This window comes from Ningiella algicola (genome assembly GCF_028401415.2).
Lineage (GTDB): Bacteria > Pseudomonadota > Gammaproteobacteria > Enterobacterales > Alteromonadaceae > Glaciecola.
In genome coordinates, this window is sequence record NZ_CP171821.2 from 1,902,875 (window position 1) to 2,133,560 (window position 230,686).

Annotated in this window: 195 protein-coding genes, 6 pseudogenes and 1 riboswitch (2 of these 202 cut by a window edge); of the genes and pseudogenes, 88 read left to right on the forward strand and 113 right to left on the reverse strand. The window is 44.3% G+C overall.

Going from position 1 to position 230,686, the window contains the following annotated elements; genetic code table 11:
• From PN836_RS08325 to ruvX, 4 genes are all read left to right on the forward strand, one after another.
• Positions 1–465, forward strand: partial view of a 16S rRNA (uracil(1498)-N(3))-methyltransferase gene (locus tag PN836_RS08325; RefSeq protein WP_395344780.1) — the 3' portion only. Its footprint begins 264 nt before the window's first position; 465 of the gene's 729 nt are visible here — the last part of the coding sequence; its start codon lies beyond the left edge, outside the window; the stop codon is at positions 463–465.
• A 103-nt stretch (positions 466–568) separates the two neighbouring features.
• Positions 569–1,531 carry a glutathione synthase gene (gene gshB / locus PN836_RS08330; RefSeq protein WP_395344781.1) on the forward strand — a complete coding sequence of 321 codons (963 nt, stop codon included), beginning with the start codon at positions 569–571 and terminating at the stop codon, positions 1,529–1,531.
• Positions 1,532–1,543: 12 nt separating this feature from the next.
• The gene (locus PN836_RS08335; protein WP_395344782.1) at positions 1,544–2,119 is read left to right on the forward strand and encodes a YqgE/AlgH family protein; all 576 of its coding nucleotides are present in this window, start codon (positions 1,544–1,546) and stop codon (positions 2,117–2,119) included.
• A 23-nt stretch (positions 2,120–2,142) separates the two neighbouring features.
• Positions 2,143–2,568 (forward strand): Holliday junction resolvase RuvX, encoded by a 426-nt coding sequence (ruvX, locus tag PN836_RS08340; protein ID WP_395344783.1) that lies wholly within the window; start codon positions 2,143–2,145, stop codon positions 2,566–2,568.
• 61 nt (positions 2,569–2,629) lie between these two features.
• Here ruvX and PN836_RS08345 read toward each other — a convergent pair whose 3' ends face one another.
• Entirely contained in the window at positions 2,630–2,947 is a 318-nt protein-coding gene (locus PN836_RS08345; RefSeq protein WP_395344784.1) for a DUF2007 domain-containing protein, read from the reverse strand.
• Between the two features lie 293 nt (positions 2,948–3,240).
• Between PN836_RS08345 and PN836_RS08350 the strand changes: the two genes are divergently transcribed.
• Entirely contained in the window at positions 3,241–3,918 is a 678-nt protein-coding gene (locus PN836_RS08350; protein WP_395344785.1) for a hypothetical protein, read from the forward strand.
• 238 nt (positions 3,919–4,156) lie between these two features.
• Here PN836_RS08350 and PN836_RS08355 read toward each other — a convergent pair whose 3' ends face one another.
• Entirely contained in the window at positions 4,157–5,272 is a 1,116-nt protein-coding gene (locus PN836_RS08355) for a PilT/PilU family type 4a pilus ATPase (RefSeq protein WP_395345551.1), read from the reverse strand.
• Between the two features lie 26 nt (positions 5,273–5,298).
• Complete coding sequence (locus tag PN836_RS08360; protein WP_395345554.1) at positions 5,299–6,324, reverse strand: type IV pilus twitching motility protein PilT; 1,026 nt, start codon at positions 6,322–6,324, stop codon at positions 5,299–5,301.
• A 106-nt stretch (positions 6,325–6,430) separates the two neighbouring features.
• Between PN836_RS08360 and PN836_RS08365 the strand changes: the two genes are divergently transcribed.
• From PN836_RS08365 to PN836_RS08380, 4 genes are read left to right on the forward strand one after another with little or no spacing between them, the layout of a single operon-like run.
• Positions 6,431–7,156: a YggS family pyridoxal phosphate-dependent enzyme gene (locus PN836_RS08365; RefSeq protein ID WP_395344786.1), complete on the forward strand. Its 726-nt coding sequence runs from the start codon at positions 6,431–6,433 to the stop codon at positions 7,154–7,156.
• Entirely contained in the window at positions 7,146–7,967 is an 822-nt protein-coding gene (proC, locus tag PN836_RS08370; RefSeq protein WP_395344787.1) for a pyrroline-5-carboxylate reductase, read from the forward strand. The genes PN836_RS08365 and proC overlap by 11 nt, the downstream gene beginning before the upstream one ends.
• Positions 7,968–7,982: 15 nt before the next feature.
• Complete coding sequence (locus tag PN836_RS08375) at positions 7,983–8,528, forward strand: YggT family protein (RefSeq protein WP_395344788.1); 546 nt, start codon at positions 7,983–7,985, stop codon at positions 8,526–8,528.
• A 54-nt stretch (positions 8,529–8,582) separates the two neighbouring features.
• On the forward strand, positions 8,583–9,029 hold the full coding sequence (locus PN836_RS08380) for a DUF4426 domain-containing protein (protein WP_395344789.1): 447 nt from the start codon (positions 8,583–8,585) through the stop codon (positions 9,027–9,029).
• 5 nt (positions 9,030–9,034) lie between these two features.
• Here the strand turns inward: PN836_RS08380 and PN836_RS08385 are convergent, their stop codons facing one another.
• The gene (locus tag PN836_RS08385; RefSeq protein WP_395344790.1) at positions 9,035–9,667 is read right to left on the reverse strand and encodes a glutathione S-transferase family protein; all 633 of its coding nucleotides are present in this window, start codon (positions 9,665–9,667) and stop codon (positions 9,035–9,037) included.
• Between the two features lie 9 nt (positions 9,668–9,676).
• Complete coding sequence (gene yaaA, locus PN836_RS08390; protein WP_395344791.1) at positions 9,677–10,462, reverse strand: peroxide stress protein YaaA; 786 nt, start codon at positions 10,460–10,462, stop codon at positions 9,677–9,679.
• 237 nt (positions 10,463–10,699) lie between these two features.
• Here yaaA and tal point away from each other — a divergent pair, with 237 nt between their 5' ends.
• The 3 genes from tal to PN836_RS08405 all read left to right on the forward strand — a co-directional run bounded on the left by tal (position 10,700) and on the right by PN836_RS08405 (position 13,909).
• Positions 10,700–11,653 (forward strand): transaldolase, encoded by a 954-nt coding sequence (gene tal, locus PN836_RS08395; protein WP_395344792.1) that lies wholly within the window; start codon positions 10,700–10,702, stop codon positions 11,651–11,653.
• Between the two features lie 63 nt (positions 11,654–11,716).
• The gene (gene pgi / locus PN836_RS08400; RefSeq protein WP_395344793.1) at positions 11,717–13,357 is read left to right on the forward strand and encodes a glucose-6-phosphate isomerase; all 1,641 of its coding nucleotides are present in this window, start codon (positions 11,717–11,719) and stop codon (positions 13,355–13,357) included.
• Between the two features lie 375 nt (positions 13,358–13,732).
• On the forward strand, positions 13,733–13,909 hold the full coding sequence (locus PN836_RS08405) for a DUF3545 family protein (protein ID WP_395344794.1): 177 nt from the start codon (positions 13,733–13,735) through the stop codon (positions 13,907–13,909).
• Position 13,910: 1 nt separating this feature from the next.
• On the opposite strand, the gene ung is transcribed toward PN836_RS08405, so the two are convergent.
• The 5 genes from ung to PN836_RS08430 all read right to left on the reverse strand — a co-directional run bounded on the left by ung (position 13,911) and on the right by PN836_RS08430 (position 22,111).
• Positions 13,911–14,621 (reverse strand): uracil-DNA glycosylase, encoded by a 711-nt coding sequence (ung, locus tag PN836_RS08410; RefSeq protein WP_395344795.1) that lies wholly within the window; start codon positions 14,619–14,621, stop codon positions 13,911–13,913.
• A gap of 43 nt (positions 14,622–14,664) precedes the next feature.
• On the reverse strand, positions 14,665–15,948 hold the full coding sequence (gene thrC / locus PN836_RS08415; protein ID WP_395344796.1) for a threonine synthase: 1,284 nt from the start codon (positions 15,946–15,948) through the stop codon (positions 14,665–14,667).
• Positions 15,949–15,978: 30 nt separating this feature from the next.
• Positions 15,979–16,938, reverse strand: coding sequence for a homoserine kinase (gene thrB, locus PN836_RS08420; protein WP_395344797.1), 960 nt, complete (start codon positions 16,936–16,938; stop codon positions 15,979–15,981).
• Complete coding sequence (gene thrA / locus PN836_RS08425; RefSeq protein WP_395344798.1) at positions 16,938–19,403, reverse strand: bifunctional aspartate kinase/homoserine dehydrogenase I; 2,466 nt, start codon at positions 19,401–19,403, stop codon at positions 16,938–16,940. Before thrA ends, thrB begins: the two co-directional genes overlap by 1 nt.
• Positions 19,404–19,669: 266 nt before the next feature.
• Entirely contained in the window at positions 19,670–22,111 is a 2,442-nt protein-coding gene (locus tag PN836_RS08430; protein WP_395344799.1) for a methyl-accepting chemotaxis protein, read from the reverse strand.
• A gap of 198 nt (positions 22,112–22,309) precedes the next feature.
• Here PN836_RS08430 and PN836_RS08435 point away from each other — a divergent pair, with 198 nt between their 5' ends.
• Both PN836_RS08435 and aceK read left to right on the forward strand, forming a co-directional pair.
• Positions 22,310–23,557: an alginate lyase family protein gene (locus tag PN836_RS08435; RefSeq protein WP_395344800.1), complete on the forward strand. Its 1,248-nt coding sequence runs from the start codon at positions 22,310–22,312 to the stop codon at positions 23,555–23,557.
• 15 nt (positions 23,558–23,572) lie between these two features.
• Entirely contained in the window at positions 23,573–25,300 is a 1,728-nt protein-coding gene (aceK, locus tag PN836_RS08440; RefSeq protein WP_395344801.1) for a bifunctional isocitrate dehydrogenase kinase/phosphatase, read from the forward strand.
• 46 nt (positions 25,301–25,346) lie between these two features.
• Here the strand turns inward: aceK and PN836_RS08445 are convergent, their stop codons facing one another.
• Positions 25,347–25,733 carry an MAPEG family protein gene (locus tag PN836_RS08445; protein ID WP_395344802.1) on the reverse strand — a complete coding sequence of 129 codons (387 nt, stop codon included), beginning with the start codon at positions 25,731–25,733 and terminating at the stop codon, positions 25,347–25,349.
• A gap of 72 nt (positions 25,734–25,805) precedes the next feature.
• On the opposite strand from PN836_RS08445, the gene PN836_RS08450 reads away from it, so the two are divergent.
• Together PN836_RS08450 and PN836_RS08455 are read left to right on the forward strand one after the other, a co-directional pair.
• The gene (locus PN836_RS08450; protein ID WP_395344803.1) at positions 25,806–26,495 is read left to right on the forward strand and encodes a response regulator transcription factor; all 690 of its coding nucleotides are present in this window, start codon (positions 25,806–25,808) and stop codon (positions 26,493–26,495) included.
• Between the two features lie 3 nt (positions 26,496–26,498).
• Complete coding sequence (locus tag PN836_RS08455; RefSeq protein WP_395344804.1) at positions 26,499–27,884, forward strand: sensor histidine kinase; 1,386 nt, start codon at positions 26,499–26,501, stop codon at positions 27,882–27,884.
• A 15-nt stretch (positions 27,885–27,899) separates the two neighbouring features.
• On the opposite strand, the gene PN836_RS08460 is transcribed toward PN836_RS08455, so the two are convergent.
• Complete coding sequence (locus tag PN836_RS08460) at positions 27,900–28,523, reverse strand: DUF3833 domain-containing protein (protein ID WP_395344805.1); 624 nt, start codon at positions 28,521–28,523, stop codon at positions 27,900–27,902.
• Between the two features lie 118 nt (positions 28,524–28,641).
• Positions 28,642–29,154, reverse strand: a complete 513-nt coding sequence (locus PN836_RS08465; protein ID WP_395344806.1) for a chalcone isomerase family protein — start codon at positions 29,152–29,154, stop codon at positions 28,642–28,644.
• Positions 29,155–29,324: 170 nt separating this feature from the next.
• Between PN836_RS08465 and PN836_RS08470 the strand changes: the two genes are divergently transcribed.
• The 5 genes from PN836_RS08470 to PN836_RS08490 all read left to right on the forward strand — a co-directional run bounded on the left by PN836_RS08470 (position 29,325) and on the right by PN836_RS08490 (position 34,434).
• Positions 29,325–30,296: a 1-aminocyclopropane-1-carboxylate deaminase/D-cysteine desulfhydrase gene (locus PN836_RS08470; protein WP_415926395.1), complete on the forward strand. Its 972-nt coding sequence runs from the start codon at positions 29,325–29,327 to the stop codon at positions 30,294–30,296.
• Positions 30,297–30,375: 79 nt separating this feature from the next.
• Entirely contained in the window at positions 30,376–30,786 is a 411-nt protein-coding gene (locus PN836_RS08475; protein WP_395344808.1) for a hypothetical protein, read from the forward strand.
• Positions 30,787–30,884: 98 nt separating this feature from the next.
• On the forward strand, positions 30,885–32,087 hold the full coding sequence (locus PN836_RS08480; protein WP_395344809.1) for a saccharopine dehydrogenase family protein: 1,203 nt from the start codon (positions 30,885–30,887) through the stop codon (positions 32,085–32,087).
• Positions 32,088–32,131: 44 nt separating this feature from the next.
• A complete protein-coding gene (nspC, locus tag PN836_RS08485) occupies positions 32,132–33,274 on the forward strand; it encodes a carboxynorspermidine decarboxylase (RefSeq protein ID WP_395344810.1) in 1,143 nt (380 codons plus the stop codon).
• A 194-nt stretch (positions 33,275–33,468) separates the two neighbouring features.
• The gene (locus tag PN836_RS08490) at positions 33,469–34,434 is read left to right on the forward strand and encodes a hypothetical protein (protein ID WP_395344811.1); all 966 of its coding nucleotides are present in this window, start codon (positions 33,469–33,471) and stop codon (positions 34,432–34,434) included.
• Positions 34,435–34,541: 107 nt separating this feature from the next.
• Here PN836_RS08490 and PN836_RS08495 read toward each other — a convergent pair whose 3' ends face one another.
• From PN836_RS08495 to PN836_RS08505, 3 genes are all read right to left on the reverse strand, one after another.
• On the reverse strand, positions 34,542–35,420 hold the full coding sequence (locus PN836_RS08495; RefSeq protein WP_395344812.1) for a DUF72 domain-containing protein: 879 nt from the start codon (positions 35,418–35,420) through the stop codon (positions 34,542–34,544).
• Between the two features lie 139 nt (positions 35,421–35,559).
• Positions 35,560–38,640 carry a TonB-dependent receptor domain-containing protein gene (locus PN836_RS08500; RefSeq protein ID WP_395344813.1) on the reverse strand — a complete coding sequence of 1,027 codons (3,081 nt, stop codon included), beginning with the start codon at positions 38,638–38,640 and terminating at the stop codon, positions 35,560–35,562.
• A gap of 355 nt (positions 38,641–38,995) precedes the next feature.
• Positions 38,996–42,169, reverse strand: a complete 3,174-nt coding sequence (locus PN836_RS08505; RefSeq protein ID WP_395344814.1) for a TonB-dependent receptor — start codon at positions 42,167–42,169, stop codon at positions 38,996–38,998.
• 277 nt (positions 42,170–42,446) lie between these two features.
• Between PN836_RS08505 and udk the strand changes: the two genes are divergently transcribed.
• The 5 genes from udk to PN836_RS08530 all read left to right on the forward strand — a co-directional run bounded on the left by udk (position 42,447) and on the right by PN836_RS08530 (position 45,932).
• Positions 42,447–43,079, forward strand: a complete 633-nt coding sequence (udk, locus tag PN836_RS08510) for a uridine kinase (RefSeq protein WP_395344815.1) — start codon at positions 42,447–42,449, stop codon at positions 43,077–43,079.
• Complete coding sequence (locus tag PN836_RS08515) at positions 43,080–44,291, forward strand: NupC/NupG family nucleoside CNT transporter (protein WP_395344816.1); 1,212 nt, start codon at positions 43,080–43,082, stop codon at positions 44,289–44,291.
• Between the two features lie 65 nt (positions 44,292–44,356).
• Entirely contained in the window at positions 44,357–45,196 is an 840-nt protein-coding gene (locus tag PN836_RS08520; protein ID WP_395344817.1) for a 2OG-Fe(II) oxygenase family protein, read from the forward strand.
• Between the two features lie 108 nt (positions 45,197–45,304).
• On the forward strand, positions 45,305–45,547 hold the full coding sequence (locus PN836_RS08525) for a helix-turn-helix domain-containing protein (protein ID WP_395344818.1): 243 nt from the start codon (positions 45,305–45,307) through the stop codon (positions 45,545–45,547).
• Entirely contained in the window at positions 45,537–45,932 is a 396-nt protein-coding gene (locus tag PN836_RS08530; RefSeq protein ID WP_395344819.1) for a HipA N-terminal domain-containing protein, read from the forward strand. Before PN836_RS08525 ends, PN836_RS08530 begins: the two co-directional genes overlap by 11 nt.
• 150 nt (positions 45,933–46,082) lie before the next feature.
• Here the strand turns inward: PN836_RS08530 and PN836_RS08535 are convergent, their stop codons facing one another.
• The 6 genes from PN836_RS08535 to PN836_RS08560 form a co-directional block, all read right to left on the reverse strand.
• The gene (locus PN836_RS08535; RefSeq protein WP_395344820.1) at positions 46,083–47,507 is read right to left on the reverse strand and encodes a TonB-dependent receptor; all 1,425 of its coding nucleotides are present in this window, start codon (positions 47,505–47,507) and stop codon (positions 46,083–46,085) included.
• Between the two features lie 268 nt (positions 47,508–47,775).
• Positions 47,776–48,978, reverse strand: a complete 1,203-nt coding sequence (locus tag PN836_RS08540) for a tetratricopeptide repeat protein (RefSeq protein ID WP_395344821.1) — start codon at positions 48,976–48,978, stop codon at positions 47,776–47,778.
• Positions 48,979–48,998: 20 nt separating this feature from the next.
• Positions 48,999–49,688, reverse strand: coding sequence for an exonuclease domain-containing protein (locus PN836_RS08545; RefSeq protein ID WP_395344822.1), 690 nt, complete (start codon positions 49,686–49,688; stop codon positions 48,999–49,001).
• Positions 49,689–51,521, reverse strand: coding sequence for a DUF294 nucleotidyltransferase-like domain-containing protein (locus PN836_RS08550; RefSeq protein WP_395344823.1), 1,833 nt, complete (start codon positions 51,519–51,521; stop codon positions 49,689–49,691).
• Positions 51,522–51,983: 462 nt separating this feature from the next.
• Entirely contained in the window at positions 51,984–53,690 is a 1,707-nt protein-coding gene (locus tag PN836_RS08555) for a sodium:solute symporter family protein (RefSeq protein WP_395344824.1), read from the reverse strand.
• Between the two features lie 2 nt (positions 53,691–53,692).
• Positions 53,693–53,959 (reverse strand): DUF4212 domain-containing protein, encoded by a 267-nt coding sequence (locus PN836_RS08560; RefSeq protein ID WP_395344825.1) that lies wholly within the window; start codon positions 53,957–53,959, stop codon positions 53,693–53,695.
• A 256-nt stretch (positions 53,960–54,215) separates the two neighbouring features.
• Here PN836_RS08560 and PN836_RS08565 point away from each other — a divergent pair, with 256 nt between their 5' ends.
• Complete coding sequence (locus tag PN836_RS08565; RefSeq protein WP_395344826.1) at positions 54,216–57,680, forward strand: PAS domain-containing hybrid sensor histidine kinase/response regulator; 3,465 nt, start codon at positions 54,216–54,218, stop codon at positions 57,678–57,680.
• Here the strand turns inward: PN836_RS08565 and PN836_RS08570 are convergent.
• On the reverse strand, positions 57,677–58,330 hold the full coding sequence (locus PN836_RS08570) for a response regulator transcription factor (protein ID WP_395344827.1): 654 nt from the start codon (positions 58,328–58,330) through the stop codon (positions 57,677–57,679). The two genes, PN836_RS08565 and PN836_RS08570, sit on opposite strands and share 4 nt — an antisense overlap.
• 197 nt (positions 58,331–58,527) lie before the next feature.
• Entirely contained in the window at positions 58,528–60,471 is a 1,944-nt protein-coding gene (gene acs, locus PN836_RS08575) for an acetate--CoA ligase (protein ID WP_395344828.1), read from the reverse strand.
• 335 nt (positions 60,472–60,806) lie between these two features.
• Between acs and PN836_RS08580 the strand changes: the two genes are divergently transcribed.
• Positions 60,807–61,976, forward strand: a complete 1,170-nt coding sequence (locus PN836_RS08580) for a DcaP family trimeric outer membrane transporter (RefSeq protein WP_395345556.1) — start codon at positions 60,807–60,809, stop codon at positions 61,974–61,976.
• Between the two features lie 69 nt (positions 61,977–62,045).
• On the opposite strand, the gene PN836_RS08585 is transcribed toward PN836_RS08580, so the two are convergent.
• From PN836_RS08585 to PN836_RS08645, 13 genes and pseudogenes are all read right to left on the reverse strand, one after another.
• Positions 62,046–63,191, reverse strand: coding sequence for a Na/Pi symporter (locus PN836_RS08585; protein WP_395344829.1), 1,146 nt, complete (start codon positions 63,189–63,191; stop codon positions 62,046–62,048).
• Positions 63,192–63,290: 99 nt separating this feature from the next.
• Positions 63,291–64,343 carry an aldo/keto reductase gene (locus tag PN836_RS08590; RefSeq protein ID WP_395344830.1) on the reverse strand — a complete coding sequence of 351 codons (1,053 nt, stop codon included), beginning with the start codon at positions 64,341–64,343 and terminating at the stop codon, positions 63,291–63,293.
• 165 nt (positions 64,344–64,508) lie between these two features.
• Complete coding sequence (locus PN836_RS08595; protein ID WP_395345559.1) at positions 64,509–65,432, reverse strand: histone deacetylase family protein; 924 nt, start codon at positions 65,430–65,432, stop codon at positions 64,509–64,511.
• On the reverse strand, positions 65,426–67,288 hold the full coding sequence (locus PN836_RS08600) for a GNAT family N-acetyltransferase (protein ID WP_395344831.1): 1,863 nt from the start codon (positions 67,286–67,288) through the stop codon (positions 65,426–65,428). Before PN836_RS08600 ends, PN836_RS08595 begins: the two co-directional genes overlap by 7 nt.
• A gap of 324 nt (positions 67,289–67,612) precedes the next feature.
• Positions 67,613–68,401, reverse strand: coding sequence for a BPSS1780 family membrane protein (locus PN836_RS08605; protein ID WP_395344832.1), 789 nt, complete (start codon positions 68,399–68,401; stop codon positions 67,613–67,615).
• A gap of 128 nt (positions 68,402–68,529) precedes the next feature.
• Complete coding sequence (locus PN836_RS08610; RefSeq protein ID WP_395344833.1) at positions 68,530–70,368, reverse strand: amidohydrolase family protein; 1,839 nt, start codon at positions 70,366–70,368, stop codon at positions 68,530–68,532.
• A 17-nt stretch (positions 70,369–70,385) separates the two neighbouring features.
• Positions 70,386–71,141, reverse strand: coding sequence for an ABC transporter permease (locus tag PN836_RS08615; protein ID WP_395344834.1), 756 nt, complete (start codon positions 71,139–71,141; stop codon positions 70,386–70,388).
• Positions 71,138–72,058, reverse strand: a complete 921-nt coding sequence (locus PN836_RS08620) for an ABC transporter ATP-binding protein (protein WP_395344835.1) — start codon at positions 72,056–72,058, stop codon at positions 71,138–71,140. The genes PN836_RS08615 and PN836_RS08620 overlap by 4 nt, the downstream gene beginning before the upstream one ends.
• A gap of 125 nt (positions 72,059–72,183) precedes the next feature.
• Positions 72,184–72,771: a hypothetical protein gene (locus PN836_RS08625; RefSeq protein WP_395344836.1), complete on the reverse strand. Its 588-nt coding sequence runs from the start codon at positions 72,769–72,771 to the stop codon at positions 72,184–72,186.
• A gap of 90 nt (positions 72,772–72,861) precedes the next feature.
• Positions 72,862–74,373: a Fic family protein gene (locus PN836_RS08630; protein WP_395344837.1), complete on the reverse strand. Its 1,512-nt coding sequence runs from the start codon at positions 74,371–74,373 to the stop codon at positions 72,862–72,864.
• A gap of 135 nt (positions 74,374–74,508) precedes the next feature.
• Entirely contained in the window at positions 74,509–74,721 is a 213-nt protein-coding gene (locus PN836_RS08635) for a hypothetical protein (RefSeq protein ID WP_395344838.1), read from the reverse strand.
• A gap of 100 nt (positions 74,722–74,821) precedes the next feature.
• Positions 74,822–75,344 (reverse strand): annotated as a pseudogene (locus PN836_RS08640) (transposase); the annotation flags it as partial.
• On the reverse strand, positions 75,257–75,496 hold the full coding sequence (locus PN836_RS08645; RefSeq protein WP_395344839.1) for a hypothetical protein: 240 nt from the start codon (positions 75,494–75,496) through the stop codon (positions 75,257–75,259). The pseudogene PN836_RS08640 and the gene PN836_RS08645, both read right to left, overlap by 88 nt.
• A gap of 155 nt (positions 75,497–75,651) precedes the next feature.
• Here PN836_RS08645 and PN836_RS08650 point away from each other — a divergent pair, with 155 nt between their 5' ends.
• Positions 75,652–76,509 (forward strand): hypothetical protein, encoded by an 858-nt coding sequence (locus PN836_RS08650; protein ID WP_395344840.1) that lies wholly within the window; start codon positions 75,652–75,654, stop codon positions 76,507–76,509.
• Positions 76,510–76,816: 307 nt separating this feature from the next.
• On the opposite strand, the pseudogene PN836_RS08655 reads toward PN836_RS08650, so the two are convergent.
• Positions 76,817–77,104: pseudogene (locus PN836_RS08655) on the reverse strand (transposase zinc-binding domain-containing protein); the annotation flags it as partial.
• A 366-nt stretch (positions 77,105–77,470) separates the two neighbouring features.
• On the opposite strand from PN836_RS08655, the pseudogene PN836_RS08660 reads away from it, so the two are divergent.
• Positions 77,471–78,145: pseudogene (locus PN836_RS08660) on the forward strand (IS3 family transposase); the annotation flags it as partial.
• On the opposite strand, the gene PN836_RS08665 reads toward PN836_RS08660, so the two are convergent.
• From PN836_RS08665 to tnpA (PN836_RS08680), 4 genes are read right to left on the reverse strand one after another with little or no spacing between them, the layout of a single operon-like run.
• On the reverse strand, positions 78,145–78,480 hold the full coding sequence (locus PN836_RS08665) for a hypothetical protein (RefSeq protein ID WP_395338410.1): 336 nt from the start codon (positions 78,478–78,480) through the stop codon (positions 78,145–78,147). The pseudogene PN836_RS08660 and the gene PN836_RS08665 sit on opposite strands and share 1 nt — an antisense overlap.
• 7 nt (positions 78,481–78,487) lie before the next feature.
• Positions 78,488–80,071, reverse strand: coding sequence for an IS66 family transposase (gene tnpC, locus PN836_RS08670; RefSeq protein WP_395344841.1), 1,584 nt, complete (start codon positions 80,069–80,071; stop codon positions 78,488–78,490).
• 23 nt (positions 80,072–80,094) lie between these two features.
• Positions 80,095–80,430 (reverse strand): IS66 family insertion sequence element accessory protein TnpB, encoded by a 336-nt coding sequence (gene tnpB, locus PN836_RS08675; RefSeq protein WP_395338414.1) that lies wholly within the window; start codon positions 80,428–80,430, stop codon positions 80,095–80,097.
• Positions 80,430–80,702, reverse strand: coding sequence for an IS66 family insertion sequence element accessory protein TnpA (gene tnpA / locus PN836_RS08680; RefSeq protein WP_395341213.1), 273 nt, complete (start codon positions 80,700–80,702; stop codon positions 80,430–80,432). Before tnpA (PN836_RS08680) ends, tnpB (PN836_RS08675) begins: the two co-directional genes overlap by 1 nt.
• An 80-nt stretch (positions 80,703–80,782) precedes the next feature.
• On the opposite strand from tnpA (PN836_RS08680), the pseudogene PN836_RS08685 reads away from it, so the two are divergent.
• The 5 genes and pseudogenes from PN836_RS08685 to istB (PN836_RS08705) form a co-directional block, all read left to right on the forward strand.
• Positions 80,783–81,022, forward strand: a pseudogene (locus PN836_RS08685) (integrase core domain-containing protein); the annotation flags it as partial.
• Entirely contained in the window at positions 81,019–81,357 is a 339-nt protein-coding gene (locus PN836_RS08690) for a hypothetical protein (RefSeq protein WP_395344842.1), read from the forward strand. The pseudogene PN836_RS08685 and the gene PN836_RS08690, both read left to right, overlap by 4 nt.
• A gap of 196 nt (positions 81,358–81,553) precedes the next feature.
• A complete protein-coding gene (locus PN836_RS08695) occupies positions 81,554–83,167 on the forward strand; it encodes an AAA family ATPase (protein ID WP_395344843.1) in 1,614 nt (537 codons plus the stop codon).
• Between the two features lie 961 nt (positions 83,168–84,128).
• Positions 84,129–85,664 carry an IS21 family transposase gene (istA, locus tag PN836_RS08700; protein ID WP_395344844.1) on the forward strand — a complete coding sequence of 512 codons (1,536 nt, stop codon included), beginning with the start codon at positions 84,129–84,131 and terminating at the stop codon, positions 85,662–85,664.
• A gap of 8 nt (positions 85,665–85,672) precedes the next feature.
• Complete coding sequence (gene istB, locus PN836_RS08705) at positions 85,673–86,419, forward strand: IS21-like element helper ATPase IstB (protein ID WP_395344845.1); 747 nt, start codon at positions 85,673–85,675, stop codon at positions 86,417–86,419.
• Positions 86,420–86,499: 80 nt separating this feature from the next.
• Here the strand turns inward: istB (PN836_RS08705) and PN836_RS08710 are convergent.
• From PN836_RS08710 to PN836_RS08740, 7 genes and pseudogenes are all read right to left on the reverse strand, one after another.
• A pseudogene (locus tag PN836_RS08710) lies at positions 86,500–86,763 on the reverse strand (transposase zinc-binding domain-containing protein); the annotation flags it as partial.
• Between the two features lie 208 nt (positions 86,764–86,971).
• The gene (locus PN836_RS08715) at positions 86,972–88,306 is read right to left on the reverse strand and encodes a tetratricopeptide repeat protein (protein WP_395344846.1); all 1,335 of its coding nucleotides are present in this window, start codon (positions 88,304–88,306) and stop codon (positions 86,972–86,974) included.
• An 18-nt stretch (positions 88,307–88,324) separates the two neighbouring features.
• On the reverse strand, positions 88,325–88,933 hold the full coding sequence (locus PN836_RS08720; protein WP_395344847.1) for an energy transducer TonB: 609 nt from the start codon (positions 88,931–88,933) through the stop codon (positions 88,325–88,327).
• A 2-nt stretch (positions 88,934–88,935) separates the two neighbouring features.
• Positions 88,936–89,343, reverse strand: a complete 408-nt coding sequence (locus tag PN836_RS08725; RefSeq protein WP_395344848.1) for an ExbD/TolR family protein — start codon at positions 89,341–89,343, stop codon at positions 88,936–88,938.
• A 29-nt stretch (positions 89,344–89,372) separates the two neighbouring features.
• Entirely contained in the window at positions 89,373–89,903 is a 531-nt protein-coding gene (locus tag PN836_RS08730; protein ID WP_395344849.1) for a MotA/TolQ/ExbB proton channel family protein, read from the reverse strand.
• 12 nt (positions 89,904–89,915) lie between these two features.
• Positions 89,916–91,250 carry a MotA/TolQ/ExbB proton channel family protein gene (locus PN836_RS08735; protein ID WP_395345565.1) on the reverse strand — a complete coding sequence of 445 codons (1,335 nt, stop codon included), beginning with the start codon at positions 91,248–91,250 and terminating at the stop codon, positions 89,916–89,918.
• A 140-nt stretch (positions 91,251–91,390) separates the two neighbouring features.
• Positions 91,391–92,164, reverse strand: coding sequence for a DUF3450 domain-containing protein (locus PN836_RS08740; protein ID WP_395344850.1), 774 nt, complete (start codon positions 92,162–92,164; stop codon positions 91,391–91,393).
• A 323-nt stretch (positions 92,165–92,487) separates the two neighbouring features.
• Between PN836_RS08740 and PN836_RS08745 the strand changes: the two genes are divergently transcribed.
• From PN836_RS08745 to PN836_RS08755, 3 genes are all read left to right on the forward strand, one after another.
• The gene (locus tag PN836_RS08745) at positions 92,488–94,035 is read left to right on the forward strand and encodes a methyl-accepting chemotaxis protein (protein WP_395344851.1); all 1,548 of its coding nucleotides are present in this window, start codon (positions 92,488–92,490) and stop codon (positions 94,033–94,035) included.
• Between the two features lie 80 nt (positions 94,036–94,115).
• On the forward strand, positions 94,116–94,754 hold the full coding sequence (locus tag PN836_RS08750; protein ID WP_395344852.1) for a tRNA-uridine aminocarboxypropyltransferase: 639 nt from the start codon (positions 94,116–94,118) through the stop codon (positions 94,752–94,754).
• A gap of 30 nt (positions 94,755–94,784) precedes the next feature.
• On the forward strand, positions 94,785–96,017 hold the full coding sequence (locus tag PN836_RS08755) for a cellulase-like family protein (RefSeq protein WP_395344853.1): 1,233 nt from the start codon (positions 94,785–94,787) through the stop codon (positions 96,015–96,017).
• Between the two features lie 61 nt (positions 96,018–96,078).
• Here PN836_RS08755 and PN836_RS08760 read toward each other — a convergent pair whose 3' ends face one another.
• The 5 genes from PN836_RS08760 to phoB all read right to left on the reverse strand — a co-directional run bounded on the left by PN836_RS08760 (position 96,079) and on the right by phoB (position 106,387).
• Positions 96,079–98,835, reverse strand: a complete 2,757-nt coding sequence (locus tag PN836_RS08760; protein ID WP_395344854.1) for a TonB-dependent receptor domain-containing protein — start codon at positions 98,833–98,835, stop codon at positions 96,079–96,081.
• Between the two features lie 42 nt (positions 98,836–98,877).
• Positions 98,878–102,960 (reverse strand): hypothetical protein, encoded by a 4,083-nt coding sequence (locus PN836_RS08765; RefSeq protein WP_395344855.1) that lies wholly within the window; start codon positions 102,958–102,960, stop codon positions 98,878–98,880.
• A 133-nt stretch (positions 102,961–103,093) separates the two neighbouring features.
• On the reverse strand, positions 103,094–104,122 hold the full coding sequence (locus PN836_RS08770; RefSeq protein WP_395344856.1) for a phosphate ABC transporter substrate-binding protein: 1,029 nt from the start codon (positions 104,120–104,122) through the stop codon (positions 103,094–103,096).
• Positions 104,123–104,384: 262 nt separating this feature from the next.
• A complete protein-coding gene (phoR, locus tag PN836_RS08775) occupies positions 104,385–105,695 on the reverse strand; it encodes a phosphate regulon sensor histidine kinase PhoR (RefSeq protein WP_395344857.1) in 1,311 nt (436 codons plus the stop codon).
• Between the two features lie 2 nt (positions 105,696–105,697).
• On the reverse strand, positions 105,698–106,387 hold the full coding sequence (gene phoB / locus PN836_RS08780; protein ID WP_395344858.1) for a phosphate regulon transcriptional regulator PhoB: 690 nt from the start codon (positions 106,385–106,387) through the stop codon (positions 105,698–105,700).
• A gap of 394 nt (positions 106,388–106,781) precedes the next feature.
• Here phoB and rdgC point away from each other — a divergent pair, with 394 nt between their 5' ends.
• Positions 106,782–107,690: a recombination-associated protein RdgC gene (gene rdgC / locus PN836_RS08785; RefSeq protein WP_395344859.1), complete on the forward strand. Its 909-nt coding sequence runs from the start codon at positions 106,782–106,784 to the stop codon at positions 107,688–107,690.
• 68 nt (positions 107,691–107,758) lie between these two features.
• Here rdgC and PN836_RS08790 read toward each other — a convergent pair whose 3' ends face one another.
• From PN836_RS08790 to folB, 5 genes are all read right to left on the reverse strand, one after another.
• A complete protein-coding gene (locus tag PN836_RS08790; protein WP_395344860.1) occupies positions 107,759–108,592 on the reverse strand; it encodes an HDOD domain-containing protein in 834 nt (277 codons plus the stop codon).
• A gap of 209 nt (positions 108,593–108,801) precedes the next feature.
• Positions 108,802–109,167: a histidine triad nucleotide-binding protein gene (locus PN836_RS08795; RefSeq protein ID WP_395344861.1), complete on the reverse strand. Its 366-nt coding sequence runs from the start codon at positions 109,165–109,167 to the stop codon at positions 108,802–108,804.
• 53 nt (positions 109,168–109,220) lie between these two features.
• On the reverse strand, positions 109,221–110,021 hold the full coding sequence (locus tag PN836_RS08800; RefSeq protein ID WP_395344862.1) for an undecaprenyl-diphosphate phosphatase: 801 nt from the start codon (positions 110,019–110,021) through the stop codon (positions 109,221–109,223).
• 3 nt (positions 110,022–110,024) lie between these two features.
• Positions 110,025–110,531 carry a 2-amino-4-hydroxy-6-hydroxymethyldihydropteridine diphosphokinase gene (folK, locus tag PN836_RS08805; RefSeq protein ID WP_395344863.1) on the reverse strand — a complete coding sequence of 169 codons (507 nt, stop codon included), beginning with the start codon at positions 110,529–110,531 and terminating at the stop codon, positions 110,025–110,027.
• Positions 110,531–110,914 carry a dihydroneopterin aldolase gene (gene folB, locus PN836_RS08810; protein WP_395344864.1) on the reverse strand — a complete coding sequence of 128 codons (384 nt, stop codon included), beginning with the start codon at positions 110,912–110,914 and terminating at the stop codon, positions 110,531–110,533. The genes folK and folB overlap by 1 nt, the downstream gene beginning before the upstream one ends.
• 77 nt (positions 110,915–110,991) lie before the next feature.
• Between folB and plsY the strand changes: the two genes are divergently transcribed.
• Positions 110,992–111,603, forward strand: coding sequence for a glycerol-3-phosphate 1-O-acyltransferase PlsY (gene plsY / locus PN836_RS08815; RefSeq protein ID WP_395344865.1), 612 nt, complete (start codon positions 110,992–110,994; stop codon positions 111,601–111,603).
• A gap of 166 nt (positions 111,604–111,769) precedes the next feature.
• Positions 111,770–112,696, forward strand: coding sequence for a hypothetical protein (locus tag PN836_RS08820; RefSeq protein WP_395344866.1), 927 nt, complete (start codon positions 111,770–111,772; stop codon positions 112,694–112,696).
• Here PN836_RS08820 and PN836_RS08825 read toward each other — a convergent pair.
• The 6 genes from PN836_RS08825 to tsaD form a co-directional block, all read right to left on the reverse strand.
• Positions 112,693–114,147, reverse strand: a complete 1,455-nt coding sequence (locus PN836_RS08825; RefSeq protein WP_395344867.1) for an NAD(P)-binding protein — start codon at positions 114,145–114,147, stop codon at positions 112,693–112,695. The genes PN836_RS08820 and PN836_RS08825 overlap by 4 nt on opposite strands.
• Positions 114,148–114,256: 109 nt before the next feature.
• Positions 114,257–115,324: a pseudaminic acid synthase gene (pseI, locus tag PN836_RS08830; RefSeq protein ID WP_395344868.1), complete on the reverse strand. Its 1,068-nt coding sequence runs from the start codon at positions 115,322–115,324 to the stop codon at positions 114,257–114,259.
• A 29-nt stretch (positions 115,325–115,353) separates the two neighbouring features.
• Complete coding sequence (locus tag PN836_RS08835; protein ID WP_395344869.1) at positions 115,354–116,133, reverse strand: WbqC family protein; 780 nt, start codon at positions 116,131–116,133, stop codon at positions 115,354–115,356.
• Positions 116,134–116,141: 8 nt separating this feature from the next.
• Complete coding sequence (locus tag PN836_RS08840) at positions 116,142–116,777, reverse strand: class I SAM-dependent methyltransferase (RefSeq protein WP_395344870.1); 636 nt, start codon at positions 116,775–116,777, stop codon at positions 116,142–116,144.
• A 37-nt stretch (positions 116,778–116,814) separates the two neighbouring features.
• Positions 116,815–117,954, reverse strand: a complete 1,140-nt coding sequence (locus PN836_RS08845; RefSeq protein ID WP_395344871.1) for a hypothetical protein — start codon at positions 117,952–117,954, stop codon at positions 116,815–116,817.
• A 66-nt stretch (positions 117,955–118,020) separates the two neighbouring features.
• Positions 118,021–119,037: a tRNA (adenosine(37)-N6)-threonylcarbamoyltransferase complex transferase subunit TsaD gene (tsaD, locus tag PN836_RS08850; protein WP_395344872.1), complete on the reverse strand. Its 1,017-nt coding sequence runs from the start codon at positions 119,035–119,037 to the stop codon at positions 118,021–118,023.
• A gap of 406 nt (positions 119,038–119,443) precedes the next feature.
• Here tsaD and PN836_RS08855 point away from each other — a divergent pair, with 406 nt between their 5' ends.
• The 7 genes from PN836_RS08855 to PN836_RS08885 all read left to right on the forward strand — a co-directional run bounded on the left by PN836_RS08855 (position 119,444) and on the right by PN836_RS08885 (position 127,019).
• A complete protein-coding gene (locus PN836_RS08855) occupies positions 119,444–119,605 on the forward strand; it encodes a YqaE/Pmp3 family membrane protein (RefSeq protein WP_395344873.1) in 162 nt (53 codons plus the stop codon).
• A 112-nt stretch (positions 119,606–119,717) separates the two neighbouring features.
• Positions 119,718–120,857, forward strand: a complete 1,140-nt coding sequence (locus tag PN836_RS08860; protein WP_395344874.1) for a porin — start codon at positions 119,718–119,720, stop codon at positions 120,855–120,857.
• A 244-nt stretch (positions 120,858–121,101) separates the two neighbouring features.
• Positions 121,102–121,317 carry a 30S ribosomal protein S21 gene (gene rpsU / locus PN836_RS08865; protein ID WP_110430302.1) on the forward strand — a complete coding sequence of 72 codons (216 nt, stop codon included), beginning with the start codon at positions 121,102–121,104 and terminating at the stop codon, positions 121,315–121,317.
• Between the two features lie 102 nt (positions 121,318–121,419).
• Positions 121,420–121,863 carry a GatB/YqeY domain-containing protein gene (locus PN836_RS08870; RefSeq protein ID WP_395344875.1) on the forward strand — a complete coding sequence of 148 codons (444 nt, stop codon included), beginning with the start codon at positions 121,420–121,422 and terminating at the stop codon, positions 121,861–121,863.
• A gap of 16 nt (positions 121,864–121,879) precedes the next feature.
• Positions 121,880–123,667 (forward strand): DNA primase, encoded by a 1,788-nt coding sequence (dnaG, locus tag PN836_RS08875; RefSeq protein WP_395344876.1) that lies wholly within the window; start codon positions 121,880–121,882, stop codon positions 123,665–123,667.
• Between the two features lie 357 nt (positions 123,668–124,024).
• Positions 124,025–125,848, forward strand: coding sequence for an RNA polymerase sigma factor RpoD (rpoD, locus tag PN836_RS08880; protein ID WP_395345569.1), 1,824 nt, complete (start codon positions 124,025–124,027; stop codon positions 125,846–125,848).
• Positions 125,849–126,074: 226 nt separating this feature from the next.
• Positions 126,075–127,019 carry a substrate-binding periplasmic protein gene (locus PN836_RS08885; protein WP_395344877.1) on the forward strand — a complete coding sequence of 315 codons (945 nt, stop codon included), beginning with the start codon at positions 126,075–126,077 and terminating at the stop codon, positions 127,017–127,019.
• Positions 127,020–127,108: 89 nt separating this feature from the next.
• Here the strand turns inward: PN836_RS08885 and PN836_RS08890 are convergent, their stop codons facing one another.
• On the reverse strand, positions 127,109–130,243 hold the full coding sequence (locus tag PN836_RS08890) for an efflux RND transporter permease subunit (RefSeq protein WP_395344878.1): 3,135 nt from the start codon (positions 130,241–130,243) through the stop codon (positions 127,109–127,111).
• 40 nt (positions 130,244–130,283) lie between these two features.
• Positions 130,284–131,354: an efflux RND transporter periplasmic adaptor subunit gene (locus PN836_RS08895; RefSeq protein ID WP_395344879.1), complete on the reverse strand. Its 1,071-nt coding sequence runs from the start codon at positions 131,352–131,354 to the stop codon at positions 130,284–130,286.
• A 169-nt stretch (positions 131,355–131,523) separates the two neighbouring features.
• On the opposite strand from PN836_RS08895, the gene PN836_RS08900 reads away from it, so the two are divergent.
• From PN836_RS08900 to PN836_RS08910, 3 genes are all read left to right on the forward strand, one after another.
• Entirely contained in the window at positions 131,524–132,099 is a 576-nt protein-coding gene (locus tag PN836_RS08900; RefSeq protein ID WP_395344880.1) for a hypothetical protein, read from the forward strand.
• A 112-nt stretch (positions 132,100–132,211) separates the two neighbouring features.
• Positions 132,212–133,972: an acyl-CoA dehydrogenase family protein gene (locus PN836_RS08905; RefSeq protein ID WP_395344881.1), complete on the forward strand. Its 1,761-nt coding sequence runs from the start codon at positions 132,212–132,214 to the stop codon at positions 133,970–133,972.
• Entirely contained in the window at positions 133,965–134,882 is a 918-nt protein-coding gene (locus PN836_RS08910) for a M14 family metallopeptidase (RefSeq protein ID WP_395344882.1), read from the forward strand. Before PN836_RS08905 ends, PN836_RS08910 begins: the two co-directional genes overlap by 8 nt.
• On the opposite strand, the gene PN836_RS08915 is transcribed toward PN836_RS08910, so the two are convergent.
• Both PN836_RS08915 and PN836_RS08920 read right to left on the reverse strand, forming a co-directional pair.
• On the reverse strand, positions 134,879–135,424 hold the full coding sequence (locus PN836_RS08915) for a YgjV family protein (RefSeq protein ID WP_395344883.1): 546 nt from the start codon (positions 135,422–135,424) through the stop codon (positions 134,879–134,881). The two genes, PN836_RS08910 and PN836_RS08915, sit on opposite strands and share 4 nt — an antisense overlap.
• Entirely contained in the window at positions 135,421–135,936 is a 516-nt protein-coding gene (locus PN836_RS08920; protein WP_395344884.1) for a GNAT family N-acetyltransferase, read from the reverse strand. Before PN836_RS08920 ends, PN836_RS08915 begins: the two co-directional genes overlap by 4 nt.
• A 191-nt stretch (positions 135,937–136,127) precedes the next feature.
• Between PN836_RS08920 and PN836_RS08925 the strand changes: the two genes are divergently transcribed.
• Positions 136,128–137,054: a GGDEF domain-containing protein gene (locus PN836_RS08925; protein ID WP_395344885.1), complete on the forward strand. Its 927-nt coding sequence runs from the start codon at positions 136,128–136,130 to the stop codon at positions 137,052–137,054.
• A 25-nt stretch (positions 137,055–137,079) separates the two neighbouring features.
• Here the strand turns inward: PN836_RS08925 and PN836_RS08930 are convergent, their stop codons facing one another.
• Complete coding sequence (locus tag PN836_RS08930) at positions 137,080–137,637, reverse strand: DUF3016 domain-containing protein (RefSeq protein WP_395344886.1); 558 nt, start codon at positions 137,635–137,637, stop codon at positions 137,080–137,082.
• A gap of 810 nt (positions 137,638–138,447) precedes the next feature.
• Between PN836_RS08930 and ccoG the strand changes: the two genes are divergently transcribed.
• The 4 genes from ccoG to PN836_RS08950 all read left to right on the forward strand — a co-directional run bounded on the left by ccoG (position 138,448) and on the right by PN836_RS08950 (position 144,156).
• Positions 138,448–139,887 (forward strand): cytochrome c oxidase accessory protein CcoG, encoded by a 1,440-nt coding sequence (ccoG, locus tag PN836_RS08935; RefSeq protein ID WP_395344887.1) that lies wholly within the window; start codon positions 138,448–138,450, stop codon positions 139,885–139,887.
• Positions 139,880–140,866: a serine/threonine protein kinase gene (locus PN836_RS08940; RefSeq protein ID WP_395344888.1), complete on the forward strand. Its 987-nt coding sequence runs from the start codon at positions 139,880–139,882 to the stop codon at positions 140,864–140,866. The genes ccoG and PN836_RS08940 overlap by 8 nt, the downstream gene beginning before the upstream one ends.
• A 274-nt stretch (positions 140,867–141,140) precedes the next feature.
• Positions 141,141–141,381, forward strand: a riboswitch (cobalamin riboswitch).
• A 52-nt stretch (positions 141,382–141,433) separates the two neighbouring features.
• Positions 141,434–143,377 carry a TonB-dependent receptor plug domain-containing protein gene (locus PN836_RS08945; RefSeq protein ID WP_395344890.1) on the forward strand — a complete coding sequence of 648 codons (1,944 nt, stop codon included), beginning with the start codon at positions 141,434–141,436 and terminating at the stop codon, positions 143,375–143,377.
• Positions 143,378–143,502: 125 nt separating this feature from the next.
• Positions 143,503–144,156 carry a thiol:disulfide interchange protein DsbA/DsbL gene (locus PN836_RS08950; protein WP_395344892.1) on the forward strand — a complete coding sequence of 218 codons (654 nt, stop codon included), beginning with the start codon at positions 143,503–143,505 and terminating at the stop codon, positions 144,154–144,156.
• Between the two features lie 325 nt (positions 144,157–144,481).
• On the opposite strand, the gene PN836_RS08955 is transcribed toward PN836_RS08950, so the two are convergent.
• The gene (locus PN836_RS08955; protein WP_395344894.1) at positions 144,482–146,047 is read right to left on the reverse strand and encodes a SulP family inorganic anion transporter; all 1,566 of its coding nucleotides are present in this window, start codon (positions 146,045–146,047) and stop codon (positions 144,482–144,484) included.
• Positions 146,048–146,240: 193 nt separating this feature from the next.
• Here PN836_RS08955 and PN836_RS08960 point away from each other — a divergent pair, with 193 nt between their 5' ends.
• A complete protein-coding gene (locus tag PN836_RS08960) occupies positions 146,241–148,307 on the forward strand; it encodes a putative bifunctional diguanylate cyclase/phosphodiesterase (protein ID WP_395344896.1) in 2,067 nt (688 codons plus the stop codon).
• On the opposite strand, the gene PN836_RS08965 is transcribed toward PN836_RS08960, so the two are convergent.
• On the reverse strand, positions 148,302–148,622 hold the full coding sequence (locus tag PN836_RS08965; protein WP_395344898.1) for a BolA family protein: 321 nt from the start codon (positions 148,620–148,622) through the stop codon (positions 148,302–148,304). The two genes, PN836_RS08960 and PN836_RS08965, sit on opposite strands and share 6 nt — an antisense overlap.
• A 4-nt stretch (positions 148,623–148,626) precedes the next feature.
• Positions 148,627–149,265: an alpha-ketoglutarate-dependent dioxygenase AlkB family protein gene (locus PN836_RS08970; RefSeq protein WP_395344900.1), complete on the reverse strand. Its 639-nt coding sequence runs from the start codon at positions 149,263–149,265 to the stop codon at positions 148,627–148,629.
• Between the two features lie 115 nt (positions 149,266–149,380).
• Here PN836_RS08970 and PN836_RS08975 point away from each other — a divergent pair, with 115 nt between their 5' ends.
• Positions 149,381–150,538 carry a methyltransferase gene (locus PN836_RS08975; RefSeq protein WP_395344902.1) on the forward strand — a complete coding sequence of 386 codons (1,158 nt, stop codon included), beginning with the start codon at positions 149,381–149,383 and terminating at the stop codon, positions 150,536–150,538.
• Positions 150,539–150,547: 9 nt separating this feature from the next.
• Here the strand turns inward: PN836_RS08975 and PN836_RS08980 are convergent, their stop codons facing one another.
• The 11 genes from PN836_RS08980 to PN836_RS09030 all read right to left on the reverse strand — a co-directional run bounded on the left by PN836_RS08980 (position 150,548) and on the right by PN836_RS09030 (position 158,286).
• Positions 150,548–150,883 carry a hypothetical protein gene (locus tag PN836_RS08980; protein WP_395341776.1) on the reverse strand — a complete coding sequence of 112 codons (336 nt, stop codon included), beginning with the start codon at positions 150,881–150,883 and terminating at the stop codon, positions 150,548–150,550.
• 7 nt (positions 150,884–150,890) lie between these two features.
• Positions 150,891–152,474: an IS66 family transposase gene (gene tnpC, locus PN836_RS08985; protein WP_395341210.1), complete on the reverse strand. Its 1,584-nt coding sequence runs from the start codon at positions 152,472–152,474 to the stop codon at positions 150,891–150,893.
• A gap of 23 nt (positions 152,475–152,497) precedes the next feature.
• Positions 152,498–152,833 carry an IS66 family insertion sequence element accessory protein TnpB gene (gene tnpB, locus PN836_RS08990; RefSeq protein WP_395338414.1) on the reverse strand — a complete coding sequence of 112 codons (336 nt, stop codon included), beginning with the start codon at positions 152,831–152,833 and terminating at the stop codon, positions 152,498–152,500.
• The gene (gene tnpA, locus PN836_RS08995) at positions 152,833–153,105 is read right to left on the reverse strand and encodes an IS66 family insertion sequence element accessory protein TnpA (protein WP_395338416.1); all 273 of its coding nucleotides are present in this window, start codon (positions 153,103–153,105) and stop codon (positions 152,833–152,835) included. The genes tnpB (PN836_RS08990) and tnpA (PN836_RS08995) overlap by 1 nt, the downstream gene beginning before the upstream one ends.
• Positions 153,106–153,201: 96 nt before the next feature.
• Positions 153,202–153,657: a type II toxin-antitoxin system YhaV family toxin gene (locus tag PN836_RS09000; protein ID WP_395345572.1), complete on the reverse strand. Its 456-nt coding sequence runs from the start codon at positions 153,655–153,657 to the stop codon at positions 153,202–153,204.
• 20 nt (positions 153,658–153,677) lie between these two features.
• Positions 153,678–154,007 carry a type II toxin-antitoxin system PrlF family antitoxin gene (locus tag PN836_RS09005; protein ID WP_395344904.1) on the reverse strand — a complete coding sequence of 110 codons (330 nt, stop codon included), beginning with the start codon at positions 154,005–154,007 and terminating at the stop codon, positions 153,678–153,680.
• A gap of 66 nt (positions 154,008–154,073) precedes the next feature.
• On the reverse strand, positions 154,074–154,994 hold the full coding sequence (locus PN836_RS09010; protein WP_395344906.1) for a tyrosine-type recombinase/integrase: 921 nt from the start codon (positions 154,992–154,994) through the stop codon (positions 154,074–154,076).
• A gap of 16 nt (positions 154,995–155,010) precedes the next feature.
• On the reverse strand, positions 155,011–155,502 hold the full coding sequence (locus tag PN836_RS09015) for a hypothetical protein (RefSeq protein WP_395344908.1): 492 nt from the start codon (positions 155,500–155,502) through the stop codon (positions 155,011–155,013).
• Positions 155,486–156,250, reverse strand: a complete 765-nt coding sequence (istB, locus tag PN836_RS09020; protein ID WP_395344910.1) for an IS21-like element helper ATPase IstB — start codon at positions 156,248–156,250, stop codon at positions 155,486–155,488. Before istB (PN836_RS09020) ends, PN836_RS09015 begins: the two co-directional genes overlap by 17 nt.
• Positions 156,240–157,796, reverse strand: a complete 1,557-nt coding sequence (gene istA, locus PN836_RS09025) for an IS21 family transposase (RefSeq protein ID WP_395344912.1) — start codon at positions 157,794–157,796, stop codon at positions 156,240–156,242. Before istA (PN836_RS09025) ends, istB (PN836_RS09020) begins: the two co-directional genes overlap by 11 nt.
• A gap of 202 nt (positions 157,797–157,998) precedes the next feature.
• Complete coding sequence (locus tag PN836_RS09030) at positions 157,999–158,286, reverse strand: hypothetical protein (RefSeq protein WP_395344914.1); 288 nt, start codon at positions 158,284–158,286, stop codon at positions 157,999–158,001.
• Positions 158,287–158,470: 184 nt separating this feature from the next.
• On the opposite strand from PN836_RS09030, the gene PN836_RS09035 reads away from it, so the two are divergent.
• A complete protein-coding gene (locus PN836_RS09035) occupies positions 158,471–158,689 on the forward strand; it encodes a hypothetical protein (RefSeq protein WP_395344916.1) in 219 nt (72 codons plus the stop codon).
• A gap of 227 nt (positions 158,690–158,916) precedes the next feature.
• Here PN836_RS09035 and PN836_RS09040 read toward each other — a convergent pair whose 3' ends face one another.
• Positions 158,917–159,954, reverse strand: coding sequence for an IS110 family transposase (locus PN836_RS09040; protein WP_395339549.1), 1,038 nt, complete (start codon positions 159,952–159,954; stop codon positions 158,917–158,919).
• A gap of 90 nt (positions 159,955–160,044) precedes the next feature.
• Between PN836_RS09040 and PN836_RS09045 the strand changes: the two genes are divergently transcribed.
• Positions 160,045–160,893, forward strand: a complete 849-nt coding sequence (locus tag PN836_RS09045; protein WP_395344918.1) for a hypothetical protein — start codon at positions 160,045–160,047, stop codon at positions 160,891–160,893.
• Here PN836_RS09045 and PN836_RS09050 read toward each other — a convergent pair.
• From PN836_RS09050 to PN836_RS09060, 3 genes are read right to left on the reverse strand one after another with little or no spacing between them, the layout of a single operon-like run.
• Entirely contained in the window at positions 160,846–161,871 is a 1,026-nt protein-coding gene (locus PN836_RS09050) for a hypothetical protein (RefSeq protein WP_395344920.1), read from the reverse strand. The two genes, PN836_RS09045 and PN836_RS09050, sit on opposite strands and share 48 nt — an antisense overlap.
• A gap of 12 nt (positions 161,872–161,883) precedes the next feature.
• Positions 161,884–163,458, reverse strand: coding sequence for a hypothetical protein (locus tag PN836_RS09055; protein WP_395344922.1), 1,575 nt, complete (start codon positions 163,456–163,458; stop codon positions 161,884–161,886).
• Complete coding sequence (locus PN836_RS09060; RefSeq protein WP_395344924.1) at positions 163,379–163,855, reverse strand: hypothetical protein; 477 nt, start codon at positions 163,853–163,855, stop codon at positions 163,379–163,381. Before PN836_RS09060 ends, PN836_RS09055 begins: the two co-directional genes overlap by 80 nt.
• Before the next feature lie 549 nt (positions 163,856–164,404).
• Between PN836_RS09060 and PN836_RS09065 the strand changes: the two genes are divergently transcribed.
• The 3 genes from PN836_RS09065 to PN836_RS09075 all read left to right on the forward strand — a co-directional run bounded on the left by PN836_RS09065 (position 164,405) and on the right by PN836_RS09075 (position 167,903).
• Entirely contained in the window at positions 164,405–165,049 is a 645-nt protein-coding gene (locus PN836_RS09065; RefSeq protein WP_395344926.1) for a peptidylprolyl isomerase, read from the forward strand.
• A 141-nt stretch (positions 165,050–165,190) separates the two neighbouring features.
• Positions 165,191–165,742: a heme NO-binding domain-containing protein gene (locus tag PN836_RS09070; RefSeq protein WP_395344928.1), complete on the forward strand. Its 552-nt coding sequence runs from the start codon at positions 165,191–165,193 to the stop codon at positions 165,740–165,742.
• A 4-nt stretch (positions 165,743–165,746) separates the two neighbouring features.
• Positions 165,747–167,903 (forward strand): putative bifunctional diguanylate cyclase/phosphodiesterase, encoded by a 2,157-nt coding sequence (locus PN836_RS09075; protein ID WP_395344930.1) that lies wholly within the window; start codon positions 165,747–165,749, stop codon positions 167,901–167,903.
• Between the two features lie 34 nt (positions 167,904–167,937).
• Here the strand turns inward: PN836_RS09075 and PN836_RS09080 are convergent, their stop codons facing one another.
• Positions 167,938–168,741 (reverse strand): DUF6671 family protein, encoded by an 804-nt coding sequence (locus PN836_RS09080; RefSeq protein WP_395344932.1) that lies wholly within the window; start codon positions 168,739–168,741, stop codon positions 167,938–167,940.
• 247 nt (positions 168,742–168,988) lie between these two features.
• Here PN836_RS09080 and PN836_RS09085 point away from each other — a divergent pair, with 247 nt between their 5' ends.
• Both PN836_RS09085 and PN836_RS09090 read left to right on the forward strand, forming a co-directional pair.
• Complete coding sequence (locus PN836_RS09085) at positions 168,989–170,629, forward strand: acetolactate synthase large subunit (protein ID WP_395344934.1); 1,641 nt, start codon at positions 168,989–168,991, stop codon at positions 170,627–170,629.
• 9 nt (positions 170,630–170,638) lie between these two features.
• A complete protein-coding gene (locus tag PN836_RS09090; RefSeq protein ID WP_395344936.1) occupies positions 170,639–172,072 on the forward strand; it encodes an aldehyde dehydrogenase family protein in 1,434 nt (477 codons plus the stop codon).
• Positions 172,073–172,163: 91 nt separating this feature from the next.
• Here PN836_RS09090 and PN836_RS09095 read toward each other — a convergent pair whose 3' ends face one another.
• From PN836_RS09095 to efp, 3 genes are all read right to left on the reverse strand, one after another.
• Positions 172,164–172,886: an EAL domain-containing protein gene (locus PN836_RS09095; protein ID WP_395344938.1), complete on the reverse strand. Its 723-nt coding sequence runs from the start codon at positions 172,884–172,886 to the stop codon at positions 172,164–172,166.
• A 295-nt stretch (positions 172,887–173,181) separates the two neighbouring features.
• Positions 173,182–174,177, reverse strand: a complete 996-nt coding sequence (epmA, locus tag PN836_RS09100) for an EF-P lysine aminoacylase EpmA (protein WP_395344940.1) — start codon at positions 174,175–174,177, stop codon at positions 173,182–173,184.
• A gap of 51 nt (positions 174,178–174,228) precedes the next feature.
• Positions 174,229–174,798: an elongation factor P gene (efp, locus tag PN836_RS09105; RefSeq protein ID WP_395344942.1), complete on the reverse strand. Its 570-nt coding sequence runs from the start codon at positions 174,796–174,798 to the stop codon at positions 174,229–174,231.
• Between the two features lie 72 nt (positions 174,799–174,870).
• Here efp and epmB point away from each other — a divergent pair, with 72 nt between their 5' ends.
• Positions 174,871–175,887 carry an EF-P beta-lysylation protein EpmB gene (gene epmB / locus PN836_RS09110; protein WP_395344944.1) on the forward strand — a complete coding sequence of 339 codons (1,017 nt, stop codon included), beginning with the start codon at positions 174,871–174,873 and terminating at the stop codon, positions 175,885–175,887.
• 15 nt (positions 175,888–175,902) lie between these two features.
• On the opposite strand, the gene PN836_RS09115 is transcribed toward epmB, so the two are convergent.
• Positions 175,903–176,076: a hypothetical protein gene (locus PN836_RS09115; RefSeq protein ID WP_395344946.1), complete on the reverse strand. Its 174-nt coding sequence runs from the start codon at positions 176,074–176,076 to the stop codon at positions 175,903–175,905.
• 200 nt (positions 176,077–176,276) lie between these two features.
• Here PN836_RS09115 and PN836_RS09120 point away from each other — a divergent pair, with 200 nt between their 5' ends.
• The 3 genes from PN836_RS09120 (at position 176,277) to PN836_RS09130 (ending at position 177,722) form a co-directional block, all read left to right on the forward strand.
• On the forward strand, positions 176,277–176,633 hold the full coding sequence (locus PN836_RS09120; RefSeq protein WP_395344947.1) for a hypothetical protein: 357 nt from the start codon (positions 176,277–176,279) through the stop codon (positions 176,631–176,633).
• Positions 176,634–177,108: 475 nt separating this feature from the next.
• Positions 177,109–177,531, forward strand: coding sequence for a hypothetical protein (locus PN836_RS09125; RefSeq protein ID WP_395344949.1), 423 nt, complete (start codon positions 177,109–177,111; stop codon positions 177,529–177,531).
• Positions 177,528–177,722 carry a helix-turn-helix transcriptional regulator gene (locus tag PN836_RS09130; RefSeq protein ID WP_395344951.1) on the forward strand — a complete coding sequence of 65 codons (195 nt, stop codon included), beginning with the start codon at positions 177,528–177,530 and terminating at the stop codon, positions 177,720–177,722. Before PN836_RS09125 ends, PN836_RS09130 begins: the two co-directional genes overlap by 4 nt.
• Before the next feature lie 24 nt (positions 177,723–177,746).
• On the opposite strand, the gene PN836_RS09135 is transcribed toward PN836_RS09130, so the two are convergent.
• The 6 genes from PN836_RS09135 to nudF all read right to left on the reverse strand — a co-directional run bounded on the left by PN836_RS09135 (position 177,747) and on the right by nudF (position 183,939).
• Entirely contained in the window at positions 177,747–178,604 is an 858-nt protein-coding gene (locus tag PN836_RS09135; RefSeq protein WP_395344953.1) for a TraB/GumN family protein, read from the reverse strand.
• Between the two features lie 78 nt (positions 178,605–178,682).
• The gene (locus PN836_RS09140; RefSeq protein ID WP_395344955.1) at positions 178,683–179,945 is read right to left on the reverse strand and encodes a hypothetical protein; all 1,263 of its coding nucleotides are present in this window, start codon (positions 179,943–179,945) and stop codon (positions 178,683–178,685) included.
• 37 nt (positions 179,946–179,982) lie between these two features.
• Positions 179,983–181,884 (reverse strand): DNA topoisomerase IV subunit B, encoded by a 1,902-nt coding sequence (gene parE, locus PN836_RS09145; protein WP_395344957.1) that lies wholly within the window; start codon positions 181,882–181,884, stop codon positions 179,983–179,985.
• A gap of 356 nt (positions 181,885–182,240) precedes the next feature.
• The gene (locus PN836_RS09150; protein WP_395344959.1) at positions 182,241–182,837 is read right to left on the reverse strand and encodes a YqiA/YcfP family alpha/beta fold hydrolase; all 597 of its coding nucleotides are present in this window, start codon (positions 182,835–182,837) and stop codon (positions 182,241–182,243) included.
• A gap of 23 nt (positions 182,838–182,860) precedes the next feature.
• Positions 182,861–183,223 carry a DUF1249 domain-containing protein gene (locus PN836_RS09155; protein ID WP_395345574.1) on the reverse strand — a complete coding sequence of 121 codons (363 nt, stop codon included), beginning with the start codon at positions 183,221–183,223 and terminating at the stop codon, positions 182,861–182,863.
• Between the two features lie 98 nt (positions 183,224–183,321).
• Positions 183,322–183,939 carry an ADP-ribose diphosphatase gene (nudF, locus tag PN836_RS09160; RefSeq protein WP_395344961.1) on the reverse strand — a complete coding sequence of 206 codons (618 nt, stop codon included), beginning with the start codon at positions 183,937–183,939 and terminating at the stop codon, positions 183,322–183,324.
• 192 nt (positions 183,940–184,131) lie between these two features.
• Here nudF and tolC point away from each other — a divergent pair, with 192 nt between their 5' ends.
• A complete protein-coding gene (gene tolC, locus PN836_RS09165; protein WP_395344963.1) occupies positions 184,132–185,523 on the forward strand; it encodes an outer membrane channel protein TolC in 1,392 nt (463 codons plus the stop codon).
• Positions 185,524–185,585: 62 nt separating this feature from the next.
• Here tolC and PN836_RS09170 read toward each other — a convergent pair whose 3' ends face one another.
• Together PN836_RS09170 and prsT are read right to left on the reverse strand one after the other, a co-directional pair.
• Positions 185,586–186,404, reverse strand: a complete 819-nt coding sequence (locus tag PN836_RS09170; RefSeq protein WP_395344964.1) for an ion transporter — start codon at positions 186,402–186,404, stop codon at positions 185,586–185,588.
• Positions 186,405–186,527: 123 nt separating this feature from the next.
• Entirely contained in the window at positions 186,528–189,317 is a 2,790-nt protein-coding gene (gene prsT, locus PN836_RS09175) for an XrtA/PEP-CTERM system TPR-repeat protein PrsT (RefSeq protein WP_395344966.1), read from the reverse strand.
• 326 nt (positions 189,318–189,643) lie between these two features.
• On the opposite strand from prsT, the gene PN836_RS09180 reads away from it, so the two are divergent.
• The 3 genes from PN836_RS09180 to PN836_RS09190 all read left to right on the forward strand — a co-directional run bounded on the left by PN836_RS09180 (position 189,644) and on the right by PN836_RS09190 (position 194,012).
• Positions 189,644–191,377, forward strand: a complete 1,734-nt coding sequence (locus PN836_RS09180; RefSeq protein WP_395344968.1) for a DEAD/DEAH box helicase — start codon at positions 189,644–189,646, stop codon at positions 191,375–191,377.
• A 197-nt stretch (positions 191,378–191,574) separates the two neighbouring features.
• Complete coding sequence (gene cysG, locus PN836_RS09185) at positions 191,575–192,966, forward strand: siroheme synthase CysG (RefSeq protein ID WP_395344970.1); 1,392 nt, start codon at positions 191,575–191,577, stop codon at positions 192,964–192,966.
• 86 nt (positions 192,967–193,052) lie between these two features.
• Positions 193,053–194,012 carry a hypothetical protein gene (locus tag PN836_RS09190; protein ID WP_395344972.1) on the forward strand — a complete coding sequence of 320 codons (960 nt, stop codon included), beginning with the start codon at positions 193,053–193,055 and terminating at the stop codon, positions 194,010–194,012.
• Between the two features lie 76 nt (positions 194,013–194,088).
• Here the strand turns inward: PN836_RS09190 and PN836_RS09195 are convergent, their stop codons facing one another.
• The gene (locus PN836_RS09195; RefSeq protein WP_395344974.1) at positions 194,089–196,227 is read right to left on the reverse strand and encodes a TonB-dependent receptor family protein; all 2,139 of its coding nucleotides are present in this window, start codon (positions 196,225–196,227) and stop codon (positions 194,089–194,091) included.
• Positions 196,228–196,399: 172 nt separating this feature from the next.
• Here PN836_RS09195 and PN836_RS09200 point away from each other — a divergent pair, with 172 nt between their 5' ends.
• Positions 196,400–199,714 carry a S41 family peptidase gene (locus PN836_RS09200; protein WP_395344976.1) on the forward strand — a complete coding sequence of 1,105 codons (3,315 nt, stop codon included), beginning with the start codon at positions 196,400–196,402 and terminating at the stop codon, positions 199,712–199,714.
• Between the two features lie 114 nt (positions 199,715–199,828).
• Here the strand turns inward: PN836_RS09200 and PN836_RS09205 are convergent, their stop codons facing one another.
• Positions 199,829–200,500, reverse strand: coding sequence for a type 1 glutamine amidotransferase domain-containing protein (locus PN836_RS09205; RefSeq protein WP_395344978.1), 672 nt, complete (start codon positions 200,498–200,500; stop codon positions 199,829–199,831).
• Between the two features lie 322 nt (positions 200,501–200,822).
• On the opposite strand from PN836_RS09205, the gene PN836_RS09210 reads away from it, so the two are divergent.
• From PN836_RS09210 to PN836_RS09230, 5 genes and pseudogenes are all read left to right on the forward strand, one after another.
• Entirely contained in the window at positions 200,823–201,065 is a 243-nt protein-coding gene (locus tag PN836_RS09210) for an RNA recognition motif domain-containing protein (protein ID WP_395344980.1), read from the forward strand.
• Positions 201,055–201,252, forward strand: a pseudogene (locus PN836_RS09215) (VF530 family DNA-binding protein); the annotation flags it as partial. The gene PN836_RS09210 and the pseudogene PN836_RS09215, both read left to right, overlap by 11 nt.
• Before the next feature lie 220 nt (positions 201,253–201,472).
• Positions 201,473–203,269: a glycoside hydrolase family 9 protein gene (locus tag PN836_RS09220; RefSeq protein ID WP_395344982.1), complete on the forward strand. Its 1,797-nt coding sequence runs from the start codon at positions 201,473–201,475 to the stop codon at positions 203,267–203,269.
• Positions 203,270–204,245: 976 nt separating this feature from the next.
• Positions 204,246–204,881 (forward strand): hypothetical protein, encoded by a 636-nt coding sequence (locus PN836_RS09225; protein ID WP_395344984.1) that lies wholly within the window; start codon positions 204,246–204,248, stop codon positions 204,879–204,881.
• Between the two features lie 18 nt (positions 204,882–204,899).
• Complete coding sequence (locus PN836_RS09230) at positions 204,900–205,124, forward strand: hypothetical protein (protein WP_395344986.1); 225 nt, start codon at positions 204,900–204,902, stop codon at positions 205,122–205,124.
• Positions 205,125–205,141: 17 nt separating this feature from the next.
• On the opposite strand, the gene PN836_RS09235 is transcribed toward PN836_RS09230, so the two are convergent.
• Entirely contained in the window at positions 205,142–206,293 is a 1,152-nt protein-coding gene (locus PN836_RS09235; protein WP_395344988.1) for a sterol desaturase family protein, read from the reverse strand.
• A 274-nt stretch (positions 206,294–206,567) separates the two neighbouring features.
• Between PN836_RS09235 and PN836_RS09240 the strand changes: the two genes are divergently transcribed.
• A complete protein-coding gene (locus tag PN836_RS09240) occupies positions 206,568–207,263 on the forward strand; it encodes a hypothetical protein (protein ID WP_395344990.1) in 696 nt (231 codons plus the stop codon).
• Positions 207,264–207,317: 54 nt separating this feature from the next.
• Positions 207,318–208,307, forward strand: a complete 990-nt coding sequence (locus PN836_RS09245) for an OmpA family protein (protein ID WP_395344992.1) — start codon at positions 207,318–207,320, stop codon at positions 208,305–208,307.
• A gap of 42 nt (positions 208,308–208,349) precedes the next feature.
• Here PN836_RS09245 and PN836_RS09250 read toward each other — a convergent pair whose 3' ends face one another.
• Both PN836_RS09250 and PN836_RS09255 read right to left on the reverse strand, forming a co-directional pair.
• A complete protein-coding gene (locus PN836_RS09250; protein ID WP_395344994.1) occupies positions 208,350–210,116 on the reverse strand; it encodes an alpha/beta fold hydrolase in 1,767 nt (588 codons plus the stop codon).
• 176 nt (positions 210,117–210,292) lie between these two features.
• Positions 210,293–210,739, reverse strand: coding sequence for a hypothetical protein (locus PN836_RS09255; RefSeq protein ID WP_395344996.1), 447 nt, complete (start codon positions 210,737–210,739; stop codon positions 210,293–210,295).
• 179 nt (positions 210,740–210,918) lie between these two features.
• Between PN836_RS09255 and PN836_RS09260 the strand changes: the two genes are divergently transcribed.
• Positions 210,919–211,635 carry a hypothetical protein gene (locus PN836_RS09260; RefSeq protein WP_395344998.1) on the forward strand — a complete coding sequence of 239 codons (717 nt, stop codon included), beginning with the start codon at positions 210,919–210,921 and terminating at the stop codon, positions 211,633–211,635.
• On the opposite strand, the gene PN836_RS09265 is transcribed toward PN836_RS09260, so the two are convergent.
• From PN836_RS09265 to PN836_RS09280, 4 genes are all read right to left on the reverse strand, one after another.
• The gene (locus PN836_RS09265; protein ID WP_395345000.1) at positions 211,632–212,102 is read right to left on the reverse strand and encodes a CreA family protein; all 471 of its coding nucleotides are present in this window, start codon (positions 212,100–212,102) and stop codon (positions 211,632–211,634) included. The genes PN836_RS09260 and PN836_RS09265 overlap by 4 nt on opposite strands.
• A 116-nt stretch (positions 212,103–212,218) precedes the next feature.
• The gene (gene katG / locus PN836_RS09270; RefSeq protein WP_395345001.1) at positions 212,219–214,489 is read right to left on the reverse strand and encodes a catalase/peroxidase HPI; all 2,271 of its coding nucleotides are present in this window, start codon (positions 214,487–214,489) and stop codon (positions 212,219–212,221) included.
• A gap of 153 nt (positions 214,490–214,642) precedes the next feature.
• Complete coding sequence (locus PN836_RS09275) at positions 214,643–215,944, reverse strand: nitrate- and nitrite sensing domain-containing protein (RefSeq protein ID WP_395345003.1); 1,302 nt, start codon at positions 215,942–215,944, stop codon at positions 214,643–214,645.
• A 331-nt stretch (positions 215,945–216,275) separates the two neighbouring features.
• Positions 216,276–216,905: a TetR/AcrR family transcriptional regulator gene (locus tag PN836_RS09280; RefSeq protein ID WP_395345005.1), complete on the reverse strand. Its 630-nt coding sequence runs from the start codon at positions 216,903–216,905 to the stop codon at positions 216,276–216,278.
• Positions 216,906–217,072: 167 nt separating this feature from the next.
• On the opposite strand from PN836_RS09280, the gene PN836_RS09285 reads away from it, so the two are divergent.
• The 5 genes from PN836_RS09285 to PN836_RS09305 all read left to right on the forward strand — a co-directional run bounded on the left by PN836_RS09285 (position 217,073) and on the right by PN836_RS09305 (position 225,647).
• Complete coding sequence (locus tag PN836_RS09285) at positions 217,073–219,391, forward strand: TonB-dependent receptor (protein WP_395345007.1); 2,319 nt, start codon at positions 217,073–217,075, stop codon at positions 219,389–219,391.
• 14 nt (positions 219,392–219,405) lie between these two features.
• A complete protein-coding gene (locus tag PN836_RS09290) occupies positions 219,406–221,625 on the forward strand; it encodes an aminotransferase class III-fold pyridoxal phosphate-dependent enzyme (RefSeq protein WP_395345009.1) in 2,220 nt (739 codons plus the stop codon).
• Positions 221,626–221,642: 17 nt separating this feature from the next.
• The gene (locus PN836_RS09295) at positions 221,643–223,106 is read left to right on the forward strand and encodes a flavin-containing monooxygenase (protein WP_395345011.1); all 1,464 of its coding nucleotides are present in this window, start codon (positions 221,643–221,645) and stop codon (positions 223,104–223,106) included.
• A gap of 80 nt (positions 223,107–223,186) precedes the next feature.
• Positions 223,187–224,038 carry an alpha/beta fold hydrolase gene (locus tag PN836_RS09300; RefSeq protein ID WP_415926396.1) on the forward strand — a complete coding sequence of 284 codons (852 nt, stop codon included), beginning with the start codon at positions 223,187–223,189 and terminating at the stop codon, positions 224,036–224,038.
• Between the two features lie 4 nt (positions 224,039–224,042).
• On the forward strand, positions 224,043–225,647 hold the full coding sequence (locus tag PN836_RS09305) for a GMC family oxidoreductase (protein ID WP_395345015.1): 1,605 nt from the start codon (positions 224,043–224,045) through the stop codon (positions 225,645–225,647).
• A 113-nt stretch (positions 225,648–225,760) separates the two neighbouring features.
• Here PN836_RS09305 and PN836_RS09310 read toward each other — a convergent pair whose 3' ends face one another.
• From PN836_RS09310 to PN836_RS09320, 3 genes are read right to left on the reverse strand one after another with little or no spacing between them, the layout of a single operon-like run.
• Positions 225,761–227,314 carry an AMP-binding protein gene (locus PN836_RS09310; protein WP_395345017.1) on the reverse strand — a complete coding sequence of 518 codons (1,554 nt, stop codon included), beginning with the start codon at positions 227,312–227,314 and terminating at the stop codon, positions 225,761–225,763.
• Positions 227,315–227,325: 11 nt separating this feature from the next.
• Complete coding sequence (locus tag PN836_RS09315; protein ID WP_395345018.1) at positions 227,326–228,732, reverse strand: coniferyl aldehyde dehydrogenase; 1,407 nt, start codon at positions 228,730–228,732, stop codon at positions 227,326–227,328.
• Complete coding sequence (locus PN836_RS09320) at positions 228,732–229,970, reverse strand: aspartate aminotransferase family protein (RefSeq protein WP_395345019.1); 1,239 nt, start codon at positions 229,968–229,970, stop codon at positions 228,732–228,734. Before PN836_RS09320 ends, PN836_RS09315 begins: the two co-directional genes overlap by 1 nt.
• A gap of 149 nt (positions 229,971–230,119) precedes the next feature.
• Here PN836_RS09320 and PN836_RS09325 point away from each other — a divergent pair, with 149 nt between their 5' ends.
• Positions 230,120–230,686: the 5' portion of a phosphotransferase enzyme family protein gene (locus tag PN836_RS09325; protein WP_395345021.1), read on the forward strand. It continues 399 nt past the right edge of the window; only the first 567 of its 966 coding nucleotides appear in the window; its start codon is at positions 230,120–230,122; the stop codon falls past the right edge of the window.

Here is a 230,686-nt window from a genome sequence, read left to right on the forward strand (position 1 = left end):
GGCGATAGAATGGATTATGCGCTCCAAAAAGCCGTTGAGCTGGGAGTGACTCAAATTAGCCCCATCATCAGCGAACGATGCAGTGTTAAATTATCTGAACAGCGATGGCAAAAAAAACATGAGCAGTGGATGAAAATAATCATTTCTGCATGTGAGCAGTGCCAGCGTAATGTACTACCCGAACTACACCACCCAATACCTTTTAGCCAATTTATAGCAAAACAAACACCCATGCGTCGGCTCATTCTTGCACCGGGTAGTCAAAGATACTTATCGGGTATTGCGCGATGCGAACAAGGCTTTCAGTTGCTCGTTGGCCCTGAGGGCGGTTTTTCAGAGCAGGAAATCTACACCGCTGAACAAATTGGATACTCATCTGTCAATATGGGGCCAAGGATTCTGCGCACAGAAACCGCAGCTGCCGTAAGCATCGCGGTACTGCAGACGCTTCACGGTGATTTGTAGTGTAAAGGACTGATTTGCGCCTTGAAAAGCGTAAAGAATCGGGCTTGCATTTTCTAGCTTAAGCACCACAATATTGATACGACCTTTCAACATAAAGAAGCTAATGCATCACGCTGACACCGCATCAAAGACCCTCGCAGTGATCATGGATCCGATCGATACAATCAATACAAAAAAAGACACAAGCTTCGCGCTTATGCTCGAAGCACAGCGCCGCGGTTATGCGCTTCATTACATTCAACAAAAAGATATGAGCATCGACAATGGCATTGCGTATGCCGTGTCTCGGCAGATTGAAGTGCAAGATACAGCGGAAGATTATTATCAGCTTATTAGCGAAAAACGCGTCGAACTTGGCAAATTTGATGTCATTATAATGCGCAAAGACCCACCTTTTGATGCTGAGTATTTATATGCGACCCAAATATTGGAACTCGCTGAGCATCAAGGTGCATTAGTCGTTAATAAACCACAAGCCTTGCGCGATTTTAATGAAAAGCTTTTCACTGCCTTGTACCCGCAGTTTATTCCTGACACGCTTGTAACAACGCAGAAATCGGATTTCAAAGCCTTTCATGCCAAGCACAAAGACATTATTTGTAAACCACTAGACGGCATGGGCGGCACCTCCATTTTCAGGGTCAAAGAAGATGGTGTGAATCTGGGTGTTGTTGCAGAAGTGCTCACAGAAAACGGCGCTCGACATGCTATGGTACAGCGTTACATGCCTGAAATTATAGATGGCGATAAACGAATCCTCTTAATTGACGGTGAAGTAATCCCCTACTGCCTTGCAAGAATTGCCGCAAAAGACGAAACACGCGGAAATCTAGCCGCGGGTGGCACGGGTCGCGCACAGGACGTGAGTGAAGAAGATATGCAAGTCGCGCAAGCGATCGCTAAAGACATGCCTGACAGAGGTATTTTACTAGTAGGGTTGGACATGATTGGAAATAAAGTAACTGAAATTAACATCACCTCACCTACGTGTATTCGAGAAATCGAAGCCGCTTATCCCATTAATATTTGTGGCAAGCTATTTGACGCCATCGAAAGAAGGCTATAGGAAGCATACGCCATGGCAGACATCCCTCAAATCACGAGTTTGCAGAACCACTTTTTAATTGCCATGCCTGCATTAGATGACCAGTATTTCTCGCGCTCAGTGAGCTATATTCTGGAACACAACAAAGATGGCGCCATGGCGCTCGTTATCAATCAACCCTCAAAAATGAGCTTTAAAGAGTTGATGACTCACGCTGATGCAAACGCAGAAATAAGTGAGTCTTTACAAGAAAAAATCGTGGTTTGCGGCGGCCCCGTGCATCCTGACCGAGGTTTTGTTTTGCACTCTGCAAAAGGAGGTTTTACCTCAAGTCTAGAATTAAGCTCTGAGATCATGGTCACCACCTCCAAAGACATTTTGTCAGTCGTAGGTAAAAAGGATGGACCCGACAAGTCTATTGTAGCCTTAGGCTATGCTGGTTGGGGAGCAGGTCAACTAGAACAAGAAATTCAAGAGAATGCCTGGCTGACGATAGAAGCAGACCAAGAGATACTCTTTGATACCCCCATCCACAAAAAATGGCAGGCAGCGGTGAACAAACTCGGCGTTGACGTTTGGCAACTCACTCAGCAATCCGGTAATGCTTAGGTGTAAATAAACTGGATGAGTACATGAGCAGCCAAACAACACTCGCCTTTGATTTTGGCATGAAGAGCATTGGCGTGGCCGTCGGTCAAAGCATCACAGGAACCGCCTCACCTCTGGCGGCTCTTCGTGCACAAGATGGGATACCGGACTGGGATCTCATTGAGGAGCTCATCAAAGATTGGCAGGCTCAAACATGTGTGGTGGGTTTGCCGCTTAACATGGACGGCAGCGAGCAAGACATCACGGCTAACGCTAAAAAGTTCAGCCGGCGCTTAGCGCATAAATATAAGTTAGCGGTGCATTTGCATGACGAACGCTTAACTACGGTTGAAGCAAAAGCGCGTTTGTTTGAATTAGGTGGCTTTAAGAAGCTTGGGAAAGAAAAGGTGGATAGCGTGTCAGCTTGTCTAATATATGAAAGCTGGTTGCGCAGCGTCGATAGGCAATAAGAAAGCAATAAACGCGCTCTATAAAGACCCTAATTAAATTAACCACAAAGACTAATAACTACTAGCGCGCCGTCTGACACTGCCAACAAATTCTAAATTGCGGTTCATTCGATTCGTTACACCTTTGACATTGCCATTGAGAATCTGGCACATCCAAGGCTTTGGTATCTTCTTCCAAGATATTCAACAACTCCTTTGCTTTGGGCTCCCAATCAGCATCTAATAACCACACCTCAGGCAAGGCCTCATGATGGGGTATTTCGCCGCTAGCCCCCTGAATAAACTCATTCTTGATGGTGCAAGGAATACCCGCATCTTCAAGAATTGAATACACCTGTCTTACTTTGAATTGATTAAAGTCTTTATAGAAACGTTTCATACTGTCCTTAACTTCATTGCCAGTGCTCGTGACGCTTTTTTTGGAATCAAGGCCAATCGGCTTGCTTAATATAGACCGCAAAAACAGGGGTACTCATTCAAATGACCATAAAAAATCAGAAGCTAAGTAGACTGCCTTAGAAAGTTGTGAAGCGTCAGAAAGTTTTACACAATTAGTCTCAAAACTCAAAAAACACTTCTATCTTATTGATATATATTAATATCTAAACTTGGTGTCAAATTTGCTTACCAGGCACTTTCATACATTACAAAATTACATATTAGGAGCTGTATATGTTGAAGTATTTGGTAGCAGGTATGTTTGGCCTTTCTATTGCGTTTAGCAGCCAAGCGGCATTAGTTGAAGTGTTTTCTGAAGATTTCGAATCTAGCCTGGATGACTGGACGACCGTTGGAAATCAACCCATTCTCACCAGTGACGCGTTTGAGGGAGCGCAAAGCGTAAACACAGATCGAGGGTTTATATACAATGATTTCGCACTGCAAGCAGGTGATGTTATCTCAGTTTGGACGAAATTCTCTGGCGAAGGTAGATCGTACCTTGGGTTTGGAGCTACCGACGCAGGCACAAACTCTTTTGTATTATCTTCCAACACGCAAGATTACCGCTTTCAAGACAATCCCGATTTTGGCTTTACAGAGTTAAACATTACGACTTTTTCTGTACTCTTTGATACATGGTATCGCTTAGAAGTTGTCCTTGGAACGTCCGAAGTAGTTGGAAAGGTATATGATACCGATGGCACGACGCTCTTAGGTTCATTAACTCAGGATGTCGGAAGTCTGGGGGCGTTAGATGGCGGAATTTCACTTAGAACTTTTGGCGATAGCGCAAACGTTCTCGATTTATTGCAAGTGTTCAGAGATGATTCTATAGCAGTATCTTCGCCAGCGGGTATTTCAGTTTTTGCTGCGTTTTGCATAGCCTTAGTATTTCGCCGCAAAAGCTAGATTATAAGTCTGAAAGCTAAAAAGACCTGCTATTTGGCAGGTCTTTTTGCATCTGCCGCAGACATAATTCTCACAAACTATCCACCTCACCAATTCTCTTTAGGTTTGTCATTTCTAATCGATAGAAAACATCAAATATTTATCATCATTCATCCACTCGTAAGGATAAACCCAATAAGATCCTTTAGGCTCACCGCGAAATTTCAAACATTTGATCAAATCGCCTTTATTAAGCCTTCTAATCCAAATCAATCGATACGTTGCTTAATGAACCTAACGGACTGCCGAATGATTTACTGTCCAGTTTAATCATCAAACGCAAATCATTGGGTGAGTCGGCATGATGAAGCGCTTGTTCTTCATTGATTTTGCCCAACTTGTAAAGATCATATAGCGCCATATCAAAGGTTTGCATACCTAGCTCACGGCCCTTCATCATTGCTTCTTTTAGCGCGCCCATTTCATTGCGTTGAATCAAGTCAGAAATGAGTGGCGAGTTAAGCAAAATTTCGATAGCAGCCACACGGCCTTTTCCGTCAATAGTGGGCACTAACTGCTGAGCAACAATAGCACGAATATTTTGACTTAAATCGTATCGCAGTTTCGCGTGCAAGTCTTTTGGCGCTAGGTGCATGATACGTTCAATCGCTTGGTTAGCATTATTTGCGTGCAAGGTTGCTACACACAAATGCCCAGTATCGGCAAAAGACATCGCATATTCCATGGTCTCCATGGAACGAATCTCGCCAATGAGAATGACATCTGGCGCCTGACGCAGCGAACTTTTGAGCGCTTCATCAAACGAGAGTGTGTCAATACCTACTTCCCTTTGCGTCACAATACAATTGCGATGCGAATGCAAAAACTCGATGGGGTCTTCTATGGTGAGTATATGCCCATACGAGTTTTCATTACGGTGGCCAATTAAGGCTGCCAGTGACGTAGACTTACCCGTGCCGGTGCCGCCAACAAATAGTACTAGCCCCTTTTTCGACATAATAATGTCGTTCAAAATTGGAGGTAGCCCCAATGAACTCGCTTTTGGAATTTCAACGACAATACGACGCACCACCATGCCGGCCGCATCACGTTGCCAAAATGCGGAACAACGAAAACGCCCCACATCCATCAAACTAACTGCAAAGTTGCATTCTTTCTCATGTTTGAAGTCTTCAATTTGCTCTTCATTCATGGCCTGATGAACCAAAGATAAAGCATCTTCCTGACTCAAACGATGATCCGAAATCGGTTTTAGTTTGCCGTTAATTTTCACGCTAACTGGCATACCTGCTGTGACAAACAGGTCAGAAGCATCCATGTCTACCATGGCTTTTAAACAATCATCTAATGTCATCATTGGGAGTTCTCTTATCGCTTATGCTATTTGTCAGTTGAACGTGCAGCGGCGTCTTGCTGCGTAATTACACCTTGTGCCACTAGCTTTTGCAAACACTGATCCATGGTTTGCATGCCATGCGATTGCCCTGTTTGGATAACTGAGTACATCTGCGGCACTTTGTCTTCACGAATTAAGTTTCTGATAGCGGGGATCCCCAGCATGATTTCGTGGGCTGCAACACGGCCACCCCCGACTTTCTTCAACAGGGTTTGAGAGATAACCGCACGTAAAGACTCTGAAAGCATAGAACGGATCATGGACTTTTCCTCAGCAGGAAAAACATCAATTATTCTGTCAATCGTTTTAGGCGCAGAGTTGGTGTGCAAGGTACCAAATACCAAATGCCCGGTTTCAGCGGCTGAAATGGCAAGGCGAATCGTTTCCAAATCACGTAGCTCACCCACGAGTATTACATCGGGATCTTCACGTAGGGCGCTTCGCAAAGCATTGTTGAAGCTGTGTGTATCGCGGTGCACTTCGCGCTGGTTCAGCACGCAAAGCTTATTGTTGTGAACAAATTCGATGGGATCTTCAATGGTCAGAATATGCTCACGCTTGTGCGTGTTGATATAGTCTATCATTGCCGCCAAGGTGGTACTTTTACCTGACCCCGTTGCCCCTGTGACCAAGATGATGCCCGTAGGCTGGTTAATAATTTGCTTGAAAATATCAGGCGCACCTAGCTCATCTAGCGTCAGTACTTTGCTGGGGATGGTTCGCAATACCGCCGCCGCGCCTCGGTTTTGATTAAATGCATTGACCCTGAAACGTGATAGCTCGGGGATTTCGAAAGAAAAGTCCACTTCAAGGTTTTCTTCGTACTCTTTACGCTGTTTATCGTTCATAATGTCGTATATCAGGCTGTGCACATTTTTGTGCGAAAGCGAATCGACATTAAGTCGACGCATTTCACCGTCTACACGTATAATTGGAGGTAATCCCGCGGTTAAGTGTAAATCGGAAGCGCCATTTTGTACGCTAAAAGCAAGTAGTTCGTTAATATCCAAAGCGTTTTCTCCAAGCATCAAGTATTTATGCATTACAAGGGGATGGTCACCGAAACGCTTAACCTTTATGTAAGTAACTTCATCACACGAGGCTAATACATCGTCAATGAGCACTAACATCGCTGACAATCTCATGAGAGTTAATCAACGCATTCAGGACGCCAGCGCCGCTTGTAATCGCGATCATAACGATATTCACTTACTCGCGGTAAGTAAAACGAAACCCGTATCTGATGTATTGCTTGCGTATGAAAACGGACAACGTGATTTCGGTGAAAACTACGTGCAAGAAGGTGTCAAAAAAATCCAAGAGCTTGCAGAATTTTCAGATATCGTCTGGCATTTTATCGGCCCCTTGCAGTCAAACAAGAGTAAATTTATTGCAGAATATTTTGATTGGATGCACAGCCTTGACCGATTTAAGATTGCCAAGCGCTTAAACGACCAGCGTTCAGCGCATCAATCCCCTTTAAATATCTGCATTCAGGTCAATATCGATAATGAAGAGACAAAAGCGGGGGTAAGCGAAGAAGACGTCGAAGCCTTGATTGAACAAATTCAAGGTTTATCGCGCATTACATGTAGAGGCCTTATGACTATCCCAAAGGCAAGTGACAGCAAAATGCAGCAACGACAAAGCCTCGAAAAGATGCAAGACTTATTTAAACGTTGCCAAGCACGTTTTCCCGATTTAGATACACTATCAATGGGAATGAGCAATGATTTAGACCTCGCCATCGCGTGTGGAAGTACCATGGTTCGGGTAGGAACCGATATTTTTGGCAAACGCGCGCAAGCCCCTACAAAGACAAAGGAGAGACATGACTTTTAGAAAAATCGCTTTTATCGGTGCTGGCAATATGACCAAAGCCATTGTGGAAGGCTTGGTCGCAAAAGGCTATGACAGCAATATGATTATGGCCAGTAACCCGAGCCGCCCCAAACTTGATGAACTTGAAAACAAGCTTGGTATAAAGACAAGTCAACATAATGAAAACGCAATAGCGTTTTCACAGGTCATTGTATTGTCTGTCAAACCTCAACTGATGGCATCGGTATGTAGTGATTTTTTATCAAAGGTCGATTTAGCAGGTAAATTGGTCATTTCTATTGCTGCAGGCATTGAATGCCAGCGCTTACGTCAAATGTTGGGGGGGTTCGAAAACCTTGTTAGAGTAATGCCCAATACGCCCTCTTCGATTGGATATGGTATGAGTGGAATTTATGCGGCAAATGGCGTCAGCCATGATGACGCGCAATTTGCGGCTTTTTTGATGAATCACGTGGGTCAAACCTTGCTCGTTGACAAAGAGAGTGACATTGATACGGTGATTGCTGCTGCTGGCAGTTCTCCCGCTTACTTTTTTTATGTTGCGCAAGCCATGCAGCAAGAGGCGATGAATATGGGGCTCAGTGAAAACGACGCACGTAAACTGGTGCAACAAGCTATGCTGGGCAGTGCACAAATGATGCAGGCTAATGAAGAAGTATCATTGGCAAGCTTAAGAGAAAACGTTACCTCAAAAGGCGGTACCACTCACGAAGCGGTAAAAACCTTGCAAAAACACGATGTAGCACACATATTCAGTGAAGCAATGCGCGCAGCCGTAAAGCGGGCTAAACAAATGGCGAAAGAATTTTAGGGGAAAGCAAGCAGTATGAATGCAACATATTTTCTGGTAGACACCATATTTAACCTTTATCTAATGGTGGTAATATTACGCCTGTGGCTACAGTTTGCCAGAGCCGACTTTTATAATCCTTTCAGTCAATTTGTGGTAAAGGCGACGCAGCCGGCGGTAGGGCCGTTAAGACGACTTATCCCATCAATTGGACGCCTTGATACCGCCACCTTAGTCTTCGGAATTGTCATTGCCGGACTTAAAATCATCACATTAAGTTTATTGTTCGGTGCTGGTTTACCTCCAGTATTGAGTATTATCATCACTGCCATCGCCATATTTATCAGCCAAACTTTGAATATCATGTTTTGGATCCTCATTATTCGCGCGATATTAAGCTGGGTTAGTCAAGGGAATAACCCTATGGAGCTTGTTATGCACCAGCTTACCGAACCCATGCTTGCGCCTATTCGTCGCGTTATTCCACCCATGGGTGGCTTAGATTTATCGGTACTGATAGCGATTATTGCACTGCAATTTGTACGCATTCTATTGGGCGATGTGTTTGGGCCGGGGATCTAAATTTGTATAAGCGCATATCAAGGTAGAAAGAAAATAAGCAACGCGAGGAAACTGATGAAATATCTTGCTAAATACTTTGCAGCTGCGAGCAGCTTGGTGATCTTAACCCTGATGTTAGTGCCATTGGCTCAAGCGGAGCAAAAGAAGGTACTGGGCAACTGGGACGTGCACTATATTGCCATTCCAAGCACTTTTTTGACGCCTGAAGTCGCCAGAGCGAACGGTATCGTTCGCTCGTCTACTAACGCGCTGGTTAATATTTCTGTGCTAGACAGCACGAGTAAAAAAGCCTTGGATGTTGACGTAAGCGGCAGTGCACGCAATTTATTGGGCACCAACAAAACGCTAGAGTTTAAGACTGTCAAAGAAGGCGAAGCCATTTATCATCTGGCAAGTGTCTCGTTTGATGACAAAGAAGTGCTTCGCTTTAATATCTCCATCACTGACTCAAAGCGCTCAGAGGTGCTTCAGTTCCAGCAAAAAATGTACGAAGAGGAATAAGCCTTTTAAGCGTCTAGTTTCTCTTTTGCATCTTCCTCGCGCTTTCTGGCCCTCGCAAGTGCATCTCTTGCAAGCACGTTTTTTGCGTATTTCTCTACATTATTATGAACAAGACTCAGTTTAAAGCCCTGTGCCCACGACAGTGTATGTCCTGCCACAACGTCGGCAACGGAAAAGTCGTCCCCGAGAATAAATGGCTTGTCGCCTAGCAGTTTACTAAATATCTTCAGGGCACTTTCAAACTCCAAGGCACCGAGTGCTTGCATTTTTTCAATGCGCTGCTGCTCTGGATAGACAAATTTATGCTTTGCTATGGTCCAAAGCGGCTGTTCCAGCTCAGTTAGTGTAAAATACATGGCTTGCTCGTAAAGGCCGCGCTCTGGCGTCCCCGCATTTGGAATCAAGCGACCGGCTTTGTCAGCGAGGTAGCTTACAATCGCGCCTGACTCCGCAAGGCTTAAGTCGCCGTCAATCAGCGCAGGTACCTTAGCCATGGGAGTTACTTTAAGAAATTCCGGCTGCTTATGCTCGTTTTTATATAAATTGACCAATTGATATTCATAATCAAGCCCAAGTTCTTCGCACGCCCAAGTAATTCTAACGCCCCGTGTTCCTGGATAACTCAATACTGTTAACACATGTATTCCTTATTTTTGTTCTGCTCGTTTAAACATAAAATCACTTTGAGTGCTTGCTTGCTCGTCAAAGCGATATCCAGCCGTATCAAAATTTTTCAGCTTTGACACATCTTTCAACTGGTTTTCAATAATGTAACGCGCCATCATGCCGCGCGCTTTTTTAGCATAAAAACTGATGATTTTATATTTGCCATTTTTCTCATCTTTAAAGTGCGGCGTGATAATCGTCGCGCCGTTGTTTTTAAGCTCAGATGTTTTCACAGACGAGAAGTATTCGTTTGAAGCAAGATTTACAATCACTGAATCACCTTGGGTGCTCAAGTCTTGTTTAATCAAATCTGTAATGTCGCTGCCCCAAAACTCGTAGAGAGATTTGCCTTTAGGCGTTAAAAGCTTCGTGCCCATTTCCAGGCGATATGGCTGCATTAAGTCCAAAGGTCTAAGCACGCCATAAAGGCCGGATAAAATGCGTAAATGAGATTGTGCAAATTCAATCGCCTCATCGCCTAGCGAGAGCGCATCGAGTCCAGCATACACATCACCATTAAAGGCATAAATAGCGGGCCGCGCATTTTGTTCGGTAAACGGCGTTTCAAAAGAGTTAAATCGCTCAGCGTTTAAAATGGAGAGCTTGTCGCTGATTGACATCAGCGAGCTCAAATCAGCAGGGGAGAGCTTTTTACACACCTTTACCAAGGTGTCGATTTGTGCACTTAAGCGCGGTTGCGTGGCCTTAACGGCAGGAATGTCAGATTGGTAATCTAAATTTTTTGCAGGCGATACTAGAATTAGCATAAGGTAATACACTTCCTTCAAAGTAAAAGCACTTCATTGTTCCAAAAGCACTGTAATATAGACGGTAATGGTGGCCTAATTATACGAAAAAATGCTTTTAAAAGCCTTAAGCGAACGAAAATTTCATCTGTCATTTATGAAAAATCGCTTTATCGGGCAAGGTCGCTAGTCATTGCCCCCGCTAACTTGGTATGCTTAAACGCTAAACGAATCGTGCAAGTTAGTTAAAGGAACAATATGTCTAATCAATTAGAATCTCTTCGCTCCATGACAACGGTTGTCGCTGATACCGGCGATATCGACGCCATCAAAAAATATCAACCTGTAGACGCAACGACCAATCCATCTCTACTGTTAAAGGCTGCTGCACTGCCACAGTACGATACATTGATTGATGCAGCTATCGCCTATGGCAAGACCCAGTCTGGCGATGCTGACGCCCAAGCAAATGCAGCTTGTGATCACTTGGCGGTTGCCATTGGTAAAGAAATCGTAGGCGTTGTTCCTGGACGAATTTCCACAGAAGTAGACGCGAGATTATCCTTTAATACGCAAGCGACGATCGATAAGGCACACGAGCTCATTGCCTTATACAAAGAGGTTGGGGTAGATAAGTCGCGCATACTCATTAAAATTGCTTCCACATGGGAAGGCATCAAAGCCGCTGAAGTGCTTGAAAAGGAAGGTATTAACTGTAATCTTACCCTCTTATTTAGCTTTGCGCAGGCGCGTGCGTGTGCAGAGGCGGGCGTATTTCTTATCTCCCCCTTCGTTGGACGTATTTTGGACTGGTACAAAGCTAATAGCGAAGATAGCGACTTTGAGGGCGCAAACGACCCGGGTGTAAAATCTGTAAGTCAAATTTACCGCTATTACAAAGACAATGGCTACAAAACCGTTGTCATGGGCGCAAGCTTTCGCAACACCGGTGAAATCGTCGCATTAGCTGGCTGTGACCGACTCACCATCAGCCCTGGACTCTTAGAAGAACTTGAAAATACGCCGGGCGAGCTTAAAGCCGTGCTGTCTGATAAGGGACAAACTGGCTCTGTGGATTCAAAACTGACTGAAGCGGCATTTCGCTGGGACATGAACCAAGACCCAATGGCGACTGAAAAACTAGCAGAAGGGATTCGAAATTTTGCTGCAGATCAGGTTAAATTAGAGAGCTTGTTAAAAGCGCGCTTTTAAAGCGCGCCAACAGCTCCCTTTACTCAAATTATCATCAGCTAATGTAAGCCACTAGGAAACCATATGGAACGTCTTCGAAAATCCCCTGCATGGACTGAGCTTGAAAAACTAGCGCCTTTAGTCAAGCGACACCACATGCGCGATATGTTTAATCGAGAACCGTCGCGTGCGAAAAAATACACGCTTGACGCAGTGGGTATTACGTTGGACTACTCTAAGAACCGCGTTACCGAAGATGTACTAAGCGCCTTGTTTGATCTTGCAAACCAGCGTGGCCTCAAACAAAAGATAAGCGATATGTTCGGTGGTGAGGCGATTAATACCACTGAACAGCGAGCAGTCCTTCACACAGCCTTGCGCAACTTCTCAGGCCAGCCAGTACATCTTGACGGTGAAGACATTATGCCAGAGGTGCACGCCACGCTTGAGCGCATGAAGCGATTTACGCAAAGTATTCACAACAAAGAACACACTGGTTACACGGGTAAAGCGATTGATACGGTCGTAAGTATTGGTATTGGCGGCTCATTTTTAGGCCCTAAAATTGTCACTGAAAGCCTCAAACCTTATTGGCGCGGAGGCCTAAAAGTCCATTTTGTCGCAAACGTTGATGGCTGCCATATCCAAGACGTGCTTTCTCAAACCAACCCTGAAACGACCTTGTTTGTGATGTCATCTAAGTCTTTTAGTACGCAAGAAACACTGCAAAACACCTTAAGCGCCAAAGATTGGTTTTTAAAACAAGGTCCTAGCCAAGCGGATATTGCTAAGCATTTCGTCGCAGTCTCTACTAATGTGAAGGCAGCGGTCGAGTTTGGCATGTCAAAAGACAATGTGTTCCCGATGGGGCATTGGGTAGGTGGCAGGTATTCACTGTGGTCTGCCATTGGCCTGCCAATCAGCTTGACGATTGGCTTTGACCACTTTAAAGCACTGTTACAAGGCGCCTATGAAATGGACGAGCATTTTAAAGCAGCGCCGTTTGAAAAAAACATGCCCGTCATACTAGCTATGCTAGGGATTTGGTATCGAAACTTTATGGGCGCTCAGTCGCATGCTTTACTGCCCTACTATCATTATCTGCGTGGCTTCCCTGCCTATGTCCAGCAACTTGATATGGAAAGCAACGGCAAATCAACCACCTTAGATGGCAGAACGGTCGATTACGGCACGGGCCCAATTATATGGGGCAGCGAAGGAACCAATGGGCAACATTCCTTTTATCAGCTTATTCATCAGAGCAATATGCCGATCCCAGTGGATTTTATGTTTCCGCTAAAGGTGCCTAATCAAAACGAGACGCATCATAACATGCTCGCTTCCAATTGCTTTGGTCAAGCGCAGGCATTGATGCAAGGGAAGAGCTTTGAAGAATGCCTCGACGATTTACAGGGCAGTGAACTCCCAGAAGCCGAGAAATCCAATCTAGCAGCCCATAAAACGATGCCAGGCAACCATCCTAGTAACATGCTCTTATTTGAACAGCTAGACCCGAAAACACTAGGCGCACTCATTGCCATGTACGAACATAAAGTACTCGTTCAAGGCTGCGTGTGGGGCTTAAACTCCTTTGATCAGTGGGGTGTGGAACTTGGTAAAGTGCTAGGCAACGATGTATATGACATGATTGAAGGGGAAATGAGCTTAGATGGTGTAGACGAATCGACCGCGCAGTTAATAAAACGATTTGTGAAGACAACATAATATATCCACACAATAGAAATAACTCGGTAGGTCAGCGCCAAACAGGTAAAGATTTTCAATGGCGTAGTACAATGCTTAAAGCTTGTGTACATGCTCGCGCAGCTTCGTTAACATTTGCGAAAGCGCTCCATAGTTGTGGCTTTTTGCCTCAAGCGCATGCTCAGTGAGACCATATTGGGGGGGCTTGTAAACAAGTGTTTTTATCACCAAGTTAGATTTGTTAACACATTTGTAACATTTTTATTTGATAATGAGCGCCTTTGTGATACAACTAAGTAACGCGATTAGAGAAATCTGCAGTTTCGCGACTGGTAATAGGCTGTATATGGACAACAAATTACCACTGGTTCGAAATAGCTGACAGGAGCATCCTACATGGATTCAGTCGAAATTCTTTCCGTATTAGACAACGAAACCCGTCCTAACAAAATTAAATCCAAAAAGCGCAAGTGGCGCGAGATTGAGGCTATTAAGGAAAAATATCGCCTCAAGCAAGAGCTTATTGATATGGATGTTGGCTTAGAGTTGGAGCTTGAGCAAGCCAACCGCTAAGTTACTCAATGCGCCAGTCAATGACTGGCTTACCATTTTGTCTTAGCAACTGATTGGCTTGGCTAAAGTGTTTGCAGCCCAAAAATCCTCTATTAGCTGACAATGGTGACGGATGAGCCGCTGTTAGTATGTGGTGACGCGTAGTATCTATGAGTTGCGCCTTTTTTTGTGCTGGGCTTCCCCAAAGTAAAAATACAACACCGTGCAATGAATCGCTTATACCCTGTATCACGGTATCAGTAAAGCGCTCCCATCCTTTGTTTTTGTGTGAATGCGCTTGACCATCTCTTACCGTCATTACTGTATTTAGCAGCAAAACACCCTGCTGCGCCCATTTGGTGAGTTCACCATGTACGGGTGGCGTAAATCCCTCAACGTCGTCAACAAGCTCTTTATAAATATTACGTAACGATGGCGGTATCTTATTTCCCTTTTTCACAGAAAAGCATAGGCCATGCGCTTGATTCGGCCCGTGATAAGGATCCTGACCGATGATCACTACTTTTACATCATTCGCTTCACAGTACTTGAATGCATTAAACATCTCATCTTTAGGCGGGTAAACAATCTGACCAGACTGGCGCTCCTGCTGCACGAACGCCATTAAATCAATAAAGTAAGGTCGCTGTTTTTCCTGCGATAGCATTTGCTTCCATGTAATATCGCCCTTAAGCTTTGCTTCGGGCGAATCAAACAGTGGCAGTTCTGTCATTATTCCAACCTATCTTGGTGTGCATGCATAGTATATTGCAGCGCTATGTGAGCGTTGCGAACAAATACTCTTTCAGCGATTGATAATCATCACCAATTTCACTGGCAAGCGACGCTTTGCCCGCCACATCTACTAAAGGCTGGGGAAGATGAATAGGTTGACCGAGCACGTTCTCAACGGTCTCTCTAAATTTAGCTGGATGTGCCGTACCTAAGAATATGCCAATTTCCGAATCTTCCAGTTGACGCGTTAGCGCACGGTATGCAATCGCTGCATGCGGCTCGCTAATATATCCTAAGCTCTGTAATTGCTTCATGGCAACTTGGGTCGATTCCTCATCAACGGCCTCACCCTTTAGCAAGGATTTTTCAAAATAACCTTTCTCTACCAGTGCCTCAATGCGAGGCCAATTATTCGGCTGACTGACGTCCATGGCATTTGATATTGTAGGGATTGTCGCTTTTGGGTTCCACTCACCGCTGCTCAGATAACGCGGCACGGTGTCGTTGCTGTTAGTCGCGGCAATGAAGCGCTTAATTGGCAGACCTAGAGTTTTTGCTATGATGCCAGCGGTTAAATTTCCGAAATTGCCACTTGGTACAGCAAATACCGACTGCGCGCGTTTATCATCAGGTAATTGCGATACGGCTTCAAAGTAATAGCACACTTGTGCCAGCAATCGGCTAATGTTTATCGAATTTGCCGAGTTTAAGTGCAAGCCATCACGGACATCCGGGTCATCAAATGCACTTTTAACAAGCTGCTGGCAAGCGTCAAAATCACTGTTGATTGCAACGGTGTGAATATTGCCGCCTAATGTCGTAAATAGCTTTTCTTGTAATGGGCTAATTTTCCCTTTTGGAAACAAGATAACGACATTGATGTTGTCAATCCCATGGAATGCGTGCGCAACTGCTGCTCCTGTGTCGCCGGACGTTGCTGTTAAGATAGTAACTGGTTTGCCTTCGCTTATTTTGGCCAAGCACTGCGCCATGAAGCGCCCTCCAAAATCTTTAAAAGCAAGTGTTGGACCGTGAAACAGCTCCAAGCTATAAATATTGTCACTCACACTCACCAAAGGCGCTTCAAAGTTGAAAGCCGTTGAAATCATCAAATCAAGCAAGTCAGGCGCCATTTCGTCGCCAACCAAGTGTCGAATAATGTGCTGACTTCTTTCAACCAAAGGCATCTTTAGCAGTTCATCAATATTCCGCATGGGCTGTATATCGGTGGGAAAATATAGGCCTTGATGCTTACCCAAACCCTTTTTTACCGCTTGCGCAAAATTCACGGTGTCAGATGCGTCTTTAAGATTCTGTAATTCCACTCAGTAATTCCTATTGTGACTTGGCCGCTATTATAGCTCGCAAGCACCTTGTGTATCTAGTTTTGAGATATGGCTAAAGCCATCTTCATTTTGAATATAGTGCTCGTCCAACCATTTTTTAATTTGCTGTGCGCATTCAAGCGTATCGACGAGGGCAAAAACCGTCGGACCAGAGCCAGAGATCCCAAAGGCCAATGCGCCTTGCGATTCACTGTAGCGTCTGGCTGCATCAAAATTCGGCAGCAGGGTTTTACGATGCTCTTCTGCAATAACATCCTTCATCACTGAAGCAGCAAGCGCACGATCACCACTATGAAGCGCGTGAATAAACACCGCGACCTGACGCCCAAAGTTTAGCGTGGTGCCAAGCTCGTATTGGCGCGGAAGAATGTTGCGAGCCGCCGCAGTTGACACCGACAAACCTGAATAACATGTTACCCAATACCAATCATCAAACACCGGCAGGCTAGAACAAACGGGAGCGCTTTGCCCCGTCATCAGCGTCATTCCACCTAAATAGCTGGGCGCCACGTTGTCATAATGAATACTGCCGCTGATTTGACCTTCAAGTTCCCCCATCATCAACAGTAAGGTGTCTTTGTCAAAGGCTACGTCTGCATGCTGATTAAGCGCGTAAAAAGCAGCCACAATTGAAGAAGCGCTAGACCCTAGGCCACTGCCAATGGGGAGTGCTTTATGTAAATGCATTTTCACTTTTAGCGGCGGTTTATTATGACTTATTAACGCTTGCTGAAAGAAATCATAGCAACGTGTGACAATGTTATTGTCTTGCCCTTTGGGAAGACGGTCGGCAAAACGCCCATCAACACTTAATGAAAACGCCTTGGCATTGCTGACTTCAACAATGTCGCCTAATCGCTCGCCGTCTATTGGCGCAAGTGCCGCCCCGAGTAAATCGAAGCCAAGGCTTACGTTACCTATGGATGCCGGTGCAAAAGCGCGAGTAATTTTTGTGGGCGCAGACGACACTAGCGATACTCCTGCTCAGTTGGTGTCGTTCTTAGCAAATCGGCAAATACCCCAGCCGCGGTGACGGTTGCGCCCGCGCCGTAACCTCTAATCACATAAGGAATTGGCTGATAATAACGCGAATGAATTGCCAGCGCGTTTTCTCCGTCTTTCACCGCTGCTAGGGGATGATCAAGTGCAACAGACTGTATGCTGACGGTACATTTGCCGTTTTCAATAGCGCCTACATAGCGCAATACTTCGCCATTGCTCTTTGCGGCATCTACTTTGGTCTGTATTTGCTCGTCTAGCTTTGTTAAATTTTCCATAAAGCTTGCCACATCGCCTGATGCATCAAAGTCTCTGGGCAAGACCGACTGAATATCAATGTCTGAAAGTTCAAGCGCAAGCCCAGCCTCTCTTGCCATAATCAGAAGCTTGCGCGCCACGTCCATGCCTGATAAATCGTCTCTAGGGTCAGGCTCGGTGAATCCATTTGCTTTCGCGATGCGCGTGGCCTCTGAAATACTTAAGCCTTCATCGAGCTTACCAAACACAAACGACAATGAGCCAGACAATATTCCCTCAAACTTTTTCAACTCATCACCGGCTATAACCAACTTTTGCAGATTATCGATAACAGGCAAACCTGCGCCAACAGTCGTTTCATATAAATATTGGCGGTGTTTTTCCAACGCGGTCTCATGCAGCGCCAAGTAACGAGAATAGTCTGATGTATTGGCTTTTTTATTAGGCGTGACAACATGAAAGCCCGAACGCATAAAGTCCAAATAAAGGTCTGCGATACTCTGACTGCTCGTGCAATCAACAATGACAGGGTTGGTTAAGCTGTTTTTAACCACAAATTCTTGAAGCATTTCCAATGACAAGGCCTGTTCTGCAGCAGCGAGTTTACCTTCCCATTGCCCATTTACCCCAATTCCATTTGCATCCAGCAGACATCCTTTACTATTCGCAATGCCATATACCGTTAGCTTGATATTTTTAGACAGCAACGTTGTCTGTTGCTGAGCAATTTGGTCAAGTAAGGCTTTACCGACCAAACCACAGCCGATAAAAAACGCATCAATGGTTTTTAAGTTGGTGAAAAAGTTTTGATGTATGACTTTAACCGCCTTTTTCGCTTTACTATTTTCGACGACCGTTGATATGGAACGCTCAGAGCTGCCTTGTGCAATGGCCACATTATTAACTCGTGCTTGGGCAAGCGCACTGAAAAACTTCGCGGCCAAGCCTTTAGAATGGCGCATACCGTCTCCCACCAGCGTGACAATCGCGAGGTTTTCACGCATTTCGATAGGCTCAAGTAATTGATTGTTCAACTCTAAAGCAAAGCCGTCTTCTAGCAATTCAAGGGCGCGATGGGCATCTTTTTGCGCGACACAAAAGCTAATGCTGTACTCAGAAGAGGACTGAGTGATTAAAGAAATTGAAATTTGCCCTTTAGAGATGACATCGAATATCCGACTTGCCATGCCTACCATACCCTTCATGCCAGGCCCTGAGACGTTAAACATCACAATATCTTCTAGGTGCGAGATGCCTTTTACGCTAGTCCACTTTTCACTCTTTTCATGACTGATTAAGGTTCCCGGCGCAGCTGGATTCAGCGTGTTTCGAATTAAACAAGGGATACCAAATTGTGCGATGGGTCCAATGGTTTTAGGGTGCAATACCTTGGCACCAAAATACGAAAGTTCCATGGCCTCTTGGTAAGTAAGTTTGTCAAGCAAAACCGCTTCATCGACCTGATTAGGATCGGCATTGTAGACGCCATCCACATCTGTCCAAATTTCGCAGCACGAGGCATTGATACAGGCCGCCAGAATTGCAGCGGAGTAGTCACTGCCATTTCGACCAAGAGTGACTTTCTCTCCGTTTTCATTTGCAGCCACAAAGCCCGGCATAATTAAGACTTGATTTGAGCTGGTATCCACATCGCTAAATTTTGCGCGACTGATGTCAAGCTGTGCCACGCTATCAAGATAGTCGCCCGATGCTTGCACATAATCGACAGGATCAATAAGGATATTTTTCACGCCTTTAGCATTGAGAATTTCGCTGAAAATGCGAACGCTCACATATTCACCTGTGCTTAGAATAGTAGCAGTAACCGAGTCAGGACAGGTTTTGAGAAGCTTTATACCCTCTAACTGCTGGCTCAATACAGCGAGCTTTTCGTCAATGAAGCTGGAAAGCTCGGAGTATTGAAGCGTGCTCAGCATGTCATTTAATTCCGAGGCAATGCTGGTTAAGGTCATATTTAGTTTTGCTAACAGCTCGCCATAGTCTTTACCTGATTGCGCTAGCTCACATAAAAGGGACAATGCGTTCGTTACGCCTTTAGGAGCCGATAACACAACAGCTGCGCCTTCGCTTTGGTGGGTGCTGTGGCTGATGTCGAAAACGCGCATATAGCGCTGTGCATCAGCAAGCGACGAGCCACCAAATTTCAAGACCTTCATTTACCTACTCCTTAAACTTTCAACCGCTACATTATTCAAACTGTAAAACGTCAGTCATGCCAACGCATTCACACAAATTAAATCCAAAAAAAAGCCCGCATTTCGCGGGCTTTCGTTAACTAGAAAATAGCATAAGCTAACGACCGCCCTTTGAAAAGGTGGTAATGGTCATAATTTCCATCATGTCGTTAGTTATTAGAATTGTTTTCATTGCTTCAATTTGCCGTATAGACGTCTAAATGTCAACACTTCTAAAGCAATCTTGGCTAAAATAAAACGTTTTCAGACGCCTCGTGGTTTTTTACGCTGCGCTTAAGCTCGGTGACCATCGCTTCATCAATACGCATTTTTGAGCGCGTAGCTGTGCTCCATGAGTCATCGCTGAGTTTGAACTTGTTAACCATATCGTGCAGCTTCAAACTCATCTTGCTCATATCAGCACCGATTTGAACTGCCACCAAGCTTGCTTCCTGAGAGTCACTAAAGCATGCATCTAATTTATCGAAATCGGCCGCAACATTTTCAAAGTTTTCTCTTTGCTCGTTAACGGTGTTAGAAATGGTGCTAACGCGCTCGTTAATTTGCCCCATCGTTGATTCAATAAGATGGAGTTGATCTTTTGCTTCATGTATTTTTTGATGGCATTGCTTGGCTGAGTCTGAGCCTTTGCCCATTGTTGAGACCACCAGTTCTGTTTTGTTTTGAATGGCCTCAACCATATTTGCAACCTGCAATGTAGATTCTTGGGTGCGCGAAGCCAGTAGCCTCACTTCGTCTGCTACCACCGAGAACCCGCGGCCAGCCTCTCCTGCTCGCGCAGCCTCAATCGCAGCATTCAGTGCAAGCAAGTTGGTTTGATCTGCAATATTGCTAATAACATCTATGACACTAACGATATTATCACTCTCACTTTTAAGCGAGTCGATAGATACGCTAGCTTCAGTCATAATTTGGTCAAGGTTATTTATTTGCGCCTCAGTGGTACTAAAGGTTGCGACGCCTGAAGCAACGGTCTTAGCACCTTCAACACTCGATTGTTCAATCAAGGCCGACTCTTCTTGCACTTTTTCTGATGATTTACTGGCCCAGTGCAGTCTGTCACGCATGGTAGAAATCTGTTGGTTTTGTCGGTTCGACGCTTCAGAAATTCTTTGATTACCGACTGTAAGCTCTTTCGACATGGGGACTAATCGCATGGCCGTCTTAATCAGATCTGAAAACGTGGTATCTAGTTGCTCAATGAAACGGTTGAACCACCCGCCTAGTTCAGCCACCTCGTTTTTCTCTTTCATTTGGATGCGCTGGGTCAAGTCTCCCTCGCCTCCAACCATATTTGCCAACATTGCTCGTAACTCTGCAATTGGCTTGACCACCGTACCGGCCAGTAAAATGGATACCACAATTCCAATCACCAGCGATACACCGAGCACAATTGACGCACGTGAAACGGTACTATCTCGCAACGCCACCGTTGGCAGAAAAGCCTCTTGTGCGTCAATTTCACTCAAAATTGCCCATTGCAATCCGTTAATTTCAAGCGGTTTAAACGCCGATAGCACATCAATACCGCGATAATCCGAGAAAATATTAAATCCAGTTTTACCGCTAAAGGCAGCTTGGGTGCCCTGAGTCTTAACTTTTTGCAATCCAATGGTTGAATCGGTGTTATCAAGCGCTTCAAGTTGTGAGGGAGAGTAGCCAAGGTCTGACATCATGCCCAAATAGTTTTCTTTGTCTTCGATTAAAAAGCGACCGTTACTGCGCATGGTGAAGTCACTCCCTACTAGGTAGGTTTCGCCAGAGTCGCCCAAACCGGAATCTTTCCAATTTCCGTCATAAGTCATGATAGCGTTGATTCTATCTATCGGCATTTGCAAAATCAGCACACCAATTTTGCGCCCTTGTTCATAAACCGGCGCGCTTATAAACGAAGCTTGCGCGTTATATGAGGGTAGATATGGCGCAAAATCGGTCAGCGCCGTTGTATTGTCTTGTTCGATTTCAAGTGCACGTTTAAAGGCTTCACCGATGCCTGAGGAGGCATATGGGCCATCTCTAAGCGAAGTGGCAAAATCCAGCTCCTTAAACACCGAATACACAATTTTCGCACTTTCAATGTCGACCAAAAACAAGTCATAAAAACCAAATCGTTCAATAAACGAGCGGAAATATGGGTGGTAATCTTGATGCAATTTGGAGTATTCACCGCCCTGACTGAGCGACTCAAGCTTTTGTTTTTCGCCTAGTGGAAATTGATTGTTGCTGATGTAATCGTATTGCAGCGCGCGTGTAACAGGGTCAAGGTCTTGCAGTAAATCGAGTGCCTCGATTTTCTGGTTGCTATTGAGCCGGTTATACTTGTTTTGAAAATTCGCCTGATAAAAAGCTTCTAAACTGCGGTCTTTTTCGATGTCTGAGACAGTATCAACTTGTGCATAATCATTTGCCGCAGTAGCAAACTCTGACAATGCATTTATCACTGTGGGGTTGTCTGACAGTGACAGTGTTTGATTCTCTATTGTTGAAAAATACTCAGTAATTTGGCTGGCTGTGATATCGCGGATAGCAATTAGCGATTCTCTTGCGTCCTCTTCCAGCGCGCTTTTGCCAACCGAAATAGCTGCGCTTCCCGTCAGCCAGCTCCCGATAAGAATTGGCAATGCCGCTAAAAGGCCACCACCAATTAGCATTTTTGTTTTGATGTTCATGTGCTTGTTACCGATAATTTAAAAAGTCCATTGGTTGAGGTATCGGCACAAAGCACAAAGAGCTAAAGCCCCAAAATAAAACTATGAACAATAATGACGGAGTAATCTCAAAAACACATGGCATTGTGCTTCCAATTAAAATTGTATAGGGTCTTGGGTGAGCAAAGCTAACGACAGTAGGTGAGGAACCACAGCTATATGAGAAGTCAAGGGACTCTTAAATACAGATGCATGTTTCAAAAAGGCTTATTACTATGCTTTGTATTGCTCGGACATGCATTAGCAGCCCCGCCTAAAGAAGTCGACAACAAAAGCTTTGAGCTTAAAGCAACGGTCGACTTTTCTAAGGCGATCACCGAGCTTGAGCGCGCGCGCATTATGCGCAAGGCTAATCTTTACTTAAGTGAACAGGTACTCACTATAAGCTCAGTGACCTCACCAAGAAGCATGGGCACAAAACATGACTTCTTTTCGGAAGGGGATTATTGGTGGCCCAATCCTGAAGACCCTGATGGCCCCTACATACGTCGAGATGGAGAATCAAACCCCGACAATTTTGTCGATCACAGAAAGCTGCTCATGCGTTTTAGTGATATTGTTGCCACTTTAAGCTCGGCTTACCTGATAAGCGATAACAAGCAGTACTTAAATAAAACAATAGAACATCTGCAAGCATGGTTCATTCATTCCTCAACTCGTATGAACCCTAGTTTACTATATGGTCAAGCAATTCAGGGACGTTATACCGGCAGAAGTATTGGAATTATCGACACGATTCACTTGGTCGAAGTCGCCAAAAGCATAGAAGTTTTGATAGCGCGCGAGGCATTGCCAGATGCATGTGCCAAAGCACTAAAGGCATGGTTTTCTGAGTATTTAATGTGGCTCAATACGCATGAATATGGCCTGAAAGAAAAGCATCATCCAAATAATCACGGGATCACTTGGTCGATGCAAGCTGCCTCTTTTGCAAGACTTGCCAATGATCAAGAAACGCTAAAGTGGATTCGACAGCAGTTTAAGAAGGTTTACATCAAACAGATGATGAATATAAACGGCGGCTTTGACGCTGAACTAGCCAGAACAAAGCCCTACGCTTACTCGCTGTTTGTCATTGACGCCATGATGGTTCTAGCCGAGCTTGCCTCTACTGAAAACGATAAGCTTTGGGAATTCATTGATACTGACGATCAAGGCAATACCAGAAGCTTGGCAAAGGGCATGGCATTTATTACCCCGTTTATTGCAGATAAGTCGAGCTGGCCCTATCAACAAGATATTCAATATTGGGATGAATGGCCTGTTAGGCATATTAGCTTGATGCTACATGCAAAACATACGCAAAATACTAACTATCTTTCACTCTTTGCAACGCTTCAGAGCGACCCACAAACTTATGAAATTATTCGAAATACGCCGGTACGTCATCCCTTACTCTGGCTTTAAGCAGCGAGTAGCAATGTGAGCAGGGCGCACTCTACAAGCAAGGAATTGCAGCTTGAGGCAAGTAAACTTGCCTATCAAATCCTAAGCGGCTTTGATAAGTCTTTTCGACGATATAGCCGCATTACGTCAGGCGCACAGGAGCGATTTGAAAGCTGTCAGTGGCAAGCATCCCAACAGGCAATTAAAGAGAGGATTCTTACCTATCACCATAGTTTGTCTGACGTTGTCAGTGATATATATCGCTACATCAACCCCGCTAAACTGAGCGACGAGTTTTGGCATAAGTGCAAGCAGCAGTACAGCAAGTTACTAAGCGGCCATCCACAATTTGAACTTGCAGAAACATTCTTTAACTCGGTGATCGGACGTATTTATCGTCATCAACGCATTGATGACGCATTAATGTTTGTGCTCCCAAGCCGATGTTATTTAGCCGGGCAAGACCGCGAAAAAGTGGTAAACAGTTTCGATACCACCGGCACTGTCAGAGCAATGTATGAGGACATCTTTGCGATTTACCGATTTAATGTTGAGTTTGAGAACTTTGAATTAGACTTAAGTAACTTAGATACAGCATTGCGACAACGCTTAAATACCAAGCAGCTAGCGTCGGTTCATACCGTTGAAATGCTAAAGAGCGTGTTTTATCGCGGCAAAGCGGCTTACCTGGTTGGGCGAATTTGCATGCCTGATGAAACCTTGCCATTTGTTATTGCGCTACAAATGACGGATCACGGCATGCTGCGAACCGATGCCTTGCTCACTGAACGTGCGCACATGAGTGTGATATTTGGTTTCGCAAGATCGTATTTCATGGCTCAAACGCAACATCCGGCGGAGCTTGTGGCATTTTTGCAGGAACTGTTGCCACATAAAAAGCACTTTGAGCTTTACACTTCTTTGGGCTTTTATAAACATGGTAAAACCGTGTTTTATCGCAATTTTTTGCAGCATTTGGACAACAGTAATGACGCATTTGAGCTTGCACCGGGCATAAAAGGTTTAGTAATGGCGGTGTTTCACCTTCCCTCGTACGGCGTGGTCTTTAAAATTATTAGAGACGAGTTTGCAGAGAGTAAAAAAATTACTCGTGAACACGTGATTGACCGCTATAAACTGGTCAAAATGAGCGACCGTGTTGGTAGAATGGCCGACACCCACGAATACATTAACTTCTCGTTTCCAAGGGATCGCTTTGACCCAAGCTTGCTCGCTCATTTGCTAGAGACCTGCGCAAACTCGATACAATTGCTCGAAAATGAGATTGTTATCAAGCATATGTACATAGAGCGAAAAATGACGCCGCTCAATATTTACCTTCAACAAGAACAAGATGACGAAAAAGCAGAAAATGCCATAAAGGATTTAGGGCTTTGTATTAAACAAATCGCGCTTGCGAACATTTTCCCAGGTGATATGTTGCATAAAAACTTTGGTATCACTAAAACCGGCAGAGTTATTTTTTACGACTATGATGAAATTTGCTTCATGAATGAACGCAACTTTCGTGCACTGCCAAAATCCGATGACCCATATGCACTCGATACACTCTCAGTTGGCCCCGAGGATGTTTTCCCAGAGCAGTTTAAGCACTTTATCGTTGGTAAAAAACAGCTAAAAGACTGGCTACAAAAACATCATGGCGATTTATTTACGCCTGAATATTGGCAAGGAGCGCAGCGCAAAGCTTCTAAACACCTTATTCACAATTTCACGCCCTATCCAGAAAGCATTAGGTTTTAGCTGCCTGTACCTACATATAACATAAGCTGTTCGCGCTAACAGGTCTTCATTTCAACAGTAATACATAGTGCGCTATGAGCGTTGCCACGGCCAATACCCACACCGCGCTTCGTGCAAAATGCCAATCACACCAATAGCAAAGTAAATATACAAAGCGCAGGAGCACAAAAGCGATGCACAGCTGCACGGTGTAAACGGTGTGAGAATCCATCGCCAACACTAGCAAAACAGTAGGTGCGAACATACAAATCGCTTCAAAACAGTTGTCGTGGGCTGCTTTTGCCCGAGCGCCTAGCCCTTCCAAGCGATTCTGCTGCTGGCGAGGATAGCGATTATCAAACTTACCCTCTCGTTGCATCATTACCGCCAGCGGGATTTTTGCGAACATAGGCATGAAAACGACAATAGCCATACAGACAATGATAACAAACACTTAATGTTCCTTTTATTAGAAAAATCAGTATCTTTAATATGTATTAATAACCTTATCAGCTATAAGCGCATTATGAAATTATTGATTGTAGAAGACGAACCCACCGTTGCAGACTTAATTGCAAAAGGCATGGAGCAGGCTGGGCATTCCTGCGACCTGGCTCAAGATGGCGAGCTTGGTTTTAAGCTTGCTATGGCGGGTCATAAAAGCAATACATATGATGTAATCGTGCTTGATAGGATGCTGCCAAAGCTTGATGGCTTAGATGTGCTCAACCAACTTAGAAAAGCGCAAGTTAATACTCCTACTTTATTTTTAAGCGCCAAAAACCGAGTCGATGATAAGGTAACTGGATTGCGCGCTGGCGCAGACGATTACCTTACTAAACCCTTTGCTTTTGAGGAGTTGCTTGCAAGGGTTGAAATTCTTGCCAGCAGAAGTCAATCCTCACAGACGGGCACCACCGAAATGAGCTTAGGTGAACTGCGCCTAGATTTAATCAACCGAAAGGTACATCGCGACGGCAAAGAAATTGACCTTCAGTCTAAAGAATTCAAACTGCTTGAATATTTGATGCAAAATAAAGACAAAATCGTTACGCGCACTATGCTGCTAGAAAAGGTATGGGAATATAATTTTGACCCACAAACCAACGTGATTGATGTTCACATCAGCCGATTGCGTAATAAAATCGACAAAGGTTTCGCATATCCGATGATAGAAACCATTCGCGGAGCCGGCTACAAAATTAGTGCCCGTTAGCCCATGCGCGCAATTCAAGCCTATAGCAAAAGCTCTAGCTTTATCGTTAGTTTCATTTTTACTGCCCTGCTGCTAGTTGCCGTATTCTTTAATACTTATGTGTTGACCGTTGCCAGCGACGATTTGCTAATCAGTGAATCGCAAGCTGCCATTTTAGCGGATATAGGTGGATTTCGAAGTTTATACAAATCGGCAGGTCGAAAAGCAGTGGTCAATGCGCTGAATGACCGTCTAGACAACCTCAACAATGATTTTCTTTACTATCTTAAAGACGGCGAAGACAACTTTATCACCGGCAACTTAGCCACATGGCCAAAATCTGACACTGTGCCCATAAAAAACGGCTTGTTAGAAATAGAAATTGAACTCACGCGAGAAGCGGAAACCAAGCAAAAAAGAACCGAGAAAGAAACCGCACTGGCCATGATTGTTGAATTTACCAACAAGGACACTCTGCTGGTGGCCAGAAGCGTTCAAGATATTGAATTTGCCCTTTACCTTGCGCAAACCTCTTCTTATGTTCTTATTGTGATTGTGTGCATAATTTCAATTCTAAGCATTATTGTTGCCTACTATGTGGTAAGTCGTATCAATCTGATGTCAGACACGGCCGATGAAATCATCACCACAGGTAACTTAAGCGATAGACTGTACGTTGAAAGCAGTTGGGATGACTTGAGTAAACTCAGCTTATCACTCAATCATATGCTCGACACGATAGAACAATCTGTAAACAACATACAAAACGTGTCCGACAGTATTGCCCACGACTTGAGAACCCCCTTGACTCGATTGAAGTCACACATTGAGCAATTAGACCATCCAGACAAACATGCACTTATCGGTGAATGCGATAATATTTTAGCGATATTTAACTCGTTGTTGCGCATAACCGATATTGAAACAAGTGCTAAACGCGCAGCCTTTGGGCAAGAAAACATAAGCGACGTGGCCAACGACGCCATTGACCTCTATCAGCCCATGATTGAAGATAAATCAATTTCACTAACGCTTAGTATACAAAGCGACGTATATTTGCATTGCGATAAAAACCTTGTATTCCAAGCCTTCGCGAATGTGATTGATAATGCCCTTAAATTTACGCCACAGCGCGGAGAGATCATGGTGACATTAGGTGAAGATTCAGCGAGCAATCGCATTGAGTTTATTGTTGATGACAGCGGTATAGGCGTTGACGAAGCGGTGATAGATAAGCTAACGCAGCGCTTTTATCGCGCTGACAAAAGCCGCACCGCCGGCGGTAACGGACTCGGTCTTGCCCTTGTGTCGGCCATCATGACTTTACACAATGGCGAAGTCAGCTTTCGTAAAACTCGCTTGAGCACTGACTCAGGATTAAGCTGTAAACTATCTATGGAGCGCACATAACGCATCGGTTAGCGCTTAGCCTTGTTTTTGCATAAAGATAGTCACTTCTGCCATTACGATACCAAATTTCTTTATGTACGAGCGATTCATCATCGTGTCTTGGTCGAAGGCCCAAAACCAGTCGTCAAAGTATACACGATAAGTGCTGCCATCCACCTCTAAATCCATTTCGTATGTGAAATTGAACGCATTGCCGTGAGATACGCCGGTAGCTGGACCTGCAATATCGCCTGCATTACCTGTGTATGTGCCATCTGCGTTGGGCGTGAGTGTCCATACGCGCGTTTTCGGACCGTCACCTAAGCCATATTCAAAGGTTTCGTCTAAAATCAAATTATTGCCGTCTTTGTAGGCATTGATATCCACTATAAATCGCTGCACTACCTCCCCTGAACGATTCTGAACAATACCCCACGCTTTTACCTCTCCATCAAAAAACTGCTCCAGCTCAAACTCAGGACTGTGGCTTTGATAAGTCTCCCCATCAATCGACACCGAGCAGCCAAAAAGACTCCCGCCCAGCACAACGGCCACAATACTTTTTGCGTATTTTCGTACTGATTTATAAAAGCGATTGCGCAAAGTAAAATTTAATAATGCGGACATGCGTAGTTTATTGAACCATAGCTCATTCAACATGGAATACTCCTAGCAAGATGATATGAATTGGGTGGAAGGACGGAGCACCGGCATTTCGATGACAGCTGAAGTGCGCACGTCTTACTGATATCGATATATAACAAGCAACGTAATAATATTACTGCGCTAAACCTAGTAGTTTCTCTCGCATTTTTGGCTCTGAGGTCTCTTCAGAAAGCCAAATATTGAAAAACCATTGCGTAAATTCAGGATCATCGATTGTGCCAATTTTGCTGTTGTTGAAGTAAAAATGACTGGTTCGACTTTCATCAACAATCCCGGTTAAGGTTTGTCCCTCTTCAACGTCTGGGAATAGTTGGCGCATCTTTTCAAACCACTTCGCAAGCTTCACTTCATCTTTCATGCCTTGCTTGCGCATCTCATCGATACTTCGACTAGCAATATTCTCACCATCAAACTCGCGAAGATATGTTAGTGCTAAAGCGAATGGTTGCTGTGGGCTAAAATTTCCGTCAGGTGCTAGTAATTCAGCCTCGTAAATATCCCAAAACATAACTTCAAGCTTGGCCTGACCTACCGTTTTAGGATTTTGCATGTAATCTGAGCTTGCAAATACCTGAGCCGAACAAATTAGGCTGGCTAAACCACAAAAAAGGATAAAAAATCGCATAACATTTCCTCTATAACATGCCCTATTAACGCACACCAAAGGCCATTTAGATCATTAAGAATTCGTAATGCTCATGCTGCGAAGAAGAAAAGCGAATGATACTCGAAAACTATCAGGCATAAGGCTATGCTTTATAACATATTTCCGACAATTCGACCGACCATCCAAAAGTGACTAAAAAGACTTTGGCAAAAACGCTAGGCATCAATCTACCCTCCCCATTGCAAAGGCTTGAGATGAGAAGCGCGCCTGGCAACGAATTAGCGCTTTACTGCAAACGAGACGATTTAATACACCCAGTGATCAGTGGAAATAAATGGCGAAAACTATCGGGCAACCTTCAACGCATTCTTCAAACAAGCGGGTGTGACGGTAGCAACGAGATTAGAAACAGCGTACATATAGGCAGTTTCGGCGGCGCATATTCCAATCACCTACATGCGCTTGCATTTGCCTGCTTTTCGCTCGGTATCCCCTGCACAGCTTTTGTGCGAACACATCCCAATAGCCCGCCCACGCCTACCCTTGAAGATATGCATAGGTGGAATTGCCGAATTCATTTTTTGTCACGCGAAGAATACCGAAAGCGGACAGACATCAATTTTGTTAATGCTTTGCTTAAAGCACACTCGCTTTCTCATATGATAGAAGAAGGCGGTTCTAACTCAGATGCTTTAAGCGGAGTTGGAGAGATTGTCAGCGAAGTTTTGGCTCAGTCTGAGCAGCCCTTTGACAGCATTGTTTTACCGGTGGCAAGCGGTGGCACCATAGCTGGCATCATCAAAGCAATAAGGCAGCGTAATATTACAGCAAAGGTAATTGGCATCGCCGTTTTAAAAGGTGAGCGCTATCTTGAATCCATGGTGAATAATCTGTTGGACGAATGCCAAACACAGTCCAGTTGGAAAATTCTTCATGAGCCCAAATTCCATTGTGGTGGGTATGCAAAAATAAATTCAGAGATATTAAACTTTAGTATAGAGTTTGAACAATCGCAGGGATTTGCTCTAGACCATGTCTACAATGCAAAAAGCTTTTTCGCCCTCAATCAATTACTTATGCAAAAAAGCCCTCTTCTTGGCAAACGCGCTATCATCTTAAACACCGGTGGAATGCAAGGAAACCGCGGAAAAATCGAGTAATTGAGACTGAACCTTTTACAGATTCGTGCGATATCAAGTGTACATTCATTTACAACGGCCCATGATTTTGAAACCTAACATGATACTCAAACAAAACATTCCTTATGCGGCGCTTATTTATTCCGCTTTGGATTTGTGCGACATCATGCTTAGACATTGCTCAATTGTTTATCCCTTTGCCGTGATTTCCATCGACAACGACGTTCAATCCATATTTTCTAGCGACTCAAATCAGTATGCGCATACCGGGATGATTGAAGAGCTTGAAAAACGCCTGTGCGAACATCGCCTGGTGGCCGAAAGCGCAGTGTCAGTTTTGGTATATGTTGCGACTGTCTCAGACGAAGACAAAGCTGATGATTTTAGCGATGCTATTGTGTTTAATATTACAGATAACAACGGTAACAATACTATCACGCTCTACCCTTATACTAGCGAGCGTGACAAAATAAAGCTTGGTTCGCCATTCACCTGCAACTTCTCTGACTAAAAATACTACTTAACACGCCCTAAATACTTGTTCTGTATAAATGGCTTGCTATGCTTTGTGCATTATCACCTTCACGTTTTAATCCTTAAGGAAACATCATGTCTAAAGTACTCATTATTGGTGCGGGCGGCGTAGCCTCAGTGACAATTAAAAAATGCGCGCGCCTCCCTGAATTTTTTGATGAGATTTACCTTGCCAGTCGCACCCTGTCTAAATGCGAAGCCCTGCAGAACGAAGTAGGCGCTGACCGCGTGCGAGCCGTTTTTGCCGTGGATGCTGATGACGCAGACGCAGTGGAAGCGCTAATCATACAGGTACAGCCAGATTTGGTGGTTAACCTTGCGCTACCCTACCAAGATTTGCCTATTATGGATGCGTGTTTAGCCACAAAAACCGATTATTTAGACACTGCAAACTACGAGCCGAAAGACGAGGCCAAATTTGAGTACTCGTGGCAGTGGGCGTATCAAGAAAAGTTCAAACAAGCTGGCATCATGGCGCTGCTGGGCAGTGGGTTTGATCCCGGAGTGACCAACGTTTATACCGCTTACGCGGCTAAGCATTATTTTGATGAGATCCATTATCTTGATATTGTTGACTGCAATGGCGGCGATCACGGTCAAGCGTTTGCAACCAATTTTAACCCCGAAATTAACATCCGAGAAATTACGCAGCGCGGACGGTTTTTTGAAAACGGTGAATGGAAAGAAACCGACCCGCTTAGCGTACGCGAAGATTTAGACTATCAGAATATTGGCGTGCGAGCGTCTTATTTAATGTTTCATGAAGAGCTGGAGTCTTTGGTCAAGCACTTTCCGACGCTTAAACGTGCGCGCTTTTGGATGACCTTCGGCGATGCCTATTTAACGCACCTAAAAGTGCTTGAAGGTATTGGCATGACCAGCATTGAAGCAATAGATTTTCAAGGTCAGAAAATTGTGCCCTTGGAATTTTTAAAAGCCATATTGCCTAATCCAGGCTCCCTTGCTGACGGATACACCGGTATGACCTGCATCGGCACATACATTACCGGGGTGAAAGACGGCAAAGAAAAGACTATTTTCATTTACAACAATTGCGAGCATGCCAAGTGCTTTGAAGAAGTGGGCGCGCAAGCGGTGTCTTATACAACCGGCGTGCCAGCCATGATTGGCGCTAAGCTGATGCTAGATAAAACATGGCACAAAGCCGGCGTGTGGAACATGGAGCAATTTGACCCCGACCCTTTCATGGAGATGCTTAATCAGCATGGCCTACCTTGGCACGTTATTGAGTGCGACAGCAGTCCGTTCACACGATAGTGCAGCACTTTGATGTGTTAACGCGATAGGAAGTATACGCAAATATGGAAAAATCAAAGATGCTTTCAAAGGATATTCCGTCACCATGTTATGTGTGCGACGAGGCGAAACTTGAGGCTAATTTAAAACTGATGGCAGAGATTCAAGCGCGCGCTGAGGTTGAAATTATACTTGCGCTGAAAGGCTTTTCGATGTGGTCTACATTTCCACTGATAAAGCAGTATTTAAAAGGCGCAACATCAAGTGGAGTGTGGGAAGCGAGACTGGCAAGAGAAGAATTAGGGGGTGATGTACATGTATTCTCACCTGCTTACAAGCAGCAAGATATTGATCAATTGTTACCGTTAGTTGACCATATTTCGTTTAACAGCCTCTCGCAATGGCTAGCTTTTAAGCAGCAAGTACTTGCTGCTGGCGTGTCGCCAGGCTTGAGAATAAACCCTGAAAACCAAGAGGCCGATACGCCCTTATATGACCCATGTGCCCCGGGTTCTCGATTAGGCATACTGGCAAAGGATATTGATGGCGCTGATCTTTCTGGTATTGAGGGCTTTCATTGTCATAATCTTTGTGAATGCGATTCATACGCAGCACAACGTACTTTAAACGCTATAGATGAAAAGTTTGGGAAGTACCTAAATACCCTCAAATGGTTAAACATTGGTGGTGGACACCTTATGACCAGCGATAGTTACGATGTAGAGCATCTCATAAGCGTACTTAGGGCATTTAAAAACAAATATCCGAACCTACATATTATTCTTGAGCCGGGCTCCGCTGTGGCCTGGCAATGTGGCGATTTAGTATGCGAGGTTGTGGATATTGTTGAAAATGACGAACAAATTGCCATTTTAGACATAAGTGCAACGGCGCATATGCCCGATGTATTAGAAATGCCGTACCGCCCCAAAGTGTTGGGTGCAGGTGAGGATGGTGAAAAGCCATTCGTTTACCGGTTTGGCGGTAACTCTTGTCTCGCCGGAGACGTAATTGAGCGTTATAGTTTTGATACGCCTCTTAAGCCGGGTGCTCGTATTGTTTTTGAAGATATGTTGCATTATACGATGGTGAAAACGACGTTTTTTAATGGTGTCCAGCACCCCGCTATCGGCATATATAGAAAAAGTGGTAAGTTTGAACTTGTAAAAAAGTTTGACTATACAGACTTTAAATCGCGTCTTTCCTAAATAATCGAAACTCAAATTTTAACAATTCACCTTTTATTCCCCTACAAAAGTGTTGGTTTTTTTTACAATTTTGTAAATTATCAAATACAAATATTTATTTTAGCTTTAAAATTCAATGATTTAAATTTTGGTACACCTTATGCAAACACGAGTCGAGATCGATAGAGCAAAGACACTATAAAAGGACAATAGTTATGAAAAAATCGATAATAGCAGTAGGACTTGCACTCGCATTCTCTGGCTCTGCAATGGCAAACATTGTTATGTCAGGCAATTTTGTGCAAACACAAATTAGTGAAGATGGCACGCTTGGAGATGGTGGTGCTGACCCTGGTTTAGTTTATGACAGCACTGGATCAGGAACATTCGACCCGAATTTTGACTATGTAGCACCCGGGATTCCATTCGAAGCGTTCGGCATAAGATATGACGGGTCTGGCTTGCTAGAAAATTCTAATAGTCAATCAAACGGAAGCGTAGGGGGAGGTGACGACTTTTCATTTACGTCACTCACAGACGTGTCTGCCACTTCTTCGTTCGATAACCACGTCGAATGGGCTGGAACAAATGGCGTGTTAGACATCACCCATGATTTCTTCTTTAATGATGACGACGAGCGCGTAAGTATCGTGACTCAAATCACCGCCTTATCTGATGTTACAGGCCTTCTGTTCTCTCGAGCAGTTGACCCGGACCCAGACTCGCGCTCAAGTGGCACCGCAGTTACGAATAATCAAAGAGGTATTGACGTAAATACTGATGGCGATTTGTTAGATCCCGAAGACATTTCAGTCAATCAATTCGTTGGTTCTTTGGGGTCAGTTAGTGGGGCACCACTTGGATTGTTTGCACAAACTGATTTCATTCAAAACACCGGATTATCTGGCGCGTGTTGCTCGACCATCGATCCGAGTTTTTACTTGGGTGGCGGCAGCCTTGGCGATTCATCTACGGGTGATCATGGTATAGGTATCGCGTTCGAGTTGGGAGACTTATTAGCGGGTGATTCAATTAGTGTCGCATATGCCTATGTTATGGGCCTAAGCCTTGACACCATTGACATCGGTGATGATCCCGATCCAGTATCAGCGCCTGGCGCTTTCGCACTTATGATGCTAAGCCTTGGTGCTATATTTGGACGTCGCAAGTTCAGAAAGTAAATACAATTTGGGGCGTCTCTATTTTTAGGCGCACTTAAGTTTCAAAAACCTCGTTTTGGCGGGGTTTTTTGTTTTTTAGTGGTAGTAGTACATTGCGTAAATGCGATTTAAAGAAGATTGCTTTGCTGCGGCACAGGAAAATCCGGTAAATTCGGAATTTGATGCTCCGATGCATTCTGCAAAGCTTTGTGAAATTGTAAAGCGAACTCAGGGCAATAGTAATTGTTGGGGCAGTGAATGGTGAAGTAGGTTTCAACCTCATGGGCTAAATACTGCGCAACCATTTTCGCCCACTGCTGAATAAACAAAACATTGTCGGGACATGCCGGATGCATGACTAAACGCACAAATGCCAAGCCATTAACGACTTTTGGCTGCACTGGTACCTTTGGTTTTTCATGCTTAGCCTGCACAACATCGGAATGGCTCTGATCACCTCGATACAGGGGGCGACTATCGAGGACAACTCGATGACTGCTAAACTCCTTCAAAATAGGATTCAACGCCATTCCAGTATTGCTAATTTCATCAAAAAAAGCAGGATGTCGCACCTCAATAACATGCTCGAATTCAGACGGAATGCGCGTCAACACGTTTCGAATAAAATCAACATTGCTCGGCCCTACTCTTGCGGGAAATACCAAAAGCAGTGGCCCTAAATACTCATTCAAAGGCGAAATGCGATTGAGAAAGTGACTTAGCTCATCCCAGCTTGGTGTATGGGTATGCGTAATGGATTGAGGCAGTTTAAAGCAAATTTTAAAGTCTTTACCCATTAACTGCTCCTGCCAAAAGGAGACTTTTTCAACACTTGGCGTTTGGTAAAACGTGGTATTCCCTTCCACGGTATTAAATACGCTTGCATAACTGGCTAACGCAGACGGGGAATCGGTGAAGTATTTGTTTTTCCAGCCGCTGAATGCCCATGCAGGGAGGCCGAGGCGATATCTTAGTTCGATGTTATGCTTACTATGATATTCGTTCATTCAACATATCTTTGTTTCTTAGCAGTTTAATTTAGCTAATTTACTCAAGACTACCTTTAAATTCTCGAGTTCGCCAACCTGGCGAAGACCATAAAAAGCCCCGCTTTCGCGAGGCTTTTAAGTCGGACATGCACGCTTATTAAAGTGCGTAGTTTAAACCTAAGAATAAGAAGCGTCCTCTTGGACCAGCCGGTCTCGAAAGCGTTGCTAAGTAGGGAGCTTCATCAAAAGCATTATTGATACCGCCATAGATTTCAAGCTCTTCGCTATATGTGTATGAAGCGGAGAAATCGTGAACAAAAGCTGAACCAGTGTTAGTAATATTGACAAAATCTGGATTGTTTTGAATATTAAAGTTCTCTATACCTGGCAAACGTTGATCAGACTCATATCTTCCTCTCCAGCCAATGGTGAAGTCTTCCATTATATAGTCTGCACTAAAGTTTACGATCCATTCTGGGAGCGTGAACTCGCCTAATACATCAGTTACTTCGTCTGGTGCGGATATATCTCTGGTTTCATCATTTTTTAGAAAATTGGTACCATTCATAGTTAGCGCTAAACGGCCCGATTCAGTTAAGTTAAAGCCATAATCAACTCTAAAATCGATTCCGCTTGTCTCAACAGCAGCTAAATTTATGAAGCCTGAACGAAAGTCGGTGATAAAGCCATTAGTTGCATCTCGGTCCACCGCTTCACAAAACTGATTATCTATTGTTGGAGCATCTACGCAATTTTGCGCAATTTGCGAGCCTGTTAAGCTATCGATTAGGCTATCAATTTGAATATCGTAGTAGTCTAAGGTCACCACCAAACCATCTAGCATCCCGCCAAAATCTCCAGACGGCGTATAAACTAAGCCTAAAGTAAGTGTTTCAGCCTCTTCAGGGTCTAAGTTAGGGTTTCCGCCAACGGTGCCTGAGATACGAGCTGACACGAAATTGGTCGATTCATAGGTTCCATCCGATACGGTACTACCAATAAGCGCGACACAGTTAGCTTGTCTAAATTCAGAGCCGGCACCAATTTCGCTTTGATTACATGGATCATCGCTTGCTCCCAAGGTGGCTGGAAATGTTGGCGAGAATGCTTCTCCGATGTTCGGTACGCGGACAGCTTCAGATATAGTTCCTCGTAGCGTTAGAGAACTTGTTGGCTCCCATACCAAACCAACGGTCCAAGCATCAGTACTGCCATATGGATCGTAGTCAGAATATCGGTAAGCAGTCCTAAGCTCGATACGCTCAGCAAAAACGGTATTTTCGACAATTGGGATATTCGCTTCTATAAAGTATTCTGATACATCGAAGGTTCCAAAAGATGCATTTAGCGGACCCGCGTCGGAGTCCTGAGTTGAGAAAGTAAATCCTGACGCTTGAAAATTTCCTGGCGTAAATTCACTCGTTTCGCGTCGCCATTCATACCCGAGTGCAAAACCAATGGGGCCTGCAGGTAGGCTAAACAAGTCTTCACTCGTGCCAGAGAGTATAGCGAGGATGTTTTCTTGCTTGATATCATTTTGATCAGTATCAGGTCTGAAAATAAACTCAGCGCCCTCTGCACTTATGCTGTCTTTCCCGAAAATGCTGATGGGAGAACACTGACCATCACCCGCTTGAAAGGTATTAAAGCCAAAGTTAGCATTTGCAGCAGGAAATGGAGACGTTGGAGGCAAAGTATCAGGGTCGATATCTGACCGACAAACAATGTTTCCGGTTGCGGGGTCAATCACTGCATCAATGGCCGAGAAATATCGGTCTTCGAGACGCTGTCGTGTTGTTCGATCTGAATCGGTTCGACCGTAGTTATAGGAGAGTTCGTACTCCAACTCAGTTTCTGGGATAAAACCTTCTATTCCCGCTACGATACGATAGGTTTTACGATCAGCGATAGGGTTAGACTGCGCGCTCACATCTAATGCATCACGCGATACCGCAATACTCACAGGCACACCCTCCCCTTGAAGCGTGCTAATTTGTGCGCGAAGCTCATCTGGAATAAATGGGTTATCTAAAGAGATAGGAATATCGTCGTTAAACCCATTAACCTGATTGGTTTCTATAGTTTCACTTACTACAAATTTGGCATCGACGAAAAAGGTTAGGTATTCGGCTAAGTCGTAGCTACTAATTGCTTGAAATAGCGTACGTTTCGTTTCTGGCAAAATAAGCTCATTATCAGGATCGGCGGGCACTCCGTCACCACCGCTAGCGTTGAAAGTATTAGAAAAAATGTCTCCGGGGTTATAAGCCCTCAAATTGCCAGCACCATCAACAATCTGACATGATGGAATTTGCGCGCTACCTAAAAAGGCACAACCCGCCAAACCACCTGACGAATCAACATCCACAAAAGCGCTGCCACTTAGCGAAATAATACCGCGGTCGCTTGATACAGGAAGGCGATAATCTGTTACATATGCATTCTCAAATCGCGGGTCTATTCCCAATGCGGCAATAACTTCGGGGTTGGTGGGCAACCGTGAGGCTAAACCGGAACCTGCAAAATCGCGATCCCTTGCGAATACCGCACTAGTCTGTTGATGCTCAATTGCAAACACTAAATCCCCTTTACCATCTGCACTAGCAAAGCCGTTCGCAATTGACAAAAAGAACTCATTTGCATCACCTCGGTCAGTCACACCGGTTTGCGTTCGCACTTCTAAACCTTCGAACGAATCGCCATCACGCAAGTTGAAGTTAACAACACCAGTCACGGCGTCAGCACCATATACCGCCGAAGCACCACCGGTAAGGATTTCAACATTGCGAAGGAGCGCTGTAGACATTGTATTGATGTCGACAGAACCAGAGCCCTCAATTCCAGATACATGACGCCGTCCATTTTCCAACACCAACGTTCTTTCTTCACCTAAGTTTCTTAAGTTTAATTGACTTGCCCCTAGCGCTCCTGCGTCACCATTAAAGGCGGAAAATGACCCTGGTAATGATGCCTGCAGTTGAGGTGACTCACGCAGTAAGGCACCTAAATCAATTTGACCTGAGGTCTTAATAGAATCTGCGCCAATTGAAATAACTGGACTAGCGGCATCTAGTGTATAGTCTTGGGCGACACGCGAGCCTGTCACAAGAATTTTCTCGACTAACTCGTCGTCTTGTCCAGCAGGCTCTTCTTGCGCAATTGCAACATTCGCGTTTAGCGCGTACAACATTGCCAGGCTAAGACCTGACAACGCGAATTTAGGTTTGAGTGATTTCATAAGTGTTCCTAGGTGTGTAATTATTTATAATTTTTAGATTTTGTTAGTAGAAGGTGCAAAAAATGTTCCCTCAATTGCAAAACTAATGTTCGTCTACAGCCTTATGTTTTTATTATAGTTTTACGGTATTTAAGGACTTATGTAGTTCACGTATTTTATAGTTGATGCTTTTAATTGCACCATTCGCTATCCCGTTGCACATTAATGGTGCGCGTAGTTTTTAAAAAATGCAAGTGTGAGCGTTGAGCTAAAATATTTAGGCATAAAAAAACCCGACACTTTTGCAGTCGGGTTTTTTATGATTTAAAGCAGTCTAGTCTGTAAACTTCCAATTGCTCGAAAGCCTTCAGTTGCCCTAGAAGGTGTAACGAACACCTACACGCATAGACCAAGTAGACGCATTCAAATCAAGGTCTTGTGAGCGTCTACCATCCCAATTTGTATAAACGTATTGGCCATCTTCAATGGTCGCGTCCAACACAGGGTTGTTGTGCTCAAAGTTAACTTGACGTAAGTTGCCCCAATCAGGATTAAGCATGTTGCCCAAGTTTCTTACTACAAAGAACACTTCGCCTCTGTGGTCTTCCATAAATCCCGGAATCTCTTGAGATACACGAAGATCTACACGTCCCCACCATGAACTGTTTTGAGAGTTTCTTTGCAAGATAGAACCTCGAGCACCCTCTAGACCCTCATCAGCAATAAACTGATTGAATGCCGCCAGGTCGAATCCTTCGCCATAACGAACGATTGGATCGTTCTCCAATGGAATGTAAAGCAAGTTACGATCTTCGAAACTACGCTCATCACCAAAGCCTGGGTCACCATCGAAGTTATAGCTGAACGGTCGACCTTTTTGGCGAGTAAAGAACATATTGACGCGCGTGTCGTAATCTTCAAAGAACTGATGCACATAACCAATGTTTAAGGTAAAGCGATGCTCAACTTCATAGTTACTGGTAGCAATACCCGGTTCATTTAAGTCAATCACCGAAAGGTTACCGTAGTTAGATGACGCGGTAGAGCTGTTCATTGGGCTTCCCTGGTCTGCATTCATGTATGCATAACCTGTGTTAACGTTAAACCCGTTATCCCAGCGTTTGTTCAAGAAAGTTGAAAATACAGTGGTTTCACCATCGTCTTCGGCATTTGTAAGGAAGTAGTCGGTGCCGCGACGTCCACCGCAATCCGAGCTGGTTACATCTGCCTGACAATCAGCGTCTAGTAAATCGACGTCTTTGTATAATGGACGACCATCTGGCGCTGTGCCAACTTGAACAGTGTTAAGCGCAATAGATTTGGCAGCATTGCGTTCGCGAGAGTGAATTACGTCTACGCCCACTAAATAACCGTCACCAAACTCACGCTGAACACCCAAGTTCAAACGCAGTACTGCAGGAATTTCAAAGTCAGGGTCAAGCGCGTTTACAGCACCGTCTCCACCAACAAGGCTATCAACAGATAGCTGTGGGACTTCGTTACCAAAGTTAGGTGTATTTGTTCCGTCTAAGGCAGCCAAAACGGCAGGAGAAGTGTTTTCGTCGAGCTCTAACTGAGATGTTAAAATGGTAACACCATTGTTTGAGTAGTTGTTCGACAACCAAACGTTTGGATTTCCTCCTGAGAACAAACCTAAACCACCGTACATGAAAGTAGATTCGTCGATGTTGTAGTTAAATCCTACGCGTGGTTGCAGCAAGTCAAAGTCAGGTCCGGTTGCGTTGGTAAAGCCATAACGTGTTTGGAAGTTCGCATTCGCTGTCGGATCGCGATCTGCATCCCACATGTCATAGCGCAAACCGTAAGTCAGTGTTAAGTCATCAGTCACTAACCAGCGGTCTTGAACGTAAAGAGTCGTCTGGCGGAATTCAAACTCAGCCGCACCATCATTCGGATCTAGTGATGCCGGAATTGCATACTCAATCTCAAACGCCTGCTGGTTGCGGAAATTTTCGACACCATCAAAGCGGAAAACACCTTGGCTTCCAGGAACAAACAAGTTGAAGACCTCAACCGCTTGATACTCAATACCACCGGTTATCTCGTGATCGCCCGCAAAGTAAGTACCCGCAAACTTAAAGTTAGTTGTATCGTACTCCAATACGTTTGCTTGACGGAATTGGTCAGCACCTAAGTTAATATCAACTCCCGGTACTGCATCTTCAATTCGCAAATCGCCAAAGCTAGGATTGGTAGTTCCTGGCACCTGACCATTGTCAATTTCTACTTTACCGAAACGAAACTCGGTGAAGAAGTCACTTGTCCAGTCAGAATATACAGATAGCGCGATTGACTGTAAGTCATTTGCACGCTCATAGTAGCGGTCATCAAAAGCAAAGGAACTTGCAGACGTGCCAGTGGAACTTGCAGAAGCACTTTCTGTATCTTGATACGTCAATGCAGCACGATGATCATCGTTAATTTGCCAATCAAGCTTAACTAGTAGTTTTTCGTCAATTTCATCAGCTGAATTAGCAATATTGCCCACTTGGTAGCCATAAACATTTTGCGCTATATCACGTATATCTGAAAGTAGTGCTTGTGTAACACCTTCAACCGGCTGCGCAAAACCTGAGCCTTCAGGGCCGCGAGCAAATATTTCAATAGGTTCATTTTTCTCATATGCTGCAAAGATAAATAGTTTATCTTTTATTAGCGGCGCACCAATCGTAAAGCCATAACGACTTTCGTCAAAGTCAGGCACATCAAACTTACCGTCAGAGGTCTCGTCACTTTGCAAAGAATCGTTGGTATAGTCATAAAAGAATGAACCAAAAATATCGTTGGTACCAGAACGGAACACAGCATTGATATTACAGCCAGTAAAGCCACCGTAGGTAACATCAAAAGGTGCTAACTGCACGTCAACTTGGTCGATAGCGTCAAATGGGAAAGGTAAGCCTTCAGTTGGATAACCGTTGTTGTTCAAACCAAAGTTGTCGTTTTGCTGAATACCGTCAACCGTTAGGCTGTTAGTTCGCGGGTTGCCGCCAGCACACTGAATCGCATTCGAATTAGTTGGATCTATCGCAATTCGTGGGTCGGTTTGAATGACGTCTTTGATATCACGGTCAATTGAGGGCTGATATTGCAAATCATCAAAACCAAAGTTAGCGCTTGGACCAAGTGCCTCTGTGATTAAGCCGCTAGCGTTACCAGTGACAGTAATTCTTTCAACGTCGCTCGCTGGAATCAGATCAATTGTAAGGTTAGTGCTCTCACCTAGGTTTGCAAATACACCTTCTATTGTGCGTGAGCCTAACTCGTCTTCAACGATGACGGTGTAAGGACCGCCAAGTCGCAAACCGCGCACTGTAAATGAACCAGTGCTTGATGAGGTGAATTCACGTACCGAGTTGGTACGGTTATCAATTACAGTAATCTTCGCGTCCGTCACCGTTTGACCAGACTCAGTCTGGATAGTACCGCGGATAGTAGAAGATGTTTCCTGTGCCATTGCTGCGGTCGACAAACCTACAGATAAAGCGACTGCAACTGCAATTTTATTCAGCTTAGTCTTTGCAAACATTATTGTTTCCCTATGTGTTTTTTTGAACTATTTTTTATAAATATTTTGAAGTGTATTTTTTGCTTACGCGCGCATTGTCCTCGGCAATTATGACACTTTTATTACAGTTCAAAAACTTAATATTAGTGTCACGAAAATACGCCGAATTGAGGATGAAATTGCACGCTTTCGGCGCATTTTGTTAATTTTATTAACAATTGACAAAATCACGCTTTTGATTGAATGAATTTAGTTCACGTTGTACAGTTGCGCAAACTATTTATGCCCTTCTAATAACATGAAACAGCCTATTGTAATTGCTATCTCCGGTGCCTCTGGCTCAGGCAAATCTTTATTCACGCAAAACCTTGCACTTAAACTCAGTCAAAACGGGCAAACGGTGCTAGTGCTTCAAGAAGACCATTATTATAAGTCGCAGGATCATGTCCCCTTAGAAAAACGTAGCGAAACCAATTACGACCATCCAGACGCATTTGAGCACGACCTACTCTCTCAACATCTACAATCCTTGCGCAGCTTCAAAACTATCGAATACCCATCGTACTGCTATAAAACGCACACTCGATTAAAAGAAGTGGAAAAGGTAGAGGCTGCGCCGGTCATCATCATCGAAGGGATCATGCTACTGACGCAAATTCACTTATTCGATCACTTTGACTTAAAGGTGTTTGTAGATACCGCGTTAGATGTATGCCTAATGCGCAGAATGTTAAGAGACACTCAAGAGCGTGGCAGAAGCATGGAATCGGTGGCAATCCAGTATGAAACCACAGTAAAGCCGATGTACCACAAGTTCATCGAGCCAAGCAAAACCTTCGCTGATCTCATTGTTCCTCATGGCGGCGAAAACTACTTGGCAGTGGATGTGGTTAGTACCTACCTATCAAACAACAAGATGGATTTAACGTAGATGGTCAGTATTTTAGGCGTATTGTTTTTACTTGGCGTTGCCATTCTTATTAGTAAAGCACGAACAAAAATCAATTGGCGCACCGTTGGCGGGGCCTTTGCTCTACAGGTGCTAATTGGCGCATTTATCTTGTATTCTGACGTGGGCATTGGCGTGTTGCTGAGCATCACGGGTTTTGTTGCCAATATTATTGATTACTCGCGTCAAGGGATTGAGTTTGTCTTTGGGCCAATTGGCAATATGTCCTTAGGCTTTATATTTGCCTTCAATGTTCTTCCAGTGATCATATTCTTCTCTTCACTCATTGCTGTTTTGTATCATTTAGGCGTGATGAGCTTTGTTATCCGTATTATCGGCGGTGGCTTGCGTAAGCTATTAAACACAAGTCGCCCAGAATCAATGTCAGCTGCAGCCAATATTTTTGTGGGGCAAACCGAAGCGCCTCTCATTATTAAACCTTTTATTCCTCAAATGACACGCTCTGAGCTGTTTGCAGTCATGGTTGGCGGACTGGCCTCAATCGCCGGCTCAATTATGGCCGGTTATGCTGGTTTAGGGGTTGAGCTTAAATACTTATTAGCCGCCAGCTTTATGGCAGCGCCCGGTGGCTTATTAATGGCAAAGCTTATTGAGCCTGAAACCGAAACACCCAATCAAACCTTGACCGATGTCAAATCAGACACTGACGATTATGCTAATGTGCTCGACGCAGCTGCAAGTGGCGCAGCTGCAGGCATGAAACTCGCAGTTAATGTGGGTGCGATGCTACTTGCTTTTATTGCGCTGATTGCCATGTTAAACGGTATTTTGGGGGCCGCAGGTAGTTATGTAGGGTATGAAGGCTTGACCATTGAATATTTGCTTGGCCTTGTTTTTCAACCCGTTGCATGGCTTATTGGTGTGCCATGGGATGAAGCGCAGCTAGCAGGCAGTTTTATTGGGCAAAAAGTCGTTGTTAATGAGTTTGTCGCTTACTCAAATTTTGTCACGTACATTGACCAGCTATCTCCTCAAACACAAGCGATTGTAACCTTTGCACTTTGCGGGTTTGCAAACTTAAGCTCCATTGCCATTTTAATGGGCGGCATTGGCGCAATTGCCCCAAATAGGCGTCACGATATCGCACGCTTAGGCCTAAAGGCAGTGTTCGCTGCTACTTTAGCCAATTTGATGAGCGCCGCGCTTGCAGGCTTGTTTATTTCACTTGCTTAGCAAAACCAAATAGACGATAGAAAAACATTGATTTGAATACAGAAATTTAGAAAAACGGACATAACATGAAATTAGAAGCGGTTGACTACCAATCCCCTACTGCTGCAAAAGACTTTGTTGAATCACTTCGCCAAACGGGTTTTGGCGTATTAAAAAACCATCCAATCTCAAAAGAGCGTGTAAGCGATATTTATGCGCATTGGGAGGCATTTTTTAATTCCGATGACAAAGAGGCTTTTGTTTATAGTAAAGACACTCAAGATGGCTTCTTTCCGCAATCAGTCTCTGAGGTTGCCAAAGGTTTTAAGAAAAAGGACATTAAGGAGTATTACCACTATTATCCTTGGGGCAAATGCCCAGACAGTCTCAAACAAGAGATTCACGAGTATTATCAAAGCACTTTGGAGTTGGCGCGCGAACTCTTAAACTGGATTGAAGCTGAGTCTCCTGAAGAAGTCAGTCAACACTATCGCGAACCGCTTTCAAACATGGTCAAGGACAGCGAGCAAACTTTGCTGCGTATATTACACTACCCGCCGCTGAAAGGTGACGAGGAACCCGATGCTATCCGCGCGGCTGCCCATGAGGATATCAACTTAATTACCTTACTTCCCGCCGCAAATGAGCCTGGTTTACAAGTCAAAGCGAAAGACGGCTCGTGGTTAGACGTGCCCTGCGATTTTGGTAATTTGATCGTCAACATAGGCGATATGCTTCAAGAGGCCTCTGGACACTACTTCCCATCAACAACGCATAGAGTGATTAACCCTGAGGGAGCCGATACAAGCAGAGCGAGAATATCGCTTCCATTATTCTTGCACCCACGTCCAGCGGTCGTATTGTCAGACAAATATACTGCTGACAGCTACTTAAGAGAACGCTTGAGAGAGCTTGGTGTTGTTTGATACTAGAGCAAAACTAAGAATATTATCACGAGCAAATTGAATAAAATACTTTACACTTGTGACTGCATAGGTAATTATGTCTAATATATTAGACATAATTAGCGCGTTATGACCTTAGAATCACTAGGTAAAGAAATTACCCGCTTGCGAAAAGAGCGAAATGTTTCCCAACAACAAATGTCCACCGATTTGGCTATATCACGCGCTACAATAAGCGCGTTGGAAAATGGTCGCTGTGGCGATATCGGTTATGTAAAACTGTCTCATATTCTTAATTATGTCGGTAAGGAGTTTAGCATCAGAGACAAGTCTCCGTTCATGACTTTTGAGGAACTTCGCGATGCTCGGTAAACTTTGTGTAAACGTTATGGGGTATGACAGTGGTCAACTTTTTGAAGAAAACAACCACACAATTTTTCGCTACAGCGATAATGTAACTTGTGAACACTTTGTATCACTGACAATGCCTGTCCGAAAGCAAGAATATTCGCACAGCAAATTACTGCCAATTTTTGAAATGCATTTGCCCGAAGGGTATTTACTTTCAGTCATTAAAAAGCACTTTGCAAAGATCACTCGAACTGACGATTTAGGGCTCCTACATATTCTCAGCACCAGTGTAGACGGGCGAATCAGCTATTCAGGAAATATTCAAGAAAGTGAGCCTGAACTATCTAAAAAGCATGCTCAACTAGCGTTCGATGAGTGCGTTGAGGCCTTTGAGAAGGGTTTATAGTTAATTGATGAGAAACTAATTCAAACTGGCAGCGAACGAGAACACGCCCTATTAAGGCACATTGCTCACATTATCAAATACGCGCTAAATTAGTCTACATATCAGCTCGTGTAAGCACCTTTAAGACTTCTAGAATACACATTCATTAGCCTACCTTCGCTTTTTTTTAAACCCAAAAAAGCCATGCTCAACAATTTGCTCAGCAACCAGCTGAGGAACGTCTTTTTCCCACTTGCCTCTGCCAGCCTTTAATTGTTTTAAAACTTCTCTTGAATATATTTTAAATAGTGACTTGTTAGAGGTGTCGATGCCTGTCAAGAAGTCGTTTTCAAGTAAATGACGATACAAGAACCTCAGGTGTTCCTGCACTTTCATGTGAGAGAAGTCTCTAAGCTCACCCTCAGCATTCAGTTCAGGGTAAATGAACAAGCGCGTATTATCTGGGAAGAGTTTACCGAAGCCTTCAAGAATCCCGCCTTCTACACCGCGATATGAGTCTTCATCAAAAATTTGCTTAAGATTGATCATACCCACCACAATGCCAATTTCCATTTTAGTGTATTGGCGGAAATATTCACGCAGCTTAAAATAGCGTGTGTAGTCCGAAATCATGACGTTGTAGCCAAGCGCATTGAGCAGCTGAACGCGCTGAACCAAATCTTCTTCAGGCGCATGAATATCGTTACCTTTTGCGTCGTTGAGAGATATCTCTGCAATAACCACCGTGTTTTTTTCATCAACACCTTGTTGTTCAAAAAACGCTTTCTTGCCCTGCTCAATCATATCCAAGTTTAGATTAGTAACCGGCCTAAAGGAGCCGCGAATTGTCAGCACATTCTTTTTGTAAAGCATGTCGGCGGGCACACAAATGCTGCCGTCTGGCCTAAACATAATCGCCCGTGTTTTCCAGCTGCGAATCAAGTGCAAATTGATAGCGCGATTGTCGATATCTTCAAAATAGGGACCGATAAACTCAATTGAGTCTATTTCAATCCTTCCAGGTTTGATGCTATCGGTTAAGGAATCGATAATCATCTTGGGGTTTTCGAAATAATAGTAGGCGGCGTAAATTAAGTTCACGCCCAGTACGCCCAAGGCTTGCTGTTGCGCTTCTGCGTTGTCATCGTGCATTCGCACGTGTACTTTAATATTTGACGGTTCTGCGCCTGGGTACATCTGGATGCGAATACCGCACCACGCATGGCACTCGTTTTGGCGTCCAAAACTCTTAGCGGCTACCGTTGCGGCATAGGCAAAGTAACGCGAAGAGCGCGAACGTACTTCACTAACCCGTTCCACCACCAAGTCGAGCTCTTGTTGCATCATCGCTTTTACGCGCGATTTACTAACGTAGCGACCGTCATTTTGAACACCATAAATGGCGTCTGAAAACTTCATGTCATATGCCGACATAGTTTTCGCAATGGTACCGGCGGCAGCGCCCGCCAAGAAAAACTGGCGCGCAACCTCTTGCCCTGCACCTATCTCAACGATAGTGCCATACTTTTTTTCGTCCAAGTTAACTCGAAGTGCTTTTTGTGAAGTCGAGCGTGAGCTCACATTTTTGTGTTCCATAAAATTTCCAGAGTGTTAAGCAACTTGTGGCTCTTGAAAACGATTGTAAGAGCATTTTGGTAAGTGATGAGTAATATATCGACTAAGCGCTGGAAAAGTCTAGAGTCTTTTGATTTTGATTTTTACCCTAGCCTTAGCAGGTGGGATGCGCCATGACAAAATCTCCAAAGCCAAGGACGGCTTTGGCGAAGCGGTCATGGATGACGCATAACGGTTTTGTCATGGCGCATCCCACCTGCTAAGGCTAGGGTAAAAATCAAGATGGAAGCTACTGCCGAGTTTGCAAATTCGCCAGCATAGACAATTTCTCACCATAGCGTTGCGACATTTGCGTTTTGCCCGCCTTGCGTTTTGCTACGGTCAAATAACGAGTAGTTTGGTCAATATTCCCCTGATTAAGGTAAACTTGCGCAAGGCCCGAATAAAACTGATGCACTTCGTCATCAAGACTGATAGCGCGTTTAAAATGAGCGATACTGTCTTCGTAGTTTTGTTCATCAAGTGCCACTTCGGCCAGCATCATGTGGTAATAAGGATTGCTTCGTCTCTCCTTCTCAAGCCTGGCATATATATCATTCGCTTGTTCTACACGCTCCGTCGCCTCGTATAAGGCTGCGAGATTTTCCCATGCAGTAAGGTAATCTTCATCTAACTCCAATGCAGCTTTATATGCCATTTCAGCATGACCATACTCTTGAACTTGGCGATACACAAAACCAAGATTGAGTAAGGCACCCTCATAGCCAGCATCTATCGAAAGCGCTGCGCGCAAATACGCGTAGGCTTTAGATAGCTCTCCATCAAGAATCAGCTCCGCCCCAATGTTGTTATAATACATTGCTACAATGCGTTCTTTGCTCACGTTTCTTGTTCTGAAGTTATTGCGACCGTCTTGTGGATCAAAATCAACGACATAATCGCGACGGAACAAGGTGATACCCGCCTGCTGATAATCAGCAGGAAACATGCGAATATTAATATGGCCGTTAAGCAAGGAATAGCCCTCACGCCGAGTCCAAAATTCCGGAATATCAACTTGCTGAAACCGAGTGTTTAGTCCTGCATGTCGCGCCATCGCGTAGGTCATTATCGTTAACGACAAGCAGTTTGCCGCGCGATTTTCGAAGGTTTCGCTCGCTGGGGTGTTGGCGTCAGCGCGATAGAGTAAATCGAAGGACGAAATATCAAGAATGCGCTGCATCAGCGTGAACATGCGTTGCTCTTGAGTATCGTGAATATCAAAAGATGCATCAACGAATGTCTTAGCCTCGTCGCTCAAGGCAAAAATCGATTCAGGTGTTTCTATATCGTAGTGTTTTGACGCTGGGAAAGCCTCATCTTTAAATAAGTATTCAGCGTCTTTGACATTTTGTTCGAATGTAATGTCATGCGTGCTGTAACAAGCAGAGACGAAACTCACAATGAGCACTAGAAAAGACATTCGGCTCAACAAGATTAGCTTTGCGGACATATTCGCCTCCTTAAGAACGCTTACTTAACTTCGCCCAAGGTATACGATTTGATTGCACGAGTGTGCGACAGTTCCATCAAATTCATATGCCCCAGTTTATTCAAAGCATATAGTTGCGCAAACAAAAGTGTAAGTGTCGCTAGTGCATCGTCTAGAGCATTATGAAGAGGTGTTGACGCTAGTTCATAGTGCTCTCGAGAGCTCCCTAAGGTAACACCGCCGCTTGGCACAAATCCTTGGGTCTTCTCGCAAGCATATACCTCAAGAAGCATAGTGTCGATAGTGGTGATAGTGCATGGCTTGAGGTCAAGTAAGCGCCACAGTTTATCAAGCACCCGCATATCGAGTGCTGCATTGTGCAACACCCATGCATGGCTTTGCACATAGCCCCTTAAGTCTTCTAGCATTTCTCGAATATGACAGCCGCCTGCAATATCTTTTGCAGTTAATCCATGAATAACTGGACTTTGTTTTAAATCCCCACTTGCTCGTATCACGTTATATTGCGCACTGCTCAAATCCACCTCAAAATTTTTCCCCATTACCCAGCCAATAGACGTAACTTTGGCAACCGAGGTATCCAAATCAGTCAATTCTAAATCTACTGACAATAAAGGTAGCTCGGGGTAGCGCACATGCTTAAATTGCTCCGCAATGGGGTGTTGCCCCAAAAGCACCTTTTTCGCAAATTCGAGCGCTGAGTGAAGCATTTAACCAATGCCCCCTGAAAACTTAAGCACAGCCGCTTGTTGTGAGCGGTGGATGGCTTGAAAAGCTGCTTTAAGCTGATGCTTTTCAATGGAAGACAAATCGCTGACTCGCACTAAATTATCTTGCACGTCATTATTCAACTGATGACGCCAGCGCAGTCGATTCAAAAACAGCCAAATATCGATAAGGTTTTTACGGTCTTTATCCGAGAGGCCAGATTCCATTGTCAGATTCTTAAGCCTTGCAACGGTTCCCGGCACAGTGATACCCACACTCAAGGCATAAAGCCTAACCAGATTATTGATAATCGCCACTGCGGAGGTTTTAAGGTCAATGCTGTCTTTGTATTGTGCTTTTTTTACATAAACGAACTTTTGAAACATAGAAAGGGGCACACTCGTTTCATTGCTGCTTCGCGCTAGCGCAGCCAGAAACATGGCTTGTTTCAGCAGAGGCTTGCGTCTTTTTTGAAGCTCATCAAATAAACTGGTATCTCCGGCGGCCGCTCTTGCATCTAAAAATATATTGAACTCCAAAATCGCCTGCCCAGTAGGACTTTTCACCCACCTCTGGGCTTCTTCAACCGCGGCATCGAGCGACAGTCGTAGCTTGGGGTTACTCGCCATAATGTTACCATCGCACAGCTTTATTCCGCATTTACCTAAGCCTTGGCAAACATATTCAGCCATCGCTTCAAAATAGTCGGCCTCCTCTTGATTGGGATCTCTTTCGAGCAAGAGCGCATTGTCTTGATCGGAACCCATTGTTTGGTCCTCACGCGCTTGGGAACCATATACCAACCAGCAATACGCCATAGGCGCATGGCCATTGTCTTGTTGAAAGAAGGTGATCAATTTGCGTGTCATGATGTCGGTGGCTTGGGATAAAACCTTGCCAGCTATGTCAAAGTCTCCGGCCCGCTTAGCAGACGACGCCAGATACTGGGGAATTTGCCATGCCTTTGAAACTAATTGGTCTAAATCTGATGATTTAGAAAGGTCGCTAATGACAAACAGCACGTTGGTTCGCTGTTGCTTGGACACGTCGGTATTACTCACCATGCCCACCGCTAGATTGGTCGCAGCGTCAAGCACAGGAAGGTGATTTATGCCGTATTGCGACATCGCGCCTATTGCGTCAAAAATAGTCTTGTTTTTGGTCAAATAGGCTGGGTTTTCCGTCATGATTTGCTTTATGGGAAGCTCGATACTAAGACCCGGCGCAATTACGCGATTACGTAGGTCTTTGTCAGTCACTATGCCAATGAGCGCATCATTATCCATAATCAACAGTGAGGAAACTCGATGTTCGCTCATCAGCTTTGCGGCTGATTGGATAGATTCATTCGGGCTGATGCTGATTGGCGCTTTGCTAATTACTTCATGCAGTGGCTTGTGCAACCACATGGAATTTGAGTCATCCACAGCTGTATTTTGCAAACATTCATCTTTGGACGCTGTAAAAAATTGAGCAAATACTGGATTTTCCATACAGGCAAAAAACGCATTTTTTGGAATACACAACACAAGCCCCGGGCTATCAACAATGACAGTAATGTCATAATCCACCTTGTCGATAAGGCGCGCATAGCCAAAGTAATCGCCGTCACTTAAGTGCTTAATTGGCCCAGTACAATCGGTCACTGCAAACTGCCCGCTCTGAATCACAAAAAGACTATCTTTGTGACGAGCAATCAACTCTTGCTGATTCTCAGCAGCCAAGTAAATCAGCTGACTGTTTTTCGCAATCTCAGTTTGAACCTCAACATCCAACTGATCAAAAGGCCCCTCTTGCTGCAAAAACTCGATTATTTGTTGTGCAGTCGCACTCATTATATTTCCCTTCGCATGATTGATGATTTTGCGGGTGATTTAGCAACAGGGTATGGAAAGGGAGAGGCACGCCCTGACAAAACCGCTTTGCGTCGTCCTGACCGCTTCACCAAAGCCGTCCTTGGCTTTGGAGATTTTGTCAGGGCGTGCCTCTCCCTTTCCATACCCTGTTGCTAAATCAGGTAGACATCGCTTTTGATTCAACCACAAAAACATCACTTTTCAAATACAGGGGGCTTTTCTGCGCAGGAGGGCTATCACAATTTCAAAGTCTCCAAAGCCAAGGACGGCTTTGGTGAGGCGGTCAGGGATGACGCAGAGCGACTTTGAAATTGTGATAGCCCTCCTGCGCAGAAAAGCCCCCTGTATTTGAAAACACTTAAAACATCCTCTGAATTAAAAAATAAGCCCAGCGAGTCGCTGGGCTTATTAACAGTTCCTAGTAGTTAGCCTTTCAAGAAATTAGTGAGCGGAAGCTTCGCCCGCTCCTTTGGGGAAGCGGATGCTTTCTACTAAATCTTGAATTTCTTTTGGTGCTTCATCAGTCATTTTGAATACCACAAAGGCGACTGCGAAATTCACTAGCATTCCTACCGTACCTATGCCTTCTGGAGAGATACCAAAGAACCAGTTCTCAGGCGTATTCATTTCAGGATTTACAAACTTAAAGTAGATGATGTAAGCCATAGTAAATACAATACCGCTGATCATGCCCGAAACTGCCCCTTTGTTGTTCATACGCTTGGAGAATATACCCATAATGATGACTGGGAAGAAGCTTGATGCGGCTAGTCCAAAGGCAAACGCGACCACTGCTGCGACATACCCTGGTGGGTGCACCCCAAAGTATCCGGCAATACAAATCGCGACTGCTGCTGCAATTCGTGCACTTAAGAGCTCCCCCTTATCGCTAATGTCAGGCGCAAAGGTTTTCTTCAACAAATCGTGCGAAACCGAGGTTGATATCACCAACAACAGGCCTGCGGATGTCGACAGCGCAGCCGCTACCCCTCCGGCTGCCACCAACGCAATCACCCACGCGGGTAAGCCAGCAATCTCAGGATTCGCAAGCACCATTATGTCACGGTCAATCTTCATCTCGTTACGCTCATCGCCCGAGTAGAACATTTTGCCGTCGCCATTTTTATCTTCATGCGAAATTAAGCCAGTTTCCTTCCAGGTTTTAATCCATCCTGGTGTTTCACTTAGCGGCGTGCCGGTTTGTTCAACACCATTGATAGTTTCAATCATATTGACACGCGCAAATGCAGCTAAGGCAGGCGCTGTGGTATACAGCAAGGCAATAAACGCCAATGCCCAACCAGCACTTTTACGAGCATCGGCAACCTTAGGCACAGTAAAGAATCGCACGATAACGTGAGGTAAGCCCGCAGTACCCACCATCAACGCAAAGGTAATAGCAAAAACGTCAATCATGCTCTTAGAACCAGAGGTGTATTCATTAAAGCCTAACGAGGTGGAAAGTCCATCTAGCTTATCCAGTAGATGAACACCAGAGCCATCCGCCAAGGTCGCACCAAAACCTGTCATAGGTAAAATGTGACCTGTAACCATCATTGAGATAAACACAGCAGGAACAAGATAAGCGAAAATCAATACGCAAAATTGTGCAACTTGGGTATACGTAATTCCTTTCATGCCGCCAAGTACGGTGTAGAAGAAAACGATACCCATACCGATAATTACGCCGGTAGTAATGTCAACTTCCAAGAAGCGGGAGAATACCACGCCAACACCACGCATCTGGCCGATAACGTACGTGAAGCATACGATGATGGCACAAATTACCGCAACTGTGCGAGCGGTTTGTGAGTAGTAACGATCGCCGATAAAGTCTGGCACGGTGAACTTACCAAACTTACGTAAGTAAGGTGCTAAACAAAGCGCCAGTAGCACGTAACCGCCAGTCCAGCCCATTAGATAAACCGCACCGTCATATCCCATAAAGGAGATTAGCCCCGCCATGGAGATAAACGACGCGGCTGACATCCAATCCGCTGCCGTTGCCATACCGTTTAATACAGGGGGAACACCGCCGCCTGCTACGTAGAAGTCTGTAGTAGAGCCAGCTCTGGCCCAGATTGCAATACCGATGTAGAGAAGAAAAGACGCCCCTACGATCAAAAATGTAAGTACTTGAACGCTCATGATTACTCCTCGTGTACGCCGTATTTTTTATCCAAGTCGTTCATAAGCTTCATGTAAATGAAGATTAACGCGACGAATACATAAATTGCCCCTTGTTGAGCAAACCAAAAGCCTAATTTAAATCCAAAGAATTGAATTTGATTAAGTTGCTCTACAAATAAAATGCCGGCGCCAAAAGAGACGGCGAACCACACTGCTAAAAGCTTAAACAGGATTGAGAGATTCTCTTTCCAGTAGGCTTTTTGATCGTTTTCGTTTTTAAAACTCATCTTTAAGTCCTCTACTAGGTGAAGTTTGTGTGTTGCTATTTACAAATTAGTAACTAGAGATTTTTCAGAAAATGGGGTTTGTCTAAACCTTGCTACAAACCCCTTCCAACTCGCCTGTAAAACCTATATTTACTAGCTTGCTAAACACTCTAGTTTTCTTAATAAGCAGGTGAAATGAGACCTTGGTCTTAAGGTGTTAGTAGTAGATTGTTCTGTGGTAAAGTGGCATTTGTTAAAAGCTTGTATAGGAATTTACATGTCGATCGGTTGGCTCACGCTGGCTCTAGCGTATTTGTTCATCCTTTTTTGGATAGCAAAATGGGGCGATAAGAACTCTCCTACCGCACGTTGGCTTACATCTCATCCTTTAGTCTACTGTCTCGCTTTAGGCATCTATTGTACCGCTTGGACCTTTTTTGGAGCAGTGGGGCAATCTAGCAACGAACAATGGATGTATTTGCCCATTCTGTTGGGACCAATCATTGTGTATGTGGTTTTTAATTCCTTTATTTATAAACTCACACACGTTAGCAAAAAACAGCGTATCAGCACTATTGCAGACTTTATTAGTTCACGATACGGCAAGCGCCAAGTGGTTGCACTTTTGGTCACCATTATTGCCTTACTCGCGACTATCCCCTACATCGCTTTACAGCTAAAGGCGATTGGCACCACCTTTCAAATGACGACAAATCAAGAAGATAGTCAGCTGATTATTATTATTGCGAGCCTGTTTATTGCTTTGTTTGCAATGCATTTCGGTACGCGCAATACTGACGTCACGCAATATCGCCGTGGGTTGATGCTGGCAGTTGCATTCGAGTCGTGTATCAAATTACTTGCATTAGGGTTAGTGGCCTTTGTGGGCTATCAGTATTGGCAGGCACAAAGCACAAACATAGACGCTGGCATTTTAAACGCATATACCGACTCCAAGGCCTTGTCAGCTTTTGGTTCTTTCAATTTTTGGGCGCAAACGCTTATCGCCGCTGCGGCTGTGATCTGTTTGCCTCGGCAGTTTCACATTGCCGTCATAGATAACCTACATCTTGAACACATTCGCAAGGCAAGATGGTTTTTTTCAGCTTACTTACTGCTGATAGCCTTAACCATTCCGCTCATCGCCACCGCTGGAAATGCAATATTTGCCGAAAACGGAATCAATGGTCGTCCTATTGCTGGGGATGAATATGTAATGGGGATCGCCCTTTTTTCTGACTCAATTCTTTTGCAGATGATTGTGTTTATAGGCGGGCTATCGGCAGCAACTGCCATGATCATCGTCGCAACGTTAACCCTAAGTACCATGATAACTAACGATGTAATTTTGCCCAAACTCATGGATAGGGGGATTACTCAAGGCTTGGATAAGGTTAGGCGAATCAAGTTAATACGTCGCGTCGTTATTTTCTTTATCCTGCTCTTAGCATTTGCTTATCAGCAGCAAATGGCGCATCAAGCGCCGCTGGCCTCTATTGGTTTGCTGGCTTTTTCATTGGTCATTCAACTCTTACCCGCTATTGTAGGAGGCTTATACTGGCAAAGAGCGCATGCTCACGGCGTGTACGCAGGATTACTAGCAGGCTTTAGTGTTTGGTTGATGTTTTTAGTGATTCCGCTCTTGGAGCCACAACTTGGTAGCTATCAAAACGATATTTTAAGCCAAGGAGCCATTGTAAGCTTGCTTGCAAACATTTTTGCCTACGTGGGTTTTTCACTCATTTCCAAACCTCGACTCATCGACCGAATTCAAGCAAAAGCCTTCGTTTCTCCTTTTACTTACAATAGCAATTTAAAATCTGATACCACCTTTGAGGTCACAGTCGCTGACTTAGAAACTCTGCTCGCGCGCTTCACAGGTGAGCAGCGAAGTAGACAGCTGTTTGATGAATACCAAAAACAGAACGAGCTCTATCTACGAAATGAGGATAAAGCCAGCGAACGCTTGCTCGAGTTTTGTGAACGCGCCTTAGGTGGCGTTATCGGTTCATCGAGTGCCAAAGCCCTTATCGACAGTGTCGTAAAGGGCAAGAAGCTTGATATTACCGAAGTAGTCGACTTTTTTGACGACACGACTCAGGCTATGCAGTTTAATATGAGCGCCCTTTTAACGTCTCTTGAAAACATTGATCAAGGAATTAGCGTAGTCGATAAAAACCTTAATCTGGTCGCTTGGAACAAACGTTATATTGACTTATTCTCCTATCCCGAGTCTTTGGTAAAAATTGGCGCTTCTATTGAGCCACTCATCCGTCATAACGTGCTAAGAGGTGACTGCGGTCCAGGTGAAGTCGATTTACAGGTACAAAAACGTTTAGAGCATCTAAGAAATGGCACGCCACATCGATTTACTCGTCAACGAGACGATGGCCACGTGATTGAAATGGTGGGTAATCCACTACCCGGCGGTGGTTTTGTTACTAGCTTTCACGATATTACAGGCCATGTTGAGATACAGCAGGCACTAAAAGAATCCAATATAGACCTTGCTGCGCGAGTAGAAAAGCGCACCGAAGAAGTTCACTCGATTAACGCAGAGCTTCGTCTGGAAATTGAGCGTCGCAATCAGCTAGAGAGTAAATTAATCAGAGCGCGCAAAGAGGCTGAAGACGCTAATGCCAGTAAAACGCGTTTTCTTGCATTGGCCAGTCACGATGTACTGCAACCCTTAAACGCTGCAAAGCTATACTTAACGATATTAGAAGAAGCCGATATTGATGAAGACTTAAAAAAAACCATCCGAAAATTGAGCGATTCGGTGGTATCAAGCGAAAGCCTCATCAGCACCATTTTAGATATTTCTCGTCTTGACCAAGGCGAGCTCAAACCCTTTATTGAAACGCTCAATGTACGCGAAATGCTGACGCCCATTATTAACGAGATGAGCATGAAGGCCAAAGAAAAGGGGCTAGCATTTCGCAGCCGAATTCAAGACTGCTTCATCAGTGCAGACAAAACCTATCTTTACCGAATTGTGCAGAACTTAGCCTCAAACGCCGTCAAATATACGCAAACGGGTAAAGTCTTGCTGACTGTCAGAGTGATCAAAGAGCGCGTTCGAATTGAGCTAAGAGACACCGGTATTGGTATTCCAGAGCTACAACAAGCCGCCATTTTTAGTGACTTTTATCGAGTGGAGCATACACAAGAACAGGGCATCGGCCTAGGCCTGGGAGTGGTAAAGCGCCTTACTAAACAACTTGATTGTCAAGTAAGAGTGAAGTCTGTTGAAGGTCATGGTTCGTGTTTTACAATCGAGTTTGGACAAGTTCCAGCACCTGAAGCTCCCAAAGTCATTCGCCCGCCGACCAAATCAGTTTTTAGTAAACTAAAAGTCTTATGTATCGATGATCAAAGAGAGAATTTAGAGGCAATGGACGCTTTGCTAAGCAAATGGGGTATCGAAGTTGCGACTGCTCAGAATTACGAAAAAGCGGTGGACACAGCCAGGTCCTTCGAGCCGCATATACTTTTAGTCGATTACCAACTTGGCCGCGGGCCAGACGGTTTAGAAATAATTGAAAAAATACGTCAACAGGGCAATACCATTTTGCCTGCCTGTCTGGTGACAGCGCAGCGCGGTGACGAGCTTATGAAGGCTTGCAGCGATAACGGGGTTAACTATTTGTCTAAGCCTCTCAAGCCAGCGAAGCTAAGAACCCTAATACAGAGTATGTCGAAGTTTATCAAGCATGTTGAGGTCAAGCAAAAACGCGCCTAGACCTCTTCTTTAGCGGGCGGCTCAAGCTGCAGCTCAGATGCAATCAGTACCGCTTGTGTGCGGTTGTTGATGCCAAGCTTACGAAATATTGCCGTTACATGTGCTTTTACAGTTGCCTCGGCAATATCAAGGTTGTATCCGATTTGTTTATTTAACAGACCGTCGCGCATGTAGCAAAGCACTTTGTATTGGGAAGGCGTTAAACTAGCCACATTTTCCGCCAACTCAGAAAAGGTCTCATCCACATCTTGAATTTGCTGGCGAACTTTTTCAGGCACCCAAACATCGCCATCAAGCATATTCGTTACTGCATCATTGATTTGATGAGCACTGGCTGTTTTGGGGATAAAACCCATCGCACCAAGGCCAACGATTTTGGAAATAAGGGCTGCGTCTTCAGTGCCAGATACCACCGCAATAGGAAGGTCAGAAAAGGTTTTTTGTATGTGTAAAAAACCAAATAAATCACTGCTTCCGGGCATATGCAAATCAAGAAGCAACAAATCCACCTCATTGGACTCAAGCGCCGCAACCGTCTGATTTAAGTCGGCCGACTCTAAAATATTTAGCTCGTGAGACGTCATATTTAATGCGCCTTTGAGGGCATCGCGATAAAGCGGATGATCATCCGCAATCAGTAGGGTCACCATGAGCCATTCCTTTTAAAGTGCTATATTAAGTGAAGAGATTGGTGCATTAACATTGCATACAAACATATACAATTACTTTGAGTTTAACAATATGTTTACAATTAGGGAAGTGCTTAGAGTTTGCCTATTTACTTGATAACACAGACATACAAAAAAGGAGGCGCACGCCCCCCCTTTTCAGTCCCAATAGCTAACCACTATCGGTTCAAGCGCTCATCGATAAGTGAATCAACAACCGATGGATCCGCTAGTGTCGACGTATCGCCAAGCTGCTCATACTCATTAGCAGCAATTTTACGCAGTATACGGCGCATAATTTTACCAGAGCGAGTTTTCGGTAAACCGCGTGTCCATTGAATTAAGTCAGGTGTCGCTATGGGGCTTAACTCTTTTCTAACCCACGCTCTGATTTCTTTGGTTAATTCATCGTTTGCCTCAACACCCTCAAGCGGAGTGATGTAAACGTAAATACCTTGACCTTTGATATCATGCGGGAAGCCAACCACTGCCGCCTCTGCTATGACTGAATGTGCAACCAGCGCAGATTCAATTTCAGCCGTGCCAAGCCTGTGACCTGACACATTAAGCACATCATCCACTCGGCCGGTGATCCAGTAATACCCGTCTTCGTCACGTCGCGCCCCGTCTCCCGTAAAATAGACATCAGGATAAGCGCTAAAATAGGTCTCAATAAAGCGTTTATGGTCACCGTATACTGTTCGCGCTTGAGACGGCCAGCTATCTTTTATGACTAAGTTACCTTCTGTCGCGCCTTCAAGCTCTGTGCCTTCTGCATCAAATAAAGCGGGTTGCACACCAAATAAGGGGCGCGTTGCGCTCCCAGGCTTAAGCGCAGTTGCACACGGTAGAGGCGCAATCATCATGCCCCCTGTTTCCGTTTGCCACCATGAATCAATAATCGGACAACGCCCTTGACCAATTACACGGTAATACCATTCCCAAGCTTCAGGGTTAATTGGTTCGCCCACAGAGCCTAAGATTCTCAAAGAGGATAAATCACAGCCCTCGACAGGTTTTTCACCGTGCGCCATTAATGATCTGATTGCGGTTGGTGCGGTGTAGAGGCTATTTACTTGATACTTTTCAACGATTTGCGCAATTCTACGAACATCTGGATAGGTGGGTACACCCTCGAAGAACACTTGGGTTGCGCCTACTGCAAGCGGTCCGTAGGTCATGTAGCTGTGACCTGTGATCCAGCCTACATCTGCGGTACACCAATAAACATCATCATCCTTATAATCAAAGGCATACTTAAAGGTCATTGATGTATACAGCAAGTAGCCGCCCGTGGTGTGCACCACTCCTTTAGGTTGACCGGTTGAACCCGAAGTATACAGAATGAATAGTGGGTCTTCGGCATTCATCACCTCAGGTTCGCACTGCGCTGAGCAATCATCAATAAGCTCATGCCACCATACGTCCACCTTGCTATCAAATGCGATATCACCACCGGTGAGTTTATGCGTCACAACTGCCGTAACTGAGGGGCATGCGCCATTGGCAATGGCCTCATCCACATTCGCTTTTAGCGGCACGCTTCGACCTGCGCGGCGGCCTTGATCCGCGGTAATCACAACCTTGGCATCACTGTTATTTATGCGATCGGCAATTGCATTGGGAGAAAAACCACCAAAGATAACAGAATGCACCGCGCCTATGCGAGCACAGGCCAACATCGCATACGCCGCATGGGGAATCATAGGCATATAAATTGCGACCCTATCTCCTTTTTTAACGCCAAGCTTCTTTAAACCATTGGCTAACTTGCATACTTCATAGTGAAGCTGCTGGTAAGTCACTTTTTCAGAATCCTCTGGAGAATCCCCTTCCCATAAAATGGCGGTTTTCTTTGCGTTTTTCTCTAGGTGCCTGTCAATGCAGTTGTAGCTGGCGTTAAGCTCACCATCCTCAAACCATTTGATATCGCAATCGGACTGACTAAAACTCGTGTTTTTAATAATCGTAGGCGTTTTGTACCAGTCTAGCTCGCCGAGCTGGTCACGCCAAAATGCTTCTGGATCAGCAACCGACGCGTCATACATGGCTTGATATGCTTCGTTGCTACAGTGTGGATTTTGTAACAGTGACTCTGGCACTGGATATGTTTTGGCACTCATTGGTTCTGCCTCCGTGAAATGCTGTTTCACCCAATATTGGGTTTTGAATCTTATTAATTGCACGAACAACAATAAACCTCTTAGTAAAAACAAAAATGCTACTTTGGTATTAACGCGCCATTAACATAGGGCAAGTAAAACAAAAACCTGATTTAGCTCAAACTAATCCCCTGTATTTGCTGGGAAAATACAACCATAGTCTCATAGACCATGCGCTAATTTTAAAGCCGCCACATTTACATAAAAATGTATCCCACTTAACTATTTCTTAACAGGCTTGTTACCAAGTGAGCCAAAAGACAAACACTCAACGACGAGAATGGGATACACCTATGATGATGACAAAGACAAAAACTGCTGGAGCAATTGCGTTAAGCCTAGGTTTAGGGCTTGCAAGTGCAGCTAGCCACGCTGCGACCATTGGTGATACGACGGTCAAATTTTCAGGTTATATTAAGGCGGACGCTATCGCGAGTAATTACTCCGATGGTACGCTGCCCACTAAGAATATTGGTCGCGACTTTTATGTGCCCAGCCTCACACCAGTAGGCGGCGTAGATGAAGGTACGCAATTTGACTCACATATTCGTCAGTCTCGTTTCCGATTTACCACTACCACTCCTACAGAAGAAGGTGACACCATTATTGGCGTACTGGAGTTTGACATGATGGTCACACCTGCCGGTGATGATAGGATCAGCAACTCCTTTACACCACGCATTCGCCACGCCTTTGTAAAATACAAAAACTGGACGGTAGGACAAACTTGGTCAACGTTCATGGATGTGCGAGTGCTGCCTGAGACATTAGATTTTATCGGAACCACTGATGGAACAATATTCGACCGTCAGCCCCTCGTTCGTTATCAATCTGGTGCATGGGAGTTTGCTTTGGAAAACCCAGAAACCACCGTCACGCCTGGACCAAACGGCGGCCGGATCATCGCAGATGACAACCCACTACCTGATGCAGTGGTTCGCTACACACATTCTGCCGACTGGGGTCACTTTGCCGTTGCAGCCCAAGCTCGCCAATTGTCTTATGATGACGGCGCAGCAATTGATAGCACAGAAGCCGCTTACGGGATAAGTTTGACCAGTAAAATTAAGCTTGGAAAACACAATGATATTCGCATCGCGTTTAACACTGGATCTGGCTTAGGTCGCTACATTGCACTTAATGCGGCAAACGGTGCTGTTGTTAATTTGGATACCAATGAAATTGAAGCAATTGATTCAATGGGCTACAGCATTGCATACAGACATGTGTGGAACAAGAAAATGCGCAGTAATTTTACCTACTCTGCGTTTGATGCCGACATAGATACCAACCTTTTAAGTGCAGCTTCCACTGAAACCACCTACAGCGTCAGGGCTAACCTGATTTATCAACCCACCGCAAAGATATCCGTGGGTGGGGAATATGCTTTTGCCAAACGTGAATTAGCCAATGGCAATGATGGCGATATGAACCGTCTTCAGGTTTCTTTAAAATACGCGTTTTAATCAACGCGCCTCTTCCAACCTTTAGCTGGCTTACGCCAGCTTTTTTTTGCTTCAACGAGCAAGAACACTTTAACGCATAATAAAAATGGCAGATAAGGGGATTAAAAAAAACACGCCGACAATGTATGCAAGTCCATAGGCTTTTTGTTCCGCTACTTTCAATGAAAGTTGATACGACAAATTAGGCGGCCACTCGCGCAAAAATGCAAGTCCATAGATAAGTGCGACTGCAAGTATGTTATAGCAAAAATGTACAAAAGCGATTTGTAGCGCCAAACCTGCGTTTGGTCCACTAATGGAGAGAGCAGCAATAATAGCAGTAATACACGTCCCCACATTTGCACCTAAAGTGAAAGGGTAAATTGAACGAGCAGTGACAATACCGTTGCCAACTAAGGGCACGATTAAAGACGTTGTCGTTGAGCTTGATTGAACCAAAACCGTGACTACCGTGCCAGATGCAATACCTGATACCGACCGGCCACCTAAACTCTTTTCTAAAATTTGACGCGCGCGCCCTACCATTAAAGATTTCATTATTTTACCCATCCATGTGATAGATAGAATAATCAGGGCGAGACCAATCGTGACCCTAGCAATGCCATCGTACACTTGCGGTAAGGTTGATGTCATTATCTTCACGCCGTCAACAAGCGGACCAGTCACTAATTTAACCGGATTTATAAAGCCCACATCTGTAGCACTTGAGAGCGTGAATAAAGACACAAGCGCCGCACTTAACGATTCCAACAATCCGAACATGATCTCAAGAGGCAAAAATATCATCACGGCAAAGATATTGAAAAAATCATGGACGGTGGCGGCATTAAATGCACGCTGAAACTCTTGTTTATCGCCAATATGGCCTAAACTCACAATGGTGTTGGTAATGCTCGTGCCTATGTTCGCACCCATCATCATCGGTATCGCAATATGGATGGGTAGGCCACCTGCCACCATTGCAACAATAATGGATGAAACGGTGCTTGAAGACTGAATGAGCGAGGTGGCAACCATGCCGATAATTAAGCCCATAAATGGATTGGAGGCAAATTCAAACAAGGTACGCGCATGTTCTTCAGTCGCGGCCTTAAATCCACCGCCAATCAAACTGACTGCGGTAAGCATCGCAAAGATAAGTACTACTAAAAGTGACCATCGAAGTGACTTAGGCCACGCTTGCAATGCGCTTGCATCAGGCAAAGGCTGAGACATAAAATTTCCTGTAAAAACCGACGCTATTATCCAGTGGCATTGATACACTTAAAATGTGTCAGTTTTATTAAAATAAACACGCTATAAAGGAGATCTTGGTTAAAACGCCGCAGGATATTGTTTGATAAGAGCATTTATTTCGTCGATACATACTTCGGATAAGCTAATGTCGAAGGCATCTATGTCTTCTTTTAGCTGCGCCATGGTCGTCGCGCCGATTATTGTAGAACAAACGCCATCAACTTGGTCACACCAGGCTAAAGCAAGTTGACTAGGTGTCATGTCGTGCTTTTGTGCAAGATCACAATAGGCTTCAACCGCCATTTGCGATTGTTCGGTGTCTCTGAACATGCCGTTTCGCTGCACAAAAGTAAATCGGCTGCCTTTTGGTCGCTCGCCATTGCGATACTTACCCGATAGCAAACCACCCGCTAAAGGTGACCAAGGAAGGTAAGCTACCTCTTCAAATACGCAGCTTTCGATGAGATATGGCCAGTCCTTTAGGTGCAGAAGATTAAATTCGTTTTGAATCGATACCGGTCGAGGGATACTCATTTCATCACACAAACGAAGGTAGGTGTGTATGCCCCAAGGTGTGTCGTCTGAAAGCGCCCAATGCTTTATTTTGCCAGACTCAATTGCAGCGCCAAGCGCCGTCAGTATGCCACGCTTGCGCTTGACCTCTTCTGTCGTATTGGTTTTAGTCGGCTTAATTACATTCGGCCAATGACGCCCGAAGTGAGAGGTAGAGCGGTTGGGCCAGTGAAGCTGGTAAACATCGATATAATCCATTTTTAAACGCTCAAGAGAGGCGTCAATCGCATGCGCAATGCTTTGTTCAGAGATAAACGCCCCACCGCGAATATAGGCAAGTGATGGGCCTGCAATTTTGGAGGCGATGACCAAGTCTTCTCGTTTGTATGAACTGCGACTAAACCAATCCCCGATGATTCTTTCTGTATCTCCGTAGGTTTTATCATTGGGTGGAATAGGATACATCTCAGCCGTATCAATAAAATTTATACCACGAGAAAGCGCATACTCAATTTGTTCATCAGCGTCCTGTTGGGTATTTTGGATTCCCCAAGTCATGCTGCCAAGACACACGCGCGATACATTCAAGCCCGAACGGCCTAATGATGAGAACTGCATTAATTACTCCAGACAAAATGTAGAATTTTGGTAATGTCTTTACGCTAATGAATGAGAAAAAGTGCGAAACTTTATGTCATACATAATAAGGTCGGTGTACGTCAACCTACAGCAATCACTCAAGGTTAGTAAACTTAGTTATCTGGCCAGAACCGACTAAACCCCTTATCCCAATAAGCTTTTGATATGCGACACGACACTTCGTCCCAGTGCACTAAGCGCATAACCACCCTCAAGCATGGAAACGATTTTCCCTTCACAATGCTTATCGGCAATGCGCTTAATTTGCTCTGTTACCCATTGGTAATCAGCTTCAACTAAACGCAAGTGTCCTAGTTCGTCTTCTGCATGCGCATCAAAACCGGCTGAGATAAAAATCAGCTGAGGGGCGAATTCGTCTAATGCTTGCCACCAGTGATTCACCATTTCCCGATATTTTGGACCCTGAGTCCCAGCGGGAATTGGAACGTTAATAATGCCCGAGCGTGTCGGGCCATCGCCTGAAAAGGGATAAAAGGGATGTTGAAATGACGAGCAAAACATTACTCGATCGTCGTCTTGAAATATATCCTCGGTACCGTTGCCATGGTGCACATCAAAATCAATTATTGCGACTCGCTCAAAACCACGATGCTCCAGTGCGTGCAAAGCAGCAATTGCGATATTGTTAAACAAACAAAAACCGGATGAGCTGGCATGCCCAGCATGGTGACCGGGCGGCCGCACAAGACAAAACGCACTTTGTGTTTCATTTGCGACTACCATGTCTACAGCCATGATACCCGAGCCTGCTCCCATCAACGCTGCATTTAAGGTGTGCTGCATCATGATGGTGTCATCATCTATCCAAACTCGGTCCTCTGGCTCACAAGGCGCTTTATCAAAAATGTTCTGAACAAAATCTTTATCATGCGCATCTAACAGCTGGTCAAAATGCGCAGGTTTTGCATCACTAAAGCGCACCACCAGTTCTAAACCGGAAGACATGATTTGGTCATTAATGACATGCATGCGCGATGGGTGCTCAGGATGGTCCGGGTCCATATTATGTAACGCACAGCTGGGGCTGCCAATTATGGTGATCATGATGACTCCTTTAAATGGCGAATCAGCTCTATTTCGCCCGGATCTGGATTGAACACGCGCTTGAACTCATAGTGTTCAAACACAGAAATCATCGGCTTGTTTTCAGATTTCACAATGGCGAACATTTTTGTCAACCCTCTGGCTTGCGCTATTTCAATCATCTGCTTGAGCAGTATTTTTGCCATGCCCTTGCCTTGATGGTTTTCACGGGTAACAAAGGCGACTTCACAAATATTCTCCTCAGGATATAGATAGTATCGCCCAACTGCTTCAATAATCGCTTTTGAGCCCTCTTGCTTTACGATGGTTAGGGCAATATCTTTACTTTGATCAACGCTCACCAAATCACAGGATTTTTCACGGGTCATGCCTTGAGGAATATAGTTGTAACGCAATCGAACGGTCTCTTTAGTGTGCGAATAAAAGAACTCTTGCAAGCGCCGCTCATCCGACGGATTTAAAGGGCGTAAGTAAAATGTTTCTCCCTTAATGGGCAAGCGTATTATTTGCACATCACCCAGCTCAGGAATATCAGTCGGGGACTGTTTTTGATAGTCCGGCACCCAAACATGCTTTCGGATGGTGCTGAGCAGGTCGTCTCTAAACTTAGGATGAGCAACACGAATAAGTTCAAGCGCGCGTTCACGTATGCTCTTTCCTTTGAGGCTGGCAATGCCAAACTCGGTTACCACATAGTGTACGTTGCCTCTTGAGGTAACTACGCCAGCACCTTGGCTCATATTGGCTACAATGCGCGAGATAGTGCCGCCTTTTGCAGTAGAAGGCATGGCAATAATGGGTTTTCCTCGTTTACTTTTGGATGAACCCGATACAAAATCAACTTGCCCACCGATGCCGCTATAAAACTGATGACCGATAGAGTCCGCAACAACTTGCCCGCTCAAATCCACTTCCAAGGCACTGTTAATTGACACCATCATGTCATTTTTTGCGATATTGGCTGGTTTATTTACGTAAGAGCTAGGATAAAACTCTACATGAGGGTTGTTATGTATAAACTGATACAGGCGCTTAGAGCCTATACAAAAACTGGTGACCGTCTTGCCCGGATGAAAGGTCTTTTTACGATTGTTGATAACGCCTCTTTGCATAAGCTCCATGACACCATCACTAATCATTTCAGAGTGCACGCCTAAGTTTTTGTGTGTATGCAAGTAATGTGTCACAGCATCAGGCACCTTCCCGATGCCAAGCTGAAGCGTTGCGCCATCTTCAACCAGCATAGCAACGTATTGTCCGATACGTTCAGTCACGCCGTGAGAGTCTGCATGTTGAGGGGCTGTGGCAAGTTCTGGAATAGGCTGAGTGTGCTCAATACACGCGCTAAACTCACTTATATGCAAAAATGAATGCCCAGCCGTGCGTGGCATGTCTGGGTTAATTTGCGCAATGATATGTTTAGCACTTCGCGCTGCCGACATGACAATATCAACGGAAACGCCTAAGGAACAATACCCTAATTCATCAGGTGGAGACACCATAATAAGTGCGGCATCTAGTGGTAGCGTTTCATCGCTGAATAAGCCAGAAATCTCTGATAAGAAGCACGGTGTGTAATCGGCTCGCCCCTCTTCAACCGCCTTCCTTACCGTATCGCCATGAATAAAGAAGGTATTTACTTTAAATCGATGTTTGTATTGAGGCTCAGCCCATTTATTATCCGACACGGTAACTATGTGGACTAATTCGAGATCTTTTATCTCTCGCGCATCATCAATTAAACTGTCAATGAGGGCATTGGGCACAGCCGCGTTTGACCCGATAAAAAGTCGGTTTCCCGATTGAATCAGACCTTCCCAATCTACTGCGTTATTAAATTGCGATTTTAAAGACTGCATGCTCGTAAAATGCTGTTAGAGAATAATCACAGACTACCAAGGCTTTGCAAGCAAAACATTGATCTAACGCTAAAGTCTTAAAGTCATTCATATTTAAATTGTCAGCATTTTATCGACAGTGAGAACGCGCTTAATAATCGTTTACTATTGCCGTTTTGACTTTAGTACTGCGTTAAATGTGAAGGCGGACAGGCTGATCTGCTGAGCAGAGTTAGAGACAAATCTTTAAATGCACCAATGCATAGGCGCTATTGGTGCATTACTTAAATGATTGTCACAACAAAAACAGTTAGCCCGTAAGATGCTTAGCTATCTGCAAAAATTTCAAACCGCTTCTTCATGCTTTACACGTGTAAATACGTCTTCATATGAGGCAAATACTGCACCAAAGAACGTAGGGAAGAACACCAAAAGACCAAGCAGAAGCGGCAGGGCAGAGACCACATATAAGAGTGCCATTATGAGTCCGAACACGATGAGCGAAAAGATGTTTTTCAACGCCCCCGAAAAGCTCGCTTTCATCGCTTCAATGACTGGCATATCTTGACTAACTATAAGCACTGGCGCGAACCATAGGGCCATGAGCAGCGGGATCATAATCACGAAGGCTAGCAGCATCGACATCCAATAGCTTGAAGACATCGCCATTTCAGGATCAATTTCTTGTCCAGTAAACGCACTAAAAGCAAGTGAGCCTACTAAAGCTCCCATTATCGCTAGAGACACCGCCATATAGATGAGCGTTAATACAAAAAGTGGTACAAATTTTTGCTTAAAACCAGCGAACAAATGGCTCAAGGAGAGGGCTTCACCGTTCCTAATAGCCTGACAACCGATCATTAAGCCGCCAAGCCATACATAGGAAGTGAGCATCACTGCAATAGACCCAACGATGGGCACAAACTGTGCGCCGATCATAATTACCGCGCCAACGATCAATATGATGATCCACTGCCACGGAGAGGCTTTGAATAACTCAAAACCTTCTTTAATCCAAGAAAACAGATTTGAGAATGGCCGGGACGTAGGCCCAATATATTCAGCAAGGTACTGGCCTGTCTGCTCTACTTGCAAGTCAGACTCCGGCGCTTGATAAGCGTTTTCATTTTCCATGACATCTTCCTTTTTATGTCGTTTGAGTGTTGTTTCTGTGTTTAAAAAAATCCATGCTCTTTGTTAGCACATTCTTACGCTAGCATGTTTTTGTAGGCAAGTTAATGTAATTCTGCCCGCACAAGCTGCTATTTTACTTGCACACTATCTATATAAAAAGTGTGATCATTTGCTTGTGGGCCAGCAACTATGGCAAAACCAGAAAACGAACTGATATCTAAACCACCGAAATCTGACAGCGAAATTTCAACCGATTCCCACTGCTCGCTAACGGTAAAATTGACGGTTGGTGGCACCCCTGCTTGTGTGGCACTAAAGGCCATCACTCGATATTGTCCTTCGCTCCCTTTTACTTTAAAAGCTAAGGCAGAATACGATGAGATATCTAAACCGACTATTGGAGGAATAAAATCGCCTATGGCGGCACCTGCCCATGGAAATGCGAAGCCTGCATTGACATTCGCGGACACTTTTAGAACATGACTTTGTTGCTGGTCATCATACACCACCTCTATAGATGCCTTAGATTGACCGTTAGCGATCCGGTCATCTGAATGACTCCAAATAAAGTCTTCTACAGTAGGGTCGTAAATTGAGAAGGGTGTATCGTCGGAATCAAAATCGCCCAAAATGCCATTACTCAATCTTTTGCCAGAGGTCTGTTCAGCGTCAATTGAACGCCTTACCTCAAAGCCGTTTTTATAGATCTGATAAATATCGTTTGAATGTTTTATGTTTTCGTTTGGATTTTGATTCAACAACACCAAGTCAGCCCGCATACCACTTGCAATTCTGCCTTTATCTGCAATAGAAAAAAGTGAGGCAGGGACGCGTGTTGCCGCTTGTAACACCTCTGCATTGCTCAAACCGGACTCGCTTAGCAGTTGCATCTCATGATGCAGAGATATGCCAAAAGCCGTACCCGGGTTAGGCGCATCAGACCCCGCTACAATCTTTACTCCCCCTGCATGAAATTTGGCTACGTTTTGCTTCGCTAGTTCAAGACTAAATGCGTTAGAAGAAAAACCAAAGTCACCTAATAGACTCTGTTTCTGCATGGGAGAAAGAAGTGAATTCAGCTCTGAGCTGTGCTCAACGTTTGCAAAACTGTTATGCCCTGAAACTGAAGCAATCACCGCTAAAGTAGGAATAATAAATACCTTATTTTGTTTTGCTTTTATCACTAGCTCTTTCTCTGCGAGGCTATCTGCAAATATATGAACGAGGCCATTAATGCCAGCTTCAATCATATCTTTCGCTGCAGCTTGAGAAGAAATATGAGCCAGGGCCAGCATATCTTGGCGTTGCGCTTCTTCGATGAGCGCAGTCGCAGTCGTCTTATCCAGACTCGGTAGAGAGTTTTGGTAGGGCATATAAACGATTTTAATGTAGTCTGCGCCCTTTGATTTTCGCGCACTGATCCAGCTAGGGATGTCGTCCAGACTGTCTATCGTATCAATTGCAATGCCATATTGTGTGCCATGTCCTCCCTCAACTGTGGCCATCATGCCTGAACTATATAAATCAGTTTTGTCGGTTTTACTGATCATATTACGATTGTCGATGACATCGAACATCATCGTTTCGTCCGTAAACATATCTAACTGGGTAGTCACGCCGAAACGCAGCGCATCGCTCAATGCGCTTCCGTAGGAATGCGTGTGAGCGTCGATTAATCCGGGTAATACATAGCGCGCATTTCCGTCAATAATATGTTCTTGTTCGTCTACGCTCAGGTTATGGCCAATCTCGACAATAAAACCATCGTTAACGCGTAGATCCTGAAGTTGCTGAAAACCCACATCTTGAAAGACCTTTACATTTTTAAGCACAAAGCTATTGCTGGTGTTGTTTGTATTCAATAGGGCTTCATCTGTTGATTGAGTATCAGTGGGTAGCACAAATATCAACAGTACAAGACTTATCAAAACCACCGCGCTTGATATTGGGAAGATATAGCGAATCATGTTCTTACTCCTTGATATTATGCGTTTCGCTGCTTATTCCATGCGAAAATAGTCATGGTTAAAAACAAGGTGGTAATAATTGAGATAAGCATAAGATGATAGCTCAGCTCTCTTTCACCGGGAGCGCCCGAAGCTATAAGCGCAATTTCGCTTAAATGATAGCTGGGCAAAAATTGTGCGAAGCTCTGAAGGCCAGCTGGAAATACCATCACGGGTATCCATAAGCCCCCAAGGGCTGCAAAGGCCAAAAAGAAGATGTTGGAGATGGCAACGGCAGCATTTGCATTGCACAAAAAACCAATGGTAAGACCAAACAAAATAAAGGGAAATATTGCCGCTATGTGCACCATCAGTAGCAGTGCCCATGTTTTTGTCGGCAGTGTCACACCTGCAGCAAATCCCGCGACTAGATAGACAACTGCGAGTGAAATACTGGCAAAGATCATAGTGCTGCATACTTTAGCAGCAATGTAATTCATACCACGGCTTGGCGCTGCGCGCTTTAGCGATAACCAACCTTTGTCGCGTTCGTTCGCTACGCTAATACCAAAGCCAAATATAGCGGGCCCCATTACCGCAAAAATGCCGTAGGTTGCTAACATATAGGCTGCCTGATTAACGCCACCCGCCCCAGGGTTTGGTAAAACAATTGCGAATAAAGCGTAAAAAGCTACCGGCATGCCGATAGTGGGGAGAATGAATTCAGGTGCGCGAAAGGCTTTTAATAATTCGGCACCCGCCTCTAAGGAAAATGAAGTAAAGATACGACTCATGCGGCTTCTCCACTTTGTGTTTCCAGAGATACCTTGCCCGTAAGCTGGCTAAAAATATCTTCTAATTTTGGTTCGCTCACACTGAGATTTTTAAGAAGTGGATCAAGCTTCAAAAGCTCAAGGAGTGTGACGTTCGCATTCGCACTGCGTATTTCGCACATACGTCCATGTCTTCCGATTTCGCTCACTTCAGGCAAGTTATTAAGTTGGGGGGGAGTGAGCTTTGTTTGACAACGTATGACCGTGCCGCTTGCTTGGCGATGAAGCTTTTCGGGTGTGGTATCGGCCACAATATTTCCTTGATTTAGCACGATAATGCGGTCGGCTAAATTATCCGCCTCTTCTAAGTAATGTGTTGTGAGCACTACTGTTTTACCGCGATTGGCGAAGTCTCTAATAACGGTCCATAGGTTTCGTCGCGCGTCAATATCAAGGCCCGTTGTGGGTTCATCAAGAAAGATAAGCTGAGGGTCTCCCACAATAGCAAGCGCAAACTGCACTCTGCGCTTTTGCCCACCCGAAAGCTGCTTATAGCGCTTGTGCGCAAATTCACGTAACTCGCAGATGCTGATGGTTTCTTCTACAGACAGTGGCGTGGGATAGTAGCTTGCAAAAAGTTCGATTTGTTCCTCTACCGTTAACGTATCGGGCAAATCAGTATCCTGCAAAATAACGCCTATTTGTTGTTTTGCAGCCATACTACCGGGCTTATGCCCCATCGTAACAAGTTGACCTGAACTGACTTTTTCAAGGCCTAAGGCACATTTAATTAGCGACGTTTTTCCTGCACCGTTTTGCCCTAAAACAGCCACCACACCACCGCGATTTATAGCAAAACAAATATCCTGAATGGCGTGAACCTCGCCATAGGACTTTTTAAGATTCTGAGCTTTTAAACTCGTGTGTTGCACGCTCATTGTTCATTCCTGCACAAAGTGCATCGGCTGAATACATGAACGTATATTCAAATAAATCAAGTCAATCAACAAGTGACAAAAGTCACCAATTTACGATGACAATTGACAGTTGATGACCTTAGGACTTACGAATCAGCGTTAATTGCTTGGCGCGCTGCAAAGTCGGATTTCTCACGCTCCACATACCGAGTCCACTGGCGCGCTGCGGCTCTACTGCCGCTGAAGGATTCGGCTTTTGCAAGCTCGTCGAGCGCCAAAGCAAACTGACGGGTGTTGTACAGGGCCAGTCCAAGCACCATGTGCGTATTGCCAGCGTTGTCTAAGCCACCCTTTTCGAGCGCCGTATTGGCAGATGCAATGGCTTGCTCGTACTCTTCTAAGTTAAAATGTAAAAGCGCGAGTTGAGCATCAATTTCACCGTCGTCAGACAGCTCTGCTGCCATCTGCATGACCGGCACGGCTTTCTTATCTTCTTTGGCACGTTCATAGCTATTCATACTGCTTTGTTTAGATTTTACGATATCTAATATTTCAATCGCTTCTTCTATATTGCCTGCATCGCCTGCCGCCTGCGCTCGCGCGAGCTGCTCATAGACTCGGGCACGCAATGCGGGTGTTCGTCGCGTCTTTTTGTCGCCAAGCTTCACTTCAGTTTGAGCATGCGCAGCGGGAGACAGTAGCGCACTGACTAGCGTTATCGAAGCGCCAAGCACTGCTGCACCCGTCAGTAGAAAGGCTATGCGATGAGGCTTTACGATCCTTCAATAGCGGAAAACTTCAGACTTTTAAAGAGCCCAAGAAATCTAAAGTAACGAGGCTAGAAACTTTGTAAACGGCACAATGTCTTGCCCAACACTGGCCGCTTCCAATGCTTGCATGTATTCATCTTTTCGTTCGACGGGTACGATTGTCCAAGGATAACCACCTGAGGCCATCATTAGATTCATAATGAACCGGCCCATTCTGCCGTTGCCATCAAAGTAAGGGTGGATATAGACGAACATAAAGTGCCCCAGTACCACTTTGACTGCTGCATTCTCCTCTTCTGCGAGTAAGTCGAAGAGTGTCGGCATCATATCGCGAACCGCTTCTCGATTAGGGGGAGTATGCATAGACTGTCGAATATAAACAGGCTCTGAGCGATAACCGGCCAAGTCCGATTGTTTCACAATTCCGGCGGCCACACTTGGGCCAAATAAGGCGAGATACCAATCACTGTGCGTCTGTTCCAATACGTCGCCTGGGTTCTTACCTTCTAATACTGCTAACACGGCTTTTTTGACTTCCTGAAACGCATCCCAGTAGCCTCTAGCAGCCATGGCATCTAAGTGTTTTTTACTCTCGTCTAAACCTTCAGCTTGCCAGTTGCCAGAGCGAACCAGTTCAATCAATTCGCGAGTCACTCGATAACCTTCAATGGACAGTGAGTGGTAGGCGTCTGTAACGTATTTGTCTTCCACTTCGGCCATATAGGTTTCGATGTCGACGCTTTGCTGTATTTTCTCAGGGAAATGCGAGGTAACGCTTTCACGCATTTGCGCCCACATGAACCGAATGCGATTAACATAGGGCGACATATCACGACTACCAAAGTTAACTTGCGTCTTCTCTGCGAAAGGGTCTTCTTCTTGCACTTTAAAATCGGCCGCTTTCATGCCTTTTAAGATATTATCTGCAATAAGGTCTCGTCCAATATTTCTAAAAGCCCCCGCTAATCGGCCGGCAATCACACTATGATTTCCTGTGAGTAAAACGGACAATACATCGGATGCATCTGTTACCATCGATAAAGCGGTACGCATCTGGATGGGAGCATTTTGAAACTGGTTCGCCGAAGAATGAACAAGCGCTGCTGCTAAGCTATAAACATTGAGCCCTTCTAGGTTTTTAATGTGTTCTGCGGCGGGCATGTTTAACCTGACATCAAAAATCGAGGTGTTGTGCAGAAAGGCAGTAGGTTTATTATTACCTTTGGGCGAGCGCACGAGCAATTGCTGAGGTACCGTTCTATCGCCGATATGCAGACTAAGTGACTGCTCAGGTGATAGGCACCAGGAATTCTCGAACCGTTCAGACAAGTAGGCAGCACAGAAGCCCCAAAAAGAGGTATACCAAGATGTGCTGTCGCCTGACTTTTCATCTGGCATCGCCGGTATGTACCATCCCCGGATAACTTCGCGAATAAACCCATGCTTCAACAGCCGCTCTCGATGCACTCTGCTAAGTTGCTTTGACTGAATGGCAACAACACCTGATTCCTGAAACCCTTGTAATTGCTCGAGCGAATCGGCTAGTTTTTGTGATATGTCGTTCATATTCGCGCCCACTACTACTCGAAAAGTTTATAAGACTAAAATTTTTATCTCTAGGTTTTAGAGTTATATCATTTACAGGTTTTGTTGTCATTCATTTTATAGGTTTTAATGTCCTGTTATTTTTAGGCTTTGATGTTAATGAGCTTGGGGATAACGGACATCAAAACTGAAGTAGCGGTACTCGTCTTTTACGGTTGCTTGCTCTCCCGTCTTAAAGGTGTTGTTCTCTGCAACCAATGACTGAATATGTTGCTTAACCGCTTTGCGAGCCTTTCGTCTAGCATTTCGTGATGTTAAATCATGAAATACCTCATTAGGTACCAGCTTGATATCAACATCTTCCGACATGCGGTTCGTTTTAATAGCTGACTTGGCAAGTGCGGTGCCGCTGTAGAGCCGTACTAGTATTCTTATTTAGTTTCTCCATGCCCGGTGGCGCTGACAGCGGTGGTACTAAGGCTGCCAGCTTACTAATGAAGTCAAGCGGCGAGAAGAACACGTGAGTTTAATCCGGTTACCGGTTCCGTCTTTGTAGGGAGTCTTGAGTTCATATCTGACATTGCCTTTGGCGGTTAAGCTTAATCGTTTTTCGCTGACTGCTGGCCTTGCAATATATCTGCAAAGGCGCTCTAGTTTTTCTGTTTGATGAGTATCGGCGAAATACTTTCACGAAGTGCCAGCATGTAAACTAAAACCGTCTATTTTTGCTAATTGCCCATAGTTATCTTCATCTTTTGCGGGCAAAGTTTGTAACGTAAGTACTTTTTGCCAATATTCTTTCCAACGGCAATGCGATAACTTACTGAGGCTGCTTGTAAGTGCAATAGTCCATCTTCGTCTTCTAGCGGTAAGTCCAAAAAAGCACTTTCTGAATCTCGCTCAATTATCCCCGCCTTTTCCAAATACGCGGCAATTCGATGACTGATAATGTGGACAAGTTGTTCCATGTATTTATGGCTTGGCGCTCTAACGCAACTGAGCCAGCTTCCAGCCCCAGTTCCGCCAAAAGGGCTTGTGGGTCATGGACTTGATTGTCATAAAAACTAATGTCAACTACCTCTGGCCGCAGACTCTCTTTGCTTTCTTTCCCGTATGCAAAGGAGAGGCGCTGTACATCAATCATCTGGAAATCCTTGTTCTGCTTAGATGCTGTGACTATCTCTTTTAATTTGAGCGAATACGTTTTAACTGCAACTATCGTTTTATGTCTGTCGTAAGGGTGGTTAGGTACGTAAATTTACTGCCGGCAACACTGATAAATATCATAAGGATAATGCGATGAAAGCATCAAAATTAAAGCTTGGAGCAGTACTACTATTCATGTGGACAAGCGCTTCACATGCAGGTCTTATAGCAACATTTAACGAGCAAGGCCTTACAGCCGCAGACCTACAAGAAACCGTGGATGAGTTTAGAGACGCACTCGGGCCAAACAATGGAAACTCCCCAGTAAACGGCGATCCAAACGGTCGTCGCCAAATTGACTGGGATGCATTGCCTGATGGCTTAGCTGATCCAAACCTTTTCCCGGGTGATTTCTTTAACGGGGACAGTGCTCCGCGTGCTAGAGGCATTGAATTTGAAGCCACTGGAGATACCACAGGGTTTTTAGTTTCTTCCACAGCGGCATCTGGTCAACCAATTGCGTTTGGATTTGACCGATTTCTTCCTCGATTTAGTGAAGAAAGGCTCTTTTCCCCAGTGGGTGGCACTACCTTCGATATCAATTTTTATGATCCCAGTGACCAAACAACTCAAGCAACGGTTAGAGGCTTCGGGGCTATATTTTCTGGACTCGATTTTTTAGATACAGCACAAATGCAATTCTTAAATCTAGCGGGAGAAATTATTGGTTCAGTTAATCCATTGGGCACTCAGGATTTTGACTTGACGTTTGCTGGACTTATTTTTGATACGCCTGAAGTCGCAACTGTTAGAGTTTCAGGTGGTAATCGCTTTTTATCCGAAAACGGAGTGTTTGAAGGTGGAAGTGGGGATGGGTTTGCATTTGATGATTTTATATTCGGCGAACCCATTGCTGTACAAAATGTGAATGCATCTTCACCAAGCGCTGCGGCGCTATTGTTTAGTCTAATTGCCTTTGCGACATATCGTAGAAGCAGGCTAGCAGCTTAGCACTAATGCAAGAGTCAAAGCCTCATTCCTTGTGGTTAGGTGTGAGGCTTTTGAGTTCGCTGATTTTGAGAGGAAAATCATCGTTAAACTTGGGTTGGGGAGCCCAAGGAGAAGCACCCATTTTAATTTGAGGCTGGGAGTCGATTACTCTTCGTCCGAAAGGCCATGACCAAGACCAGCCGTATTTGACAATACCATTAATTGTGCGCTTCTCGATACATGGCTTTCAGGGATCACTCTTAGGCACCAAAATCAAAATCTCTTTGGATTATATAGTCATTAATTTGCGTTGTATGCAGTGATTCAGACAGCTAGGGCAGAAACCACGCTTTTTACAGCTAAACGCGACCAGTTTTTCGCGTTTGCAATTGTCACAAACTACACGAAGAAAACCATGTTCAAGACGACCACACTTAAGAAATTCTTCAAACTCTTTTTCTACATGCTGTGGTAGCGACTTTCCTTGATGCGAAAGTTGCTCTAGAAACTCTGGATAATGATGCTCAACCAATTGATAAAGCAACGTTTGCTCTGGTCGGTGGCGTTTATAGGTACGAGAGTGATTCTCTAGCAATGACGTCCTTGCCAATAATATTTTTGTTTATTTTGCTGGTAATGTTTAAGTTTAGCTACTGGATTTAGTATCTGAATTTGCACAGCACTAAGTGTCCGGTATGCGAACAAACCGGAAGCACAAATTATTGAATAGTCGACAAGCATTCTTACAGAATTTAGACAAACGCTTACACTTCTACGAAAAATTAACAAGTATACTCGAAAAATAGTCAAAGTCGCTCGTTTATTAGTTACTGATAAACGAAACAATATTCAAAGGAAAATTATGAACGCCACTTTTGGTATTTATCATAAAAAAAATATCTTCAAGCTTGCTTCAATATTACTGCTAAGTATATTTGTAATTTTAATTAGTGTTGCGCTGTTGGCTTGAATCCTCATCGGCCTTCTTTGCAAAAGAAATGAAGTAAGGTTTGGTTTCATTGAAGGTGAGTCAAAGCACTACACAACGGCTTTGTTATGCAAAGTCATGAAGGTCAGTCGCTCTGCTTATTATGACTGGAAAAAGCGCCCTGGCAAGTTAATACCCATGGAAGAACTCAAGCTGCGTCGAACAATGAGAACGTTATTTAAGCGCAGCAGAGAAAGCTTAGGCAGTCGAGAGATGATGAAGAAACTACGCAAAGAAGGCTTTAATATTGGTCGTTATCGTGTACGCAAGCTGATGCAGCAAATGCAATTTGTGGTGCGTCAGCGAGTTGCCTACAAAGTGACCACTAAACGCAAACACAGTGATGCGGTGGCAGATAATTTGTTAAACCAAAATTTCAACCCTACAGGCCCTAATCAGGTGTGGGCTGGTGATGTGACCTATTGTCGCACCGCAGAGGGCTGGATGTATCTTGCGGTCGTTATGGACTTGTATTCGCGCCGTATTGTCGGCTGGCACGCTGATAAGCGTATGACAACGGACTTGGTATGCAAGGCGTTGGTTAAGGCCTATAACCTTCGTCAGCCAACTGCGGGTTTAGTTTTTCACAGTGACAGGGGCTCTCAATATACAAGTAAGCAGTATCGCTGCTTGCTCCACAGCTTCAATATGCGCTCAAGCGTAAGCGATCATTTTAGACCGTTCTTTACAACCGTTTGATTTAGGTCTAGTGGTGCAGCGCTAATATGCCTGACTATGCCTGCCGGTACTTTGTGATGTGTTTTTGCGTTGTCGTTGGCAATCAACACCGTTTTTCGGTTTTTCTTAAGTAACGTGCCGGTGACCGTCGTGCCGTCATGAGTAAATTGCACTTTCATACCAGGTCGTAAGATGGCAATCGCGGCTTCGTCTTGCTGCTTTTGCAGGGTATCGATGCGCTCACATACAAATTGATTGAGTATATATAGTTGGTCAATGGATAAATGGCTGATGTCTATCGTGGTTTTGATGTCTTTATTTGTCATGGTGTGCTTACTTTTCTATATCTGAGCGCAGGCGTTTGTCTGCGAACAGGACTTTCCAGCGTCGAGGGGTTAAATCGATAACGTCTTTTGCCGGATGTTGTGAGACGCGCTGCAGTACATCCACCAAGTAGTGATACGGATTGATGTTGTGTAATTTGCACGTCACGGTGAGTGTATGCAAGACGCCAAGCTGTTTTGCGCCTAGTTCACTCCAACAGAACAAGTGATTCTTTCTTCCCATAGGGATAACGCGCAGGGCTCTCTCCAAGTGGTTCGTATCGATGCTGACTTGCGCATGAGTGAGGTAAGTTTTTAACTCATGATGGCGCTCATAGGCATAAGCAAGTGCTTTGGTTAACGGGTCTTTAGGCAGTAATTCAGGTCTCTGGCGCTGCTCGTATATCCATTTGAATAATGCAGTAATGATAGGCTCACTGTGTTTAAGGCGATATTGCACGGTATCCTCGGCATTAAGTGCCTGTTTTCGTATGTGCGCTTCAATCTTGTATAGCTTTTGTATTTCAGCCAAGGCGTATTGCGCCTCTTTAGGGTGATAATCCAATGCTTTTTCGAAGTAGCGGCGCGTGTGCGCCCAGCACGCTGCATGGGTAATTGTTTGACCTTGATGATTAAGCGTATCAATGACTTGGCTATATACCGCATAACCATCGCTTAACAAGGTGCCGTTAAAGCCTGCTAGTTGCTCCATTGCATGTTGTTTACCGCGAGAAGACGACCAGGTAAAGGCCACTTCATCTTGCTCACCATACATCGGCCAGAAGTACGTTTGCTTCATTGTTTTTGATGGTTGGCTTGATGTGCGGCTGCGGCGAGTCGAGGATTGTCGACCCGCCTTCATCGGCGTTTCATCCATACTGATGTTCCCCCCGGTGAGGATATTACTCAGCACGGCGGTAGCAATGGGGGTCAGTAAATCAATCCCTTGGCTAACATAATTAATTAGGGTAGCGCGTGATAGCGTGACCCCCGATTGCAACATCCGCAGATGCTGACGATGAAGGGGTAAATGATACACGGCTTTATCGACCATTAGGCCAGCAAGCAATGATACATCCGCATACGTGCCTTCTAGTATGTTAATCGGTGTTTTAGGCGATTGGATATGTCCGCTGTCTTTGTGCTTGAGCACATTTTTGCGATAAATGAGAATTTGATAGCTGCCTGGCAGTTGCGCTAAGCGCTGCGTTTCTTTCGTGCCAATGACCTCATAGTTATCTGCATCTTCACCTTCAAGCTCCGGACATGGTACATCGATGACTTTTGTCGGTACATCATCAGTAAAGCGAAGACCAGTGTCATTGACGTTATTTTCATCTTTTTGCTTGACTGAACGCGCATAGCCTTTGACGGCTTTTTTAGGCGCAGACGGTAAACCTTCATCCTGAGCTTGACCAAACAAGTTGGCTTGGTCAGGATTATCGATGATGTGTTTTTCTGATTTGCGCCCAAACAATTGGCGTTTAAACCAGTCAACTTGTTGCTGTAATGCTGCCATTTGCGCACGCACTTTTTCATATTCTTCGATAGGAATATGCGTGCTGTTTTGTATACTGGTTGAGGCGCTTTTCATGCCGCGAAGTATAGCGAATTCAGCTACTTAAGTCGCTTGTTTTGTTTGCCTTTTTGCCAATAAATACCATCTATTAAACACTGCAGTTGCGCGGCATTGAGCGATAGTTTGCCATCGTTACCCGCCACCTTGGCAAAGGTGCCGCGCTCCAGTCGTTTTGACCACAAACAGTACCCACCTTGATGATAATACAGCACCTTCATCATCGTGCGTTTACGATTCACAAACACAAACCAATCGCCTGCATGCGCAGGCAGTTGCATCTGGTGTTTCACCAAGGCCGCCAAGCCGTCAAACTGTTTGCGCATATCGGCAATGCCCAAATACAACCAAATGCGTGCATTGGTAGAGGACAACATCAGCCATCAGTACTCATATTCAGCACGACACCGTTTGGTAGCGTTAGCTCAATTTGCCATTGGCGCGTTTCTGGCAAGGCCATTGACTTCGTATCAATCGGCAACCACTGAGATGGCGCTTGCGCTAAGTGACTGTCACTGCGCTTTTTGCGTTGCAGGTAAAACGTAGATTGATTGATGTTGCGCGACTGACAAAACTGCTGGATTGTCATCTCGCTAACGGCTTGCTCGTCGATGAGGCGTTGCCATTCTTCACTTGTTCGTCTGGTCATTGATAGGTCTCCTGTATTTATCAATGACGCGATCTTAAATTATGCTTACGAGTGGGTGAAGAACGGTCTATTTTGATCGCTTACGCTCAAGCATGGGAGATGTAGGTGCGTGTTGGGACAACGCCGTTGTTGAACGCTTCTTCGGAAGCTTGAAACATGATTGGCTATTTAAGATAAGCCAACCAACACGAGAGCATATGACAAAAGATATTGCTGAATATATGCGCTATTACAACTTAGAACGGCTTCACAGTGCTAACGGCGACTACTCGCCAGTAGACTATGAAAATTTAGTGAAAAGAGTGTCCGGTTTTAGTTGACCAGAACAGTTAGTAAAAATCAGACTTTAAAGACATTCAATTCAAATTTTTTCAATGAGTATGGGTTTATACCATTTCCGTTTTTTGAGTCACAATCTGAAGAAAATCTTCTGCGTACGGTGTTAAATAATGGATTCGATATATGGGGGTTTGATCAAGAATACCTGTCCTCTCAAGTTTTTACTGTCCCATTTGTACTAGGCAAAACTGCCAAGCCGGAAGATATTGAAATAATGCAGCGCTCTCTTGAAAAACATCTAAAAAATTTGCGCAGTAATCCTGAGTATTACATGTTCGAGCAATTACTCTCCGATCGCAATTTAATGGATCTTTAAAACTACGCTGATAACGAGAGAGTTAATAGCACAAATTACCGATTTGCTTGCGCTAAAGTTGCCAACTTTAAAATGACACTTCACCCTTCCTTGTGTCAATGTTTGACCAGCAATCAAATAATGTCTCAAATTACTTTCTAAGATATAGTTACAAAATATCTAGTATATTAATGCCTGCTCAAACCAAGGAAAGTCTATGAAAATTAGGGAAATAAAATTAAATGGATTTAAGCGTTTTACTAATCTCACTTTGAAGGATTTACCTGAGACAGCAAAACTAATAGTGCTCGTTGGACCGAATGGAAGTGGAAAAACTTCACTTTTTGAGGCATTAAATCATTGGTATAAATCTAAGGGGTACAACGACAAAGGCGTTCAGGATTACTTGGAAAAGAATGACGGGGAATTATCAAGCCCCCAGATATGGCGGCAGAAGTCACTAAGTAAAGTCCAGATAACGTTTCACAATGAACAAGCGCTTGATCAAGACGAAATAAAAGGAAAATTCTATTTTCGTACTGCCTATAGAAATGAACCCGATTTTACCTTCAATAATCTAAATAAACAGAACAGTCCGATTGAGCATATTAAACTGCAAAATCTAATGCAAAACGACCAAACTGTTTCCGAAAATTACCAAAGGCTTGTTGCTCAGACTTTAGCGGGCGTTTACGATTTATCGAACGATGCCAAGACTGTTCCGCAACTTAGAGATGAGCTCATAGGAAAGATAAAGCATTCTTTGTCAAAGATATTTGAAGACTTGAATTTAAGTTCAATTGGTGACCCACTATCCAACGGAAGTTTCTATTTTGAAAAAGGTGCTTCTAAAGACTTTCATTACAAAAATCTATCAGCTGGTGAAAAGTCAGTATTTGACTTGATTTTAGATATGATTATTAAGGCTAATTTCTACACCGACGCTATTTTCTGTATAGATGAACCTGAAGCACATATGCATACTAGACTTCAGTCCAAAGTACTGCGTGAACTTTACGACTTAACACCTCAAGACTCTCAGCTTTGGGTTTCGACGCATTCGATAGGTATGCTTAAAGAAGCTGAAGATATTGAAGAGCAAAATCCTGGAACAGTAGTGTTTCTAGATTTTGACAATAGAGACTTCGACTTGACTGAAGTAATTCAACCGACTCAAATTAGCAAGGCGATTTGGGATCGCTTCTTTGATTTAGCGTTTGCTGACTTTTCGAAACTAATATCACCAAAGAGAATTGTATTTTGCGAAGGTACTAGTCAAGGAAGAAAATATCGGGATTTTGATTCATTGATTTATGGCAAGATTTTGGGTGAAAAGCATCATGGAACTACTTTTGTTTCTTTCGGCTCATGCTCTGAAATAGAAGATTTAGAAAATCAATCTGTAAAAATAGTCTCTAACATTTTGAGCTCAACAAAGATCATCAAGTTTGTTGACAGAGATGACAAAAGTGATAACGAGGTCGCTGAACTTTTGGAAAAAGGTATAAAGACTTCTGGTAGAAGGCATATTGAGTGTTATCTACTAGACGATGAGATTATCGTGAAATTGTGCTCAGCAATAAATAAAGTGGAATTTATTGAACAATGTCTACAAGCAAAGGCATCGGCTCTTCAAGAGAGTATAGGCAGGGGGAACCCAAGCGACGATATAAAATCTGCAAGTGGTCAAATTTTTACTGAATTGAAAAGAATTTTAGGTTTAACGCAATGTGGTAATAATAAGTGCGCCTTTCTCAGAGATACTATGGCACCTCTAGTTACTCAAGAAACTACTATATACCAAGAAATAGAAAAAGAAATATTTGGTTAGCGAGACTAATTCAACTAATTCACACAAAACAAGCGTAGATTATCATTTAGTTTTCTATTTTCCTGACGAATGCACTAAATAGGCAGCTACTTGCTAAAAAACGAGTATTCCAATGATTGACGCTTTCCTGTTAAAGGACGAGATACTATTTGCGCCATGCGCTACTGAATGTCTACTGATTGGATTATTCAACGTTATTGGGTTAAAGTCTTTAAAGTAACATTCTTTCAAATACCTTTTAAACTTGTCAGGAATGAAAGTCGTTAGAGCTCCTAGTTTCTGCAGAACCTTATCTGATAAGTGATTTGCTAATGATTCTTGCATTCTACCCGATTTGTCCGGATTTTCACTAATGAAAGCAAATCTCATTAGCGCTTCAATTTTAGGAAATATTAATATCTTTCAATATTACTCGTTCAAAGGAGTATAAGTAAAATTACCACTATTGACTACCCTGTGTGACAGCTGGCTTTAAGACTTGTTTCATGCGTTACAGATTTAAAAACAACAGGTAATTACGGAGTAAGTGTAGTCAAGATAAGAAAATAAGCTGATCGTTGGGATTGAAAACTTTTTTGTGATGTGGGGAAAGTCATGCCTCAACACATTGGTGTTCAAGCTATATATTGCGGTAGCGCTCTTAGGCACCAAAATCAAAATCTCTTTGGATTATATAGTCATTAATTTGCGTTGTATGCAGTGATTCAGACAGCTAGGGCAGAAACCACGCTTTTTACAGCTAAACGCGACCAGTTTGCATGTTTCGGTCGAAATCGATCCATCATTTCGTTTCAATCCGATCATTGATTTCGATTTGAAACGATCACCGATTTCGGTGTTATTCGATCAAATTGAGCACTTTTCCGAAATCAGTGATCGGAATGCCGAAACAACCTTCTTTTTCTAGTTAAATCAATTGGTAAGCTATGCCTTAACGTCAGTGTTAAGGAAATACGCAGCCATGCCTAGAAAGAGAACTGAAATGAGAAAAGTAAAAGACGTCCTGCGCTTGAAGTTTGAGGTAGGATTGAGCAATCGCGATATTGGCAAATGCCTGAGCCTTGGCCCCGCTACCGTGAGTGAAGTCCTCACGCGATTTAAATCGAGTGATTTAACATGGCCACTACCAGATGGCCTAAGCGATCAGCAACTTGAAGGCAATCTCTATACTGCTGCGACGGCTAAACGCAAGAAACGCCTACCTGACTTCCTGAAAATGAAAATTGAGCTAAAGCATCGGCATATGACCAAGCTGCTGCTATGGCAAGAATATTGTAAAGAAGATAGCGCCACCGCTTACGGATACACTCAATTCTGCGAGCACTATCAGTCGTGGCTTAAAAAGCAAAAACGCAGCATGCGCCAGCATCATATTGCCGGCGATAAGTTATTTATTGACTACTGCGGCCCAACAGTTCCCATTGTTAGCCCTGATACGGGGGAAATCAGATATCACGCGCAGATATTCGTTGCGACGCTAGGTGCGACCAATTACACCTATGTCGAAGCGGGCCGCTCACAAAAGCAAGAAGATTGGATAATGGCGCACGTGCGTGCGTTCAATTATATGGGCGGCGTGCCGCGCCTGTTGGTGCCAGACAACCTCAAGTCAGCGGTGATTAAAGCTCATCCTTACGCGCCTACGCTGAATGAAAATTACGCTAAAATGGCAAGGCATTATGGCACGGCCATCATGCCCGCTAGACCTTATAAACCCAAAGATAAAGCCAAAGCTGAAAATGCCGTGCTGATTGTTGAGCGTTGGGTATTAATGCGCTTGCGTCATTATGTGTTTTACACCTTGTCAGACTTGAACGTTAAAATCAAAACCCTAATGGAGGACTTAAATAACCGTCAACAACGCATGTATCCTGGCTCACGCAAACAGCAGTTCGAGTTGCTAGATAAGCCCGCGCTGGGCAGTTTACCCGCATGCCCTTATGAATACATCGACAGTAAACGCGCCAAGGTCGGCCCTGACTACCATGTGCTGTATGAAAAGCATGCGTACTCTGTACCTAATGGTTTAGTCGGCGACACTGTCACGCTAGAAGTCAGTGCCAATATCGTGTGTATTTATCATCACAACCAGCTCGTCGCGCAACATGCTCGCACGTTTAAAGACGGCGGATTTACGACCATTAAAGAGCATATGCCACATAGCCATGTGAAGCAGCGCTTCGGTCCAGAGCGCCTATTAAGTTGGGCTGAAAATATTGGCGCGGGTGCTCGTGGCGTGGTTGAGTGGCATATCCAAAGCCGTAAACACCCTGAGCAAGCGATTAAAAGCTGTTTAGCCATACTGCATCTCACTAAGCAATACGGCAATGCCCGCGTAGAGGCCGCCTGCCAAAAAGCCTTACTGCTTGAGCGGCCACATCGCACGGTGGTGGTAAATCTACTCAATCATCGCAAAGAAGCGGCACATCAAGCACCCGAGCAAGATGACACACCTGTCACACACCACAATATCCGTGGACAACATTACTATCAATAGGAAACATCATGAACCAACAAGCACTGCAAGAGCAACTGCGCTCACTGCGACTTGGGCACTTTAGCCAAGCGCTTGAGCTGCAACAATCACAAGTGACGACGTATGAGGATATGAGCTTCGAAGAGCGCCTTGGCTTACTGGCACAGCACGAAATACTCTGCCGTCAAAATACTAAAATCAAACGCTTAATACGTCAGGCAAAAATGCGCTTAGATGCGCACGCCAGTCATCTAGACTACCGAGCAGCACGAGGACTGCGCAAGGAAAAAATAGCGACCTTACTCAGCGGGCAATACCTGCATTACTCGCACAACGTCATTATCACAGGGGCAACCGGTTGCGGTAAAACCTATTTAGTCTGTGCGCTTGGACAACAAGCATGCGAGCAGCATCACAGCGTTAAATATTACCGACTAGGTCAGTTACTCGATGAGCTTAACATCGGCCATGCCGATGGTAGTTACCGTCAACAACTGGCGCAACTTGCCAAGAAAAAGCTGCTAATACTCGATGACTGGGGCATGGAAAAGCTAAATGCTCGACAAGCCAACGACTTGCTTGATGTCATGGAGGACCGTTATCAAAACGCCAGCACTATTATTGCTAGCCAAATACCGGCGACAGACTGGTATAAGCTCATAGCAAACCCGACCGTTGCTGACGCACTACTTGACCGATTACTGCATAACAGTCATCGCATCGAACTCGCTGGGGAGTCAATGAGAAAACTAGACCAATCCGATCACTTAGGGTAAAAAGAAGGCTGGGAGAAAAGAAGGTTATGAAGCGATCGGATAGACCCGAAATGACTGACTGTTTTTACCGAAATACGCAAGCTAGGGCAGAAACCACGCTTTTTACAGCTAAACGCGACCAGTTTTTCGTGTTTGCAATCGTCACAAACTACACTGAGAAAACCATGTTCAAGACGACCACACTTAAGAAATTCTTCAAACTCTTTTTCTACATGCTGTGGTAGCGACTTTCCTTGATGCGAAAGTTGCTCTAGAAATTCTGGATAATGATGCTCAACCAATTGATAAAGCAACGTATGCTCTGGTCGGTGGCGTTTATAGGTATGAGAGTGATTCTCTAGCAATGACGTCCTTGCCAATAATATTTTTGTTTATTTTGCTGGTAATGTTTAAGTTTAGCTACTGGGTTTAGTATCTGAATTTGCACAGCACTAAGTGTCCGGTTTTAGTTGACCAGAACAAATAGCCGTATATTCAAATAAAGTAAGTCAATCAACAAGTGACAAAAGTCACCAATTTACGATGACAATTGACAGTTGATGACCTTAGGACTTATGAACCAGCGTTAATTGCTTGGCGCGCTGCAAAGTCGGATTTCTCACGCTCCACATACCGAGTCCACTGGCGCGCTGCGGCTCTACTGCCGCTGAAGGATTCGGCTTTTGCAAGCTCGTCGAGCGCCAAAGCAAACTGACGGGTGTTGTACAGGGCCAGTCCAAGCACCATGTGCGTATTGCCAGCGTTGTCTAAGCCACCCTTTTCGAGCGCCGTATTGGCAGATGTAATGGCTTGCTCGTACTCTTCTAAGTTAAAATGTAAAAGCGCGAGTTGAGCATCAATTTCACCGTCGTCAGACAGCTCTGCTGCCATCTGCATCACCGGCACGGCTTTCTTGTCTTCTTTGGCGCGTTGCCAAGACTGTCCGAGAAATTTGAGATTTCGAAGATTACTCTCAAGCAAACCAGAGGCTATAGCATCTTCCATTAGCTTAGCACCTTTATAAGGCACTCCATGGTAGTAATATAGCTGCGCTAAGTTGTAGGTATCGGACGCAGACGTAATAAAGCCGCGTTGGTAGGCTATTTCCATTGTGGCCAACTGCTCTTCTTCTCGGTCAAGCTCGCCGTACATACCCGCCAACTGAATCCAATACTTTGGTTCGTCATACAAACGAATCAGTTTAGCAATAATGTCTTTCACTTTTTCCGGCTGTTTAAGCTCGAAATATATAGCGCGCTGCAGCGTTAACCAGTTTTCATCAGGCAAAAAACCGTCAGCTTCGTGATTCGCGATGGCTTCCTCTATGTATTTTTTTGCCCCTTCAAAATCTTTATTTTGATACAGTGCCTGGGCTTTTAGAATGCGATTTTTTGGCGGAATTTTTCCATCGTTTAAGGCTTCCCATCGCTCAAGGTAATCAACAACTTGCGCATAATCGCCCTGCATCATGCTCAGTTGTGCAAGACTATACAACGTGGTTTGCTCAAAGCTAATGGGAATTGGCGATTGGTCTATTGCTTGTTTAAATGCTGCAATCGTTTCATCAAACCGTTCTTCGCCGTAATAAATAAAGCCGTAAAAATTATGCATCATGGCGCGTTCATAGCTATTCATACTGCTTTGTTTAGATTTTACGATATCTAATATTTCAATCGCTTCTTCTATATTGCCTGCATCGCCTGCCGCCTGCGCTCGCGCGAGCTGCTCATAGACTCGGGCACGCAATGCGGGTGTTCGTCGCGTCTTTTTGTCGCCAAGCTTCACTTCAGTTTGAGCATGCGCAGCGGGAGACAGTAGCGCACCGACTAGCGTTATCGAGGCGCCAAGCATTGCTGCACCCGTCACTAGAAAGGCTATCGATAATGTATTGACGATAATTCTATGCATGTTTTTCACTTATCAGCTCTAACCATCAATCTTAAAAGTGACACGGTTTTGCACACCAGCTACTTCGGTAGGTTCACCGTTTATCACGCGCGGCTTATATTTAAATTTTAACACCGAATCTAATGCAGCTTGTTCAAATATACCTTCTGGCTCAGCTTCCACCACGATCGGATCTCGCACTGCCCCTGTCTTGGTGACGGTAAATTCTACAATGACATAGCCTTGGATCCCGCGCTGTAAGGCGCGTCTAGGGTAAACCGCTGCCACTTTAGTAATCGGTACATACTCACCGTCGCCTGACTCTAAGGCAAGCCCGCCTTCTAAACCAACGTCGTTGCTTACATCTGCACTAAAATCCATTCCCCCGCCATCGCCGTCTGGTGTGGAGGACTCCATTTGCGGTGTTTCCATTTGCGGAGGTGGCTCTTGAGGTTTGGGCGGCTTTTTAGGCTTTCGCTCTTTTTGCTCGACTTGCTCTTCCTGCTTCACCCTTACAAAATCCAGAACGCTTCCTCGCGGCGGTTCTGTGAGCGCGCTTCCACCGCTTTGAATTAAGGACTGCATCAAAAAAAACAGTCCAAGAGTGATAGCAGCGGCAAGAACAAGTGCAATAACAACTCTAAACATGCTTAGGGCTCTTGCGTAGCAATTGACACATCCATGATGCCCGCAGCACGTGATGCATCCATGACTTTTATTAAGACTTCTGTTGTGGCTTTTTTATCGGCCTGGATCACCACCGTACCTTGCGGGTTTTCAGCGTGTAAACGTTCGATATTGGCCTGAACTGCTCGCACATCTACGCGGCGTTTGTTAATCCACACTTCGCCTTTATCGCTAATGGCAACCAAAATACTGGCACGATCTTTACTCACGGCAGTGGCAGCGTCTGGACGATTCACATCAATCCCAGCTTCTTTAACGAAAGACGCTGTCACAATAAAGAAAATCAGCATAATAAATACGACGTCCAGCATAGGCGTCATATCTATGTTCGCTTCTTCTTCATCGACTAAATTTTGAAAATGTTGTTTCATCAGCTTGTCCTAAATCATCTATAAGAAGCTTAAGTGTTAATGTCGCGCTTTAGCTGCATTGCATCCTCTAGATGCGTGCGCTCAGCTTTGGATGTTTTCGTTAAGTAGGCAGACGCAAATACCCCAGACAAGGCACCCACCATGCCTGCCATAGTTGGGATTGTCGCTTTTGACACGCCCGATGCCATCGAACGCGCATTGCCTGAACCCGAAATTGCCATGACATCAAAGACTTCAATCATGCCCGTAACTGTGCCCATTAAGCCTAAAAGCGGACACAAGGCCACAAGCGCCTGAATAATGGGAATAGTCCCGTTTAGCTTGATTGACAATCGAGATATGTAGGCTTGGCGAATTTGTTCGGCATACCACGATTTGCGATCTTTACGCGCCTTCCATTTTGCAATGGTTTCTTTTTTAAGCTGCTTGTGAGTAATATTAATATACAGCACGCGCTCGAGTATTAGCAGCCACATCGCGAAAATCAGAAAACCGATGACCAGAAGAACTTGGCCGCCTGTTTCCGTGAAATCGCGTATTGCTTCGAAAAACTCTGTCATTTGGCTACCCTGTTAACTAGCGTTAGCTTGGGTTTTTTCAGCTCGCTCAGCAATTACGCCAGAAGCTTGCTCTTGCAGAATATACACAATATTTTTACTGCGAGTATTAAGCATTGCGTAAAGCAGTGTCGTTGGGATAGCGACCACTAAGCCAAGTACGGTAGTCACCAAGGCTTGTGAGATACCGCCGGCCATCAATTTAGGATCGCCAGTACCGAATAAAGTAATCGCTTGAAAGGTGTTGATCATACCCGTTACCGTTCCAAGCAGCCCCATCAATGGTGCAACCACCGAGATAATTTTGATGATGGTTAAAAAGCGACTTAGCTTAGGCACTTCGCCCAAAATAGCTTCTGTCAAATGCAGCTCTAACGATTCGGTGTCTGCATGTGGATATTTATCACGCACTTGCATAATGCGACCAAGCGGATTGGTACTCTTAAATTCAGACGATTTTAATTGTTTATTCACTTTAGCGCGAATTACCGAAAGGCTAATTAGGCGCTCAATAGCAAGGAGCAAACCCACCGCGCCCACAATGAGAATGATATAACCCACTAAGCCGCCCTGCTCTACTCGCTCTTTTAAACTCGGCGCTTGTACTAGCAAGCCAAGAATAGAACCACCCGTCGGATCAAGACCAAAACGAATGACTTCGCCATTTGAGGCTTCAAGCGCACTAATTGACTCCATAAAACGATCTGCAGGCTGTCTGATAAGTTCAGACACTGTGCCAGTGACGCCATTGAATTGCAGATATTTACCATCGGCCACTAAGGCAAAAGGGCCAACACGGGTAACTTCTTTGGTGACATTTTCGCCGCCCGCTTCGACCACGTTAGTGGTGAATTTGGTGACCTTACCTGATTCAGTCATTTCACGTTGCAGCTCAAACCAAACACGTTCTATCTCTTCAATAGAGGCGAGCTTTGAGGATGAACCCATAGACTGAGCCATTTTATCTAAAAAGTCCGATCGGTCTGGAATTTGAGCCGAAATCACCGAGTTATAAAACTTGTTCTTGGTGTCGCCCGCTACTTGTTGAAGCACACCAAAAAGCTCTTTAAGGGAACCTAAACGATTGTCTAGGGCGCCATTAAGATCCGCTAATTTGAATTCATTTTCTTCAAAGTTCGTCTCTAGGCGCTCCGACTCCTGCAAAAGCGCATCGCGACGCTCAAGGGTTTCCCGCAAAATACGGTCTTGCTCGCTTCGCTGAGCAATAAAATCTTGCTCTCGGGCTTGGTTTTGCTGGCTTTGTGAGAACTTACCCTCTTCTAGCTGTTTGAGCAGGGCATCTAGGTCAATTGCACGCTCGTTTTCTTGAGCAAATGCGCCACCAGACATAAAGCTAATACAACTGAGCACAAGCACTGCCGCGAATAATGGCTTCGCGGTATAACAAAAATACTGACAAGCGCGCGCAAAAAAGGATGTTCTATGCATTTTCATTTGAAGTTTGTTCATGGCTTTAATCCTTTATCCCCTTAGTCTGTGATTGACACAGGCACCATCAACAAATCGGGTGCTAATTGTTTCTTGGCAATGCGTAAACCTTTGGTCACTTGCGTGCGATAGCTCGAATCAAGGGCTTCCCACTGGCGAGTTTGCTTGTTGTAGACGCCTTGTTGTGCTGCGTCACGCGTTTGATATAACAAAGCGGTGCGACCAATACGCAAAAACTCAACTTCGCGCTCCTCGCCATCAATGTTTTGCATGCCTGAGTAGGCTTCTATTGTGCGCCCGTAGTCCATTTCAACTTGAAAGGCCTCCATCACGCGGCGGAACTTCTCAGAAGGGGCTACATTTGCTCTGTCCATCATCGCTTTTAAGTCAGCAATGCGATCGCTTCGCTCTTGCGCTAAAAACGGAATGTCTAAGGCAACGAATTGCTCTAGCCCTGCAATCATGTTGATCATTAGCGGGGTAATTTGACGTTCAATCACACTGACTTCGTCAATGGCGCTATTTAAGTCGCTCATCTCTTGAATTTGGTTGTTGATTTGCTTACTTAACTGCCCGTTATAAACCTCCAGGCCTTCAATTTCTTTTATCAGCGTTTTGTATTGCTGAAGCTTGTCATCAATTTGCCCTGCAATGCCGTCAATGGTTTGCTGTGACTGTTGAGCTGAGGCATTGATATCAGTTGCGGTATCTTTGGCTTGATTAAGATATTCGTCTTCTTGCGCGAGAGCGGGATTGACTAAGGCACTGCTAATAATTACTGCACTCGCCAAAATGAGGGGATAAAGCACCTTCATACAAAGTCCTAATAAGATAATTGAGTTTACTGACAAGCAAACTACGCCTGCCCGAAATTTAAGATGCGAGGATAGGGATTATCTGTGACAGTTTTATTACAAACCCGACTTCCAAGAAGGTCTTCATAAATCTGTCATATTTGGCCGAAAATGAGGGTGTTTCACAGAGGCTTTGTTTGTAATGGTTCTCTGCAGGCTCTTACCTAAAGTAAAACGATGTAATCACACAATTTTGTTCGAGAAAAGTTGCTAAAGCTTTGATGCGGCTTTGTCGATATCTGTTGGAATATAGGTAGACCTTGCCTCTCAACTAAGGAAATATAATGAAAATAAAAGTCAAATTGATAGCAGCGTTATCTAGTTTAAGTGTAATCATTCTGTTTATGGGGGTTGGCGCAGTCAGCAGCGTAAAACTATTGGAAACGCAAGATAAGATATTTTCTAACTTGCTCAAAGCCGATTCAGAGCTCTATCAAGCCAGACTTGCTCAAGCTGACTTTATGCTGTTGCGGGACGATTCGTTCGTCGAGATTGCTGAATCAACGCTTGCTTTGTCAAAACAGCATCTTCGCGAAGTTGAGTTATTGCTCGAAGGCAAAGAAAATCAGATAAAAGTGATTAAAATTGAAGACGCGCTCAAAGCTTATGAGGCGTCTTTTGCTCAACTAGTGAGTTTATGGACAAGTGATAACGAACAAGCTCAGCTTGTTGCAAAAGAGATGCTGGAACAGGCACAACATACATCTAATTTATCTGAAAAATTGTTGATTGAAGAGCAAGTTATTGTAGATGACTTGCGTGCATCTATCGCGACAATCTCTATCGTTGCGATGGTAATTGCCCTTGGACTAAGCGGCTTCTTAGCGTTTTGGTTAACAAACGCAATTACCTCTTCCATTCAAACGTCCAGCGCAATCGTAAGAGACCTAAAAGAAGGTAAGCTTGCAAGTAATGTCATCGTAAGCGGTAATGACGAGTTAGCAACCTTGAGCCGTGAGCTACTGGATTCAATGAGCACCATCAGCCGCACTATAAGCAAAGTGCAAACGGCGATGACTAACTTGTCGCAAACCAGTAAAACTGTCGAGCAACTTGTCTCAGAATCGCAGGAGTCAATCCATGCGCAAGAAACTGAAACCGACGGTTTGGCGGCAGCAATTGAAGAGATGACCGCCAGTAGCATTCAAATTACACAAAATGCCGCGAGCGCTCAGCAAAGCAGTAGCGAAGCTGAAACGCAGGTTAAAAACGGCACTAAAATCATCAATGAAGCGAAAACGTCAATGCAAACATTAGCGGGTAAGCTAAGCGATGCAATGGAAGTGGTCAACAAACTTGACGAGGACAGTAAAGGCATCGCCGACATTGTTTCCGTCATTCAAGGCATTGCCGAACAAACCAACTTATTAGCACTCAATGCAGCCATTGAAGCTGCCCGCGCAGGCGAGCAAGGAAGGGGATTTGCAGTGGTCGCTGATGAAGTAAGACAGCTCGCCCAGCGCACGCAAGAATCGACCGCTCGCATTACAGATATTGTGAGCATGGTGCAATTAGGTGCATCAAACGTGGTGGGTGTGATTGATGAGTCGAATCAAAAATCTATTGATGTGGTATCGTTAACCGATTCTGCTGCACAGGCCTACGAAAAGATAAACGAAGCCATTGACCAAGTGGCACAGCTGAATGTGCAGGTGAAAACCGGCGCCGAAGAGCAAACAACAACATGTGAACACATCACCGTCAACGTCACGAGCATTAAAGACAGAGCAGGTGAAAACACGGTGGCACAGAACAGTATTAAGCATCAGGCGCATAATCAGGTCGTTGAATCTGCGGAGTGTCTAGAGGAAGTTTCATTTTTCAGAACATAAGTACACGCTAGTTCAATTTAATGCTCCTCACTAGGGCGTGTTGCGCTAAACTAGCGTAAACTTCTGATGTAGATGTAAACATGCCAAAAGCGGGTCGAGCTTATTGTCCAAGATGCCAATACCCACTGCGAACATGTGTTTGCAGTGGGATTGCACCCGTTTCGACGACTATGAATGTTCGTATCCTTCAAGACCCAAAAGAAAACGAACATGCAAAAAACACAGCGCGTCTGCTGCAGTTACTTGTAGCGAATTGCTCAATTTCAGTAGGTGAGTTCCCGATTGATTTTGACTCTGTCATAGCCGAACTTCATAATTTGGGCCCTCGCTATCAAGACAAAGTGTTGGTGCTCTTTCCATCGGAAAATGCCGTATCATTGCGTGAGGTATGTCAAAGCAGTGCAGACCTTTCCTATGTAATTGTGTTAGATGGCACATGGCGAAAAGCAAAGCGACTGTGGCTTAACAATCCTTGGCTACATAACTTGCAAAGCGTGGCGCTATCCGAAGAAGATAGCGGTGTTTTTTATGATGTGGACTACCATATTCGTAAAAAACCTTTTGCGCATAGCCTAAGTACGCTTATGGCAACCGCGATAACGCTCAATGCACTAGATGGTGTCAGTACAACGCCATTTTCAAACGCACTTAATGCTTTGCAATCCCATTGGCCCTGCAAAAGCCGTTCACAACAGTCTATTTCCGTGCTAACAATATAATGACGACACATTTTTATTGAGGATACTGCTTTGGATAGACGCGATTTTGTGAAAAGCTCAGCTATGTTCGGTTCATCTCTCATTATACCGAGCGCTTATACAAAAGACCTATCAAAAGCGCATAGCTCACCGTCTGTAAAACCGCTCGCGATTACCATGTGGGATTTCTCATGGTTAGAAAGGCGCTGGCCCGGGGCTGGATATGAGGATTGGGATAGAGCACTGAGTGAGCTTGTAGAGCGAGGCTATAACGCGATTCGTATTGATGTCTATCCTCACCTTATTGCTACCAACCCAACAAAAGAGTGGATCCTAAAACCCGTATGGTCAGTTCAACATTGGGGCGCGCCAGGCGCAGTGAAAGTGCAAGTGCAACCTGCGCTTAATCAGTTTCTTGAGAAATGTGCAAAGTATAAAGTAAAAGTAGCCATATCGACGTGGTATCGAGAAGATACCGACAACGTGCGCATGAATATAAAAACCCCTCAAATAATGGCACAACAGTGGATTGAGACCGTAAAGTCGATTGAAGATGCTGGATTACTCGATACTGTATTCTGTGTGGACTTATGTAACGAATGGCCGGGGGATTCATGGGCGCCGTTTTTCACCAACGACCCGCCAGAACAAACTTGGGGAGTATGGTATACCGACGTATCTATGAAATGGATGCAAGATGCGATAACGGTCGTTCGAGAGGCTTATCCCAGTCTGCCTGTGAGCTTCTCATTCGACTTTAGAAATCACGAGAAAGTGGTCGAGAAAGACCTGTCATTCGTTGATTTTGCAGACCCGCATATATGGATGGCGCAATATAATCGAGGCGAGTTTTATAAACAGATTGGCTACAACTATGACCGCTTTAATGAAGATAGCTACAACAACATGGCGCAGAACGCCAGGCGCATGTATTTAGAAAAAAAGGACTATTGGGATGCCGGTTTGCGCTCAATGATTCAAGATGCCGCTCAGGTTGCCCAATCTAAGCAGTTGCCTCTGATAACAACCGAATGCTGGGGGCCTGTTGATTACAAAGACTGGCCCATGCTTGAGTGGGACTGGGTAAAAGAGCTTTGCTCCATTGGGACGATTGAAGCCTCGAAAAGCGCGCAATGGCTTGCCATTGCCACAAGCAACTTTTGCGGTCCGCAGTTCAAAGGAATGTGGCGCGACATTCAGTGGCACCAGACTCATACTGACATCATAAAAACCGGCAAGATAAATCCTGACTTTAAAGACAAATTGATACACCAGCGTTTGTAATATCAATTTGTCTATACACCTACGCGATAATACACATGGAAGGCGCTTATTATCTCAATCACTAAAACTCCCAAGAGTAACCAAGGCTAAACGAAATACCCTCTTCCTCAAACAGCAGATTTAAGCCCTCTTGAGTGATTTGCTTATCTTGATTTAAGATGTTTTTCACGCTGATTTTCAGCGAAGACTTAAAGTTGGGGAAATAAGTGTAAATCAAATCTAGGGAGTGAAAGGTCTCTTCTTCCGCGTCTTGGTTACCACGCGTGCCTGGCACAATAATGCGTGGGCCAAAGGCGTTGTACACCAACGTAGCTGTGTGCTCGCCGTTGTCTGAATCATAACCAAGTTGCAGATTTGCTACCCATTCAGAGTGCCCCACCAAACGGCGAGTATTGTTAGTTACGATGTTTGATGCACTGGTGGCATCCAAAGCATCAAGAAGCTGCTCTTCAAATAATGAAATTTCATCATCATCCACTGCGCCAAGGGTCACTTCAGAGTCAGACAGTGTTAAGTTTCCGCTCATGTAAAAGTTAGCAAGCTTATCGCTAATGAAGTTTAGGTCTTGTAGAAACTCCATTTCTACCCCGTACAGCTCGCCCGATTCGCCGTTAGCAGTCAGCAAATTAGGCGCGGCTCCGCCTACTGTACCAAGCTCAACAAGCTCAATCGGGGTTTCAATATCTTTATAAAAAAGCGCGACCGATACGTTATTGCCATCTGCCTTATACCATTCCCAGCGAAAGTCGATATTGTCTAACTTTGAGCTTTGCAACAGCGGCGAGCCACGTACTAAAAACTCAGTGAGTGGGTCGATAAAAAAGGTGGTACTGATATCACGCAAGTCTGGACGAATCGCAGTTTGGCTAATGTTAAGCCTAAACTGCATCTGGGCATCCATTAAATACGTTAGGGCAAGTGATGGGAAAAAGTCGTCTTCCTGAAAGGCGATTTCCTCTATCTCTTCTCCCTCTATGGAAAACGTATTTGCATGTGCCGTAAACGGCACTGATATTTGCCTGAAGTCTTCATAACGAACACCGCCGCTGATGCGCCATGTGTTGTCGATGAAGGCATCCGCCATCATGTAAAAGGCATCAATTTTGGTGCCTGCAGCAAACTTATCTCCATCTGCCACACCTGATTCTAAGATCCCTGCGCCGCTTGCGCTTTGATAAAACTCTGCGCTAAGCAGGTTTTCAGGGGAGAATATTTCATTAATGCGATCGCCAAATGTGGCCGCATCGGCAATCGCTCTATGAGGAACATCGATGGATAAATTGTCTGCCGTTCGGGCTTTACTAAAAAAGTCTGCTCCAGCTTTAAATTCAAATTCCAAACCGGATGCGAATATAGGATAGCCAAAGTTCCAGCCGCCAGAATCAGAGACATCTCTTAGTGTTTGGAAGTCACGCTGAACAGCGGTTGCCGATACATCCTGAAGTTGCTGGCTTTCAAACACGCCGTTGTCAAAATTAAGTTGATACACCAAGTCTAAACTGCCAGGCTGTTGGCGGCGGGCGCGACTTGTACCATAGTACCAATCAAAGTAAGTATTAGCGAGTTTAGGGAAATTGTGCGTCCCCTTAATTTGATTTGAATTCATGCGACGCTCTTCAAAGAGCATATCAACACGCGTGAATTCAGTGTCGCCAAACACGGTCTCATTCACATCCACAAAATCACGCACGCGCACTCTGTCTCGCATGTCATGCAAAAGCACGTTGGTAATTTCAATTCGATTGTTTGAATCGTATTCATATCCCACATTGAACATGGCACTCCAGTTCACCTGCTGTTCGGTGGCAATACCTTCGAAACTTTGTGCAAAACACTTACCGTCATTTACATCTTCTTCTGGCAAATCAGCACAGCCGACTGTACCTAAGTTGGTGCCGTTAAACTGATCTTCTACCTTCCATGAGTTGTCATAGGAGAGAGTCGATAAGAAGCCAATTTGACTTTCGTCGCCGATATCATAGATATTACCAAGCGTTGCGCCGATCCCAAAGTCTGGGTCCAATGATTTCTGCTCAGGACCAATATCCCAGTACATTGAGTTTAAGAGCTGCTGGCGCTGCACTAGGTTAAGCGGAAAGTTTGCACCACCTTCAATACCGTCATCTGATTGGGCTTCTTCAAGATTATTGTAAATGATCGCGGGAAGACCGCGCGTGCCATCATCTCTGCCTGACCAATCTTGACCACCACCACTATAGAACTGACCATCTTCAGAGTTATTCGTGTTGCTTCCAATACTGCCTGAAACTCTAAAAACGAAATCGTTTGGTATCGTTTTGGTGCGCACGTTCACGTTACCGCCCCCAAAATGCGCGGGCATATCAGGTGAAAACGACTTTTGCACGCTCAAACTTTCAATGATGTCAGCGGGAAATAAATCCAGAGGTACAACCGAGCGAGTAGGATCCGGACTTGGTACGCCCATTCCATTGAGTTGGGTGCTGGAGTAACGCTCGCCCAGCCCGCGCACATAAATGAATTTGCCGTCGACAAGCGTTAAGCCCGTCACACGCCGAAGCGCTCCAGCGGCATCTGAATCACCGGTTCTTGATATTTGATCTGCACCTAAAATATCAGCAACAAAAGCTTGATTTTGACGCTCTTGCAACACCGCTGCCGCACTGCCTTTTAAGCGAGTACCGGTAGTCACTACTTCTTCAATAGCATCATCTTCATCGCTTTGTGCAAAGCTTGTTAGCGAGGTAGTGCTTAGCATAAGACTAAGCAGCACCGCTTGGCATACCGCGGACCTTGATGATACTGACCGCGGTAAGACATTAATTGAACTAAGACCCATGTAAAATAAGCTCCTCGGGATGATAATTCCTAATACGACTGCTTAATTGTCGAGCCCTACTGTGACCCAGCCTTGCGTCCAATCATTGCTTGCGTTCATTGCACCAATGTAGTCCACGCTATCAAAGAAACTGTCAACGGCTGATGGATCCGCTCCTCCATTCAACAAAACGGAGTCGCTTAATGGTTGATAACCATTAGCAGCTAAACCAAGCGCATCGTTGGCTAAGGTTCTGTTGGTATCATCTTGTGTGAAAAAGTTTGAGCTAAAGTCGCTATCGAAATTATTATCACCACAGGCAACAATGGAGTTTGCCATGAATAAACTGCCGGCACTCGCATTCGCCTGTGCTTCATCGCCATTTACGCGTAGACAGTTTTCATAACCGTTTGCTCCGGTTACTACAAAGTTCCAAAGAGAACCCGCTGTACCTGCTCTCAAACGAACACCATTGGCACCCACATCTCCAATTACTGTTACATTTGCAATGCTAGGATTGGTTAAGGGCGTCGCGGCAGCGTCAAACTCACTATTGTCTGCTTCAAAAGCATTGTCGCCTGAATCATCTTGTTTGATCAGCACAAACTGCGCTTTACCCGTCCAGCCAAATGACCAGTCAAAAGAGTCATCGCCAATTGCAGTTAATACAACGTGTTTAACGTTCACCGAGCCACCAAAGAATTCGATACCGTCATCTAAGTTTTGATGAACATGAATGTAGTCAACTGAGGTGCCTGATCCTACTCCTGCGAAGGAAATACCATTTAACTCGTCGCCATTACCCAGCGTTCGACCGGCGTGTTTAACCACAAGGTAGTTAAGTGTGCCTGAATCATCGTTAGGCATATTACCACCAAATTGCCCTGCGTCACCTTCTGCGCTAATACCGCAGTTGTTTAACTCAACTTCGGTAGTCTCACCTACTTGATCTCCGCATGAGTTGGCAGGTGCTCGACCCAACAGTACTAAACCACCCCATTGTCCTTGTGCGGTTTCCTGCCCAGTAAAATCTTGCACAGAAGTCATTACAATAGGCGCGTCAGCTCTTCCCAATGCTTCAATTTTTGACCCTCGGCGAGCGACGAGAAAGTCTTCACCCTCTTGCCCGATGATCGTGGTTCCCGCCTCAATGTATAAAACTGCTGAATCGGTATTGTCTCCTCCCACTGCTGTGCGGCCACTGATGACCCAATGTGCATCATTGGTAAGGGTTACGTCATTCACAAAGGTTGTATCTAGGTTTAGTTGATATACGGGTTTGTCGTTGACAGATGCAAAGCTTGTAGAGACATCCGTTGCAAGTCCCTGTTCAAATGCGTTTTGAATGTTATCTGGGAATCCACCGCTTAAACCAAAGGCCCAGCCTGCGGTCCAGTCGTTTTGCCCGTCAAAGGCGCCAATGTAGTCTGTAGCAATAAAATAGCTATCGTCTTGAGACAAGTCTGCCCCTGCACCTAGCAACGGTGAGCTTGCTTGTGGCGTTCTGCCATCTGCTGCAAGGTTAAGCTCGTCACTAGAGTCAAACACTTGGTTACTTGATTCTGAGGTAAAAATACCTTGGGTAAAATCGTCTCCAAATTGTGCGTCCGGTGAACATGCCACAATACTGTTGGTGATACTTAGACTACCCGCTGTTGCGTTTGCCTGCGCTTCATCGCCGTTGATTCGCAAACAATTTGCGTAACCCACAGGTCCGGTGATAACAAAGTTTTTCAAGCTACCTGCCGTTCCTGCTCGTAGTCTGACTCCGTTGGTATCAGTTGCACCTAGAATGGTAACATTGGCTACAGTCGGATTGGTCAGCGGTGTTGCTGAAGCGTCAAATTCACTGTTGTCTGATTCAAATGCGTTGTCTCCATCCGAATCGCCCTGAACGATGTACACAAATTGTGCCTTACCCGTCCAACCGAATGACCAATCAAAGGAATCATCACCAATTTCTGTGAGAACCACGTGGCGAACATTCACCGTGCCGCCAAAGAACTCGATGCCGTCGTCAAGATTTTGATGAACTTGAATGTAGTTAACATTGGTTTGTGAACCAACACCGGCAAAGGAAATACCGTTGAGTTCATCGCCATTACCTAGCGTTCTGCCTGCATGTTTTACAATAACGTAATTGAGAGTGCCTGAGTTATCTTCTGGATTAGAACCGCCGAACTGACCCGCATCTCCTTCCGCGCTTACGCCGCAGTTAGCTAACTCCTCTGCAGTAGTCTCGCCCACTTGGTCACCACATGAATTAGCCGGCGCGTTTCCAAGCAATACTAGGCCGCCCCATTGACCAATCCCGGTTTCTTGTCCTGTCACGTCCTGAATTGAAGTCATTGTGATAGGCGATGTTGCAGTACCAAGTGCTTCGATACGAGACCCTCGCCTCGCGACGAGAAAGTCTTCGCCTTCCTCACCAATCACGGTAGTGCCATTTTCAATAAATAGCACGGCACTGTCTTCGTTATCACCGCCAACAGCAGTTCGGCCCGATAATATCCAATGTGCATCATTGGTAAAGGTCACATCTTCGATAAACGTAGTATCGGCATCTAAGCGATAAACAGGCTTATCAGTTATTTGCGTAAACTCAGAGGATACATCGCTTGCAAGGCCTTGTTCAAAAGCATTTTGGACATCTGCAGGGAAGCCACCGTTAACGCCTACCGTCCACCCCTCCATCCAGTTGATTTGACCATCGAATGCGCCGATGTATCTTGCGTCATCAAAACTGCTGCGGATATCACGGGGGTTAGTGCCAGAATTCAACAGTAACGAGCCGCTGATAGGAGTGTAGCCATCTGCATCCAGACCCAGCGCACTTTGAGTGAGCACCTGATTGCCAGCTTGACCTAAAAACCACGACTGAGTATCGCCACCGCCAATCGCTTGATCATTGAAGTTGTCCGCTGGGTCTTCACAAGCGATGATTGAACCGGTCATTGTAAGCTCACCATTCGCTGCATTGGCGGCAGACTCATCGCCGTTGACGCGCAAACAATTATCATAACCGGTTGGCCCGGTAACCAATAAGTTGGTTAAATTCCCCGCTGTGCCAGCACGCAGGCGTACACCGTTGGTGTCATCGGCACCGACAATCGTCACATTGGAAATGGCTGGTTTGGTAAGCGGTAAGGCAGAGGCATCAAACTCACTATTATCAGCTTCAATTGCATTATCACCGTCGCCCGCGCTTTGCTGTATGTAGACATATTGGGCTTGACCCGTCCAACCAAAAGACCAGTCTAAACTATCGTCACCAATATCTGTCAGCACGACATATTTTACATTAACTGTGCCACCGAAAAATTCTACGCCATCGTCTAAATTTTGGTGAACTTGGATGTATTCAACCGTAGTGCCTGAACCTACACCGGCAAAAGAAATTCCGTTGAGTTCATCACCGTTGCCTAAAGTTCGTCCAGCGTGCTTAACCAAAACGTATCGTAAAACACCTGAGTCATCATCTGATATAGTGCCACCGAACTGGCCAGCGTCACCTTCTGCGCTAATACCACAGTTTTCAAGCTCTTCTGCGGTAGTATCACCCACTTGGTCACCACAGGAATTTGCTGGTGCGCGACCTAGCAGCACTAAACCGCCCCATTGGCCAATTCCCGTTTCTTGACCGGTAATGTCCTGTACCGAAGTAAATACAATCGGTGCTGCAGACGTGCCATCCGCCTCAATTTGTGAACCTCTGCGAACGACCAGGAAATCTTCACCTTCTTCACCAAATATGGTGGTGCCTTCCTGAATAAAAAGCGTCGCAGAGTTTTCGTTGTCTCCACCTACGGCTGTTCGACCGTCAAGCACCCAGTGCGCATCGTTAGTCAAGCTTACATCTTCGACAAAAGTGGTGTTTTCGGAGAGTCGGTAGACAGGTTTATCCGTAATTTCAGGAAATTGAGCTGACACGTCTGTCGCCAAGCCTTGCTCCAAAGCGGAGGTCGGTCCCGTCGGTGTAGTTGGAGGCGTTGTTGGAGGTGTAGTAGGGGGAGTTGTAGGAGGCGGATTGTTGATTACCGTGCTGTTATCCACGTCACCTTCTGAAATATTTATATCCCCACCACATGCAGCCAATAAAACCGCTGCAGCCAATGTCGAGGACTTAAACAATCCCTTCACTTTCATTCTAGTTCTCCGAATATATAAATGTTGTTATACAAAACGCGAACGAGATTAACGCAGGAAAGTGACAGATTTGTTACATCTGAACAATGTCACAAAAGTTTAATAATGAATAAATTATTGATTTAATTGAATTTTAATTTTTTCTAATTACGCGGCGTTGACGCTCAAGGAGCCGGCCTGAGACGGAATAATAGTTGCTGTCTGACACAATTTTTTGCCCTTCATCTGAAAGCACAAAATTTAAGAACGTACGCTCAAGATTTGGCAATGATTCGCCAGGCGGCTTGTTCACCACTACGTATAAATAACGCGTAAACGGGTACTTGTTATTACGAATATTGTCATCGTTAGGCTCATAGAATGTCATGTCGTTTTGACTGATGGCAAGCGCCTTTACTTCTGTGTTGCCGTGCCCAAGTGCTGCATAGCCAATGCCGCCAACACTCGATGCCACCGACTGCACAACCGACGACGAGCTAGGCATTTCATTTACCGCCATGTCGTAGTCACCATCGCACAGTGCCAAACCTTTAAATAAGTCATAGGTGCCTGAAGCAGAGTTTCTTCCGAAGACTTGAATCTTTCGATTATCACCAAACTTGTCGATGCCAAGTTGACGCCATCGGTCTATTCGCGCTGGCGCACCGCAAAATCGTGTCATTGAAAATATCGCATCCACTTGCTGAACGCTTAGACGGCTGAGCGGGTTGTTTTTTTCAACATAAATTGCCATCGCATCAATAGCTACAATGAGCACTGTAGGCGGATATCCATATCGTTGTGTGAAAGCTTGAATTTCGCTTGGCGTTAATTCGCGAGACATGGGTCCTATACTGGCCGTGCCTTGGGTCAAGGCTTGTGATGCTGTGGCAGACCCTGAGGCCTGAATTTGAAATTTGACATGCGGATAAAAACGCTGGAAGCGTTCTGCCCACAAGGAAACTAAGTTGGCTAGAGTATCTGAGCCAATTGAAGTGATATTGCCGTACACGCCTGGCGTGGCGCGATACTCATCATCAAATTGCTCATCGCTTGAGATATGTGCGGCCGTTGTTGGTAAAACTAATGGCGGCACATTTGGTGTCTGCGCGCTGACCTTATAAAGCAGGCTTTGAAACAAGCTTAAAGAGAATATGGCGAATATGGTGCTGACTTTATTCATCCGCTTGTGCGCCTCGCGCAGCCGCACGCTTTGCAATGCAAAGCCCAGTAATTAACCCGAATCCTGTTTAAGAAACGGCGCTCAGTACCGCTAGAATTGCGAATTACTGCGTTGCAAAAGCCAGCAATAGAATAACTATTACGTGACTTTTGCGCCTTGTACTTCACAATTCTAGCAGCACTGAGTGTAAAAATATATTTAAGCATGTAAAACAAGCGCTTGCACCATTCCTTAAACAGGATTCAGGTTAATTAATAAAGATTTAACTCTCATAATCCACCGCAATCAGTTCTGAGGGCAGCATAAACGAAAACTCGCTTCCTTTACCTACCTTACTATCAACCTCTAGACCACTGTTATGATGATGCAGCACGTGTTTTACAATCGACAAGCCTAAGCCTGATCCACCGGTTTTACGAGAGCGCGCCTTGTCGATTCGATAAAAACGTTCGGTTAAGCGACGAAGATGCTTTTCTTCAATGCCGTCGCCATTGTCTTTTACTGCAAAAAAAGCACCGTTTGCCTTACGCTTCCAAACTACTTCGATTTTGCCCTTATTCGGCGTGTAGTGCATTGCATTAAAAATAAGATTCGAGCATGCACTTCGCATTTCAGTCTCAACACCGAAGACTTTTAGTTCAGGATCAACTTTGAAACGAATATCGTGTTGCCTTTCTTTGTTTAATGCCGCAGTTTCCATCTCAATTTGTTTTAACATGCCCTGCATATCGATGGTTTTTTCAAAGATGCGTTCTGAGCTTGCTTCAATACGCGAGAGTACGAGCAAATCTTCTATCAAGTTTTGCATGCGGCGGGTCTGTGTTCCCATTTCATTGATAGCTTTGTCGACGATGGGCTCAGAATCTTCTGTACTGCTCGCTAGCACCTCTAAATAGCCGTTAATTACCGTAAGTGGGGTTTTAAGCTCGTGAGACACATTCGCAACAAAGTCTTTGCGCATCTCTTCTAGATGCGACACTCGCGACACGTCTCGCGCAATGAGTAACAATTGGTCTTCACCGTATTCCATCATTCGGTATTCAAATGTTTTGTGTGGATTGGTTGGCGCGGGTATTTCCACTGGATAGTGGTGATCATCACTTTCCAAAAATTCAATAAACTTAGGGTGCCTCACTAAATTGTCAATTCGACGCCCGTTATCTTCTGGCCAACGCAAACCAAGTTCAATGCGAGCATTGCGATTACACCACATAATTCGGGCTTGATTATCAATCACTACTACCGCGTCCGGCAGAGCTTCCGAACCTTCTCTAAAGCGCTTAACTAACTCACCAAGATTTTTGCGTTTGGTTCGGTTACGGCGCTGGAGAAAATAAATTCCCTCGTATATATGATGCCAAATTCCTGGAGCCGACGGAGGCGACATCGTGCGGCTTTGCCAAAGCCACTTAGTCAGTCGATACAAATGCACATAGTTATAAGCAAGCAGACCGCCAAGTAAACACAGAAGCGCTAAACTCACATCATCGATGTACGCGCCCACGATCATCGCTATGCTGAGTAGCAAGGTAAAGTACAGTAGCGTCCTTGACCAAGACTGGGAGTAGTACATGCTTATATTTTATTCGAGAAGCGATAGCCTGAGCCGCGTACGGTCTGAATCATGCTGTCGTGGCCGTGCTTGGAAATTGCTTTTCTTAGTCGTCTAATGTGCACATCAACCGTTCTGTCTTCCACATAAACATTAGTGCCCCAAACATTATCAAGCAAAAGTTCCCGGCTGTAAACGCGCTCAGGGTGTGTCATAAAAAAGTGCAGAAGTTTGAACTCGGTAGGTCCCATCTCCACAGGGTCGTCATTGCTAGTTACTCGGTGTGACACGGGCTCAAGCACGAGTCCATTGAACTCAATAGGCTCTTCTTTTGAAGTGGGTGTTACGCGGCGCATAACCGCCTTTATTCGCGCAATTAGCTCTTTGGGCGAGAAGGGTTTGGTGACATAATCGTCTGCACCCGCCTCAAGGCCTCGGATTTTGTCATCTTCTTCGCCGCGAGCCGTAAGCATAATCACCGGAATGTCTTTCGCAAACTCGTGGCTCTTGAGTTTTTTGGCAAGCTGCACGCCACTGCCGCCGGGCAACATCCAATCTAGCAATATAAGGTCAGGATAAGGCTCTTTAATTTTTTCAAGGCCGACATCGTAATCTTCCGCTTCATCCACCACAAAACCAGCCTGCTCTAGCACAAAGCTAAGCATATCTCTGATTGGCGCTTCATCCTCAACTAAGAGTATCTTGCGTGACATCTTTTTCACTCGTGTCATAAAAATTGACCGTATTATTAGAGCGCTCTGTGACAGTTTTATGAAACAATGCGCAAAAGATGTCAAGCTATTCGCATTTTGGATTGATACAGCCTTGCTACAGCTTGCTGATTTTGAGACCGCTTAATTGGTAGGCGGGGCAGGTAGCTAGCGTTTGAAAGCCGCTGTAAACCCATCCATGGGCGCTCGGCGAAGTCGTCCATGACTTCGACGCTTTCAAACGCTAGCTACCTGCCCCGCCTGCCAATTAAGCTCATCTATTTGTTACAACCTTCTACAAGTAACCCACTTTTTACTTTTGCCTTTGACCAAGCCAAGGTGGTCTGTTAGCCTCTCGCGTCATTTTCCGTTTCCTCTTTTCAAGGTTTCTATATTAATGTGGTTTAAAAATCTAAAACTGTATCGCTTCACTCAGGCGTTTGAACTTGAACAAAATGCATTGCAATCCATGATGCAAGCCATGCCCTTTCGACATTGTTCATCTCAAGAGATATCGAGTATGGGCTTTGTTGCCCCGATTTCTGGTGATGCCAGTGATGATGCACAGCTGTTTCATTGGGCCGGGGATGCAGTATGGTTTCGATTAAAGCGCGAGGAAAAAATCCTTCCCTCTAGCGTGGTCAATGCTGAGCTGGCGGAAAAAGTGTCGCAAATAGAGCAAGAAACGGGCACGCCTGTTGGCAAAAAAGTACAGAAAGAAATGAAAGAAGACATTATTCAAACCATGCTTCCACGCGCCTTCGCAAAGCATGGCTTTGTTAATGCCTATATTAGTTTGTCAGAGCAAATCATGGTTGTGGATGCTAGCTCCGATGGTAGCGCGGAAGTCCTACTTGCTTGCCTTCGTAAATGTGTAGGGTCTCTACCCGTTGTGCCTTTTGCGAAGTCGCAACAGCAAGAGGTGTTAACCAGTTGGTTGCTCAAAGATGCGCCTGAAGGTATTGAGCTTTTGGATGAGGCAGAGTTTAAGTCTCCCGCAGATGACGGCGGAATTATTCGTTGTAAGCATCAAGATTTAGATGCCGACGAGATTCTTGCGCATATTCAGGCTGGCAAATGGGTGCAAAAAATTGCGATTCAGTATAAAGAAAGGCTCAGTTGTTTGATCACCGAAGACTTGTCGATTAAGCGACTGAAGTTTACTGATCTTGTCATCCAAGAAAATGAAGACATTAGTAAAGAAGACATGCACGCACGCCTTGATGCAGACTTTACTTTGTTTGTAAGTGAGATTGATGCTTTTGTGAAGGACTTGGGCGCCATATTCGCGCTAGAGGAAGACTAATACATTTTATTATGGGGTCAACGAGCAGCATCCTGAACGAACAGTTCAGGATGCTAATGTGCAAGTGTCTACATAAATAAGGCTTTCGCGTTATCTCTTAAGTCTTGGAACTCTGCATTTTGAAGTTCGTCGATATCGTCGAATACGCCTCGCGAACCCGCACTTGTTAGAATATCATCCGGATTATCAATCAAGTTAGCCAATGCGCCGCCTACTCTGACAAAGTCAATATAGCTGACTTCAGACTTCACATACTGTGGATTTCGCCAGTGTTCTGCGCATTCAATGAACACATCATTGAACTTCCATTCACGCATAATGCTTCCGCCAATTCGGCCGGCGAGTCTGTTTATCGCCACATCTAAAAACGTGGGATTGGCAAACACGCTGTCGTGACGTTCGGCTTCAGTCAGTACCGGTAACGCGCCTATGTCAGCAACCAATGCAGCCAAAGTCATGGTGTCGAAGCTTAGCTTTTTATCGTTATTCTTTTTCTGATATACCGCTAGCACTGCCATTGCATTGCCTACGATATTGATGATGTCCGTCCACTTTTGCGCCATGTATTTTTTTACGATCTCATTTTTGGAAACAAAAAGCTGTTCCATGGCAAGTGCAGTAGCAATATTTTTCACCTGTGCAAGACCGATTCGTGTTACCGCCTGATTAGTGGAAGTCACCTTAATCTCTCTTCCTAAATAAGCAGAGTTTGAGATTTTAATCATCCTCGCGCTTAGCGATGGGTCTTGCCCAATCACATCTGCCATTTTGTTTAAGTTGATATTTGGGTCATCCGCCGCTCGGCGCACTTTCAGTGCAATGGCGGGTAAAGTAGGCAGAACTAAAGTGTCGTTATTTATTTTTTCAACAAGGATGGTAAGTAATGCATTTTGAGTAGACATTTGTCGGCCTTTTTAAGAGTCTGGTTCACTAAGCGGAATTGAGTTTTAACGCTGTAGTGTAGTGCAACAACATGTGATTGAATGTTTAGAATATAAAGGAAAAGTATAGAAAGCGATACCTTTACATTGCATCCACACTCGCTATACGACGAATTGCCTAGAGCGGGCTGAGCGCTTTATCAATCACATACCTGAAGACCATTACAGCGCTATTCAATCTTTAATTTAGATTGATATGGAGGCCAACCCAAAGCTTTACCTGCCAATACATGTAAGTGAATATGGTATACCGTTTGACCACCATGCTTATTGCAATTCATCACAGTGCGATACCCATCATTTGCAACGCCCAAATCTGCCGATACTTTCGCTGCAATGCGATGCATGTAGCCAACCAAAGCTTCATCTTCTTGCGCGATATCGTTCGTTGTGGCAATCGCCTTTTTTGGGATCACTAAAAAATGTACTGGCGCTTGTGGATTAATATCCTTAAACGCTAACACCCTATCGTCTTCAAACAATATATCGGCAGGAATTTCTTTATTAATAATTTTTGTGAAGATTGTTTCAGACATAAGCGCTTTCCTCTTTATTTTTCGGCTCTTTATGCCATGCTGATAAACACGCTCTAAGCAAACACAAACACTAAGAGTATCCCACCCAGTATTAAACGGTATATCACAAAAGGCAACATACCAATGCGTGATATCCAGCTCAAAAACAGATGTATACATAAGTAAGCCGCCACAAACGAAAACCCGGCTCCGTAAAGCAAGGCCGACCATTCAACCGCTTGTTCCGCTTGAACCAAATCGAGGGTAGAAAAGAGGCCTGCGGCTAGAATAATGGGCATTGAGAGCAAGAAGGAAAAACGCGCAGCACTCTCTCTGTCAAGGCCCAACATTAAGCCAGCGGTCATGGTCACCCCTGAGCGCGATGTGCCAGGGATAATCGCCATAGCCTGCGCAATGCCAATAACAATCGTATCTTTGAACGTAATTTTATCTAATTGCTTACGCTGAGTGGCTTTTGCATCTGCGTACCAAAGCAAGAGCCCAAAAACGATAGTCGTTGTTGCAATAAGTAAAGCAGAGCGGGCATTAAGCTCTATCCAGTCTTTCATTAAAAAACCAAATAAGCCCGCTGGTATAGTGCCAATAATGACCCACCATGCCAGTCGACTATCAACCGTTTGCTGAGACGAGAAGCCTGACGAAAACCACGCAGCAATTAATCGAATAATATCGTGTCGAAAGTAAATCATTACCGCAAGCAGGCTTCCTACGTGCACTGCAACGTCAAAGGCAAGGCCATGACTGCTCCAACCCAAAATTTCTTCAGGCAGTATCAGGTGGGCCGAGCTTGATATTGGCAAAAACTCAGTTAAACCCTGAATAATTGCCAAAATAATAATTTCGTAAATCGTCATAAACTAATTTGCGCTCCATGCAAAAGGGGTAGGCCATAGTCTCTGTTTATTCTTATCATACTCTTGCCACATGGTTTGATAACACTTCCCTGTGACCGGGTGTGTCTCGTTAGGAATAAGCTCCGCCATGGGCTGTAGTACAAATGCGTTATAACAAATCTCTTCTCGCGGCAAGGTAATGGGCTTATCACACACCACCTTATCGTAGGTGAGTAAATCTAAATCCAAGGTACGAGGCGAAAATTTGACGGCGCTGCGTTTTCGTCCACATTTCGCTTCAATTGATTTTAATTGCGTACATACCGCTTCAATGGACAGTGACGTAAAGGCTTTCACTACCAAATTAAAAAAGTTTTCACCGTCAAACCCAACAGCTTGGCTTTCATACACACTGGATACCTCAAGGGCGCCAAATGCTTTTTGCATGGCGTCAAGACCTTGTTTGGTGTTGTGCTCTTTGTCTACGTTTGATCCAAGGCTAATTAAGATACAGTGGCTTTCAGTGGTCATTAGTTTGTCGCTTGCGCCTTTTTTGAAGATGCGGCACGTTCACGAACAAAGGTCACCCCGACGTTGGTAGCGTTGTCTAAAATATCGGGTTTGCTCAAGCTTAGTTCCAATTTGTCTACTGCAAATTCGTCAAATACCGTACTGATCATTTTATGTGCGAGCGCCTCAAGCAGTTGATAACTTGCGTTTGCCGCGATGTCATCCAGTCGCTCAGCTACCTTGCCATAATCTAGGGTGTCGAGCACATTGTCAGTGCTGGCGGCTTTACTTAAATCGCTGTATAGAGTGACATCAGCAATGACGCGTTGTTTTTTGTGACGCTCAAAATCGTACACACCAATGAGTGAATAGAGTGTAAGGCCTTGTATATAAACTTTATCCATCGAGAAGAATTCGTGAAATCTATGAGAGACTTTAGTAATCTTGCGGCAAGTGTAGCGCGAATCCACCGGCCAAGTACATGACAACATGGATAGTTTTTTTTCTCATTAGTGCCTATTTGCTTGGCTCAGTCTCAAGCGCAGTACTCATTTGTCGTGTCTTTGGCTACCCTGACCCTCGCACTCAAGGCTCACTTAATCCCGGCGCGACTAATGTGGTCAGGATAGCAGGAAGACTTGCCGGTGCTTGCGTACTAATATTTGATATTTTAAAAGGCGCTATTCCTACTTATGGGGCTTATCTTGTTGGCATTGACGAATTTGCGATTGGTTTTATTGCCATCGCCGCTTGCTTGGGGCATATGTACCCCGTTTTCTTTAAGTTTCAAGGCGGTAAAGCTGTAGCTACCGCGCTGGGCGCGATGTTACCCATAGGTTGGTATCTCGCATTGGCACTCATTTGTACGTGGATTATCGTGTACAAACTCAGCCGCTACTCCTCATTTGCGGCAATTGTGACCGTTAGCCTTGCTCCTATTTATACCTATTTCTACAAACCGCAATTTACATTCGCCGTGCTTATGTTGTCCGTCTTGATTGTTTTAAAACATAGAAGCAATCTTGTCAGACTGCTCAAAGGTACGGAGCAGGAAATGCGCCGCTACGCAGGCAATAAAGATGACGATAAATGACACCGCTCTGACAACTACAAGCTTAGATGTGGCGGGCTTTTTGCTTGTATTCTTGTTATAGCAATCTGTTAGTGAATCACCTCTTTGTTCATTCTGACCGAAACAATTCAGATAATAATGGGGGCATCGCTGATGGTAAATACATCATATAGCTTGACGGTAACTCATGAATGCAATCGAACTTCACAAAGTAAGCGTTTCCAATGGTGAAAAGCAGTTGGTTGTCTGCCACGATGCTGGCGCGGCGAACATCATCATGAGCAATGAAGAGCAAGCAGGCTTTTCAGCTCATCGATACTGTTTACAAGGCCCTGCCTTAGCAAAATGGGGGAGCAAAGTTCCAGCAGCGAAGCTGTGCAACAAACTTACTGACGCAATCAGTGACGCGGGCCACGTACTGACAGGAACAGGATGGGCAAGTGACCTAGAGCATGATGCAAGGCGCATCGCAAAAGAGCGAGGTATTCGCACATCCGCGCTCATTGATCATTGGGTAAACTACGAAAAACGCTTTATTCGTAATGCACACATGGTGCTACCTGATGAGATACTAGTGAGTGATAGTTACGCGCAGTCTATCGCAGAAACAACCTTTCCTTCAACGCCCATAAATATCGCACCCAATGCTTATTTGGAGCAAGCCGTAGCGCGCGTATCTAATATGCACCCAAACACCCCGAACGATATTTTATATGTGCTTGAGCCTGTACCAGAAGACTGGCAAGGACCTGTGGGTAAAGCGGAGGAGTTTCAAGCACTTGATTATTTTGCGCGGTTTATCAAATACAAGTTCCGCCACCCCTATAACAAGATTCGTATGCGATTGCATCCCTCTGAGGCAAAAGACAAATACGCTGCTTGGGTTAAATGCAATCAAGCACTACCCATTGTGTTTGATGAGTATCAAGACATTGAACAGTCAATTGCCAATGCCAATTGGGTATTTGGATGTGAAAGCTACGGCCTGATTGTCGCCTTGAGCTGCGGCAAATCTGTATACAGCACTATTCCTGAATGGGCACCGTTAGCGCGTTTGCCGCATAAAGGAATTAAACAAGTCAGAGATTACATGCGCCCTAGGTTAATCGCCTAGGCAGTGCGAGTGCGCAGATTCTCTTGACTTTCGTTTTGCTGAGCAAGCAAGTGACTTAATTGCTCGTGGGCGTCTACCAACACTTGCGCCATAAAGAATGACTTTCCGCTCGCTTTACCTAAAGCACTCACATTACTTAACTGGCTAGAAATCGCAGTTTGCTGGCGCGCTACTTCTTTATGAAATTCTGGTGTCATAATCGGGAATCCAGCTTTTACAATATCTTGCGCCTGAAATATGCATGTACTGTTGGCGTGAATGAGCCCCATCTCGCGTATTTCTTGTTCAATATCGCTGGGGCTCGGACTATTTGTTGCGTTTTGCGCTTCAATCACTTCTACGGTGCACTTATAATGCGATTTGCTTGTCCCTTCGTTACCCTGAGTGTGCATGTTGTGTCCACTTAAATTGGGATAAAGTGTGACTCTAAAGCTCTTGTATTGAGGGTCGTTTACATCGACATAATTAGAATCGATTGTAAAAGGCTTATCAAACGCAAAGTGATATAAACGTGTTTGTCGAATTTGAGGGCGGTATTGACTGGTAAAGTTCAAGCGCGCCGCATGAATTAACGAAAAGGCTGGGCCGCACCAACATAAATAGTCAATTGCATATTCGCTGTTGTCGCTTAGCCATATATGCTTAGCCTCTTTACCATTTCGCAAAATTTCTGTGACGTGACAACCCGTTTTAATAATCACGCCAAGTTGCTTAAGCTGCTTGGTCAAACTCTCCACCCATAGCCCTATACCTCGACCATTTTCTGGGTACATGTTGCTCAAATTTGACATGCCGTCTGTTTGATCTGCAAAAGACAAAATGTCGTCAAATTTATCCTGTGTTTTTAGCTCACGCATCCGATTCGCGTTATCGACAATAATTCGACCAAGGCCAATAAGTTTATGCGTATCTGGCGCTAGCTGTTCAATGCCCACGCCCAATTTTTGCTGCAAGCATGGCGCAAAAAAACTATTCACGTAGCCGCTGCCATATTGATGGATTAACTGCTGCTTCAAATTGTGATATGACATATCTGTCAACTTTGAAGCCTGTAGCATTTGTGCAAAGTGACTTTCGTGCTGCGGATTATTTTCAGGACCGATATACGGCGCAGCGGAGCGCGTGTACAATGCATTATTCAGTGAGACATTTGCTGCATTAATATCGTTAAACAATCGCCACTGTGTTTTATCAAGCGCGCCAAAAAGCAAATTGTCGATATCGCTGTGGCCAATCATGCGCGGCACGTGAGTCCCGTAATCAAACTCAAGAGAGACAGACTCACCCCCGTCAGCGTTGCTCTTTGTGAACGTTTTAGAAGCCAATAAACCACCCAAAACATCGCCTTGCTCTATAAGCACTACATTCGCCTTGGGCTTGAGCGTTTTAGTTAACATAGCGGCATAGATTCCTGCGATGCCGCCACCTACAATGGCGATATTATTCATCATTTTAAATGTCTCAAAGATTGGTTCAGGATGCTGTTTTTATATTCAGCAAAGTTGAATCCATTTATCAGTATCTACTTTATCGGCTGTGCATTGATTTACTTAAACACCACTAAGATGACGCTTTTGGTCCTAGCAGTGCATCTGTTAGCGCAGTGCCTCGAGCGCAGTCTTGTGTAACCTGCTGTCCAAGGATGTCGTCGTAGGCACTGGGCGGTAAACCGAAGCCGGGGCGAATAACGCGGGTATTTTCAGGGCTGAGAGTGTCGCCTGCTTTCATATCTTGCGTGATGTAAATGGAGCGTCGGTAGTTTCGACAGGCAAGTTCAGCATCACTTGGGCTCGTTTGCACGCGTCCTAGGGCGCTATGACTTTGCTTAACCAGTGCGACCATCTGCTGAAACTCGTGCGGCTCCATAGAAAAATGACTGTCGACGCCGCCTTCTGCGCGACTAAGCGTGAGGTGTTTTTCAATCACAACTGCGCCCAATGCCGTTGCCGTAACAGGCACCGCAGGACCCATGGTGTGATCTGAGAGGCCCGCTAAGCACGTGTATCGATTAGCTAAATATTCAATGGTTTTTGCATTGGCATCTTCAAACCGAGCGGGGTATGCACTGGTGCATTTCAATAGCACGAGTTGTTCGCAGCCATTCTCACGAAGCGTTTGTACTGCGAGTTCTATTTCATCCTCTGAGGCCATGCCGGTAGACATGATAACTGGTTTACGCGTACCGGCGACTTTTCTTAGAAGCGGAATATCGGTCATCTCAAACGAAGCAACCTTATAAATCTCCATGTTAAGCCCTTCCAGAAAGTCCACCGCACTCTCATCAAAAGGCGTACTAAAGGGTGTCATTCCCAGTTCATAGCAGCGTTTGAAAATAGGCTCATGCCAATCCCAAGGGGTATGCGCTTCGTCGTATAAATCGTAGAGGGTGCGGTCTTGCCACTGCTCTCCCGTGCCCGATACGACAAAATCAGCGAGATTGCAGTCAATCGTCATTGTATCTGCAGTGTAGGTTTGCAGTTTTACACCATCTGCACCCGCTTTCGCTGCTTGCTCAACTAATTGCAAAGCGCGTTCAAGCGAACGGTTATGATTTCCAGAGAGCTCAGCGATAACGAAAGGGCGTTTTCCCGCCTCAATTGTATGCTTAGAAAGTGCGATAGGCCGCATGATTATTACCTTGTTGTGTAGGTTGCACCCTAGTTTTGAGCGTCACCTAAAATATAAGTGCGCGTCTTGTTTATGCCAATATTGGCAAGTACATCAACAATTGAAAGATGACTTTCAAATGATGGGCTGTGCACTTGCACATAGGGCTGTGGCGAATACTCTTGAAAAGCAAGTTCTACGCCACTGTTGGCAAAGGTATTATCGGCTGCCAGATACTCTCTAGAGCCTTGTGGACTTAAATAACTGCTTGCATTGACTTTTCGACAAATATTTAGCAGGTGCTCACTGCGTTTTCCGCCACAGTTAAGCGTACTTGCCACTTCAAATATCGTGCGCAAGCCAAGCTGTTCGCTAATGAGCGTGATAATGCTTCGGTTTAGCGCGCTAAGAGAGCCGTATTGCGATTCAGTCAACAGCTCAATAAGGCATTTGAGATCTTGAAAAAAAGGGGCTTTTGCGTAGTTTAAGCTGATTTTTTTGATATGTTGCGCCTGCCATGTTCCATCGTCACTGAGCGCAATATCCCGAATTAATGTGTCTCGTGATGCTTTTTTGACGGGACAGGTTAAATAATTCACCTGCCCACCGTCAAAAATACGATTTCTCGATTGCCATGATCGCCTGTCAAACTGCACATCATCCAAAAAGACAAACACATCAACGCTCGCAATTAAATGAAAGTATCCTGCCCAGGGGAGATAGGTGGGTTGCATAATAGCGCAGCGCTGCAGAGAGTTAGTGCAAGCTTGCGAAGAGCCAGCACCGAGTTGAGAGGAGTCAGCGCCCTGTTTTAAGTCCTTATTACTCATTGAGCAATTCACTTTTTATAAACGTAAATTGTAAACTCAAAAGGAATTGAGTTTTCCTTAACATCATAATCGTGGCGCAAAGCAACATACTTGGAAAAATGTCGTTTGCAATAATCAAAAAGCTTCAGTGGATCTTGGTAATAGAGCCCTTCGTCTTGATAGTCAACGTAATGAGACAAGGCGTTGAAGGCGATACCCTTATTTGCAGCCTGCCACATTTTATTAAGAGTGACTTCAGTGAAATATGCGTTATCGGTCATTAAATTGTTTAACATGCCGCTCAACACTACGTAATCAGCACCTTGCTTGATGTCGTCTTTCATTACATCAAAATGATGGAAACTTGCATTGTCATCGTTGCTAAAGCGCACACTGGCGTCGCTTACAAACCCATCAACAAAGTCATAACCTTGATAGCTTGCATGCGGATGCCTTTGTCTTAAGAGCGGCAACAAATCACCTAGCCCGCAACCCATATCTGCTACAGAGCTTATTTCATCAGCAACATCTAATAAAATTTCAAAACGAGCAAACTGTGAGTCTTTCGAACTATACTGCACGGCATTGTGATCTCGGCCATGAGTCTCGTAAAGTTTTTGGTAGTGCTGTTTTACGTCTTCATTCATCGTTAATTGTACTCTCACTGTTTACGCTTTTTGATTAAGCAAAAAGGACAGAAATTTAACGATTTATATGACCAAGCAACGCCTTTGCCAAGTTGCAGGTAGCATGAGTGGCAAATTGCTCGGCACTTGCGCGCTTTAGAGTATCAATATATCGCTTCGCCTTGTCGTCAAGCAAAGTCATCGATGCTAGTTTGCGAATAAACGCGGCTTGGTTCCAATCGTTAATTTGGTCTTCGGTGTCCTCGATATGCCAATTGTTATGCCATTGCTGTGCCAAATTGAACGAGATACACAAATTAAGACGGCTAAACGTCTCACTTTCCCGAAGTTGCTCTGGTGTTTGTGCGACCGAAATATTGGGAATGGCGCAATATGCACTCTCGTACTTGATGAGTCCGCCGCCTGAGATCACCAAATCGCATGATGCGTACAATTCAGCCATGTTGTCAGTGTGACCCACATGCAAAAAGCGAGGGTTATCAGCAAGCCGACTTTGGATACTTTGCTGGTCTGCGTTTACATCCTTATTTAGGTATTGGCGAAGCGTTTCATCGAGCTTATTTGGGTCTCGACTCAACAGAACAACATCCACCTCGGGTAAATGTTGATAAAGCGCCAACGCAATCTTATGACCAATGGCAAATCGGTCGAACCCGCCCATGGCAATGAGAACTCGCTTACAATGATATGCTCGTAACAGCTTCTCTTGCCTCACTTTAATCAAGCTTGGATCGTTGATGAAATACTGAGGACCTAAGAACTGATGCTTCGCTTGATAAGCATAATCTGAGGCAGATACGGTAAAATTAATGAGTGCATCAGCTTGACCAAATGCTAAGTTTGCAAAATCATCAATGCAGATCAATTGATGAATTGTAGACAGTGTGTCTAAGTGTGCATCTGTAATGTGATAGCTGTCGGTGAGCACCCAAGCGCTTTTTTGATTAAGCAGCGTCTGAGTAGCGTCATCCACATTATGGCAGTTAACAAATTTATGTACTTGGGGAAGTCGCGATAGCAGGGTTTCATCAATGTTTCCGAACCAACTCACTATAAGCCCCGGACTAAGCCTCTTGAGTTCGCGAGCAAGATGTAAACATCGAAAAAAATGCCCGTACCCCACTGTGCGGTTGGCATTACACAAGACGTAAATAGGTGAAGCGCTACTGACAGGCTTTTGTTGTTCACTCATCATTGTTTTTCACCGTCATTGCAGGCAAGACCCAATGTGTGCGTAACACGAGAGTCCAAAGCGACAGAATCAAAAAATTGGGCTCAAGCTATCCAGCGGCCAGCGCGGCATGGCTTTTTCGCCAAGTTCAGTTCGCTCGCCCGCCAATAATCGCTGGCAACCCGCGTAAGCAATCATTGCACCATTGTCAGTGCAGTACTCAAAACTCGGATAAAAAACGGCAAACCCATCTTGCTTACTGGCAGCTTCAAAATTTACACGTAAACGCCTATTTGCAGCAACGCCTCCGGCCATCACCAAGGTTTTATGTCCGGTTTGCTTCAACGCTCTTCTGCATTTTATCAGCAGTGTATCTACAATTGCTTCTTCGAAAGCGAGCGCGATGTTCGCTTTCGTTTGTTCACCACAGTCACAAGCCCGAATGGTATTGGCAGCAAACGTTTTGAGCCCGCTGAAACTAAAATCCAGACCTGGGCGATCAGTCATAGGGCGCGGGAATTTATAGTGGCCTGTTTCTCCATTTTCAGCCAGTTTGGCAAGTAAGGGGCCGCCCGGATAATCTAAGCCAAGTAACTTTGCAGTTTTGTCAAAGGCCTCACCCGCAGCGTCATCAACCGACTCGCCGAGCACCGAATACTGACCAATGCCAAGCACATCCACCAACATACTGTGGCCGCCAGAGACCAACAGCGCTACAAAAGGATAATCAGGTGACGGAGTATCGAGCATTGGCGCTAACAAATGACCTTCCATATGATGCACGCCAACAGAGGGCTTATCCCAAGCATAGGCAAGGGCTCGCGCCATTGATGAACCAACCAACAATGCACCGATAAGTCCTGGGCCTCGAGTATACGCGATGCCGTCAATATCATCCTTGCTTAGTTTCGCTGTTGCCAAAGTGCGCTGAACTAGCGGCACAATTTTGCGAACGTGGTCGCGCGATGCAAGTTCTGGAACAACTCCCCCATAGTCAGCATGGAGTTTTACCTGAGAGTAGAGTTCATGTGCTAACAAGCCATCGTTACTATCATAAATAGCGATGCCCGTTTCATCACATGATGTTTCAATCCCTAGAACCTTCATTTATAGCCATACCTCGATGATTGGGAACTGTGCAAAATATCTAGAACCCCGTTTACAAACTGCCGCACATGCTTAGATAAGCGATTGACCAGCGCATGCAGGCTTGACGCGTGTCGGGTATTGTAGCTTGAGTTGGACACCTGAATAAAATACTTTTCATATATACTCACCGTTGGAGAAATCTTTGCCGAGCAGGTTTCGCAAATTGAGGGGCTTCGCATACCATGCTCCTACACCAGAAAGTAATACGATGTATGTGCTGACGAAAAATATCTGATTCTTACTAGGGCGTGTTTATTGATTGTTATTCGCTGTTTACAAGTTACACTATGATAGAGCCTTGGCTAATAAGAAGCTCACAGGCTTGAGCAAAAGAAGAATAACTAACCACGAGTAAGGAGTATATATGGGCCAAGTCATCAAAATTATCATTGCTATTTTCCTACCATTTATTGCTGTTTTGATTGACAAAGGCATTGGCAAAGACCTTATGATCAATATCATCTTATGTATTTTGGGTTATATTCCGGGGATCATCCACGCACTTTGGCTGATAACCAAAAAATAAACCAAGTGAGCTTTTTTTCGTATACCTGACTTTAGGTCACTCTAAACTAAAATCGGGTATGCGGATGCCACGACATGCAGCATATTGACACACTTCACTACAGACGAAACTTATGATTTTGAAAACTCTCGGCAACACGCTCACGATTACTCTATTTGGCGCACTTCTTATCTTGAGTCACTACGCAAACGCTGAAAAAGCGATTAAAGGCGACCCTCTCACCCAGCAGTTTGATGATATTTGGAGCTTTGCTGAACTTTATGGTGAGCCAGATAAAAAGGACGAACCCTTCATAAAACTTCGCGGTCGGTATCATGGGCAGCAATATTGGGCTGACGGTGATGATTCGAGTGATAATGATTGGGAAAACCGACGCGTTCGCTTAGGCTTAGGCGTAAGACTAAGTGAGCGCTTAGATTTCGCATTCGAATTTAATATGTATCGTCAAAGTGGCGACAACGTGATCAACAATTTCGATTTTATATCGCTAAATTATGCCTTAAGCGATAATACCGAGCTGTCAGTGGGTAAACTTCGCCGCAACCCGCTAACGCGAGAAGACGGTATGACATCCAACAAAATTCTGACCCTTGAACGCTCGATTCTTACCACTCGTTTCTTTATGGATAACGTAGGCGGTGTATACGTCGAGCATAAAGAAGGCGATTGGACACTTGGTGGTGGCGTGCTCAAAGGCAGTTCAGAAGACGACCTGCGCTTACCCTCACTTGATGGCGCTACAATGGTCCAATTGAATGTGGCAAAGCAAATATCGAAAGCCACCGAGATACGATTAGATTACCTGAATAATTCTGGTGACCCTGACAATAACGAAGTTGAACCCTATCGGCACGTTGTGTCACTTAACTCATCCACGCGCTCTGGCCGCTGGGGTCTGATGACTGATTTAATTTATGCAGCAGCATTACCCGAAGCCCGAGGCGATCTGTTTGGCATCGTCCTGCTGCCTCACTACATGTTGACTGAGCGCTTGCAGGTCGTTGGCCGCTACACTTACACCAGCTCAAATGAAGACAACGGCATTCGCTTACCGCGTCGTTATGAGAGAGGCACTGTAGCTGAAGGGTTTGAATTCGGCGACAATCACCAAGCGTTCTACGCGGGCCTTAATTACTATTTTTATGGGCACAATTTTAAAGTGATGTCGGGCCTTGAGTACACTGACTTTGACAGTGTCAACGGAAATACGTCGGTAGTTACAGCATCGGCAGCCATCCGTATGTACTTTTAAGGTTTTCTGGCTGTTTTTGCGATTTAATTGGAAAATATCGTACAAATCAAACAAATTATTGTTTAAATCTCAGATTCAGGCTTTACATGGTTCAATATAAAGCATACAATTTCGCACCATTTTTTAGCCCGGACGGCTAAATATTGCGACATATCAGGCGTTTTGCCACAATCGCAAGCGAGCAAAACAGTAAAGCTCGATATGACCAGTCCGGTTTGATTTAATTTCTGAGGTGAGTATTTAAATGCCAATTGTTAAAGTACGTGATAACGAACCGTTTGATATCGCATTAAGACGATTCAAGCGTTCATGTGAAAAAGCGGGTGTACTATCTGAAGTACGTCGTCGCGAGTTTTTTGAAAAGCCTACTTGGGAACGCAAGCGCAAAAAAGCAGCTGCCAAAAAGCGTCACATGAAAAAACTAGCGCGTGAGAATGCACGCCGAGTTAAGTTATACTAATACTTAGACACTTATCTCGATAGGTTTGAATAAAGGCGTCTTAACAGACGCCTTTTTTGTTTTTCACTTTTTACTCCGAGTTGGGGTTAACAAGGATTTATTATGTCGTTATTGGCACAACTGAAAGATGCGCAAAAAGACGCAATGCGCAGTAAAGACAAATTAAGCTTAGGTACAATTCGAATGGCGCTTGCAGCCGTTAAACAGCGTGAAGTTGATGAACGAATTGAATTAAACGACACTGACGTTTTGCAAATCTTGACGAAGATGGTTAAGCAGCGCCAAGAAGCTGCGGCCCAGTTCCTCAACGGTAATCGTCAAGATCTTGCAGACAAAGAAGAGGCTGAAATTGAAGTCATCAAGCGCTTTTTACCGCAGCCACTCGGCCAACAGGAGATTGCTACGCTAGTCGATGAGGCAATTGCTCAATCTGGCGCGAGCGACATCAAAGATATGGGTAAAGTAATGGGGATGCTCAAGCCAAAGCTGCAAGGGCGAGCAGATATGGGAGCGGTAAGCCAGCTAATTAAGACCAAACTAGCGTAAGCTTCCACCCTTAATTATGGCAGGTCGTATACCACAAGACTTTATAGCCGACTTAGTCGCGCGTGCAGATATCGTTGATATTATCGATGCGCGGGTAAAACTAAAAAAGGCAGGACGCAATCATCAAGCGTGTTGCCCTTTTCACAACGAAAAAACCCCTTCATTTTCTGTTAGCCAAGAGAAGCAGTTTTATTACTGTTTTGGGTGTGGCGCAAAGGGCAATGTCTTAAGCTTTTTGATGGAGTATGACCGTCTTGAGTTTGTTGAAGCGGTGGAAGAACTTGCAAAAGAATATGGTTTGGTCGTACCGCGAGAAAAAGGCGGAAAATCAGCCTATTCAACACCCCAGCAAAAAAATGAGCGTGAGCAAGATTACAAACTGATGGAAGATGTCACAAGATACTTTCAGCATCAGCTCAAACACGCAGAAAATACAGAAAAAGTCATCGAATATTTAAAGTCGAGAGGCTTAAGCGGCGATATTGTCAAAAAGTGGGACATTGGTTACGCACCAGACAAATGGGACGGCGTCCTTGAAACCTTCGGTAAAAACAATAATCATCCTGATGAAAGCAAGCAAAAGCGCCTACTTAACTTAAAACTTATTAATGAAAATGACACGCATCGACGATACGACTTTTTTCGCGACAGAGTGATGTTTCCCATTCGTGATAAACGCGGGCGCGTGGTTGCTTTTGGTGGTCGCATTATTGAGGGTGATGGGCCAAAATATTTAAACTCACCTGAAACGCCACTTTTCCATAAATCATATGAGCTATATGGTCTTTATCAGGCTCGACAAGAAAATAGAAAAATTCAGCGAATTCTCGTGGTTGAAGGCTACATGGATGTGGTTGCCCTATCGCAATTTGGTATTACCTATGCAGTAGCTGCACTTGGCACCGCAACCACGCCTGAACATATTCAGACCATGTTCAAAACCAGTCCAGAAATTGTCTGTTGTTACGATGGCGACAGAGCAGGAAGAGATGCTGCATGGCGGGCGCTGGAAAATGCCCTGGCCTATATGAAAGATGGCGTAATGATGAAATTCTTATTCTTACCTGATGGGGAGGACCCCGACACCATGGTACGGCAAGTCGGCAAAGACGCTTTTGAGGCACAACTTGATACCGCAGTGCCGCTTTCCAGCTTTTTCTTCGAAACACTCATGCAATCTCATAGCCTCGGTAGCATTGAGGGTAAAGCAGCATTCAAGGCACAAGCGATGCCACTAATTGAAAAAATTTCTGGCGAAAACCAACGCGAGCTGATGTTAGAAGAGTTAAACAAGTACTGCGGCAACCGCCAGTCTTATGAGAACGATCGCAATATAAAAGCGGCCAATCGATTGAAAAAACCTAAACAAGGCGAATACAATGCGCCCCGAAAGGTTGCCCTTTCTCCAGTGCGCACCATGCTCAGGCTGCTGATTGACAATCCGGCGCTGGCAAGTGAGTATCCAAAAATGCAGATATCTGCACTGCAGCAAAGTGCCATCCCGGGCATTCAGATGTTGAGCGAATTGCATACTTATTGCGTCAATCACCCCCACGCCAATACCGCCTCTGTGCTAGAGGCGTTTCGATCGCACCCGCACTTTGTACATTTAACGAAATTGCTAGATATGCAATTAGAAGAGAACCTAAATGTTGCAGCGGAGTACATTGAGTGTTTTAAGAAGATTCTTCGATCACATTTTGATGCTAGACTTGACGAACTAAGCGCAAAAGCAAACCTCTCGCAGGGCTTATCTGCAGTTGAGCAAAAAGAACTCACTATGCTTCTGCAAAAACGCCAGTGACATAAAGCCCCAATAACATCTTCATTGTTGAACTTTGACTTCAAATTGTCGTACTACTAAGTGGAAATTCGGATAGTTTTTGTGCTATACTACCGAATTACCTTTTAAGTGGTATGACAAGTCGTGCGCGTAGTTTACTAAATGGATATGACCATCCCATTTACGTTACGCGCCAAGCGTCTCTCAAACTCGTTGTTTGGAAGTGAGCTTACGATCCATGGTTTAAGAATATTGGTGTTATTTTTTGCCGCGACTGATAGCCGCGACGAAATTAGAACTAAGCGAAGATACTGTATCAGCGCTTGAAAATTCTAAATTCAGCCCAAGATATAACACCCGAATAATTGTGTAAGGTATATTGTGCAAAGTAAGCAGTCCCAAATAAAACTCCTTATTGCCAAAGGCAAAGAGCAAGGTTATTTAACCTTTTCTGAGGTAAATGACCACCTTCCTGCCGACATTGTCGACTCGGATCAAATCGAAGATATTATTCGAATGATTAATGACATGGGTATCCAAGTTAGTGAATCTGCACCTGATGCAGACGAGCTTCTCATGCAGGAAACCACCACGGACGAAGAAGTCGCTGAAGCGGCTGCGCAAGCACTTGCGACAGTAGAAAGTGAAATTGGACGCACGACTGATCCTGTTCGCATGTACATGCGAGAAATGGGCACAGTTGAGCTACTCACACGGGAAGGCGAAATTGAAATAGCCAAACGCATTGAAGACGGCATCAATCAAGTCCAATGCTCGGTTGCTGAGTATCCTGAAGCCATCACTTATCTGCTTGATCAGTGGGATTTATATGAAGCTGAAGAAATACGCCTGAGCGATATTATTATCGGATTTGTCGACCCAAATGAAGATGATGTTGCCCCGACCGCGACACATGTGGGCTCGGAACTGTCTGAGGAAGAGTTAGACGACGAAGACGATGACGAAGACGAGGATGAAGAGGAAGACACAGGTGTCGACCCAGAACTCGCCCGCGAAAAATTCTCTGATTTACGCAAACAATACAATAAAGCCCGCAAGGTTATCGAAGACAAAGGTCGCGCGCACAAATCTGCGAAAAAAGAGATTGCAGAGCTATCCAACGTTTTTAAAGAATTTAGACTTGTTCCAAAGCAGTTCGACCGTATGGTGAGAAACATGCGCGACATGATGGACAGGGTGCGTATTCAAGAGCGTTTGGTCATGAAGTTTTGCGTTTCAAAAGCAAAAATGCCGAAAAAGGATTTTATTAAACTTTTTTCTGGCAATGAAACCACCACCAAGTGGCTACATGCAACGCTTAAAACGGACGCTGCATACGTACCAAGCTTGCTCGAATACAAAGAAGAGATAGAACGCTGCGTCAGCAAGATGAATGCGGTTGAAAAAGAGACAGGTTTAATTATTCCCGACATCAAAGACATTAATCGTCGCATGTCGATTGGGGAAGCGAAAGCACGCCGTGCGAAAAAGGAAATGGTTGAAGCGAACTTACGTTTGGTTATTTCAATCGCGAAGAAATATACCAACCGAGGCTTGCAGTTCCTCGACCTGATTCAAGAGGGTAACATTGGCTTGATGAAGGCGGTTGATAAATTTGAATATCGTCGTGGTTATAAGTTCTCAACCTACGCAACATGGTGGATTCGCCAGGCAATCACTCGCTCAATTGCCGACCAGGCGCGTACCATTCGTATTCCTGTGCATATGATTGAAACGATTAACAAACTCAATCGTATATCGCGTCAGATGCTGCAAGAAATGGGCAGAGAGCCAACGCCTGAGGAATTGTCAGAACGCATGATAATGCCTGAAGACAAAATACGTAAGGTGCTGAAAATCGCAAAAGAGCCTATCTCTATGGAAACACCCATTGGTGATGATGAAGATTCGCACTTAGGTGATTTCATTGAAGATGTTTCTATTACGCAGCCGCTTGACTCTGCCACCGGCGGTAGTTTAAAAGACGCAACTCAAGAGGTTCTCGCCGGTTTGACCGCAAGAGAAGCGAAGGTGCTAAGAATGCGTTTCGGTATCGATATGAACACCGACCATACGCTTGAAGAAGTGGGCAAACAGTTTGACGTGACGCGAGAGCGTATTCGTCAAATCGAAGCTAAGGCATTACGCAAACTGCGCCATCCAAGCCGCTCAGAGCAGCTTAAGAGCTTCTTAGACGAGTAGTCTTTGGTAAAACAAGATATCAAAAAAGCCAGCGTCTGCTGGCTTTTTTATTGAGGGACAACACTGAACCCAGTTGAATCTGTACCTAAGGCAGTGTGCGTTGCAAGGAGGAAACTTAAGTCTAGATTATTTGGCAGAGATGCCGATATGTATGCATATTGTCCGACACAAACAAAATCATGATACGATTATCTCGTTATTTCAGAGGAACATTTTAAGGGTATGAATGATGAATCATTCCCGTAACTGTCTTTCACTTTTACTTCTGTGGACATTGTCATTTGCAGGATATTGTTTTGCCACAAACAATGAAAGCCAATCCAATACTAAAAACGCATCACCAAACATCGTAAAATTTCCTCGCGTAAATGACGCACAGATGTTTCAAGAACAAGCTAACTATTACTATGAGCTATTGCAACTCGCATTAGACCATGCCGACAATCACTATGAAATTGAGGTTGTGTCAGTGCCTATCATGCCGCTGAGTCGCAGCATGATTAATATCCGCAACGGCGAGTACGACGTGCACTGGGCACAAAGCTCTATTGAACGCGAGGCGCTATTAGAACCTGTGCGATTTCCCATTCTGAAGGGCTTAGTCGGTTTACGTATTGCACTCATCAATACAGATTCGAAGCACTCATTTGCAGACATAATGACGGTTGATGAGCTAAAAAAGCATACTTTCGGTCAAGGTCACGACTGGATCGATACTAAAATCCTCAATGCCTATGGATTTTCTATTGTTGAACCATTTAACAATACGTCTTTGTATGAGTTGTTAAAGCGTCAGCGTATTGATATGTTTCCCCGCTCAGTGATGGAAGCTTGGTTCGAACAAGAGCACGTAAGCGACCCACTCATACAGGTTGATGAGCATATTGCAATTTATTACACACTACCTACGTATTTCTTTGTTCGCAAAGAAGACAAAGAACTGCAACAACAGCTTTACCTAGGATTGAACCGTGCCTTGGCCAACGGTTCGTTTGACCGCTTATTTGAGCGCTATTTTCAGCGCTACATTGATCAAGCGAACCTCGATAAACGACAAATATTTCACTTAGAAAACCCATATTTACCCGCGAGCACACCGCTTCAAAGAGAAGAGCTTTGGTTTGCGCTTCCAGCACATGCAAAAAAGACTCGCTTAGAAGCAAGCCAATAAGTTGCATGACTCAAACTCGAGTCGCAGCAAAAAGAGACTCACTCATGCTTATACCTTTAGGGTCAGTTGATCTTTGTGCGCATTCAATATTATTTTAGGGATTGCGCAGCTTCTGATTCCACCTCACCTTTCACATAAGGCACTTCTTCTTCCATAGTCTCTAGTTTCTTAGTGCGCTTTTCTGGCGAGCCGGTACCGCGCGCGAGATATGAATAAGCGGTGGGCACAATAAACAATGTCATAAACGCCGATAACAGCACGCCAGAGAAAATAACCATACCAATGACCATGCGCGACTCTGCGCCAGGACCAGACGCCATAACCAGCGGTAAAGCACTAAACACAGTTGTAAAGCCTGTCATGACAATAGGACGCAGTCTTTGTGTCGCTGCTCGTTTTATTGCCAGCTCAAACTCCATCCCTGCATCGCGCAATTGATTGGCAAATTCAACGATTAAGATCCCATTTTTCGCCGCTAAGCCAATTAGCATGACCAAGCCAATTTGTGAATAAATGTTAATTGTCATATTGGATAGATACAAACCGATATATGCGCCTACTAAAGCCAGAGGCACGGTAAACATGATCACTAAAGGATGTATCCAGCTTTCAAACTGTGCAGCGAGCACTAAATAGGTTACGGCCAACGCTAGCAAGAAAATAAAAATAAACGAAGAACCCGATTCTTGGTAAAGCTGAGACTCGCCTTTGTAATCAATTGACACTTCTTCGGGTAACTCTGTCGCGACAATATTTTCTAAATAGCTAAGTGCCTCACCAATGGTATAGCCGTCTGCTAAGTTTGCGCTTATGGTAACCGCACGCATTCGATTATAGCGATTTAAAGTATTAGACGTGGCTTGCTCTCTAACATTTAAGACATTATCCAAAGGAATAAGCTGGTTGGTTCTATCTGAGCGCACATAAATATTATCAATGCTGTTAGGGGAGCGATAATCTTCTTCGTTTCCTTCCATCACTACATCATACTCTTGACCGCGGTCGAGATACGTCGATACACGGCGTTGACCCAACATGGTCTCTAAAGTTCTACCAATTTCTGAAATCGACACGCCAAGATCAGCGGCCCTATCTCTGTCAATATCAACCAAAAGCTGGGGCGAGGTTTCTTTATAGTCTGAATCTAGTCTGAGTAAGTTTGGATTTTCTCGTGCTTTATTGAGCACAATGTCGCGCCATTCTACCAGCTCCTCATAAGTGTTACCTTGCAATACGAATTGCACAGGGCGACCTAAGCCTCTACCTCCAAGCGAAGAGCGCATAATTGCAAAGGCCCGCACGTCTGGTATCTCCGAAAGTTTTCCTGTGATCTCACGCATAAAGTCAAAAGTAGAGCGCTCTCGTTCATCCCAATCTTGCATCGCCACTATCGCAATTCCTGCCTGCCCACCAAAGCCAGGGGTACGAACAAGCACGCGAACCACCTCGCCGGTATCTCGATACGGAAGCAACATAGCCTCAATTTGCTCAAGGTTTTTTGCGTTACTTTCATAGCTTGCGCCCTCTTGCGCTTGCATGAGAATGAAGAAAGTGCCTCTGTCTTCACGCGGTACAAACTCTTCTGGTATTTTACTTTGAAGCTGCCAAATGAGCGCTCCGCTGATAATAATGATGATTGCCATCATTAAAGGCTGTTTCATGGTAATACCTAAGCCACGGTAGTAGCTTTCTTCAATCTTTTTAAAGCGCGCATCTACCCATTGACCAAAACCAGAACTTCGCGTGCGTTTCTTCAATATTTTTGACGCCATCATTGGCGAGAGCGTTAAAGCGGTAAAACTTGAAAATGCCACCGCTGCTGCAATTGCCAGCGCAAACTCCGTGAACAAACGCCCAATATTCCCCTCCAGAAATACCAGCGGCACAAAAACAGAAATCAATACTAGGGTCGTCGCAATAACGGCAAAGCCAACCTCACGCGCACCACGAAAGGATGCAAGTAAGGGCGGCTCACCCATTTCGATTCGTCGGTATATATTTTCTAACACTACAATGGCGTCATCTACCACTAAGCCAATAGCCAACACCAGCGCGAGCAGGGTTAATAGATTGATGGAAAAACCAAGCGCGTACATCACGATAAAAGCCGCAACTAAAGAAACCGGCACTGTTACCGCTGGAATAAGTGTGGCACGGACATTACCTAAGAAGACGTAAATCACAATAATGACCATCATCATGGCAATAGCGAGCGTGTTGTACACCTCATTAATTGACTCTTCGATGAAGATAGATGAGTCGTAGCTTGGCACAATGAAAATGTTATCTGGTAGCGTTTGCTCAATCCGAGCGATGGCTTCACGAGCGGAGCGTGCAACCTCTAAAGTATTGGCTTTGGATTGTTTCACAATTCCCAACCCAATCATGTTGACACCATCGCCTCTAAAATCAGTTTCATCGTCTTCGGCGGTAAGTTCAACCTGAGCCACCTCACCCAGCTTCACTAAATATCCGTCAGCGCCGGCTGCTACCGTTAAATTAGCAAAATCGTCGGGGGACAAGAAGCGTCTCGCCACTCGAACATCAAAGTCGCGACTTTCTGACTCTACCCGACCCGCCGGTAACTCTACATTTTCTGAACGGATGACTTGTTCAATATCAGATACCGTGATGCCCCTGGCCGCCATTGCATTTCTGTCTAACCAAACCTTCATGGCATAGGTACGCCCGCCGCCTAAATTCACCCGCGCAACGCCATCTGCGATAGATAAACGATCGACTATGAAGCGGTCAGCATAATCCGTTAACTCCATCACGTTTAAGGTATCGCTTCGCAGGTTATACCAAATGATCACGTCTTCATCAGAGTTAGACTTAGCGACCTCTGGTGGAAAAGCCTGATCAGGCAAATCATTAAGTACGCGAGAAACGCGCTCTCTCACATCGTTAGACGCAGCATCAATATCTCGGCTTAGGTTGAACTCAATTGTGACACTGGAGCGTCCATTTCGTGAAGACGACGATACGTTTTTAATCCCTTCAATTCCGCTGATTCTATCTTCAATAAGCTGGGTAATTCTAGTTTCGACAATCTCAGCGGATGCGCCTGGGTAGCTTGTGCTAACAGACACAATAGGGGGGTCAATATCTGGATATTCACGCAATGACAAAAAAGTAATGGCTACTATGCCAAACACAAGCAAAAGTAGGTTCACCACACTGGCAAAGACGGGTCGTTTAACGGATAAATCTGAAATTAACATATCGGGCCTGTTGTACCTTTGCTATTGAAATGTGTTTGAATCAACGCTCCAGAATACGAACGACGGAGCCATCACGCACGCGTAGCGTTCCCTCTGTAATCACTTCTTGACCTTTACTTAATCCATCTAAAATCTGCACTAGACCCGGTTTGCGTTCACCCAGTATGACGGTCGTTTTCTTTGCCGTTTGATTACCTTCATCATCCGGCTCAACTACGTATACAAACTGCGAATCACCTTGCGGCACAATCGCAGACTCGGGGATCACAAGCGCATCTAACACACGTTTTTCGAGATTAATTTGTAGCAGCATGCCCGGGCGCATTTTTAAATCTGGATTAGGCAACTGCGCGCGCACTGCAATGGATCGCGTCACCGGATCAATGCGCGAGTCTACATTGGTGATTTGACCTGTAAATTGCTCCCCAGGATACGCCACCGACGTGGCATAAATCGTTTGACCGGGTGAGACGCTGGCAAGGTGTCGCTCAGAAATACTAAAATCGACTTTAATTACGCTCAAATCATCTAAGGTGGTAATAAGGTCACCAGGGCGAACTAAAGAACCAATGCTGACGAGGCGCGTGCCAAGGCGACCGCCAAAAGGTGCGCGAATCACAAGCTCTTCAAGGTCGGCTTGCGCCACTTCTTTTTGTGCGCTTAAGGCTTTAACACGGGCTTGTTGTTCATCAAGCAACTGCTCTGAAGCAACGCTTTGGTTCGCAAGATCCTTAATCCGAGACAGTTGCCTTTTGGCCTCATTAATATTGATATCCAATTCATTTAAACGCGCTTGCTCAGCTCGATTGTTTAGCTCTACAAGAATTTGGTTCTTCTGAACAACGTCGCCATCGTCAAATGCAATTTTATCAATGGTTTCAGCTTGCTGAGCAGTAATATTGACGGATTCATTGGCAACCGCTGTACCCAAGGCTTCAACAATCACCGGAAAGGCCTGATTATTCGCTTTACTCACCACGACGGGCGTTTGCCCCCCACCAAATCCGCCCTCTGGTGAATTGTCATCAGCAGGCAAATTGATGTAGATGAGAAATCCAGCTAATGCAACTACTCCAATCAGTAAAGGTGACAATTTAAATAATTTTGACATACTTCCCCTAATGTTTACTGGCACACCACGCTGTCACCATTGAATTCGATACTGACAAAAGGCATTTTAACGGCGTCTAAACCTTAAAATTGCGCCTATCTCAGATTCGCTATTTTGTGCAGATAGAACGAATCGAGCAGTCAGTCTTACGTATTATAGGATAATTGGATTGAAGCACCGCTTTATTTTGTTATATATGTGCATATTTGCGTGTAGCGTATCGGCCTGCAGTCGACCACAGCTTTCAGCACCTGCGTGTCGCACGGTGTCTCAAACTCTGCCAATAATGCAAGTTGCATCTGGTGCAACACTGCGAGCTGCTTGTATAATCACGGCCCAGAGCAAATTGCTAGTCATTCAACGCTCCTCAGGACAATATGACCTGCCGTATTCCAATAATCTTTCAAATAATGCAAAAACGTCAGCACAGTGTTCGGCGCATCGCAAGACTTGGCAACAGACACGACTTAACGTTGAGGTCGGGAGACTACTTGACACAAGCAAGATAATTGAGCTTGACCCCCAAGGAAATAAAAACACGGTTCAAATACATCTATATGCCTGTTCACAGAATGCGGGACTGACTGGCCTAGAGCCTCCGTTTACGCCGCCACTTGAAACGAGTACTGATGATGCGCAGGTAGACAAATTGTTATTTATCGACCCTTTTGAGATAGAACAAGACCAATGGCGTCACCCAGAGCGCTTTACCCAAATGCGCAGAGCCTTTGTTGCGCATAATTAACAGACTTGCACAGTCAAATATTATTTATAAGTACAAGTGATTGAGCAATTTTGCGCTTTTCACGTAACATTATGGTTCTACATACTATGGTGTCATTAATAGGAGTGTTTCCATGCATCAGTATCAGGCCCCGATGGCCGATTTTCAATTTTTGCTTCAGGATTGGCTAAATGTAAACGAACACTATCAAGCGATAGGTGCTCAGGGCATGGATATGGATCTTGTAGGAGAAATACTCAAACAAGGCGCAAAATTCGCTCAAGATGTGGTTGCTCCGCTGAATCGAAAAGGCGACGAACAAGGTTGCAAACTTGAAGGTGGCAAAGTGACTACACCAGAAGGTTTTGCTAGCGCTTATCAGGAATATATTGCTAATGGTTGGAACGCGATGCTAGGCAACCCTGAATTTGATGGCCAAGACCTTCCTTACTCTGCCGCAGTTCCCGTCCATGAAATGCTCAACTCAGCAAACCTCAGCTGGCGCTTGACCACCATGCTTACCGAGAGCGCCGTCTTAGCGGTTGATAAACACGCGAGCGACGACCTTAGGCAAAACTACTTAGCAAAGCTAATCAGCGGCGAGTGGACGGGCACAATGAATTTAACCGAACCGCATGCAGGTACCGACCTGGCCTTACTCAACACCAAAGCTATTGCTCAAGATGATGGTTCATACTCAATCACCGGAAACAAGATCTTTATAACTGGTGGAGACCATGACTGGACAAGTAATATTATTCATCTAGTGCTTGCTCGCCTGCCTGATGCCCCCAAAGGTGTAAAAGGTATCAGCCTGTTCTTGGTACCTAAGTATTTACTCGACGCAAACGGCGAACCTGGCGAAGCGAACGCCTTAGGTGTAGGTAGCATTGAAAAGAAAATGGGGATTAAAGCCAGTCCGACCTGCGTGATGAATTACGATGGCGCAACTGGCTATCTTGTAGGTGAGCCAAATCAAGGGCTTGCCTGCATGTTTACGATGATGAACGATGCTCGTTTTCAGGTAGGAATGCAAGGCTTAGGCAGTGCTGAGGCATCCTTTCAAGGCGCCTTGGCTTATGCAAAAGACCGCTTACAGTCACGCGCGCCAAGCGGCCCAAAACAACCAGATGCAAAAGCTGATGCCATCTTGCATCAGCCGGACGTGCGCAAAATGCTACTCACTCAAAAGGCTCTAACGGAAGGCTGTCGTGCACTATCCCTGCTCTATGCACAACAAATGGACGTTGAAAAGTACTGCAATGACCAGCGTGCAGACTCAGCAAAACAGGTGATTGCGTTTTTAACACCAATTTGCAAAGGCTTTATGACCGATATTGCTACCGAAATCACAAATTTGGGCATACAAATATACGGCGGTCACGGCTATGTGCGCGAATGGGGTATGGAGCAGTTGGTGCGCGACACGCGAATTGCGCAACTCTATGAAGGGACTAACGGCATTCAAGCTGCCGATCTCATCGGTAGAAAGCTCACTCGCGATGGCGGACAAATGCTGGCAAAAACACTTGAACTACTCTCCAGCAGAATAGAGAACATCAGCAACCTTGCTAAACAGGAACAAGCAACCGCACTGCTTAATGAGTACGAGCAAGTGTCAAAAGCACTCTTAGGCGTAGGAGCTGATGACTTAGCCGGAGCTGCTACCGACTACTTACACTACAGCGCGTATCTTATTCTTGGCATATTATGGTTGGATATGGCGAGTGCAGCCGAACACTGCGACAACGATTTTGTCGCTAAAGGCAAGCAAAAGACCTGCGATTTTTACATCAAGCGCATTTTGCCACGTAAGGATCTTCACAAGTCTGTTATTCACGCATCTGCAGAGGACTTACTAGCTATCAATGAACATGAGTTTGCCTATGAATAATCACTATAGCATTGGACAAGCCGGTGTAGCATGGGGTGAAGATGAGCGTGCCCGTTGGTTTGCCAGTCAACAGTGCAAGCGCTCTTATCAGCAAGAAGTGCTCGCTAAACTGTATCGATTGGGTCATCACCTAAACTTGCATTATTACGGCGCACTTTCTTATCAGGCACCCTATAATGAGAATCGATATCCTCTGTTTGCCTTAAAAAGCGCAAACTGGCGCGCAGCGAAACCCACGATACTCATCACCGGCGGTGTTCACGGTTATGAAACCAGTGGCGTTCAGGGCTGTATTTTGTTCTTACAGGACGAAATAAAACAATACCAAGAACGATTTAATTTCATTATAGTGCCTTGTGTCAGTCCATGGGGCTACGAAACGATTAATCGCTGGAACCCCTTGGCGATAGACCCCAATCGGTCCTTCAGGCTGAACGGCCCATCACCTGAGGCAAATGCGGTGATGCGTTTTGTTTCACCGTATCAATCACAACTGCTTGCACACTTTGACCTTCATGAAACGACCGACACCGACAATACTGAATTTAGACCAGCCTTGGCGGCAAGAGATGGGGTGACACACGACAATTGGGATATACCTGACGGATTCTATACCGTTGGGGATACTAGTCGCTCCAATATAGACTTTCAGCGAGCCATTATTGATAAGGTGAGAAGCGTCACTCATATAGCGCCATCAGATGAAAACGGCCAACTGATTGGTAGTGAAGTTGTCTCTGATGGGGTCATACTGTATGACAAACGTGCCTTGTTTTTATGTGGAGGCTTCACTAATGCCAAATTTGTTACGACAACCGAAGTATATCCTGATAGCTCCCGAGCCACGCCTGAGCAGTGTAATGAGGCACAAGTAGCCGCCCTATGCGGTGGTTTAGACTTTTTAAGCTAAGTTGTAATTTGAGATTTTTTGTGACGATAAATCCGAAAAATGGTGCTGATATTGACAACAATAAGCGTGAACTCTAATAGGCTTGTCCCGATGGAGCCTATCAAGAGGTTATTTGCAAGCCAGCACATTGCACCAAACAAGAAAGCCACTCTCATGGCGATGCCTTTTAAACAGAATAGCGCGTAGGTGCCAATGCAGCTGCCTAGTATAGGAAGCATATCTACCCACTCATCAGCCAAGCTAGCACCCCAGAGGAGCGTAATGAATATAAACACATAAGCGACACGTCGAGATGATGTTTTAAGTGATATGCCGGTGCGCACAACTGCGAGCAAAGCCCCTACACAAGCTGTTGTCGCACTTAACATAGCGAAATGAATAGCATGATTAACATTCATGAGCACCATGCTTATTTTCAGGCGTCTATCGTCTTTTTGATAAAAACACACTATGCCCAATATGAAACTCACCATACCCACAGCTTGCGCCAAATCAAACGGGGGCAGCGCTTCAAACAAGGAACTGAAGAAAGCTTGACTCAAGTGAGGGGCTTCTCCCAAAACAAGGCAGTCCCTAATTCTGGATCCAGTTCATACGCGATAAACCCAGCTTTTAAGTACGCAGTCTGTGCGGCTGCGTTTCCTTGCAAAACTTCAAGCGTGAGTTTGCAAGCATGTCGCTTTTTCGCCTCTACCTCTATTGCACTCATTAAGAATTGACTCAAACCTTTTCCTCGGTGGCCGGGCACGATAGCAAAATCGTGAATGTTTACTACGGTTTTGGCTTTAAAGGTTGAAAAGCTCTCAATACAATTTGCAAATCCAAGCGCCTCGTTCTGGCTGAACAACACTAGAGAAAACAGAAAATCTCGAGAGGCCATCTCAGCAATAAGTTTATCAGCGACTGTATCAGACAATTCTGCATTTCCACCCATTGGATCTCTTGCATACATCCTAATAAGCGCCATTAATGCCTGAGTCTGGCTTTTGTTGTGATAATCAACCAGCTCGCAATGAAAGGGCTGTCTATGATCTGTGTTTAATTTATTTTGCACATTAAGCTCCGTTATTTTTACAGTCTGGTCCCTTAGATATCGTGTGGCTTTGATCCTGCTGCCTATTTTTTGTACTATATAAATCAACAACAATAATAAAATGATGAACAATCATTAGCTTTGAGCGTCTTATACACTGTCATAAAGGGTGACGCACGAATGCTATGTCATCAGCTAATACGGGCAACGCTATGAAAATTTTCTTGATCAATGAAAACCGTCGAGAACAACAATGGTTGACCAGCGCGCTAAAATTAAAAGACCAAATCGACAGCGTCAATTGTTTTGAAAGAGGATATGAGCTTGACGTTGAAGAAGCAAACTTTAGTTCGTCGGTTATCATTGTATCTCAAGATCAGTTCGCCGCTTTAAGGCGACAAATGTCCAAGCACTATTCTGCAAAAGAACTGCCCTGTCCTATACTTATTCTCACAGAATCATTTGAAAGCTTTGATGTGAGCGGCTATCGAGACTTAACCTTAGACGCCTTTCCTACAAGTTCAATTACACCTGAAATATTACGTTATTTACTAAGCACTTTGCAGCGAGAATTCAGGAAGGATCTAAGGCTCAAGCGGCTTGCCCATTACGACACCTTAACAGGTGCAACTAATCGCCATTTGTTTAGCGACAGAACCAAGCAGGCAATTGCCTCTGCTAAACGCCAAGGAGAGCCTTTAAGTCTGCTGTATTTTGATTTGGATGACTTTAAAGGCATTAACGACAAGTATGGACACAACACAGGCGACGCTTATTTAAGCGCGTTTTCCGACACGATCATTCAAAGCATCAGAGATAGCGATACCTTTGGAAGGCTTGGAGGGGATGAATTTGCTTTGTTAATGCCAAAGAGTATGGAAACAGACGCGATTAACAAGGCGCAACAAATCCAACGCGAACTGGCTGCCAAGCGTTCAATCAACCAATACGCCTTGTCCATAGCGACGTCTATTGGCATTGTCTCGTTTGACCCAGCAAAAATTGATGACATCAATTATACATCTTTGGTGGGTTATGCCGACAAAGCTGCATTTGAGTCAAAGCGAAAAGGCCACCATCTATATTCGGTACACCGAATACGCAAAAAACGCGTTGCAAAAGACGCTGAGCCAGCATAAAAATGTGAATGCTGGCTTTTTACTTTTAGCTATTTTCACCCATTAAGTCTCGCTCAAACCACTCTTTAAGCATTTGACGTTCATAAGCAAACGCGTCTCGGTTAGTTCTCACAAAGCCCGCCCTATCGAGATACGCCATGTCTTTAAGTGAAACCTCTTCTGACTTCAGAACAGAACCACTCGCGTCTTGTAGCTCATAGCTAAACTTAATTCGTGGAAAAAAAATGTCTTCCATTACGCGCACGTCCTGCAAGGGCGAACCAATTGGAATTCTAGCGCTTCGCGTGTCGCCCGCTAAATCAATATCAGTGACTGTCACCTTGAGCGTTTGCCCCTCAGGTAATTCTTGCGCGAATTCATCGAAGTATTCAGTCATAGTATTGAGGACTTGATTTCGAAATTTACTACGCGAACCAAGGTTTGAAGGCCGAATATCGGTATAGCCTTCAGCATCAACATAGTCGATGTTAAGTCTATCAGTTTGTTGACTGACGACAGTCGGCTCATCAGCCAGTGCGCTCGAAGCAAGTAAAACTGAGCCGCTAGCGAGTAAGGTTATGATAAGGCTGTTGCGAATTTTCATAATGTTTCCTTAAAAGGTACGCAAAATATAATATGTGCGTCAATAATGTTGACGATATACATAGCTAAAAGTTCCGCCACACTCTTGTTCACTGAGGAAGACAAGTGTGCGAGCAAAAACAATCTACAGCTATCGCGTTATAATAATGTTGTCTCTTTAAAGAATACGCCATGGGGCGTCAAAGAGTTGCTAAAGCTGAACGTATTTACTTTGGTTCGAGGATCTTCGACCTGACGATATCTGAACAAAATTTGGCTTTGTTGCTTCCAAAAAGATAAGGGTTTTTGTCGTCTTGCAGACAATACCTGTTGTGGAAAGAGCTCACCGTCTCTATTGAGCTAGTGACTTCAAATACATAATCTGTTTGATGTGGCTTTAGTGACATATTGTTGATTAAAAACGCATTTTGCAGGTTTTTTAGTTGCCTTTGCTCGGGAGCATTGACCACCGCATTAACCCATCCAGACACAGTGCTACTGAGACCATACAAAGCACTCTGAACAGGACCTGTCTGTGTTACCCAAAAAATTAGGGCTACTGCGAGAACCGCAACTATCCAACGCCCAAATTTAACCACCCACAGCCTCCAAAAAGATATTTATTTAGTTGTGTAAATAAAACATAGTTACAGGAAAAATCAAGCAATTTGGGTATTACAGAACATACCAAAGCATTTAATTTGCTGTTACACATGCATAAGTTTCACTGCTCTTTTCATAAAATTTACAGCGCACTGATACGATTTATTGATCTCGGTTAACAAATCACGCCATGCCCTTGTTATACTCTACCCACTTGAAGGGATAAAGTATGAACGAAAAGATCCGCATTAAAGACGTCACGCCGGTTAAAATCGCAAAACCAAAAGACGCGCTTACCAAACCAAACTATTCGGCTCGCAGCCGCATATACGTGCGCGCGGTCGAGGGCATGTATGAAAACATTCGCCGCCTTTTCGGACTTATCTTTCTAGGTGCGTTTGCAGTGGTACCATGGTTGCAGTACGAGGGACAGCAGGCAATTCTTTTGAATATTGCCGAGCAGCGTTTTAACTTCTTTGCTATTACCTTGTGGCCGCAGGATCTGACTATATTAGCTTATACCCTGATTGTTTCAGCCTTTGCTCTATTTTTTATTACGACCTTTGCTGGTCGCGTTTGGTGTGGTTTTATGTGCCCACAAACCACCTGGACCTTCATTTTTATCTGGTTTGAAGAAAAAATAGAAGGTGCCCGCAACAAGCGCATGAAGCTTGATCAACGTAAAATGGACGCGGATAAATTCATTCGCAAATCATTGAAGCACTTTTCATGGGTCAGCGTGGCTTTACTTACGTCGCTTACTTTTGTGGGTTATTTCACGCCCATCGACGAGCTTTTCATCAACTTCTTTACCCTCAACAACAGCTTTTGGCTGACATTTTGGGTACTGTTCTTTACCTTTTGTACATATGCTAATGCTGGATATATGCGCGAAATCATGTGTACTCACATGTGTCCATATGCACGTTTTCAATCCGCTATGTTTGATAAAGACACCTACACGGTGGCATACAATAGTCAGCGCGGTGAAAAGCGCGGCCCTCGTTCGCGCAAAATGACGGTCGAACAAGTGCGCGAGAAAGGGCTTGGCGATTGTATCGATTGCAACTTATGTGTGCAGGTTTGCCCGACAGGCATCGATATACGCAATGGCTTACAGTATGAGTGCATTAACTGCGGCGCTTGCGTGGATGCTTGTAACGGCGTAATGGAAAAGATGGGCTATGAAAAGGGCTTGATAAGTTTTACGTCTGAACATGAGCTTAAAGGCGGCACAACCCACATTTTCCGTTCCAAACTCGTGGGTTATGCGGTGGTGCTTTGCGTTATGACTGGCCTGCTTATCACGGACATCGTCATGCGCGTTCCGCTTGAAGTCGATATCATTCGAGATAGAAACTCCCTCGATCGCGAAACAAACGAAGGGCTCATCGAGAACGTCTATACCTTAAAGATTCTCAATAAGTCCCAACAAGACCGAAGCTATACCGTTGCAGTAAAAGGCCTTGAAGGCGCACAGTATATTGGTGACGACGTAGTATCAGTAAAAGGTGGTGAAGTATTCACGCTCCCTATTAGCGTTGCAAGCGACCCTTACAATTTGGAAGTCGGTACGCAAAAAATATATTTTCATGTGAGCACCACCGACAGTGAAGGTGATATCATTGAGGTAGAAGAACCAAGTACGTTTATATTTACCGGTGTCTGAATTTCATTTTACCCAACTCACCCCTGAGCTTATTCTTGATGGCATTGAAAGCCTTGACGTCCTTGTGGCATCAGGACTGTTGCCGCTAAATAGCTACGAAAACAGGGTCTATCAGTTCCTTGCTGAAGATTCAAAGCGCTATGTGGTAAAGTTTTATCGCCCCTTGAGATGGTCAAACGAACAAATTCTTGAAGAGCACAAGTTTAGCCGCCTGCTGCTTGAAGACGACATACCCGTTGTCGCTCCGCTTGCCATTAATGGCCAAACCCTACATCAACTCGGCGATTACCGCTTCACTCTCTTCCCTTCTGTAGGCGGAAGACAATTTGAAGTAGATAACTTCGACCAACTTGAATCAGTGGGGCGAATGCTCGGCAAAATGCATCGCATCTCTCACACAAACACGTTTAAACATCGTCCGCCATTGAGCTTGGAAACCCATTTAAGCACCCCGCTAGCAACCCTGAAACAATATCAGATTGTTCCAGCACATCTGGACACCGCATTTTTTACCATCATCGAGCAGCTAATTGCCCGCACGACCGAGCGCTATCAACATGCGATTGCAAACTGTGATGAAGGATTCAGGTTGCATGGGGATGTGCACCCCGGCAACATCTTATGGCGAGACGGCCCAATGTTTGTGGACTTCGATGACTGCCGCAATGGTCCAGCCATCCAAGACTTATGGATGATGCTAAGCGGCGATAGACAAACTCAGCTATTGCAACTCGACATACTGGTAAGTGCTTATGAAGAATTTCATGAACTTGACTATAAGCAGCTTCATTTAATTGAACCCTTACGCGCCATGCGCATGGTTCACTACATGGCATGGCTCGCTACTCGCTGGCAAGACCCAGCCTTCCCAAACGCTTTCCCTTGGTTTGGAGAGGATAAATACTGGGAAGGGCAAATCCTCGCACTTAAAGAGCAATATGCCGCACTTGATGAGCCGGTTTTAAAGTTGGGGTTCTAGAAGCAAAACTGTTGCGTGCGCTAGCTTGTAATTCAACCATTCGATGTAAAACCTCCGTCGATTTTTGACCTAGCTTTTAGCCTGAAGGAGGGCTCGTGCCTTTCCCAAAGTCTCCAAAACCAAGGACGGTTTTGGTGAAGCGTTCAGGGATGACGCAGAGCGACTTTGGGAAAGGCACGAGCCCTCCTTCAGGCTAAAAGCTAGGTCAACCCTTCAAACATCAATAATGCATATCTAATACCTTAATGCGCCTTGTCTATTCATGCGAATACCGTAAAGTAATGTACGACGAGGTGCTTTCAGGCTGAAAACTTGAAAGTTAAACGGGAAACAGGTGCAAAACCTGTGCTGCCCCCGCAACGGTAAGCAACAAAATAGCGACTTAATATATTCAAGGACATCGCGCTACAAATGATGTTCGTGAACGAAATGATCACTGTATTGCTATACGAATATGGGAAGGTCAATAAGTCGTGTTGTGAGCCCGGATACCGGCCTAGTTAAGCAAATGCTGAATGCATTTTTTTACTATGACATTGCTCGGTGGGAGCAATAACAAGGACTAACATGGACTTTCAAAAAACACTAATTGCGCTTGCTATCAGCGCCGTTGGCGCTTTGGGCGCGCCCTATTCAAAAGCTCAAAATTTACCCGCTAATACTGCAGCAAATCAAGCAACTGAGACGATAAGCGTGATTGGCGCTCGCACGCCTACGCCACAGAAACTTATTGCAGGGTCAATCAGCACAATAGATTCCGCTCAAATTAACGCCTCAGGTGCCCTGAATATCACTGATTTATTGCGCACGGTACCTAGCATGAACATTTCACAATCTGGACCACTTGGCGCACTAACAGAAGTCAGGTTTCGAGGCTCAGAGAGTAATCACGTGTTGGTATTGGTAGACGGTGTCGAGATAAACGACCTTGGTCAAGGGGGATTGGTTGATCTCTCTCATATCATGCTATCTAACGTTCAAACTATCGAAGTACTTAAAGGCGAGCAAAGTGCGCTTTGGGGAAGCGCGGCTATTGCAGGGGTGATTAGCATCACCACTAAAACTGCAGGCTTTTCTGATACAGATACCCAGAAAGCTTCACTCAGCGCACGCTATGGCAATAAACAAACAGGTCAGATTCAAGGCAGTATTAAGGGTAATATGGATAAATTGCGTTATGGCTTAAGCCTCTCCCATCTTGACACCGAGGGCCAAAATATTGCCAGAAGCGGCGACGAAAAAGACGGTTATCAGAACACCACAGGCTATGGCTCATTAGGATATGCGATGAGTCAGCAAAATCGAATTGAATCCCAGTTTAGATGGGTGGACTACACCAGCGACTTTGACAGCACTGATTTTGAAACTGGCCTAATTGCCGACGCTGACAATTATTCTAAGGGCGAACAAATCTCCCTAGCCCTTAACTGGTATTTTACGCCTGAAAAGAGCATATGGTCACAATCGCTTTCCTATCAATTCTCACAGCAAGAAAACGACAACTTTAGCAATGGCGCTTTCACCGGTTCAACCCAAGGTCAAAAACAACGAATTGTGTACAACCATAATTTTGCCCTCTCCAGCGGGCAAATCAATGCGGGTGTTGAATCGGTTAGCGAAGATTTTGAGCAAAGAGGCCCGATAAGCTTTGGCGACCCGAATCAAAACCAAAGCAACACTAGCTTGTCGTTTATTGCTGATGGCACACATGCGTTTAATCACACATTGTCGGTATCAGGGAGTATTCGTTTTGACAACAATGAAGAATTTGATGACGCAAGTAGTTTTCGTTTAGGGCTCGTGTATCAGCCGCTAGAGAATGTAAAAACATTTGCTAGCGTGGCCAAGGCGATTAAAAACCCAACGTTTACCGAACGCTTTGGTTTTTTTCCAGGTACGTTTTCTGGAAATCCTGACCTGATCCCCGAAGCCTCTCGCTCTGTTGAGATTGGGATTGAAGCCGAATTGGGAGATATGGACTACACTCTGTCTTGGTATCAATCAAGCCTCGAAGATGAAATTCTAGGATTTGTGTTAGACCTTGATACGGGTGTGTTTACCGCTATGAATGCCGCAAACGACAGCACGCGAGAAGGTTTGGAGCTGAGCATATCGCAATCACATGATAAACTTAAGTGGTCATTTAGCTATGGATATCTGGATGCTAACGAAGAAAATAATACGCCTTCTCAACAAAGCGAACTTCGGCGAGCACGTCATACTGGCTCTGCTTGGCTGTCTTACGACATTGCAACGAATCAGAGTATTTACTTGCAGGCAGATTACACAGGCAGTCGACTTGACCAGTTTTTCCCACCCTTTCCACAAGAATCTCAAATAGTAAGTTTAGACAATTATTGGCTTGTGAGCGCAAACTACCGCTATTCTTTTAGCCAGCACCTTCAGATAGGTGTGCGATTAAGTAACGCATTTGACGCAGACTTTGAGGATGTTGTGGGCTTTGTAGGTCAATCGCGGCGTATAAATGCAGAGTTGGTATATCACTGGTGATACGGTATCCTTCGCTTATCACAAACACAGATTAAAATCGCATTAGGTAAGTCGACGCAGTTTTTTTTAGGGAACTAATAATTACTCTGCGTCTCTTATTGTCACTTTTATTTGAGGAATTTTACATGCAGTACACGCAAAAATATATTATGGGCTTTTTTGCATTAGGTTTATTCGCACTTTTGTTGCCTATGCAAGCCTGCTCTCAGGTTGTGCAATGGGAAGAAGGCACGCATTACGAAATCATTTCTGACGAAGCCACTGCGAAACCCGAAGTGAAAGAGTTTTTCTCATTCTGGTGCCCTGCGTGTTATCGATTTGAGCCAATTGCAAAACAAATCGAAAACAAGCTAGCAGAAGACGTGGCGTTCGATAAGGTACATGTGAATTTTATGGGTGGAATCGGACCAGATATTCAGGACACGGCGACTAAAGCTATGATGATAGGTCGCTCATTAGATAAAGACGAAGCACTCAATGCGGCTATATTTAACTATATTCATGAGCAACGCGCCATCGTGACAAGCTTAGATGACTGGAGAAAAGTGTTTGTCGTCAATGGCGTAGATGGGGAAGAATTTGATAAGCTTGCTAAAAGCTTTAGCATAAACAGCTTAGTAGCGCGAAACAAAAATGAGCTTGAAGCTAACCGTGCAAATGTAACAGGCGTACCCACGTTTATCGTTAATGGAAAGTACAAGGCTATCTTTAGCCGTGACCGCAGTATGACGATGGACGATATGGTGAACTTAGTCGTGTGGTTAAGCGAACAAGACTAACACTTTGGAGCTCATGGTCTATGCTCTAGTATTGATATCTCCTGTCTAATGGGCCTAACTAAGACAAAAAAAGCGACTTCAAGTGAGTCGCTTTTTTATTTTCAAGTTTTTGTACTTAACCTGAATCCTGTTTAAAAAATGGTGCAAGCGCTTGTTTCACATACTTAAATTAGTTTTTACACTCAGTGCTGCTAGAATTGTGAAGGACAAGGCGCAAAAGTCACGTAATAGTTATTCTATTGCTGGCTTTTGCAACGCAGTAATTCGCAATTCTAGCGGTGCTGAGCGCCGTTTCTTAAACAGGATTCAGGTTACTTAGCTCCTTCTAACCCAATTCATCCGACACAATTCGATAGCGAGGGTCTTCATTCACGTTAATTTCAACGTAAGCGCCAGCCTTCTTCAACAAGGTTTGACACTCTTTGCTAATGTGTCTGATGTGTAACTTTTTCCCCTGCTTTTCGTACTTATCCGCAAGGCTATCTAAGGCATCGATTCCAGAGGAATCCCAAATTCGAGACTCTTTGAAATCAATCACCACATCGTCTGGGTCATCTTGTATAGAAAAGATATCCCTAAAGTGAGATACAGAGCCAAAAAATAAAGGGCCATCCAAATCATAGACCTTCCAACCATCACTATCTACATGGGTTCGCGCGACAATATGGGTCGCATGTTTCCACGCAAATACTAAGGCAGATACAATTACGCCGACAACCACGGCAATGGCTAAATCCGCAATCACGGTAATACCCGTGACCAAAAAGAGAACAAAAGCATCCTCTTTGTTCACGCCACGCACAATTCTAAAGCTTGCCCACTCAAAGGTACCAATGACCACAACAAACATTACGCCGACCAAGGCTGCAAGTGGAATCATTTCAATCAATGGCGCCGCAAACAATATAAATGCTAACAACACCAATGCTGCTGTAATACCGGACAAGCGACCACGACCGCCCGAATTAATATTAATCATGCTTTGCCCAATCATGGCACAGCCACCCATGCCACCGAAGAATCCGTTCACCGTGTTGGCAACTCCCTGACCCACACATTCTTTGTTTCCTCGCCCTCTGGTATCCGTCATTTCATCAATTAGACTAAGGGTTAATAGAGATTCAATTAGCCCCACAAGGCATAAAATAACAGCGGTAGGCAAAATGATATAAAACGTTTCCAAATTAAAGGGAATCACAGGAATGGCAAACGAAGGCAGTTCCCCCGCTAACGTAACCGTATCTCGCTGCGCTGCTGGCACCATATCGCGTACAAAATCAATCACCGTTCGAGCTTCTAAATCTAAGCCATGTACTAACAAGGTCACGCTGACAATGGCTACCAGTGAAGCGGGTACAGCAGTGGTGAGCTTCGGTAGCAAGTAGATTATGGCCATTGTAAGGAGCACTAAGCCTAACATCCAATACAGAATTGTGCCGGTCATCCACGATAAGTCTCCCATTGCATCAGTCACTTTGAACTGCCCTAATTGCGCTAGGAAAATGACAATAGCCAGGCCATTAACAAAGCCTAGCATGACTGGATACGGCACGAGACGGATGAATTTACCCAGCCGGAATACGCCCGCTAACACTTGCAAGATACCCGCAAGAATGACCGCAGCAAATAAGTACTGTATACCGTGCTGAGCAACCAAGGCCACCATGACAACTGCCATGGCACCGGTCGCGCCCGAAATCATGCCCGGGCGTCCGCCGATGGCAGAGGTAATTAAACCCATCATAAATGCCGCATATAAACCCACCATAGGTTCAACGCCCGCGACAAAAGCAAATGCGACGGCTTCAGGCACAAGCGCTAACGCTACAGTGATGCCAGATAAAACATCATTTTTCACGTTACCTTGGGTGCCATTAATAATATTAAACATACTTTCTCTGTGGTTATTTCATAAACGGCGCGAGTGTAGCAGAAATTATGAACAAGGTCTTTTAACAGATTGTTAATTACCCGCTGACAATCATATAGAGGCGTTTTAATACACCGTTATTTATAACTTGAAAATTTTGCGCAATGGCCGATAACAAAGAATCTTTATTTCTTATATTAATATCTGAAGCTTGATGAAGCGTTTTACGCACATTCACTTTATTTCTGCCTTGTGCATCACCTCAGTAGTGTTGTTACTATGCTATGTATTTGGTGCCTTTGAAATACGAGAAAATGCTTTCAAATCAAACATCATAAAAGGTGTTCATCAAGTCTATCAGGGCGGCACGCTATCTGACGTTACCATGAGAGATTCTCTTGTGGACGTTATTTGCATTTTCCCGAACCAAAATCCTGATCCTTTCTGCGGCGCTTCATTACATACGCACGAAAAAGTAGGTACTGGCGTAGATTTGAGCAACTATACCGCCATAGAGCTTCGTATACGCAAACGTTCAGATCATGATAATCAAAAAGTGAAGTTGTCACTCAAAAACTTCAATCCTTCCTACTCAACGCTTGAAGACTATACATCGCATAAATTTAATAGCGTAGAGTTTTACTTAGACCAAGAAGATGAAACATACGTTGTGCCGCTAGACTATTTCCAAGTAGAAAGCTGGTGGCAAACTCGCTATAACGTAGAGTTCGATACGGCACAGCCTGAACTTACCAATGTTCAAACCTTCGAACTCATTTGGAAAGACCCAAGCCCCAAAAGTGTTTACCGCCTTGAAATTACGGATGTGGTCCTGCACGGTGAGTTGCTTGAGTTGAACCACATTCTTGGGATCATCATTACCATTATGGTGCTGGTAATCTTCCTGTTGGTTGACCGTCAGCGCGCAAATCAGCGCCTCACCTCATTTATTGACCCGCTTACAAAACTGCTCAATAGAAGAGGCTTGGTTGATTGGCTCGAACGCAAAATAGGACATAACGCTCAAGAACGCAGTCTCGCTGTGCTTTACATGGATATTGATGACTTTAAACATACTAATGATTCCTACGGTCACTACGTAGGTGACTTACTGCTCAAAGCCTTTTGTAAAAGTGTTAATGAATGCATTAAATCGAGTCATTCTGCAATCAATCGCGGGAAGCTTGTTCGCCTATCGGGGGATGAATTTATTGTTGTTGCCGTGGATGTTGACAGCGAAGATGCTACTGCTTTGGGCGAGGCAGTACTTAAACGATTAGTTACACCCATTAAGCTTGATGGTAATCCAATAAAAATTAACGTTAGCATGGGCGTTGCATCGATGTACATGAGCACACCTGACACCAAGGAAATTTTCAGACAGGCAGATGCAGCAATGTACTTCGCTAAAAAACGAGGGAAGAATCAAGTAAAAGCCTATGATGAGTCGGTTGAGAAGGAGCAAACGAACCGTCAGAAAACAGCCGATAAAGTCCTTCATGCCATCAACAATGATGAACTTGCCTTACAGTTTATGCCTATTTTTGATACCGACAAAAAACAAGTTACACAAGTTGAAGTACTACGAAAAATTGCATCTCCTCGGCTGCCCGATTTCAGCGAGGAAGAGTTAGCGAGCATTGCGACAGAGTTTTCACTGCACGAACAATTAGATGCTTGGGTCCTTAAAAAGACGCTTCGCTATTTGAGCCAATATTCATCTGAACTCGATTTGCTTGGACTGAAGTTTTGCATCAATGTTAGTGCTTCAGAACTTCAAGATAGACACTTTAGCGATTATCTGCTGACTTTAATTGAGCAATATCAAGTAGCACCGAGCTCACTTTGTATAGAAATATCAGAAATTAATACGATGGCGGATCACGACAACGTTGTGATTGCGTTTAATGCGCTTCATCAAGCGGGGCTTACACTAACAATCGATAAGTTTGGCAGCAGCCATACGATTTTAAGTCATTTAATTGAGTACCCCATTGATTCAATCAAAATTGATAGAAGGCTAATTGAAGGCCTAAATACTGCTCAAGATAGTGATAATTCCAATGACTACATCAAAGCGCAAGGGTTAATTAAATCATTAATAGGCTTCGCTAAAAACTGTCAATTTCAATGCATTGCTGATGGCGTTGACACGCTCGAGCAGTTTTATTTGCTAGAGAAGCTTCAATGCGACCTTATTCAGGGTTATTTGTTTTCTGAGCCTTTAAGCTTCGAAGAACTGATGCAAGGGCTTAAAAGCCAGCTCAACACTACGCTATAAATTCGTCCCGCCCAAACAGTTTGGAGATTCAGGAACACTGCCATGTTTGTCTGTCCACTCTTTATGCGTAAATGTATGCAGAGCAAGCGCATGCACCGGACCGGCCAACTCTTCCTCAAGCGCCTTGTTTACCATACGATGCCGCTGAATTAGACGAAGAGAATCAAAGTTCTCACTGACGATTGTCACCTTAAAATGCGTCTCAGAATTTGGCGGTACGGAATGCATGTGACTTTCGTTTTCAACCTTGAGTAAGGCTGGCGAGAGCGCTTCGCTTAGCTTGGTTTCAATGGCTTTTTGTACGGTTGTATTCATATCTTCACTTTATTTGTCTAAAGGTAAAATTTAGTCTCGGCCCAAGCAATTTTTTGCTTTTGTTGATGCCGTGATGCCAATATCGCTGGGTGTCGCCGCGCATGATGAGAAGCGAACCATGTTCAAGCAGCAAACGCTGTTTTTGTTTTGTTTTGATGTGTTTAAAATCAAAGTTTCGCAACTCCCCCAAGCTTACCGACGCGATAACGGGTTGAGCACCAAGCTCTGGTTCATTATCTGAATGCATACCCATACTATCACTGCCATCTCGATAGTAATTTGCGAGCACAGAATTAAACTGAGTTTGACAGCTTAATTCACAGTACTTCTTGAGCTCCTTAAGTTTTGATTCCCATGGCAGTGGCGACATCGATAACCCAGAATAAGCATAGTCACTTCCCTCATCCCCATACCATGCCTGCAACCTTGGTACCTTACAGCTTTTTCCAAACATTTGTATGCTAACCTGCTGCCATTGTAAATGCTCAATGAAATAAGTAAGCAATCGATCCGCTTGCTGTGACTTAATCCATGACTTGCAATACCAGACATCCGCATCTTCCATATCAATGCGTTTAAACTCTCGTTTAATGGGCATATCACTACCAACAAGGGCATCGAACATCAATTGACTGTTTTGCATACGGTTTATTTTACATAAATGATGTTATTATTCGTTTATTACGCATCAACATACCCACATCTTACGCTTGAACACAAATACATACTTCAACAGTGCGCAAAAAGCTCTGACGCTTATGAGATTTCCTGACCAGCATCCACGTTCTTCCTTACAGGCATGGGACAGCGCCGACGAATACCTTTTGCAATACCTTTCTGATGAGCTAGATGCAAACAGGCTTGCGCCAGCTGACTTTAGTCAAATGGCCATTGTGAATGACGATTTTGGCGCGCTTGCTTGCGCCTTAAGTGAGCACCATCCCATTGTTTACACAGATTCGCATATGTCTGAGCTAGCAATTTATGCAAATGCTCAGCGTAATAAACTCGGCGAAATCAAAGTACGCAATGTTTTGAGTTTAAACGAAGCACCCGATCAAAAATTATCATTGCTCATAATAAAACTGCCTCGTTCCATGTCCATGCTCGAACAAGCGCTTATTTTGCTTCGCCCCCTGATTGACGAAAACACAAGCATCATTGCCTGTGCCAAGGTCAAAGCGATCACATCAAATGTGCTTAAGCTATTTGAAAAATTAATCGGCGAGACAAAAACATCGCTGGCGAAGAAAAAGTCTCGACTTATTTTCTCGAAGCTATCGGTAAGCGAAGAGCAGGCGTTGGCTAACGCGAACAGTTTTCCCACGCAAGTAAAGGATGAGACCTTGCCCTTTACCCTTTTCAACCATGCAAATGTGTTCTGCAGAGAGCATCTAGATATAGGCGCTCGTTTGCTACTTAAAAATATGCCCAATGGAACCTTTTCGCACTGCATAGACTTAGGATGTGGAAATGGCGTCTTAGGGACGGCTTTTGCCTTAGCCAATCCCCATACGAAAGTCAGCTTCGTTGACGAGTCATATATGGCGGTGGAATCTGCGAAATTAACCGCTCAAACAGCGCTTTTAGATCAGGCTGCGCACGCAGAGCAGGAGCTCGATTTCACTGTAAGTCATTGCCTCTCAAGTTTAGTTGAAGCTAACGACGAACACCGTTGGCAAGAGCCTGATTTAGTGCTTTGCAATCCACCGTTTCATCAACAAAATGTGATTTTGGATGATATCGCCTGCCAGATGTTTGTTGACGCACATGAGGTACTGACCACCAAAGGAGAGCTGCGTGTAGTGGCAAATCGACACTTAGATTACTTCCATAAGCTAAAACGTTTATTCGGTCACTGCGAGCTTATTGCTAGCAATCGGAAGTTTGTTGTATTGCGAGCAGTGAAGTTGTAATGTAAGCGATCATTTTAGACCGTTCTTTACAACCGTTTGATTTAGGTCTAGTGGTGCAGCGCTAATATGCCTGACTATGCCTGCCGGTACTTTGTGATGTGTTTTTGCGTTGTCGTTGGCAATCAACACCGTTTTTCGGTTTTTCTTAAGTAACGTGCCGGTGACTGTCGTGCCGTCATGAGTAAATTGCACTTTCATACCAGGTCGTAAGATGGCAATCGCGGCTTCGTCTTGCTGCTTTTGTAGCTCATCGATGCGCTCACATACAAATTGATTGAGTATATATAGTTGGTCAATGGATAAATGGCTGATGTCTATCGTGGTTTTGATGTCTTTATTTGTCATGGTGTGCTTACTTTTCTATATCTGAGCGCAGGCGTTTGTCTGCGAACAGGACTTTCCAGCGCCGAGGGGTTAAATCGATAACGTCTTTTGCCGGATGTTGTGAGACGCGCTGCAGTACATCCACCAAGTAGTGATACGGATTGATGTTGTGTAATTTGCACGTCACGGTGAGTGTATGCAAGACGCCAAGCTGTTTTGCGCCTAGTTCACTCCAACAGAACAAGTGATTCTTTCTTCCCATAGGGATAACGCGCAGGGCTCTCTCCAAGTGGTTCGTATCGATGCTGACTTGCGCATGAGTGAGGTAAGTTTTTAACTCATGATGGCGCTCATAGGCATAAGCAAGTGCTTTGGTTAACGGGTCTTTAGGCAGTAATTCAGGTCTCTGGCGCTGCTCGTATATCCATTTGAATAATGCAGTAATGATAGGCTCACTGTGTTTAAGGCGATATTGCACGGTATCCTCGGCATTAAGTGCCTGTTTTCGTATGTGCGCTTCAATCTTGTATAGCTTTTGTATTTCAGCCAAGGCGTATTGCGCCTCTTTAGGGTGATAATCCAATGCTTTTTCGAAGTAGCGGCGCGTGTGCGCCCAGCACGCTGCATGGGTAATTGTTTGACCTTGATGATTAAGCGTATCAATGACTTGGCTATATACCGCATAACCATCGCTTAACAAGGTGCCGTTAAAGCCTGCTAGTTGCTCCATTGCATGTTGTTTACCGCGAGAAGACGACCAGGTAAAGGCCACTTCATCTTGCTCACCATACATCGGCCAGAAGTACGTTTGCTTCATTGTTTTTGATGGTTGGCTTGATGTGCGGCTGCGGCGAGTCGAGGATTGTCGACCCGCCTTCATCGGCGTTTCATCCATACTGATGTTCCCCCCACTCAGTATATTGCCAAGCACCGCTTTGGCGATAGGGGTCAGTAAATCAATCCCTTGGCTAACATAATTAATTAGGGTAGCGCGTGATAGCGTGACCCCCGATTGCAACATCCGCAGATGCTGGCGATGAAGGGGTAAATGATAAACCGCTTTATCTACCATGAGCCCTGCTAATAAGGACACATCGGCATAGGTGCCTTCTAGTACGTTAAGTGGTGTTTTAGGCGATTGGATATCCCCACTGTCTTTGTGCTTGAGTACATTTTTGCGGTAAATGAGAATTTGATAGCTACCTGGCAATTGTGCCAAGCGATGGCTTTCTTTTACGCCAATGACCTCATAGTTATCTGCATCTTCACCTTCAAGCTCCGGACATGGGACATCAATCACTTTTGTCGGTACATCATCAGTAAAGCGAAGACCAGTGTCATTGACGTTATTTTCATCTTTTTGCTTGACTGAACGCGCATAGCCTTTGACGGCTTTTTTAGGCGCAGACGGTAAACCTTCATCCTGAGCTTGACCAAACAAGTTGGCTTGGTCAGGATTATCGATGATGTGTTTTTCTGATTTGCGCCCAAACAATTGGCGTTTAAACCAGTCAACTTGTTGCTGTAATGCTGCCATTTGCGCACGCACTTTTTCATATTCTTCGATAGGAATATGCGTGCTGTTTTGTATACTGGTTGAGGCGCTTTTCATGCCGCGAAGTATAGCAAATTCAGCTACTTAAGTCGCTTGTTTTGTTTGCCTTTTTGCCAATAAATACCATCTATTAAACACTGCAGTTGCGCGGCATTGAGCGATAGTTTGCCATCGTTACCCGCCACCTTGGCAAAGGTGCCGCGCTCCAGTCGTTTTGACCACAAACAGTACCCACCTTGATGATAATACAGCACCTTCATCATCGTGCGTTTACGATTCACAAACACAAACCAATCGCCTGCATGCGCAGGCAGTTGCATCTGGTGTTTCACCAAGGCCGCCAAGCCGTCAAACTGTTTGCGCATATCGGCAATGCCCAAATACAACCAAATGCGTGCATTGGTAGAGGACAACATCAGCCATCAGTACTCATATTCAGCACGACACCGTTTGGTAGCGTTAGCTCAATTTGCCATTGGCGCGTGTCTGGCAAGGCCATTGACTTCGTATCAATCGGCAACCACTGAGATGGCGCTTGCGCTAAGTGACTGTCACTGCGCTTTTTGCGTTGCAGGTAAAACGTAGATTGATTGATGTTGCGCGACTGACAAAACTGCTGGATTGTCATCTCGCTAACGGCTTGCTCGTCGATGAGGCGTTGCCATTCTTCACTTGTTCGTCTGGTCATTGATAGGTCTCCTGTATTTATCAATGACGCGATCTTAAATTATGCTTACGAGTGGGTGAAGAACGGTCTATTTTGATCGCTTACGTTCAAAGACGACTATTTATCTGATGTTAGAGCAGAAGCCATTTTTAAAAGAGCGTCCCAACTATCAGGTGGATTACCTGAAGCCAGCATTTTAGCAAACACTTTATATGCGTCGTTTTTGCTTTCATATGCGCGTTTGGTTTTTTCATCGTTAACCCACGCATAAACAATAATTTTGGAAGCTTGATGATAGCGAAAAAAGAGTCGATATTGTTGAAAGAATTTTGCTCTGAACCAGTGTTTATTGTGGTCGCCTAAAGTTGTACCTTGGCGGTATTCAGACTTAGTAGGGTCTTGCGGGATTATTTCAAAGGCCAGTTTATGAATAGCAGCCAATCGTTTAGTGGCATTCTTCTTCACATAACCTTTCGGATCTTTTGCTTTCAGCTTCTCGACTTTTTCAGTCAATACTTCGAATTGCTCAACGAATAAAGGATGGGCATAAAGCGTCCAACCATTAACAACAATAGGCAGTGTATCAGGCAAGGTTATTCATCGTCTTCTGAAAGCGGTGCATCCAAGTCAATCTCGACATCAGTAATCAATGACGCGACACTATCTTTCATTGAAGCACTGAGAGGTTGAATTCGCTCTGGATGGTTTTGTATGTCATGGCCTAAAAATGACAAAAATGCATCAAGGGCTGGGTCAGTTTCACTTTGCTCAGCACGAGATAATGTGACGTTCCCATCCGCTTGGACAGTAAACTTAATCTTGTCTCTTTTACCCAAGTGCAAAGCTTTACGCACAACACTAGGCACTGTCGTCTGAAAACGCTCAGTTAAAGTTGATTCTGTTTCTAACGGTAATTGTGGCATAACAATGTCCTCAATTGGTCGAATGAAACAATAGTAATGCATTTGCATTACTATTGCTAGGGCTGATTAATATAAACGCTCATCACTCAAAGCTGACGGATGACTTTTGTTGTACACCTCACCAAGTTTGATGCGAGACACATGCGTATATATTTGTGTAGTGGAAATGTCGGCATGTCCGAGCATCTCCTGTACATGTCGAAGCTCTGCGCCATTATCCAGCATAATGGTGGCTGTAGCATGCCGAAACAAGTGACATGCACCACCGCGCTTCATACCACTTAGCTTAACGTATCGACCGACCATTTCTGAGAGCTTGCCAGGTTTATACGCCTTACCATTGTTTGCTAAAAACAATGTGCCGCCCGATGCGATATTAGCAAACTGCCCTCTAACTTTTGTGAGATACAGCGCTATCCATTCGCACGCTCGAGCGCTTATTGGCACAATGCGTTCTTTTCCACCTTTACCATGATTTACCCTAAGCAGTCGGTCGTTGAGGTTTACATCGTCAATATCAAGCGCTTGTAATTCAGTGCGCCGAATACCTGTCGCGTAAAATACTTCCATGATGGCGCGATCACGATATCCACGTAAGCCAAATTGCAATGCAATTGACAGTATTTGCTCAATTTCCTGCTGCGTGAATAGTGCTTTTGGTAACGATCTTCCCTTGCTAGGTAATTCGATGTGCTGAAGTGAATTGAAATCAATAAGACCTTTTGCATGCATCTTTTCAACGAAGGTTTTAACAAACGTGAGCAAATTCCGTTTCTGTGCAACACACAGAGGTGCGTCCTTTAGCGATTGGCGATAGCTGTTTAAATACTCCATATAGCTATCCATTAAATCCAAAGTAATTTGGTCAATGTAGCGGACGTTTTGCGTCAAACACCACATAAAGAACTTTTTAAGTCCAGAGTGTTTGCCACGAAGGGTATCACTGGCTTGGCCTCGTGCTTGGCACAATTTAAGGTAATAGTGCACGCACCGCCATATGTGGTTAGAAGTTGGCTTTTTTATGAATTACCTCCTGAATTTTGTTCATAGCATTGGAAAGCATTAGGTCTGCTTCAGGACGCTGCCATTGAATGACGGCTGGACGACCGCGGCGAATACGCTTACCAAAGCGATAGCCAATTGCAGAAACTATCACCCCATTTTCATCCGTCTCTGGAAACACCACACAGCCTCTGAATAGCTCACCACCGGTGCCAAGTAGCAATCCTTCCTGCTGAAGTCTTCCTCGAATTGCACCGCCGACGAGAGTTCTACGACTTGGCACTTTCGTAATCAAACTGCGTGTACACAAACAAGGGAAAGAATGCTCTTTTAAGTCACCAGGAATATGTGCAGCCTGCTCTATGAAAACACACGCCCACTCACTACTTAAAAAGCATTGGTGGTAATAGTCAAACAGTTGCTGAATGTAGGTTGCGCCTACATCTATCTGCGAAATGGCCGCTAGATAGGTTGGATTACTTGTCTTGTCCATGGCGCACCTCCTGCATGCCAATGGCTTTGCGAATTGAGCCACCTTTGAGATTGATTTCATGAGTTTGATGCACGATTCTGTCGAGCGTGGCGTCTGCCAATGTAGGGTCTTGAAAAGCGTCATACCAACTTTTCACTGGATATTGTGAGGTGATAAGCATCGAGCCTTTTTTGTCACGACTTTCAATCAACTCAAACAGTAAGTGCCGCTCAATCGAGCTAAGTGGCGATATTCCCCAGTCATCAAGCACAATAAGAGGTGTTTTGAGCAATTTTCGTCGAAGTGCCGTCAACTTCTCCTGCTTATCTGCCGCTACCAAATTAAGGATGAGCTCGTTAAACCGAAAATACAGCACAGGGATACCTTCGCTAATTGCTTTGTTAGCCAGCGCACAGGCAATTGTCGTCTTACCGGTGCCTGTCGCACCCGTAATGATGACGTGATGACAATTCACCACCCAGTTGAGAAATGCCAGCTCGTTGACTTTTGCCTGCTTCAAAGACGGAAACAAAGAATAGTCCAAATCGGCAACGGTCATATTTGGCCAGCGAAGTCGGGCTGCTTTTTGCAAGTACGCCAGCTTCTTGTTTTGGCAAACCTCTAATTGCTTGGCTAACATATCATCCAGTCGACTCAAAAAGTCCATATTAGCGACATCAGCACTGGCCATTTGGGCCTTCAATGCCTCGCACATACCTTCAAGCTTCAATGCCGTTAAATCATCAAGTACTTTCTCATTAAGCTTCATGATGACCCCCATAGTATTCTCTACCACGCACATTCTGGTGAGCAGGGTTAAATACAGGTAAATTCTCAAAGCCATCCTCATGCGCTTGCGCACTGATGATCATGGCTACATATTCGGGTGTTTTCATGTTGTGACACAGTGCGTATTGACAGGCTTTGTCAACAATGTCTTCACCATGTTTTTTGACAAATGATTTGAGCTTTAAACAGCGTGTACCAATTGCGCGAGAGGAAGGGTTAACCGTATTACCGTACCAATCTGTGACCAAAGCATGAATCGATTCACCTACTACTTTCGCCCATGCTAGGTTGCGTGTTTGACTATTATTATGCTTGTCAGCCAGATGCTCGGCAGGCATATGAGAGTCTTGTGTACTGGCCAACTTAATACCGTTGAGCACTTTATGCTCGGCAACTTGATGATTGTCATGAATGACTTTGAGCGAATTTTGATCAACTCGAACCTCTACTTGCTCACCGCGAAGTTGATAAGGCACAGAGTAAAAATTATCTTTGTATTTGACGTGGTAGTCAGGCAAAACTCGCGTTTTTTCCAGCGCCACCAACATTTTGAAAGGTACGGCTGGCAAAGGCTTCAATGCGGCTTTTTCATTTTGAACAAACAAATCATTGCGAGATATCTGAGTGCCTTGAAAAGGTAAGTTATTTAACTTCTCAACTTCTTTACACAGATGTTCATTGATTTCATCCAAACTGAAGAAGCGATGGTTTTGCATCATTGGGATCAAAATTCGCTGGGTGATGAACTTTACGATCATCTCAACCAGTGCTTTATCTTGAGGATGATTCGGCCTACACGTATCGATAAGCACACCATAATGCTCAGCAAAAGCCTCGATGTTTTTATTCAAAACTGCCATGAGTCCGGGCTTAGTGACCAGCGCTTTTGCATTATCCAATCCAACGACTTCTGATGGACCACCAAAATCTTCGAACATCCTTGTCATTCCTTCAATCCAGTGCTGCGTCTTTTCACCATAGGTAGCCCAAGCAAACATTTTCTGGCTGGCCCCTAAGACTGCAACAAACACTTTTACCCATACCTTTTTACCGTTTGAAAGGTAGAAAATCTTGGTGCCTGCATAGTCGATGTAGGTGATTTCACCCGCCATATGAAGCTGCTTCATAGTAAGCTTGCAGCGCTTCAATGCTTGTCTCACAATGCGGAAAAAATGAGTGCGACTAAGCGCCGTTTCCGGATTCTCAGCCACATATTCTAAATATAAAACCGTGCGTGACTTTCGTTTGCCTCTTGGTTTTGTCAACTCGACCAAAATTTCTTCGATATCTGGTTGTCGCTTGTTTTTGACAGGCTTCACTGATGCTGGATACAGAGTCTTCACTAATTCGCTATCAGTCATCGACTCAATTGAGGGATACTCCATGGTTAATGCATCACAGCGCTTGTTTAGCCGCATCATGGATTGATGTGAGGCGTCGGCCAATCGGCCTTGTTCTCGTATTGTAATTTTGGGCAAATAAAACTTCGCTCTAATCGCCGAGCGGATTTGTTTAATGTTTAACATGTTAAAAACCTTTATTTATGTTTTAAAAAATAAAGGCGCACGCAGGCACTGTCTCTCTAATCAAGTAGAGAAATTTGACAGGCTATGCTGAATAAACGATACTCTGGTTATCGGGTGTTCAATTCGATATGTTTTCAGAGGCTCAAGGGTGCAACCTTGAGCTTTTGTCGTTTTTGCGCCAGAGAAAAATGACAATCTTTAACTATTCATTTTTTACCTCCTGATTTGTTTTACCGGTATTGTTTATCTTTTGCGTCGCAATCCATCGGGCGACATCTCGTGTTAGCGCGAACTTTCCACGTCGACCCTCTATCGGAAACGTGTCGACGGGCACAGAATTTCGGCTTACAGCCTGGCGAAATGCGTCCGCACTGGTATACCCCAAAGACTTATATAAAAGCTGGCCGTATATCAACGGGCCAAACGCGTTCAACAGGTCTTTTTCAAGGCTGCTTGCAAGTGAATCTACTTGTTCATTATCTTCAGTCATTCCTAGCACTCTTCAAAAGTTACGGGTGCATACTAAGTCTAATCAAATATCTCAGAGTGAAAAGCGTTAAAAACAGTACAACATGTCAAAATGGCGCTTTTTGTTTTCATTTACTATCATATAGTTACAGCAGAATTGGCATTAACTAAAGTCACTTCACTCACTTCAGCCTGGAATATAAATCATGGCTACATCACAAAATTGTAAAACGCACATCAACCTACAGAATCAGGTGGTCTTACATTATTTCTGTGACACAGTGGATATTGCGATGAACGGCACATCTATACATTCATTTGTTGAGCCGAGTGTAAATGACAGTGGTAAGTGGCGACGTATACTCAATGAAGGGCGGACGTATATGGACTCCTCCTCATTTGCAAGTATTTCGGTTAATGGCTAATGGTATAAACTGCCTACGTATATTCGGTTTCTGAATGATGCTATTTATTAAGCATCGAACCTCTATGGGCTATTCGCACACTTGGTCCCTAACGCTTACACGAGCTCGGATAGGCTCTTCGTCCGCTCTGGGTTTTACAAGTGTCGGTCTTACCTGTTTGCCATCTCACGCTATACTCTTGCAACTTTGGATGAAATTGTTGTACTTAACTGTTTTAATTGTAATTTTTATACTGAAGCTATTAATTCTGGGCGATAACTATCATTATTGTTAACTATTGCCCATGCGACTCTAGCAGTTTTGTTTGCCAACGCGACCGTGACAATGTTTACATGTTTAGTGGAAGTAAGCTTCATTAACCACTGACTCAAAGCATCATTGTGACGATGCGCGTGTCTAATAACAGCCCTAGCACCATGCACTAAAAGTTTGCGTAAATAGCCATCACCTCTTTTGCTAATGCCTAATAATTTAGGCTTGCCACCTGTACTATGTTGTCTTGGCGTGAGACCTATGGATGCAGCAAAATCTCTGCCTTTTTTGTAGGTCTTTCCGTCTCCTATTGCACTAGATAAAGCACTAGCGCACAAAACGCCTATTCCTCTCAACTCTAATAATTTAGTGGCAACAGGGTCTTGTTGAACATCTTCTTGAATAGTTTTATCTAGTTCGTCTATCCGTTCATCAAGATTAATCAGATCATCAAATAAACCTTTTAATATTGACCTAAACATGGATGATAAGCCGTTGTCCCCATCCTCTAGCCACAAAGGAATAGCCTGGCGCAGCTTCTTGATACCAATCGGCGCTACTAATCCATACTCACCGACTAAGCCACGAATTTGATTGGCCTTACCCGTTCTTTGAACCATTAAATTATCGCGTACTCGGTGCGCCGCTTGCACATCTTGTTGTCTGACAGTTTTTAAGCTAACAAACCGCATACTTGGACGACTCATTGCTTCACAAATAGCTTCTGCGTCAACAGCATCGTTCTTATTGCTCTTGACATAGGGCTTTACGAATTGCGCATGAATAATTTTAACTTTATATCCTCGTTTTTGTAATTCACGCCCCCAATAATTTGCGGAGCTGCACGCTTCCATAGCTATTTCCGCACCATGAGGTACTTTCCGACTTATTGCTGCGAGCCATTTAGATCTAGAATATTTTCCTTTCCATTTGACTTCACTAAATCTATCGACCGCGTGGACATGAAAAATAGACTTTGCAATATCAACACCTACTCTAGTAATGTTACCCATGGGTTTCTCCTCAATTGAACATGGTTTTCTGACAATTACCATTGTGGCCTAAAAATGCCGCATCGTCAGGTTGAGGAGGAGTCCATCCCATTGATTACTACAGCCTCACAAGAAAAACTAGTAGATGCATTGTCTTTTTCAAGAGCTAAACTATCCAAACGACAAATAGATGTTGCCACAAAAGAAATAGCGGAGTTAAATCAGTCTTTACTTTGGAGTTCGCTTAAGCAGGACTTAAAGCAGGAAGATATAAATGACCTATATGATGAGCTGCCATATCAAATTAAACGGATTGTGCTAAAACCGTCGACTTATTCAGATCACTTCTATCGATTTGATCATTGCCCAGGCAGTGTCAAAATCAACAAAGTAGAAAAAATCGGCTCCTACAATGCATTAGCAGCGCTTCTTTTACTTCTGCGCGATAAGAGATACCGGATAGAAAAAAGTGCGGACGAACATATTCATAGAGCCGTATTTCGATTACTACTGAGCATTTTTCAGCACCCTTCATTTTACCGTTTTCGACACGAAATTTGGGCATTCATACGCAAGTACATCATGAGACTAGAACCATCAATATTGGAAAAAATGGGTCTAGGATTCTGGGCCTTTTCTATGGAAAAAATCGAGGCGTTGGTGGCAGAAGAAGCTCAGCTTTTGAAAAAGGCTATCTATGCAAACATAGTTGAGGACTTTAAAGATTCTCCATTATTTTTTTGCCTTCTGTATCGTAATGCAGATTGCTTGAAAATAATTGAAGCTCTTGAGTTAATTTATGCAAACCAGCCAACATCGATGGAGCGTATCGACATGTTCTTCATTAGATTTACGGAAAATAGAAGGCGAGGTACTTCTAAGTTACAAGCACCCAGCATAACTTTTGAATCTTTAGTCCACATAATTACCGTGCTTATCGGTAACTCGGCTGACGAGTAGGGTGGAGGTAACACGCGGAATAATAGAATCGCGAGAGATGCCGTCAATATGATGAGTAATAGACACGCCTGTGGCAGGCGCTGCTACATATCGATTGAACAAATATTGCGTACCATCAGGTGTTTTTACGATGAGACCTTTTGCGCCATTGTTGGCGTTAACACATTTTGCTGTCCAGTAGTCCTTAGTGATGTAAAGTGTGTTCGCAGGTAGTGCTAACCCTGTTCGAGCGCTTGCGCTTGCCGCAAGAAATTTACTTTGCCCCTTACCCGGCAGTGAAATGTTCATCCCCGGGGTAATGGAATAATGCGGCAAAACAGATTCGTTGAATGTAGGGGCACCTTCCACAAAAGGCGCAACCGAATACGTAGTGGTGCCACGACAAAAGTCACTCGCTTCCACTGGTGCGCCTTGCGGCACGCCTTGATTGGATAAGGGAACTGGAAACTTCCACGTAATGCGCGGAATATCTAACTGCCAGTCACCAAGCTCATTGTTGTAATAGGTTTTATTTAAAGTGGTGGCATCAAGGGTCGCCCGCTCAACAGCGCCTGAGGCTTCGTTGACATACCCCGCACCGCGTGTACGCGTTACTGCCACCGGCAGCAAGGAATTACCAGGAATACTGATATCTGTATAACTAAAACTGACCGAGCCACTACTAATGTCAATTTGGTCACCCAACATGGTGTTACCAAACGGTTGTAGCCTCTCTTCTACGTTAGCTCGTTCAACATGCTCAAGCACCACTCCTAGGGTACTTTCTGCATCATCCAGAGTATTTTGAGCCTTGCCTAACACGCCTTTAGTGTCGCATTCCGAAACGTAACCCTCTAAGTCAGGAACACTACAATTGGGCAGTGAGCTCTTGACACCATTATGGTCGCTTGCGGCCGCGTCACTTGTATAAATACACGTAGCAATCGCAAAAACCGACGCGCACACAAGGGCAATAGTACTTTGATTGAATTTAGTCATGATGAATTCCTTTTACTGCGATTCTGAGACGACGCTTCCTAGCGCGTCAGTGTGTAAGTAGGTGACTCTTTTTTTCAGCGTCGACGGTGCATCCGTCACTAGTGTCGTCTGCGCACTCGTTTTACTTTCATTAAACCCATCTCCGTCGGTAAAGCTTATACGAAGCGATAAACGTTTACCCACGTCCACGCTTGTTAGCACATAACTTGACGAACGCGCACCGCCTATGCTATTGCCATTTCTCAACCATTGATATTGGAAACTACCCAGACCGTTTGAATCTTGAATGGTATTAGATGAGTTAAGTCGGGTACCAACGTTCGTTGCTCCACTGATAGTGACTGAGCCTGTAGCGGGTGAGTTTACGACAGGTGATGTAATCATTACTGTTACAAACTTCCAATTACTGCACCGTGAGCTTTTTTTGTTGCAGGCTTTAAACCGATAACGGTAACGCCCCTCACCTTTATTGGGTGTGATGTTATGGTGAATATGATTTCCCGAGCTCGTTCTAGAATGATAAGAATATGACGAATTTCCTGGTCGTTGCTCTTCAAATTCGTAATACCCACCAGAACCAATAATGCCGCTAGCTCGCGTCCATGAAAGCTCTAGAGTTTGACCAAGCTCTAAAGTTAACGAATTCTGGCGTACGTTAGTAGGCATACCCGGGGTACCGTAGGCGTAAACCAAATATGTATGACTCCAAGCATTACAAGTCTGACTTCCAGACGCCATATTGCATGCCCGAGCCCTGTAGCGGTAATTGCCAACGGATGAAAAATAACGACGCCGTGAAGGTCTTGCTTCATGATGCACGAGTTTCCAATTGTTTCCAGCAAAACGCTCCTGCAACTGGTAAATAATAGCGCGATCCACCGCCGGCCAAGATATCAGGGAACTGCCACCAACCTCTGGATATTGGCCTGCGCTCGAGCTTATGCGTCCCATGGTGCTTGGTGCACCGCCCTGTGTCTCTCCTGAGCCCGAAATACCTAAAACTGGGTGTGACGATAGGTCGACGAATAGTGCTTCGTTAGATTGCCCTTCATCAGGTAATGATGCATTCGCTCGATCAAAAGAGCCACTCTCTCTGCACCCTCGTTTGCCAATACCGGCTCCGACGTGATATATCAATAGCTTACATTCGAGACTTTCTCCCATGTTAATTTGATCATCAATCACCATTCTACCGTCTATATCGAAAACATAAGGTGAATTTGCCATGCGCACAAGCTCGGGAATGCCATCCAAATCCACGTCTATCAAGTTGGTTGTATGTTCCGTTGCGTTCCAAGCGTAGCCAGCAAAATTCGAAGCGAGAACGATCGCGTTCGATGTATCCAAATCACCGTTCTTGTCTGTTGTTATAAAGTAATGGCTGTCACCGCTGTACATCGCTTGCGCAAAGATATCATCGGCACCATCATCGTTAAAATCTGCAAAATAGAAATGATGTTGTTTATTTGAAGGGATCGATTTAGGATTGCTGATAGTTTGGCTTGGCTCAAAACTTAAACTTTTTTTCGTTAAAGGTATATATTTGGTAGATATTCGCTTCGCTAGAAATATTCCCTCCGTCTTCACGAGAACCATCTTCGCCAAATTCTTTATAAGGGCTTTCGCCACTAATCTGTAATAATACATCAGTCAAACCGTCTCCGTTAAAGTCGCCTGTGATATCAATAGGTGCTTCGCGGTGCATGAACACGGGCAATACTAAGGAACGAACAAATTCAACACGTTCAAATGGATAATTGGCATCACCGAACGCTATCGCCAATTCGTTTGTTTCACGTTGCACTATAGCAATGTCGTCAAATGCGTCGTGGTCAAAATTTCCCACGATTACGTCTGCTTCAGATACTAGCCAATTTATGGCTAAAGTGGATATCGGCGCTGCCGTTCGCCTTGTAATATATGCATCATTGATATTGCTCATAAAGGTATGAGCATCAGTATTTGCTCTGGCTTGCAAAATCACATCTGGCTTTTTGTCGCCGTTAAAATCGCCGAAATGATGCAGGTATTATTCACTGTCCCACAAGGCATTATTTCGTGAGGGCAGTGGTTTTGAGGGGCTAACAGGTTTTTCACCAGGCTTAGACTGTGTCGCAGGCGGTTTGCTTTGAGCTAAGGCCAATTTGTGGAGATTTAAAAGAGGAATAATACACAGCGTTATGACTGCGATTTTGCAAGCGTAAGCCGAAAAAGAGGTGGCTGACATGTCAACTATCCTTGTTTGCGAGTGAACTATCTTCGATTTATTCTTCAATGAGTAAACATCAGAAAAACCGAATTAATATCCATATAATTGTCGAAGGCATTTAGTGTTAGTCGAATTCTAAGTCTAATTCAAGTGTTTTTTCTATTTTTATGTCAAATAGCCTTTTTTTCATGCGTTCAGCATTTCACTGCGAATATTCTAGCTAAACCTTATTTAGTTGTTTGTTATGAGTTATTTGCTTGTTTGCAAAAGATATGGCAGGTTGAGGGTGATCATAAGAAAGCATCAATTTTTGCGAGTCAAAATATGTTGAAAATCAAACGAAATTGTTTATTTATTGTACTTTTAAGCTTTTTAGTTAGCCTCTCGACCGCCGCCTTAGAAGTGGACCCAAGCAAACAAGCCGGCTCAAAAATCCAAGCCGACAACCTATACCCTCAAGTAAAATTTGAAACCAGTATGGGCGACTTAGTCATTGAGCTGAACCGTAAAAGAGCACCCTTAACCGTCAATAATTTTCTAGAGTACGTGAGCACTGGAGAATACGACAACACGCTATTTCATCGCGTGATTGGTGACTATGTGGTGCAAGGGGGTGGTTATACACCTGAATTTAAAGAGAAAAAAACCAATACGCCTATTTTAAACGAGTCGGGCAATGGCTTAAAAAATGACTGGTACTCAATCGCTATGGCTAGGCAAAATGACCCACATTCTGCGACACGCCAGTTCTTTTTTAATATGGATAGCAATGACAATTTAAACCCTGGCAGAGAGTGGGGATATACCGTGTTTGGCAACGTGTTATCTGGTACCGAGGTGCTAGATGCGATTGCCCTAGTTGAAACAGAATATCGGCCCCTTATTCGCTTTCAGGACGTGCCAAAGGAGCCTGTAATTCTGATAAAGGCCAGTGTGATACCTGAGCCTCAATTTGGTACTGATCCATAAAGTTAAATACCTGCGCTGTTTAAGACACATATGACCACATTAAATTGTACTGCTAAAACTTAATTTTACGGCTGAAGTAATTGAGCTATCTACCGATAAATTTGAATAAATAAAGCTTAAATTATCTATGTAAGGGGCTACATGCTAGGTCTGGTATTCACAAGTTTAGTTAACATGGTAGAAAGTAAATACTCATACGAATTTGCAGCTAAAGTGCTAGACGATGCCGATTTGAGTACTCAAGGTGCCTATACGTCCGTAGGGTACTATAGTTTCTCTGAATTACTTTCGATTATCAAAGTACTCTCTAGAAAAGTCCAAATACCTTTAAACGAATTGCTAACGGCTTTTGGCGAACACTTGATGCGGGATATCGCAAGTGGACACCCCCACTTGCTTGAGCACTACAGGGATTTATTCGACTTACTAGAAAAGCTCGATAAAGAAATTCACGTTACAGTTAAAAAACTTTATTCAAATGCCAGTTTACCTCGATTTAAGGTCGCATTTTCCAACCAGCGCACAATGGATTTGCTATATCATTCCGAACGACGACTTGAGCACCTTGCACTTGGATTATTAAATGAGGCCAGCAGAATGTTTGATGAAGCAATAACGACTGAGTTGCTGCCATCAGATGACGACAAGTTCGATGTGCTGATTCGCATCAAAAAAACAAATAAAGTGGCATAAATCCATGACACTAACAAACGCGCAACTCGCGAGAAAAACTCTGTTAGAAAAACGCCTTTACCGAGAAAAACTTGCGCGTCTTGAAGCCGAACGCTTATTGATTGAAAAAACAACTGAAGTATACAACGCGCATGAGGACACTAAGTCAGTAAGGGATGTACTTGACATGGCGATATGGGCATCTGGCGGTTCGGTGTGGGATTGGCGAAAGGAGAGCAATTCGTCTTACTGTCGTTTTTTCCAAGACGATGATCCTAATATCTTGCGTGAAGCTAACATTGGATTTTCAGAGTTTTTCGAGGCGATACATCAAGACAACCGTAAAGAGTTCAGCGACAAAGTACATGGAATACGAAGTCGAGCCGCTGATGGCATTGATTGTGAGCTCAAAATACGGGCATCGGATAAGTCTTATCGCTGGCAACGCATCCAGGGCAAGGCGGTAGCGTTCGACGACGCTGGCAATGCGCTTAGGGCCATTGGAACGGTTATAGACGTGGATCAACTCGTAAGAGCCAAAGAGTCGCACAGACTAATGGCGCACGTATTCGCAAACTCACAAGAGCCCATGCTGATTTTAAATCACCAGCTTGAGATATTAGAGGCCAACAGAGCACTGGGGGCGAGGCTAGAGGTCCAGCGAGCGAAACTGAAAGGGTGCTCTATCAGCGAACTGCTCTCCCTCTCACAAGAAGAAATAAAACAACACTTCGAACAGTCCATCGAAGTGATTGAAGCTCAGCTTAGATACAATAAACATATCATTCCTGTAGAAGTATTATTCAATAGTCTCATCATTGAGGAGCAGTCGAAAGTTTACATCGTGTGCAGCATTAAAGACTTAACGGAGCGCAAGCATACCCAAGCCCAATTAAGGAAAATGGCGCGACATGACGCCCTAACGGGCTTACTTAATCGCAGCGCACTTCAAGAGGCATTAACGCAAAAAATAGCCTCATCGAAGACTACAAAATTAGCCGTGCTGTTTTTAGACCTAGATGGGTTTAAAGATGTTAACGACAGTATCGGACATGAGGCTGGCGATGCCTTGCTACGAGGTATTGGACAAACCTTAAGTCATTCAGTAGCGAATGAATCGCTGCTCGCTCGCTGGGGTGGCGACGAGTTTGTGGTTACATGCGAATATACCGATGATTGCGAATGGCAACGACAAGCAAACAAGATATTGCAAAGCTTTAAGCAGGCCGAGTTAGACGTCAAACGATATGGATTTAATGTATCAGTGTCGGTGGGTGTCGCTGTTTACCCAAAGGACGGCACTGACTTTGATGCACTTATTCGACACGCTGATATGGCGATGTATGAAGCGAAACGTCAAAACAAAGGACGTTGGATGACATACGAACCCAAATTTGGTGACAAAGCATTGCGCAGAATCACTATGTTGAATGAATTGAAGCTGGCCTTATCCAATCAGGATTTTGAGTTTTACATACAGGGAAAATTTGATGCACATCAGAAGCTTGTGTCTGGCGAAGTGTTAGCAAGATGGCACAGTAGCAAGTTAGGTCAGGTGTCACCGGCTGAGTTTATTCCTATGCTCGAACAGCATGGTCTATACTCAGAGATCGGATTACTGGCAATTAAAGCCGGCGCCCGCTATTTGCTGGAAGCAAGGCGGATTTTACCGAACCAAGACCTGTCTATTTCAGTCAATATCTCTCCCATGCAGCTACTTGATAATGCTTTTATCCCGCACCTAAAAAGCATATGCGATGAGTATGCCTTGCCATGCCATTTGCTTGAGCTGGAAATAACGGAGTCTGTGTTTATAAATAATGCTGAATTGGCAACCAAGAGACTGAATGAAATTCAGGCACTAGGCGTAGGTATTTCCTTGGACGACTTTGGTACTGGATATTCATCTTTAAGCTATTTACGGCAAGTAAGTTTTGACGCAATTAAAATAGATCGCAGCTTTATGTTTAGTATTCACGAAAACAAGCAAGCTAAAAATTTGCTCGTGTCGATTCTAAACATGTGTAAGACACTCCATGCAGACGTTATTATTGAAGGGGTCGAGACCAAAGCAGATTTTGAGCTTTTAGTGGATGAGGGCTTTTCGCTGTTTCAGGGTTTTTACTTTTGTCGACCCATTCCCTTTGACGACTTCGCAACTCAGTATTTGCAAATCACATAAGCACTCCTGCGAGCCACAACTTCCATCCCTTGACTTAAGGATTGCAAAAGCTGCAGTAAAACGATGAAGCGCTCTGTTGTTCAAGTGCCCGGCTTTCTTTATGGCCGCACTTACCGCAATTTGCCGCAATCGCTTTTGCCAGTTGAGTGGGCGCTTCGCATATCCCGCAAGGCAAACCTTTCTGCTCATGCTCAAAGAAAAAGTCCGGGAAGCCACAGTTCGGACAGTGCGCGTTGATGCGCTCGACGAGGTCTCTAGTCGCGCCTGCAATCACGCGCTGTCGTTCCGGGCAATGCATTGACCTAAAATCAGGCACCAAATATTGTGGAAATGCCTTTGTTTCGAATGCTCTTTTAAGTGCGCTTATTCCTACTACGCCTTTTTCAACGAGCTTAGCGTGTGCCGCCCCAGATTGCGCTATATGCCACGCTTGATTGGGGAATTGGCGAAGAAGCTCAACTAACTCCCCTTCGTTGTGCAAGGTCTTTGTGGAGAGTGAAACGGCCGCACTGTGCCAAGCAATAATTTCTATATTATTGGTTAAGTCAACAAAGGCTAGTATTTCTTGATCCATCACGCCAAGACCCATTGACTGGTTAAAACTGCCCTCACTACCAAGGCCCGCACTAAGGCCTGTTAGTTTGCATGCAAGGTGCGCCTTTTTTAGTGCCGTGTCCTTTGCCGATAGTGTCCTTTTAATTTCGTGGTCAAAGGTGCCTAGCTTATCGGTGTCAAAGTCGAATGTGTGCACTAGCTCAAGACTCAGTGATGCTTTTAGAATGGGCGCAACAATTAACTCTTTACCATGCTTGGTCAAAAAGGCAATTTGTTTAGGCATTCTGGGATAAGTCTTTCGCATGTTGCGTTTATGGCTCGGGTATCTGCTTTAAATCAGTGCGCATCATCATAGGTCATGTGGAAATAATCCGCGACCGCTTCTATGCTATCAAATAAAGATATATCGTCTAAACGCAAGAATGCGGTATACATGTGACTGGCAAAACGGCAAATTCGTTTCAATTTGCCGTTTATTTTAATCAACAACTAAGCGTTTAATAAACACTCTCCACCAAAAGGAAACCTGAATGAAAGCCTCCGATTTAATGATTAAGGCCTTAGAAGCAGAAGGTGTTGAATATATTTTTGGCATTCCGGGTGAGGAAAACCTCGACTTACTAGAGTCTCTTCGCAACTCATCCATTAAGCTTATTCTTACTCGTCATGAACAAGGCGCAGGCTTTATGGCTGCGACTTACGGCAGATTAACCGGTAAAGTTGGCGTGTGTTTATCTACTCTTGGACCGGGCGCAACGAATTTGGTCACGCCCGCCGCTTACGCGCAACTTGGCGCCATGCCGATTTTAATGATTACGGGTCAAAAACCAATTAAAACGAGTAAACAAGGGCGTTTTCAAGTAATAGATGTTGTGGATATGATGCGACCTATCACCAAATATACCGCACAGGTAGTGAGCGGTGACCGCATTCCCTCGGTGGTCAGAGAAGCATTTAGATTGGCCAGTGAAGAGCGCCCCGGTGCGACGCATATTGAACTACCTGAGGACATTGCCGCTGAATCAACAAGCGCACCACTTATTCCATCAAGCAAAGTACGACGACCGATTGCTGAATACAAAGCAATCAATGCTGCGGTAGATATGATTGAGCAGGCTACTTCACCAGTTCTGCTGATTGGTGCGGGTGCTAATCGTAAGTTGACAGCAAAGATGCTTGGAGAATTTGTCGAAAAAACGGGAATTCCGTTTATCACTACCCAAATGGGCAAAGGTGTTTTGGATGAAAGCCATCCTTTGTTCATGGGAAATACTGCATTATCAAGCGGTGATTTTGTACACCGAGCGATAAAGCGTGCTGACCTCATTATCAATGTCGGTCACGACGTTGTCGAAAAGCCGCCATTTTTTATGGAAGAAGGCGGGCAAAAAGTCATGCACATCAACTTTGATTCTGCTGCCGTGGACCCTGTTTATTTTCCTCAGCTGGAACTTGTGGGCGATATAGCCAACAGTATCTGGCAAATAAAAGAAGCTATCAGCCAGCAAGATCATTGGAAACTAGGCTTTTTTGAAGACGTTAACCATGCATATTACGACCACAGATGTGCCGCTGAAAAAGACGACCGCTTCCCTATATTACCCGAACGCTTGGTCAAAGAAGTCAGAAGTGCAATGCCTAAAGACGGCATTGTTACGCTCGACAATGGCGTATATAAAATTTGGTTTGCTCGTAACTATCCCGCGTATTTTCCCAATACCCTCCTGCTCGATAACGCCTTAGCGACAATGGGAGCGGGTTTGCCCTCAGCGATGGCAGCCAAGCTTGTGCATCCGGAAAAAGCCGTGATTACCGTATGTGGTGACGGCGGGTTTATGATGAATAGTCAGGAAATTGAAACCGCCGTGCGTTTAAAATTGCATATTGTTATCTTGATCCTGCGGGACGATGCCTACGGTATGATTAAGTGGAAACAATCAAATATGGGCTTTGATAACTACGGCCTGGACTACCAAAACCCCGACTTTGTGAAGTATGTTGAGAGTTATGGCGGTAAAGGCTGGCGCGTCAGTGCTGCAGATGAGCTCAGCCAACAAATCCAAGACTGTTTGGCCGATCCGGCAGTGCATTTGATTGACGTGCCTATCGACTACAGCTTAAACGATGAGACACTCAACAAAACCATTCGTGAATTAAGTGCCAAGCTTTAAGGAGAACTCATGTTAGCAAAATCCTATCCCTACTATTTGGCCAATAAAGCGGTTTATGCCAACGAAAAGCTAGAAGTCACCAACAAATACACACAAGAAGTGGCAACCAAAGTGGCGCTTGCAGATGCAAACGTGATTGACGAAGCAATCGCTGCGGCCGAATTGGCACAAGGCGAACTTAACAAAATGCCGCCTTATAAACGTCAACAGATTCTGCAACACTGCGTAGATGGCTTTCAAGCTCGCTATGATGAACTAGCCGATGCATTATGCTTAGAAGCTGGCAAACCCATCAAGGATGCGCGTGGAGAAGTTACGCGCTTAATCGACACTTTCAAAATCGCAGCCGAAGAATCGGTGCGCATTAACGGTGAGGTGACCAATTTAGAGATTACAGAGAGAGCGAAAGGTTATACTGGCATGTATAAACATGTACCTATTGGTCCCTGCTCGTTTATATCACCGTTTAACTTCCCGCTTAATTTAGCTGCGCATAAAGTCGCCCCTGCAATTGCTGCTGGCTGCGCATTTGTGTTGAAACCTGCTAGTCGCACGCCAATTGGTGCATTAATTATTGGTGAAATTCTAGCTGAAACGGATCTGCCGAAAGGTGCTTTTTCCATCCTCCCTTGCAGTCGCGATGGCGCAGATTTATTTACCACAGACGAGCGTTTCAAACTATTAAGTTTCACTGGATCGCCCGATGTAGGCTGGCAGCTTAAAGCCAAAGCAGGCAAGAAGCCGGTTATTTTAGAGCTTGGCGGCAATGCAGCTTGCGTAGTCGACAGTGATGCCGACATTGACGATGCGGTAGAGCGCATCATTTTTGGTGCCTATTATCAGTCAGGGCAAAGCTGCATCAGCGTGCAGCGCATTATTGTGCACGAAGACATTTATGATCATTTCAAAACTGCTTTTGTGGAAAAAGTGAAAAACCTCGTTCACGGTGATCCAAGCGATGAAAATACCTTTATCGGCCCGATGATTTCAGTGTCTGAAGCCGAGCGCCTTGAAGGTTGGATAAAGAACGCCGTAGAAGGCGGTGCGAAATTGCTATGTGGCGGTGAGCGCGACGGTGCTATGTTGCAAGCAACGATTCTCGAGAACGCTGCACCTGATAGCGAAGTAAACGCAGAAGAAGCATTTGGCCCTGTTTCCGTGTTGAGTAGCTTTAGTGATTTTGATGAAGCCTTAAAGCGCGTCAATCAAAGCCAGTTTGGTCTACAAGCCGGTATTTTTACGCGAGACATCTATAAAGCACATAAGGCGTGGGACGAACTAGAAGTCGGTGGTGTGGTGATTGGGGATGTACCTAGCTGGCGAGTGGATAATATGCCATACGGCGGTGTTAAGGAGTCTGGGCTGGGGCGAGAAGGTATTCGTTATGCCATTGCTGATATGACAGAGATTCGCTTGATGGTATTGCGTACGCCCAACAAGTAAGCACTAAGACTCTGTTCTTAATTGGAACCAGAATCAAATATTTACGCAGTGTTTACTTAACCCGGACTCTGGATAAGAGGCAGTGTTCGGGTTATCTAACTGCGCTTAATGCGGGCAATAAGCTAGCCTTGATGGATGCAAAATCGACTTGAGGCAAGGCTTCAACAACAGGCTTTGCAAAGTAATAGCCTTGGAAGTAGCGAAAACCCATACCGTACAAGACGCTCAACTCTTCCAAAGTTTCAACGCCCTCTACTACGATTCGGTTTGAGTTATCTTCGAGCAATGTTTTTACATCTGCAACAATTCGCTGTCGACGCTCATCCTTATCGATATTGATAATTAATGCGCGGTCAATTTTAACAACGTCCGTATGTACATCGCATAGCAACTTGATCCCCGAATATCCGGCACCAAAATCATCAATGGCAGTTTGAAAGCCTCTGGATTGATAATCGTTTATGATGTTGACTAGATGCTCTGTATCATAAATCGACTCTGTCTCGGTAAATTCGAAAATAATCTTATTGGTAGGGAAATTGACTTTTTTCGCCGTACGCAAAGTGGTTGATATACATCGCGAGGGTTCATAGACCGCGTTAGGCATAAAGTTAATTGAAAGATAACTGTCTAAGCCAAGTTCAGATGCAAGCTCTATCGCTTTCACGCGGCAGGCTTGGTCTAAGAAATAAATATCTTCTTTGGGCACTGCTTCAAATACCTGTGCGGCAGATCCACCTGCCTTTGGGCGAACTAGCGCCTCGTAGCCATAGACGGAAAAAGTGTCCAAATCAACAATGGGTTGAAACGCCATGGTGATTTCTATGGGGAGCGGCTTTGACTGTTTGCACTTTTCACAATTCATAAGCTGATTTCGTTGTTTACAAAGATTGCCCGTATATGCATAGAAATATCGGCAATTTAGTCGTCTTCTTTAGCGCAAAACCAGCGGTATAATCTCGCAATAGAGGCCACCAGCCTATCCACTAAAAAATGTCGCAAATTAGTAACAGATTATTGTTATAGCAGGTTCTTGCGATTTGTCGACACTCTAAAACAACTTAATTTCGTCTTATTGGTGCTTCTCAACGCGTCCGTTGCAGCTCCAGTTACGCCCTTTGAATATCGAAGCTCAACACATCCGAAATAGGTGTAGCCCCTGTAGCTATCATACATAGTCGATCTATGCCTAGCGCAACCCCGCTGCATGCCGGAAGCTGTGAACGCAGCGCAGCTAAAAATCGATGATCAATTTGTCTTTCTGGTTTTTGCATTTGTAGGCGCTGTTGATTGTCTTTCTTAAAGCGAGAAAATTGAATGTGTGGATCATCTAACTCCTCAAAGCCATTCGCAAGCTCTACATCTCCTGAGTAGAACTCGAAGCGCAGAGCACACCCAGATTCCTCATCAACCTTCGCCAGTGCTGCCTGGCTTGCCGGAAAGTGACTAACACAGGTAATTTGCTTGGTGTTTTCTTTGCTCTGCAGAGCGCGCGGTTTGTTGCCTTTTGCGAGGGTAGCAAGCTTAGGCTCAACAAACTCAGAGAATATTAATTGCAGCATGCTGTCGAGCAATAATTGCTCTTTCTCTAAATGACTTTCGTTGGTGCCATAAGCTAGGCTTAACTGCTGAAGGTAATCTTCGTATCCTTTTTGCAGCAGAAAGCCCCATAAATCATCGAATGAAGCTGTCAGCGGGTCAATACAAACGGCGCGATAAAATGCGTCTTGATAACTTAGCTGAATACAGGGTTTGGTGTTTAGGATGCATTGCAAGAACTCATCAACTTCATCAATCAAGTTTTGCATCGTATATCCGAGTCGATACCACTCGAGCATCGTAAACTCCGGGTTATGATGTGAACCACATTCGTCCTGTCGGAAACATTTTGATAATTGAAAAATGTCGCCTGATCCCGCGCATAACAGTCGCTTCATGTGATATTCAGGTGAAGTTTGCAAGTAAAAAGGCTGACCGCTTTTTTCTGAAAGTACGCTCGACATCGCATCCATGTGTGGGTCAGTTACAGAAAACTGGCCTAAGATCGGCGTTTCAACCTCTAAGACCTGTCTTGTCTCAAAAAATGCTCTAACTGACTTTAACATGGCTGCGCGCTTGCGTAGCATGTGGATATTGGCAGAGGGTTGCCAATGCATTTACTTTTGAGCGCGAGAGGCGTACTCGCCGCTTCGTGTATCCACTTTTATCACTTCGCCTTGCTGGACAAATAATGGCACGCGTACCACGGCGCCTGTACTGAGAGTTGCTGGTTTTCCGCCCGTGCCAGCGGTATCGCCTTTTAAGCCTGGGTCCGTTTCGGTTATTTCAAGTTCTACGAAATTAGGCGGAGTGACTACTATAGGGCTGCCGTTGAATAAGGTTAGTGTGCACTCATCGTTCTCAACCAGCCATTTCGCGTTATCACCCACCGCCTTTGCATCTGCTGCAATTTGCTCGAAGGTCTCGTTGTTCATAAAATGCCAGAACTCACCGTCTGTGTATAAGTAGGCAAGCGTAGTGTCCATGACGTCAGCACCTTCAACAGACTCGCCAGAGCGAAATGTTTTTTCGAGTACTTTTCCTGAGATGAGTTTACGAATGCGCACGCGGTTAAACGCCTGACCTTTACCCGGCTTTACGTACTCATTTTCTAGAATAGAACAGGGTTCACCATCTAGCATGATCTTAAGACCTGCTTTAAACTCGTTTGTGCTGAAGTTAGCCATTTATGTCTACTATCCTTAATTTTGCAAAAAACGCTGTGGAAATTTAATAAAGTGCAAATGATATCTAAACAAATGATACCTAAAAAAAACATTGCTGTAGAGATTAACTGGCAAAAAGAATTAGCAAGAGCATTTACTCAACCCGAATCTCTCTTAGAATATTTAGGCTTAGACCCACAACACTATGCTCAACATTTTGCGTCTCGCAAACTTTTTAGCATGCGTGTGCCCCGCCCGTTTGCCGACCAGATGCAGCATGGTGAATGGGATGATCCACTTTTAAGGCAAGTCTTCCCCCATCAAGATGAGTCTGCTCAAGTCGAGGGGTTCTCTATTGATCCACTGGCGGAGCAAAACAATGAGCATGCAGGCTTGTTGCATAAGTACATGAATCGCGCACTACTGATTGTTAAAGGTGGCTGTGCCGTAAACTGCCGCTATTGTTTTCGAAGGCACTTTCCGTATCAAGACAACGCCGTAAACAAAGAAAAATGGTTGAACATCATCGCCTACTTACGTGCAGATACGAATTTAGACGAGGTCATTTTTTCAGGTGGCGACCCATTAATGGCCAAAGATTCGCATCTTTCGTGGCTTGCAAAGGAAATTGGCGCAATTGAACACATCAAGCGAATACGCATTCACACAAGGCTTCCGGTGGTTATCCCGGCAAGAATTGACGAGGCGTTTTTAGCTTGGTTTGGGCATTCACAGAAACAAAAAATCATGGTTTTTCACATTAACCACGCAAACGAGGTCTCACCCAGTTTCATAGAAAAATGCCTAGCGCTTAAATCTCATGGTGTCACTTTACTTAATCAAGCGGTATTGCTAAAAGGGATAAACGATAGTGTTCAAGCCCAAATAGCGCTGAACGAAGCCGTATTTTCTGCCGGTGTGCTACCTTACTATTTGCATATGCTAGATAAAGTGGACGGGGCTGCGCATTTCGACGTTTACAAGCAAAAGGCGCTAGATATGATGGCTGAATTGATAAAGCGTCAGCCGGGCTTTTTAGTGCCCAAACTCGTTAGAGAAATAGCTGGACAACCCGGCAAAACGCCGATTGATTTAGGATTAGCGCCTTAGCTTGATGCAAGCACCTCAAGCGTAGGTGTTTATATTGCCACCCACACTTCCACTTGCAACAGGCATAGGTTGCGCAGCTTCTAAGAGCTGCAAAACCGCCTCACCCTCTTGCTTCTGCTGGTTGTTCGCCATTTGTGCAGATTTTAACTCAAGGGTGTAAGCAACGCTGGATGCACCTTGTATATCCATTGTCTTTTCCTCTCGTATCCATAACCTACACCGATCATTTTGATGTCTGTTATACACACGCTTAAGAGCAAGCAAAATTGCCTGCTTTTACTTATCGGCAAAAAATACGATTAATGAAGTTGAGACCTTTATTAAAACAAGGCACACTTAGCGCCCTTTGAGCTACGAACGAACGTGCCATAATAGATAAAGGCTTTAGCATGACAAAACTTATATCCGCTTTAAATGAAAACCTTCAGGTTGTTTATCGCAAAGCGATTGATGCGGATGCTGCACTTGACCAGCTAGGCCGAGATGGCAAAGGGAAGTTTAATACCATTTTCGGCGATGAGTCTCCTTTCATAACGCGCAGCAAACGATTTAAAGCCTATGTTGAAGAAGTCGCGGGAGACGTAGCAGGTATAGCAGAGCAAAATCAACAAGCCCAAAACACAGAGCTTAAATCGTCAAATACTATCGACCATTCGCAAAAACAAGTGTTATCTATTATCGTAAAAAAACTAGAGCTATTACTAACCACCCTTGAACAATTTAAGTCTTCGCTTAAAGCAAAGTAAGCCCTCTGTGATCGAATGTGCACTTCCGATCAAATTTTTACTGAAACACCATTAATAAACCCTTCACCAAATCCATGTACCAAATTCCCTAATAAACCTCAACTCGGGATAAGCGATAGTGCAAATGTTCGTTTTAACGATGTATTTAATAAATTGTCACCAAGTAGTGATAAAAACGTGAAGTGCAAGGCGCAAAAGAGACGTAATAGTTATTCTATTGCTCGCTTTTGCAACGCAGTAATTCGCGTTTTTAGCGCTGCTTGGCGCTATCGCTTGTCCCGAGTTGAGGTTAATAAGTAAGCAATTTTACTCGTGAGTGTCATTTATAATGACAGGCTTAATCAGATAAACGAAACTCGCTTATATGTTGTTTTTTCAGTACAAAAAGTAAAGTTCGCTTGACATATTATTAATGACAAGCTACCTTTTCTTAAAGTAAAGCTTACTTTACTTTTAATAAACTGAGGAGTTTGATATGACTAATACGCATCCTGATGACACTGATATATCCACTCGTACCGTAAAAAACACAAAACAACTCGCGTTATGGACGGGTTTGTGGCTACTTAGCTTAGCGATTGTATCGTTTGGTCCATCTACGCTTTGGGATTATCACAAAGTCATTTCTGTATGCACGGTGATTACTAATCTCGTGATGGGATATAAAATGATTGTTGCCAATAAACAGCATCTTTTAGGCTTGGACGAGCTGCAACAGCGTATTCAACTGGAAGCTATGGCGATGTCTTTAGGTGTCAGTATGGTGTTTGGTGCAATATTCGGTCTATTGGAACCCATCAAACTGATAAGCTTTACACCTAACCCTTCTAGTATTTTGTTCGTAATGGGAATAACGTATTTGATCATGATATTTATCACCTCACGCAGGTACGCATGAAGAATCGATTTAAGGTACTTAGAGCTGAGCGAGATTGGACGCAGGCAGATTTAGCCAAAGCCCTCAATGTGTCGCGACAAACCGTCATCGCGATAGAAAAAGGGAAATACGACCCAAGCCTATCGCTCGCTTTTAAAGCCGCTCGATTATTTAATATGCGGATAGAAGATATTTTCCAAGATAGGGAATAAGGCTCTGCGCACACTGACTGAAGGCTACAGCTTTTCTATGTGGTAGCCTTTTTCTTGCATCAATTTAAGAATGCCATCTTCACCCGCTAAATGTAGGGCGCCGACTAACACATATTCGGTGTTTTCATCGCCAAACATCAATTCTATTTGAGGCAACCATTTATTGTTCCTATCCACCATAAGGTCTCGATAAATCTGCGGGTGCTCCTCTTTCATTTGAGTCAAACCAACGCTTGCGAGTGCTTTCATATCGCCGCTTTTCCATGCACTGTAAAGCGCGTTTATCGCTTCGTCACTTTTGGCCATTTCTAGTAAGGTGTATTCAATTAGTTCATTTGGCGAGCCGTTGTCGAAACTATCTAAAAGCGCTATTTGAGTGTCGACGCTCTCTAGCCATGAAATGGATTTTTGTTCTTTCAGTGCTTTTGTATGGTAAAAGGCGTCTACCCCCTCGCTACTAAAGCCTTTTGACTCAAACTCCATGATTGTAAGAGTGAGCATAGCACCGGTTGCCGTTAAGCCGTCAATTTGTGCAATAGGAAGCCCCTTTTCGCTAAGGTGTTCGGTAAGTGCCTTGAGTGTCTCTGATGACAATTGCGAGCTTAAGGTTTGACCCTCAGGTTGCATCATCACAGGCATCAATTTCGCTTGGGTTTCTGGGCGAGCAAACGCAGCTAAATCGGTTTCAAAAACGACTTCGTCGGCTTGCTCAAACGCAATCTCATAGGCTGCCGCTAGCGGGAAGTCAGCTTCAGACAGAACATGAATAGTACCGCCAAGGTATATCCAGTCATCTCCCTTGCTTAGCTTATAAACGGCAGAGGCCTGAACACTTGCTATTACCACACTCGCAAGACAAAGGCTTAATAAAAATTTCATCATAGTTTTCCTGTGAAGACTACTTTAATGGGCTTAGGTGCTGCATACTTTACCTTAGCATAACGCAGTCACGAACCCGATTTATTGCGAGATGGGCAAAGCCTCAATTCTACTTTGAATAAGCTGCACGGTTTGTTGATAAATTGGGCTGTCTACGGCCTGATATTTACTAACGAAGGCTTTGGTATCAAGTCCCTCATCAAGCCCGTCTGTTTTAGGGAAGAATATCGCTTCGTCTTGATTGTTTATTATGATTTGCTGCACTTCCCTCGCTCGATTTGGATCAACCGCAAGCGCGGCAAAGTGCGCACCGGCCATGTCAGCCGCCAAATCCCTGAAACTATATCCTGAGCCGTTTGGCCCTCTGTCCATTAATTCTTTAAACTCACCTACCGCTAGGCTAAAGCCCTGCTCCGACAATAGTTTGATAGCGGCAGAAAATATAAAATGAAGGCTTAAGTCCATTCGCGTCGATAGTGTGGGAGCTTCAGGTGCAGTGGGCATGGCTTTTATCGAAATGCCAATGTCGCCTACCAAATGAGCAAAGCGATAGCTGCCTGTAAAAATGGCCAAAGCAAGAATGGCAGCTTCATTCTCCAATGCCGGATTACTATTTTTGCTTTGTGTTCGCGCTTCCATCATTGCAGCTCTAAGGTAGTACGACAAAGACGGTTTAGATTGCGTCGGATAGGGTAAGGCTTCCAACATACGAACGTAATGACCAACCCGCATTCTAAATGCATATGTGCTCTCATCAGACCCAGTATCAATCCGTTTGAGTTGATCAAATAACGGAGCAGACTCAGCAAGGTCAATTGATAGTTCGTCCTTTGAAATGGTGACACTTTTTACCCATTGCTGTGCAACCGTTGCCACATCTGTTTTGGTATATTGATTCACGACAAAACTCATAAGCGGCAGCGCAACGGCGCCGGGCAAACTGAGGTCGCCCACTTTCACTCTATTAAGCTCAATACCCGAGCCTGATGATAAATCAACTTCAACATTCAGGTAAAAGTCTGTAAAGAGATGACCAAGATAATAACTGAGTTGAAATTGCGCTGAGTCTTGGTCAAATGCGGCGTCTACATGAGCTTTGGTATGCGCACGCTGGATAAACCCTGCGAGGCTTTGTGCTTGCGCTTCGGTAACTGTAATTTGATGTGTCACATCGCGTTCACGAAATACTCCGCGCATCTGTTGCAATAAGGTATTTACAGTATCTGCTTTATTAACCTGTTCGCCTGATGCAACTGATATCTGCGGCGACAAGTCTATGACCAGTACTGGCACCAGTATGAGTAAACACAGGAGAATCCACAGTAAGTATTTAAGTGCTTTCACTATTACATCACAGTCAAAAGTAGCTTAGTCAACGGACTTAGTTAATAAGTTCTTCAACCGCTAAATTCCCTTTATTTTCAAGCCATGCTTTTCTGTCGGGCGAGCGCTTCTTCGCGAGCAACATATCCATCAACTCAAGCATATTTTCGCCATCTTCACTGGTTAATTGCACTAATCGCCGCGTGTTTGGGTCCATTGTCGTTTCACGAAGTTGAAGCGGGTTCATTTCGCCCAAGCCCTTGAAGCGTTGAACGTTAACTTTACCCCGTTTTTTCTCGGCTTCGATGCGATCCAAAATGCCTTGTTTTTCAGATTCATCAAGGGCATAAAAGACTTCTTTACCCACATCAATTCTGAATAATGGCGGCATGGCAACATATACATGCCCTTCGTCGACCAGCGTTCTGAAGTGTTTTACAAATAGGGCGCAAAGCAAGGTAGCAATATGAAGGCCGTCGGAATCAGCATCGGCCAAAATACAGATTTTCCCATATCGCAGTCCGCTCAAATCACTTGAATCGGGATCAATGCCCAACGCAACAGATATATCATGAATTTCTTGAGATGCGAGTACTTGGGAAGAATCCACCTCCCAGCTGTTTAAGATTTTTCCACGAAGCGGCATTATCGCTTGAAATTCTCTATCGCGTGCTTGTTTTGCCGAGCCGCCAGCTGAATCGCCCTCAACCAAAAACAGTTCAGAGCGGTCATTATCTTGCGTTGAGCAGTCCGTTAGCTTGCCAGGTAAAGCGGGCCCTTGCGTCACTTTTTTGCGGGCAACTTTTTTGCTCGCTTTAAGGCGTTTTTGGGCATTATTTATGCACATTTCCGCTAACACTTCAGCAAGGTCAGTATGCTGATTCAGCCAAAGGCTAAACGAATCTTTTACCACGCCAGATACAAAAGCTGAGGCTTGACGTGACGACAATCGTTCTTTGGTTTGCCCGGCAAATTGAGGGTCGTGCATTTTGGTTGATAATATGTAGCAACAGCGATCCCATATATCGTCTGCGGTGATTTTGATGCCTCGAGGGATTAAGTTTCTAAATTCACAAAACTCTCGCATCGCATCAAGCAAGCCTTGACGCAAACCGTTCACGTGTGTCCCGCCTTGCGCGGTCGGAATAAGATTTACGTAGCTTTCGGTGGTCATTTCACCGCCTTCGCTTAACCACATTACCGCCCAATCTGCCGCTTCTCCATTGCCTGCAAACTGGCCCACAAATGGTGAGTCGTCTGGCACTGTTTCGTAATCCTTGACCGCTTGATATAAATAGTCTCGAAGACCATCTTCATAAAACCACTCTTGAGATTCTTTACTGATTTTGTTGTCGAAACGAATGCGTAAACCTGGGCACAGCACGGCTTTTGCTCTTAGTACGTGCAAAAGCTTGCTGACTGAAAATTTAGACGAGTCAAAGTAGCTTGGATCTGGCCAGAAATGCACGCGCGTGCCGGTGTTGCGCTTGCCGCAGCTGTCTATTACCTGAAGCTCTTCAAGTTTATCACCGTTGGCAAATACTATTTGATGCACTTGCCCTGAACGCCGAATAGTCACCTCAACTCGCGTCGACAAGGCATTCACTACTGAGATACCTACACCGTGCAAACCACCCGAGAACTCATAGTTTTTATTAGAGAACTTACCGCCTGCGTGCAGTTTGGTCATAATCAGCTCAACGCCCGACATTTTCTCTTCCGGGTGAATGTCCACCGGCATGCCTCGGCCGTCGTCTATGACTTCTAGGGATTGGTCTTCATGCAGAATCACTTTGATTGTGCTAGCGTGCCCTGCAAGCGCCTCATCCACACTGTTGTCGATAACTTCTTGGCTTAGGTGATTTGGGCGCGTGGTGTCGGTATACATCCCCGGTCGTCGTTTAACCGGCTCTAGGCCATTGAGGACTTCAATGGCATCTGAATTATATTGATTGCTCATGTAATAGCGCTTCGCTTCTCAGTTATTTTTATTACCTAACAAGTGGCCTAACAAATGACCTAACAGAATCGGACTGCGTGCTTTTAATTCGTGGTTTTTAATCGCCTTAACTTTATCGGTATAGTGCCGCGCTATCAAGGCATATCTGTGCATACACTTAATAAGTGTTACGACATGCTGTTGTGTGAGCTAAGTTTAATTCGAAAAGATGGTTAATTACTCTGGGGAGGGGGTGCTCGCGAGAAAACCGCTGTGAACCCGTCCTTGGGCGCTCAGCGAAATCATCCATGATTTCGATGTTTTCTCGCGAGCACCCCCTCCCCAGAGTAATTAACCATCTTTTCGAATTAAAAGCCTCACTGCGTCGTCAACAGCCACCGAAAAATACTGGGCAAATGTGACTGAAAATCCACAAAACTATGATCCCCCCCTTCTTCTAAACAAATATCTGCTCCCGCATATTTTTTCAGCGCTTGACGGTAATCGAGGGTTTCATCGCCTGTTTGTAAGAGAACTTTGTACGCCGCATGATTCGATATGCTTGGCACATCGTATTGGTGAAGCTTGTCAATGCTCGATGGTGTGACAAAAAATCGCTCTTGAGAATAGGGGTTAATATGCGCGCCTGTGTAATCCGTCAATAATTCATAAGGCTTCACGGCAGGATTAACGATCACAGCTTTTGCATCACTCACATCAGAATATTTGTCGACAAAATAAGTAGACAAAAACCCTCCCATGGAACTACCAATAAATCGAAGCGGGTCACGCCTATATGGCAATGAAGCAACAAGTGCTTCTATCGTGTGCACCGCTTTGTCAATATTCCCTGAAAGCTGAGGCGTATGAACCGACAAAGCGGGGAAATGCTTTCTACAGTATGCGAGAGTGAGTTGTGCTTTTTCTGACTGGGGTGAGCTTAAAAAGCCATGAAGATAAATTAGATGCTGCATTGATGATTTATGTTCAACCTAGACTAAGATGATTGGGTAGACGCGACTCGCTGGGTAAGACAAAAATGAAGCCATTCGGCTAAGAACACATTCACCAAGAACTTTTCATTTCGCTGATGCATATTTAAATTCGGATACTCATACACGGGTTGAAGTTGCGCAGTGCGTTGAGTTTCCATCACTTCTGCCACTTTTGCGTCATGATACAGACGCACGACCATGCTTGGGCGCAAAAACTTTGGCGTGCTCATATCTATTTGCGACATGTTTAATGTGCTGGTGTAACGGGTCGATTCGAGTATTTGAATTTTATATTTTAATCGGTCCGATATACTAAACTCATAGCTTAAGTCTTCGCTATCACAGTCAGGAAGGAGCTTTAACATGCACACGTAGTTGTTCTCACAAGTTGCGAGAATGCTTGGTAAGTGCGGGACGTAACGTCGTTTCAAACGAAAACTCCAAAATCCTGTGTTTAATATTGTTAAGCTTGGCTTTGCCAGTGTTCCAGCAAACCAGCTTTGTTCAAAAAAAACCATTGTAAAGCAATTATGGCGGCGGCATTGTCGATTTTACCTTCATCTAACCAATGTTTTGCCTGATTTTCACTCACCCGAAGCACTTTTATATCTTCAGATTCGTTATCTAAACCATGCACGCCTTGTGCCGTTGTTGCATCAACCTCAGCCATATATATATGTAAACGTTCAGTAGTACCGCCTGGACTAGATAGGTAGGTTAAGGCTTTATGAATGTTGTAAAGTTCAACACCCGCTTCTTCTACCGCTTCCCGATAACAAACCTCAACTTCTTGTTCATCTGGCTCTATAATGCCCGCAATCACTTCAATCATCCATGGATCATCGCTTGTTTCAATGGCAGGATAGCGAAACTGCTCTATCAGCACAAATTCCCTAGTACGAATATCGTAAGGCAAAACTGCCACAGCGTGACCTCGCTCAAACACTTCTCTTTGCACTATATCAGTGTAGCTACCGTCATATTTTTTATGTTTAAAGTGATATCGAAACATTTTAAAAAAACCTGAAAACAGCGGTTCTTTTTCTATCAAAGTGACGTCGTTTTTCGAAAATTCAGACATTAAGGCAAGATCCTTATATATTCTTGTTCGTTTCAATTCTACATTTGAGATAACAGAAACTTAATCTGTTTATTCATAACATTCTGTTACACTTAAGGAATAATTATTACAAGCATTTGATATAACGAGTGACTTTCCTACACTACACTTATCAAACATAAATCAACAACACAAAAATTAGGGCACATGCCAATGAAAAAAACATGTTTAACACTTGCCATGGGCTTATGTCTGTCAGTGAATGCGTTTGCTGACGACTTGATGACTGTTTATCAGCTTGCAAAAGATAATGATCCTCTTATCAACCGCGCAGTGGCTGAGAAAGATAGAGCGTACGCAGGAGTCGACCTAAGCCGGGCAAATCTATTACCACAAATAAGTGGTAGCGTGAGCTATTCGGATACCTCCAGTGATATAGAGTTCGAACAATTTGTTGGCGAAGGACAAACCGTTACCATTTCTGGTGAACGTGAATCCAATGATTTTACTTACGGCATAGACTTAACGATGTCTATTTACGACCATGCGAATTGGGTGGGACTGAATCGAGCAGAATTAATTGCTCAGCAAAGCGATGCAACGCTTGCCGCCACCTTGCAAGAATTGATGAGCCGTACGGTCAATGCGTACCTTGCCATTTTACGAGAGCAAGACAACGTAGAATTTGTAAAGGCGGAGCTTGCTGCAATTGAAAGGCAATTAGAGCAAACCAAGCAGCGTTTTGAAGTGGGCTTAACCGCTATTACAGACGTGCATGAGGCTCAAGCAAACTTTGATAACACTGTCGCTCGACAAATTCGCGCTGAAAACCAATTGGAGCTTCGCCTGGAAGAGCTTCGAGAAATTACGGGCAAATATCATAATCAAGTATTTATTCTCGACACAGATAAATTCGCACCGACCAAACCAGAACCAGAGAATGTTACCGATTGGCTAAGCTTAGCTGAAGAAATGAATCTAACTCTGCTTGCTCAACGGTTCGCTAAAGACATCGCTAAAGAAGATATCGACATTGCCCAAGCTGGCCGTTATCCCACGCTTGGTCTTCGCGGTAATTACGATATCGGAAACTCAGATACCACCACCACCATTAATGGCGGAGATGCGCCTGTTATAGATGACCCAGGCCCACTCGATAGCCAAAGCATCGCGTTAAACTTGAATGTGCCAATCTACTTGGGTGGTTCAGTGGGCGCGCGCGCCGAACAGGCTCGAGCGAGTTATGTAGTTGCTAGCGAAAATTTAGAGCTTACATATCGCCAAACGGTCAGAACGGTTCGCAGCTCATACAATGATGTGCGAGCGTCAATTTCAACCATTCGCGCGCTTGAACAATCGGTTATCAGCGCAGAAAGCGCACTTCAAGCGACTGAGGCAGGCTTTGACGTGGGTACTCGTACTATTGTTGACGTGCTCGACAGCACACGAAACCTTTTTGATGCTCGACGTAACTTAGCCGACGCGCGTTACGTGTTTATCGCATCAATCGTGGCATTAAAACGCGCTGCAGGCACTTTGTCAGAGGAAGATTTGACTGCGGTGAATCGAGCGCTTAAGCCACAACTACCTGCGTCGCAATCATAATTGCAAGTGATATCTAATAAGGCGAGTTTTCAAAACTCGCCTTTTTTTATTGGCAACAACACTTAACGATTGGCATTCACTTTGTTGTTATCGATGCTAGTTTGAAGCTTCGTCAACTGTTCTCCCAAGCTTGCAATTTGCTCCTGCAAGTCTTTAGTAGATGGCTCAGTAAGCCTGCGCTCTTTGTGATGTTCCTCCTCCATCACGCCCACCACGATGCCAATCACCATATTCAAAAAGGCGAATGCGGTGAAAAAGATGAAGGTCATGTAGAAAATCCAGCTCATTGGGTACACTTCCATCGTCTCGTACTGGATGTCAGTCCAATCTTCGAAGGTCATTACCCTAAACAACGTCAACATAGAAATCGCAATATTGCCCCACAGCACTGGATTGATATCATTAAATAAGAATGAACCTATTGCTGCATAGATGTAAAAAATAATAAACATCAGTAGAACGACGTAACCCAGTCTTGGCAAGGCTATCATCAATGAATTTATAAGCACTCTGAGCTCAGGCACAATTGAAATCATCCGAAGCACTCTGAATATGCGAATCAAACGCGCGAGCAGTGCCATTTCTGATTCATTCACCGGAATAAGGCTGATCACAACGACCAAAGTATCAAATATGTTCCACCCGGATTTAAAAAAGTCCTTTTTGTTTTCTTCAGCAATGAATCGAATGAGTATTTCGATTAAGAAAAACAGCGTTATAAAAACATCAAGATACTGTGTGATTAACAGCGCTGGTTCTGATAAATCATAGGTTTTAGCGCCAATCTCAAGTGCCGAAATGATAATTACCGCGATCACAAAAAATTCGAAAGCTTTATTGTGCCGCAATCGCACTAAAGCGCCGTGCATTTTAGATAACATTAGTTAGTACCAATAATAAATATGGAATAAAAAATAAATGGCCTGCATGATGCAGGCCAAGAGTTTATGACGTTTTACTGCCGGTTTCGCAAGCGACCTATCGCTCACCATCGAGCATAAGACTTACAAATCATATTCGCGCTTAAGTGCTTCAATTCTCTCTTTTGAAACGTCTAGCGTAAACTGGCGCTCTTCCAAACGACGTGAAGCCGCCACGGGTGAACCGTTTTTAAGCAGTACTTCGATGTAATTGAGGATGATTTCTTCGTTTTCAATATCATCACTCATGATATTGTTATAAGCTTCCATGGCTTCTTCAATGTTGCCTTGCCTCACGAGCACCTGAGCATAAGTGTCTGCGGTCGCGATATTATCAGGTTGAATTTCAAATGCTCGCTCTGCATACCCGGCCGCTTCTTCCAAATTCCCTGCTTCCATTTGCAAATAAGCTAAGTTGTTAAGCACCACAAAATTATTTGGCGTTAGCTCAAGCATCTCCTTATACATCCCGATGGCGGAAGGCGTATCCCGAGAAATCATGCGCTCAGCAAGTACCATTTTGGCGCGTACATCTCTGGGAAATTGCTCTGTATGCTTTTGCAAAAGCTCAAATGACGCCTGTTCTTGCCCGCTTAATTGTAGCGCCTGTACAGCAACAAAAAGATTGTCTGTTCGCGTATTTTGCTCGTATGACACTAACGCGTCATCTACTGCCTCATCAGCTCTGCCTTGAGCAAGTAAGACTCTCGCCTGTACACCACGCAAAAATGGTAAGGGTTTGTACTGCTCTTCAATGCTATCAAGTGTGGCCTGCGCGTTTTCCGCATCACCGGTCATAATATAGAAATAGCTCTGTAGGAACTTGACCTGCAAGTTGTCTTTGCCGCGTAAAAAATCGATGGCAATATCAAGCCCTTTCTCATAATCACGTTTTACATCCATGATCAAAAGCTGGCCTAGTGCAGCGTTTTCCTGTTTTGGGAAAAACTCTGCCCATTGTTGATAATGCTTTTCTGCCGCATCCATTTGATTTGCGCGAAGCAGTGCAGTTCCTTTTAGCATCCAGTATTGATTTGGCGCAGCGCGATCCGGCTCAATGGTTTCAAGCGCCTCCAAAGAAGCCGCTATTTGACCAGACGCTAGTGCAGCGCGCCCGGTTATCAATGCAAGTGCCTGATTACTGGTGTCTGCTTGAAAGGCTGTTTGTAATCTGGCTAAGCCCTCAGCCGCTTGCCCTTGCTCTGCCTTAATTGCATAAAAGCTGGCTAATCCTACATTATTGGATGGGTCTACCTCTAATAGCTTCTCAGTATTGACCAAGGCATCATCAGTATTTCCCTGTCGCAACTGTAAACGGATGCTTGACACCAATATGGGGGGGGAATCTGCAGCGAACTCCTTCGCTTTGTTCAACACGGCTAGCGCTTCGTCAAAGTTCTCTTGTCTTTGTAAAACCTCAGACTCTAAAACATAGCCTTCTGGGGCGGTAGGCGATTCTGCTTGCCAATCTTTTGCCAAATTCATGGCGCGTTCGAGTTGATTCGTACCCAAATAAGCAGATGCCAGCGTGGTTCGAGCGGTAACGGATTCTGGCGCTTTATTTACCGCCTGCTGGAGATTGATTAAGCCTTCAACATTGTTGACAGACAGTTTCAAAATACCTAGACGGGTTAAATCATCTGCCGTCTCGCTGATTTTTTCCGCTTGCTCAATGACTTTTTTGGCTTCCTCCAGATTACCTTCCTGAATAAGCTCATAACCGGCACGTGAGAACAAAGAAGCATCTGAGGCTCCGATATCGCCAATACGCGTCAATACTTCGCTAGCATCAGTGCCCATATCAGATTGCAGTTGACTTGCCGCGAGGATTCTTAAACCTGGATGACCGTCAGGCAAGAATGACGCTACTTCACCAAGATGCATGACCGCCTTTTCAAACTCTCCCAATTGATAGGCTGCAAATCCAGAAACCAGGCGAACGCGTGGGTCAGTGGCACCAAATTGAATGGCTTTTTCACTGAATGACAGCGCATTTTCATAGTCTTCATCTGCAGCGCGAATAATACCTTTTAATTGATTAAGCAAGGGATTAGTGTCACTCACCTGCATTAGTTCATCAACGTAAACCTCAGCATTTTCAAGCTTCCCCTGTTCAACCAGCATGTTAGCGAGCGCAAATTTAGACTCTAGATCCTCAGTGGCTACGCCAACATACTCTTCATATATTGCTGCCGCTTCTTCTTGTTGACCATTGAGCATATGCAGTCGCGCAGTGAAAGCCAGCACATCGCGATTCAAGGGTGCGCGCTCTTGTAACAGAATAGCTTTTTCAAGCGCGTCGTCATAATCTCGATCTAAAATATCACGGTGCGTTTCTATCAAACCTTTGTACACGGAGCTTGAATCGATGCTGCTTAACTCATCAATCAAAACACGCGCTTCACCGTTTTTCTCAAGGCGAATCAAAGACTGCAGTTTCCGATACCCCACCTCGAGACGCTCCACGGAAGTCAGGTTTTCCTCATCGACCTCAAGTTGGGCGAGCGCAACGTTTGATCCCGTGCGCTGATATGCTTCTGATAAAAATGGAATCACTTCACCAGGTGGATGCCCTAACTCTAAGGCGCGCGAAAGCTCTTTTTCAGCTGACTCAAAATCTTTTTGCGCAATGTATACTTTGCCAAGCTCATAGCGCGCTTGCGCCATGCGCGGATTTTGCTGCACTGCACTTTTTAATTCAACAATTGCGGCAGCGGTATCACCCTGCTCTAGGAAAACTTGTGCTTGCTGGATGTGCTCGTCGGCTGTTTTGCCAGAGCACGCACTCAGACTTGCTGCCAGTAACCCTGCTGCAATGAGCTTTCCAATGTTTTTTCTCGCAAAGCGCGATGCTTTATCACGTGCTACTTTCACGGTAATCTTCCTTTCATCAATCCATGTTCTTGCCACACGCCATATTCTAGGCGCATTTATTCTGTACGATACAATAAGATTAATGGTATCTAGATGCAATCTCTAATATACTACGCTCTATCGGTCTAAAGATCTTTTCTGTCAATATCTGCGCCAGACTATCTTCCAGTAGTTTGCGAATAATGAGTATGAGCTAGCGTTTCGCTTTTGTACTCTGTGGTAGTCGCATCGACATGCGCGTTCAGCAAAGACAAGTAGGCCACACATTCGGCGTACGTATCCTCTCTGCTTAAGCCTCATTCTCGTATTTTATTTCAGGAACATTCATGACCGACACAGTCGACATTACATTTAAAGACCTCAATTTACCCGAGCCATTGCTACAAGCGCTCGAAAAAGTGGGTTACGAAAAGCCCTCGCCTATACAGGCGAAGAGCATTCCCTTCTTACTCGATGGAAAAGATTTACTCGGGCAAGCGCAAACAGGAACGGGTAAAACCGCTGCTTTTGCTTTGCCAATGCTGGCAAATATCAACCCAGATGAGCAATTTGTACAATTATTGGTATTAGCCCCCACGCGCGAACTCGCTATACAGGTTTCTGAAGCCTTTCAAGTGTATGCGAGTTTTTCAAAGAAAATTAAAGTACTACCGGTTTACGGTGGGCAATCCTACGACAATCAAATTCGCCAACTTAAGCGTGGTGTGCAGGTTGTTGTAGGCACACCAGGCCGCATAATTGATCATATTAAGCGCAAAACCCTAAAACTGGACCAACTAAAGTTTTTAGTGTTAGACGAAGCTGACGAAATGTTGCGAATGGGCTTTATTGATGATGTGGAACTCATTCTTTCGCATGCGCCTGAGCAACGTCAAACGGCACTTTTCTCAGCCACCATGCCAGCTCCCATTAAAAAAATAACCCAGCGTTATTTAAAAGACCCTGAGCATATTAAGATTGCATCAAAGGTCAGCACTGCCAGCACGATACGCCAACGTTTTTGTCAGGTTGCGGGTCATCACAAGCTCGAAGCACTCACGCGTATCATGGAAGTGGAAGAGTTTGACGGCATGATTATTTTTGTGCGCACAAAAACGGCCACCGTCGAACTTAGCGATAAGTTAAGCGCACGCGGCTACGACGTTGAAGCGCTTAATGGCGACATCCCTCAAAACCAGCGCGAACGAACCGTTGAAAAGCTCAAGCAGGGAAAAATAGACGTATTAGTGGCCACCGACGTAGTGGCACGAGGGCTAGACGTTGAACGTGTGAGTCACGTAATTAACTACGACATTCCTTACGACACAGAATCTTATGTACATAGAATCGGGCGGACGGGTCGAGCTGGGCGAGCAGGCGATGCTATTTTGTTCATTTCGCATCGTGAAAAACGGCTTTTGTTTGCCATCGAGAAAACAACCAAGCAAGCCATTGAAAAAATGGATATTCCGTCGATTTCTCAGCTTAACGAATCGCGTCTCGACAAATTTAAGACAGCGGTTATCGACGCGCTGGATGACGATAAAATTGAAGCATATCTGCCTGTGGTTGAATCCATTATGCAAACCTCCGAAGCGTCCCCTGAACGTGTCATGGCAGCGCTTGCTAAAGTTGCTCAAGGTGACGAGCCTCTATTACTAAGCGATAAAGACAGACCCGACCTTAATGCAAAACCCAACTTCAAAGAGCGCAGCGAGCGCCCTCGCGACGGCGGGCATCGCAGTAAAAACGAACGCGGAAAAGGACGCTCAGATAAAAAGCCAAGTCGCCCTCGTGGCAAGCCTGAATCAGGTATGCAGCGCTTTAGAATTGAAGTCGGGTATGTACATGGCGCTAAACCCGGTAATATTGTTGGCGCAATTGCAAATGAAGCGGATATTAGCAGTAAGCACATTGGTGCAATTGATATACATGACAATTATTCATTGGTGGATTTGCCTGAGGGCATGCCTAAGGAAACCCGCGATACGCTTCAAAAAACCCGTGTATCTGGGCAAAGATTGAACCTTCGTGCTTGGAGTGACGAACCTCCCAAGCGAAAGAAAACTAAGAAAGATTAAGCCTTAGCGTTTAAAACGACAAAAAGCCACATCCCGTTTATGTGGCTTTTTAATTGGTACCCTTTATTTCTGAAAGTTATAAGTTCTGCTTATTTAATTGCCTACAGAGTTGAGACTTCTGGCATGATTCAAGGGTCTAGATCACGTATAGTATCGTGTCACCACGTAATTCACCTTTTACCTAGAGCCTTACCATCATGAAATACTTCCCAGTTTTTATCGACGCTGAACACGTCAATTGTTTAATCGTGGGTGCAGGGGAAGTGGCAGCGCGTAAATTAGAATTGATTCTTAAAACGCCAGCAAGCGTTTCCATTGTATCTCCCTGGGTGAGCGACACGGTGGCAAGCTTGGCGAAGCAACATGATATTGAAATTCACGAGCGCGTCTTCGAAGATAAAGACTTAGAAGGAAAGTCGATGATTTTCGTTGCGACTGACGATAGCCAAGTAAATCAGCACATACACGACTTGGCGCACAGTCAATCAAAGTTGGTTAACGTGGTGGATAATACCCCGCTTTGCAAATTTATCACGCCCTCCATTGTGGATCGTAGCCCCATTATTATTGCCATGAGCAGCGGCGGTGTTGCGCCAGTGCTATTACGATACATTCGCCAAAAGCTTGAATCGGTTTTACCTAGCAAAATCAGTCTATTGGGTAATTTTTCCGAAAAGTTTAGAGCTAAGGTAAAACAGGCGCTCTCATCGGTAACCGACCGGCGTTATTTTTGGGAGGAAGTACTCGACGGTGACATTGGCGAAAATGTATTACAAGGCAATCAAGCTCTAGCCGAACAGCAGTTAGATACTGCGCTTGAAGCTTATCAAGCGGGTAACAAGCCAAAAGGCCAAGTTTACTTAGTGGGGGCTGGCCCAGGTGATCCTGACTTACTGACCTTTAGAGCACTGCGATTGATGCAAAAGGCAGATGTTGTGGTTTACGATAGGCTTGTTTCGCCAGATATCTTAGAACTTGTGCGCAGAGATGCGGAAAAGATTTATGTTGGCAAAGCAAAAAGCAAACACACTATTGATCAAGAAGAGATTAATGCGCTACTAGCAAAACTCGCGAAAGAAGGTAACCGAGTTGTGCGCTTAAAAGGTGGAGACCCGTTTATTTTTGGGCGTGGCGGTGAAGAAATTCAAACGCTCATCCAGCAGGGCATAGAATTTCAAGTGGTGCCAGGCATTACCGCAGCAAGTGGGGCTGCCAGCTATGCAGGCATCCCTCTAACTCACCGAGATCATGCACAATCAGTCACCTTTACCACTGGCCATCTTCGCGACAATACAATTGATTTAGATTGGGAATCGTTGGCGCGTAAACAGCATACACTCGTGTTTTATATGGGACTCACCGGCTTGAACATTATCTGTGAAAAGCTTATTGCCAATGGCCTACCCGAGGGTACGCCGATTGCGCTAGTGGAAAACGCAACGCGCGGCAACCAAAAGGTAGTGACAGGAACCCTTGGCAATATCATGAACAAGCCAATGACAGCCAACATTAAACCGCCAACCTTAATTATTGTGGGCTCGGTGGTCACATTGCACCAAGAGCTGAATTGGTTTGGCGCAAGCGCTTAAAAAGCGTAAACTTTTATTCATGCAAACATCTCATATCTTCGGCAAACCACACACCAGCGTGTTTTTTGCTCTCGGCGGCGCACTTTATGTTCAGTAGCTCATCAGCGATTTTTGTATTTAAGTCTACGGTGCTTTTCATGCTGCTTTTGGCATCTGCCTATGCGAAGCAGCTTGTTTTTGATTATGACGCCCAAAACGGTTTAGAGACCTTCTCTTACCAATGGCAAGAAAACAATGAAGTATTAAATTTATCCTTTTCAATCGATTCAGAACGCTTTAAGTCTATGCCCCAAACAAAGGCAGCTTTCAGTAACGATAGAATGCAGCGAGAGATACAAGTTGCGCTTTTGAAACATGCTCAACAAGTTAACCCGCGCTTAGCGCGAGTAGAGGTAAAACGGCAAGGTCAACGAGTGCAGTTTGGTGTATCAAGTCGCACACCGGAGCATGGCGAAAAGATCATGGCTGAGCTCAAAGAAACAAGTAAGCTAGCTCGCCAAACCTTTTTGGATGAACATTTTTTTACCGACTACCGAGCAAAAACCGGCGCAATGGCGATCAAGCAAGATCACGCACGCTACGCAAAGCAAAGTGCCGAAGCGCTTGAGCCCATTGTGGATGCGATAAAACGAAATTTAGACAATCCAGATGACCCGCGAGCATTTATATCGCTAGCGCTTAGCTGGCTTCAAAGTATTCCATACAACACGATGGAAAGTCGTCTGTCGAGCAATGGTGCAGGGTTTGTCTCTCCCAAAGATTTGCTCTTACAAAATCAGGGTGATTGCGACAGCAAAGCAACCTTTCTTGCCGCCTTACTTCGTGCATACAGCGCTGGGGCTAAAATGCAGCTCGTATTATTACCAGAGCATGCATTACTGGCGGTAGCCTTACCCAAAAAACCTGATGAAAAGATTGTCAAACATGAAGGCATTAATTACATTTTATTAGAAGCAACGGGCCCCGCTTACTTCGACATTGGCGAAGTGGACGAAGATACATGGCGAGCAATAAAAAATCGGCAATATTCGCTGGAAGCAATGTAAAATGTGGCAAAGAAAGCTGAGCTTGATTCTGTATTTAAGAATCAAGCCCAGTATGAGATATGTCAGTAACTACAGCTTATAATGTGAATCGGAAACCCGCATAATAAGTGCGTTCTGCCGCTGGCTCTATCCCATCATTACGAACGCGTGAGTAGTAATTCTCATCGAGTAGGTTATTAATCCCGGCATAGACTGACCATGATGCATTGATTTCATATTCCGTGCTTAAATCAAGGACTTCATATGCTGGAATTAGTGCATCAATTTCGTCAAACCCTTCGCCTCGTGGCTGATTGGAGTCTTGCCAGAATTGATCGTCTACCATGGTCGCTGTCAGCGCAGCGTTTAAGCCTTCACCGCTGTCATAGATAAGGCCCATTCGGAAAAGGTGATCGGGGGCAAAAGCAGGCGCATTGCCAACCAAAGCAGCATTATTGCTATTTACGATTTCTGCATCCAAAATTGAGCCATTGGCGAACAGCCGCAGGCTTTTTTCACCTGAGGCATTCGCAAACAAGTCAAATTCCACCGTAAATTCAACGCCTTGATGGCGACTATCACCTGAATTAACGCGGATAATGTCGCTGATATTCACCTGCTGAGTCTCAATTTTATTTTCAAAGTCGATGCGAAATAGACTGACATCAAAGTTAAACCCGCTGACCGGGGAGCTGCGCAAGCCAAACTCATAGTTTATTGCAGTTGACAAATCGGGGCCATTTTCACCGGCTAGTTCAGCATTGGGGTTTGCCACATCGTCAAACCTTTGCGGACGATAAGACTCCGATATGTTGGCATACAGCTGAGTGTTATTGCTCAAGCGATAGCTCGTGCCAAGGCCAAACAAGAGATCTGAATGAGTTTGGTCAATGTCCAAAGCGTCCCGATTGAGGCTAGGATTCTTTTGTATTTCTCTGATGTCGTAATTGACTCGCTCATATCTTAGCGTAGGCGAAACAGACCAATCACCGAATCGAAAAAGATTTTCCATAAATATAGCGGAATAAGTGATGACTCGGTCTTGGTCAAAGCGCAAGTCTTGCGCATCTTGTGCATTGGAGCGAATATCGTCACTGACATGTCTGGTTCTAGGGCTGTCGTCTCGATACAAGGTAGTGCCAAGCGTAAACAAGTGGTCAACTCCCCAGGCTGTCGCAAAACGAATATCTGCGCCAAAAGTGTCGAACTCTTGCTGATCAATATTGGTCGTGGATGGCTCGTTCGCAGGGTTGGTAAACTGCGCTGAACGTCTTGAAAAACGGTCTTGATAGCTATTCCATATCTTTGCATTCAAGGTCGCATCCGCACTCAACTGTTGTTCATATCGCAAAGCAGCGATGTAGCGCTCAATTTCAATGCGGTTGAAGGGCGTGAGCGTTTGATCTCTGTTTTGGTCGAATTCATCGGAGCTTAATCGCCCTGCCTCACCAGAATCCGACTGATAAAGGTCTAAATCAAAGCCTAACACCACGTCTTTAAATCCCGCGTATTCGATACCTACGTAACCCGCCGTTAATTCGTAATCCTCGTTTGTGCGCGGGCCATCGGCTTGACGATGATCGATACTTGCCATAATGCCCACATCACCTGAACTATAAACAAACTCATTGTAGGTGCTGTAAAAGCCTTCATTACCGAAGCTGTGTTCAGTGGAAGCTGAGTTTTCTGCACCTACTCTCGCTCGCTTAGTCACAAAGTTAATGCTTGGGCCTATTTGAGGGCCATACAGCAAACCTGCACCGCCACGGATAAACTGTGCGCGCTCGATACGCTGTGCAGCAGGTAAATAATAGATAGTGGCGTATCCGAACATATCTGAGGCAAGCGGGATCCCATCTTGAAAGAAGGCCACAAATTCAGATTCATGTGGATTGCCCAAACCTCGATAATTGACATTATAAATGCTGGGAATTTTTTGATCCGATACAAATATGCCGGGCAGCGTTGCAAATACTTGCCTTAGATTTGGCTCAACAAGTACCGGTTGATCGCTTAAATTGACTTCAGATACCTTTTTCCCCGCAAGGATTTTGCCTTCCTCTATTATGCTAAGATTATATGGAAAGCTTGCATCAGACGCTTGCCCTTGAATTTTGATTCGTTCAACGCTTTCATCCTCAAGCGGACTGAGCGCTACAGCTGAGTGAACATGAAATGACGAAAGGCCTGCGAGTACCAGACTGGCAGCAATACTACTCGTTCTAAATTTGCGCATATTGTCCCTGTTAATATAATTGTAAATAGTAATCGTTCGTATTTACGCATTATATGTGATATTGGTTTTATGTAAAATGAAATTTTCTTTGCAAAGCACAAAGCCATTTGTGCAAATGCGCGTATTGATTTTGAACAAAAACTCAATTTCTGTATTAGCTAAAGGTACTTTGATGAAATCACTCGCTTTTCGCGCCCTTGTGGTGCTGCCGCTTCTTGCCTCCTCTGCCACTCTGACGTCTGTGACATTCGCTCAAAATGCCAGCACTCAAAGCCCTAGCGCTCCTTTAGTATTGCAGCCAGCGCTTAGCCCTGATGGCGCAAAAATCGCATTTACCTACCAAGGGGATATTTGGACCGTCGAAAGCGACGGCGGAAGAGCAGACAGACTGACTATTCATGAGGGTTACGAATCGCGACCCGTTTGGTCTAATGACAGTGCATCACTTGCCTTTAGCAGCGACCGATTTGGTAACGATGACATATTTTGGATGCCGGAAAGTGGCGGAACGCCCGTTCGCCTAACGTACCATTCCGGCAACGATAGAGTGCTTAGCTTTACGCCAGACAATCAAATTTTATTTAACGCTAGACGCACCTATGCGCAAGTAGAACGCGAATGGGAGGTGCTGAGCATTGATTCACCCAGTGCAAGCAGTGGCGCAAGTGATGGCGCAGCCAACGAAATGCGCTTTATGGATGCCCTTGGCTTTGATGCAGTGGTATCTCCTGACGGTAGCAAAGTCGCATTTGTTCGTGGTACATGTCGCGTATCAAGAGAAGCTTACAGAGGGCCAGCGAACCGAAATATTTGGGTATATGACATTGAAGATGATAGCTATACACAAGTGACCACCTTCGACGGCAACGATTATATGCCTCAGTGGGTAAGTAATGACTCACTATATTTTATCTCAGCGAGAAGCGGAAAATACAATGTGCACAAAGCCGAGCTGGATTCAGACAATGAAGCACAAACAATTACCGCGCTTACAAACGAAACCAGTTTCGGCGTAAATCATTTTAGTGCCAGCGCTGATGGTGCAAAAATTGTTTATCAAAGTGCAGACAGAGTCTTTTCTATCTCGCCAGATTCGACCAACAAACAAGTAATTAACATCGACGTAAGAAGCGACTTTCGCTTTGACCCAGTGGTTGCCAAAACCGTTAGTAATAAAGTCGATGAATATGCCGTATCGCCAAACGGCAAATTGAGCGTGTACGTTCATAGGGGCGATATATATGTCACTCGAAACGATAAAGAAGACAAGCGCAGCGTTCGGCTTACACAAGGCGCTGCGCGTGATAGAGACGTCACGTGGTTAAATGACAACACCATCGTTTTTGTATCTGATCGAGAGGGTCAAAATGATATCTTTTTGCTGCGTTCTTCGGATAATGATGAGAAGAACATTTTCCAGAGTCTAAAACATGAAATTATTCGCGTAACGAGCAATGCACGAGAAGAGTTCGACCCGGTCGTGTCTCCCGACGCAAAGCGGATCGCTTTTCGCCAAGACAGAGGCATTCTGAAAACCGCCAACATATCTGAAGACGGGGTACTTTCGAAGGTAACCACCTTGCTTGACGGTTGGGATATTCCTTCTAAAGCATCATGGTCGCCAGACAGCATTTGGCTGGCGTATTCCTTATCCGATTTAAACTTCAATGAAGAAGTCTATATTCATGCCGCAGATAATAGCCAGGCGCCTGTGAACGTAAGCATGCACCCCAAATACGATAGTGACCCAATATGGAGTCCGGACGGTTCTAAACTTGGGTTTATTTCAATGCGGAACAACGGCGATTTTGATATATGGTTTGCTTGGTTAAGCGAAGCAGATTGGCAACGTTCAAAAGAGGAGTGGCGTCGACTCGATAAGCTTGATGATGAGCCCAGTAAAAAAACCTCTGATGACGATGAGGATAAAGATGACAAAGAACAATCAGAAGAAAAGCCTTTCGAAGCTATCACCATTGACTTCGACGGCATCTACAAACGTTTGTCTCAAGTCACCTCCTTTGCGGGTAACGAAACACAAATGCTCTTCGACAAAGAAGGGGAGCATGTGTATTACAGTACTGGCGGGCCCGGTCGTCAAAACTTTAAAGTTGATAGAAACTTATACAAAATTAAATGGGACGGCGAAGATAAGAAAACCCTCATTTCTGGCAACTTAGAGCCTTCACAGCTTGAACTTGATGAGAGCGGTAAACACCTTTATGCACTAGTAAAAGATGGCAAAATCGTGCGCGTCGAGACCAAGAACGACAAAAGCGAGTCGCTTAACGTGACATCGAAGGCCAAGATTGATTACGCGCAAGAGCGCGCGCAAATATTTGACGAAGCATGGCGCGCTTTAGGCGCAGGCTTTTACGATCCCAACTTCCACGGTCAAGACTGGAATGCCTTACGTGATAAATATCGCAATCTTGCTTTAAAGGCCTCGACCAAAGAAGACTTCCAATATATGTTTAACTTGATGCTAGGTCAGCTAAACGCTAGTCATATGGGGCTATTTAGAGGCGAGAATCAAAAGCAAACACAAAAACAGCGCACTGGTCTTTTAGGCATTGAAGGCAAAGCGTCTGATGCGGGTTTTGAGATCTTAGGCGTCGTACCAAATACGCCAGCAGACAGAGTAGAAAGTAAGCTTGCAGTGGGAGACATCATTACCGAAGTCGATCAGCAAAGCGTTATTGGTGAGAACTTCTATGCCTTGCTTGGCGATGCGGTAAACAGCCCGGTTCTTCTCAACGTTAAACGAGCAGCAAATGGCAACAGCGAAGAAGTGATCATTTGGCCAACAGATTCCTTAAGCAATGCACTTTATGATGATTGGGTCGAACAGCGACGACGATTAACCGACGAATACTCTAAGGGGAAATTGGGTTATTTGCATATTCGCGGCATGAATTGGAGTAGCTTTGAGCGCTTTGAGCGCGAACTCATGGCGGCAGGATACGGAAAAGAAGGTATTGTGATAGACGTACGTTACAATGGCGGCGGCTGGACAACCGACTATTTAATGGCAGTACTTAACGTAAAACAACATGCCTATACCATCCCCAGAGGCGCAACTGACGATATTGACAAAAATCACCGTGAGTTTAAGGATACCTACCCCTTTGCTGAGCGCCTTCCCCTTTCAGCATGGACTAAACCTTCAATTGCTTTGAGCAATGAAAATAGTTATTCCAACGCAGAAATATTTTCACATGCTTACAAAGCGAACGGCATCGGCAAGCTGGTGGGTCGCCCCACTTTTGGCGCGGTGATAAGTACCGGTGGTCAATCGCTTGTGGATGGTTCATTGGTTCGCATGCCCTTCAGAGGCTGGTGGGTAAAAGAATCAGGAGAAAATATGGAGAAAGTGCCTGCGGTGCCAGACATTGAAGTCTTTAATCCGCCCGCTTACAAGGCAAAAGGCATTGATCCGCAGCTCAAACGTGCGGTGGATGAATTACTAGCAGATTTGCCAAATTAGGATATCACCACGGTCAATTGGAAATTTCATGCGCCTAGGTGCGATGTTAGTCACCGCCCTAGGTGTGTTAGATGGAAGCCTTTAGAACACTTCAATTTGGTACATCCGCGTAACTTACGCTTTTAGTTGCTCCACAAGCGCCTTTCCCACTGCATGAGCACTTGCTGGGTTTTGACCCGTAATCAGGCGTCCATCGACGATTACAAACTCTTGCCAAGGCTGCACTTTACTATAGCGCTGAGCGTTTCGAGCCAACTCCTCTTCTAACAAAAACGGAATATCGTTAATAGTGTCAAAGTCAATTTCCTCTTCTCGAGTAAACGCAGTAACAGATTTATCCTTCAGTAGCTTCTCACCGCTGGACAAAGTAATTGGCAGTAGGCCTGCGGGGCCATGACAAACCGCAGAAATTATGCCGCTACTTTCATATATTGAGGCAGAAAGACTCGCTACGTCCTCGTCATGCGCCAAATCTGAAAGTAATCCAAAGCCACCTGGGTAAAAGACGGCGCTGTAGTCTGAAGCATTAACTTGCGATACGGGGATAGTATTCTCAATACGATTTATGAATTGTTTGTCGTCGAGCACTTTGGCGTTGACTTCATCATTTTCGGCATCAGTACCATACAAAGGTGCTTTGCCACCTGCTTTGGATGCAATATCATAATCGACACTTGCTGAATTCAAGACGTCCACCACGTGCGTTAGTTCAGGCGCATACGTGCCATTAGCTTGATCCGTTTCACCAAGCGTTGCATGGTTGGTCACTAAAATAAGTACTTTCATTGTTAATCCTGTTTCGCTTTTTTAAATTGTCGAAGCATCTTAAACAATTCCATAAATATTGATAATACCTTAATTCGTAAAATCATTATTGCAATATAGCAACAATTGAGTGTATATGAGATTCTAACTTCGTTATGATGGGAAGTATGCTTGAACAGCTCTTCTGTGTTTTTTTTGGGAATGCATTATCTGCTAAGTTTGCGAATCTTCTTAAAAGCCTGTTGCTCTTTGCTGTATGAATTTGGCCGATGAGGCTTATAACTCCAAGTAAGCCTTAAAATGCGTTAAACTCACGCATCTAATTTTTTGGCTATTAAAATTAATGAAAATACTCATACGTAATTTATCTAGAAGCACTAGTGAACAAAGCCTGAATGGCTTGTTTAGCGAATTCGGTGCCGTGCAGTCATGCAAGCTAGTGCTCGATGCCACTACGGGTAATTCAAAAGGCTTCGCCTTTGTTGAGATGCCAAAAGCAGGCGATGCAAAGGCCGCTATCACGCAATTAAACGGTAAAGACTTAGACGGCATGAAAATAAGAGTGAAAAAAACGAATGAGCAATGACCCGCTGCACGGCATTACTTTACAAAAACTAGTAGAAGAATTGGTAGATAAATACGGCTTTGAGACGCTAGGAGAGCGGTTCAAGTTTCGATGCTTCACTCATGACCCCTCTATTAAATCCAGCCTAAAATTTCTGCGCAAAACACCTTGGGCGAGAAAAAAGATTGAAGACTATTACGTCGAGTCAAAAAATAGCTAACTGAATGCTTGGTAGAGGAACATGGGCTCCTTTCTCTTTTCTCGCTCCAGCTCTAAGAAGCTGCAAATCTATACAATTGATTTGGATTGAGTCCCTGTATATATTGGATTAATTAATTAAGTATCTTTATTATATTTTTTGTTTTTACAGTCAGGCAGTAGTCCTTGACTGATAGTCTATGTAAATTCTCACACGGCGGTTTCGTAAAATGATTTATCGTAACAACGAAAAGCTCAACTTTGCTACATTACTTTCTATTTCTTCATTATTCTTGTTTTCATGCGGCGGAAGTGGCGGCTCTTCAACAAGTCCACCAACTGCACCACCGGCTCCAACGCCTCCTCCTGTAACACCACCTGAGACCGGGATAAGCGATACCGACCAACTCATCAAAGTCAATCAGGTTGGATTTTACCCAAGTAGTCAAAAGCTTGCGATTGTGCCGGAAAATGGGGCAACTGAATTCACCATATTGAATAATCAAGGCGAGCAAGTTCTTCAAGGGGTGTTGTCTGATGAGGCAACTTGGAACATGGACGGTCGTCCAATGCGCATTGCCGATTTCTCCGAGTTGAATACCTCTGGCACATATACTGTGCAAGTTGAGGGCGTGAGTCCGTCTCATCCCTTTCAAATTGGCGATGACATATTTGAAAACGTGCACGATGCGGTGCTTAAAGCTTACTACTTCAATCGCGCAAGCACTGCACTAGAACAAAGCTATGCAGGGGACTGGCAACGCCCTAGCGCTCACCCGGATACGAACGTGCTGGTGCATAGATCTGCTGCATCTGCTGAGCGACCAGAAGGCTTTAGTATAAGCTCACCAAAAGGCTGGTATGACGCAGGTGATTATAATAAGTATATTGTCAACAGTGGCATATCGACCTACACCTTATTGGCGGCTTATGAGAATTTTTCTGCATTTTACGACTCACGCAGCTTGAACATTCCTGAGTCGGGTAACGCGCTTCCCGATATCATTGATGAAATATTATGGAATGTGTCATGGATGCAAACCATGCAGGATCCAAATGACGGCGGCGTGTATCACAAACTCACTGCTTTAAACTTTGAAGGTGCCCTAATGCCACATGAGGCGACTGCTCAGCGCTATGTCGTTCAAAAAGGAACATCAGCCGCACTTAACTTTGCCGCCGTCAGCGCACAAGCTAGCCGCATATTTTCATCCATTGAGTCTCTCAAGTCGATGTCTGCAGAGCTGCGCGCTGCCTCGCTAAGCGCTTGGCAATGGGCAAAATCAAATCCAGATGTACCGTACATTCAACCAAGCGATGTATTCACAGGACAATATGGCGATAGTGATTTCTCAGACGAGTTTGCATGGGCAGCGGCAGAGCTGTTTTTACTCACACAAGATACGGCTTTTTTAGATGAATTTATCGCTTTAGACGTGCCTGCAACGACTCCCTCATGGCCACAAGTGGGTAGCTTAGGTCTACTGTCTTTACTTAATCAAGGGCAATCTCTTTTAAGCCAAAGCCAATACAACGACATAAAAGCGAAGGTTATCGCCTTTGCCGACCAAGTTGTTTCTGATCAAGATAACGCCTATAGCGTTGGCATGACGCAGAACGATTTGATTTGGGGAAGTAATGCCAGCGGTCTCAACAAGGCCATTATGCTTTTGCATGCCGCGCAATACGCAGATACTGATTCCACCGCATACATAAATGCTGCCCAAAGCTTCGTGGATTATGTGCTTGGTCGAAATCCAACGGATTATTCCTACGTCACAGGGGTAGGCTCATTTAGTCCGATGGATCCTCATCATCGTCAGTCATTTGCAGACAGCATAGCCGCGCCAGTACCTGGTTTTGTTGTAGGAGGTGCTCAGCCTGGGCAACAGGACGGCTGTAATTATCCGTCTAACGAACCTGCGCGGTCGTATCTCGATGATTGGTGTTCATATTCCACCAATGAAGTGACCATCAATTGGAATGCGCCCATGGTGTATGTGCTAGCGGCGCTTGAAAATCAGTAAAGCTCTGTTTTTTCACATATAACGGTATCGATATGGATAAAATAGCGGTGTTGTTAAAGTCTTAATATTCAAGTCAAGCGCCCATAACCCTATTGAAACGACTAAAGAGCAGAACTAAAGAGCTTAAGCGACAGTTGGCGTCTTTGCCACAAAACGAAGATAAAACAACCTCGTTGAATGAACTCGAGTTAATTTAAAGCCAAATGGCCGGTTCTCGATGTCACAACAGCTGTTAAGCATAGCAAATCACTGCCTGTTGTGATCTCATAATTAACCTGAATCCTGTTTAAGAAATGGTGCAAGCGCTTGTTTCACATACTTAAATCAATTTTTACACTCAGTGCTGCTAGCATTGTGAAGTACAAGGCGCAAAAGTCACGTAATAGTTAACCTCAACTCGGGATAAGCGATAGTGCAAGTGCATGTTTTAAATATGTATTTATTAAATTATCACCAAGTAGTGATAAAAAAGTGAAGTGCAAGGCGCAAAAGTGATGTAATAGTCATTCTATTGCTCGCTTTTGCAACGCAGTAATTCGCGTTTTTAGCGCTACTTGGCGCTGTCGCTTATCCCGAGTTGAGGTTAGTTATTCTATTGCTGGCTTTTGCAACGCAGTAATTCGCAATTCTAGCGGTGCTGAGCGCCGTTTCTTAAACAGGATTCAAGTTAATAATACAATAAAAGGTATTCCAACGTAGTGGCATAGTAAGTGCACACTGCATGCAGATTATTGCACCTTGTTCAAAAACGCTGAAAGTCTAGTTTGTGCCGCGGTTTAGGGAACTAAATGAAACAAACGTATTCAATATAGTATACGCAACCTTAGTTACTTTACTGACATTGAGTGGCTATGTATCTGAATGAACAGCTTGTGCGCTCCTGTTTATTGTCCTCACGTAAAGAGGTATTGCTATGAACGCTAATTTGATACATCAACTTTTCAAGCCTAGGACTACACCAACAACATTGCAGCAAATGCACCGTATTTTTGGCTTGCTTGTTTTACTCCTTCCTTCAATTACTTTGGCCTCTGACAACCAAGATGAGGACTGGCTCAAAGCCCTTAAAAGCGATAGTTTTGATTCTTTTATGGTAGCCGATAGCGTCGCTTTACCCAGCTCAAAAAAGATATTCATAGAGGATGTCTCTGTCAGCTTCGACAAAATGTGGCTGCGCAAGTTTAGAAACGAAACGGGCAAGCGTTATCAACAGAGAATTCAACAGCGCTACGCATTGATGCTAAGAGAGCATCTGGAAGAAAGCTTAACGGCAGCCAGATGGACACTTTCTAACGGTCCACAACAAGACGCTTTAACATTAAGCGCGCAGTTTAAAGACTTAGACATAACTGGGCCACAGCAATCTGTTAAACAACACATGCTCGTGCGCAGTGTAGGAAAAGCATCCATTTTTTTAGAAGTAAAAGGAACCGATGGAAAAGCCTTTTTTACGCTCGAAGACCGCGGGGATGCCGGCGGTTTGTCAGGGCAACTGTTTGAGACAGACCCTGCGATGAATTACTCTATGTTTAGTAAGTTGGCCGATACTTGGGCGTCTAATTTTGTCGCGTATCTGAATATCACTACCGAGACGGTTATGGGGCAAACTTAAGTAAGATTGTATTAACAAATGGATTCATTGGCCCTTGCAGGGATTGCTGGTCAGCTCTTCGACAGCTCTGACGGACTCAGTATTCGAGATATAAATCAAGGTGTTGTTAAATTGATGCAGACCCATGCATGTGACAGCAAAGTAGCGCGTCAATTTGAAAGCAATTTACTTAACTACTGGAACAAGCATCAGCCTCAGACGCAAAAGTATGCTGACAGGCTTAAAAAGGCACTGAACAACTAATTAGAGCGTGTTTATATTTAGCGCTTAACTAATCGTCTAAATGGATACAGCACTTGACCAACAAAACTACTGGGAAGCTTTTTAGTGGTGCCGTAGTCTGCTGGCCAATGATCGCCAGGCATGTGCGCTGTGCCAAACAAATAGTCAAACAACACCGTGTGAGCCGAGTAATTGGTATCTATTGCAGGCTTTTCTGAGCTGTGGTGCCAATGATGAAATTGTGGCGTAACAAATATATAACGCAAAAAGCCAAATGAAAACTTCAAATTGCAGTGAATAAGGACGGCCTGAAGCGCAGCAAAGCCAACATAAATGTCAAGTGCCGTTTGGTCAGCCCCAATTAAATATAGTGGGATCATCACCATGGCACGTTCAGAAAAGATTTGTACAAAATGACCACGCGAACCTGCTAGCCAATCTAAGTTTTCAACAGAGTGATGTACTGCATGCACGGGCCACAAACACTTCACTTCATGAAACCATCGATGTTCCCAATAAAGGACAAAGTCAGCGAGCAATATAATCAGCACAACTTGAAGTAAAATGGGCATATCTCGAACGAACTCATGCACCTGCTCATTTAGCGCCCAGTCAAAATGGCTTGCGTGATAGTTTGCATAAATAAGAATGGCCGAAATGGCCAAGTGATTAAAACAAAAATAAAACAGATCGAGCGCCCACTCTTTTCGCAGAATCACTTGGTTCTTATATTTAGGAAATAGCTTCTCTAGCGTCATAAAAATGAAAACAGAACCCAGAAAAGCCAATATCAGCCAATCCACGCCTAGGCTCAAACGAATCGGCTCCACAGGGCCAACGGGTATCTTATAGCCACCTAGTGCAAAGGCAATTGAGGTCAAAAGTATTCCTGCAAACCCCATGCGCTTGAACTTTCCCAAAACAAATGTGAGCACACCAAAAAAGAGCGAAAAATACATGCCGTACTTTAAAATTTGCTGGAGGTCTTTTGCATCGTATGCTTGACGTAGTTCGATTGTGGTCAAGTATGCAGGAAAAAGGTAGGCTAAAACGGCGAGCAGACTCAATGCACCAAGAAATACGCTCACATATCCACTTATCTTCCCTTCACCAAAACGAAATGATCGTGCAACATCCAATTCTACTTCTCTATTTTGATACTCGTAATTGAGTTCGTTTTGTTTTGCCATTGTTGCTTCCGTTCCGATTCGCTGCCAAATAAGTACACCAAAACTATACACGCAATTTTAGAAAATGGTAAAGAAAACAAAAAGTATCAAATTTATATACTTTAAGTAGAAGATTTTCACGCTGACGCATCTTTGCACACATCACTGCTGATTCTGCCTTTACCCTCGTAAACACGCTCCCCAACGGTTTTATATGAAATACACCATTCGAGGTATGCGCAAATATATATCGAGTTATATGCTTTAAATTCTCACATCAAAAGGGAATTATTCGATGCGTATTCTTACTATCTTATTAGTCTGTGCCATATCAATATTAGTCAGCGCTAACTCACATGCAAACAACTGTGAAGCGGTGGTTGATGCCAGTCAACTAGCAGATATCCGCGACGGTGCGGATATGTTCGGCAACTACGCCAATGGCTGGCTTTTCGCAAAGGCCGGCAGCATGTTATGCCAGCCTTTGGAGGACAGCGAGACCTTGCGCTGCACAAGCGAGGATCGCGCCGAACTTGTCAGCATGGCGAAAGACCGCACACTGGTCAGTGGCATTAAAATATCAACTTCCGATTTTCAGGAGTTTCTTATTTATCCAGACGGACGCTTTGAGTGTTCAGACAGCCTTGCTGGTGTAAAAGACTTACAAAAGAAACAGCGCGGCCCTCAAGAAGTGTGTGACATATTTCATGACACACTGGAAATTTACGAGCGTCTTGAGCAAAGTGTATTGCATACCGAATTTGCAGGCGCAAAACTATTTTTAAGGCACGGAAACATTGCCTGCACTCAAAAGAATGAAAGCGAATTGGTGTGCCTTAGCGATGACGAATCTGAACTTATTCTTCAGGCGCCTGGAAGTCCGATGCGCGGTATTCGCACATTTGGCGTAGAGACCGTTGAAATGCAGTTTGATGCGGATGGCAACCTTGGTTGTGGCGCGCTATCAGAGCTTGAAAAATATCGTAATTGAGATAGGACGAACTTAGTGCAAAGCATCACACTTTTAATGAAACAAGGAATTAATATGAAACTTTATGGGACAAGAGGTTTACGCACCACCGCAAGGAATCTGGCGTTTTTTACCATAATGTCGGCTTGTCTCGCTGCCTTTTTTGGCAGCACTCAGGCTATAGCAAAAGATGATAAGCCGGGCACAAGCGACCACCCAATTATTACTCGCTTCGAAGGGTTTTCTATCGACGCGTATAGCGTAACCGATTTCGATCGTTACCAACTTCCACTAGGTCCATCAGTAGATAATAAAACTCTGGGTGAGACACTAACCTTAGAAGGCAAGATTACGCGTATCTATTATCAATATTTTCCTAATCCCAAACCCTCTTTGTTACAGGTGTTTAAAAGCTATGAGCAGCTTTTTGCAGAAAAAGCCCTTGAAACGCTATTTTCTTGCTATGCACAAGAGTGTGGCAAGGGCCCTCAAGACTTGGTGACGACCGTGGCCAGGCGTAAAGACCTACTTAATGAATTTATGCAGTTTGGCACTCACGCGTACAAGGCGGTTAAGCTTAGTCAAGAAGATCAGGACGTCTATATTGCTTTGTATCTTAAAGATGAACGCGGGAGGGTGGCCTACGAAATTCATGTAATTGAGGTACAAAGTATGCGTTCAGGCAACTTATCAATGAGTGATATTCAGCAAGGCATAGAGAAAGACGGAAAACTGGCCTTCTACGGATTGTATTTTGATACCGGAAAATCGTCGCTTAAAGACAGCGCCAAGGATGAGCTGAGGCTTTTGGCAGACTATCTTAAAAATAATGCACAGCAACAATACTTTATTGTGGGTCATACTGACAATGTCGGCGCGTACAAAACAAACCTAACGCTGTCACAAGCTCGTGCACGCTCGATAATAAACGCACTAGAATCGCAATATGGGTTAAACGTGGCTAATTTACAGGCTGTGGGGATAGGTCCTGTTTCGCCAGTCGTTGCTAATGCTTCCGATAGTGGCAAAGCCAAAAATAGGCGAGTGGAGCTTGTACTCAAATGATAAATAACCTGAATCCGGTTTAAGGAATGGCGCTCAGCACCACTACAATTGTGAACTAAGCGCTTGCTCCTGCGATGCATCTAGATAACATTGCTCAGCTATCAAAAGCGCGATTAAGTCAGTATGCGTCATTAAGGTAAGTTGTGCCGCTCCATTTGCTGGGGCTACGCTTAAGCGCTCATGTCTATCGGCAAGCTCATGCAGATCATCTATCGAGAACTGCTGATTTTTGTCGCCATGAATAAAAAAAACAGGAATGGTTTCCAATACCTGCGCCAACGTTGGGTACCAATTCTGCACCCACATTTCGCATGCTCGGATAGGACGCTTGATATCACGTAAACAATAGCTCAAAAGGTTCAATGCCCACTCTTTCAGTCTTACATCGCCTTGTATGTTCTTTACGTCGTCTGGATTGTCTGCATAAAAATAGTTAATGACCTGCTCCTGTCCATCCTTTGACTTAAAGAATCGATGCGCCACGAGCCGATGCGGCATTAACAACATGGAGGGAAAATTTTTGGCTAACATAAAGGTGCGCCTTGCGGTTTTTCCCATTTGCTCCCATTGTGTTTGACTTTGCAAAGGTGCTCCAGTATCGACACAATATACCGCTCGCACTTGCTCAGGAAAGCGCTTTGCATATTCATTTGCGTATATGCCCCCAACGCAATGCCCTAATGCGACAACCTTCTTTAGTTTCAGATGCGTTAATAGCTCATTAAAGCAACGCAAATAATGTTCAAATTCATCTTTTTTAGACCTAAAAGACAATGGGAGATTCTCAGGCTCTTCAAGTGTAATCAATCTAAGTCCGCGTTTTAAAAACGGCTCAATAAAGCTAGCATGTTGCTTGCTAGGTAAAACGGGGAAAAAACAAAGCACTGGGCTTGCTTTAGGCTTGCCATAATCTCGATATCGAATGGTATTGCCATCTGTAGTGTTGATAGTTTTCAGCGGAAACTCGGCAAATCCGTATTCTGGTTCGCTAATAGGAAGTTGCTTTTCTTCCAGCTTATTCGCCACTAACAATAAACTGGTGACATGACGCATCAAGTTACTTTGTGTCTGCGTTTCTGTTTTTTGCAGTATGCTTTTCATTTGTGTTCGAATAGTATTCAACGAACGCGCACGTTGTTGCGCAATCTCCTTTAGTGATAGCCCTTTGTTTAAACTCTCAATGACTTCAATTTCTGCGCTGGTAAGCTCAAATGCATTCGCCAGTACTTTTTCAATGCCGCTGTGCCATGTCACTAAGGATGATTTAAACAGAATCAAAGTACTATCTTGAGCGTGTTTTGCGGTATTCACCAAGCGCTGTGCCACCAGCACGAAGGCTTGATTATTAAATTGGTTCACACCTCTTATCGCGAGTGTTTGAGCATCATCTCGCTTACTTGCCATCTGCTTTAATAAGGTATTGAGCTGAGTCTCAGATTTAGCGTCCAGAGGCAGAGAATGGACATTCATATGATGACTGATACATAAATTCTCTGTCGCCGAAGCATTGCTGGCGATAATTTGCCCTTTGGTATCAGTAATAAATGCTGAGGTAGGTTCGCTGTCGACGATGTCTTGAACGCTATGGTGTTGAACATTTTGCGTAGACAAGAATATTTGATCCGCGCGCTCGAAATGTCGAGACAGGGTATTTCTGGCCTTAGAGAGAAATAACTCAGCCTTATCGATTTGCGAATCTACGAAAACATCATCCCAGGCCCTTACAAGCGCGTCAAAGCGCTGTGGGGCAAGTGCTGAGTCATATACAGCGTCTACAATTCTGTCATCATCAAAGCGTTTTTCTGGCACTGAGATATCCGTTCTCGTTAATACACCTTAGCAGTATTCGACGAACCGATTAAGAAATCAAGTTAAGCGATGAGGGTTTACAAATAAAATGTAAAACTCATCCACCTGAATGGATGCTCTAGCACTCATTGTTAATCTTAAGCTGACCTGTGAACAAGAAGTAGCGCTTTGCTTATTTAACCTTGATAGCCCTTGTAAGCTTGGCAAGAAGAAGGCTCTTCGCCAATCATAAGTCTGTCGCAGGGCAGTTGTGCCATATCATTGAGACATAGTTTGGCTTTTTCAGCTAAAGCTTCATCATTACTGTGATCTTCATCAATAGTCATAAAGTGCTGACATTGCATTTGCGTTTGTTTAGCTAGCATATCTAGCATAGCTTGCGGCAAGTCTTCTGATTGCATTGATGCCAATGCACACTGCTGAAGCTTTTCGCACATACGAGTGAGGGCCTCCTCAGCTTCTGAAGCATTTATGTTTTGACCTGACGCTGCTTGACTTTGAGTTGCGCTCATTATTTCACTCACGCCCTGGTCGACATCGCTGTCATTACTTGGCTGACACGCTGCAAGGCCTAGCGTGGCGAAAAGCAAAAACGCCGTCATTTTAATCTGTTTCAAGTACATAAATATCCGTTCCTAAGAATGTAAATTTGCGTCTTATGGCAAGTTTTTCAAAAGCTAAAATGTGCGCTAAATGTACGCCTAAAACTATATGTCGTCATACCTCAATTGCGGTATGACATCGTGCTTACCAAAACATAGTGTTTGGAACGTGAGCCAAGCATGGCAAAGGGGCCTCGCCCATGGAAATGCACCAAATCATAATTTTTTTCGTCGTAGCGGGACTTGCAAGCTCGGCCATTATCTTGTTTGCCATGTCTAAATCGCGGATTAAACAAAAGCAACTTGAAGAGTATGCCCTGAGCCAAGAATGGGACTATGAATATAAGGGTGCTCAAGGTCATGTGGGAAACCTTACCGTCATTTCGTCTCCCCTTGAACAGTGGAGGCTAAGCATGTACTTTAATTCTTCCTCAACGGGCGAAGCAGGAACATCCATTAAACAATGGTCTGAATTTAGTTGCCCAGATGGCAAACTCGAAGAGGGACTGGCTATTTTAGGACCAGCATTGCCTCAAAAAACCATTCAGGTGCTCAACCAAGGTAGCCTTGGACCACTGGGTTTCATTATTAAGAAGCTTATGTTTGAGTTTGTAAACGGCATGGGAATCGATATAGACGATTGCAAATTAGTTGAGCAAGAACAATCTGACGAACGCGGCGCTGTTTTTGCAACCGCAGGAAACGAACAGGCCGTCGACACATTCAAGTCGCTTCGAGAATTAAGCCAAGCAAAATCCGGTAAAAATGAAATGCAGCAACCCGTGGTTTATAGAGATACCGACGGAACAAAAGTCAGGCTTAGACATAAACTCAAGTCAGTAGAAGAACTAAATGCGTTTATCAATCTCTGTGTGGCTATCCAAAAGCGCGCCCAGCAATTGGACAAGCCAATCTAATCAATCACAGTTGACGCACTTTGGTACGCTTGTGTGCCCCACAAAGGAACGGTTGAAAGACTATGCTTAAAACTTCCTGAAGTTTCTTTGGTTGAATAAGACACATACATCAGGGTTTGCGATTTTTGATCGTAAATGCGGCGTACTTTCATATTCTTAAAAAAAATGCTTTTTGACTTTTTAAACACCACGTCCCCAGACGCAGATTTATCGATATCCGCAAACATGGCTGAAGTAATTGGTCCAGTCTGACGACACGCAATCGAACTGTCAGATGGGTCGGCTAAATCCAGATTCGCCTCAATACTCGAAATATGACAAGTAACGCCCGGTATCAGAGGATCTTGTAAGGCATCAATTTTAATATCTTTGGTGGTAAATAATCCTAGGGATACGTCGCCCACTTCACTGTCAGAGCATCCAAACAGAGCAAAGATAAGGCTAATAACGATAATTGAGTGTTTCATACTTCATTCCATTTAGGCTGCGCAATCTCTTTCATATAGTACAGCGTCATGGGCCACTTAACAAAAAAGGCCGCGCTATCTGCAAACGCGACCTTGTCACTGGGATTTTCGAGAGTTTACGCTAAATCATTATTCATGACTTTAACCCAAGCCTTCACAAAATCTTGCACGAATTTCTCTTTTGAAGTGTCGTAGGCATAGACTTCTGCTACTGCACGCAGCTCTGTGTTTGAACCAAAAATCAGGTCTACCGGTGATGCATACCACTTTTGCATACCCGTTTTTCTATCCACACCTTGATATACACCATCCACATCCGCTTTACTCCACACTGTAGACATATCTAGAAGGTTCACAAAGAAGTCATTAGACAGAGCGCCAGGGTTGTCGGTAAGCACACCAAGTTCGCTGCCATCGTGATTTGCGCCAAGTGCTCGCATGCCGCCCACAAGCGCTGTCATTTCTGGTACGCTTAAATTTAGCTGGTCCGCTCTGTCAATTAGCATTTCAGTCGGCGACTTATAGCTTTTTTCCGCGTCAAAATAGTTCCTAAACGCATCTGCTTGTAGCTCTAGTAAACTGAACGAATTCACATCGGTCTGCTCTTGCCTGGCATCGCCACGGCCGAGAGTAACAGGCACCTCAACTTCAAACCCGGCATCCTTCGCCGCTTTTTCAATCGCTGCCGAACCGCCTAGTACAATCAAATCTGCCATAGACACTTTGCTACTGTTGAACAAACCACTGTTGGCGTCTTCTTGAATGTCTTTGAGCACACTAAGAACCTTATTTAGTTCCTGTGGGTTATTCACTGCCCAAGCGTTTTGTGGTGCTAGAGCAATGCGTGCACCATTGGCACCGCCTCGCATGTCAGATGCTCTATAGCTGGCAGCTGAACCCCATGCCACACGCACTAGGGATTGCACGCTTAAACCGGATTCCAGAATTTTTGCTTTAAGAGCACTGGCCGCGTCTTCATCAATGTCTGACGCCGTTTCCATATCAATTGGATCTTGCCATATATGCACTTCTTCAGGCACTTCATCGCCTAAGAAATTGCGCGGTGGCCCCATATCTCTGTGAGTAAGCTTGTACCATGCTTTAGCAAATGCAAGACGATACTCCTCAGGGTCTGCTAGAAAGCGCTCTGCTATTTTTCGGTATTCAGGGTCGTACTTAAGCGCAAGGTCGGCGGTGGTCATGACCGGTGGATTAAATTTACCTTCAATGTGCGCGTCAGGCACAATTGCGTGTAAAGACTCATCCGTTGGGATCCACTGAATAGCACCAGCGGGACTGCGCGTTTGCTCCCACTCAAAATTCAGTAAATTACTCAAATATAGTGATGTCCAACGGGTAGGTGACTGTGTCCACGCACCCTCAAGTCCACTAGTTACGGTATCTTCTGAGTGACCTTTGCCGCAATTATTCTTCCAGCCTAGACCTTGCTGTTCAACACCTGCAGAAGCTGGGTCACCCTCAAGACAATCCGAGGGTTTATGGGCGCCGTGCATCTTTCCGAAAGTATGACCACCGGCAATCAGCGCCAGTGTTTCTTCATCATTCATTGCCATACGGCCAAAGGCAACACGAATGTTTTTGGCAGAACCAATTGGGTCAGGCTTTCCACGCGGACCTTCAGGATTGACGTAAATTAGGCCCATGTGGGTTGCGCCAAGTGGCCGCTGTAGCTCTCCATCTTTATCTTCACGGTCGCTGGCAAGCATTTCGACTTCTGGCCCCCAGTAAACCATATCCGGCTCCCAATCGTCCGGCCTGCCTCCGGCAAAACCATAAGTTTCAAAGCCCATATTCTCAAGCGCGACATTTCCTGCAAGCACCATTAAATCCGACCATGACAAATTTTCACCGTACTTCTGTTTAACGGGCCACAATAATCTACGTGCTTTATCTAAATTGCCATTGTCGGGCCAGCTGTTAAGGGGGTCAAATCGTTGTTGACCACCTCCTGCACCGCCGCGCCCGTCTAAGGTTCTGTATGTTCCTGCACTGTGCCAGGTCATACGAATAAAAAATGGACCGTAGTTGCCGAAATCAGCTGGCCACCAGTCTTGTGACTCAGTAAGTAGCGCGTCTATGTCCTGTTTAACTGCAGCTAAGTCTAAGCTGTTGAAAGCGTCAGCGTAGCTAAACTTGTCACCATATGGGTTAGAGCGCGGGTCGTGGTCGCGAAGTGCGGATAAATCGAGTTGCTCAGGCCACCAAAAAGTATTGGGTTTAGCCTGCCCCATTTTAAATGAACCAACGCCAACTGCGCCTTGGGGTTTGCTTATCTCTGCGGTTTCTGCGCTAGCAGCAGATGCCATACACGCCATGCTGATAAGCAGCATAAGTTTTGATTTTGAGAAGAGCTCTTTAATAATCATATCGATACTCGCTATCTGGTTAAGATAAAAGTTAGAGGTAATCAGCCATAGAGGCTTCAGTAACAGCGCTCATTCAACAACAAAATGAATCATGCGATATGTAGAAGTATAGGTAAGGTTGTTAAAAAAGTGTTAAGAATAAAATCGATTGACCTAATCGAGTAAATCTATTGGCTTACTAACTTGAGTCGATTTAACAATGGCCAGAGCCAATTCATATAGGCTGATTTGCTTGTCCATAGCAGATTTTTGCAAACGCTGATGAGCTTGCGACTCACTCATAGAAAGCTGCTGAATTAGGATTAACTTTGCACGATTAATTATTTTATGTTCATTAAAAATTTGCTTTGTTGCATCAAGTTCTCCAGACACCTGCTCAATCTTTTTCGCCTGAAGAACCAGCAAATTATGCAATGAACTCTGATCCGAAATGGGCGCTGATGAGGCAGTATCGGACTTGCCCAGCCCATATTCACTTAAAGGGTAGGCGAGTAAAGCAGAATGCGCGCTGGTGTGTTCATGCAATGAATCGAGTACTTCTGTATCTTGTTTATGCGCTGACAATTCAGCTTCCGCATCTTTTACGCTTGCTTGCGCTAAGGTCACCAATTCGCTTGTTATATCATTTTCGATTATGTGCATCTTATCGATGCGTTTTGTCGTAATTTCATACCACACTTCACTAATAGGCGAAGCCACCTTTTCCTCTCTTGGAAGCGCATCTATCAAGGAACGCAGCTTATTGACTTCTTTCGAAGTTTCGCTGCTTTCGAGTTGCAGCCATTGTTGATGTCTGTGCTGGTCGCTGTATTCAACAAAGGTCGAAAAGCATCGCGTTTGCGCTAACTGAAGTTGCTTAAGTTTTGCACATCGCTTATCGTCAAAACTGCCTTTTGCAAAACCTATTGCACCGCAGGCTCTCTCCTGACCCGCATATTCCTTGCCTTGTATAAAGTTAAAAAGCGACACTAAACATTGAGTGACCGCAGGATCGTTCGAGATATCTGCAGCCTCAAAAATGATGCTGATAAGGCTCTCTATTAGTGTACAAAAAGACTCCGTAAGCCTTGCCGTACCTACTTTGTGGGACTTTATAGCATCTCGTAAGTTTGGCAGATGATCAATATGATAAAGGGCGTGACTTATACTGAACAACAGACGTTGATTGTCACTGTTTTGTTGAGATTCAATGTAATGTTTATCAAGCAGCGCTATCAGTCGCGCAAGCGCAACATCACTTTGAGCAGTTTGCTTCTCACGTCGGATGGTGTAATGGTGCCCGAAAGAGGCTACGTAAATATTACTGACGCCACGCTCTTTTTGGCACTGATGGATGCACTCGCATACCAGCTTCACTAACTCACAGTTGGATGAAAGCTGGGACAGCGTCTTCAGTTGCGCTAGTTTTGCCGCATACAAAAAGCGTTTAGTATTGCTTGGAGTCGCATTAATCATGCATGCACTGCCACTCACAATTGCCTCTTATTTAACGACAAAGCAGCAAGGTGTGTTCCAATGTGGCTCACCCTTGCTATCATTAAAAAATCATTGTAAGTAAACGTTTATAACTACCTGAATTTATTTAATTTAATCCAATGCTCAGCAAACGCTCGCGTCTGGACATGATCACTCACAAAGGCCCGTGTTTTAGGCCGATGGCGCAGTTACGGTGCGAAGCTTCAATCAATTGCACCAAAAAGTGGCTCTTGCGTGTTCGGGTTACGCCTTGCGCCTCTTAAAGCACGTGAATTGATATATTCCGACCGTTGCCATGTTGCATTTTTGATTATAAACGGTTAGTTATTCTTTCCATATATGAAGAAACAGCAATTATTGCATGTTTTGTGCACTTGGGTGTGATGCGGCCACATTCTGCAACGGCAAGACTCCAAATGCTATCGCAAATGGCGATACAATTGTTGATGGCATATTCCAACTCTTCGCTTAAAGGAATGTGGAATTTCAACGAAAATTGGCTAGCCATTATTTTAGTCATCGTTAAGTTATTCTCAATGTCCAACTGACGAATATATCCGTGCTGCCCCGTACCTAGCATTAAATCAACCGCGATTGGATTTTTTTGATAATAGTTTTCCGTTCGCTGAATAAATACACACATCAGATCTAGCACCGTATCAACTTCGTTAAAGTCAATTGGCTTTTCGAGCTCATAAGTCATTGCTGATAAGTGCTTTTCCGCTACTGCAATAATCGCTGCCACTGGGCTTGGGAAAAAATGGTAAACCGACGCCATTGGTACTGACGCTTCCTTAGAGATTTGCTGGATAGACAAGGACTCAATTCCATATCGCTTTATTAGCTCTTCAGTTGCGGCTGTCAGTAACTCATATTTCAAACGCCCGTTCTTTCGTTGGGGCTTTTTAGGCTTTAAATCTATTTTGTCAGTCGTTCTCAACGGTTCAACTCCATTTCATCATATTAGACGGAGCGTAAGATCACGCAGCGTATTTTTTCAGTTGACTATTCGATATATATCGATTAACTTTAATTTTAACTTATCTACGGTTGTTACATAAACTCAACATCGCTCGCTTCACTTGCAATCAACTAATGAGAAATATTATGACATACAATTTAGGCCACCAGAAATCCTATTCACGTTTGAGTGCAGCCATATTAGTCGCTATTTCACCAGCACTATTTGCACAACAACTTCCTGAATCTCAGGAAAGCAAGAATGAGTTGCAAGAAAGAGTATCATCGTTTGAAACTATTACTGTGACTGCGCAAAAGAAACAAGAGGCGCTTTCTGAAGTGGGCGCGACAATCGGGGTGGTAACAGATGAAAGGCTTCAGACAAATGGAGTAAGGGACGTATCTGATCTAAGCAATTTTGTACCAAATTTAGAAATAGCGCTACCCAACGGGGAAGGTAATCAGCCCGCAATATTTCTAAGAGGAATAGGTACGAGCGATTTTAACACCAATAACAATGGTCCTATCGCTATATATAGCGATGAAGTTTACAAGAGTAGTTTCGTAGGTCAAAATCTCTTTATGTTTGATGTAGACAGAGTAGAGGTGGTAAAGGGCCCACAAGGAACACTATTTGGAAGAAACGCCACCGGCGGTGCTATTCGAGTAATATCGAATAAACCCACTGATGAATTCGAGCTTGATGCGCTTGCTGAGTATGCTCGATTTGGCACAACTCGGTTCGACGTAGCTGTTAATACACCACTGACGGACGATACCGCGTTCCGCTTCGCTGCAGTAAAGGCAGATTCTGATGGCCCATATGAAAGCCTTTCTTTTCCCAAGGAATATGGCGGACACGATTTTACTGGTTGGAGAGCACATTTAGTTTCCGACGTGACAGACTCTCTTACCTTATTAGTCACCGCGGAAGGTGCTCACGTTAGAAATCCGGCAGCTGGATATACTTTTCAGGGGTTACTGGACCCCATAAGCGGTGAGCCTTGCGATCTTGTGCCAATACAAGGAGGCGAATGTGGTGACTTATTTGGCTACACAGGAGAACCAAATCGGTTTGGAGTCAACACAAACCGCAAGGGGTTTACTGACAAAAATGTGTTGACCTATTCATTGCAATTAGACTACGACCTTGATGATTTTACGTTGACCTCGATTTCTGCATATGAAACAGCAAGTTCCTTGAAGAAAGAAGATACCGACGTTACACCTTTGCAAGTATTAGCTGTAGATTTTGGCATTGAAAGCGACACGTTTAGTCAAGAACTTCGCTTGAGCTATTTAGGTGAATTTTTCGATGGAGTCGTCGGACTATTTTACTTAACCGAAGACCTTGAACAACTTCAAACTGTTGATGCCTTTAGAGTTTTCAGGCCAATTGCCGAGTCTATGGATCCTATTGCATACCCCGGAGGTTTCGATCCATCTGGTGAAACATTAGGTGCACCAATACTTTTTGCACAGTTTGATAATCTTCAGGTCACTGACACTTACGCGCTTTTCGGGCAAGGTGATTACTATGTCAATGATAACCTAAATTTAGTTCTAGGCTTGCGTTACACAAAGGAAGATCGTGACTTCAATACCGATGTAGACTTCATTGAACCAACTTTTACCGCTGGCTTGTATGAAAAGGACTTGGTTGCTGATAGTGAAAATGTCTCTTTTAAAGTTGGATTTGAATACACTACTGAAGACTCAGACCTTATTTATGGAAGTGTCTCAACTGGTTTTAAAAGCGGTGGTTTCAATGGAGGATTTGTTCTCGATGAAGATGGTGTATTTCCATTTGATGAAGAAAAACTACTTGCCTATGAGTTGGGAATTAAGAAGGAGTTCTACGACGCAAATCTCCTATTTAACGCCGCTGCGTTTTACTATGACTATGAAGACATTCAAGTATTTACCTTCGTTAACACCGGCGCAGGCTTACCAATTACGGTTTTAACTAACGCTGGAGTCGCTACTATTAAAGGGCTTGAAGTGGACACCGTTTGGAAGCCCATGGATAACTTAGAGATTTTAGCTTCAATAGGTTTAATCGATTCAAATTTCGACGAATTTCGCTCCTCCTCAGCGCTTGTTGATGGCGATTTCACAGGGAATAGCCTTGCCCTTAGCCCTGATTTGAGTACTTCTCTAAATATTGAATATACGCTACCTCTACAAGGCGGACTCGAGATTCTCATCAGTGGCGATATAAATTATAAGAGCGAAGTCTTTTTCGATCCCTCCAACAATCCTTTGTACTCTCAGCCTGGTTATACTGTTGTGAACGCGAACATTATGCTTAAAAGCGATGATAACTGGAGCGTGGCAATATTCAGCAATAATCTATTTGATAAGGAATACAATGCTTACAACATTGACTTCTCGTCGTTTGGATATAACCAGTTGTTGCTTGGTGAACCTCGAACCTTTGGTGTAAGAGCATCCTATAGCTTTTAAGGGTAATTCGGGATATGCAAACACCTACAGAATTTTTCAAAAAATATGAAAATGACCGATTTGAGATTTCTTTAAATAATCAGATGTACTCTGGTTACGACTCAAAAGTCGGACAGCAATGCGTTTTGTTTCTTCATGGTTGGCCAGACGATTGTTCGATATGGCGAGAACAATATGAGTATTTTTTAGAGCATAACTACCGAGTGATATGTATAGACTGGATAGGACATGGAAGTAGCGCAAAACCTATTGATATTAAACGTTACTCTATCGTCAACCTAGGTTTAGATTTAATTGTTCTTTTTTCTAAATTACATCTTAAAAAAGTCCATTTAGTCGCGCATGATTATGGAGCGGTGGTTGCTTGGGACTTTGTGAGTAAACACCCTAAACTGGTTGAATCATATTCAGCGGTTCAGATTGGGCATTCTGCCGCCATACTTCGTTCCACATCAATTAAAGGCTTGCTAAATAATTGGTTTTTATTGTTTAACGCTCTCCCGTTTGCGGTCGCCATTTACAAACATAAAAACGGTCGATTTTTTAACTGGGCTATGAAACAACATACTGACAAACAATATGTTGTTGAAAAGTTCCTAAGTGATAAAAACCCTCTTTACATAAGGATATGGGAATTAGCAAATCCAATAACATGGTTCGTCAGAAAGTACTTACTCACTCGTAAAACGAGTATTGATAAAGTGAAAGTACCGACTTGTATTCTTTGGGGAAATAAAGATGAGTATTCTCACAAATCCCACGTTTACGACTCTTTGAACTATATCGATGATCATGCTTCGGTGCAGGAGCTAGAAGGATTAGGCCATTGGCCAATGCTGGAAAACCCTGCTGCATTAAATCGGCACTTAAACCAGTGGCTCAATACTTTAAAGCCGACGAGCCCCTCCTCACCCTTGAACTCTGATGGTTTGTCTAGAAAGGCTTTTCTTAAAGTCATGAGCCTAAGCGCACTTTCTTTAGCATTACCGGTATCAGCAGAAGTCACAAAACAGACCGGTATAAAGGAGTCAATCACACTTCCGTTTGACAGCTTGCAAGATTTACATAAGCAGCATTTAAGTAGCACTCAGCTCAGTTTTTTAGACCAACTAGGGCTAAATATCGTTTGGGGTGATCGAAAAGGGATCAAAGTTCAAGATCATTATTCTAAAAAATGGTTCTTTGACTGCCATAGGCTAGGAACAACATACAATTTGGGCCATAGACACCCTGTTGTTCTAGAAACTCTTCTGAATGGCTTGAAAAACTTAGAACTTGGAAACTTTTTTTTACTGTCTGAGCACCGCGCTAAAGCTGCTAAAAATTTAGCAGAAACAACTGACAACAAGCTTCCAGGAGTAGTTTTTACCACTACCGGTGCGGAAGCTAATGAGTGTGCTATCAAAACGGCGTTTGGTTATACAAATCGAAAGAAAATCGTTTGTTTTGACGGTGGTTACCATGGCGATACAGTGATGACGCTAGCTGCTGGGGGTGATGACGAAAAAATTAAACGATATGGCCTAGAGAATTTTAATTGCACCCGAGTACCGTTCAATGATGTTGATGCTGCAATGGAAGCTATTGATAAAGAAACTGCAGCTCTAATAGCGGAGCCAACCGTTGCGCAGCTTGGATTCCCGCCGCCTAAGCCAGGGTATTGGAAAGCGATCTCTCAACATTGCAAAGATGTGAATGCGCTCATTATTTTGGATGAGGTTCAAACGGGAGGTGGGGCAACAGGCACATTTTGGCATTATCAATCCCTTGGCTTCGTTCCTGACATTCTCGTAAGTGGAAAGTGGCCAAGCGGTGGATATTTCCCAAACAGCTTCGCATTATTTAAAAGAGCTTTATACGACTGGCTTGCGCAAGGTACCTTCATCCCTCACCCGACTACTTTTGGCGGCAGTGAACTTGGGAGTTTAGTGACAAATACCGTAACAACACTGCTTTCAAGCAAGTCACTATTGAATAATGTGAAAGAGCGTTCTAAGCAATTTCAACTTGCATTATCGGGTCATCCGTTTCATCTAAACATAAACGGTTTATGCATCGGAATAGTAGACACGCGAAGATCAAATTTTGAGAGCGTTAAAAGACTCGCTGAATACGGTGTTCTTACAGTTCCAGCGATTCATAGCAAACATGCTGTTGAGCTGCGTCCCCCTTTGATCATAACAGAGGCAGAAGTAGTCACAATATCAGAACGTGTCATCGCAGCACTTGCATAATCGGAGTTTTAAGAGAAGTGGAAAAGAAACATCATAAAGTTGTAATAGTGGGTAGTGGATTTGGCGGACAATGCGCTGCGATAAACCTTAAACAAAATCACATAGCCGATTTCGTCATATTGGAAAGGCGTGATTTCGTTGGTGGGACTTGGACCCAAAATAGTTATCCCGGTGCTGCTGTTGATGTTCAATCAATACTGTACTCATTTTCATTCGAACCCTATGATTGGAGCAGAATGTTTGCTCACGGTGATGAGCTGAGACGTTATACCGATCATATTTTTAAAAAATACAATCTCAAAGCGAAAACGCGTACCGGTCAAAATGTTACCTCAATGCAGTGGGATGACGATAAAAAGCTTTGGACGGTAACCGTCAATGATGGACAGCAACTAACTGCCGATTACGTGATAAATTCTACTGGCCCTCTTAGCACGCCAGTAATACCAAAATTCAAAGGCGCTGAGCTTTTTAAAGGAGCCTCTTTTCATACCAATGATTGGCAACATGACGTGGACTTGTCAAACAAAAATGTCGCTATTGTTGGAAGCGGAGCAAGCGCCGCGCAAGTTATACCAGCAATAGCGAGTAAAGTTAAAAAATTACATGTATTCCAGCGTTCTCCTCATTGGGTAATACCGCGTAAAGACACCGTTTTCAAAAAATGGCAACGCTGGCTTCTTGCAAACAAGCTGATCGGGAGGCTGTTTCGTTGGCTTACGTACTGGGCATTAGAAAGCAGAATAATTGGGTTTAAGTATTCAAAAACAATACTCAATCTTTGGGTAGGAAAAGTAAGCAAACAACATTTGGAAAATCAAATTGAAGATCCAGTTTTGAGAGCGAAACTGCTTCCTAACTACACTATAGGGTGTAAGAGAATTATTGTTTCGAGCACCCTTTATCCTGCTCTTGCACAAAAGAATGTAGAACTGCATGATAAAACTGATGGTATCGCGGAAATAAGAGAATCGTCGATTCTAAGCGCCGCGGGGAAAGAGCTCGATGTAGACATTATTGTCTTTTCGACAGGTTATGATGCTACTGATGGCATAATTTCTTACCCAATTTATGGAAAGGAAAAAAGAGAATTACATCGGTTCTGGGCTGATTATCCTAGAGCATATCTGGGGACTAGCATACCAAACTTCCCGAATTTATTTATTGTTACTGGCCCCAATACTGGGATCGGACATACATCTGCAATTTTTATTATCGAATCGCAAATGAAGTACATTCTAAAGGCGATCAAAACAGTCGAAGCGTCAAAAGCATCAAGTATTGAGGTCACCTCTGAAGCGGAAGAGCAATACACAAAAATGATTCACAGCGAAATGAGTTCAACGGTGTGGCAGCAAGGAGGTTGTAACAGCTGGTATAAAGGTAAAAGCGGCAAAGTTATAGCGATGTTTCCCGGCTTCAGTTTTACTTTTCGCCGAATGTGCAAAAAGCTGCAGCGCAAGCATCACTTATTGGAATAATTGGTATGCTCTGCTTTACTTTTGCATTTTTAACAATATTAGCTCTATGCATATTCAATTACTCACTAATCGGAGAATGCTTGTACAAAGCCACAAACAAAGCAGAGGCTTGGATTTACGGATTTAAATACGAAGCCTTAAGTATTAATGAAAAAAAAATTGGTATTTATTTTGGTGAATATCGGGCAAATCGCCCTTCGATAGTTCTCATTCATGGATTTAGCGCCACAGCTTCAGTTTGGTTTAGATGCGCAGCAAAAATGAAAAGTGACTTCAATGTAATAATTCCCGAATTACCCGGACACGGAAACAGTGGCTATGATAAAAATGCTCGATATAGCTCTCATGAGCAGGCGTCAACACTGTATTTGGCAATGATGAAGTTGAGAATTTCACGCGTTTCCATCGCTGGCAATTCCATGGGGGGATTTATTGCATCAAGAATGGCTATTGATTACCCGGAGCTCATAGACCACCTAATTTTAGTTAATCCGGTTGGAATCTCTTCCTCACCCAAACAAAGCAAAATGGATAGAATGTTAGGGATTGGCAAGAATCCCTTCCTAATAAACACTCATCAAGAGTTTGAATCATTTTTTAAAATGGTAATGTACGCGCCACCCTTTTTTCCTCATATCATCCGGTCAGGCCTTTCTCGTGACTATATTCGACGTCGAAAAGAGCTTGAGCACATCTACAACGACTATAGCGATAAGAAAGATTTTCTAGATAATTCTCTAATGGATATTAAAGCGAGAACACTTTTTATTTTTGGTGTTCAAGATGAAATTGTCGATAAGTCTTGCGAGCAATCATGGAAGAAAATTCCAATGTTTAGCTCTATTTTACTTGAAGACGTTGGTCATATGCCGATGCTGGAAGCTCCAGCAAGAACAAAGCAACTTATAGCTGGTTTTTTAAATGAAGAGTGAAGGAATGAAATTTGATTATATTATTGTCGGCGGCGGTTCAGCAGGGTGTGTTTTAGCAAACAGATTGAGCGAAAATCCAAAAAACAAGGTTTGTTTGCTTGAAGCTGGCGGAACAAACAACTCCCCTCTAGTAAGCACTCCAGGGGCATTTGCAGCGTTTATGTTCTTAAAAAAATTCAACTATAGTTTCAATGCTAAAGCAAAAGCTGATATACGGAAAAATACCCCGCTTTTTGTCCCTAGAGGTAAAGGATTGGGCGGAAGCTCTGCAATTAACGCTATGCTCTATATCAGAGGGCAGGCTGAAGACTATGATGATTGGAGTAGATTGGGTAACCGCGGTTGGTCTTATGATGAGCTTCTTCCTTACTTTATTAAATCAGAGAGAAATGAAAACAAAGAGGGCAAATTGCATGGAAAACTTGGACGCCTGGGCGTTTCCGATAGAACGATCGAGTATCCAATTTCAAATGCATTCTTAGCGGCCGGCGTTGAAGCAGGCTATAAAATGAATACAGACTTCAATGGCAAGTCACAAGAAGGTTTCGGCTATTACCAATGTACGATTTCTGATGGCGTAAGAAATGACGCCAAACGAGCATATCTTTCAGACATCTATTCTAGGCCGAACCTCACAATAAAAGTAAACTGTAAAGTAAAAAAAGTACTAATAGAAAACAACACCGCTATTGGTGTTGAAATATTTACGAAAAGCAAAACTGAATGCCTTCTCGCAAACAAAGAAGTTGTTCTAAGCGCGGGCGCAATTCACTCTCCACAGATTTTAATGTTATCAGGAATCGGTGATGAAGTTGAATTGAAACGTATTGAAATAAATGTAACTAATCACTTACCAGGTGTTGGAAAAAATCTCCAAGAACACGTAGATGCCTGTGTTTTAGTAAAAAGCAAAAAACGTGATGGATTCTCCGCCTCACTCAATGGGCTTCTCAAAATGGCTCCTGATATTCCCAAATACCTTTTCGGAAAAAATGGAAAACTCGCAAACTCAATTGTCGAGGCTGGAGCCTTCATAAAGAGCGATGCAAATGCAGAGAGGCCGGACATACAGTTACACATGCTTCCGCTTCTTTACGACGATAATGGTCGGGATTTCGGGTTACTTAGACAGCATGGATATTCTTGTCACGTTTGTGTACTAAGACCTAAAAGTAGAGGAGAAGTAAGAATTACTTCAAAAGACCCAACCATTGCGCCGGAAATCGACTTAAATTTCTTTTCAGACCCAGCTGGACAGGACAAAAGAACGCTTGTCAGTGGATTTAAACGAGTACGAGAGATCTTATCTCAACCTGCTTTTGATGAATACCGCCTAGAGGAACTTCACCCCGGAGGGCGAATTATTGGTGACGAAGAACTTTTTCAATCAATTAAGGATCGTCTTGGAACCGTCTATCACACCGCTGGAACCTGTAAAATGGGAACTGACACTTTGTCAGTTGTCGATCATGAGCTTAAGGTTCATGGAATAAGATGCCTACGAGTGGTTGACGCTTCGATCATGCCAAACCTGATCAGTGGGAATACTAATGCAGCTACAATTGCCATTGCAGAAAAAGCTTCTGACCTTATCTTGTGCGACACGTGAAGTACACAGAGCGCTTCAGTCGTAACCGTTGTTAAAAAATAGAACTGCTAGCGCTTTACTGAGTGACTCGACGACATTTATTGCGGACATTATGTATTCTTATATTTAATGCCTTATCGCAACTTCCTGCGTAATATCTTACCCACTGTTGATTTTGGTAACTCATCCAAAAAAGTGAGTTCTTTGGGAACTTTATATGCTGTTAAAAACTTTTTGCAGTGCTCCATTATTGCGGCTTGCGTTATTACCTGACTACCTGTTGTAACAAAAGCACAGACTTTCTCCCCGCTCTTTTCACAGGGCATACCGATCACGGCGGCTTCTAATACGCCTTCAAAACTTGTTAGTACGTCCTCGACCTCATTAGGATAAACATTAAAACCCGAAACAATAATCATATCCTTGAGTCGGTCAATTATTTTATAAGATCCGTCTCCTAACGCGCGGGCTATATCTCCTGTTTTAAAGTATCCGTTTTGTGTAAACGCTTCCTTGGTAGCCGATGGCCTTCGCCAGTAACCGCTCATTACTTGTGGACCTTTCACGACAATTTCACCCTCGTTTGCCGGATTACCATCTTTGTCAATTAATACAACATCGGTCCCGATAACTGGCGGGCCAACGGTGCCTACCTTCGGTGCTGAAGGCTGATTTAAGCAGAGCACAGGTGATGTTTCTGACAAACCATAACCTTCTGAAATGGAACATCCCGTAGTGTCTCTCCATAACTGGTTTACGGCACTTGTAAGCGCAGTTCCCCCCGAAATGGTCAACTTTAAGCCTGAAAAGTCTAGATTCTTGAACTTAGCGTTGTTACATAGGCCAACGAACAGTGTGTTAAGCCCTGATAAGCCAGTAACTTTCACTTTACTAATCTGATCAACCATAGAGTCAATATCTCTCGGATTTGGAATCAATACTGAATGATGACCCATCGAAAACATCACAAGCATATTCACTGTGAATGCATATATGTGGTAAAGCGGAAGTGGGCATATGAAAACTTCATCACTACCTTTATAGCTTCCCTCTAGTCTATCGCGAGTTTGAAAGCAATTGCTCAACAAATTGCGTTCTGTTAGACACGCTCCTTTTGATACACCAGTAGTGCCTCCTGTGTATTGTAGCACTGCAATATCATGACTATCTCTTTCCACATGGAGTGGTTCATTGAGGCTTGGAGTACTATCTATGATCGCCTGTAGCGAAGTAACAGCGCAACTATCAGAGTTCATTGAGCTATGCGCTTCATCAGTATCGCCAATCCAGACTATATTTGATATTGAAGTGTCTGGCAGAACTTGCTTAACTTTTTCTCGAAGTGACGAATGAGCAAATATCAGTTTAGCGTCAGAGTCTTGAAATTGATGTTTCATCTCTGCTGGCGTATAGAGAGGATTAGTGTTTACAATAATAAGACCAGCCCTTATCGCGGCAAAGACTACTACTGGATATTCAATAAGGTTGGGCAGTTGAATGATGATTCTATCGCCAGGGTCCAATGTTGTTTCGCGCAACAACCATGTTGCAACTTTTTGTGACTGTTCATCAAGCTCAGCGTAGCGAAGCGTTTTTCCTAAGCTAGAAAATGCGATTTTTTTCTCAAATCTAGCAAAAGCATCACTCAAAAATTCGACGAGATTTTTTTCAGGGAATATGTTTTCCACATTAACTCCTGTTATTGTATGAAAGTTTTAAAGATCATTTTTTGAAGACGGCCGCCGTACGGAGGAAATAGGTACTTTAAAAACGATATTTTACCTCGCTTGAAGACTGAGCGTGAATGCGAAAATGTCTTAAACCCTTCTTCGCCGTGGTAATTTCCCATACCCGAATTGCCTATTCCTCCAAATGGAAGGTCATCAATGGCGACATGAAAAGCAGCATCGTTTATACACACACCTCCGGAAAGAGTGTTCAAGAGAATGTTGCTTTCGGTGTTAGCATCAAAGGTGTAAATATAGAGCGCCAAAGGACGATGATGCGCATTGATATAACTCACGGCTTCGTCGATATGTGAGTATTCGATGATCGGAAGAATTGGTCCAAAGATCTCGTCTTGCATTACTCTCATTTCATCATTGACGTCTAATACTATGGTTAGCGGCAGCTTATATCCAAGTCCACTCTGCCCATTCTCAATTTTGATAACCTGAGCGCCTTTTGATGCGGCATCATTCAGCAAGGAAGATAAACGTTCATACTCTGTTTGATTGATGATACTGGTAAAATCTTTACTCGCCTCAAGATCTGGATACATCTTAGATATTCTTGTTTTGATAGCATCGATTAACTCTTGGCTTTTGCCTTTCGGGCAAAAAATATAGTCTGGAGCCACACATGTTTGCCCGCAATTTATCATTTTACCGAAAATGAACCTTTCTACCGCAGTATCAATGGATATGTCAGGCGCTATGATTGCAGGGGACTTGCCTCCTAGCTCTAGTGTTACGGGTGTCAAGTTTCTGGACGCGGCCTCCATTACGTGACGACCAACCCGAGTTGAACCGGTAAACAAAATATGATCGAATGGCAACTTACTAAATTCCGAGCCAGACCCTTCAAAGCTATCAATAACCGCAACGACATCGCTAGGGAAAGACTCTCTCAATAAACGTTGAATGGTGGAAGCGAATATTGGAGTATGCTCTGACATTTTAATCAAATTTAAATTTCCGGCAGCCATAGAATTGGCTAAGGGCCCAAACGCAAGAAATAATGGATAGTTCCAAGGAACAATTATTCCAACCACACCTTTAGGTTGATACTCAACATAAGCAGTCGACGGAAAAAAAAGAACTGAAGTGTGTCTTTTGCTGCGGCGCATCCACTTTTTTAAATGTTTAATACAGTAATTAATCGTTGCTACCGTGGTGAGGATATCGCCTATCCTTGTATCCTCATCAGCTCTGTTTCCAAAATCGCTGGAAAGTGACGATATAATCTCTTCTTGATTGTTGATTATTAGTTTTTTAAGTTTCATTAATCGAGCAATGCGCTCGTCAGCACTTGGGAATCTATTTATGTTAAATGCTCGTTTAAAGGACAAAAACTGCGCCTTTAACTTGCTAATATGTTCACTCATTAATTCACCTCTTGAATAGATTTTGAAAGGCTGTACAGAGCTTTTTCGAATTTACCCATGATGTCGCTGACATCTTCTAGCGTGAGCAAAAGGCCAGGTTTAAATTGCAACACGGAAGTATCGAAACCCGCAAAAATCGCCCATATGCCTTGTTGATACAATTCTGCCATCAACTTAACTGCAGTTCCCTCGCCTTTGCATTCAATACCAATAACGACTCCGGTTTGCCTCACATCCCTCAATACTTCAAACTTTTGCACCAGTGATTCAAATTTGGTTGCAAAAACCTTGGCAAGAAGATTCACATTTGGTAACGAACTGGTCGCCAGTTTCAAAACTTCAATTCCTATTGCGCAGCCAGGCTCCGCCCCGCCAAACGTTGAAACATATCCCCAGCCATTCGTTTTTTGCCACGCTCCATATTTTTCCGACATGACACATGCTGAGATAGGGTAAAGCCCCGCTGATAACGCTTTGCCAGTAATCAGGATGTCAGGTTCGACATTAAAGTGCTCAACACCCCATAGAGTTCCAGTTCTACCTAATCCCGTTTGCACTTCGTCGGCAATGTATGCAGCACCATATCGAATGCATAACTCTTTGACGTTTTGTAAGTAGTTTTGAGAAGGCGTTGGAAAGCCATAAGTCGCAGGAATTGTTTCCATCAGCACGCAGGCTATATCACCATTCCGCAATAAAGATTCCATTGCCGATATATCATTAAATGGCACCGTTAGAAATTCGTCAGGATAATCGCTTAGAAAAAATTTGGCCGAAGAATCATCACCAGCGGCTCCAGAAAGACCGGTTCTGCCATGGTAAGCTTTGTCGATTGATACTACTTTTCTTTTTTGCGTTGCCCAACGGGCTGATTTAATGGCAACATCTACAGACTCTGCTCCTGATGGAGTAAAAACTGAATAAATCATGGTCCCCGGGCAGTACTCACTTAGCATTTCCGCTAAATCAACCCTTGGTGCACTAGGAAAATGATGGTTGCCCACGTCTGCTTGCATCAAGCTAGTTTTTAGAGTTTGGAGCAGTTGCGAATTTCTATGGCCAAAACTATATGTACCACCATTTAAATGACAGTCCCATAGTTCCTTTCCATCGATATCAACAATCTTATACATTTCTCTTTTGCCAAGAACTAGGTCAATTCCGACTTTGCCAAATGTTATTACTCGATCACTTGACAGATGTTTTTTAGCTTTGCGCAATATTTCACTTTTATCCATAACAACTTCACTAATCGATATTTATCGTTTAATATAGTCTAAAAATGAATAGGTTGAAATAGTACAATCTCTTATTTTTTAAAATAAATCCAGAATTAGAACAGAAGCACACGCATTATTGATCGATAAATATCGTTTAAAGGATTGAGATGAACGACGAATTGCTGTTACAACATTCCATACTTAGTGCAGAAAAAACTGCTCGGGCGTTTGGTTTTGAAGATGCCGAGATCACACTAATCAAATTCAGAGAAAACGCTGTCTTCGAATTAAGGTGTCAAACAAAGACATTCGCTTTACGAGTCCATAGACCTGAGTATCGATCTTTACAAGAGCTCAAAAGTGAAGTTGAACTAACGTCATATCTTCGAGATGGTGGTGGGATAAATACCCCCAAGTTTTTAACCAACTCTGACGGCACGCATTTTTATACGTCTTCCATTAAAGGGCACTATGAGCTTCATTGTGACATCCTGGAGTGGATAGACGGCTCCTCACCCAATGAGCAATCTATTGTTAAATCATTTGCTCAAGTTGGAAGTTTAAGTGCGAGGATTCATAAAACCTTGGCAACTTGGACTCCCTCTAAAAATTTTTTACGACCACATCTTGATGAGACAACATTGTTTGGAAGATACTCTGTTTGGGGAAATTATCAGCAGCTAACCAGTATTGCCAACAGTAAGATGGCGAAATTCGAGTATGCCGCTAAAAAA

Bases quoted from the DNA above. Each gene is read 5' to 3' on its own strand.
- tnpC (WP_395341210.1), bottom strand. From the start codon at position 152,474: ATGAAAAGCGCCTCAACCAGTATACAAAACAGCACGCATATTCCTATC.
- PN836_RS09090 (WP_395344936.1), top strand. From the start codon at position 170,639: ATGTTAGCAAAATCCTATCCCTACTATTTGGCCAATAAAGCGGTTTAT.
- PN836_RS08980 (WP_395341776.1), bottom strand. From the start codon at position 150,883: ATGACAAATAAAGACATCAAAACCACGATAGACATCAGCCATTTATCC.
- PN836_RS09085 (WP_395344934.1), top strand. From the start codon at position 168,989: ATGAAAGCCTCCGATTTAATGATTAAGGCCTTAGAAGCAGAAGGTGTT.
- PN836_RS08450 (WP_395344803.1), top strand. From the start codon at position 25,806: ATGAAATTATTGATTGTAGAAGACGAACCCACCGTTGCAGACTTAATT.
- PN836_RS08870 (WP_395344875.1), top strand. From the start codon at position 121,420: ATGTCGTTATTGGCACAACTGAAAGATGCGCAAAAAGACGCAATGCGC.
- rdgC (WP_395344859.1), top strand. From the start codon at position 106,782: ATGTGGTTTAAAAATCTAAAACTGTATCGCTTCACTCAGGCGTTTGAA.
- PN836_RS08770 (WP_395344856.1), bottom strand. From the start codon at position 104,122: ATGAATAAAGTCAGCACCATATTCGCCATATTCTCTTTAAGCTTGTTT.
- phoR (WP_395344857.1), bottom strand. From the start codon at position 105,695: ATGTACTACTCCCAGTCTTGGTCAAGGACGCTACTGTACTTTACCTTG.
- dnaG (WP_395344876.1), top strand. From the start codon at position 121,880: ATGGCAGGTCGTATACCACAAGACTTTATAGCCGACTTAGTCGCGCGT.
- PN836_RS08885 (WP_395344877.1), top strand. From the start codon at position 126,075: ATGATGAATCATTCCCGTAACTGTCTTTCACTTTTACTTCTGTGGACA.
- PN836_RS09115 (WP_395344946.1), bottom strand. From the start codon at position 176,076: ATGGATATACAAGGTGCATCCAGCGTTGCTTACACCCTTGAGTTAAAA.
- PN836_RS09075 (WP_395344930.1), top strand. From the start codon at position 165,747: ATGACACTAACAAACGCGCAACTCGCGAGAAAAACTCTGTTAGAAAAA.
- PN836_RS08480 (WP_395344809.1), top strand. From the start codon at position 30,885: ATGTCTAAAGTACTCATTATTGGTGCGGGCGGCGTAGCCTCAGTGACA.
- tnpC (WP_395344841.1), bottom strand. From the start codon at position 80,071: ATGAAAAGCGCCTCAACCAGTATACAAAACAGCACGCATATTCCTATC.
- PN836_RS09120 (WP_395344947.1), top strand. From the start codon at position 176,277: ATGACAAAACTTATATCCGCTTTAAATGAAAACCTTCAGGTTGTTTAT.
- PN836_RS08490 (WP_395344811.1), top strand. From the start codon at position 33,469: ATGAAAAAATCGATAATAGCAGTAGGACTTGCACTCGCATTCTCTGGC.
- PN836_RS08345 (WP_395344784.1), bottom strand. From the start codon at position 2,947: ATGAAACGTTTCTATAAAGACTTTAATCAATTCAAAGTAAGACAGGTG.
- katG (WP_395345001.1), bottom strand. From the start codon at position 214,489: ATGATTATTAAAGAGCTCTTCTCAAAATCAAAACTTATGCTGCTTATC.
- PN836_RS08495 (WP_395344812.1), bottom strand. From the start codon at position 35,420: ATGAACGAATATCATAGTAAGCATAACATCGAACTAAGATATCGCCTC.
- PN836_RS08435 (WP_395344800.1), top strand. From the start codon at position 22,310: ATGAGAAGTCAAGGGACTCTTAAATACAGATGCATGTTTCAAAAAGGC.
- PN836_RS09220 (WP_395344982.1), top strand. From the start codon at position 201,473: ATGATTTATCGTAACAACGAAAAGCTCAACTTTGCTACATTACTTTCT.
- PN836_RS08580 (WP_395345556.1), top strand. From the start codon at position 60,807: ATGATGACAAAGACAAAAACTGCTGGAGCAATTGCGTTAAGCCTAGGT.
- pgi (WP_395344793.1), top strand. From the start codon at position 11,717: ATGGAACGTCTTCGAAAATCCCCTGCATGGACTGAGCTTGAAAAACTA.
- PN836_RS08730 (WP_395344849.1), bottom strand. From the start codon at position 89,903: ATGACAGAGTTTTTCGAAGCAATACGCGATTTCACGGAAACAGGCGGC.
- folK (WP_395344863.1), bottom strand. From the start codon at position 110,531: ATGACCACTGAAAGCCACTGTATCTTAATTAGCCTTGGATCAAACGTA.
- PN836_RS08750 (WP_395344852.1), top strand. From the start codon at position 94,116: ATGCCAAAAGCGGGTCGAGCTTATTGTCCAAGATGCCAATACCCACTG.
- PN836_RS09065 (WP_395344926.1), top strand. From the start codon at position 164,405: ATGTTGAAAATCAAACGAAATTGTTTATTTATTGTACTTTTAAGCTTT.
- PN836_RS09125 (WP_395344949.1), top strand. From the start codon at position 177,109: ATGACTAATACGCATCCTGATGACACTGATATATCCACTCGTACCGTA.
- PN836_RS08745 (WP_395344851.1), top strand. From the start codon at position 92,488: ATGAAAATAAAAGTCAAATTGATAGCAGCGTTATCTAGTTTAAGTGTA.
- PN836_RS08525 (WP_395344818.1), top strand. From the start codon at position 45,305: ATGACCTTAGAATCACTAGGTAAAGAAATTACCCGCTTGCGAAAAGAG.
- PN836_RS09315 (WP_395345018.1), bottom strand. From the start codon at position 228,732: ATGAGTGAACATATTAGCAAGTTAAAGGCGCAGTTTTTGTCCTTTAAA.
- PN836_RS08475 (WP_395344808.1), top strand. From the start codon at position 30,376: ATGATACTCAAACAAAACATTCCTTATGCGGCGCTTATTTATTCCGCT.
- PN836_RS08540 (WP_395344821.1), bottom strand. From the start codon at position 48,978: ATGTCCGCAAAGCTAATCTTGTTGAGCCGAATGTCTTTTCTAGTGCTC.
- tnpB (WP_395338414.1), bottom strand. From the start codon at position 80,430: ATGTTGTCCTCTACCAATGCACGCATTTGGTTGTATTTGGGCATTGCC.
- PN836_RS08890 (WP_395344878.1), bottom strand. From the start codon at position 130,243: ATGTTAATTTCAGATTTATCCGTTAAACGACCCGTCTTTGCCAGTGTG.
- gshB (WP_395344781.1), top strand. From the start codon at position 569: ATGCATCACGCTGACACCGCATCAAAGACCCTCGCAGTGATCATGGAT.
- PN836_RS08375 (WP_395344788.1), top strand. From the start codon at position 7,983: ATGAATGCAACATATTTTCTGGTAGACACCATATTTAACCTTTATCTA.
- PN836_RS08620 (WP_395344835.1), bottom strand. From the start codon at position 72,058: ATGAGCGTGCAACACACGAGTTTAAAAGCTCAGAATCTTAAAAAGTCC.
- PN836_RS08800 (WP_395344862.1), bottom strand. From the start codon at position 110,021: ATGACGATTTACGAAATTATTATTTTGGCAATTATTCAGGGTTTAACT.
- PN836_RS08455 (WP_395344804.1), top strand. From the start codon at position 26,499: ATGCGCGCAATTCAAGCCTATAGCAAAAGCTCTAGCTTTATCGTTAGT.
- PN836_RS08950 (WP_395344892.1), top strand. From the start codon at position 143,503: ATGCAGTACACGCAAAAATATATTATGGGCTTTTTTGCATTAGGTTTA.
- ccoG (WP_395344887.1), top strand. From the start codon at position 138,448: ATGAACGAAAAGATCCGCATTAAAGACGTCACGCCGGTTAAAATCGCA.
- tal (WP_395344792.1), top strand. From the start codon at position 10,700: ATGTCTAATCAATTAGAATCTCTTCGCTCCATGACAACGGTTGTCGCT.
- PN836_RS08955 (WP_395344894.1), bottom strand. From the start codon at position 146,047: ATGTTTAATATTATTAATGGCACCCAAGGTAACGTGAAAAATGATGTT.
- PN836_RS08860 (WP_395344874.1), top strand. From the start codon at position 119,718: ATGATTTTGAAAACTCTCGGCAACACGCTCACGATTACTCTATTTGGC.
- PN836_RS09195 (WP_395344974.1), bottom strand. From the start codon at position 196,227: ATGCGCAAATTTAGAACGAGTAGTATTGCTGCCAGTCTGGTACTCGCA.
- PN836_RS09015 (WP_395344908.1), bottom strand. From the start codon at position 155,502: ATGGACAAGACAAGTAATCCAACCTATCTAGCGGCCATTTCGCAGATA.
- PN836_RS08335 (WP_395344782.1), top strand. From the start codon at position 1,544: ATGGCAGACATCCCTCAAATCACGAGTTTGCAGAACCACTTTTTAATT.
- PN836_RS09230 (WP_395344986.1), top strand. From the start codon at position 204,900: ATGGATTCATTGGCCCTTGCAGGGATTGCTGGTCAGCTCTTCGACAGC.
- PN836_RS09095 (WP_395344938.1), bottom strand. From the start codon at position 172,886: ATGGCGTTTCAACCCATTGTTGATTTGGACACTTTTTCCGTCTATGGC.
- PN836_RS08825 (WP_395344867.1), bottom strand. From the start codon at position 114,147: ATGATGAATAATATCGCCATTGTAGGTGGCGGCATCGCAGGAATCTAT.
- PN836_RS09030 (WP_395344914.1), bottom strand. From the start codon at position 158,286: ATGACTGAAGATAATGAACAAGTAGATTCACTTGCAAGCAGCCTTGAA.
- PN836_RS08610 (WP_395344833.1), bottom strand. From the start codon at position 70,368: ATGATTCGCTATATCTTCCCAATATCAAGCGCGGTGGTTTTGATAAGT.
- tolC (WP_395344963.1), top strand. From the start codon at position 184,132: ATGAAAAAAACATGTTTAACACTTGCCATGGGCTTATGTCTGTCAGTG.
- PN836_RS09080 (WP_395344932.1), bottom strand. From the start codon at position 168,741: ATGCCTAAACAAATTGCCTTTTTGACCAAGCATGGTAAAGAGTTAATT.
- rpsU (WP_110430302.1), top strand. From the start codon at position 121,102: ATGCCAATTGTTAAAGTACGTGATAACGAACCGTTTGATATCGCATTA.
- PN836_RS08430 (WP_395344799.1), bottom strand. From the start codon at position 22,111: ATGAACATCAAAACAAAAATGCTAATTGGTGGTGGCCTTTTAGCGGCA.
- PN836_RS08715 (WP_395344846.1), bottom strand. From the start codon at position 88,306: ATGCATAGAATTATCGTCAATACATTATCGATAGCCTTTCTAGTGACG.
- PN836_RS08505 (WP_395344814.1), bottom strand. From the start codon at position 42,169: ATGTTTGCAAAGACTAAGCTGAATAAAATTGCAGTTGCAGTCGCTTTA.
- PN836_RS08380 (WP_395344789.1), top strand. From the start codon at position 8,583: ATGAAATATCTTGCTAAATACTTTGCAGCTGCGAGCAGCTTGGTGATC.
- folB (WP_395344864.1), bottom strand. From the start codon at position 110,914: ATGGATAAAGTTTATATACAAGGCCTTACACTCTATTCACTCATTGGT.
- PN836_RS08500 (WP_395344813.1), bottom strand. From the start codon at position 38,640: ATGAAATCACTCAAACCTAAATTCGCGTTGTCAGGTCTTAGCCTGGCA.
- PN836_RS09240 (WP_395344990.1), top strand. From the start codon at position 206,568: ATGCGTATTCTTACTATCTTATTAGTCTGTGCCATATCAATATTAGTC.
- PN836_RS08760 (WP_395344854.1), bottom strand. From the start codon at position 98,835: ATGGGTCTTAGTTCAATTAATGTCTTACCGCGGTCAGTATCATCAAGG.
- pseI (WP_395344868.1), bottom strand. From the start codon at position 115,324: ATGCGGCCTATCGCACTTTCTAAGCATACAATTGAGGCGGGAAAACGC.
- nspC (WP_395344810.1), top strand. From the start codon at position 32,132: ATGGAAAAATCAAAGATGCTTTCAAAGGATATTCCGTCACCATGTTAT.
- PN836_RS08790 (WP_395344860.1), bottom strand. From the start codon at position 108,592: ATGTCTACTCAAAATGCATTACTTACCATCCTTGTTGAAAAAATAAAT.
- PN836_RS08465 (WP_395344806.1), bottom strand. From the start codon at position 29,154: ATGCGATTTTTTATCCTTTTTTGTGGTTTAGCCAGCCTAATTTGTTCG.
- PN836_RS09170 (WP_395344964.1), bottom strand. From the start codon at position 186,404: ATGTTATCTAAAATGCACGGCGCTTTAGTGCGATTGCGGCACAATAAA.
- PN836_RS08550 (WP_395344823.1), bottom strand. From the start codon at position 51,521: ATGAGTGCGACTGCACAACAAATAATCGAGTTTTTGCAGCAAGAGGGG.
- PN836_RS08720 (WP_395344847.1), bottom strand. From the start codon at position 88,933: ATGTTTAGAGTTGTTATTGCACTTGTTCTTGCCGCTGCTATCACTCTT.
- PN836_RS09205 (WP_395344978.1), bottom strand. From the start codon at position 200,500: ATGAAAGTACTTATTTTAGTGACCAACCATGCAACGCTTGGTGAAACG.
- yaaA (WP_395344791.1), bottom strand. From the start codon at position 10,462: ATGCTAATTCTAGTATCGCCTGCAAAAAATTTAGATTACCAATCTGAC.
- ruvX (WP_395344783.1), top strand. From the start codon at position 2,143: ATGAGCAGCCAAACAACACTCGCCTTTGATTTTGGCATGAAGAGCATT.
- PN836_RS08630 (WP_395344837.1), bottom strand. From the start codon at position 74,373: ATGAACGACATATCACAAAAACTAGCCGATTCGCTCGAGCAATTACAA.
- PN836_RS09040 (WP_395339549.1), bottom strand. From the start codon at position 159,954: ATGGGTAACATTACTAGAGTAGGTGTTGATATTGCAAAGTCTATTTTT.
- PN836_RS08600 (WP_395344831.1), bottom strand. From the start codon at position 67,288: ATGCAGTCTTTAAAATCGCAATTTAATAACGCAGTAGATTGGGAAGGT.
- PN836_RS09255 (WP_395344996.1), bottom strand. From the start codon at position 210,739: ATGTACTTGAAACAGATTAAAATGACGGCGTTTTTGCTTTTCGCCACG.
- parE (WP_395344957.1), bottom strand. From the start codon at position 181,884: ATGAGCAATCAATATAATTCAGATGCCATTGAAGTCCTCAATGGCCTA.
- tnpB (WP_395338414.1), bottom strand. From the start codon at position 152,833: ATGTTGTCCTCTACCAATGCACGCATTTGGTTGTATTTGGGCATTGCC.
- PN836_RS08545 (WP_395344822.1), bottom strand. From the start codon at position 49,688: ATGCTTCACTCAGCGCTCGAATTTGCGAAAAAGGTGCTTTTGGGGCAA.
- PN836_RS08565 (WP_395344826.1), top strand. From the start codon at position 54,216: ATGTCGATCGGTTGGCTCACGCTGGCTCTAGCGTATTTGTTCATCCTT.
- tnpA (WP_395338416.1), bottom strand. From the start codon at position 153,105: ATGACCAGACGAACAAGTGAAGAATGGCAACGCCTCATCGACGAGCAA.
- PN836_RS09235 (WP_395344988.1), bottom strand. From the start codon at position 206,293: ATGGCAAAACAAAACGAACTCAATTACGAGTATCAAAATAGAGAAGTA.
- PN836_RS08560 (WP_395344825.1), bottom strand. From the start codon at position 53,959: ATGAGTTTTAAAAACGAAAACGATCAAAAAGCCTACTGGAAAGAGAAT.
- PN836_RS08965 (WP_395344898.1), bottom strand. From the start codon at position 148,622: ATGAATACAACCGTACAAAAAGCCATTGAAACCAAGCTAAGCGAAGCG.
- PN836_RS08590 (WP_395344830.1), bottom strand. From the start codon at position 64,343: ATGCAGTTCTCATCATTAGGCCGTTCGGGCTTGAATGTATCGCGCGTG.
- PN836_RS09225 (WP_395344984.1), top strand. From the start codon at position 204,246: ATGCACCGTATTTTTGGCTTGCTTGTTTTACTCCTTCCTTCAATTACT.
- tnpA (WP_395341213.1), bottom strand. From the start codon at position 80,702: ATGACCAGACGAACAAGTGAAGAATGGCAACGCCTCATCGACGAGCAA.
- PN836_RS09320 (WP_395345019.1), bottom strand. From the start codon at position 229,970: ATGGATAAAAGTGAAATATTGCGCAAAGCTAAAAAACATCTGTCAAGT.
- tsaD (WP_395344872.1), bottom strand. From the start codon at position 119,037: ATGAAGGTTCTAGGGATTGAAACATCATGTGATGAAACGGGCATCGCT.
- PN836_RS09245 (WP_395344992.1), top strand. From the start codon at position 207,318: ATGAAACTTTATGGGACAAGAGGTTTACGCACCACCGCAAGGAATCTG.
- PN836_RS09190 (WP_395344972.1), top strand. From the start codon at position 193,053: ATGTTCAGTAGCTCATCAGCGATTTTTGTATTTAAGTCTACGGTGCTT.
- PN836_RS08740 (WP_395344850.1), bottom strand. From the start codon at position 92,164: ATGAAGGTGCTTTATCCCCTCATTTTGGCGAGTGCAGTAATTATTAGC.
- PN836_RS08615 (WP_395344834.1), bottom strand. From the start codon at position 71,141: ATGAGTCGTATCTTTACTTCATTTTCCTTAGAGGCGGGTGCCGAATTA.
- cysG (WP_395344970.1), top strand. From the start codon at position 191,575: ATGAAATACTTCCCAGTTTTTATCGACGCTGAACACGTCAATTGTTTA.
- istA (WP_395344844.1), top strand. From the start codon at position 84,129: ATGCCTAGAAAGAGAACTGAAATGAGAAAAGTAAAAGACGTCCTGCGC.
- PN836_RS09260 (WP_395344998.1), top strand. From the start codon at position 210,919: ATGGAAATGCACCAAATCATAATTTTTTTCGTCGTAGCGGGACTTGCA.
- PN836_RS08520 (WP_395344817.1), top strand. From the start codon at position 44,357: ATGAAATTAGAAGCGGTTGACTACCAATCCCCTACTGCTGCAAAAGAC.
- PN836_RS08975 (WP_395344902.1), top strand. From the start codon at position 149,381: ATGAGATTTCCTGACCAGCATCCACGTTCTTCCTTACAGGCATGGGAC.
- PN836_RS08910 (WP_395344882.1), top strand. From the start codon at position 133,965: ATGAATAATCACTATAGCATTGGACAAGCCGGTGTAGCATGGGGTGAA.
- efp (WP_395344942.1), bottom strand. From the start codon at position 174,798: ATGGCTAACTTCAGCACAAACGAGTTTAAAGCAGGTCTTAAGATCATG.
- PN836_RS08365 (WP_395344786.1), top strand. From the start codon at position 6,431: ATGAGCACTAACATCGCTGACAATCTCATGAGAGTTAATCAACGCATT.
- PN836_RS08645 (WP_395344839.1), bottom strand. From the start codon at position 75,496: ATGATTGATGTACAGCGCCTCTCCTTTGCATACGGGAAAGAAAGCAAA.
- PN836_RS08845 (WP_395344871.1), bottom strand. From the start codon at position 117,954: ATGATGAGTGAACAACAAAAGCCTGTCAGTAGCGCTTCACCTATTTAC.
- PN836_RS08350 (WP_395344785.1), top strand. From the start codon at position 3,241: ATGTTGAAGTATTTGGTAGCAGGTATGTTTGGCCTTTCTATTGCGTTT.
- proC (WP_395344787.1), top strand. From the start codon at position 7,146: ATGACTTTTAGAAAAATCGCTTTTATCGGTGCTGGCAATATGACCAAA.
- PN836_RS08820 (WP_395344866.1), top strand. From the start codon at position 111,770: ATGAATGCAATCGAACTTCACAAAGTAAGCGTTTCCAATGGTGAAAAG.
- istB (WP_395344845.1), top strand. From the start codon at position 85,673: ATGAACCAACAAGCACTGCAAGAGCAACTGCGCTCACTGCGACTTGGG.
- PN836_RS09155 (WP_395345574.1), bottom strand. From the start codon at position 183,223: ATGTTAAAGCTCCTTCCTGACTGTGATAGCGAAGACTTAAGCTATGAG.
- nudF (WP_395344961.1), bottom strand. From the start codon at position 183,939: ATGTCTGAATTTTCGAAAAACGACGTCACTTTGATAGAAAAAGAACCG.
- PN836_RS08555 (WP_395344824.1), bottom strand. From the start codon at position 53,690: ATGAGCGTTCAAGTACTTACATTTTTGATCGTAGGGGCGTCTTTTCTT.
- PN836_RS09135 (WP_395344953.1), bottom strand. From the start codon at position 178,604: ATGATGAAATTTTTATTAAGCCTTTGTCTTGCGAGTGTGGTAATAGCA.
- PN836_RS09305 (WP_395345015.1), top strand. From the start codon at position 224,043: ATGAAATTTGATTATATTATTGTCGGCGGCGGTTCAGCAGGGTGTGTT.
- PN836_RS09180 (WP_395344968.1), top strand. From the start codon at position 189,644: ATGACCGACACAGTCGACATTACATTTAAAGACCTCAATTTACCCGAG.
- PN836_RS09070 (WP_395344928.1), top strand. From the start codon at position 165,191: ATGCTAGGTCTGGTATTCACAAGTTTAGTTAACATGGTAGAAAGTAAA.
- PN836_RS08570 (WP_395344827.1), bottom strand. From the start codon at position 58,330: ATGGTGACCCTACTGATTGCGGATGATCATCCGCTTTATCGCGATGCC.
- PN836_RS08835 (WP_395344869.1), bottom strand. From the start codon at position 116,133: ATGAGTAATAAGGACTTAAAACAGGGCGCTGACTCCTCTCAACTCGGT.
- PN836_RS08945 (WP_395344890.1), top strand. From the start codon at position 141,434: ATGGACTTTCAAAAAACACTAATTGCGCTTGCTATCAGCGCCGTTGGC.
- PN836_RS08515 (WP_395344816.1), top strand. From the start codon at position 43,080: ATGGTCAGTATTTTAGGCGTATTGTTTTTACTTGGCGTTGCCATTCTT.
- istA (WP_395344912.1), bottom strand. From the start codon at position 157,796: ATGTTAAACATTAAACAAATCCGCTCGGCGATTAGAGCGAAGTTTTAT.
- PN836_RS08960 (WP_395344896.1), top strand. From the start codon at position 146,241: ATGAAGCGTTTTACGCACATTCACTTTATTTCTGCCTTGTGCATCACC.
- PN836_RS08535 (WP_395344820.1), bottom strand. From the start codon at position 47,507: ATGGAACACAAAAATGTGAGCTCACGCTCGACTTCACAAAAAGCACTT.
- PN836_RS09005 (WP_395344904.1), bottom strand. From the start codon at position 154,007: ATGCCACAATTACCGTTAGAAACAGAATCAACTTTAACTGAGCGTTTT.
- PN836_RS08585 (WP_395344829.1), bottom strand. From the start codon at position 63,191: ATGTCTCAGCCTTTGCCTGATGCAAGCGCATTGCAAGCGTGGCCTAAG.
- PN836_RS08635 (WP_395344838.1), bottom strand. From the start codon at position 74,721: ATGTCGGAAGATGTTGATATCAAGCTGGTACCTAATGAGGTATTTCAT.
- PN836_RS08405 (WP_395344794.1), top strand. From the start codon at position 13,733: ATGGATTCAGTCGAAATTCTTTCCGTATTAGACAACGAAACCCGTCCT.
- ung (WP_395344795.1), bottom strand. From the start codon at position 14,621: ATGACAGAACTGCCACTGTTTGATTCGCCCGAAGCAAAGCTTAAGGGC.
- thrA (WP_395344798.1), bottom strand. From the start codon at position 19,403: ATGAAGGTCTTGAAATTTGGTGGCTCGTCGCTTGCTGATGCACAGCGC.
- PN836_RS09130 (WP_395344951.1), top strand. From the start codon at position 177,528: ATGAAGAATCGATTTAAGGTACTTAGAGCTGAGCGAGATTGGACGCAG.
- PN836_RS09035 (WP_395344916.1), top strand. From the start codon at position 158,471: ATGGCTACATCACAAAATTGTAAAACGCACATCAACCTACAGAATCAG.
- PN836_RS09290 (WP_395345009.1), top strand. From the start codon at position 219,406: ATGCAAACACCTACAGAATTTTTCAAAAAATATGAAAATGACCGATTT.
- PN836_RS08925 (WP_395344885.1), top strand. From the start codon at position 136,128: ATGAAAATTTTCTTGATCAATGAAAACCGTCGAGAACAACAATGGTTG.
- istB (WP_395344910.1), bottom strand. From the start codon at position 156,250: ATGAAGCTTAATGAGAAAGTACTTGATGATTTAACGGCATTGAAGCTT.
- PN836_RS09050 (WP_395344920.1), bottom strand. From the start codon at position 161,871: ATGACTAAATTCAATCAAAGTACTATTGCCCTTGTGTGCGCGTCGGTT.
- epmA (WP_395344940.1), bottom strand. From the start codon at position 174,177: ATGTTAAAGTCAGTTAGAGCATTTTTTGAGACAAGACAGGTCTTAGAG.
- PN836_RS09200 (WP_395344976.1), top strand. From the start codon at position 196,400: ATGAAATCACTCGCTTTTCGCGCCCTTGTGGTGCTGCCGCTTCTTGCC.
- PN836_RS08605 (WP_395344832.1), bottom strand. From the start codon at position 68,401: ATGGAAAATGAAAACGCTTATCAAGCGCCGGAGTCTGACTTGCAAGTA.
- PN836_RS08895 (WP_395344879.1), bottom strand. From the start codon at position 131,354: ATGTCAAAATTATTTAAATTGTCACCTTTACTGATTGGAGTAGTTGCA.
- PN836_RS08735 (WP_395345565.1), bottom strand. From the start codon at position 91,250: ATGTCTGGTGGCGCATTTGCTCAAGAAAACGAGCGTGCAATTGACCTA.
- PN836_RS08795 (WP_395344861.1), bottom strand. From the start codon at position 109,167: ATGTCTGAAACAATCTTCACAAAAATTATTAATAAAGAAATTCCTGCC.
- PN836_RS09275 (WP_395345003.1), bottom strand. From the start codon at position 215,944: ATGATTAATGCGACTCCAAGCAATACTAAACGCTTTTTGTATGCGGCA.
- plsY (WP_395344865.1), top strand. From the start codon at position 110,992: ATGACAACATGGATAGTTTTTTTTCTCATTAGTGCCTATTTGCTTGGC.
- acs (WP_395344828.1), bottom strand. From the start codon at position 60,471: ATGAGTGCCAAAACATATCCAGTGCCAGAGTCACTGTTACAAAATCCA.
- PN836_RS08855 (WP_395344873.1), top strand. From the start codon at position 119,444: ATGGGCCAAGTCATCAAAATTATCATTGCTATTTTCCTACCATTTATT.
- PN836_RS09210 (WP_395344980.1), top strand. From the start codon at position 200,823: ATGAAAATACTCATACGTAATTTATCTAGAAGCACTAGTGAACAAAGC.
- PN836_RS08765 (WP_395344855.1), bottom strand. From the start codon at position 102,960: ATGAAAGTGAAGGGATTGTTTAAGTCCTCGACATTGGCTGCAGCGGTT.
- PN836_RS08530 (WP_395344819.1), top strand. From the start codon at position 45,537: ATGCTCGGTAAACTTTGTGTAAACGTTATGGGGTATGACAGTGGTCAA.
- PN836_RS09150 (WP_395344959.1), bottom strand. From the start codon at position 182,837: ATGCAGCATCTAATTTATCTTCATGGCTTTTTAAGCTCACCCCAGTCA.
- epmB (WP_395344944.1), top strand. From the start codon at position 174,871: ATGATACCTAAAAAAAACATTGCTGTAGAGATTAACTGGCAAAAAGAA.
- PN836_RS08665 (WP_395338410.1), bottom strand. From the start codon at position 78,480: ATGACAAATAAAGACATCAAAACCACGATAGACATCAGCCATTTATCC.
- PN836_RS08970 (WP_395344900.1), bottom strand. From the start codon at position 149,265: ATGCAAAACAGTCAATTGATGTTCGATGCCCTTGTTGGTAGTGATATG.
- PN836_RS08930 (WP_395344886.1), bottom strand. From the start codon at position 137,637: ATGAAAATTCGCAACAGCCTTATCATAACCTTACTCGCTAGCGGCTCA.
- PN836_RS09285 (WP_395345007.1), top strand. From the start codon at position 217,073: ATGACATACAATTTAGGCCACCAGAAATCCTATTCACGTTTGAGTGCA.
- udk (WP_395344815.1), top strand. From the start codon at position 42,447: ATGAAACAGCCTATTGTAATTGCTATCTCCGGTGCCTCTGGCTCAGGC.
- PN836_RS08905 (WP_395344881.1), top strand. From the start codon at position 132,212: ATGCATCAGTATCAGGCCCCGATGGCCGATTTTCAATTTTTGCTTCAG.
- PN836_RS08460 (WP_395344805.1), bottom strand. From the start codon at position 28,523: ATGTTGAATGAGCTATGGTTCAATAAACTACGCATGTCCGCATTATTA.
- PN836_RS08695 (WP_395344843.1), top strand. From the start codon at position 81,554: ATGAAAATTAGGGAAATAAAATTAAATGGATTTAAGCGTTTTACTAAT.
- PN836_RS08650 (WP_395344840.1), top strand. From the start codon at position 75,652: ATGAAAGCATCAAAATTAAAGCTTGGAGCAGTACTACTATTCATGTGG.
- PN836_RS08355 (WP_395345551.1), bottom strand. From the start codon at position 5,272: ATGACATTAGATGATTGTTTAAAAGCCATGGTAGACATGGATGCTTCT.
- PN836_RS08725 (WP_395344848.1), bottom strand. From the start codon at position 89,343: ATGAAACAACATTTTCAAAATTTAGTCGATGAAGAAGAAGCGAACATA.
- PN836_RS09265 (WP_395345000.1), bottom strand. From the start codon at position 212,102: ATGAAACACTCAATTATCGTTATTAGCCTTATCTTTGCTCTGTTTGGA.
- phoB (WP_395344858.1), bottom strand. From the start codon at position 106,387: ATGTCACGCAAGATACTCTTAGTTGAGGATGAAGCGCCAATCAGAGAT.